Below are 223,800 nucleotides of genomic sequence, written 5' to 3' on the forward strand. Positions count from 1 at the left end.
GCGGGCAAGGTGGTTGCCAAGGAGGCGATCGTGCAATCGCTGACCGGTTTCGACGACGAGATATCAGGCAACGCCATCGAGCAATATGTCAGCCGGCTGCGCAAGCGGCTTGCCCCCCACGGGCTGACGGTGAAGACGGCGCGTGGCATCGGCTATTATCTGGAAAAGCTGCCGGAGATGGCTGAATGAGACAGGCCGCCTATTCGCTCAGGCGGCGTCTTTTAGGCTGGCTTCTCATCTCCACCGCCATCATCGGCTGCGTTGCGCTCACTGATACCTGGCGCGAGGCGGTCAATACGGCCAATGTCGTCTCCGACCGGGTGCTGTCAGGTTCCGCGCTTGCGATTGCCGAGCGGGTGGTGGTGGCCGAAGACGGCTCGCTGGAGGTCGATATTCCCTATGTCGCGCTGGAAATGCTGACATCGGCGGCGCAGGACCGGGTGTTTTACCGTGTCGACGGGCCAAACGGGCAATTTCTCACCGGTTACCAGAACCTGCCGACGGTGGAGAATCCGGCCGGAGAAACGCCTGCCTATCGCGATGCAGTGTTTCGTGACGAGCCGATCCGCATCGCCGCGATCCGCCGTTTTGCCTCCACCGGCATCAATTCCGTGCCCTTTTCCGTGACGGTGGCTGAAACGACGATCGCCCGCAGCCAGCTTGCGCAGGCCATCATCCTGCGCTCGGCCTTGCGCCTGCTGTTCATGATCGTGGGCGCGGCGATCATTGTCTGGATCGCGGTGACGATTTCGCTCCGGCCGCTTTACCGGCTCAGCGAAGCGATTGCCGAGCGCAGCCCCAACGACCTGCATCCAATCCGGCAATCCGTGCCGGTGGAGGTGGAAAATCTGGTGGAAACGGTCAATTCCTTCATGGTGCGGCTGCAATCGGCGCTCGATGCGCTCAGGCATTTCACCGGTAATGCCAGCCATCAATTGCGCACGCCGCTTGCCATCATCAGCACCCAGCTTGCGCTTTCCGCCCGCGCCGCAAGTCTCGAAGACGCGCAGGCGGCGGCGCGCAAGGGCGGCGCTTCGGTGGCCCATGCCGAACACATCCTCGCCCAGTTGCTGCGCATGGCCAATATCGATGCCGCCGGTTCGAGCGAAAAACATGATTTTTCCCAGATCGACCTCGTGGCGGTGGCGCAAAACGTGACGGCAGATTTCGTGCCACGCGCGGCCGACGCCGGCATCGATCTCGGTTTCGAAGGCGAGGGCGAAGCGACAATTCTCGCCGAGCCGCTCCTTATCGGTGAACTGATCGGCAATCTCGTTTCCAATGCCATCAACTACGCGGGGCGTGGTGCGGAAGTCACCGTGCGCGTCGGTAGGCAAGCGGGCGCCGTCTGGCTGGAAGTGGAAGATAACGGCCCCGGCATACCCACGGAAAAACGCGCCATGGTGCGCCAGCGCTTCGCCCGCGGCGAAGCCAACGCCGCCCCCGGCGCCGGCCTCGGCCTTGCGATCATCGAGGAGATCGCCGGGCTGTTCGGCGGGCGACTGACGCTTGAGGACGGCGCGGGCGGGCGGGGCTTAAGGGCCCGGGTAGAGTTTTCCTGAGGCGGCACTGCTGCGCCGTCCCCTTGGAGGAGACTCGCGGTCCTATTCGTTCATCTTATCGATAATCTGCATCATGATGTCGGCGCAGGCCTTCATCGGCTCGTCATCGGCACATTTGACGTCGATTTTGCGCTCGCCGTCTTCAATCCTGAAATGCGCTGCCTTGGAGGGCGGGGGTGGCATTCTCTTGCCATGCGGGCCGTCCCGCCAGCCTGCTTCCCTCGGACCACCAGGGCCGGGCGGAGGAGGTGGCGGCGGCGCATCCGCCCTTGAACCAGCGTCCGCTGGTCCTGGCGGTGGTGGCGGCTGCTGGGCGAAGCTGGACCCCGCCGCGATGAGAAACGCGGCGCCGGCAATGACGAGTTTTTTCATGTGAGAGACCTCGCTGTTGGGCTACAGTGAAGAAACGGTCACATGGGATGCTCGGTTGCCGGTCGGTAAAAATAATTCCGCGTTGTTTTCGTGGCGTATTAGCCCATCCGTTCCGAAGCGTAGCTGCCCGGGCTTGGCGGGAAGACTACGGTGCGGTTGCCGTTGATGAAGGTGCGGTGGTGGATGTGAGCATGGATGGCGCGTGCCAGTACCTGGCTTTCCACATCACGGCCAAGAGAGACATAGTCTTCGGCAGATTGGGCATGGGTGACGCGCACCGTGTCCTGCTCGATGATCGGGCCTTCGTCCAGATCGGCGGTGACGTAATGGGCTGTCGCGCCGATCAGCTTTACGCCGCGGTCATAGGCCTGCTTGTAGGGGTTGGCGCCCTTGAAGGATGGCAGGAAGGAGTGGTGGATGTTGATGATCCGGCCCGACATCTTGCGGCACATGTTGTCGGACAGCACCTGCATGTAACGCGCCAGCACCACCAGTTCGGTGCCGCTGGTCTCGATCAGGTCCATCAGCTGCGCTTCGGCCTGCGGCTTGTTTTCCTTCGTTACCTTGATGTGGTGGAAGGGAATATCGTGGTTGACCACCACTTTCTGATATTCGAAATGGTTGGAGACGACGCCGACGATATCGATCGGCAGCGCGCCGATCTTCCAGCGGTAGAGCAGATCGTTGAGGCAATGGCCGAAGCGGGACACCATCAGAAGTGTTTTCATGCGCTGGCCGTCGCTATAGATGCGGGCTTCCATGCCGAATTTTTCCGCCACCGGCTGAAAGCCCTCTGTGATGGCCTGCATCGTCGCGCCCTCTTCGGAAATGAAGGAAACGCGCATGAAGAACTTGCCGGTCTCGAGGTCGTCAAACTGCGAACTGTCGACGATGTTGCAGCCCTTTTCCGCCAGATAACCGGAAATCGCGGCGACGATGCCGCGGGTCGATTTGCAGGCTACTGTCAGAACATAGGTTGTCATTCGTTTTCCCTCAAAGACTTTGAACCGGCGCAGTTGGCGCGTTCCATAGCGCAGCTCTGTGGCGGAGCAAAGCGCCAAGACGAGTGCAGCAAAGTCATAAGACGGGAAAAGGGGCCGCGCCGTGCCGGAAGCGACATGGAATGTTCCACGGCCAGCACGGCGGCGGCAGGCGTTGCCGCCTGCCGTTACCGCTCTCAGGCGCGGCGCAGGCGCATGGCCGGGCGGCCGCGGCCGTCGATCAGCTCCAGCGAGCCGCGGCGCGGTTCGAGCCGGAAGGAGCGGGCGCCTTCAAGCGCTTCGATGAACTGCCTTTCCTGGCGCATGATGTCAGGAGCGCAGGCCATCTGGGTGGAAATCATCCGGCCGAAATCGACGCGGTTGCGGCTTATCTTCACCTCGCCGCCGATGCCGTTGCAGCCGGCATTGCCGGAAACGCGGCCCTCGCGGGAGATTTCCAGCGTTGCCTCGCGGCGGCCGCGAACCCTTTCGCCACGGATTTCCTGCACCAGCCAGCGCCCCTCAATGCCAGCCTGCGGCTCCGGCCTGCCTGGAGCCGCCGCCACCCGTTCCAGAACGAGATCGGTGTCGTCACGCCCACCGGCCAGAACCGAGTAACGGCGCGTTGTGGTGAAGAGCAGCCGGTCGCCCTCGCGGATTTCGGCGCTGAGCGCATAGGAGCGGCGGCCACGGATGTCGCGGTCGTCATAACGCAAAACGAAGGGTACCGGCACCTGCCCACGCGGGCGTATGGTTGTTTCGGCGATCGTCTGCGAAGGCGCGTCCGCCAGCGAGACATCGATGAGGCGCACCGTAACAGTCGCGCCCGGCGGCAGTGCGATCCGCTCGCGATAGGAAACGCTGCCGCGCAGGCTTGCGGGTGCGGCAGCCGCACCGCCCGCTGCAAAAAGCGGTGCAAGCGCGAGGAGCCCTGCGAAATTCCGGCGCGAAAGAAGTGGCTGGCGGTCGTTCATATGGTGCTTGCTCCGTGCTGCTGATCGAATTTCAGCGGATGATAAAAAACGGCACTGAACGGGCGATGAACCGGTGAATGTTTCCTCACGAGTGGGGCTGAGCCATCACGGATTGATGAGGAAGGAGGGAGGCCACCACCAGCAGCCTCCCATTCACTTAGCCACGGAAACTGTCCCGCAGCGCTTCGAACTTCGCCAGCTGATCGCCACGCAGTTCCTTGTTTTCGTCGCGACGGACGAAAATCTTGAACATGGCACCGCCGGCGGCATTCATGAACCAGACGGAACAGGAGCGTCGGCCGTGAAAACCGCGATCGACGAAGGTGATGCCGGTGCAATTGTCCTTCTTGATGTGGCCGCCGATGGGGCTGTCACCGTGGATGTTGAACCAGCCGTGGCTTTCGCTGCCCTCTGGCAGGTCGCCCGGCACTTCCAGCACGATATCGCCGGTCTGGACGATCATCAGGACTTCGCCCCAGCCGCGCATCTCGTTCCAGATCGCGTCGAACTGATCGGAACCAGCCGAAACGGCCGCACCTTGCGGCAGGATCGCCAGAATTTCGGCTGATGTCACCTCTGCCTTGGCGGCAATGGCTTCCACGATGCCGTCAGGCTTTTCGGCAAGTGCTGCGGCAGCGCGGGCCTGCCGGTCATCGGTCTTTTGGGCTGCAATGCTCATCGGCGCGCCTCAGGCGGCAATCGAACGGCGTTCGCCATTCTTGTCTTCGTGGATGATGACGTCAAAACCTTCGAAATGCGGGCCGGAAAGATATTCGACCTTGCCACGGTTCTCACCGGCCTTGGCATGGGCGGCACGGAACTGTTCGGATTTGGTCCAGCTCAGGAAATCGTCCTTGGTGGCCCAGACGGTGTGCGAGGCATAGAGCGTGTGGTCATCCGCCTTCGGGCCTTTCAGCATGTGAAATTCGATATAGCCCGGCAGCTCGCTCAGGTGCGATTTACGCTCGCGCCAGATGGATTCAAAGGTATCCTCATAGCCCGGTACGACGCGAAAACGGTTCATTGCGATAAACATGGAAGTCTCCCTTTAAGTTTACAGTTGCAGTCAGGATATCCAGCCGAAGCGTGGATGGAAAGAGGCTGACGATAAAGCGAACAATTTTACTCCACTTATTGATTGCGCCTTCTATAAACATGTGCAAATAACTCAAGTTAAATAAGATGGGCAATCCCGTATCCGCCCGTGCCAGCTTGTGTTTCAGGATAGCGTCATGTTGAATTTAAGCCTTCGCTCGTTCGTTTTCGCCGCCCTCGTGCCCGCCGTCATCGCCGTTACCGCGCCCGGAGCTAGAGCTTCGGACAAGGGCAATCCGGAGGCGAAACGCATCGTTGCAGTCGGCGGTACGGTAACGGAAATCCTTTATGCGCTTGGCGCGAGCGACCGCATAGTTGCGCGTGACAGCACCAGCAGCTATCCGGCGGACGTGCTGTCCAAGCCCGATATCGGCTATATGCGGGCGCTCTCGTCGGAGGGCATTCTGTCGCAGAAGCCCGATCTCATCCTGTCTGAAGACGGGTCCGGCCCGGCGGATGTCGTTGCCATCCTCAAGGCCAGTGCGGTGCCTTTCGTCACCGTCGATACCCCGCCGAGCGGCGACGCCATCCCCAGGAAGATCGAAGATGTCGGTGCGGCAGTTGGTCTTGCCGACAAGGCAAAGGCATTGGCCGCGGAAACCAAAGCCGGGCTTGATGTGCTCGCCAAGGACGTCTCAGCCGTGCCGGAAAAGAACAGGAAGCGTGTGCTCTTCGTGCTCTCCAGCGCCGGCGGTCGCATCATGGCGGCGGGCAAGGGCACCGAAGCGGCGGCGATCATCGAAATGGCCGGCGGCATCAATGCCGCGCAGGAAATCAGCGGGTACAAGCCGTTGACGGATGAGGCGGTCATCGCCTCCGCGCCCGATGTGGTGCTGACCATGGCGCGCGGTGACCATGCCGGCAAGGCGGATGAGATTTTCGCGCTGCCCGCGTTCCAGTCCACGCCGGCTGCTGCGGAGAAGGCGCTGATCAGCATGGACGGGCTTTACCTCATCGGTTTTGGCCCGCGCACGCCCGCCGCCGGTCGTGAACTGGCGCACAAGCTCTACCCTGATGTGGTGAAGCCGTGAGCCTTGCTGCCTTGAGTTCCACGGAGGGCAGGGTTGCCGGTGACAGATCCCGTCAGGGGGTTGTTACCCTTGCCGCGCTCGTTGGCATCCTGCTGTTTGCCTGCGGCGTGTCGCTCGTCAGCGGACCCACGGGTGTGGGCATTTCCGAACTCTGGGCCTATCTGACTGGCAGCGCGGATCAACTCGATGCGCGTGATAAAGTCATTCTCGAGGCGGTGCGACTGCCGCGCACGGCGCTCGGCATGTTGATCGGTGCTGGGCTTGGCGTCTCGGGCGCCATGATGCAGGGTCTTTTCCGCAATCCGCTGGCCGATCCCGGCATTGTCGGTGTCACCTCGGGTGCAGCACTTTTTGCGGTTGCGGCAATCTCTCTTGGGGAAGGTGCGCTCGCAACCGTCGCCGTATTTTTCGGCCCGCATTTTCTGCCGCTGATGGCGTTTTTCGGCGGGCTTTTGAACACCTGGCTGCTTTACGTCATTGCCACAAGGGATGGCGCCACCTCCACGACGACGCTTATTCTGGCCGGCATTGCGGTTGCGGCGATTAGCGGTGCGCTGACCGGCCTGATGATTTTTGTGGCCGATGACCGGGCGCTCCGCGACATCACCTTCTGGTCTCTCGGTTCGCTTGGTGGGGCCACCCCTGCCAAGGTTCTCGCCACCTTGCCCTTCATCGTCGTCGTGCTCGCCATCATTCCCTTTGTCGCAAGGGGCCTGGATGCGCTGATCCTTGGCGATGCGGCGGCCTTTCACATGGGCATTCCCGTGCAGCGGCTGAAGCGAGTCGTCATTCTGGCCGTTGCCGCTGCCTGCGGGGCAAGCGTGGCGGCTGCCGGCTCCATCGGTTTTGTCGGGATCGTCGTGCCGCATCTGCTGCGGCTTGCCATTGGCCCATCGCACCGCTTCCTGCTGCCGGCCTCTGCACTTGGCGGGGCCGCACTTCTGCTTCTCGCCGACAGTTTTGCCCGCACGGTTGCGGCACCGGCGGAATTGCCCATCGGCGTGGTCACCGCGCTGATCGGCGCGCCGGTGTTCCTGTTCCTGCTGCTCGGCCGCGGCGGATTTTCCATGCGGAACATGTCATGATCCGGGCCGAAAACCTCACCCTCATCCGCTCCGGCCGCCGTCTGCTCGACGAGGTCTGCGTCGATCTGAAGCCCGGCAAGGTCAATGTCATTATCGGTCCGAACGGTGCCGGCAAATCGACGCTGATGAAGGTTCTGTCCGGCGAGATGCGTGCCGAGGCCGGTTCAGTGACCTATAATGATGTTGCCCTGCCGTTGTTTACGCCGGTTCAGCTTGCGCGCATCCGTGCCGTGCTGCCGCAGAATACCCAGCTTGCCTTTCCTTTCACCGCGCTCGAAATCGTGCGCATGGGCGCTGTCGCGCAAGGGTCGCGCGCGCCGGAAGAGCAGGCCCGCCGGGCGCTCGCCAGGGCGGGGCTTCGCGGGTTCGAGCAGCGCTCCTACAACATGCTGTCTGGCGGCGAGCAGCAGCGCGTGCAATTTGCCCGCGCTCTCGCCCAGGTGCCGCATCCCGTGGAAAACGGCGAGGTGCGGGCTCTCTTTCTCGATGAGCCGACGGCCAGTCTCGATATAGGCCACCAGATCGCGGTGCTGGAAACGGCGCGGGATTTCGCTATTGGCGGCGGTCTCGTGCTTGCCATCCTGCACGATCTCAACCTTGCGGCAGAATTTGCCGATCAACTTATCGTCATGCATGGCGGCCGGGTAACGGCGAGCGGTCCATCGCTGGACACGATCAGCGACGAGACGATTGCAAGGGTCTATGGGATTGGCGGCGTCGTCGGACGTCTGCCGGCGCGGCATATTCCTTATGTGCTGCCGCAGTCGAGGCATCGCTAGAGCATTTCCAGGAAAAGTGGAACCCGGTTTTCCGTCAGGAAATGCGACAAGGCTCTAAAGGTGATGTCGCCTCAGCTTTCCGGCCGGGTGACGATGAAGAGTGCAGAGCCGAGCATGACGGCGGCAACGATTGCCGCGCGCAGAGCCGGCGGGTCGCTCAGGAACCAGAAGGCGGCATAACTCGCACACATGGCCGACAGGGCCGCAATCTTCGCCTTGCGGGCAATTGCGCCGCGTTCGCGCCATTGCCGAAGCGACGGGCCGAATCGGGGGTGGGTCAGAAGCCACGCCTCGAGTTTCGGTGAGGAGCGGGAAAAGCACCAGAGCGCCAGCAGCAGAAATGGCGTGGTGGGCAAAACGGGAAGAAACGCGCCGACGATGCCGGTCGCGACCATAAGCCAGCCAAGACAGAGGTACAGAAGGCGCATGGATATGCCGGTATCATGAGTTCTCTACTCAGGATAGAGCGGCGGGGCGAAATGTGAGGGCCATTTTGACCGGAAAGCCCGCGTGTCCACGTCATGCGCCAACTGTTTCGCCATCACATTTGCCGTGATCGGGCGGTTTCCCCTGCTCCTTAATCCGTCTTTAGGGTTGAAAGCACGGCACTCTGTCTTTATCCCCTTGGTCCGCAATGTCCGGAGCACAACCGGACGACGACGAGATAAGAAGCAGAAGGAAAACACCATGGCCAAGCTGATCCACTCGATGGTCCGGGTGCTGGAAGAAAAGCGTTCGGTGGAGTTTTACAAGCAGGCTTTCGGGCTTGAGATTGCGGAACGTGCCGAGTTCGAAAATTTCACGCTGATCTATCTCAGCAATGCCGAAGGCGATTTCGAGCTGGAGCTGACTGTCAACCGGGGTCGCGAAGTGCCCTATGCGCTGAGTGACGGCTACGGCCATCTCGCGGTCAGCGTTGCCGATGTGGATGCCGAACATCAGCGTTTCATCGAGCTTGGCCTGTCTCCGGGCAAGATCATCGAAGCCGACCATAAAGGTCAGCCTTTCGCGAAATATTTCTTCATTTGCGATCCGGATGGCTACAAGATCGAAGTGCTGCAGCGCGGCAACCGGTTCAAGTAACAAAGAGGCACAACATGGCAGAGGCAGGCGTCAAACTCGAAGACAGCTGGAAACGTGTTCTTTCCACCGAATTCGCCAGCCCCTACATGCAGAAGCTCAAAGATTTCCTGCTTGCCGAAAAAACTGCTGGCAAGCACATCTTTCCCAAGGGTGCCGAATATTTCCGGGCGCTGGATCTGACCCCGCTCGACAGGGTCAAGGTCGTCATTCTGGGGCAGGACCCCTATCATGGGGTTGGCCAGGCACATGGGCTTTGCTTTTCGGTGCAGCCCGGTGTGCGCATTCCGCCCTCGCTCGTCAATATCTACAAGGAATTGCAGAGCGATCTGGGCATCCGCCCCGTCAGTCACGGTTTTCTGGAAAGCTGGGCGAAACAGGGCGTGCTTTTGCTCAACAGCGTGCTGACGGTGGAAGAATCGCGCGCTGCCTCGCATCAGGGGCAGGGATGGGAAAAGTTCACCGATGCCGTCATCCGCGCCGTCAATGACGAATGTGAGCATGTGGTGTTCCTGCTCTGGGGTTCCTATGCCCAGAGGAAGGCGGCTTTCGTGGACCAGAAAAAACATCTCGTGCTGCGCTCGCCGCACCCTTCGCCGCTTTCGGCCCATAACGGCTTTTTCGGCAATGGCCATTTTTCCAAGGCAAACGCCTTCCTGGTATCCCATGGCCGCGAGCCTATCGACTGGCAATTGCCGGAAACTGCTTAAACAACCTTCCAGCCTCCTCCGTCATGCCGGCTCAAGACGGGCATGACGGGGAGTGCAGCAAACATCTTTACAGCGCAGTCGGGTCCGGTTTAAGAATACTCGACTACAAAGTGAAGGATTTATGCCCGTGTCTCTCCTGTCTGCAGAAACCTCTGTCTCGCTGCCCGATCCCGCATCGATCGTCGATGCTTTCGAGGATCATTTTTCGGAGCATATGGAGATGGAGCGGGAAGGGGCGACGGTGCGTTTCAAGGCGGAATATGGCCATGGCAGCTTCAGCGCCGAAGGTGGCCGGTTCGCCGCGCGGGTAAGCTGCGTTTCGGAACATATATTGACGTCGGTCAAGGCCATGGTGGCTGAGCATATCGTTGAGTTTTCCGGCAAGACGGGACTCGATTTCCGTTGGAGCGGACACGGCGCCTATCAGCGCGAGCTACCCAATCTCTTCGTCGGCAAGGTTGCCCGCGCCTATAATCTGACGCCGCATATGCGCCGTCTCGTGGTGTCCGTCGAAAGCGGTATTGAAAGGCTTGTCACCGGCGGCATGCATGTTCGCCTGCTGCTCGTTCCCGATCAGGCGCGCGCTGCGGTCTGGCCTTACCTCGCGCCCACCGGCGCGATCGTCTGGCCGGCGGGCGACGATCTTCTGACGCGGCGCGTCTATACCATCCGCTCCGGCGATGTCGGCCGCGGTGAGGTGGATATCGATTTCGTCATGCATGAGGGCGATGACATGCCGGGCGCAAATTTCGGCGCGACGGCAAAGCCGGGCGACGTTCTCGGCATCATCGGTCCGAGCGGCACTTGCCCGGAAGCGGAGCGTTACGTCTTTGCCGGCGACGAGACCGCGCTGCCGGTGATGCTGCGCATGGCGGCGGAAATGCCTGTTGGCAAGACGCTCAGCGTCTATGCCGAGATCGACAACGAGGCGGAGCGGCAGGAGATCGTCTGCGCCGCCAATGTCGAATGGACATGGCTTTATCGGCGCGGCAAGCCCGCCGGCACATCGGGCCTTATCGAACAGGCGTTGCGCGGCCATGCCTGGACGGGCGAGCATGACGGTCTGCATGTTTTTGTTGCCTGCGAGAAGGCCGAGGCGAGGGCGGCGAAATCCTTCCTCACTGATGAGATCGCCTTCCCCAAGGCATCGCTGCGCGCCGTCGGTTACTGGAGCATGGGCCTCGCCGACGATCATTGAGGCATGCCTCTATCGACTGGGTTGAACAGTCGGTTTTATCGTTCACCAATCGGGAACAATCCGTTCCTGTTGCCGGTCTATGCCCGCAGCACTTCTTACCCCATCTTCACGCCATGAACACGGCTGGCCCGATTGACGGGCCGCCAAGGCGAAAAGGGGTTTATCATGTTGAACCAGATCAAGGGCCTGCACCACGTCACCTCCATGGCCGGTAGTGCGCGCCAGAACAACGGCTTTTTCACCGATACGCTCGGCCTGCGCCGGGTGAAGAAGACGGTCAATTTCGATGCGCCGGATGTCTACCATCTCTATTATGGCGATGAGGTCGGCACGCCCGGCTCCGTCATGACTTACTTCCCGTTCCCGCATATTGCCCGTGGTCGTCCCGGCACCGGCGAAGTGGGCACAACGCTGTTTTCCGTCCCGGAAGGCTCGCTCGGCTACTGGCAGGATCGTCTTTCCAAGGCGGGCGTGGACGGTCTGAAGGCTGACGAGGCATTCGGCAACAAGCGCCTGCATTTTGCAGGTCCCGATGGTGATGGTTTTGCGCTGGTCGAGATCAAGGATGATGCCCGCTCGCAGTGGACCGGCAATGGGGTCAGTGCGGATCAGGCGATCCACGGTTTTCAGGGCGCCTCCTTGCGCCTTCGTGACGAAGGGGCAACCGCCGAGCTTTTGAAGTTCATGGGGTATGAGGAAGTGGACCGCCAGGATGGCGTGCTGCGTCTCGGCATGCCCGGCGGCAACGGTGCTGATGTCATCGACATCGAAACCATGCCGAACATCTCCGGCGCGCGCCTTGGGGCGGGTTCGGTGCACCACATCGCCTTTGCGGTCGAAAACCGCGAAAAGCAGCTCGAAGTCCGCAAGGCGCTGATGGATACGGGCTATCAGGTGACCCCGGTGATCGACCGCGATTATTTCTGGGCGATCTATTTCCGCACGCCCGGCGGTGTGCTGTTCGAAGTGGCCACCAACGAGCCCGGTTTCGACCGCGACGAGGACACGGCGCATCTCGGCGAGGCGCTGAAGCTGCCGACCCAGCACGCGCATCTGCGCGCCCAGCTGGAAAAGCAGCTGGAGCCGCTGGGTGACGAGAAGGCGGTTTAGCCCTATCGAACCTGGCCATCCTTCGGCGAAACGTTTGCCACTCTTTTCTTCTCCCCGTCCGGGGAGAAGACGACACGCTGAAACCTCTCGCTCGACATGTGATGCCCAATGCCTTGCGGCAGAGTGAGCTCGGTATCGCTGAATTTCTCCTTTCAGAAAGGATTATCCAATGACCAAAGACACATATTTCCACAAATCCCGTGCCGGCGTTGCGGGTGCACCGCTTTTCGTCGTGCTGCACGGCACCGGCGGTGATGAAAACCAGTTCTTCGATTTCGGCTCGGGCCTGTTGCCGAATGCCACGATTGTCTCGCCGCTCGGCGATGTCGCCGAGCATGGCGCTGCGCGGTTTTTCCGGCGCACGGGTGAGGGCGTTTACGACATGGCCGATCTAGAGCGGGCAACAGCCAAGCTGGCGGATTTCGTCAAAGCCAACCGGGAGCACTATCAGGCTGGTCCGGTAATCGGTCTCGGTTTCTCCAACGGCGCGAATATCCTCGCAAATGTGCTGATCGAACAGCCGGAGCTTTTTGATGCCGCCGTGCTTATGCATCCGCTCATCCCGTTCGAGCCGCAGGCGGCTGCGGCCAAATCCTCGCGCCGGGTGCTGATCACGGCCGGAGAACGCGATCCCATCTGCCCGGTGCCGCTGACGAAGGCGCTGGAAAAGAGCCTTGAAGCGCAGGGCGGCACGGTGAAAACGGTGTGGCATCCGGGCGGGCATGAAATCCGTTCGAACGAGATCGAGGCGGTGCGGGAGTTTCTAGCGCCTTATGGAGGGTAGCTTTCTGCCCGGCCTCCTTCCTCACCGGCATGCCGGATCTAGTCTGGGGTGACGGTGAGGGTAGGTGATCCGCCTTTCCGCATCGCATCCAGGCAGAACGATCCTGCTACCCCCGCCTTAGCGATATCCGCATTGCTGCAACTGCGCCTCGTAACGCAGCGCCATGTTGGCGGAGCGGCGGGCGGCTTTCTGGACGGCGGAATTGTTGCGCCAGCTTCCCTTGGCGTAACCGGCATGGCCGGAATAATAAGCGAGGTAGAGGTTATAGGGATCGTTCAGCGCAATGCCGTTTTCGCGGCGGCTCTTGGCGTGATACCAGCCGACGAAATGGATCGCGTCGGTGAAATCCGTGCGGCTTGCCGACCAGCGGCCGGTTTCGCGCTTGTAGACTTCCCATGTACCGTCCAGCGCCTGGGCATAACCGTAAGCGGTGGACTGGCGCGTCCAGGGAATGAAGCCGAAGAGTTTGGTGCGCGGCGGGCGGGCATAGGGGCGGAAGGCAGATTCGGTGTAGATCGTTGCCATCATCACCGGCACCGGCACGCCGAACTCCCGTTCGGCTGCCCTCGCGTCACGTCGCCAATTGTTGAAGAGGCCGTTCCGCTGCTCGAAAATCGCACAGGCATTGGTGACCTGCGACGGTGCGGTTGCGCAACCAGCCAGTACAGTCATCAGTAAAACAACGGCAAATACGCCACGCATCGCGGAACCCTTTCGTTCCGCTATTCTTAAATTGCTAACCATTAACGTCGGGTTTTAAGACAAGGTTAATTCAAATGCCGCCGATCAAGCGCTTGTTAACCCGCTGAAAATTCCTGTGTCCGGGATGCGGCAAAACCATGGGGTGAGTGGCGTTTTTTTCCGGGCATGGCATTACCGGCATCCCCGCACATCCCCGGTCTCACAAAGCCGCTTATGCTTATCCCATCCCGGTCATCCAGCGTGCGCGCGGCGCAAGGTGGGCGGGGCAGGCGGCCAAAACCGGGGAGTTTCCCGATGTCACGGTTGAGGCGGCCGGCGGCGGGTCACATGTTGAAGCCGGGGCCGCATCGTCTGCAAAACCCTACTACACCATTTGATACTCCCGCAGCGATGCGGCCCCTTTATCGCTTCTAAGCGTTGCCTCGGTTTCGGGGCGACGGGCGCGGGCTATGTTTCCGGAGAGCCTGCCCCCTGTACAAAAATGAAAACCGATAAAATTGTAGCAATCGGCTTAAAGCGGCTGAAAACAGTGCTGTGCCATTGTGGGATCACAGACAAGGAGCGGACAACCTGCAAGGACGGGGCCGCTGCGGAAAACAGAAATCGAGACCGGCACAAGCCGGCGGATCGTCAAACGGGGTATGAAAATGCTGAAGAAGATTATTGCTGCCGCCATCTGCGGAATTGCCATTGCTTCCATGTCCACTCATGCCGATGCGGCTGGTGCCGCCGGTTTTGCCCGCAGCTTTGCCGCAGCCGAAAAGAGCGCCTTAACACAGATCGGTATGTCGGCGCCCGGCGGTTTCGATGGCTGCGTTCTGTCCGCCGGCCAGTGCGTTTCGACGATTGCCGCGCCGCTGACCGGCGAACGCCGCGATGAACTGCTGCGCGTCAACCGCGATGTGAACGCCACCATGGGCGCACTCGATGATTATTTCTCCGGCTTTTCAGCCGATGTTCCGGCAACGCCTTCGGTAAGCGCCAATGATTGTGGCGATTGTGCCGCGATCAAGCGCACGGCACTGGCCGGTGCCGGCTGGTCTTCCGCAGCACTGCGCCTTGCCTTTTTGCTTGATGATGACGGATCGCTCGAAAAGGTGCTTGTTGTCACCACAGACAAGGGCGATATCGTGCTCGGCAACGCCGCTTTCTCTCCGGTTGAGCGCGAAACCGCGCTCTAACCCGAACTTTTCATGCCTGCCAGACTGCGCCGGTTTTCCAGACCCTTACGGGATCAGGAAGCCGGCGATTTTTTTCGTTCCGCCACGGCAATGCCGGCCAGCGCCATCACCAGTGCCGCGATCTGGTAGGGATGCAGGGTTTCGCTGAGGACGATGACGGAGAGAAGCGTGCCGAAGACGGGGACGAGGTTGATGAAAAGGCCGGCGCGATTGGCGCCAATCTGCTCCACGCCCTTGATGTACAGGATCTGGGCGATGAGCGACGCGAAGATGGCGGCATAGACCACCAGCACCCAACCCTTCTGATCGGGCCAGACGACGTTGTCGCGTGAGATTTCCCAAAAGACCAGCGGGACTGAGGTTAGGAGGGCGAAAAAGGCTGGGATCGCCATCAGCGTGCGCCAGTCCACGATTGGTTTCCAGCGCAGGATGACGGTGTAGATGGCATAGACCAGCACCGCCAGCAGCATGATGGCGTCGCCGGCATTCATCTCCAGTTGCAGCAGCGAGACCGGATCACCATGCGAGGCGAGAAGCGCCACGCCGGCAATGGTAAGACAGAAACCGGCGATCTGGCCGAACAGCACGCGAGTGCGGAACAGGATGAAGTTCAGCACGAATATGACCATGGGAATGCCCGCCTGGATGACGGCGGCATTGATGGCGGAGGTGTGCTGAAGCGCGGTATAAAGAAAGACGTTGAAGGCGGTGTAACCGATACTGCCGAGCACGAAGAAGTAAGGCAGGCGTTTTTTCACCACCGGCCAGTCCTTGATGAGCTGCGGCACGGAAATGGCGAAGATGATGGCGACGGCCAAAACCCAGCGCAGGAAGGTAAACGCCATGGGGCTGATGTGGCCGACGGCGAGCTTTCCGGCAACGGTATTGCCACCCCAGCAGAGCGTGGCGATGATGAGGGCGAGATAGGCTTTCGAAGGCACGCTGATGTTTCGCTTCTTCAAGGGGCGGGAAAAAGGCTAAGGGGTGAAAAGCGGCCTTGTGTCCGCGCTTGTCCCCCCAAGGGGCGAGATAATGCGGAATTCGACGTTTTGTCACGGAAAAAGCAAAATTCACCATAAGAAACAGGGTCGCTTTCCGTAAAACAACGCAGTATACATTCGCGGGTTTGGGTTTCCCATCGGGTTATCGGGCGCGCAAGCGCCATGAGCAGGAAAGCAAGAAATGACGAATGTTGTGGTGGTCGGCTCGCAGTGGGGCGACGAAGGCAAAGGCAAGATTGTCGACTGGCTGTCCGAGCGGGCAGATGTCGTCGTGCGGTATCAGGGCGGCCACAATGCCGGCCATACTCTTGTCATCGATGGCATCAGCTACAAGCTTTCGCTTCTTCCTTCCGGCGTCGTGCGTCCGGGCAAGCTCGCCGTCATCGGCAACGGCGTCGTGGTCGATCCGCATGCGCTGATCGCTGAAATCGGCCGTCTGGAAGTGCAGGGCGTAAAGGTTACGCCGGAAAACCTGCGCATTGCAGACAATGCCACGCTCATTCTTTCCCTGCACCGCGAACTTGATGGCATGCGCGAAGACGCCGCCTCCAACAGCGGCACCAAGATCGGCACCACGCGCCGCGGCATCGGCCCGGCCTACGAAGACAAGGTCGGCCGCCGCGCCATCCGCGTCATGGATCTGGCCGACATGGAGGCGCTGTCCGCCAAGGTCGATCGCATCCTGACGCATCACAATGCGCTGCGTCGCGGCTTCGGCGCTGCTGAAGTTTCGCATGAAACCATCATGGAAGAGTTGAGCTCGGTTGCAGAACGCATCCTGCCGTTCAGCGAAACCGTATGGTTGCTGCTCGACAAGAAGCGCCGCGCCGGTGCGCGCATCCTGTTCGAAGGCGCGCAGGGCTCGCTGCTCGATATCGACCACGGCACATACCCCTATGTCACCTCTTCCAACACGGTTGCCGGTCAGGCCGCTGCCGGTTCGGGCATGGGTCCGGGTTCGCTGGGTTATATTCTCGGCATCACCAAGGCCTATACGACCCGCGTTGGCGAAGGTCCTTTCCCGACCGAGCTGCATGACGAAATCGGTCAGTTCCTGGGCGAAAAGGGCCATGAGTTCGGCACCGTTACCGGCCGCAAGCGTCGTTGTGGCTGGTTTGACGCAGCGCTGGTGCGCCAGTCGGTCGCCACCAACGGCATCACCGGCATCGCGCTCACCAAGCTTGACGTTCTCGACGGTCTGGACGAGCTGAAAATCTGCGTCGGCTACAAGCTCGACGGGCAGGAAATCGATCATCTTCCCGCAAGCCAGGGTGCGCAGGCTCGTGTCGAGCCGATCTATGTCACGCTGGAAGGCTGGAAAGAATCTACCGTCGGCGCCCGAAAATGGGCGGATTTGCCTGCTCAGGCAATTAAATATGTCCGTCAGGTGGAAGAACTGATCGGGGCGCCTGTCGCGCTTCTGTCGACAAGTCCGGAGCGTGACGACACCATACTTGTGACTGATCCGTTTGAGGACTAATGTCCTCGGCGATCTAGATTCATAAACCATATCGGGCCGGTACGTCGCCGGTCACGACGAGAAAGTGCTTATGGCGGATTTTGTAGCAGTCATTCGCAAGGCCGTGGATGGCTTGGCGAACAATACTCCCGAAAACCGGGCGAAGGTTTACGACAAGGCGCGCAGTGCGGTTGTGCGCCAGCTCGAGAATATGAAGCCACGTCCGCCGGAAGAATTGTTGCGCCGGCAGATCGCCAAGCTGGACGCCGCCATAGCCGAGGTGGACAGTGAATATGCCGAGGCCTTGCCGGCACTGGAGGAGGATGATGCTTTCTCCCCCGTGGCGGAAGAGGCGGATGCTGTCTATCATCCGCAGGACGTTGCCGAAGAGCCTGCCGTTCATGCCGCCGAGCGGTACGAGCCGGTGGAGGAAGAGCCTGCTCCGGTTGTGCCCGCACATTCGGAGCCGGTTTATCCTGTCCAGCCAGAGCCGGTTTATGAAGAACCGGCCCGCGAAGAGGAGCCTCTCCCCGAGGAACCCGTCGCCGCTTTAATCCCGCATGAGGAGCAGCATTACGGCGCGCGTGAGCCGGAGGAGCTTTACGACGCACCCGAACCGGCCCGTGTCGCGCCGGTTCATGAAGCCGGTCCTCACGACGAAGCCGGTACCTATTTCACCCGCGCGCATGAAGAGCCGGCCTATCAGCCGGAGGACGAGCGCGTTGACGATATCGCGCCTGAAGCGGCGGCCCCCCATGCCGATGATTCCGTGCCGCCCCATTGGGCGCAGCCGGTTGACGAGGATGACTGGCGCAAGCTCGAAGAAGCGCAGGACGAGGATGTTCGCCCGGCTGCCGAGGCCGAAGTGCGCCACGAGAGGGACGACCATTCCGTCGTCGCCGGTTATTCCGCGCAGCACTATCAGGCCCCGGATGTCAGCTTCGAGCCTGAGCGGCGCGACGGGAACGAGCATGCCGGTTACCGCGCTGCTGCCGATCACGATCCGATTTTTGGCGGGCACGACGATTTTTCCGAACCCCGGCAGACCGAAGACACGGCCCCGAAAAAGGCTGCTGTCGTCGAGGACTTCTCGTCCTATTTCGAGGACACGGATCTCGCGATCCCGCCGAAGGCCACGCCTGCGTTGCCGCGCGCCGATAACGATCCCTTCGATGACCGTGCCTCCAAGGACAACAAGGAGCGCACGCCCTGGGACGATCTGGACGAGCTGATCGGTTATGACGGCGCATCGTCTTCCAGCCGGGCAACGACGAACGAAATGCCCGCTCTCGGTGCTGGTGCCGCGACGCCCGCTTACATGGTCAAGAAGAAGCCGCGCCGGAATTATGCCTCGCTGGTACTTGCGCTTGTGGGCGCCGGGCTTCTTGCCGGTGGTGGTTATGCGCTCTGGTTGAACCGTGATGCGCTGAACGACATGGTCGGCGGCCTGGTGCAATCGGCACAGAAGGATGGCGGCACCCAGACGCCTCCAGCCAATACGGCGCAAACGCCGACATCCACACCGCCAGCTGCCCAGCAGCCGCCCGCCAGCGGGCAGCAGCCGACGACAAGCCCCACCAACCATCAGGCGCAGCCGCATGCCGATGACGGGTCCGTCACCGGCACGAAGTTCACCCAGCGGCTTCTGGCCGACGGGACCGAGCGCGACGAGGGGCCGGCGCCGGGCGCCAATGGCCAGCCCGTCACGGCGGAGGGCCAGTCGGTCTATGAGCAGAATGTTGCGCCGCCGCCTGCAGGCGAGGCTCCGGCCAATACGGCTGCGGGTACTCCGGCTGGTACGCCGCCGGCACAGCCGCCTGCTGCGGCCGCTGCCGCCACGGGCGACCGCATGTTCCTCTACGAGGAAGTGCTGGGCCAGACGGTTCCGACCGCCATTCAGGGCAGCGTTTCCTGGTCCTTGCAGCAGGAAAACGACAATGAGGGTCGTCCGTCCGCAACAGTGCAGGGCCAGATCACGGTTCCTGGCCGCGGCCTCAGCGCGCTCATCACCTTCAAGCGCAACACCGATCCTTCGCTTCCGGCAAGCCATCTGATCGAGATCGTCTTCTCGGTTTCGCCCGGCTTCGAAGGCGGCGCGATCGACAGCGTCCAGCGTATCGCGATGAAGAGCACGGAGCAGGATCGTGGTAACGCCCTGATCGCGGTTCCGGCCAAGATCACCGACGATTTCCACATGATCGCGCTTAACGACTTCCCGGATGCGATGAAGACCAATCTGGAGCTGTTGAAGAGCCGCAACTGGATCGACATCCCGGTTTCCTACCGCAACGGCCGCCGTGCGCTTCTGACCTTGCAAAAGGGCAATGACGGCATCGCCGCCTTCGACACGGCGCTACGCGAATGGGCGGCTGCAAAGCCCGCTACCGGTCAGTGATGATCTTGGGGATCGGCTAAAGCCGGTCCCCTCATTTCTTCCTTATGTCTTGCAAATAAAAAGCCCGCAGATCTCGCGATCTGCGGGCTTAGAAATTTACTGGCAAAGAATCTCACTCTCTCGTCACGCCGGACACCAAGGGGAGTGAGATGGGATGGCAGTCGAGCCAATTACTCCGACGTCATCCTCGGGACAGGCCCGAGGATGACGTAGCCGATAAGTTCAGCCCCGCTCTCTTAAAAAGACCGAGCCTTACGCATCCACCACGCGCAGCGCGCGGGCGGCTTCGAGGGCTTCCTTCTGCACCGCTTCCTGAACCTTCTCGAAGGCGCGAACCTCGATCTGGCGCACGCGTTCGCGGCTGATATCGAACTCGGATGAGAGTTCTTCCAGCGTCACCGGATCTTCGGCAAGGCGGCGGGCCTCGAAGATGCGGCGTTCACGATCGTTCAGCACGCCCATGGCCTTGGCCAGCATGCGGCGGCGGGTTTCCAGCTCGTCCTGCTCGATCAGCACGGCTTCCTGGCTTTCATGGTCGTCCACCAGCCAGTCCTGCCATTGGCCGGATTCGCCTTCGGATGCCTTGATGGGCGCATTCAGCGATGCGTCGCCATGCAGGCGGCGGTTCATCGAGATCACTTCTTCCTCGGAAACCTGCAGCTTGGTGGCGATTTCCTTGACGTGTTCCGGCTTCAGATCGCCATCGTCGATCGCCTGGATACGGCCTTTCAGCCGGCGCAGGTTGAAGAACAGGCGTTTCTGGTTGGCAGTCGTACCCATCTTCACTAGCGACCACGAACGTAGGATATATTCCTGGATCGAAGCCTTGATCCACCACATGGCGTAGGTGGCCAGACGGAAACCGCGTTCCGGATCAAACTTCTTCACCGCCTGCATCAGGCCGACATTGCCTTCGGACACGACTTCGCCAATCGGCAGGCCGTAACCGCGGTAACCCATGGCAATCTTGGCAACAAGGCGCAGGTGGCTGGTGACGAGCTTGTGAGCGGCGTCGCGGTCGCCATGCTCGGCGTAACGCTTGCCAAGCATGTACTCTTCCTGCGGCTCCAGCATCGGGAATTTACGGATTTCGTCGAGATATCTATTGAGACCGGCTTCGCCGGCCGTAATTGTAGGCAAACTATTGCGGGCCATAAAGCACCCCCTTATCTATGGTCTGGAACGGCACCCTCATCGATTGGCGATTACTCGCCCAAGGCACACCGCTAGTGGCGGGTCGTTACCGACCCCGCACGAACCCACGTAACAAATATGTATGCACCCGCCGCGTTTCAAGCGAACACAGCGTTCACACATGCGTTATGTCCCGGCGACACCTTCTTTGACCTGTTTAACTTTCGAACGGTAAATTCGTTCCGAAAAACCACCGAGACCGGAGCGCACCATCAACTCATACATGACCCGCCGGCGGGTGGGGTTGTGCAGGCGAACGACCCGGGAGCCGAGAAACTCCGTTTCGACATGATCGAGTGTCTGCAAGTCGGGGCCAGAGGCAATCGCGTCCGCGTAGACAGCGTGAAATTCCCGGCGGCAGACATAGGTCTTGTATTTCGTCATGGCGAAGCAGGCGAGGCTGTGGCCGTGGGTGCGCAGAAAATCGGCGACGCCAACGGTCACTTCCGGCCATGCGGGGTTGAAGGTATCGTCGAAGACGATGACGCCGTACGGGGCGATCACCTCCAGCGCCAGTTTCGCGTCCGCCAGCACATGGTGCAGGTGGTGCCCGCCGTCGATGCTGAAGAACCTGACGGGACCGGTCCGCGACGTAATATCGGTGGGTGCGAGCCGGGTGCTGTCGCCCTTGATGATCAAGTCCTCATCCATCGCAAAACCCAACCGCCTGCCGTTTTCCATCAGGCGGTCATATTGGTCGAGGCTTCCGTCCGAGGGTGGGTCGAGTTCGAACAGGTCGACGCCCAGAACCTTTTCCTGCGGCTGCGCGAATTTGCGCAGCAGAAAATAGGAGCGGCCATAATAGACGCCGATCTCCGCCATGCCGCCCTTCAGGCCGTCCCTTGTCTGCGCCTGCAGCAGCGCCTTGAAGACAAGCGCGTCGGGTGGGTCGATATAGCCTTCGACGCTTCGTAATTCCTGAAAGATAAACTGGCGTTCATCGGTGTTCATGCGCGATAGATCCCGTCGTCATGCCGGTTCCGTTCAGCTCTGCGGATAAAACGGCGTTCCTTGCAACGTCTGTCTTTCGGCAAGCCAGAGGTCCGGCCACGGCATTCGCGGTGACGATTTCAAGCTTTCCGGGGTTCGAAGAGGTGCGACGATTGAAGCGGAATTGGGGCGGTCTACAAGAAAGACCATGTGGGGAATATCGCTATCCGCTAATCTCTTTTTATTTTCCGTGGCTTCCGGCAAGATGCACGGCGTGGTTTTTTTGACCTCGCCGTGCGGCATTTTCAGCTCCGCAGGGCGATGAGCAGTTCTTCCATATCATCAGGCATGTCTGTTTCGAATTCCATCACCTCGCCGGTGCGGGGGTGTTCGAAGGCCAGGAGATAGGCATGCAGCGCCTGTCGCGGAAAGCGGTTGACGGTGCTTCTTGCCGGTTCCTCAAGCAGGTTCGCCTTGGTGCGGAAGGCCGCGCCATATTCGGGGTCGCCGATCAGCGGATGGCCGATATGGGCCATGTGCACGCGGATCTGGTGGGTGCGGCCGGTTTCCAAACGGCACTCCACCATCGAGGCGAGGCAGGACGCGTCCGCCTTTTCATGGAAACGTTCCATAACCTCGTAATGGGTTATCGCCTCGCGGGCATCGTCCGTGTCCTCGCGCTTGACGGCGCGTTTGGTGCGGTCGGCGCCGCGGCCGAGTGCGGCGTCAATGGTGCCGCGCAGCGTGCGCGGTCGGCCCCAGACGACGGCCTTGTAGGCGCGTTCCAGCGGGCCAGTGCGGCCGTGATCGGCAAATTGCGCGGCGAGATGGCGGTGTGCATTGTCGTTTTTCGCCACGACCATGACGCCGGAGGTTTCCTTGTCCAGCCGATGCACGATGCCGGGGCGCTTCACGCCGCCAATGCCGGAGAGGCTGTCACCGCAATGATAGATGAGGGCGTTGACCAGCGTTCCGGTCCAGTTGCCGGCGCCGGGATGCACGACGAGACCGGCGGGTTTGACGAGCACGATCAGGTCGTCGTCCTCATATTCCACATCGAGCGGGATATCCTCGCCCTTGGGTTCGGGGTCTTCCGGCTCCGGCATGACGATCTCGACGCGGTCGTGCGGGTGCACCTTCTTTTTCGGCTCGGTCACCGGCGTGCCGTTCAATAAAACGGCACCCTGTTCGATCAGGGCTTTCAGGCGGCTGCGCGACAGATCGCCGCCAACTTCGCCCGCCAGCCACACATCGATGCGGCCTTCGGCGTCTTCGCCGGCAATCAGGACTTTCCTTGCGTCTCCGCCTTGTTTAAAGGGGTCGTTCATTCTTATTTTTCCGATCAATCAGCATTCTAGGGAACCCGATGACGCACATCGAGCAAGACGAACAGGAAGACAAGCCGCTTGATCCGGCCATGGATAAAGTTCGCCGCAAGATGATCCGTTTGCAGATCGTGTCGGGCTCCGTGATGTTCATCAGCCTTATGGCTGTGTTCGGCGCGGTTGTCTACAAGGCGGTAGGACCATCGAAAACCGTTGTAACGCAGAGCGTACCGCAAAATCTGGCGGTTCCCACCGGCAACGGACCGCTTGCCGTGACCGCCAGCCTGCCGCAGGGCTTTACAATCGACAATGTCAGCTATTCCGGCGGTGACATGCTGTTTTACGGCAAGCTTGCCAACGGCACCCGCAAGGCGCTGGTCTTCAACGTCGCGGCCGGCCGGTTTCTCGCCGATGTGACGGTCGATGCCCAGTGAGGATATTGATCCGGCGGGCGTGCATGCGCTCCTGGACGGTCGGGCTCTGATCCCGGTCGAAGACCCGGCCGATCCGCGCATTGCCGCCTTTCGCGATATTCGCGAGCGTGATCTCACCGGTCGCCAGGGCCGTTTCATCGCGGAAGGCACGGTTGTGTTGCGCATGCTGGCCGCCGCCCACAAGGCGGATGGTGCCTTTGCGGCGGAAAGCATTCTCATCCTCAAGAACCGGCTTTCCGGCGTCGCGGATATCCTTGCCGATTTTCCGCCCGATGTGCCGGTCTATGTGGCGGAAGCGCCGGTGCTGGATGGCATTGTCGGTTTTCACCTGCATCGCGGCATTCTGGCGCTCGGCCGCCGGGTGCGTGACATTACGCTGGACGGGTTGACGGACGCGCTTCCCGCCTCGTCGCTGGTGCTGGTGGGCTGCGGCATTTCCAACCACGACAATCTGGGTGCGATGTTCCGCAACGCCGCGGCCTTTTATGCCGATGCGGTGTTTCTGGACGAGACTTCATGCGATCCGCTCTATCGCAAGGCGCTCCGGGTGTCCGTCGGTTCCGTTCTCTCGGTTCCCTATCATCGCGGCGGTGGTGCGGTGCAGATGCTGGAGCGGCTTTCGCAGGCCGGTTTTGCGATCTGGAGCCTTTCGCCGAATGGCGAGACCGAGATTCGCGATATTCCACGTTCGGAGCGCATGGCGCTGGTCATCGGCACGGAAGGCGAGGGGTTGCCGCAATCGGTACTGTCTCGGTTCCATACCGCCCGGATTGCGCAGTCGCCGCAATTGGACAGTTTGAATGCGGGGACGGCTTCGGGGCTGGCGCTTTATCAGATGGCGGGGGCGATAGGGCGGGTTTAGGTTTACCCTTTGCGCGTGGGGCTTACCCCCCTCTGCCCTGCCGGGCATAAGGGGGTGAGCCGCATACGCAAAGGCGTAGAGGTATCAACCCTTCCGCTTCTCCATCAACACACTCGCCCGCTTCGCAAGGCTCTCACGGCCGGTCGAGGCGGCGGCTTTCGCAAGCAGCCCCGGGATCGGCGATTTCTCGCCCTCCTGCGCTGCGGTGAGCGCAATCATCTGGGCGGCGATGCGGGCGATTTCGCGACGGATCGGTTCGTCGTTGCCGGTGCCGCGCACATTCAGCAGGCGTTCGGTGAGTGCCGTTCCCTGATTGCGGATATCCTCGATCTCCTGCTCCAGACCTTCCGGCGGCGGCACTGCCGGTTCGAGGGCGGTTGAGGCCGGTGCAGTGTCTGCCGCAACCACGGGCGCGATTTCGGGCAGGACGGGCGCCTTCTGCGGCTGGCTTGCGGTTTCCCCGTTCAGTACGGCGGGGTTGGGCAGACGAATGATCATGTCGTCGGCGCGGCCGCCGGTTGCGGCAAGCTGTTCCTTCAGGCGGGCAACCTCCTGATTGCGCAGGGTCAGCATGGTGTCGAGATCGGCATTTTTTGCCATGACACTGGCGATCTGTTCTTCCAGCCGGGTGACCTTGCGGCTTTCGCGCGCAACCGCCGTCATGGCCTCCTTGTTGCGGGCAGCGACATCCTGCAATTCGCGGGTCGCCGTTTCGCCCTCCTTGCGGAAACGCGAGGCGGTCTGTTTTGCCTGCTCGGCCTCCAGATCGCGGGTGGCGGCGAGGATTTTCGAATCATCCAGCTCGCGGGTCAGATTGGTGAGGCGAGCGGTGATCTCAGACATCTGGCCGGCACGCGCATTTGCGGCCTGTTCCTGCTCCAGAAGGTTTGCCTGTATTGCGCTCGCGCGTTCCTCGCTGGCGTCGAGGGCGCCTCGCAATTCGCCGATTTCCAGCGTCAATTCCTCGATTTTCAGCAAAAGGCCGCGGTTCTGCTCGCCGAGGCGATAGGCGTCGCTGGATGCTGCCTCGTTGGCGAGGCGGAGCGAGGTGTTCTTTTCCCGTTCGGTGTCCAGTTCCTGACGAACCTTGGCGTTTTCGGCGGCATAGAGCGCGCGTGCCATGTCCTTCTGGGCGCGAACTTCCTGGGGGCTGATGGGCATTGTCGCGCGCAGCCGGTTTTCCGTATAGGCAACGATGCGGCGATGGATCGCGGGCGCGATCAGCAAGGCCAGCAGGGTTGCGGTGAGAAAACCCAATCCGAAAAGAATGGCATATTCAATCACGCGAGACAGTCTCCGAAACTCAGATACGCGCGCATTCGGAAAGAGGAGCGCGAGAGCACGTTACGCTATTATTGCAACCGTTGGGAGGGGTATCGCCAAGGCAATTGCGCGGGGAGCCGCAAGAGTGCCTCCCCATCTCAGCGTCAGAAGGGGTTCCAGGTCGGTTCCTGGGTAAGCTTCAGGTAGCCGACATTGATGCCGAGGCGCGCGCCGATGCCGGTGCGAATGGGTGCCAGCGTGACATCGCTGCTTTTCAGATAGGTCATGCCGACGCCGGCGACGATGAAGGCCGAGCCGCTGACGCCGCCGTAACGGCGATAAAGCGAATCGACCGAAGGCAGGTTGTAGACCAGCATCATGGCGCGGGTGCCCTGGCCGCCGTAATCGAGGCCGAGCGACGGGCCTTGCCAGAAGACGGGATGCTGGCCGGCATTCTTGGTATAAAGCGTGCCTTCGCCATAGGTAAGGCCCGCGACGAAAGCGCCGGAGCCTTCCTGCCCCAAAATATAACCGTTCGGAAGACCGTATTGCTGGAAGGCGCGTTCCACCACCTTGGCGAGGCCGCCGGTGGTTTCACCGAAGAATCCGTGGCCTGCATCCACGACTTCCTGAAAAGAATATTGATCGCTGTTCTGGGCCGAGGCCGGTGCGGCCCACATCAAAAGGCTGGCAAGGAGCGCAAAAATCTTTCCCAGTCCGAGGCGTGCAATGGTGCGGGTTTTCGTAAGGCGCATCGTCATGTCCGTCCGTCTGTTCGTTGGTGCATCAGCCCGAAAATCCGAATCGATTTTCGGCAGGGCCCATGCGAAGATTCAAAGTTCCAGAGCATCCTTTATACGTCCGAACGGACGCAGGGCGCTCCAGGGTGGCCTGTTAAGGCATTTGGCATTTTGAAACCATCCTATTAACAATCGGTTTACCAAATATGGTGTCATTATGGCTTAACAATTTCCACACCGTCCGCGCCTCCCTTGCGCAGGAGAGAATTTTATGACGAGCAAACTCAATATCACGCTGTCCGGCCCCGATCTGGCAGCTCTTCTTTGCAGTCGTGTGTGCCATGACGTGATCTCTCCTGTCGGCGCCATCAATAACGGCCTCGAATTGCTGGACGAGGGCGGCACCGATGACGATGCGCTGGATCTCATCCGCACATCCGCTCTTAACGCATCCGTACGGCTGAAGTTCGCCCGCCTTGCTTTCGGCGCGTCCGGCTCCGCTGGCGCTTCGATCGATACCGGCGAGGCTGAAAAAGCCGCCAAGGATTTCGCTGCCGCCGAAAAGAAGGCCGAAGTGACCTGGAACGGCCCACGCGCCATCGTCGCGAAAAATCGTGTCAAACTTTTGCTCAACCTCTTTCTCGTGTCCTACAGCGCGATCCCGCGCGGGGGTAATGTGGATGTGGTGCTGGAAGATCCGGAGGGTGACGCCAAATTCGAAATCACCGTCAAGGGCAAGATGATGCGCATTCCGGCCAAATTCGCCGAGATCTACGAAGGCAGGCTGGAAGAGGCGGTCGACGCCCATTCCGTGCAACCCTATTACACGCTGCTTTTGGCGGAGGAGGCCGATATGGCCGTGGAATACAAGGTGCATGAGGATCGCATCGTGTTTACCGCAAAGACGGTTGCCGCGTGATCGTTCAGTTGCAGAGGTAGTTTTGTGAAAGGGCCGGGTAGCGTTTTCCGACGCGCCGGCCTTTTTTGCTTTTGGGGAAGAGGTTCATGACACGTCTGACAACCGCGCGCCTCGTCCTGCGGCCGCACGCCATCACGGATGAAGCGCTTTATTGTGCGTTCTGGAGCGCGGATGTCCGGCCCATCGAAGGGGTCACATCGATTACGCCGCTGGACCCCGAAATCGCCTTTGCCCGTCTTTTGCGCTTCATCGGCCATTGGTCGGTCTTCGGCTTCGGTCCCTTTGTCGTGGAGGAGGCAAGCTCCGGGCGTATCGTCGGCGAGGTGGGCTTTGCCCATATGCGCCGTGGAAACGGTACCGATTTCGATGGCGTGCCAGAAGCGATGTGGAAAATCGATGCTGATCTGAACGGCAAGGGCGTCGCGACCGAGGCGGTGGCGGCGGCAACAGGGTGGTTTGATCGCAGCGGAATTTCGCAGCGGACCGTCTGCATGATCGACCCGCTCAACACCCCCTCGCTCGTCATCGCCGCCCGTTTCGGCTTCCGCCTGTTTCGCGATTCGACATTCCGGGGCAATCCCATCCGGCTTTTCGAGCGGGTGGTGGGGGTTTAGTACTGCGCATTCCCACCGTGCCGTCTCAATCGCGTTTCAGGGCGTCCTGAAACCTGTTCGAGGTCTCGGACGGTGGCGGTTTGAACCAAGGGTTGATCCAAGATCAATTTTTGGAGCTTCACATGCGCTATTTTCTTGGGGTTGCCATCGCCATCCTCTCCACCGCTGCGCCCGTGATGGCGGAGAACGCTATTGGTTTCAGACAGCTGGAATTGCCCGATGATTCGGGCACGCGAATGCTGAACCTGTCATTGTGGTATCCGTCCGCACCATCGGGAAAAACTGAGACAGTGGGCGAAAACGCTGCCTTTTATGGTCTCGAGGTTCAACCTGATGCGTCGTTTCTGGCCGGTTCCCGTCCTCTGGTGTTGCTGTCACACGGATTTGGCGGAAGCTGGCGCAATCTGAACTGGATCGCCGGTGAGCTTGTTCAGCAGGGTTATATCGTGGCCGCGCCGGATCACGCGGGCGAATCATTCACTGAAGAGAATGCGATGGAGATCGTGCCGTTATGGGAACGCCCGCGCGACATCAGCAGAACGTTGACGGCGTTGCTCGATAACGATCAACTGGCTGGCAAAATAGACAGGGCACGCATCGCGGTCATCGGCCATTCTCTCGGAGGCTGGACCGCCATGGAGCTGACTGGCGCCCGCTACAGCGCCGATCTCGCGCTAAAAGACTGCAATGCGGAGAAGGTTCTGCCGCAATGCAAGGCACCACGGTTGCTGGCCAAGGTCGGAATCGTTAACGGTGGCAAGGCCGATCCACGCCTTTCGATGGATTTGCGCGATGCTCGCATCCGCGCGGTGATTGCGCTCGACGCTGGCCCGGCTGCCGGTTTCCTGCCGGAAACGCTGAAACGTGTCGATGTACCGGTTCTGGTTCTGGCCGCCGGTGTGGAAACGCCCGAGATTGCCGCCATCAAGGCCGATTCGGAATATATCGCCCGCAATCTGCCAAAGGCGACCACGGTTTATCGCGAAATACCGGACGCCAGCCATTTCAGCTTCATGCAGACATGCAAGCCAAACGGCGAAAAAATCGTCGAGGAGCTTTCACCGGGGGAAGGTTTCGTCTGCCGTGACGGCGGGGGCAGGGACCGCCTGGCCATCCACCGGCAGATCGCGGAGGCGATTGTCGGCTTCCTGAACGTGGAAATGCATTAAGACAGGTGTTCGGGACGTCTCGATGAACCGTTGCGCGACGTCCCGATCCTTCAGGCGACTTTTTGCGGATGATACCGATAGGCAAGGTCTTCGGGATCAGACCGTGGTGCCGATGGGTCGATAACACCGCCGAGGCGCTGTGCAACCGCTGCGGATTTGCTGTTGCGCGGCGAGACATAGCTGACGAGCGTCTGCAATTGCAGGGTCTCGAATGCCCAGTCGCGCAGTGCAGAGGCCGCTTCCGCAGCATAACCGTGGCCTTCCTGGCCGCCATAAAGCAGCCAGCCCAGTTCCTTTTCGGGAAATAGCGGGCCGTGATTGATGCCGACCTGGCCGATACATTGCCCAGTTTCGCCAAGTTCGATCATCAGCGCCCCGTGGCCGAAAAAATGCCAGTTGGCGAGATCGTGACAAAAAACGCCCCAGGTTGACGGCAGGTCATATGGTCCGCCGACGCCCATGGAGCGGGTTGACGCCATAAAGTCGCGATAGGCGGGGAAATCCGCCATGATCTGCGGGCGCAAAATCAGGCGTTCCGTTCTGAGGGTGGGGATAGAATGGTCCATGGCACTATCCAATCATGAAATCGCAACAAAAAACCCGCTGTCGCCAGCGGGTCTTTTAAAAACTGCCATATCCTGAAGGGGATCAGGCGGTTTCGAGAAATTCCGTGGCTCCATCAGGCTCGCGCAGGACATAACCGCGGCCCCAGACGGTTTCGATGTAGTTTGCGCCGCCTGCAGCATTTGCGAGCTTCTTGCGCAGCTTGCAGATGAAGACGTCGATGATCTTCAGTTCCGGTTCGTCCATGCCGCCATAAAGGTGGTTCAGGAACATTTCCTTGGTCAGCGTCGTGCCCTTGCGCAGCGAAAGCAGCTCAAGCATCTGATATTCCTTGCCGGTCAGGTGAACGCGCTGGCCGCCCACTTCAACCGTCTTGGCATCGAGATTGACGATCAGCTCGCCGGTGGAGATGACCGATTGCGCATGGCCCTTGGAACGGCGGACGATTGCGTGAATACGGGCAACAAGCTCGTCCTTGTGGAACGGCTTCGTCATGTAGTCGTCTGCGCCGAAGCCGAGACCACGAACCTTGTCCTCGATGCCGGCCATGCCGGAGAGGATGAGGATGGGTGTCTTGACCTTGGAAAGGCGCAAGGTTCTCAAGACCTCGTAACCCGACATATCGGGCAGGTTGAGATCGAGAAGAATAATGTCGTAATCGTAGAGTTTACCGAGGTCCACGCCTTCCTCGCCGAGGTCGGTCGTGTAGACGTTAAAACTTTCCGACTTGAGCATCAGTTCGATGCTCTGCGCTGTTGCGCTGTCGTCTTCAATAAGTAGAACCCGCATAATTATCCCCTTTGCCGCCCGCAGATTGGTAAATCATTGCCTCGCGCGATGCGGATCCAGACGTTGCCTGATTTGCAGGCTGCCACCAAATGGTTAACAAATTCTAATTGCCTTTGGCAAGGTGTATCGAATTTATTAAGCAAAGTTGGCATTTCGCTGTTTTTGCACGTGAATCCACCATCGCCAAAATTGAAGCTTAACGTGAGGATATCTCGCTAAGTGATTCAATCGACTCTTACATCGTCGGGCCCGTTTTTTTGGACCTGGCATTTACCGACCCTTAAATGATCGTGTTTATCATTAACGATGCCCGTAAACGAAAGGTTAACGGCGGCGTTTTTTTATTAACGCCGGGTAACTTTTGGGAATCATTCCGGCACAACGGGTTAACCGGGCCGGTTGAGCGGGCGGGTTAAACGGGCCGATCGAGGGGGCATAGTGCCTTTTTGATCCGGGTCTCGCTATCCATGGAGTATTGCGTATGAAGTCGCGTGACAGCCTGGTTCGCCTGAAAGAATTTCAGGTTAATGAAAAACGCCGGCAACTTAACCAGTTGCAGCAGATGATGTCCGAGTTTGAGCGGATGGCAAAGGAACTGGTGCATCAGATATCGCTGGAAGAGAGCAAGTCTGGCATTACCGATCCGACCCACTTCGCATATCCGACCTTCGCCAAGGCCGCGCGTCAGCGTGCGGACAATCTTCAGGTCTCGATCCGGGAGCTGAAGACCCAGCAGGAAGCCGCAGAGGCTTCTCTGGAAGAGGTGCAGGCCGAATATGAAAAGGCGGCGGCACTGGAAAACCGCGACGGAGCGATCCGCGCCCGCGCCTAGGTATTGGCGCAAGATCATATAAGGATCGTCCTCATTGACGGCTGCCGGTGGATCAGGAGGCGGCTTTCAATGACCGGATGCCCATGCTTTTTTCTGGAAGGCCGCCTCTCGTTGGCGGCCTTTTGCTTTGGTGCACCGCAGCGCCTTGCCCGGCTGGTTTCTTGCGGGGCAGGGACGCAGGGAATCCCTGCGTTTTCGATTGTCCGGGGCCGGGGAAAGGCGTAATTTAGTGAAGTTCCGACCAAGAGCCGGAGGCTTGTCCCACGCGCGCCCTGCGCGGACGCGGGTGGGCCAGAAGCGGGGAGGAAACAAATGGCCCGCCAATATATCGATTGCCGCGAATTCCCGAGCGACAGCAAATGCTCGATCGCCATCTCAGCCGATACGCCGGAGGAGCTCATGGAAGCGGCGGTTCAACATGCCGTGGCAGTGCATGGCGCCGAGGATACGCCGGAATTTCGGGCCGAAGTTCGAAGGAGCATACATGCAGGAACACCGCCGCTGAAGGTGGCGTGATTGCTGGCAGCCTGAAACCTATCCGTCGACATGCCGGGCCTCATCCGGCATCCAGCCGACGCGCGTCTGCGCGGCGGAAGATTCCCTTAAGCTCAAGGATTTGAGCTGGCTGGACCCCGGCTCTTGGCCGGGGTGACGGAGCGTGTGGGCTCCGCTTTTGCTAAAAAACAAACTTGAGGTTTTGTCCCAAGCCTCAGCCCGTCTGGCCAGTTACCCCTTGATAACATCTGCCCAGTCAGGGTGGCGTAGCGTCTGAGCCTTGAAGAAAGGGCAGAGCGGAATGATTTTCCAGCCGCCCTTGCGCGCTTCATCGATGGCATGGGCGGCGAGCGCCTGGCCGACACCCTTGCCCCGCAGTGCATCGGGCACGCCGGTATGGTCGATGATGATGAGGGAAGGGGAGGTGCGCGAATAGGTCATCTCGGCCTTGTGGCCGTCGATGGTTGCCGAATATTCGCCGCGCGATCCGGTTTCGGTTGTCTTGATATCCATGATCTCTGCCTTCGCATTGCTTTTCGTTTTTTCCACTGTAACGGCCTGCGCCTGAATTGAAACAGCGGGATAGCGAACGCAGTGGACACAAACCGGTGACAGTCACCGGCTGTGTCTGGCAATTTTCAGGGGAAATCCAAAATCAAACCGAAAGCCCCGTCGATGCGACGGGGCGTTTTGGAAGTTCGGTTTGGGCGCGTTGCCGCGCCGGCGCACTGGTTTAGTGGCGATATTGCTGAATGCGCGTGGTGCGCAGGCCTGCAAGGCCGTGATCGGCAATCGACGACTGCCAGGACAGGAATTCTTCGACGGTGAGCGTATAACGCTCGCAGGCTTCCTCAAGGCTCAGAAGTCCTCCGCGCACGGCGGCGACGACCTCTGCCTTTCTGCGAATAACCCATCGACGGGTATTTGACGGCGGAAGATCCGCAATCGTCAGAGGGCTGCCATCGGGGCCGATGACATATTTAACTCGTGGGCGTATCATTTCGGTCATTGGACACTCTATACAAACTCAAGACCATATGACGGGAACTTTAGCCCCGTACCTTTAAAAATTGCCTAAGCAGTTCGTGACAATTTATTAAGAATTTGAACGGTTTCGCCCGATCTGTTCGAGTCGCCTTATTTTGTCGGGAAAAAATTTTTCCAAAAATCGTGTTTTTTATCGTCCATCGGTTGTTTTCCTCACAACGCCGCAAGCGAAAGGCACGTTTTCCCGCTGCCGTGGGCGAATTCCGCGGCTCCCTCATGCAACAGCCGCAGGCGATCGCCGGCATTGAGGGGCAGGATAAGGGTCGTCGACTGCGAGGTGCCGGCATTGGAGGCGTTGCCCGCTACAGTGAGGCCGCCAGCCGCGCCGTTGACGGCAAGCAAAACCCGGTGCCCGGATGAGGACACCACGGCAAGCGACAGGGTGGCCAGATAGAGACCTTTCACGGGAACGACGAGTTCCCTTCCGCCGCCTGTGCCGACCGCGTCGCCGAGAACGAAACCACCCTCATCGATGAAGAGCATTGAAAACCCCGAAGCCGAGCCGTTGGCCGGCCTCGTCGTGCCCGAAGGCAGGCTTGCCAGAACCACGGGCCGGTTCGGCATCGTGACCCTGCCGTCGCCGCTGCACAAAAGGGCCGTGTGCCAGGAAATGCCGTCGGCGCTGGTCTTGATCGAAAAACCGTCATGGCCTGCAAGGCCCATTTCCGCCCGGCCGCTCCAGCCGGACTGGAACAGCAGCGAGGCGGTATCGGCCTTTGCCGCCTTGTTGATCGCCATGCGGTGGTTGCCGTTCTCTTCTGTGTGGGTGAAGAGGCTGGCGGGGGCGGCAAGCGCCAAACGGTTGGTGGCATCGGCCTGTGTGCCAATGCCAAGCCTTTCGAGGGTCGCCGCGGCAGGCAGCGGCACGTCCAGCCATGCGCTGTCCCGCAGGACGCGATGTTTACCCTCGCTGGCAAACCATGCCGTCCAGCCGGGCTGCGGCGCTATCAGCAGCCATGCACCGTCCTGCCGGAAGGCAAGCTTCCCGCCCTTGCCCGCCCAGTCGCCAGCGGCGTCAAGCGAGAGCAGGAAGCAGTCTCCCTCCGGCGCATTGTCGGGCGGGGCGGCGACCACGTCCTTGACGACCAGCTGGACGATCGCGTCCAGCCGCTGCAGCGCCTCGTTGTGGGTGACGTGTTTCTGTGCCTGCGAGGGCAGGATGTAAGGAAGCCTAAGTCTCGCCGTCTGTTCAGTCATGATGTCTCTTCCGCGCTCCGTGGCTGTTCGCCGGCGATTGTGATGCGGCGCGGCGGGGCGGGGATGAGCGGGGATGAAATTATTTTCCGAGATACCGGTTCAACGCCGGTATGATCGATATGGAGGAACTGATTTTGGGGCTCGGCGTATGCGGCTTACCCCCCTCTGCCCTGCCGGGCATCTCCCCCACAAGGGTGGAGATCGGCAAGCGGCTTTACCGTCGCTTCATTCTCAAACATTGAGATCTGCGAGACCTTGCCACGATTCGATCTCCCCACCTGTGGGGGAGATGCCCGGCAGGGCAGAGGGGGGTAAGCCGCAGACACCGAAGCGAACGCCTAAAAACGCCTGATCACCGAAGGAGGTCTAGCGGTCTCCTCGCAGGCTTATGTCGCGATATCCGCCGCAAGCGCCATTGCGCCCTCGGCAATGAAATCCGGGTTGGCGAGTGCATCTTCACCATCGCCTCTCACCTCATAGGCAAGCAGCCGCCCCTCGCAATCCAGCGTTCTGCCACCGGCGGCGCGCAGTACGGCGTCGCCTGCCGCCGTATCCCACATCATGGTGCGGCTGAAGCGGGGATAGATATCGGCAGCACCTTCCGCCAGCATGCAGAATTTCAGTGAGGAACCAACGGAAATGCAGTCTTTCAGGCCGTGTTCGGCCACGAAGGCTTCCGTTTTCGCGGTACAGTGCGAGCGGCTGATCAGCGCCACGGGGGAGGCGCCGCGCTGGCGTGCGCGGATGGGGTGGCGCGCGAGGATCGCTCCTTCGCCTGATATTGCGAGCTTTTCGGCGCTGTTGTCCTTGCCGGTCCAGGCCTGGCCGCGGCAGGGGGCGTAAACCACGCCGACAACCGGCACGCCGTTTCTGATCAGGGCGATATTGACGGTGAAATCATCCTTGCCGGAAATGAATTCCTTGGTCCCATCCAGCGGATCGACCAGAAAAAATTCCGTGCCTGTCTCCGGCAGAATGCCGTTCGAGACCGCTTCTTCGGCAATGACCGGGATTTCGGGAAAATGCGCAGCCAGTGCCTGTAGAATGATCACCTCCGCCCGCTGGTCTGCCTCGGTCACGGGTGAGCAATCGTCCTTGTACGATACGTGTGGCCCGGCGCGATGGACCGCCATGATTGCCTGCCCGGCGTCCAGCGCCGCTTTCGTCAATATGTCGATCATCTTGTTGCCGTTGCCATTTCGTGCCGGGGATCCTTTGCCCCTCTATTTCGCTACTCTTTTGCCCGCCACCCGTCAAACAATGCGTCAGGCAACACTGAAATAAGCATTCGAACGCCAATTTTTTAGCACTTACTGCCGAAATCCTGGCTATTCTGATCGGGAAAACGGCAACGAATGTGGAAATTCCAAATTTTGTGCAGGATCGCCCGTTTTTGACTTCACATTTTTAGCGAACACGATATGCATTTTGCAGGTGGGGGCTAATCGAAAAGGTTCCCCCTATAATTAACATAAACGAGGCGTGGCTCATTAGAGGTCATGCCCAGGGGAAAGACATGGAGTATTTTATCCAGCAGCTCATCAACGGGCTGACTCTTGGATCGATCTACGGCCTCATCGCAATTGGCTATACGATGGTCTACGGCATCATCGGCATGATCAACTTCGCCCATGGCGATATTTTCATGCTTGGCGGTTTCGCCGCGCTGATCGTTTTTCTGATCGCAACATCGTTTTTTGCCGGTATTCCGGTGGCGCTTCTTCTGATTTTGATGATGGTCGTCGCCATGCTGATGACCGGCCTGTGGAACTGGGTGATCGAGCGCGTGGCCTACCGTCCGCTCAGAGGCTCGTTCCGCCTTGCGCCGCTGATCACCGCCATCGGCATGTCGATCGCGCTGTCCAACTTCATCCAGGTGACACAGGGTCCGCGTAACAAGCCGATCCCGTCAATGGTGACGGACAGCTACCATTTCGGCTCCATCACCGTCTCGCTGAAGCAGTTCATCATCATGGCGGTGACGTCGGTGCTGCTGTTCGCCTTCTGGTACATCGTCAACAAGACTCCGCTCGGCCGGGCGCAGCGCGCCACGGAACAGGACCGCAAGATGGCGGCCCTTCTGGGTGTGGATGTCGACAAGACGATCTCGATCACCTTCATCATGGGTGCCGCACTCGCGGCGGTCGCCGGTACGATGTATCTGATGTATTACGGTGTCGCATCCTTCAACGATGGCTTCATTCCGGGCGTCAAGGCGTTTACCGCAGCGGTTCTCGGCGGTATCGGTTCGCTTCCGGGCGCCGTTCTCGGCGGTCTCCTGATCGGCCTCATCGAATCTCTCTGGTCCGCCTATTTCTCCATTGCCTACAAGGACGTCGCGGCATTCGGCATCCTGGCTTTCGTGCTGATCTTCAAGCCGACCGGTATTCTCGGTCGTCCGGAAGTCGAGAAGGTGTGATCCCATGACCAATATCGCTTCCGAAAACGACACTTCCAGCCCGAGCCTGATGGCAACGGCGGTGAAGGAAGGCATCTTTGCGGGCATCGTCTCGCTCGGCATGTTCATTCTTTACGTCGGTATCGTCACCTATCAGGACATCAACAACCAGCTTATCTGGGGCACCCGCTGGGGGCTTCTGTCGATCTTCGTCGGCGTCGCCGCCATCGGCCGTTTCCTGATGGTCGGCTTCATCCGGCCGTCGATGGATCGCCGCAAGCTTGCCAAGGCCAAAAGCGGAATTCTGGAAATCTCCGAGGAAAAAGGCTTTTTCCACAAGCACTTCCTGAAGCTCGCGCTTGTCCTGCTGCTGCTTTATCCCGTCGTCGCCGTGCAGCTGTTCGGTTTTCAGGGCTCGCTGAAATTCGTCGACAATTTCGGCATCCAGATCCTGATCTATGTGATGCTGGCGTGGGGCCTCAACATCGTCGTTGGCCTCGCGGGCCTGCTCGATCTCGGTTATGTGGCCTTCTATGCGGTGGGCGCCTATTCCTACGCGCTGCTGTCAAGCCATCTCGGCCTGTCCTTCTGGGTGCTTCTGCCGGTGGCCGGCATTCTCGCAGGCTTCTGGGGCATCATCCTCGGCTTCCCGGTGCTCAGACTTCGTGGCGACTATCTTGCCATCGTCACGCTCGCCTTCGGTGAAATCATTCGTCTCGTGCTGTTGAACTGGACGGATGTGACCAAGGGCACCTTCGGCATTTCCGGCATCGCCAAGGCGTCTATCTTCGGCATCTGGTCCTTCGATGTCGGCGCGCCGAACAATTTTGCCAAGGCCTTCGGCCTGACGATGTCGTCGGCCTATTACAAGATCTTCCTGTTCTACGTGATCCTGCTTCTGTGCATGCTGACGGCTTACGTCACCATCAAGCTGCGCCGCATGCCGATCGGCCGGGCGTGGGAAGCTCTGCGTGAAGACGAAATCGCCTGCCGCTCGCTCGGCATCGATACCGTTATCACCAAGCTTACCGCTTTTGCGACAGGCGCGATGTTTGGCGGTTTCGCCGGCTCGTTCTTCGCCGCCCGTCAGGGTTTCGTATCGCCGGAAAGCTTCGTCTTCCTGGAATCGGCCGTCATCCTTGCCATTGTCGTTCTCGGCGGCATGGGTTCGCTCACGGGCATCGCCATTGCCGCGCTCGTCATGGTCGGCGGCACGGAGCTGCTGCGCGAAATGGAATTCCTGAAGCATGTCTTCGGGCCTGATTTCACGCCGGAACTCTACCGCATGCTACTGTTCGGTCTCGCCATGGTCATCGTCATGCTGTTCAAGCCGCGCGGCTTTGTCGGCTCACGAGAACCGACGGCCTTCCTCAGGGAACGCAAGGCCGTCTCGGGCAGCTTTACCAAGGAAGGTCACGGTTGATGGCTTCCGGAACGACAAACATGACACCCAATCTAACTGGCGATACGATCCTTAAGGTCGAACATCTCTCGATGCGGTTTGGCGGCCTGATGGCCATCAATGACTTCTCCTTTGAGGCGAAGCGCGGCGAGATCACGGCGCTGATCGGTCCGAACGGTGCTGGAAAGACCACGGTTTTCAACTGCATCACCGGCTTCTACAAGCCGACGATGGGCATGATCACCATGCGTCAGCAAAACGGCGAGGCGCATCTTCTGGAGCGCCTTCCGGATTTCGAGATCACCAAGAAGGCGAAGGTGGCGCGTACCTTCCAGAACATCCGCCTGTTTTCGGGTCTGACGGTTCTGGAAAACCTGCTGGTGGCGCAGCACAATGCGCTTATGAAGGCATCGGGCTACACCATTCTCGGTCTTCTCGGCCTGCCCGCCTACAAGAGGGCGGTCAACAGTTCGATCGATAAGGCCAAATACTGGCTGGACAAGGCCGATCTGACCGACCGCGCCGACGACCCGGCCGGCGATTTGCCCTATGGCGCGCAGCGCCGTCTGGAAATCGCCCGCGCCATGTGCACGGGGCCGGAACTTCTGTGCCTCGATGAACCGGCGGCCGGTCTCAACCCGAAGGAATCGCTGGCGCTCAATGCGCTGCTGCGCGGTATCCGCGACGAAGGCACGTCGCTGCTTCTGATCGAGCACGACATGTCGGTGGTGATGCAGATTTCCGATCACGTCGTGGTTCTCGAATACGGCCAAAAGATTTCCGACGGTTCGCCGGACCATGTGAAGAACGACCCGAAGGTCATCGCCGCCTATCTGGGTGTCGAGGATGATGAAGTGGAAGACGTGATTGCGGAAGAACTCGACGGAGGAGTGGCCTGATGTCCGGTGAACCGCTTCTCAAAGTACAAGGTGTCGAAACCTACTACGGTAACATCCGGGCCTTGGCCGGTGTCGATGTCGAGGTCAACAAGGGCGAGATCGTCAGCCTTATCGGCGCCAACGGCGCCGGCAAATCGACACTGATGATGACCATCTGCGGCAGCCCGCAGGCGCGCACTGGCCAGGTGACGTTCGACGGCGAAGACATTACCCGCCTGCCGACGCACCTCATCGCCCGCAAGCGCATTGCCCAGTCACCCGAGGGCCGCCGGATTTTCCCGCGCATGACGGTGCTGGAAAACCTGCAGATGGGCGCTAATCTCGACAACCTCAAATATTTCAAGGAGGACGTCGAGAAGATTTTCGTCATGTTTCCGCGGCTGAAAGAACGTCAGAGCCAGCGTGGCGGTACGCTTTCCGGCGGCGAGCAGCAGATGCTCTCCATCGGCCGCGCGTTGATGGCACGGCCCAAACTGCTGCTTCTCGACGAGCCGTCGCTGGGCCTTGCCCCGCTGATCGTCAAGGGCATCTTCGAGGCCATCAAGAAGCTCAACCAGGAAGAGGGCCTGACCGTCTTCCTCGTTGAACAGAACGCCTTTGCGGCACTGAAGCTTTCCGACCGCGCCTATGTGATGGTCAACGGCAAGGTGACGATGAGCGGTTCGGGCAGGGAATTGCTGGCTGATCCGCAGGTACGCGCGGCCTATCTCGAAGGCGGCCGGCACTGAAAGATTTTACTTGCGCCGGAAATTTTGCGGCGCAAGATAACGAACCGCCGCCGGCCGTTTTCGAAGGGGAAATGGCCGGTGGCAAACAATAAAATGCCTGCCGGAAAAACGGCGGGACGACAAACAAGGCAGGGCCGGACATTTGCATCCCGGCGCTGATGGGGAAAGAAGATGCAGGGCCTTTTATTCGAGACCGATAGCGGCGTGCGTTATATTCTGCGCGCACTGGTTGTTCTTCTTGGTTTCTGGACGGCGTGGCGCACGGGCAGATCCGTCGCCGATGGCTGGGGCGATTTCCCGCGTGTGGTGATCTATACGCTGGCTTTGGGGCTCGTGATGCGGTTTCTGCATTTCGCGCTTTTCAACGGGCCGTTCATCAACGGCTTCTACTACGTGTTTGACGTCGTTCTTCTTCTGGCTTTTTCCAGCATCGGTTTCCGCATGCGCAGGACGAGCCAGATGGTCAATAACTACTATTGGCTCTACGATCGGACGTCGGCATTTTCATATAAAAAGAAAGATTGACAGCCGGATTCCTCCGGCTGCACGATACTCGCGTGAGTGGAACGTTTCCTGTTCGGTTAAGGTGGGTACTGAACAGGTCCTGGTAGTCAACCCATCCAAAGGAACTGGGAGTATAGTAATGAAGAAGTCTCTTCTTTCCGCCGTTGCGCTGACCGCCATGGTCGCCTTCAGCGGTTCGGCCTGGGCCGATATCGTGATCGCTGTCGGCGGCCCGCTGACAGGCCCGAACGCCGCATTTGGCGCTCAGCTTCAGAAGGGTGCTGAACAGGCTGCGAAGGATATCAATGCTGCAGGCGGCATCAACGGCGAGCAGATCAAGATCGTTCTCGGCGATGACGTTTCCGACCCGAAGCAGGGTATCTCGGTTGCCAACAAATTCGTTGCTGATGGCGTGAAGTTCGTCGTCGGTCACTTCAACTCCGGCGTTTCCATTCCGGCTTCCGAAGTTTATGCCGAAAACGGCATTCTCGAAGTAACGCCTGCTGCGACCAACCCTGTTTTCACCGAGCGTGGCCTGTGGAACACCTTCCGTACCTGCGGTCGTGACGACCAGCAGGGTGGCATTGCCGGCAAATATCTGGCCGACCACTACAAGGACGCCAAGATCGCCATCATTCACGACAAGACCCCCTATGGTCAGGGCCTTGCCGACGAAACCAAGAAGGCAGCCAATGCGGCCGGCCTGACGGAAGCCATGTATGAAGGCGTCAATGTCGGCGACAAGGACTTCTCCGCACTGATCTCCAAGATGAAGGAAGCCGGCGTTTCCGTTATCTACTGGGGTGGCCTGCACACCGAAGCCGGTCTGATCATCCGCCAGTCGGCTGACCAGGGTCTGAAGGCGAAGCTCATTTCGGGCGACGGTATCGTCTCGAACGAACTTGCCTCCATCGCCGGCGACGCCGTCGAAGGTACGCTTAACACCTTCGGTCCCGATCCGACGCTGCGTCCTGAAAACAAGGAACTGGTAGAGAAGTTCAAGGCCGCCGGCTTCAACCCGGAAGCCTACACGCTCTACTCCTACGCCGCCCTGCAGGCGATTGCCGGTGCTGCCAAGGCTGCCGGTTCCGTTGAGCCGGAAAAGGTTGCCGAAGCTCTGAAGAAGGGCACCTTCCCGACCGCACTCGGCGATATCTCCTTCGACGAGAAGGGCGACCCGAAGCTTCCCGGTTACGTCATGTACGAGTGGAAGAAGGGCCCGGACGGCAAGTTCACCTACATCCAGCAGGGGACGTAAGTCTTACTGGACTGCAATATGGAGGCCCGGTCGCAAGACCGGGCTTTCTGCTTTCTGGTGAGGGGCATTTCCGGCGCCAGCACCCAGCCAGCCCAAGTCCTTGGGCTAAAACACTTTCCGAGCCGCACGTCAGACGGATTCCGTCTCAAAGACGGGATGACGGTGATGGGAAAGGCTCGAAACACTTGGCTCCGATCGCGCCTTCAGCCAGCTTCAGCCGCCAGCCTCTCCAGCACAATATCGGCACGTTCCGTGACGGGGGCTTTCGGCAGTACAATCGTCTCATAATCCAGACGGGCATAGTCGTGCAGCAGGCGTTGATATTCCTCCACTGCCACCTCGAAACCATGCTTGCGCTCGCTGTCGCCCCGGTAGATCTCCGGCCAGGGCGGGGTGAGGAAGACCAGCGGGTTGTAGCGGTGCGTGCGCCGCAGCGTTTCGATGAATCCATCGCCGCTAATATGATGAAGTGCTGAGGCGGCGTCGATCAGGCCGCGGTCGAAGAAGACGAGGCCTTCCGCTGGCGCCTTTTGCCGGTCCTCCAGCGCCATGGCGATCGCCCGGCGGGCAAAGGCTTCCAGGTCGATCCAGGGGAGGGCGGTGCCGTTATTTCTCGTTTCCTCAATCACGATGCGCCGCCCCGGTTCCTCGACGGTCGCGAAACCACGGTGAGCAAGCTCGGCAAGCAGGGTTGATTTGCCGCCGCCGGAGCAGCCGGAAAGAATAATGAAATGGTGCATGGGAACCTCCCTGCGCGGGGTTTGGGTTGGATGGAAGGTGATGTTTTTTGGAGGGACTTGGATTGCGGCGTTGCCGCTTGTTTCTTTTCCTCGAGGGGAGAAGAAATACGCTGCACTCGCTCGGCGAATAAGTCGATGCTCTATGCTTAAGCGGAAAATATATGTTTTTCCAACCGTGTCACATCAGATGCAGCTGTCACCCCTGATGCAAAATATGCGCGGCCTTGACGGCGGCGGAGGCGCGGTTTTCGACACCGAGTTTGACGTAAATCTGTTCCAGATGTTTGTTTACGGTTCTGGCGGAAAGGCCGAGAATATCGCCGATATCGCGGTTGGATTTGCCTTTGGCAATCCACAGCAGAACTTCCGATTCGCGCGTTGTCAGGGCAAAGTGGTCCTTCAGCAGGTGGTCGTCGGATTTCTCGTTGGCGGCTGTCAGACGGAAGAGATATTCGTCCGGTCCCATTGCGCCGAGGAAGGAGAGCTGCAAAGCGGGCCGCCCGGCCTCGGTGATCGTCAGCGGTGCATCGCGGGCGGAATCCACCGTTGTCCTGTCGGCCAGCCAGCCGGAAATATGGGCAACGACGATCTCCAGCCCATCATCACGGCCGGTGGCGGCGTTGACCAGCCGGGTTGCCTGTGGTGTGGACCAGTGGATCGCGCCGTTGGCGCGCACGGCAAGCAGGTGGCGTCCGGCGGCATCAAGCGCCACGCGGGCGCTCTGCGCCGAGCGGGCATTGGAGAGATGCACACGGATACGGGCGCGCAGCTCATCGATGTTGATCGGCTTGGTCAGATAGTCGACACCGCCGGATTCGAGCGCCCGCACCACATGTTCGGTTTCCGTCAGCCCGGTCATGAAGATGACAGGCACCTGGGCCACGGCGGCGTTGGCCTTCAGGCGGCGGCAGGTTTCGAAACCGTCCATGGCCGGCATGACGGCATCGAGCAGGATGATATCGGGCGTGATGCGTTCGGCAATGTTGAGCGCGGCCTGACCGGATGTGGCGATCAGCGCCGAAAAGCCTGACTGTTCCAGCGCATCGGTGAGGAACCCGAGCGCTTCGGGACTGTCATCCACCAGCAATACAATGTCTCTCGGCAGTGCTGCGCCTTGCCCGCTCATGCCTTGCCGTCTCCCCTGTCGCTCTCTTCAAACCGCTTTAGAAAATGGGCGTAACCGGCCAGATCGAAGGCCTGCACATAGGTGCCAAGCTCTTGCGTGAAGGGCAGGTTGTTCGTGTTGCGGGCGAGATCTGCGAGTTTTGCCTCTATGCCGCGTATGTAGCCTATTTCGCCGAGCCTCTGCAAATCCTTGATATGAATCGCGCCGGGATGAACGATCTGCGCCGGCGGCTGGGGGATGGGTGCCGGGGGAAGGTCGGTATCGTAAATCCATTTCAGGCCGAGATGCACCGCAAGCCTGTCGCACAGGTGGCGGATGTCGACCGGCTTGGCGATGGCGTCGTTGTGATTGTCTTCTCCGGCACCCGCTACGGTGCCGTCACCGATATTGGCCGAGAGCATGATGAGCGGAGCCGTCTGCCCTGCTTCACGCAACTTTGTCACAAGCTGCCAGCCGGACATTCCGGGCATGGAGATATCGATGAGGAAGAGGTCGGGCTGCACGCCTTCGATGAGTGTCAGGCATTCCGGTCCGCTCTGGGCGGTCAGCACCACGAAATCGAGCGGCGAAAGCACCTGCCGCATCAGCTCGCGGTGATCCTCGTTATCATCAACCACCACGATGGTGCGGCGTGGGCCGGAATAGGAGCGAATGGTTTTTTCCGGCGCAGGTGCGGTACTTGGCCGGTGCACGGCCGACAGCATGAGACGAACGCGGAAGGTGGAGCCGTTGTCCTTTTCGCTGGAGACGGAAATCTCGCCGCCCAGCGTGTTGGTCAGAAGCCTCGTGATGGTGAGGCCGAGGCCAAGGCCCGGCATGGGGCGCACGCTTTCGGCCTCGCCGCGCTGGAAAGGCTCGTAGATGCGGGCAAGATCTTTTTCGGCAATGCCGCGCCCGGTATCCGACACCGTGAAGCTTGCCACCTGGCTGCGATAGGCGACATCGAAGGTGACGCTGCCCTCGTCGGTGAACTTGATGGCGTTGGAGAGCAGGTTGACGAGGATCTGGCGCAGACGCTTTTCATCCGTGCGGACATATTGCGGCAGGGAATGGGCGCGTTCATGCCGGAATTCCAGACCCTTGGCCTGCGCCTGCGGGCGGAACATATCGACGATCTGGTCGAGGAAATCCTGAATATTGATCTCGTTGGAATAGACCTGCAGGCGGCCAGCCTCGATCTTGGAAATATCCAGAAGCCCGTCGATCAGGCCGGAGAGATGGTCGGCGGAACGGCGAATGACCTTGATGGCCGATTGCCGTGGCGCGGGAATGGTCTCATCGCGTTCGAGGATCTGGGCGTAGCCCAAAACAGCGTTGAGCGGCGTGCGCAATTCGTGGCTGAGGCCGACCACGTAGCGGCTCTTGGCGCGGTTGGCGGCCTCAGCCGTTTCCTTGGCGTCCTGAAGGGCGGCGTCGGTCTTCTTGTGGGCGGCGATTTCCTTCAACAGCAGCGTGTTCTGGCGTGAGGATTCCTCTTCCGCGACCACCCGGCTGTCATGGGCAAGAACCAGAAACCAGCAGACGATGCCGGCAATGACGGCAAAGACGAAAAACACGATGAGGATGGTGCGGTTGACCACGTCAGCCGTTGCCGGCGAGGCGGTGCCGACCTGATGGGCGATGAGCGCCAATATGCCGCCAATGGCGGTGACGGCGATGGCCGCCGCCATGCCATAACGTCCGAGCCGTGTGGCGAGTTTTGCCACCAATTGGTGGGGCAGGAAAGATTTTGCGACCGTCGCGACCTGATAGTTGAGCTTGGCCTTCGGCTTGCACATGTCATGGCAGCGGCTGTCCAGCGAGCAGCAGAGCGAACAGATCGGCGCCGCATAGGCTGGACACCATGCCATGTCTTCCGGCTCGAACGGGTGTTCGCAGATGGAGCAGGTGATGGCGCTCAGCTCGCGCCATTTCTGGCGCGGCTTGCGGGCCAGATAGAATTTGCCCTTCGTGCCCCAGGCGATCAGCGGCGAGGCGATGAAGGCGACGATGAGGGTGAGATAGGGCGCAAGCGAGGCAGCGAGTGCGCCGAAGGTGCCGAAATGCGCCATCAGCGCAATGGTGGCCGAAAGCACCATGGAGCCGACGCCGACGGGATTGATATCGTAGAGATGGGCGCGCTTGAACTCGATGCCCGGTGGGGCAAGACCGAGCGGCTTGTTGATGAACAGATCGGCCGAGATGGTGCAGAGCCAGGCCATGGCGACGATGGAAAAAATGCCGAGCGTTTCTTCCAGCAGGCGATAGATGCCGAGTTCCATCAACAGCAGCGCGATCACCACGTTGAAGACCAGCCAGACCACGCGGCCGGGATGGCTGTGGGTGAGGCGGGAGAAGAAGTTGGACCAGGCGAGCGAGCCCGCATAGGCGTTCATGACGTTGATCTTCAGCTGCGAGACCACCACGAAGGCGACCATCAGCAGCATGGCCGCCGTATGGTTGGGGATCATGTAGCCGAAGGCGGTCAGGTACATCTGGGCCGGATCGGCGGCGCGGTCCACCGAGACGCCGGAACTGAAGGTCAAGACCACGAGGAAGGAACCGGCCAGCAGCTTCGGCACGCCCACGACGACCCAGCCAGCACCGGCCAGAAAGACCGCGATGCGATGGCGCAGGCGGCTCTGTCCCTCGGCGGGCAGGAAGCGCAGGAAATCCACCTGTTCGCCGATCTGCGACATCAGCGCGAGGATGACGGCAGACGCCGCGCCGAATTCCACCAGATTGAAATGGGCCACGGTGCCCGGCGGACCGGAGGCGTGATGAATGCCGGAAAAAGCCCGCCACAGATCGTATTTTTCCCAGTCCATCAAAGCGATGAAGATGAAGGGCAATACGTTCAGCACGATCCAGAAGGGCTGGGTGATGATCTGGAAACGGCTGATGAGGCGCACGCCGTGGGTGACGAGCGGAATGACCATGACGGCGGAGATGATGTAGCCGATCCACAGGGGAATGCCGAGCGCCAGCTCCAGCGCGCCGGACATGATCGACGCCTCGATGGCGAAGAGCATGAAGGTGAAGGCGGCGTAGATCAGCGAGGTGATGGTGGAGCCGATGTAACCGAAGCTCGCGCCGCGTGTCAGGAGATCGATATCGACGCCGTGGCGGATGGCGTAACGGCTGATCGGCAGGCCGACGGCAAGCATGGCAATGGCCGCGACGATGATGGCGTAAAAGGCGTTGGTGGTGCCGTATGACAGCGTGATCGCGCCGCCGATCGCTTCCAGCGCCAGAAAGGAAATAGCGCCGATGGCGGTGTGGGAGATGCGGTTGGACGAAAATTGCCGGGCGCTTTTGGCGGTGAAGCGCAGCGCATAATCTTCCAGCGTCTGGTTGGCGACCCAGCGGTTATATTCGCGCCTGACGGGGATGATGCGTTGCCGTGCGGCCATGCCTAGGATCCAGCCCCTTCCCGCAAAAGGTGTTTTGCCATTCTCACAGCCGCACCGACATGCCGCCATCCACCGTCAGCACATGGCCGTTGACGAAGGAGGAGGCGTCGCTGGCCAGAAACAGGGCGGCACCGGCGATTTCATCCGGCCTGCCCCAGCGTTCCAGCGGCACGCGCAGTTTGGCAAAGGCGACCATGTCAGGGTTTTCGGCAAGGGCCGCATTGGTTTCCGTGGCGAACATGCCGGGTGCAATGGCGTTGCTGGTGATGCCGCGCGCGCCATATTCGACAGCGATTGCGCGCATCAGCCCGGTCAGCCCCTGCTTGGCAACGGGATAGATCGCATCGCCCGGCCTGACGATGTGGCCGAGAATGGAGGTGATGGTGATGATGCGGCCGTAACCGTTGGAATTCATGGCTTGCGCGGCATCTCGCGACAGCGAGACAGAGGAGGTGAGGTCGGTGCGGATAAGCTCCAGCACGTCCTCGTCGCTGAATTCGGAAAGCGGGCGGCGGTCGCGTGCGCCGACATTGTTGACGAGGATATCGAGATGGCCGAATTCGTCCATGATGCGGTGGACGAGGGCAGTTCCGGCGGCGGTATCGGCAATGTCGAAAGCGGCATAATCGGCTTTTCCGCCGGCTTGCCGAAGTGTGCCTGCTGCCTGTTTCAGCGCCTCGGCGTTACGGCCGGTCAGCCACACATGGGCGCCAGCCTCGGCAAAGGCCCTGGCGATTTCGAAACCGAGGCCGCGGCCGCTGCCCGTGATGATGGCGATGCGGTTTTCGAGAGAGAATTTTTTGAGAATGCCCATCGCTCACCTTCTTGCTTTAGAGCATCGGACCGAAAACCGTGTCGCGGTTTCGGAAAAGCCGATGCGGTTGGTCAAAGCCACGCAACGTCTTCGAGTTTGCGCATAGGCAAGAATATTCCACGCAGGGCAGAGGGCGAAAGGTCGCCTGTCCGGTCCGGCCGTTCGGTGGACATAAAAATGGCGTCGCCCGGTTGCGGGCGACGCCATGTCTTGGGTTATCAGGCAGCAGCCGACTTTGCGAGCGGCACTTCTGCAATCGTCTTCAGAACGACGGAAGCGATCTGGTAAGGGCAGCCCTGCGAGTTCGGACGACGGTCTTCGAGGTAACCACGGTAACCGTTGTTGACGAAGGAGTGCGGAACGCGGATCGAGGCGCCACGGTCGGCAACGCCGTAGGAGAACTTGTTCCACGGAGCGGTTTCGTGCTTGCCGGTCAGGCGCAGGTGGTTGTCCGGACCGTAAACGTCGATGTGCTCCTGCCAGTTCTTGGCGAAAGCGGCCATGAGGGCTTCGAAATACTCCTTGCCGCCAACTTCACGCATGAACTTGGTGGAGAAGTTGCAATGCATGCCCGAACCGTTCCAGTCGGTATCGCCGAGCGGCTTGCAATGGAATTCGACGTCGATGCCGTACTGTTCGCAAAGACGCAGCAGCAGGTAACGGGCGATCCAGATCTGGTCGGCGGCGCGCTTGGAGCCCTTGCCGAATACCTGGAATTCCCACTGACCCTTGGCCACTTCGGCATTGATGCCTTCGTGGTTGATGCCGGCTTCGAGGCAGAGGTCGAGATGTTCTTCAACGATTTCGCGGGCAACCGAGCCGACGTTCTTGAAGCCGACGCCGGTGTAATACGGACCCTGCGGAGCCGGGTAACCCTGCTCGGGGAAGCCGAGCGGGCGGCCGTCCTGGTAGAAGAAATATTCCTGTTCGAAGCCGAACCATGCGTCCTCGTCGTCGAGGATGGTCGCGCGGCTGTTCGATGCATGCGGGGTGACGCCGTCAGGCATCATGACTTCGCACATGACCAGTACGCCGTTGGTGCGGGCCGGATCGGGATAGATCGCGACGGGCTTCAGCACGCAATCCGAAGAGTGGCCTTCGGCCTGCTGCGTGGACGAGCCATCAAAACCCCAAAGCGGCAGCTGCTCGAGCGTCGGGAATTCATCGAATTCCTTGACCTGTGTCTTGCCGCGCAGGTTGGGGACCGGCTTATAACCGTCAAGCCAGATGTACTCGAGTTTGAACTTAGTCATTACGAACCTCTCATAGGTAACAATGCGAAGCCTTGAGGCTTGCCGTGGCTTTCGCCACCGGAAGCACATTCGCGTTCAAGGGCTGGCCATATAGATGCATGCCGCGTGCCAGATTGGCGATGTTTTGCGAATTCTTCGAAAAATCTTTCAGGCATGCTCAGGGCCGAGGGGGCTGCTATGGCCATTAACCGCTCATGCTGCACTGCGGCAAATAAATCGAACCCTAATGTTTCGTCAGTGATTCCTAACAGATAGCGGGTGGCATGGCTCAAAATGCCCTGTTGCGGTGCAATGTTTTCGATTGCGAACGACGGATCGGCATTTGCCCCAAAAACCGGCGCTTCCGGAATGGTTTTTCTTGCTGAATGACCATTTAATGCCTATATTTTTCGCAACGTGATTTTTTTTTAATCAGATGGAGCTAAACCAGAGCTAACGGGTTTGCTTCACAACCAAAGTGCTTCGATGCAAACAAAGTGAGATGTTCGATATGGCAACTGGCTTTCATCGTGAAACGGCAACGATCTTTCAATTTCCGGTCGGCGGACGCGCGGGGCTCTCAAAGTTCCGTAACATCGGGCTGAGCGATCTGGAGCGCGAGGCACGTCAGCCGCATGTCGATTTCGGCTCCTGGTATCATGACGATGCGATCCGCGACGAAGAGCGGGACGACAAGCCGCACGCCTGATGTGAAGCGTCGCTGATCGTTTCTTCTCCCCCTCCGGGGAGAAGGTGGCGCGAAGCGCCGGATGAAGGGGCAACTTCTCAGTCTGTCTCAGACCTCGCACCCTCGACCCGCTGCCGCGCTCGTCTTGCCTGCCGGAGAAGAAGCAAGTTGAAACGCCAGGTTTCACATCGGTTGCCCCGGCCGGGATTTCCCTCTCACCAGCACCCCCTGCAGCTTTCGCCACCCCGCCTACGTCAATTGACGTATACGGTTTCTCGCCCGCGAGATCGATAGTCCTTTCCAGCAGCGGTCAACGATGCCGCTGAAGCCCCATGAGGGCTAAACAAGGAGAGGGGTTCTTCCGATGACATTCCGCAAGACGCTTAGCGCCGCGCTGCTCGGCGCAATCATGTCCACCACCGCCTTCCATGGCGCATTTGCCGCCGACGATACGATCAAGGTAGGCGTGCTGCATTCTCTTTCCGGCACCATGGCGATTTCAGAGACGACGCTGAAGGACGCCATGCTGATGCTCATCGACGAGCAGAACAAGAAGGGCGGCGTTCTCGGCAAGAAGCTCGAAGCCGTCGTGGTCGACCCGGCCTCCGACTGGCCGCTGTTTGCCGAAAAGGCCCGCCAGCTGATTTCGCAGGACAAGGTCGCCGCCGTTTTCGGTTGCTGGACATCTTCGTCGCGCAAATCCGTGCTGCCGGTTTTCGAAGAGCTGAATTCCCTGCTGTTCTACCCGGTGCAGTATGAGGGTGAAGAATCCTCCCGCAACATCGTCTACACGGGTGCAGCGCCTAACCAGCAGGCCATTCCGGCCGTCGATTATCTCGCCAAGACCGAAGGCGTCGAGCGCTGGGTTCTGGCAGGTACCGACTATGTCTACCCGCAGACCACAAACAAGATCCTGAAGGCCTACCTGATGTCGAAGGGCGTCAAGGAAGAGGACATCATGATCAACTACACGCCGTTCGGCCAGTCCGACTGGCAGACGATCGTGTCCGACATCAAGAAGTTCGGCTCAGCCGGCAAGAAGACCGCCGTTGTCTCCACCATCAATGGTGACGCCAACGTACCCTTCTACAAGGAACTGGCGAACCAGGGCATCAAGGCCGAGGACATTCCGGTCGTCGCCTTCTCGGTCGGTGAAGAAGAGCTTGCCGGTCTCGATACCGCGCCGCTGGTCGGCCACCTTGCCGCCTGGAACTACTTCCAGTCTGTCGATACCGAGGTCAACGCCGAATTCATCAAGACCTGGCATGCGTTTACCAAGAACGACAAGCGCGTGACGAACGACCCGATGGAAGCCGCCTATATCGGTTTCAACGCCTGGGTTAAGGCCGTCGAAACCGCAGGCACGACCGATACGGACGCGGTTCTTGACAGCATCATCGGCGTTTCCGTGCCGAACCTTTCTGGCGGTTACTCCACCGTCATGCCGAACCACCACATCACCAAGCCGGTGCTGATCGGTGAAATCCAGGCCGATGGTCAGTTCGAAATCGTGCAGCAGACGCCACAGGTCGTGGGTGACGAATGGTCGGATTATCTGCCTGACTCGAAGGATCTGATTTCGGATTGGCGCAAGCCGATGTCCTGCGGCAACTTCAACGTGGCCACGGGCAAGTGCGGCGGCAAGGGTAGCTGATAGGGACTAGTGGTTTCCGCCCCCTCGTTGGGGGCGGTTTTATCATTCGAAACTGAACAAGCATGCCCCCCTCTGCCCTGCCGGGCATCTCCCCCACAGGTGGGGAGATCGACTCGCGGCAAGGCTCCGCCCTTTCTCATCTGTAGAGACAGAGCGACGCAGGCGCGTCTTGCCGATCTCCCTCCTTGTGGGGGAGATGCCCGGCAGGGAAGAGGGGGGTAAGCCACTTACTCATCGCCAGATAAAATACACCGCCGCTCCAAGGAACCCGACATGACGATCCGATCTTTTCTCGGAGCCATCTTCCTCTTGCTCACCCTGGGGATCGCCGCCCAGTCCCTCGCGCAGAGCGATCCGAAGTCGCTGATAGACCAGCTCGGCACGGCTGACTTCAAGCAGGCCGAAACATTGATCGGCCAGATTGCTGCCACCGGCGACGCGCGGGTGGTGCCGGCGCTTGAGGCTTTTGCATCAGGCGATCTTTACGTGCGCAAGGCCGACAATCTGGTGTTCATGACCAAGCCGTCGGGTTCCAATTTCACACTAATCGATCCGCTGACTGGCGAAAGCGCTGGCGAAGCGCCGAAGGCGGCGGTTACCAAGATCAGGGTCAACAACAATCTGCGTCGCGTCATCCGCGCCGCGATGGGCGGCCTGACGTTGCTCAGTCCGGAACGCTCGGTGCGGCTTTCCGCCGCCGATGCGGTTCTGAAAGCCCCCAGTGCCGAAAATCTGGAATTGCTGGAAGCGGCCATATCCAAGGAAACCGACAAAGAGGTGCGGACGCGGATGGAGGAGGCGCGGGCTGTCTCGCTGCTCTCTTCCGACCGCCCCCTCGAGGTGAAGAAAGAAGCGATCGCCACCATCAAGGCGCTTGGCGGGCGCGATGCGATCAGCATTCTGATGGCGGCGACGCCCACGGTTGATCCGAGCCTGAAGCCGGATGTGGACGAGGCGATTTCGAGCATCGAGAGTTCCCTTGCCTTCTGGGATTACGCACAGAATGTCTGGTACGGCCTGTCGCTCGGCTCGGTGCTGCTGCTCGCCGCCATCGGTCTTGCCATCACCTTCGGCGTCATGGGCATCATCAATATGGCGCATGGCGAGATGGTGATGATCGGCGCTTACTCCACCTTCATGGTGCAGGAGTTGATCCGCAGCCATTTCCCCGGCCTGTTCGACTGGTCACTGGCGATTGCCCTGCCGGCCGCCTTTCTGGTCACAGCCTGCGTCGGCCTCATCATGGAGCGCGGCGTCATCCGCTATCTCTACGGGCGACCGCTGGAAACGCTGCTCGCCACCTGGGGTATCTCGCTGATCCTGCAACAGGGCGTGCGTTCCATCTTCGGCCCGACCAACCGTGAGGTCGGCAGCCCGAGCTGGATGTCCGGCTCCTTCAGCGTCGGTTACCTCAATTTCACCTGGAACCGCGTGTGGATCGTCTGCTTCTCGCTTTCCGTCTTCTTCGCGCTGCTGGTGCTTTTGAAGCGCTCCGCCTTCGGCTTGCAGATGCGCGCTGTGACCCAGAACCGCCGCATGGCCTCTTCCATGGGCATCCGCACGCCCTGGGTGGATGCCTTCACCTTCGCGCTTGGTTCCGGCGTTGCCGGCCTTGCCGGGGTAGCGCTGTCGCAGATCGACAATGTCTCGCCCAATCTCGGCCAGAGCTACATCATCGACAGTTTCATGGTGGTGGTGTTCGGCGGGGTCGGCAATCTCTGGGGAACGCTCGTGGGTGCGCTGTCGCTCGGCGTGCTCAACAAGTTCCTTGAGCCGACGGTGGGCGCCGTGCTCGGCAAGATCCTCGTTCTCGTTCTCATCATCCTGTTCATCCAGAAGCGGCCGCGTGGTCTCTTTGCACTCAAGGGAAGGGCGATCGAAGCATGATTACCGGCTTCCTCCTGCGCGCGCTCGATCGCCGCATTTCCATCGCCATCGGCATCATCCTGGCCATCGCCGTGCTGGTGCCCGCCTCCAACCTGCTGTTGCCGGCTGACAGCGCGTTCCGCATCCCGACCTACATCATGTCGATGCTCGGCAAATATCTGGCCTATGCGCTGCTGGCGCTGGCGCTTGATCTGGTCTGGGGATATTGCGGCATTCTCTCGCTCGGCCACGCCGCCTTCTTCGCTCTTGGCGGTTACGCCATGGGCATGTATCTGATGCGGCAGATCGGCACGCGCGGTGTTTACGGCCATCCCGTGCTGCCTGACTTCATGGTGTTCCTCAACTGGAAGGAACTGCCGTGGTTCTGGCACGGCTTCGACATGTTCTGGTTTGCAGCACTGATGGTGCTGGTGGTGCCCGGCCTGCTCGCCTTCGTGTTTGGCTGGTTCGCCTTCCGCTCGCGCGTCAACGGCGTTTACCTCTCCATCATCACGCAGGCCATGACCTACGCCCTGCTGCTTGCCTTCTTCCGCAACGACATGGGTTTCGGCGGCAATAATGGTCTCACCGATTTCAAGGATATTCTCGGCTTTTCCGTGCAGGCGGATGGCACCCGTGCCGTGCTGTTTGCGATGACGGCCGTGATGCTGGCGCTTTCACTGCTGATTGCATCCGGCATCGTCAATTCCAAATTCGGCAAGGTGCTGGTGGGCGTGCGCGATGCCGAAAGCCGGGTGCGCTTCCTCGGTTTCCGGGTGGAAAACATCAAGCTCTTTACCTTCGTCGTCTCGGCCATGATGGCGGGCATTGCCGGTGCGCTGTTCGTGCCGCAGGTGGGCATCATCAATCCTGGCGAATTCTCCCCCGCCAACTCCATCGAGGTGGTGGTTTGGACCGCAGTCGGCGGGCGCGGCACGCTGATCGGGCCGATCATCGGCGCGCTGCTGGTCAATGGCGGCAAGAGCTATTTCACTGGCGCTTTCCCCGAATTCTGGCTGTTTGCACTGGGTGGGCTGTTCATCGCGGTGACGCTGTTCTTCCCCAAGGGCATCGTCGGCACCGTGCAGCATTATCTGGTCGGCCGGCGCGAAAAGCGTGTTGCGCGGGCGGCAAGTGCGGCCGGACAACCGGGCAATGACAGTGCTGCAACAGCGGCGCAACAGGCGGCGGAGTGAGGCTGATATGAACACGGTTTCCGAAAACAGAACCAAAAGCCTGCTTTATCTCGACGGTGTTTCCGTTTCCTTCGACGGGTTCAGGGCGCTCAATTCCCTGTCCTTCGTGGTTGAGCCGGGCGAGCTGCGGGCCATCATCGGTCCGAATGGTGCCGGCAAGACCACGATGATGGATATCATCACCGGCAAGACCCGGCCGGATACCGGCACGGTGCTGTTCGAAGACAGCATCGACCTCACGAAAAAGGACGAGGCGGATATTGCCCAGCTGGGCATCGGGCGTAAATTCCAGAAGCCAACGGTGTTTGAAAGCCATACCGTCTGGGACAATCTGGAACTGGCGTTGAACCGCAAACGCGGCGTCTTCGCCACGCTGTTCTACAGGCTGACAGCGGAGGACAAGGCGCGTATCGAGGAAATCCTCGCCACCGTGCGTCTCAGCCACCGCCGCGGCGATCTCGCGGCCAACCTCTCGCACGGCCAGAAACAGTGGCTGGAAATCGGCATGCTGCTCGCGCAGGAGCCGAAGCTGCTTCTGGTGGACGAGCCGGTGGCCGGCATGACGGATGCGGAGACAGCCGAAACCGCCGTGCTTCTGAAGGAAATCGCCAAGACCCGCTCGGTCGTGGTGGTGGAGCACGACATGGGCTTCATCCGCGAGCTGGGCGTGAAGGTGACGTGTCTTGCCGAGGGCTCGGTGCTGGCTGAAGGGTCGATCGATTTTGTGTCCAGCGATCCGAAGGTGATCGAGAATTATCTGGGGCGGTGATGGAAGCGTCTGCGGCTTTACCCCCGTCTGCCCTGCCGGGCATCTCCCCCACCAGGGCGGAGATCGGCAAGCGGCTAACACCCTACCCCAAGACCAGTAGGCGATGGGACGAGCGGGAACGGCATCTGATCTCCCTCCTTGTGGGGGAGATGCCCGGCAGGGCAGAGGGGGGTAGCGCCGCCCACCAAAGCATCAATGGAGTTGCACCATGCTGAACGTCGAAAACATCAACCTCCACTATGGCGCAGCGCAAGCCCTGCGGGGCGTGTCGCTGAAAGCGGAGATGGGCAAGATCACCTGTGTTCTCGGCCGAAACGGCGTGGGCAAAAGCTCGTTGTTGCGCGCGGTCACCGGCCAGCATGCCATCAGTGGCGGGTCGATCAGCTTTGAAGGGGCGGCACTGGATGGGCTAGCACCTTACCACCGCGCCAAGCGCGGTGTCGGCTACGTGCCACAGGGGCGTGAAATCTTTCCGCTGCTCAGCGTGCAGGAAAACCTTGAAAGCGGTTATGCGCCGCTGCCGCGCAAGGAGCGTTTCATTCCCGACGATATTTTCAGCCTGTTTCCGGTGCTGCAATCCATGCTGGGCAGACGCGGCGGCGATCTGTCCGGTGGCCAGCAGCAGCAGCTCGCCATCGGCCGGGCGCTGGTGACGCGGCCGAAAATCCTCGTTCTCGATGAGCCGACCGAAGGCATTCAGCCGTCGATCATCAAGGATATCGGCCGCGCAATCAAATATCTCAGGGATTCCACCGGTATGGCGATCCTGCTGGTCGAGCAATATCTGGATTTCTGCCGTGAGCTTGCCGACTATGTCTACATCATGGACCGGGGCGAAATTGTGCATAACGGGCTTGCCGAAACGCTGGATACGCCCGAGGCGCGTCGCCATCTGACAGTATAAATCGAGACTAGAAGCCACGCACGCCGATCACGGCGTGCAAACGGCGGATTAATATTTTGAAAGTCTATGCGTGTCTGCATGGCTTTTATGCGCAATTTTAGCATTTCATTGAATAAACGCCTGTGATATTGGCAGCGGAAATGCTGCATGCGAGACACAGACGAAGTCTATTCGCACGCCGCGACAGTTGATCCCTTACATTCCACGCGCGTCCGACGTATCGTCGGGGAAACCGTGCCCAATAAAGGCGTGTCAATGCATCAAGACTTTGCCCTTGGCCGGGCTGCCCGGCTGTTCCGCTCCGCCCGTACCCTGTTTCTGGGTCTTGCGATCTGCGCGAGCGCGAGTGTCGCAGCGTCGGCCTCGACCTGCGGTCAGCTTGCTCAACCCGGCGTGGAACCGGGCAGGCATGATTTTTCCATTCTCTCCAGTGGTCAGAAACGCGAAGGCGTTTATTTCGTTCCATCGGCCTATGACGGAAAAAAACCGGTGCCTGTGGTGTTCGATTTCCACGGCTCCAACAGCAATCCGCACGGCCAGTTGAACCGCAGCGGCTGGGACAAGCTTGCCGAGCGCGACGGCCTGATGGTGGTGGCGCTGGCGGGCAGCCTCAATGGCGAATTGCCCGGCACCCATGCCTGGAATGTTCCTGGTGTTACCACCCGTCCCGGCGGGCTGGATGAGGTAAGCTTCATTCGCGATGCAATTGCCATGGTGAAAGGCAAGTTCTGCGTGGATGAGGAGCGCTTTTACGGTTCCGGTTATTCCGGCGGCGGGCGCATGCTGTCGCAATTCATCTGCAATGGTAGCGCGGATTTCACCGCTGCCGGCTTCGTTGCATCGTTGCGCGCGGGTTATCCGCTGGAGACCGAGGGCAAATGGGGACCGGATGCGGCAAGCTGCAAGCCGGCGCGGCCGATGTCGATCATCGCCTTTGCGGGTCTGAAGGATCCGGCCAATCCCTATCAGGGCGGTGGCAAGTCCTACTGGCAATATGGCGGCGAGACGGCGCTGAAACGCTGGGCGGAAATGGACGGCTGCAAGGGCGGCGCGAAAACCAGACCGGGCGAGAGTTTCACCGTCAATTCCTATGACGTCTGTAAGGGCGGGGCACGTATCCAGTCCTATGTCATTGACAATTGGGACCATGCCTGGCCGCGCGCCACCATGAAGGCGGAAGTGCTGGCAGCGTCGGCGGTCCTTACCCGCAAGCCGGGTGGCGAGCAGACGCCGAAGGCGGAACCCGCCGTGGAGCGCAAGATGCCCACAGGCGAAGTGACGCGCACGGTTGATGCGGCGGAAAGAATGTGGGATTTCTTCCGCAACACGGAAGGACAGATGGTGGTGGATGCCGTCGTCAAAAAAGATTGCGGCGCCAAGGCCGGGTCCGCTTCCGCAACCGTTTCGGAGACCGCGTGCAGCCAGAACAGCAAGCCATCCGCCCTTCCGGTTTCGAAGACAGCGAACCTGCCCGGCAGCAGCGCGCCCGTGGCAGAGGACGCATTGTAACCAAGGCTGTCGAAGGGCGCAGCCGGCTGGACCAATTGTTCCAGGAAGGTTGCGCCAAGATCCGCCTGCCGGATACGTTTTCCAACGAGATCGAGGCCATCCTCATCAACTCCTCCGGCGGATTGACCGGCGGAGATGAAATGGAATGGCAGGCTGTTGCCGGGGCCGGCACCTCGCTGGTGGTGACGACGCAGGCCTGCGAGAAGGTCTACAAGGCATCCTCCGGAACCGCCACCGTCACCGCCCGCGTTTCCGCAGGGCCGGGCGCCCGGTTGCACTGGCTGCCGCAGGAAACCATTCTTTTCGACCGCGCGTCGCTGACCCGCAGGCTGGAAGCCGATCTCGACGCAACCTCCGAATTCATCGCCGTCGAAGCCGTGCTGCTCGGGCGTCAGGCCATGGGCGAAGCGATGCAGCATGGCCTGTTCCGGGATCGCTGGCGCATTCGCCATGGCGGCCGGCTGGTACATGCCGAAGAGCTGTTGCTTGCGGGAGAAGTGGCGGAGCTGACTGCAAAACCGGCGGTGCTTGCCGGGCAGGTGGCCTTTGCCACGCTTCTTTATATCGGGCCTCTGGCCGAGGCGCTTTTGCCTAAAATCCGGGCTATTGCCGGGGAAAGCGGCGGCGCCAGCGAATGGCAGGGCAAGCTTGTCGTGCGCGTGTCCGCCGCGGACGGCTTCTCCCTTAGAAAAATACTTTTTCCGATCATTTCGCTCTTGCGAAACGGCGCGCCAGTGCCGAAAGTCTGGAATCTGTAAAGCTCCGGATCGCCCGCGACAGGCGACCTTCCGGGGTCTGTCAAACAAGTCGGATCGGCCCCCGAAACACTGTGTTTTGCGAGGCAGGTGCGAAAGCTGCGGGACGACGATGAACCTTACTCCGAGAGAAAAAGACAAGCTGCTGATTTCCATGGCCGCCATGGTGGCGCGCCGCCGGCTGGAGCGTGGCGTGAAGCTGAATTACCCGGAAGCGATTGCGCTGATTACCGATTTCGTTGTCGAGGGCGCCCGCGATGGTCGCGCGGTGGCCGACCTGATGGAAGCCGGCGCGCATGTCATTTCCCGCGATCAGGTTATGGAAGGCATTGCCGACATGATCCATGATGTGCAGGTGGAAGCAACATTTCCCGACGGCACCAAGCTTGTGACCGTTCACGAACCGATACGCTGAGGGGGACGATATGGCGCTGGAGCTTCGGCCCAATTGCGAATGCTGCGACCGTGATCTTGCCCCCGACAGTCGGGATGCGATGATCTGCTCGTTCGAATGCACCTTTTGCGCCGATTGCGCGACCGATGTGCTCAAAGGCGCCTGCCCGAATTGCGGCGGCGAGCTGGTTCGCAGGCCCATCCGCCCGGCGGCCAAACTCGTCAACAATCCGGCATCGACAACACGGGTGCTGAAGGCTGAAGGCTGCGCGGCAGCCACCGCTGCTTGAGAGAGAAAAAGGGGGAGCACCATGAAACCAGGCGAAATCATTGCCGCAGAGGGCACCATCGAACTCAATGCCGGCCAGCCGACGGTGACGATCGAGGTGGCCAATACCGGCGACCGGCCGGTTCAGGTGGGCAGCCACTACCATTTCTTCGAGACCAATGCGGGTCTTGTCTTCGACCGCGATAAGGTGCGCGGCATGCGTCTCGACATTCCGGCTGGTACTGCGGTTCGTTTTGAACCCGGCCAGAAGCGGGAAGTGACGCTGGTGCCGCTTTCCGGCAAGCGTGAGGTTTACGGGTTTCGTCAACAGATCATGGGGAGGTTATGAGATGGCGACGGCACATTATCACGGAAGTTGCCAGTGCGGCGACGTGAGCTTCGAGGTCGATGCCGATCTCGACCATACGGTCGTGTGCAATTGCTCGCGCTGCAAGCGCTTGGGCTCGACGCTTGCCTTTGCGCCTCGCGAAAAATTCACCCTGCTTTCCGGCGACGACAAGCTGACGGAATATCTCTTCAACAAGCACAAGATCCATCATCTGTTCTGCTCGACCTGCGGCATTGAGAGTTTTGCCTATGCCGATGGGCCGGATGGGACGCCGATGGTGGCGGTGAATACCAATTGCCTTGATGGTGTCGATCCGCGTGCGCTGAAGCCGCAGGCTTTCGATGGCGCGGCTGCCTGAGTGATGGCCATGACTTTGGAAAAATTCTGTTTCGGTGCGGCTGTCCTGCTGTCTCTTGCGGCGTCTCCCGCATTTGCCGATGACGCGCCCGATTGCACCTCGCCGCAAACGCAGGCCGATATGACCATCTGCGCCGGCAAGGATTACGAAAAGGCCGACAAGCAGTTGAACGCCGCCTACCAGAAGGTCCGCAAGCAGCTTGCCGAGCGTGACAAGACGGCAGACGAGAGCGGCAAGGGTGCCGTGGATGCATTGGTTGCCGCCCAGCGTGCCTGGGTGGCGTTTCGCGATGCCAATTGTGATGCCTTCGGGTTTCAGGCGCGTGGCGGCACGATGGAGCCGATGCTGGTTTCCTCATGCCTGGCCGATATGAGCAACAAGCGCGCTGATGAATTGCGCCAGTTGTCCGAAGGTTTCTGAACGGTATGGGGCGGCGGATCATGATTGTCGGAAACGGAGAAATGCCGCAGGGCGTGGCTGATCTCATCGACCTTTCCGACGTTGTCATCCGCTTCAACGATTGCCGTTCGCTGGGCGCTGGCGGCAGCCGCACGGATGTGGTGGCCGTTTGCAACACCGGCCGGCCCGGCCGCGAGATGAGCGAAGGGGCCGCGTGGCGCGACAATGACGGGGTGCAGCGGGCTTCCGCCATCTGGTCGGTGCGCGATCCCGCGAAATTTTCGCAGATGGAGCCGGATATCCGCGCTCGCTGGCCCGAACTGACCGATTTTTGTGCCGATTATACCGCCGGTTTCGCAGCATTCGCCGAAGAGACCGGCAAGAGCCACATCGTCATTCCGCGCGGGGTGCATGAGCGGCTTGATCACGCATTGCAGGTCTATGCGCCGGCCCCTTATGTCTGCCCGAGCACCGGGCTTCTTGCCATCGCCCATGTTCTGGAGACCGTGAGCGGCGGCGATGACGAGGTGTCGATTGCGGGCTTTGGTCATCAAGGCTGGAACGGACATCCGTTTGCCGCCGAAAAACAGCTTGTAGAGGCCCTCACACACGAGGGCCGGCTGACACGAATTTCTCCCATATCGATTTTCTCCGCGTCCGAAGGAGCCTGAACCCATGCCTTACAAGATTTCCCGCGCCGCCTATGCCGGCATGTTCGGCCCGACCGTCGGCGACAAGGTGCGTCTTGCCGATACCGAACTCTTCATCGAGATCGAGAAGGACTACACGACCTATGGCGAGGAAGTGAAATTCGGCGGTGGCAAGGTCATTCGCGACGGCATGGGCCAGAGCCAGGCGACGCGGGCCGAGGGCGCTGTCGACACCGTCATCACCAACGTCGTCATCGTCGACCATAGCGGCATCTACAAGGCGGATGTGGGCCTGAAGAACGGGCGCATCCACGCCATCGGCAAGGCGGGCAATCCCGATACGCAGCCGGGCGTGACGATCATTGTCGGCCCTTCGACAGAGGCGATTGCCGGCGAAGGCAAGATTCTGACTGCCGGCGGCATGGATGCACATATCCATTTCATCTGCCCGCAGCAGATCGAAGAAGCGCTGATGAGCGGCGTTACCTGCATGCTGGGCGGCGGTTCCGGCCCCGCGCATGGCACGCTTGCCACCACCTGCACCGGCGCGTGGCACATTGAGCGGATGATCGAGAGCTTCGACGCTTTCCCGATGAACCTCGCATTGGCGGGCAAGGGCAATGCTTCGTTGCCCGCGCCGCTGGAAGAGATGATCCTTGCCGGTGCCTCATCGCTGAAGTTGCACGAGGACTGGGGCACGACGCCCGCCGCCATCGACAATTGCCTGACGGTGGCTGACGAATATGACGTGCAGGTGATGATCCACACCGATACGCTGAACGAGAGCGGTTTCGTGGAAGACACGGTTGCCGCCATCAAGGGCCGTACCATCCATGCCTTCCACACCGAAGGGGCAGGCGGCGGCCATGCGCCTGATATCATCAAGGTCTGCGGCAATCCGAACGTCATCCCGTCTTCCACCAACCCGACGCGGCCCTACACCATCAATACGCTGGCCGAACATCTGGATATGCTGATGGTGTGCCACCACCTGTCGTCGTCCATCCCTGAGGATATCGCGTTCGCCGAAAGCCGTATCCGCAAGGAAACCATCGCGGCGGAGGATATTCTCCACGATATCGGCGCGTTCTCGATCATTTCCTCCGACAGCCAGGCCATGGGCCGTGTCGGTGAAGTGGCGATCCGCACCTGGCAGACAGCTGACAAGATGAAGCGCCAGCGCGGCCGCCTGAAGGAAGAGACCGGCGAAAACGACAATTTCCGCGTCCGCCGTTACATCGCCAAATACACCATCAACCCGGCCATCGCACAGGGCGTCAGCCATGAGATCGGCTCCATCGAAGTCGGCAAGCGTGCCGATCTGGTGTTGTGGAACCCGGCATTCTTCGGCGTGAAGCCGGAGATGGTGTTGCTCGGCGGTTCCATCGCCGCGGCACCGATGGGCGATCCGAATGCCTCCATTCCCACGCCGCAGCCGATGCATTACCGCCCGATGTTTGCCGCCTATGGCAAGCTGCGCACCAATTCCTCGGTTACATTTGTCAGTCAGGCGTCGCTGGATGCCGGCCTTGCAGGCCGTCTTGGTGTTGCCAAGAAGCTGATGGCGGTGAAGAACGTGCGCGGCGGCATTTCCAAGGCCTCGATGATCCACAATTCGCTGACTCCGCATATCGAGGTGGACCCGGAAACGTATGAGGTGCGCGCCGATGGCGAGCTTCTGACCTGTGAACCGGCGACGGTGCTGCCGATGGCGCAGCGTTATTTCCTGTTCTGACGGCGTTTCGTGGTGAGATTTGTCACAAGGTGGATCGGCGGTGGCCTGCTGCTGATCATCCTGCTTCTTGTGCTCGGCACCGTCGTGCCGCGACCCTTTTTTGCCGATGAAACAAGCGGCGTGAGGGATCGCGAGATATTGCTGTTATCCAATCCGATCCATACCGATATCGCCCTGCCTGTTGATGACGATCTGCGGCGGGTATTTTCCGAATTGCAGGAGGGCGGTATCGCGGTCAACCATCCGGCTGCTGCCTATCTAGTGTTTGGCTGGGGTGGCCGGTCGTTTTACATACAGACGCCGACATGGGCCGACCTGAAGCCGATGCCGGTCGTGCGCTCTCTGACACTCGACCAGTCGGTGATGCATGTGGATGTGACGGGGGATTTTCCCGCCGACCTTGCCGGGGTGAAGCGCCTTCGCATTTCCGAAGCGGGATATCAGCGACTTGTGGCGGGCATTCGTGCGAGCTTCCTGCGCGACAATGGCAAAGTTCAGCTTATACCCGGTGCTTCCTACAGCCTGACGGATGGATTTTTCGAGGCGAATGGCTGGTTCAATGCGCTGGCCGGCTGCAACACGTGGTCTGCCGCCATGCTGCGGCAAGCCGGCATTCGCACCGGCTGGTGGACACCGTTGCCGCCACTGTTGCGCTGGTCGGTAGCGCTGCACAATTGATCTTCCCGCGGTGCGACGTTTCGTTGATTTGACGTCTGGTAATCCGATTTTTATGCTGCACCGCAGCGCATCTTGCGCTAAAGAAACGGCAAAAGAATTCCGTGCGGATCGGTCCCAAGCGATCCGTGCAAAACGCCAGAAAATTGAAGACAGATCAGGAGACAAGACATGCTCGGCAAAAAAGTGCCCGCCGTTACCTTCCGCACGCGTGTTCGCGACGAGGCCGTTGGTGGCCCCAACCCTTTCCGTTGGCAGGACATGACCTCCGACGATTACTTCAAGGGCAAAAAGGTCGTTCTCTTCTCGTTGCCCGGCGCTTTCACGCCGACCTGCTCGACCTACCAGCTTCCCGATTTCGAAAAGCTCGCGGGCGAATTCCGCGCGCTCGGCGTCGATGAAATCTATTGCCTGTCGGTCAACGATGCCTTCGTGATGAATGCCTGGGCAAAGGGCCAGAACCTCGAAAACGTCAAGGTCATTCCTGACGGTTCGGGTGAGTTCACCCGCAAGATGGGCATGCTGGTCGCCAAGGACAATCTCGGTTTCGGCATGCGCTCCTGGCGTTACGCCGCCGTCATCAATGACGGTATGGTGGAGCAGTGGTTCGAGGAAGAGGGCTATTGCGACAATAGCGATACCGACCCTTACGGCGTTTCCTCGCCGCAGAACATTCTGGAAAACCTGAAAAGCCGCGTTGCGGCCTGATTGCGGTTTGCTTTTTTTGACAAGGCCCGGCAGCGATGCCGGGCTTTTTCGTTTTCCGAGACGCGTTCGACCTGAAAACACGCCTTGAAATCGGCCGGGCTATCCGTCAACAATCGGAACCCCAAGACTGTTTCTGAAATGGATCATCCCATGCTGCGCGTCACGTCCTATCACCCCGCCGGAACTCCAGCCGACGAACCTTCCGGTTATGTCACTCTCGCGCATGACCAGCGGCATCTGCGCCGCAAACTTCTGCATTTGCAGAATGACGAGATGGTGATGCTGGATTTGAAGGAAGCCGTGCTGTTTGCCCATGGCGACCTGCTGGTGGTGGAGAACGGTGATCTGGTGGAGGTTCGCGCTGCGGACGAAAAGCTGTTCGAAATCAAGGCGAAGGACCGTCTTCACCTGATCGAGCTTGCCTGGCATCTGGGCAACCGGCACCTTTCGGCGCAGATCGAGGAGGAGCGTATTCTCATCCTGCGTGACCACGTGATCCGCGCCATGCTGGAAGGCCTTGGCGCAACAGTGCGTGATGTGGAAGAACCTTTCCAGCCGGCGCGCGGTGCTTACCACGCCCATGGCGGCCATTCCCACGGTCACGGGCACGGGCATGACCATGGTCACCATCACGACCATGGCTGAGGCATGAGCGAAGATCGCGGCGTTGCCGCGCTGCTGCGGCTCATGGCCTGGATGTCGCCGGCCTTTCCTGTCGGCGGCTTTTCCTATTCTGGCGGCCTTGAAAAGGCGGTGGAGGACCGGCGCGTCAGTGATGCCGCCGGTCTTTACGGCTGGGTGGAGGTGCTTCTGCGTTCCGGCAGTCTGTGGAACGATGCGGTATTTCTGGCTGATGCCTGGCGTAATGGAACGGACGCCGTCGCCCTGAGTGAAGCGGCGGATCTGGCTCGCGCGCTCGCCGGTTCTGCGGAGCGCTACCGCGAGACGGTGCTCCTCGGCGATGCCTTCGTTTCCGCCGCCGGCGCCTGGCCGCACGCGGTTCTTGAGCTGTTGCCGAAAGAGGTTCCTTATCCTGTTGCCATAGGTGCGGTGGCGGCAGGGCATGGCGTGCCGCTTCGCGAAACGGTTGCCGCATTCCTGCATGCCGGTGTCTCGCAGATCGTCTCCGCCGGTATCCGCCTCGGCGTCGCGGGGCAGAAGGATGGCGTTGCCATTCTCGCCGAAAGCGAGGCGACGATCGGCGAAATGGCGGCACGGGCCGTGCAATCCTCGCTCGACGATCTCGGCAGCGCCACTGTTATCGCCGACACCGCGACCATGCGGCACGAGATGCAGGGAACGCGGCTTTTCCGCTCCTGAATATCTCGCCGCGATGCAGCATTGTCGCCCTTGAAGCGGTCGTGCGAAGCGTTATGGTGGGACAACATCAAAGCATATTGAAGGGAACATGGTTGTGACATCGGGCATGAAATCGGGCAACGGTCCGCTGCGCGTCGGCATTGGCGGGCCGGTCGGTTCCGGCAAGACCGCGCTGACGGAAAAGCTTTGCAAGGCGATGAGCGCCGATTACTCCGTCGCCGTCGTTACCAACGATATCTACACCAAGGAGGATGCGGAAGCGCTGGTGCGCATGCAGGCGCTGCCGTCCGAGCGTATCGTTGGAGTGGAGACGGGCGGATGTCCGCATACCGCCATCCGTGAGGATGCGACGATCAATCTGCAGGCGATTGCCGGTCTCAATGCGCGCTTTCCCGATCTCGATGTTGTCTTCATCGAATCCGGTGGCGACAATCTTGCGGCGACTTTCTCGCCCGATCTTGCCGACATCACCATCTATGTGATCTCCGTCTGTCAGGGCGAGGAAATTCCGCGCAAGGGCGGGCCGGGCATCACCCGCTCGGACCTGCTGGTCATCAACAAGAAAGACCTTGCCCCTTACGTCGGCGCTGATCTGACGGTGATGGACAGTGATGCCACCCGCATGCGCAATGCCATGCCTTTCGTCTTTACCGACATGAAGCGCGGCGATGGTGTCGATCGCATCGTCGGTTTCCTGAAAGAGCAGGGCGGTCTCTGAGACATGACCACGCCCCTCCGTTTTGGTTCCTATGACGTTTCCCGCTTTGTCGATGGTGTCTACAAGGCGCCTGTCGGCCACCTGATCCACCGGCAGGGCGCGGATGCGCTGGCGGCGGCGCTTGCCGGGCATGAGGGCGAAACGGTGGATATGGACGTCAACTGTTTTGTGCTGTCAGGGCCTGATGGTATTTCGCTGATAGACACCGGTTGCGGCACGGCCTGGGGGCCGACCTACGGCCATGCCCGTGCGGGGATGATTGCCGCTGGGATCCAGCCTGATGATGTCAGCCGTGTTATCCTCACCCATATTCACGGCGACCATGCGCTGGGACTTATCGAAGGCGACCAGCCTTATTTTCCCAATGCGGACATATGGGTGCCCGAGGCCGATCTTGCCTTTTTCACCAGCGAGGATGCACGCAAGAGATTGCCGCCTGCGAGGCAGGGCGCCTTCGATATTGCCGCCCGGCTGCTCGACATTTGTGGTGCCATGCTGCGGCCAATCCCAACTGGCAGGATTGCCGAGGGTATGGAAGCCATCGCCATGCCCGGCCATACGCCTGGCCATACCGGCTATCTCATCGGTAACGGCGATGACCGGCTGTTATTGTGGGGCGATGTGCTGCATGTGAGCGCGTTGCAGGCGGACGATCCGGGTATCGGTTTCGTCTATGATATCGATTCCGAAACCGCATACTCGACACGTCTCGATGCGCTGACCCAGGTTGCCGATCACGGCTGGCTGGTTTCCGGCGGCCATCTTGGCGGGTTTTTCCGCGTCGAGCGAGAGGGCGATCGCTTCCGCTTCGTGCCGCAGCCGGTCTGATATCCTGCTCGACAAAAAATTAGAGGACGGGATACCCGTAGGCGTCCCGTCCTCTTCCTCTCCCCGGTACTTCTTCAAATCTGCTTCAGCGCCGCGACATCATTGACCTGCACGATGCGGCCGCGAACGGTGACGCCCGCCTTTTTCAGTGCGGAGAAAGCGCGCGACAGCGCTTCCGGCGCAAGGCCGAGCTTGCCGGCGAGCAGGCTTTTCTGGAACGGCAGACGCAGCGAAAAGGACGTAGCGTCGCGAGGCCCCTGATTGATCAGGTAATGGGCAACGCGTTGCGGCGCGGTTTGCAGCCGGTCGTTGGCAATGCAATCCATGGTGCCGAGCAGGCTGTTGGAGAGGCAGCGCATCACGGCCTTGGCGATTGCCGGTTCCTGATCCACAAGGCTGCGGATTCTTGCCAGTTCGAAACGCGCCACGGTGCAGCTTTCCGCCGCCTGCGCGCTGTAACGATAGCTGTCGCTGCCGAAGATCAGGCATTCGTTGAAGGTATCGCCCGGACCGCTGACACGCACATCCGCCTCGCGCCCGTGCCTGTCCAGCCGGTAAAGGCGGACATAGCCCGACAGCACACAGTAGAAATATTGCGCTGCCTCGCCCTCCTTGAAGAGCACATGGCGGGCATTGAGATTGGTGACGGTTGCCGCCTCCATCAGTTTCAACGCCGCCGCTTCATCCGCAATCCCTATCAGGGGCACGCGCAGCAGAATGTTCCTGTCCCTGTTGCTCAGCTTTACGGTCTTGTTCACGTCCATCCGGCTCCCGCTCAAACCTTTTGCCGGGTTGTCCGAAGCGATACGAAACCGGGGATGTTCCTTTTCCCTCACGCCTATCTGAAAAGAGCTCATCGCATTATCCTTCGACCGGCAATTCCCGATGCGAGGGAGATTAGCAGTTCACCTGAAAAGCGAATTGATTTCGATCAAATGGGTTTGGCGTTGTTGTGCGGGGAGCAGGGAAATGTGGAGCGAGTGGGTGCGGCCTATCTCTTCTCCCCGGCGTGGAGAAGAAGCCAGCCGCAACGCAGTCGCGACCAAGCAAACTCACCACAAAAGGAAACGCCGGGCACTGGACCCGGCGTTTTAACTTTCACTCGGCAGCGAGCGGCGGCAACCGCAATATATTGCTGCCTTTGTCACCGGATTTTTCACCGGAGCCTTTTTCCATGCCGGCGACGCGCGCTTCCAGCGAGGAGAGCGCCAGGCTGTTTTCGCGGGCGATCTCCGAGAGTTTTTCGTTGGAGAGCGACTCTTCCTCCTCTTCCTTCTTGCCGACGAAGCGGCCGAATAGGTGGGCGAGCAGGCGCGACAGGTCATCCATGATCAGGAAGAAGGCGGGGACCACGATCAGGGACAGCACCGTGGAGACGATGATGCCACCGATCACTGCAATCGCCATCGGCGCGCGGAAGGAGCCGCCTTCGCCGACGCCAAGTGCCGAGGGCAACATGCCCGCCGACATGGCGATGGAGGTCATGATGATCGGGCGGGCGCGCTTGCGGCCGGCCTCGACCATGGCATGCACCCGTTCCATGCCGTGCCGGCGCATTTCAATGGCGAAGTCCACCAGAAGGATGGCGTTTTTCGTCACGATACCCATCAGCATCAGAATGCCGATGAGAACGGGCATGGAAAGCGCGTTCTGCGTGATGATGAGCGCCACGGCCACGCCGCCAATGGCGAGTGGCAGTGAGAACAGGATGGTGAAGGGTTGGATGATATCCTTGAACAGAAGGATAAGCACCACCAGCACCAGCAGCAGGCCGAGCAGCATGGCGTTGACGAAGCCCTGCTGCATTTCGCCCTGCACCTTGGCATCGCCGCTTTCGGCAAGGCGAACGCTTGCCGGCAGTTCGGTTTCCGAAACGATCCGCTTGAACTCCGCCGTCGATGTATCGAGCGCTGTGCCGAACGGTACATCGGAGCCGATGGAGACGACGCGGTTGCGGTCGTTGCGCTTGATCGAGCTTGGACCTTCCGAATAGTCGATATCGGCAACACTGTAGAGCGGCACCAGCGAACCGGATGCGGTCTTGACCTTCAGCGCGCGGATGGTGGCGAGGTCACGGCGGGTATCGATGGATGCCTGCACGCGGATCGGGATCTGCCGGTCGTCCAGCGAGATTTTCGTCAACTGTGCGTCGATGTCACCGATGGTGGCGACACGCACCGTCTGCGAAATCTGCTGCGGCGTGATTCCGAGGCGGGCGATCTCGTCCTTGCGCGGGCGGATCTGCAGTTCAGGACGGGGAAGCGCTCCCTCCGAGCTGACATTGGCAAGGATGGGCGAGGCGCGCAGGCGGCTTTCGAGAATGCCGACGGCGTCGTTCAGATCCTTCTCGTTGGACGAGAGGAAGTTGAAGCTCAGTTCGCGTTCCGCGCGGTCGTTCAGCTTGATGATGCGCACATCCGGAATGCTGCGGACCTTGGCGAAGATATCCCGCTCCACATCCCACTGCGGACGGACACGGCCCTTTTCCTCGATCTTCGGAAGATATTGGCCGACGAGCGGAAACGAGCCGAGACCCTTGTTGACAAGGGTTTTCAGCAGCGAATGGTCGATATGCTGGAGAATGACGTTGACGGTGGCGCGGCGAAGCTCCAGATCGCCCTTGGGCGAGGCGCCGCCGAGTATGAAGACGCTTTCCACACCGTTGATATCGCGGATGGCGTGGAAGATTTCGGTCGTCGTCCGGTCTGTCTCGTCCAGCGTCGCATTGGGCGGCAGTTCCACCGAAAGCGTTACGCGCGAGGCGTCGTCCGGCGGCAGGAAGCTGCCCGGCACCTGGCTTAGAAGCATGACGGAAGCAATGAGGAAGCCGATGGCGCCGACCAGCGTCAGGTAACGCGCCCACCATTTGGAGGTGGTGGCGGAAACCATGCGCGTATAGGCTTTCATCAGCCAGCCATCATTGTCGGCATGGTCGTCCATCGCGTCTTCGGCGCGCATCAGATAGGCGGCCATCAAGGGCGTGATGAGACGGGCGACCGCCAGCGAGAAGAACACCGAGAAGGCGACCGTCAAACCGAACTGGATGAAGTACTGGCCGGGAATGCCGGGCATGAACGACACGGGCACGAAGACGGCGATGATGGTGAAGCTGGTGGCGATGACGGCAAGGCCGATTTCGTCTGCGGCTTCCAGCGAGGCGCGATACGGCGTCTTGCCCATCTTGATGTGGCGGGCGATGTTCTCGATTTCCACGATGGCGTCGTCCACGAGAATACCCGTGGCGAGCGTCAATGCGAGGAAGCTGACGAGGTTGAGCGAGAAGCCCATGATGTCCATGATCCAGAATGTCGGGATCGCGGAGAGCGGCAGGGCCACGGCGGCAATCAGGGTAGCGCGCCAGTTCCTGAGGAACAGCAGAACCACGATGACGGCGAGGACCGCGCCTTCGATCAGCGTATCGAGCGCTGCCGTATAGTTGCCATAGGTGAAGTAGACGGCGTCATCGACCATCTGGATCGCGACGTCGGGATGGTCCTTGCGGACCTGATCGAGGCTTTCGGCCACGGTTTTTGCGACCGAAACCTCGCTGGCGCCCTTGGAGCGGAACACCGCAAAGGTAACGGCGGGGTTGCCGTTGAAGCGCGAGAAGGACTTCTGCTCCTCATAGGTGTCCGTGACGGTGCCGAGTTCGGCGAGCTTTACGAAACGGCCATTGGAGAGCGCGATGGTGGTGTTGGCAAGCTGGGTGACGTCGCGGGTGTCGCCCAGCGTGCGGATCGTCTGTTCGTTGCCGCCAACCTGGCCGCGGCCGGAGCCGAGGTCGATATTGGTGCCGCGCAGCTGGCCGTTCACTTCGCTTGCGGTGATGCCGTAGGCGTCGAGCTTTTCGGGGCTGAGCGAAACGCGCACTTCGCGGTCGGCGCCGCCGTAACGGTCGACCTTGCCGATGCCGGACTTGCCCTGCAGCGAACGCTTGATGGTGTCATCCACGAACCAGGACAGTTCTTCCAGCGTCATGTTCGGCGAGGAGACGGCAAAGGTCTGGATTGCCTGGCCTTCCACGTCGATCTTGCTGACAACAGGTACTTCGATATCGGATGGCAGATCGCTGCGGATCTTGTCGATAGCGTCCTTGACGTCCTGAACCGCCTCTTCCGTCGGCTTTTCGATGCGGAAGACGACGGTTGTCAGGGATTGTCCGTCGGTGACGGTCGACTGGATTTCGTCGACGCCGCTAATGGCGGCGACAGCGTCTTCGATCTCCTTCGTCACCTGCATCTCCAGCTCGGACGGCGAAGCGCCGCTCTGGGTCACGGTGACGGCAACGACGGGAACGTCGATATTCGGAAAACGGGTGATCGGCAGGGCGTTGAAGGCCTGGATGCCGAGGAACATCAAAAGCGCGAAGCCGAGAAGCGGCGCAATCGGGTTACGGATTGACCATGCGGAGAAGTTCATTTCATTCCCTCAGTCAGTTGGACGCAGCCGTCTGGGCTTCCACCGGTCTTATCCGGTCACCATCACGCACGAATGCTCCAGCTTTCTCGACAACCTTGTCACCAGCGGCAAGTCCGCTGACAATCTCGATGAAACCGCTGTCTTCAATGCCGGTCTCGATCTTCACCTGCTTGACGATGTCGCCTTCCACCTTGCGGGTGGTCGAGCCTTCACGCCCGGAGGTGACGGCCGAAAGCGGCAGGGCAAGCGCGTTCGTCTCTTTTACGATGATCTCCGCGCTGGCATACATGCCCGACCGTGCCGGGCTGTCCGTCGGCAGCACAACATGCACGGAACCAAGGCGCGTTGCCGGATCGACGGTCGGCGAAACGAGACGCACCTTGCCCTCAATTTTTTTGGCTCCGCCGGCAACCGTCAAGAAAGCTTTCTGGCCGGCCTTCACCCGCTGGATGTCAGTCTCGGAAAGATCGGCGACAAGCTCGATCGCGCCGTCCTTGATGATCGTGAAAAGCGGGTTTCCGGCGCCGCTGGCGATGGCACCGACCTTGGCATTCTTGGCGGAAACGATGCCGGTGACGGGGGTTTTCACACCCGTGCGCGTCAGTTTCAGATTGATGTCGTCAATCTGCGCGTCCACGACCTTGATGTCTGCCTCTCCGGCGGAAACGGTCTGCTTGGCGGCATCAAGGCGTGCCTGCGCAACCTGGGCAGCGGCCTCGGTCTTTTCCGTCTCGGAGACGGAACCGGAACCGCTCTGGCCGAGCTTGGCGGCGCGATCGCGCTGGCGAAGGGCATCGGCCTTGTTGGCCTCAGCCTCCAGAACCTGCGCCTTGGATTGCGCAACGGCGGCCTGCGCCTTGGCCCTGTTGGCCTCAAGCTGGCTTTTTTGCAGGAGAAGACTGTCCGAGGAAAGCACGGCCAGAACCGCATTCGCCTCGACCCTGTCGCCGATATCGACGTTCAGTTCGTCGATCGACAGGCCGTCGACCAGCGGCTGTACATAAATTTCGTCCACGGGCCTGATGGTGCCGGTGGCGATGATGCGGTCCACGAGATCGCGTGTTGCGGCGTGCGCGACGATGATGGAAGGCAGGTTCTGCTGTTTGACCGGTTCCGGCACCTCTCCCTCGGCCACGGCCGAAAATGGCAGGGCCGTTGCGGAAAGAAGAAGGAAAACAAAGCGGTTAAACGTGACTTTATGCTGCATGTGTCTTGGCTCGCGCAATATTCGATCGCATGTCCTTCAGCCTGAAGGCGTGTTTTAAAAGGTCATGCGGCAACGAATGTGAAACAAGGGATCACAATACTTCCTTCTCGATCCTCCCGATTCAAACGCCCCTCAACGCGAATCTTAAGCACCTTTGCCTCGTGCTTTTTTACAAGATCAAATTCGGCAGTCTTGTTGGCGGGGACTCTAATTGTTGTTGCTATACAAATCAATCCGCATAGCCTCGAGGGTTGATATACATTTTTGTATATCTCCAAGTGTTGTAATTCATCAAACGGGTCACCAACGCGCAAAAAAACGCGCGGTGATGGCCGCGCGTTTCCATGTTTTCGGCTTCGACGTGACTATTTCAGCGCCGCATCGGTGATTTCAGTGGTGTAGGCGCCTGTCGGCTCCTTGGTTATGACGGGATCGGAACCGCCGCCGAGCAGCGTCTTGACGGTGCGCTCGTAATCCGCCTTGTCCAGCGCGCCCTTCGAGCCTGCGGTCAGCTTGGCGACTTCGCCCATCATGCGCTTCTGGTGCTTTTCGGTCTGGGCGCCGGAGGCGTCATTTTCAAGAACGATACCTGCTGCATCGTCAGGGTGTTCTTCCGCCCACTTCCAGCCTTTCATGGAAGCGCGGACGAATTTGACCATGTCTTGTTTGAACTTGGCGTCCTTCAGCTTGTCTTCGAGAACGTAGAGCCCGTCCTCCAGCGTTGCGACGCCTTCGTCCTCATATTTGAAGGTGACGAGTTCTTCCGGCTTGATGCCGGCGTCAATGACCTGCCAGTATTCATTATAGGTCATGGTGGAAATGCAGGCGGCCTGCTTTTGCAGCAGCGGATCGACGTTGAAACCCTGCTTGAGGACGGTGACGCCATCCGCGCCGCCGGTGGTCGGGATTTTCAGGTGCGCCATCCACGACAGGAACGGATATTCATTGCCGAAGAACCAGACGCCGAGCGTCTTGCCCTTGAAATCTTCCGGCTTGGTAATGCCGGTTTCCTTGAGGCAGGTCAGCATCATGCCTGACGTTTTGAACGGCTGGGCGATGTTGACGAGCGGCACGCCCTTTTCGCGGGTGGCGAGTGCCGATGGCATCCAGTCGACGATCACATCCGCGCCACCGCCGGCCAGAACCTGTGCAGGCGCAATATCCGGTCCGCCCGGCTTGATATCGACATCGAGGCCTTCGGCTTCATAAAAGCCCTTGTCCTTGGCGACGTAATAACCGGCGAACTGCGCCTGGGTGACCCATTTCAGCTGCAGGGTGATCTTGTCGGCCGCCTGAGCCTCAAATGCGCTCAGAAGTGACGCGCCGGCAAGAAGAATGGAGGCAAGTTTCATTTTCATCGCTGTTCCCTTTTTCGTTATTTACGTTCGTCCCCCACGGACGGACGGATGCCAGAAGGTGACGGCGCGCTCGATGAGCGCCACCAGACCGTAAAATCCTGAGCCTGCGAGCGCCGCCACGGCGATTTCTGCCCAGACCATATCGACATTGCTGCGGCCCATTTCCGCCGAGATGCGAAAACCCATGCCGACGATGGGCGTGCCGAAGAATTCCGCGACGATGGCGCCGATCAGCGCCAGTGTGGAATTGATCTTCAGGGCGTTGAAGATGAAGGGCCAGGCGGCGGGCAGGCGCAGTTTCAGCAATGTCTGCCCCCAGCCTGCGGCATAGGTGCGCATCAGGTCGCGTTCCATGTGGCTGGAGGCAGCAAGCCCTTGAACCGTATTCACCAGCATCGGGAAAAACGTCATGATGACGACGACAGCCACTTTCGACTGCCAGTCGAAACCGAACCACATGACCATGATGGGAGCAATGCCGACGACCGGCAGGGCGGAGACGAAATTGCCGATGGGCAGAAGCCCGCGTTGCAGGAAAGGCGAGCGGTCGATGAGGATGGCGACGATGAAACCGAGGCCGCAGCCGAGCACATAACCTGTCAGCACCGATTTGAGGAAGGTCTGGCGGAAATCCGCCCAGAGGATCGGTAGCGAGCCGAGAAGGCGGGCGAGGATGGCGCTCGGGGCAGGCAACAGGATGGGTGGGACCGAGAAGCCGCGCACCACACCTTCCCAAAGCGCGAGAATGGCCAGCCCGAAGAGAAGCGGTACGGCCATGCGGCTCATTCGCTTTGCCGACTGTGATGCGAAGGTGTGGCGCACCAGCCATTCGTTGCAGGCCCAGGCGGCAAGCCAGAACAGGATTGCGCCAATAAACCAGACGGGATTTGTCATGGCCGCGCTCCCATTCTCTTGAGGACGGCTGCGTGAGCGATGCCGATGATCGAGACCAGAATGGCGGCCACACCGGCGGCCATGAACAGCGCTGCCCATATCTGCACCGTTTGGCCGTAATAGGAGCCGGAGAGCAGACGCGCGCCGAGACCGGCGACGGCGCCCGTCGGCAATTCGCCGACGATGGCCCCGACCAGCGCAATCGCGATGGCGATCTTCAGCGAGGTGAAGAGATAGGGCAGGGCAGACGGCCAGCGCAGCTTCCAGAAGATTTGTGCGGGCGAGGCATTATAGGTGTGCATCAGGTCCAGCTGGATGGTTTCGGGGCTTCTGAGGCCCTTCACCATGCCGACGACAATCGGGAAGAACGAGAGATAGGTGGAAATCAGCGCCTTGGGCAACAGCCCGGAAATGCCGATGGAATTCAGGACGACGATGATCATCGGCGCGACGGCAAGGATTGGAATGGTCTGGCTGGCGATGATCCACGGCATGACTGAGCGGTCCATGGCGCGGTTGTGGATGATGGCGACGGCGAGCAGGATGCCGAGCACCGCGCCGATGGCGAAACCGAGGAGCGTGGCCGAAAGCGTGACGCCCGCGTGATAAACGAGGCTGCGCTTCGAGGTGATCGCCTTGTTGACGGTGGTGTCCCACAGTTCCGCGATGATCTGGTGCGGGGCGGGGAGAACCGGGCGCTCCTGCGTGAAGGTTTGCGGCAGAAGCTCCATGAAGCTCGGCGTCTGGCCGGCGCGGTTTGCCTGATCGCGGACGAAGGGCATGTTGAGGTAGATGACGCAAAGGTGCCAGACGATGAGGATGGCGAGGAGGACGGTGAGGATGGGGAGGACGCGGTGGCGGAGGAGGGTCATTGCGGCGCCCTCGGTTGATGGGGGGTAATGCTGGCGCTGACCTCACCCCTCATAGCTATGCCCCGCCTTCAGCCCCTCACGCACGCGATGCGCAATTGCCAGAAATTCCGGAGTCTCCCTGATCTCAAGCGGTCTTTCCCTTGGCAACGTGGATTCGATGATATCCGTCACCCGGCCGGGCCGTGGTGACATCACGACGATCTTGGTCGAGAGATAAACGGCTTCCGGGATGGAGTGGGTGACGAAGCAGATGGTCTTGCCGGTCGTATCCCACAGTTTCAGCAGCTGTTCGTTCAGATGGTCGCGGACGATCTCGTCCAGCGCGCCGAAGGGTTCGTCCATCAACAGCAGGTCGGCATCGAAGGCCAGCGCGCGGGCGATGGAGGCGCGCTGCTGCATGCCGCCGGAAAGCTGCCATGGGTATTTCTTGCTGAAACCGCTGAGATTGACGAGATCGAGCGTGCGGTCGATGCGCTCCCTCTGTTCGGCCTTCGTATAGCCCATGATTTCGAGCGGCAGTGCAATGTTCTTTTCGATGGTCCGCCACGGATAGAGTGCGGCGGCCTGAAAGACATAGCCGTAGGACCGGTCCTTGCGGGCGTTTTCCGGCGTGGTGCCATTGACGGTGATATCGCCGGATGTGTGCTTTTCGAGATCGGCAATCACGCGCAGGAACGTGGTCTTACCGCAGCCGGAAGGGCCGATGAAGGAGACGAACTCGCCCTTGCCCACTTCCAGATCGACATTGGAAAGCGCGTGCACCGGGCCATCGCCGGTTTCGAAGGTGAGGCCGAGATTTCTGGCGGAAACGACGGAATAGGACGAGGCTTGGTTCATCGTGGCTTGTTTCCACTTTCCGTCAGGGCTGCGCGTGCCAGCGGCAGCATACGTGTTTCCGTGAGTTTGGCGATCGGCAGATTGGAGGCCGCATCCAGATCGAGCCAGCGCACCTCCTCTATCTCGGCCTGTGGGATAACGTCGACATTCAGTTGGGCGACGAAGGCATGGGCCACGACCTCCGCCCCTGTCTCATTGGCGGCCTCCTCCCGAAAGATGCCCTCATATCGCGCGGCATTTTCAGGAAGCGTGAGGCCGATTTCCTCGGCAAGTTCACGGTGAAGCGCCTGCTCAGGCGTTTCACCCGGATCGATCTTGCCGCCCGGCTGCATGAATTGCGTGGTGCCGCGCTTGCGCACGACAAGCATTTGCCGCCGCGCATTCAGGAGAACGGCGGCAGCGATGACGATTTCGCGTTTCGGATCGGTGCTCAAGGTCATACACCCGATGCCGGTATACCGCTGCGTTCCACCTTGCGTGGCGCGACGAGCTCTTTCCATGTGGACAGCGCCTTGCTCACGGCGGGATAGGGATCACGGGCGACGAACGTGCCGTGACCTTCCTGCGTCTTGACCGTGCTTTCCTCGATGCTGACGATGCCGCGCGACAGGGTGAAGCGCGGCAGGCCCTTGACCTTCTGTCCTTCGAACACGTTGTAATCGATGGCCGATTGCTGGTTTTCCGCGCGGATGGTCTTTTCTCGCGCCGGGTCCCAGACGACGATATCGGCATCGCTGCCGACGAGGATCGCGCCCTTTTTCGGATAGATGTTGAGGATTTTCGCAATGTTGGTGGAGGTGACGGCGACGAATTCGTTCATCGTCAGCCGGCCGGTCGCCACGCCATGGGTCCAGAGCAGCGGCATGCGATCTTCCAGCCCGCCGGTGCCATTGGGGATTTTGCGGAAGTCACCGAGGCCGAAGCGTTTCTGGTCGGTGGTGAAGGCGCAATGGTCGGTCGCCACGCATTGCAGCGAGCCGGAGGCGAGACCCGCCCAGAGGCTATCCTGATGCTGGCGGTTGCGGAAGGGTGGCGACATGACCCGGCGGGCAGCATGGTCCCAGTCGGCATTGGCATATTCGCTTTCGTCGAGGATGAGGTGCTGGATCAGCGGTTCGCCATAAACGCGCATGCCGTTCTGACGCGCACGGCGGATGGCTTCATGTGCCTGCTCGCAGGATGTATGAACGACATAAAGCGGCGCACCGGCCATATCGGCAATGATGATGGCGCGGTTGGTGGCCTCACCTTCGACGGAGGGCGGCCGGGAATAGGCATGCGCTTCCGGGCCGACATTGCCTTCCGCCATCAGCTTTTCCTGCATCTGCGCAACGATATCGCCGTTTTCCGCATGCACGAAGGGAATGGCGCCAAGCTCGGCGCAGCGCGAGAAGGAGGCGAACATCTCGTCGTCATTCACCATCAACGCGCCCTTGTAGGCCATGAAGTGCTTGAACGAATTGATGCCCTTTTCCTGAACCACAGTCTTCATCTCGTTGAAGACCTGCTCGCCCCACCAGGTAACGGCCATGTGGAAGGAATAATCGCAGTTGGCTCGCGTTGCCTTGTTGTCCCATCTTTGCAGGGCATCGAGCAGCGACTGGCCGGGATCGGGCAGACAAAAATCCACCACCATGGTTGTGCCGCCGGCAAGGGCGGCACGCGTGCCACTCTCGAAATCATCGGCGGAATAGGTGCCCATGAAGGGCATTTCCAGATGCACATGCGGATCGATGCCGCCGGGCATGACGTAACATCCCGTGGCATCGAGCACTGTGCCGCCGGTCAGATCGGGTCCGATCTCTGTGATCTTGCCGCCTTCGATTTTAACATCGGCCTTGTAGGTCAGGTCGGCGGTGACGATGGTGCCGTTCTTGATAATGGTGGCGGTCATTGCACGATCTCCGCAGTTTCCAGCACCGCATGCAGCAGCACGTCGCAGCCCGCGGCGGCCCATTCGGAGGAGATGTTTTCGGCTTCATTGTGGGAAAGACCGTCCACGCAGGGGCAGAAGATCATGGTGGAGGGGGCAACCCTTGCCGTCCAGCAAGCATCATGGCCAGCGCCGGAAATGATGTCCATATGGCTGTAGCCCAGCTTTTCGGCAGCAGCGCGCACGCGGCCCACCAGCACCGGATCGAAGGTGACGGGATCGAAATGGCCGATGGCCTCGATTGAGCAGCCGACGCCGAGTTCTTCGGCGATAACGGGCACCTCGCGTTCGAAGATGGCGCGCATGTTGTCGAGTTTCGCCTGCGAGGGGGTTCTGAGGTCGATGGTGAAAACCACCTTGCCGGGCAGCACATTGCGGGAATTGGGCGTGAAGATCATCTGGCCGACGCCGGCGACAGCGCCCGGCTGGTGGGCCATCGCCACTTCCTGCACCTTTTCGAGGATGCGGGCGGCGGCGAGGCCAGCATTGACGCGCATGGCCATCGGCGTCGAGCCGGTATGCGCCTCCTTGCCTGTCAGCGTCACTTCCAGCCACCACAGGCCCTGACCATGGGTAACGACGCCGATCTGCTTGCCTTCCGCCTCGAGGATCGGTCCCTGTTCGATATGATATTCGAAATAGGCGTGCATCTTGCGGGCGCCCACCTCTTCCTCACCCAGCCAGCCGATGCGCTTCAGCTCGTCGCCATAGGTCTTGCCGTCGGTATCGGTGCGGCTATAGGCGTAATCGAGATCGTGAATGCCGGCGAAGACGCCGGAAGCCAGCATGGCCGGGGCAAAGCGCGCGCCTTCCTCATTGGACCAGTTGGTAACGACAACAGGGTGTTTCGTCTTTATGTTGAGATCGTTCAGGCTTCGCACGACTTCCAGTCCAGCCAGCACGCCGAGAACGCCATCGAACTTGCCGCCGGTTGGCTGGGTGTCGAGATGGCTGCCGATATAGACCGGCAGTGCATCCGGGTCCTCGCCGGGGCGGGTGGCGAACATCGTGCCCATCTTGTCGACGCCCATCGTGAGGCCGGCCGCTTCGCACCAGCGCTTGAACAGGCTGCGGCCTTCAGCATCTTCATCCGTCAGCGTGCGGCGATTATTGCCGCCGGCAATGCCGGGGCCGATTTTCGCCATGTCCATCAGACTGTCCCACAGACGGTCGCCATTGACCGTCAAGTTCTTACCCGCTGCCATGAAGTGTCGTCCTCACCTGTTTTGTTTTTATCGAAGCAAAGCTTGTGCCGTTCCCGTTTTTGCCGGTTAAGATAACAGCCATTGCCTTGTGATGGCGATGGTGGATAAATTGACCGGCTGGTAAACATTGCAAATTCGCCATGACGTCAGCAAGGGATTTTCGTGACGAATCGCACTAATTTTGCCTAAACTGTACGCGGCGATTATTTTTTAAGCATACTGTAGCGGCAATTGCACCGAAAAGAAACACAGAGAGCAGAGTATGGCCATACCGCGCGCAGCGAAAACACAGAAGCGGACCCGCATTCAGGAAGAAAAGCAGGAAGCGATTCTTGAGGCCGCGCTGAGTGTGTTTTCCACCAACGGCTTTCGCGGTTCCACCATCGACCAGATTGCCGAGGCGGCCGGCATGTCGAAACCGAACGTACTTTATTATTTCCGCACCAAGGAGGCGATGCATCGCGCGTTGATCGAGCGGGTGCTGGATACCTGGCTGGATCCGCTCAGGGCTTTCGATGCCGAGGGCAATCCTGAAAGCGAAATCCGCTCCTATATTCGCCGCAAGCTGGAAATGTCGCGCGATTTTCCGCGCGAGAGCCGCCTGTTTGCCAATGAAATCCTGCAGGGTGCGCCCCATATCGAGGATGAGCTGAAGGGTCCGCTGAAGCAACTGGTGGATGAAAAGGCGGAGGTAATCCGCGTCTGGATCAAGGCCGGGCGGATGGCGAAATGCGATCCCTATCACCTGATTTTCTCTATCTGGTCGACCACGCAGCACTATGCGGATTTCGACGTGCAGGTGCGGGCCGTGCTGGGCGACAAGAACGGTGGCGAAGGCCGGTTTGAGGATGCAGCCCGGCACCTGGAGCAGCTTTTCATGGGTGGATTGAAGATCAACAACTGATCTGGTGAGGTTATCGCGAATATGTGATCGATTCTTTATGTCAAAACATGAGGAAAATTATCACCTTTATACTTTACTCCAAAACTCATCTTTATTATGGTGCCGGCATCCCGAACGTCGGGGCATGAAAAAATCAACCGGCAGGTGAGGGAATGGCACGCAAGGAAAAGAAGAAAGCCGAACGCGGCGGCAAGCAGGGCAAGGGCGCGCCTCAACCTGAAAAGGATGTGGCCGAACAGCAGCTTTCCGGTCCGAAGAGCTTTCTTTATGTTGGCGGCCGTGACTGTCAGGTTGCCCATCTTCGCCAGATCGCCAGCAATTTCGGCGCCGAGCTTATCCATCACGATGGCGGATTGCGTGAGGCGGTCTCGCGTATCGACACTGTTCTTCCCTCCGTCGACTGCGTTTTCTGCCCGATCGACTGTATCAGCCACGATGCGTGTCTGCGGGTGAAGTCCGGTTGCAAGAAATTCGGCAAGACGTTCATTCCGCTGCGCAATGGCAGCAAATCCAGTCTGGAGCGGGCGCTGCAGACGATGAATGAACGGACCTTAAACGATGAGCGACGAGCGCAATAATTTCAAGGATGCAGAGCAGGCGGTGGCTGAGGCCTGCCGCGTGGAGCTGCACAAGATGGCCGATCAGGGCGCCGATCCGGCCCTGACGGAGATGTATGAAGTCGTCGGCGAACGCGAGCGGCGCAACCGCGCCGCAGCTGACGGCGGCAATGTGCTGGCTTTTCCCTATCTGCGCACCCGCCAGCCGGGCGAAAAGCCGTTCTTCGAGATCGGTGACGCGGCTCAACGTGGCGGCAACATCCTGTCGTTTCACTGGAAACGGCGTTGATGCCGATTTAGCCCCTCGGCTTCAAAAATGCACCGGCGCAAAGCACCAGCCATCCCGCGATCATGCCGAGGCCACCCAAGGGGGCCGCGTATGGAAACAGGCTGTGACCGGAAAAATGTCTGGTGACGAGATCACCAACAAAAACCGCCGTGCCGAAGCCAAGAATCAGCCCTGCCGGAATGGCGGTTCTGATGCGGTCCGCGCCGATATGCAGTGCCACAAGCACTGGCGCATGGGCGAGCGCCATGGTCGAGGCGTTGCCAAGCATATAGGTTTCGCCGGTATGGGTGGCGGCGGCGGCAAGCATGACGCCGGCAGCACCCAAAAGGCTGCCCAGCAGCAAAATCAAGGCGCGCAATCTTTCCGTCGTCATGGGTTATTCGCTTCCTGATTTTGCATGTGAAAGGCCAGCCGCTCCACCGGTCCCCAGATGATGTCCCGGAGCTTTGCGTTCTCGATGGTCTCGTCCATCGCGCGGCGAAAGCAGAGCAGCCATTCGTCCCGCTCGGCGGGTCCAATAGGGGCCACGAAATGACGCCTGCGCAACATCGGGTGGCCGTGTTTTTCGACATAGACCGGCGGTCCGCCAAGATATCCGGTCAGATAATCGTAGAACTTGCTTTCGCTGCCGGAAAGATCGGCTGGATGGATGGCGCGGCAATGCGCCGCCTCTGGCAGGGTGTCCATCAATTCGTAGAAGCGCCGGGTCAGTGCTCTGACTGTGGCATCGCCGCCGATCGCTTCATAAAGGGTAATGGTCTCGCCGCTCACATCCCGCCTCCTTGAACCCTGCGGCCCTTATCGCTTTCCGGAGCGGGAAGAGCAACAGGCAAAGACGGGATGCGACATTTGCGACACTGGGACATTCATGGTGGCCGTCCGCTTCAAGCGTTCGGCGGCATCCACTCATCCAAAGTTGCGGATGAGATCGAGGCCCTTGCTGAGCAGCGTTTCGGCTTCGTCCTGATTGGCGGCCTCGACGTAGCAGCGCATTTCCGGAGCATTGCCGGACGGGCGGAAATGGATGGTGCTGCCGTCTGTCAGCGCCACGCGCAGGCCGTCAATGTCGCTCAGCGCCTTGACCGTGCCCACGGGGGCGAGGAAGGTTTCGAGATTATTCCGCGAGGCGCGCAGATGCGTCATCAGGGCAGCGCTCTTTTCCTGTGCGAAGTTTTCCAGACGATCCGCAGCCGCGACCGGCAGGTTATAGGCGGCGGCAATCTGCGATAGCGGCTTTTTCTGCTCGGCGGAGAGAAGCAATACGGCGAGGATGGGCAGGAAGCTGTCCCGCGTCGGCAGCGGCGATAGCGGTTTGCCGTTCAATGTGAAGGTGGAGGCTGTCAGAAGGCCGCCATTGGCCTCGAAACCCATGACGCCGTTGTTTCCTTCGGCAAGGGCCTGTGCCATGCCGGCGATCACGAAAGGCGAACCGACCCTGGTGCGGATGACCTTGAACGAACCGCTCGCCTCAATGCCGGAATTGGAGGTGACGGGGGTGACGACCACGCCGGCATCGAGAAAATTAGCCGTGATCAATCCGATCAGGTCGCCGCGCAGCGGCACGCCGTTTTCATCGGCAAGCAGGGGCCGGTCGCCGTCACCATCGGCGGAAACGATGGCATCGAGGCCGTGTTCCGGCGCCCATTTTTTGAGAAGCTCCAGTTTTTCAGGGGAGACCGCCTCGGTATCGACCGGAATGAAGGTCTCGGAACGGCCGAGCGACACAACTTCGGCGCCATAGTGGGCGAGAACATCGACGAAGAGATCGCGCGCCACCGTGCTGTGCTGGTAAACGCCGATCTTCAGGCCCGACAACGCCTTTTCCGGCAGGAGTGCAGCATTACGCTCATAAAAAAGCTCGGCTGCAATTGCGGAATGGCCGTCCGCCGTTGCGGCCTCGTCGTTAATCCCTTCAGCCTCGACTTCGGCTGCGAGTGCGGCGATCGCCGTTTCGTCCTGTTTGTCGATCTCGCCGTCCGGGCGGTAGAATTTGATGCCGTTGCGGTCGGCCGGAATATGCGAACCCGTTATCATCAGCGCGCCCGCCTTGAGGGAAAGTCCGTAAAGCGCCAGTGCCGGTGTCGGCACGGTGCCGCAATCGAGCGGTGTGAGGCCGGCCTTTTTCAGCGCGGCGATACAGGTTGCGGAAACATCCGGGCTCGAATCGCGGAAATCGCGGGCCACGAGAATGGGGTCGCCCGCCTTTGCCTGACCCGATGTGAGAAGGTGCCTTGCAAATGCCGTTGCGTAGACGGCCGAGGCCTTTCCTTTCAGATCGACAGACAGGCCGCGAAGGCCGCTCGTTCCAAATTTCAGGCTCATGCCAAACTCCGTTTCGATAAAATCTTTGAGGTTCAAATGGATAATACAAAAATATAACGCCAGAAAGAACCGTATCGATCCATTCAAGTCAATCATCTCTTTCATGGACGCGGCGAATAGGTGATGATGGCGGGGATGATGCGGGTAACCTAAAATTCACCCGTTATATCTAGACTTGCCGGTTAATAGTGGTTCTGGCGACGATGAAAACCATCTGTTGCAGGCCTTTTTTGTGGTTCGTTCAAGTTGGATTGGCTGATGTACAGGCTTCAAAAGGCGGGACATAAGCAGGCACGTCCGCTGGATGAAAAAGCGGCGCCCGCCGCCAGACCCCACGGTTCCCTGCTGGACGATCTGGTGGATGAGGATGAGGTTTTCGAGCGCACGGTGCTGAAAGAGCATCTTGAGCCGAAGCCGGCGGCTGCCGTTGCCGAACCCGCTCCGGGTGAAAAGCCCACAAGGCCGACATCGCCAAGCAACAGTTTCGCGGCCACGCTGCCGGGCCTGAAATATATCGACCGGATCGGTGTGGACGAGGTACTCGGCTGGCTGCGTGCCGGGATCGTCTGGATTGTGCTTGCGATCATTCTCTGCGTCGCCGCTGCACTCGCCTATGCCTACATGACGCCGCCGCGTTACACCGCCTATACGGATATCGTCGTCAATCCCTCCAACCTGAATGTCGTCAATGACGGGGTGTTTTCGCCCAACCAGCAGCGCGACACCCAGATTCTCGAAGTGGAGAGCAAGCTGCGCACCGTCACGTCGCGCAACGTGCTGGCGCGGGTGGTGGACGAGCTGAAACTGGATGAGGACCCGGAATTCATATCCCCACCGCCTCTTGCGCGGCTGAAAGCATTTTTTTCACCCAAGCCGGAAGATGGTGACAACAAGGTCGGCGCGCTTCGTTCGCTGGGCGAACGGGTTGCGGCGGAACGGGATCCGCGTTCCTTCGTGGTGACGCTTGCGGTCTGGACCAATGATCCGGACAAATCCGTGACAGTCTCGAAGGCGATGGTGAAGGCTTTCGAAAGCGAGTTGTTCCAGACAACCTCCGACAGCAGCCTGCGTATCGTCGATGATCTAAAGAAGCGGCTTGAGGAAATGCGCCAGAACGTGACGGTTGCCGAAAAGCGCGTCGCCGATTTCCGCCGCGAAAACGGCCTGCAGGAGAATAACGGCCAGCTGGTCAGCAATCTGGCATCAGGAGAGCTGAATGCTCAGGTTCTTGCCGCGCAGCAGCGCGTCATTCAGGAGGAGTCGCGCCTCAAGCAGATGCAGGCGGCGATTGCCCAGAACCGCACCCAAAGCGACGCGATCTTCGACAGCCAGACCATGAACACCATTCGTGCGCAATACAGCACCTTGCAGCAGCAGATTGGGGCGATGACGCTGACCTATGGCGCCCGCCATCCGCGTCTGGCGACTGCCGGGGCGGAACGCGACATGCTGGAACGCGGCATTGCGGATGAGGCGCAGCGGATTTTGCTGGCGGCCAAGACCAATGTCGCCGAGGCCCGCTCCTCGCTTGATGCCCTGCGGCTGAAGGCGGTTGCGGAACGCGCCAATGTCTTCACCGACAATGAGGCGCAGGTGCGGCTGCGCGATCTGGAGCGAGACGCCAACTCAGCTGCCGCGATCTACGAGACCTATCTCAATCGCTCACGTCAGATCGCCGAGCAGCAGACAATCGATTCCACCAATGTGCGGGTGATTTCGCAGCCGGTAGCGCCCAATTCCAGAAGCTGGCCGCCCGGCAAGCTGATCTTCCTGATCGCCGGTGGCGTGGGCGGTCTGTTCCTTGGTCTCGGAATTGCCATCGCACTGGGGCTTTTGGGTTTTCTGCGCCGGACAGACCACGCGGAACGCTACGCCTGAGGGCTGCGACCGCCGATTACTCCTCGGACATCAGGCCGTCATAGACTTCGAGCAGGGCGGCGGCGATGGCGGCACCCAGCGCATTACCCGCATCGCGAATGCCTGTCTCGTCGCCGTCACGGACCGAAACGGCAAGATCGGACGCCTCGTTGGCGACGATTTCTTTTGCCCGTTCGATGGCCCAAAGGCCGAAATCGCCGCGGTTGTCGATCGATATGGTTTCCATGGCCGGGACCTTTTCTATGGTGTGGTTTCGTCGTCCCTTAACCCATCAGCCGCAAAACCGGAATAGGGGGAGGAGAGGTTGGGGTGGTCACTCAACCCTCGGGCGTATAATTGTTTGATTCAAGCGTCAGATTTATAAGAATATTAATGATAGTTATTCGTAGTGTTTGAAGCCTTATACCTTAATCCTATGCGTGAATATAACAGTGAAACGATGCCTATCTTGGACACCGGACAGAATATGACAGGGAGAGATGTCCCGCATGCGGAAGGGCCTGGCACACACTGGCCGGTTGTTCCGCTTGCGGCTTTGCCCATCACCGATGCGACCATCGAAGAGACGGCGCAGGATTTTATCCTGCGGGCGGAACGTGAACGCGCGGCCGGCGCAAAGCCGTTCTATTCGACATCGGCGAACGGTCAGGTCATCGCACTCTGTCACCAAGACAAGGAATTCGAAGCCCTGCTGCTGCAGGCGGACCAGATTCATGCCGACGGCATGTCGCTGGTAATCTTTTCCCGCCAGTTCTGCGTAAGGGCGCTGCGGGAACGTGTGGCGACGACGGACCTCGTTCATGCGGTGGCCCGGAGGGCTGAGGCGACCGGCACGCGGTTCTATTTCCTCGGCGGTTCCGAAGAGGTGAACCGCGCGGCAGTCGAAGAAATGCAAAAGCTCTATCCACGGCTTGTTTTTGCCGGTCGGCGCAATGGTTATTTCAGACCCGGAGACGAGGAGGCGATCCTTGCCGATATCGTCGCATCGCAGACCGATATTCTCTGGGTGGGCTTCGGCATACCGCTGGAGCAACGTTTCGTCGCGCGCAATCTCGACAGGCTTTCCGACATTGCGGTTATCAAGACCTGCGGCGGTCTGTTCGATTTTCTCGCGGGCAAGAACAGCAGGGCGCCACAATGGATGCAGGATATGGGGCTCGAATGGCTCTACAGGGCCATGCTTGAGCCGAGGCGTCTCGGCAAGCGCTACCTGCTGACCAATCCCATCGCCATATATTCGCTGCTGAAGCATCGCTACGGGTTCGGGGCCGGCAAGGTCTGAAATCTGCGCATTCTCATTGATTCTTTACGGAATTGCCCCTGACCGTCCGGCCGGTTCAGGATCGATATCATGTGAGCGGCATCTGCCGGCGCATGCAATCATCATATGGAGTCGCGCTATATGAGGTCGCTCTAACGTATCGGGGTGGAGGTGTCTTTCCGCGGAAAATCGTTGCAAGTGGGCGTAACGGCGGTACACTGAGCGGATATTACATATTTATTCGAATCAGAAATATATTGAGGACAGCGATGGTAATTACGTCCATTTCTCTTTTCGTATATGGGATTGGCACCGTTACTTCTCTTGCCATGACCTATATAGAAGGCGCCCGCCGCGACAAGGATTGGGACTTTTACCGGGTGACCGGTATCATCCTTTGTTTCTTCTGGCCGGTTCTTGTGCCGCTTCTCATTCTTGCCGCCGTTTTTTCGTCATTCACTTCCCAGAAACGGCATGTGAATGGGATATCTTTGCGCAGGGAAAAAACCCTGAGCTGAAAAACTGATATTAACTGTCGGAACGAGCCCGCGTTCAGGCCTTTTTCGCCGGCGCCTTATAGGGCGTGAGCGTAATACCGAGGCTCGCCATGACGCGGCCGATGGACATCAGCGGTGGATGCGTGGCGGGCAGCAGCGCACCGGTTTTCAGGAATGCGGAAACGGCGCGGACCAGTGACAGGCACAGGCTGACAACGTTTTTGGCGGCAAGTAGCAGCCCGCCCTTCAGGCCGGGGCGTCGGGCGCGGTCGATGCTGTAATTGATGATGCCGGTTCGGAGCGAGCGCTCCATGATCCAGCGCGGCGCCATGCGGTTTTCCGGCACATATTCGATGATGAGGGCTTGAGCGTTCCAGGCGAATTTGAAACCCGCCTTTCGGCAACGGGTGAAGAAATCCATGTCGCCGCCGCCAAGGAAGTTGAACCGTACATCGAATTCCGGCTTTTCCAGCGTTTCGAAAACCCGCCTCGAGATCAGGCAATTGCCAGACCCATGGATTTGATCGACTACGCCGGTGGGCGCCTCGATGGAGCCGAACAGCGGGTGTGCCAGAACCGCCTTGGGTGCGGGCGCATCGAATTCGCGATCGACCGGCCCGCCGACGATATCGACGCCGAAGGATTTTGCGGCAGAGACCATTTCAGCGAGCCAGACGGGCGAGGCCGCTTCGTCGTCATCGATCATCAGAAACCACTGCGCGGATGGATAGTTCTGCCGCGCCGTGCGGAACGCCGTGTTGATGGCGTAACAATTGCCCTGCGTCGGCTCGACCAGCGTCTGGCCCATCATTCCGCTCTCGGAGAAAAACGCACGCGCGACCGCCAGCCCCGCCTGGCCCACCCCGTCATTATCGACGACGACGATGGCGAAGGGGAAATCGACCTTCTGGGCTGCCAGCGAGTTCAGCGTCTTCTGCAAACCTTCCGGCCTGCGGAAACTCGGAATGCACACCACCGCTTCCGGCATGATTTCGGACATGGACACTCCTAAATTCCGGCAAGGGCTGCGGCGGAAAACACGACGGCGCGCAGGCTTTGGCGCGGGCGATTGACAAATGTATCGGCAAGCGCCGAAAAGGCCTCGCGATAGCGCCGGGCGCGAAAGGCCTGCGCCACGGTATAGGCATTCATGTGATTTTCGGATTTGCGGCGAAGCCGGCGCAATTCCTGCGGCGCAATGGCGGCGACGATGGCGGGATCGGAAAACACCGCTTCGATCGCCGGTTCGCAATCCCGGAAGGTCAGAAGGCGGTTCATCATCACGCTTGTCCTGTGCACCCGGTAATCCAGCACGTGGCGGCCGGGCAGATAGGCGAAACGGCCGGAGGCAGCCAGCCGGCACCAGCCATACCAGTCTTCCGCATAACGCAATGTCTCGTCGAAACCGCCAAAATCCTGAAAGATGCGGGTTTTAACCAGCATGATGCCGCCATTGACGATGAAGTTTCCGCCCAAAAGCGGCTGGAGGATGAAACCATCAGGTTTTTCCCGCCGTCTGATGAGGTTGCGCCGTCCGATCTTGGCGCCATTCTCGTCAATGCGCTCATAATCACCGTAGACGGCAACGACATCCGGTCCGGAGATGCCGGCGCATAGGGCGGCGATCGCGCCCGGCTTCACGCGGTCGTCGGCATCGAGAAACATCGTCCATTCACCGCGCGCCTGCGACAGGCCGAAATTACGTACGGCGGAAACGCCCTGCCGTCCCTGCGGCCGGGCCAGCAGTTTTACGCGGGGATCGGCGAAACTTTGCACCTTTTGCGCCGTTGTGTCGGTGGAGCCGTCATCGACGACGAGCACTTCGCAAACGGTTTTCCCCTGAGACAACACGCTTTCGATCGCTTCCACGATGTAACGCTCGCCGTTGCGAACGGGAATGACAATCGAGACGGAAACCAATATTTTTACTCCATCAGGGGCGGGTCAATAATTCTCACACTGAAGTTACTACCGGATTAAGCCGGCTTGCGCCAATTGTGACGTGGTATAGCGTCAGTTAACCTTGCAAATCTTTAATATCCTTTTGGTATGATCAAGATGTTATGTTTTGAGAATTAGAGCGTCGTGCGGCCATTGGGACGCATCAGCGACGTTCTGACAGTTGTGATATGCGCATCGTCCCTTTCGAAAATCGCTTTCGATTTTCAGGCCGATGCGCCGGGGTTGTGGAGGCGGGCGAATGCGGATCGGGCGGCGGAATTTTCTGGGTGGTGCTGCAAGCGCTGGCCTGTTACATGCCATGGCCGGGCAGGGCGTTGCCGCGACCAGGAAAACGTCGACAAAGATTGCCCCTTACGGTGCGGCCATCTATCTGCCGGACCTTACCGCCGATAGCCGCATCGGCGAAGCGGTGGTCAAATATTGCTCGCGCATCACACCCGTTACTGAAATGAAATGGGAGGTTATGCGGCCTTCGGCAGACGTTTTCGATTTTGCCGCTGCCGATGCGCTTGCGAACTTCGCGCGCCAGAACAAACTCACCATGCATGGTCATCCGCTTATCTGGTACGCTTCCAACGCGCCCTGGCTTGCCAGCATCGGCAGCGGCGCGAAGGTCGAGAAGTTGATGGAAACCCACATCGTCAAGGTGATGGAACGGTACAAGGACGTGATACACAGCTGGGATGTGGTCAATGAACCTATCCCCGACGTGCCCGGCAATGTGCGCTCGCGCCGCGACGCGTGGTATTATGGCGCAGGCCCGGACGCCATCAAAAAGGCCTTTGACATCGCCCATTCCGTCGATCCGAAGGCCCAGCTCGTCCTCAACGAATATGATGTGGAATTTGCGGTCGAGAAATCGCCGGCCAAGCGCGCGGCCTTCCGCAATCTCATTCTCGAGCTGCTAGAGAAAGGCGCTCCGATCAATGCTATCGGCCTGCAGGGGCATCTGCGCGGTGGCTGGCCCATTGCGAAAGACGAGCTTGCCGCCTTTACCAAGGAAATGCGCAGTTATGGTCTGGCCGTTCTGGTGACCGAACTGGACGCGATGGACCAGACGCTTCCCGCCCCGGAAGCCGAGCGCGACATGCTGATAAACGGTCAGGTCCGCGATTTTCTCGAAGCGGCGTGCGAAGGCGGCCCGCTTTCCTCCATCACCACATGGGGCATTTCGGACCAATATACCTGGATTCGCTGGGCCTATCCGCGCCGGGATGGCACCGCGAACCGGCCGCTGCCGCTCGACTGGAGCTTCAACGAAAAACCCATGATGGCTGTCATCAATGAATTCCGGAACCGTGGTGCGTAATTATGACTGCTGAAATGCCGCTTCCTCCCGTACAAAAGGCGCTGCAAATCAATCTGCATCCCTTCGACGCACCGCATGCGGCCCTGACCGTTCCGCATCAGCTGCGGGTCTGGGGCGGGCAGGTGGACCGCATTCTCCTGACGGTGGATACCGGCCAGGTTGGAGCCGGCCGCTACAAGGGCAACGGTTTCGAGGCCGCCAGCAAACGCCTGTTTGACATGCTGGAGGAAGTGCAGGCCAACTATCCGCATCTGCATGTGGATATTGCCGACTATAGCGATGCGGCGCGCAGTGCGGTGGCGGAGACGTTCTTTTCGCGCTCGCAGGTTCCTTATCCCGCCAAGGCTTTCGACGGCGGGCCTTTCCATGTTTATTTCCACGGGTTGAAACGTGCCAACGCCCGTTATGTGCTGCATATGGACAGCGACATGATGTTTGGCGGCGGCAGCCAGAGCTGGTTCAACGAAGCCATTGCGCTGCAGAAGGCCAACCCGGACGCGCTCTGCATCACGCCGTTTTCCGGGCCGCCCACCGTGCGCGGCGATCTCGATATCTCCCGCCATGTCGGCATGCCGGGGGTGAAGAACATTCCCGAACCGCGCAAGCTGCCGAGCCGCGTTCCCACATGGCGGTTCGCGACCGTTTCTACCCGCCTGTTCATGATCGACATGGACCGTTTCGCCAAGCGTATCGGCTCGCTCGAACTGCTGAGACCCGACGTCAAACGGCGCATCCGCTCCTATGCCTATAATCAGCAACCGGTCTCGATGCCTGCCGAAGAGGTGCTGAGCGACAATATGATGCGCATCGGCGTATACCGGCTTGATTTTCTCGGCACGGGCAAGGGCATGTATTCGCTGCATCCGCCCTATCGCTCGCCCGAGTATTACGCGGCGCTGGGCTCCATCGTCGAGCGCATCGAAAAGGGTGACGTTCCCGAAGGCCAGCTCGGAGATTTCGATATCAACGGATCGATGGTGGACTGGTCGAGCGCCCTTGCGGCCAAGACGCGCTCCAAACGGTATGCGAAGGCGCTGCGTCACCTGATTTCAGCGAATGTCCAGCGCTTCACTGGGGCATAGAAGGCTCGGCATTTTCTTCACAACCGGCGCAAGTGCCTTAGAAATCTGTGATGAGCTTGCTCCAGCTTTCCGAGCTTAGCCCGCCAATATAGATATCGCCGGCAAGCGCCCGATCCCGGAGGGCTTCATCCCGGGTGGCCATGCAGAAATAACCGCGATGATGGAAGGTCACGTGGTTCTGACGGTAGAGCGCGTTCATGAGAAATGGTTGCGACATGCCGGTGACATGGGCATAGTTTTCATCATCGAAATGGCGGAACAGCGCACCGAGCACGTCGTTTTCGCGACCGGCATCGCAGACGAGGTTCAGCACATAGGCGGTCCGTCCCGCCTGTCCGAAAAACAGGGCAGCGCCGATGATGCGGCCTTCGGCATTTTCGATCGCCAGGCTGCTCAATTCACCAAGGGTGCCGTTGGTTTTACTCATTTCGATCAGCCAGTGGAATTCCTCGTGGGACCATTCCGGGCGGACGGAAAAACGCTCGATCATTTTCAGCGCGTTGCGTCGGAACGTCTCGAAATCCACCGGTCTGACCGTGGTGCCGGCAACTTCATTGGGCCTTATGCCCTTTTTCCACGATCGCAGGATACGGTCCACAAATCCAAGTGCCATAAGTCCGGGCCTGGATTTGACTACTTGCGAACGGCGCGGCATGCGCAGGGCAATCGCGCTGAAAGGCTTGAGCGCCTTGTGCCATTGCAAGCTTTCCATCGGCAACATGCTGCCGCCGATCGCAAGCCAATGATCGGCGCTGACGGGGGAGGCCGTGTCCGAAAACAGCATATCGTGTTTCGTCGCCCGCATGCCGCGGGACAGGCGCGCGGCGCCGAGTGCGCCGAGTTTTCCTTTCGACGCGAAAGCACATAACAACCTTGCGGTAATGGGTTTTCCGTTCGCGATAAACCGCATGGGGACGGCAAGGATAACGCTGGTAACCCCGCTCTCTCCAGCATCGTAGACAACGCTACCGTATTCGGGATCAAACACAGGACTGCTGAAAAACAATGTTTCGACGTAAGCGCCGAAGTCGAAGTTTCTATCAAGCCCGGTCTTTTTGAACGCGCTGTTGAGCACAACCTCGACAGCCGGAAGATCGTCCCTGCGCATGGGTCGAACGCCGGGCGCAGCTGGCTGAACCGGGCGTTGTGTCGCCCCTTCGTTGTTGCTATCGTCCATATTGGTGTGTATCGGAACGTCCACCGTCGGTTTCCAGCTATTTACGCGTTTATGAAATCAACCATAGGCAGTGTAGATTTTAATATATTAATATAGGTATAAAACTTGCAATTCTGCGGTACCGTAAATATCATCCGGAGAATAAATCGCCTTGTTTCAATCTGTTAGTGGATACCGCCCGTATTGCGTTAGGTTAACAAAATATACTTAAACAAGCAACTAATGGACGAAATATGGAGCAATTTTGCTGTTATTTTTGAGTTTTGGAATTTAACTTCCAGATGCGAGGGTGGTGTCCCTTGTCTACCGATTCCGATTTCCTGAAGTAAAAAGCGGCAAGTCCCGGCGCTATTCCTCCGTGTATTATGGATAACTAAAAAATAGGGTTTTGACGGGATATTCATTTTACCGAGACGAAGCATCGGGTACGATGTGAGAACGTATGGAAAAAGGTAGAGAAAATTACCTGATGGATGCAGCGCATGATGAGCAGGCGAGTGTCGCCTGGCGGAATGCACTGTTTTATGTGACGTTCTTTTATTTCACGGTCGGCTTCTCGCCCTATATCTCGCTTTCCTCGACCTATCTGGGGTCCGCCATGGCGGCCGGGTCCAACCTCCTCAACCAGCTCACCGCGATCATCCTGCTCATCAGTTTCGTGGCGTTCATGGCAAAGGAGCGGTCGTCTTCCATTGTCTTTACGCCGCGTTTGCTGATGCTCGCGATTTTCGGCTGGTATATCTTCACCTCAGTGGTGGGCGGCGCGCCGGTGTTTTCGCTGCGGCGGCTTGCCATGTGCGCCATCATCTGCGTGCTCGCCAGCTGCTTCCTGCAATTGCCGCGCACCGAGCGGCATTTCACCACGCTGCTTGCCACATGCGTGCTGATCATCCTGTTCCTCTGTTATTTCGGCGTTGCTGTCCTGCCGTCGCGGTCGATCCATCAGGCAAGCGATGCGCTGGAGCCGCTCCTTGCGGGCAACTGGCGTGGGGTCTTCCGCCACAAGAACGAGGCAGCCTCGATCATGGCGGTGCTGATGATCGTCGGGATTTATCTGTGCAAGCGCTGGTCCCTTATCGGCGGCCTCGCGGTGCTGTTGCTGTCGTTGATCTTTCTCGTCAAGTCGGGTGGCAAGACCGCGCTCGGCCTGATGCCGATCATCATCGCCACGGGCTGGTTCATCGTGGGCTGGCCCAGATGGCGTTACGCTGTTGTGACCGTGCTTCTGGGAACCTTCGCCGTGGTGATCGTCGGCACGACCGTTGATCCGGTCTTTTCACAGATGCTGACGAAACTGGGGATCGACGCCAGTTTCACCGGCAGAACCGATATCTGGACCGTCTCGATAGATTATATCCGCCAAAGCCCGATCGTCGGATACGGCTACCAGGCCTTCTGGCGCAGCGACACCCTGATGACGAGCTTCACCGAGAACAATACCTGGGCAACGACGGCGCCGGATTCCCACAATGGCTATTTCGACCTTGTGCTTGGCGGCGGCGTGCCAGGTCTTATTCTGGTGCTGACGTGGATTTGTCTGATGCCGCTTCGCGATCTCGGCAAGATGGATGAGGCCACGCGCAAAAGCCCGCTGACGAAGCTCTATGTCGGCGTCTGGCTTTATGTCCTGCTCTACGGCTTTCTGGAAACGATGTTCTTCCTCAGTACCGGTTTCGTCTGGTTTTTCCTCGTCGTTGCCGTGATGGGCCTGCGTTTGCAGGCGAATGCCAGCCTTGTCGAGGATGAGGCGCAGGCGGAACCGCAATTGGCCCTGACTGGCAGTAACGCAGCCAGCGTGGCGAGGCGCATCAGGGGCAAATCGCGCAGATCGTTGCTTGCGGATGATATTTTGAAATGATTTTTCGTTTCAAATGTGTAAAAGAGCCTTATATTGCGCGCGTTTGCAGCGGGTTTCGCTAAACATGCGTGGCTTAAGTCTTTGTTGTTATGCATGTCCTGTCGCAAAACCGCTCCGCATTTTGCTCGACACGCAATGAACCGGATCGGCAAGGTCAATAAATGGCAGATACAGGCGCCTGTGCGCTCGAAGCGGATGACATCCACAAGAGCTTCGGCACACACGAAGTTTTGAAGGGCGTTTCGCTGAAGGCCCACAAAGGCGATGTGATATCGATCATCGGCTCGTCCGGTTCCGGCAAGAGTACCTTCCTGCGCTGCATCAACTTTCTCGAAACGCCGGATCGCGGCCGGGTCATCGTCAATGGCGAGGAGATCGCCATGAAGATTGGCAGGGACGGCAAGGCTGTGCCGAAAAGCTGGCGGCAAGTGGAAAAGCTGCGGACAGGGCTTGGCATGGTGTTCCAGAATTTCAATCTCTGGGCCCACCGCACCGTTCTGGAAAACGTCATCGAAGCGCCTGTTCACGTTCTCGGCGTCAAGCGGCAGGAGGCGGTGGAAAAGGCCGAATCCCTGCTGAACAAGGTTGGCCTTTACGACAAGAAAAATGCCTATCCGGCGTTCCTCTCCGGCGGGCAGCAGCAGCGCGCTGCGATTGCGCGCGCGCTCTGCGTGGAGCCGGCGGTGATGCTGTTCGACGAACCCACCTCGGCGCTCGATCCGGAACTTGTGGGCGAGGTGCTGAAGGTCATCCGCGATCTGGCCGAGGAAGGCAGCACAATGTTGCTCGTTACTCACGAGATGCGCTTTGCGCGCGATGTTTCCACTGAGGTGATGTTTCTGCATCAGGGCCGTGTGGAGGAAGCGGGGCCACCGGCGCAGGTGTTCGGCAATCCCGTAAGCGCCCGTTGCAGGGAATTTACCGGCGCGCTGGCGTGATGGCCGTTTCGCTTCGCCGTTTGTTTTAACAGGAGAGACTTTAAATGAAATTCTTCGCCACGCTGCTTGCCGGAACGGCATTTGCGGTTTCCGCCTTCACCGCCAGCGCCGATGTCCGCTTCGGCATTATGAACGAATCCTACCCACCTTTCTTCGCCAAGGATGCCAGCGGCAAGTGGCAGGGCTGGGAAATCGATCTCATGGACGCCGTCTGCGCGGAAATGAAGGAAAAATGCTCGATCGTCGAGCTTTCCTGGGATGGCCTCATCCCGGCGCTGCAGACGAAGAAGTTCGATGTTATCTGGTCATCCATGTCCAACACGGAAGAACGCGAGAAAGTCATCGATTTCACTAACAAATATTACAACACGCCGAGCAAGCTGATCGGCGCCAAGGATGGCAAGCCGGGTGCGGCGCCGGAAGACGTCAAGGGCAAGACCATCGGTATTCAGGTCGCGACCATCCAGTCCGAATATTACAAGAAATATTTCGCTGCTGTCGCAGACGAAAAGACCTATCAGACGCTGGACGAGGCGTTTCAGGATCTCGCAGCCGGCCGTATCGACTACGTGTTCGGCGACTCGCTCGTTCTCGATGCCTTCGTGAAGAGCGATGCCGGCAAGGATTGCTGCGCCGACATGGGCAACGTTGCGGATGACAAGGAAATCCTCGGCCTTGGCGTTTCCGGCGGCCTGCGCAAGGACGACATCGAACTCAAGAACAAGCTGAACGCTGCTCTCGCCGCCGTTCGCGCCAGCGGGAAGTATGACGAGATCACCAAGAAATACTTCAGCTTCGATATCTACGGTAAGTAATTTCTCCTGACCGGTCACATAAATGGCAAGCCTTGAAACCACGCTGCAACTGCTGTCACCCTATCCTCCGGGATGGGGCGGCACCCTTTTGAAGGGTGCGGCGTCGACGCTTGCCATTTCCGCCGGTGCCTATCTGATCGGCATCGTCATCGGGCTTGCCGGTGCACTTGGCAAGCTCTCCGGCAACAGGCCGCTTGGCCTTCTGCTCAATCTCTACACGACGGCAATCCGCGCCGTTCCCGAACTGATCCTCATCGTCGGGCTTTATTACGCCGGTACTGATGGCCTGAACCGGCTGCTACAACTGGCAGGCCTGCCGCCTCTGGAAGTCAACGGTTTCGTTGCCGCTGTTGCGGTTCTGGGTTTCGTCCAGGGTGCCTATATGACCGAGGTGCTGCGCGGTGCGATCCTTGCCATTCCGAACGGGCAGATCGAGGCGGCGCGCGCCTTCGGCATGTCGCCGGCCTTGCGTTTCCGCCGTGTGGTCTTGCCGGCACTGTTGCCGAACGCCCTGCCGGGCCTTGCCAATCTCTGGCTTGCGGTAACGAAGGATAGCGCGCTGGTGGCGGTTGTCGGTTATCAGGAGCTGGCGCTTGCGACACGGCTGGCGGGCGCCAGCACCAAGCAATATTTCCTGTTCTTTCTTGCCGCAGCCCTGCTTTACCTTGCCATTACGCTGGTTTCCAACCTCGTCTTTTCGCTGCTGGAGCGCCGCGTGCGGCGCGGCCAGCCGGCGTTGGCATAAAGGGCAAGCGGCATGGATTTTTCATGGATCGCCAAATATTGGCCGCTGCTTCTGTCCGGTGCCTGGCAAACGCTGGCGCTGCTCGTGATCTCCGTCAGCATTGGTTTTCTTCTCGCTATAGGGCTTGCCTTCGCGCAGGTCAGCGGCGGGCGGGTGACAAAAATTCTGGCGCGCGCCTATTGCACCTTCTTTCGCGGCACACCGCTTCTGATCCAGCTCTGGTTGCTCTATTATGGCGTCGGCTCGTTTCTGCCGATGATCCCCGGCTTGCGTCAGAGTTTCATGTGGCCGGTGCTGCGCGAGGGCTTCTTTTTCGCCGCCGTCAGCTTCACACTGAATTACGCGGCCTATGAGGCCGAGGTTCTGCGCGGCGCGTTGCTGGCTGTGCCAAAGGGTGAGCTGGAGGCGGGCCGGGCTTTCGGCATGGGCCGTTTCACCCTTATTCGCCGCATCTGGCTGCCGCGCGCCATCCGCATCGCGCTGCCGACAATTGCGGGCGAGGTGGTGATGCAGCTCAAAGCCACGCCGCTTGCCTTTACCGTGACGGTGATGGACCTCTACGCCGTCGCCTACAAGGTGCGGCAGGACACGCTGCTCGTCTATGAGCCGCTGATCGTCGTCACCGTCTTTTATCTCATTCTCACCGCCATAATTGCCCGCTGTTTCGGTCTCATCGAACAGCAGGTGCCGGTCCGGCGGTAAACCGTTCAAGGAGCATGAACATGGGCACTATCCGTATTCTCGACGGCGGCATGAGCCGCGAATTGCAGCGGCTCGGCGCCGAGCTGAAACAGCCGGAATGGTCGGCGCTGGCGCTCATCAATTCACCTGATATCGTGCGGCAGGTGCATCAGGAATTCATCGAGGCCGGTGCCGATGTCGTCACCACCAATTCCTATGCGCTGGTGCCGTTCCATATCGGCGAGGAGCGTTTCCAGAAGGATGGCGAATCGCTGATCGCCCTTTCCGGCAGGCTGGCGCGCGAGGCTGCGGATGCCTCCGGCCGCGACGTGCTGGTGGCCGGTTCGCTACCGCCGATCTTCGGCTCCTATGAGCCGCAGAATTTCGATGCAACGCGGGTGCAGGACTATCTGAAGGTACTGGTCGACAATCTCGGGTCCTTCGTCGATGTCTGGCTGGGTGAGACGCTGAGCCTGATCGCCGAAGGCGAAGCGGTGCGGGAAGCCGTGGCCGCAACCGGCAAACCGTTCTGGATTTCCTTCACGTTGAACGACGATGCGGCTGCGACAGGCGGCGGCGAGCCTGCGCTGCGCTCTGCTGAAACGGTAAAGGCGGCGGCCGAATGGGCCGCGCAATCTGGCGCTGCCGCCCTGCTGTTCAATTGCAGCAAGCCGGAAATCATGAAAGCCGCCGTGGAAACGGCATCCGCCGTCTTTGCGGAAAAGGGCGTTTCGCTTGAGATCGGCGTTTATGCCAATGCCTTCGAAGGTGAACAGGGCGATTCCGCCGCCAATGAAGGTCTGCACGGCACGCGCACCGACCTGACCGACGATGTCTATTCGCGGTTCGCCTGCTCCTGGGCGGATGCCGGCGCAACCATGATCGGCGGCTGCTGCGGCATTGGCGCTGCCCATATCCACACGGTTGCAACGGCATTGCGGCGCGCGACCGCCTGAAGTCTTCGACAGGCTCCCAGCGACATTGAGTTGAAAGCGGCAGGCTCAACGCCTGCCGCTTTTTTTCGTTGCGGCCATTGACCTCAACTATAGTTGAGGAATTATCAGGGAGTGGAACATTACTGAAGGACGTTCCATGAGCGATAATACACTCTCCATCCGGATCATTTTTGGCAGTGCCCGCAATCCGCGGTTCTGCGATGTCATCGGCAAATGGCTGCAGGAGCAACTCGGCGCATTGCCGGGGATCGAGTTTGCGGTGCTCGACCCGCGCGAACTTGATTTGCCGCAGGGCCACACGCCCGACCGCGCCTCCGTGCGGCAACTTCGTGAAAGCCTTGATGCCGCCGATGCCTTCATCGTCGTCACACCGGAATATAATCGCAGCTACCCCGGCGCGCTGAAGGTCCTGATCGATTCCGCCTACGACGAATGGGGCGCCAAGCCGGTGGCCTTCGTTTCCTATGGCGGGATTTCCGGCGGCCTGCGCGCTGTCGAGCAGCTTCGCCCCGTGTTTGCGGAACTGCATGCCACGACGATCCGCGATGTCGTCAGCTTTGCAAATCCCTGGGACCGTGTCGATGCCGCCGGGCAGTTCGACCCCGGAGCGCCAGCGGCAAGCGCGCTGGAAACGATGATGGGCAAGCTGGGCTGGTGGGCGCATGCGTTGAATAAGGCGCGTTCCGCAACACCCTACAAAGGGGCTTGAGAATGACTGACAATTCCCCGTCGCTGAAACTCACGCTTCTGTTCGTCGCCACACTCACCATCATGGCCGGAACCACGGTTGCGCCCTCGCTGCCCGCCATCGAACAGAGCTTCCTGTCGACGCCGAATGTCGAGATCATGAGCCGCATGGTGCTGACGTTACCATCGGTTTTCGTGGCTCTTTGCGCGCCGGTCGCCGGCGTGCTGGCGGATCGGTTCGGCCGCAAGCGGCTGCTGCTCGGCGCGATCCTGCTTTACAGCCTTTCCGGCATGTCCGGGCTTTTTGCCGATAGTCTTGCGGGCCTGCTCGTTGGCCGGGCCTTTCTGGGGTTTGCGATCGGCGGCATCATGACGATCGGCACGGCGCTGGTGGGCGATTATTTCGAAGGCCCGGCGCGGGAGCGTTATCTCGGCCTGCAACAGGCCTTCACCCAGCTTGGCGGTGTCGTTTTCGTGGTGGCGGGAGGCTTGCTGGCGGATGTTCACTGGCGCGCGCCCTTCGCGGTCTATGCCGTGGCGCTGCTCATTCTGCCGGCGGCACTGTTGTTTTTGCGGGAGCCGGCAAGAAACAATAGCCACGTTAAAAACGGCGGCGAACAGGCTTTTGCGGTCAACTGGTTTCTGGTGGCCGTGCTGGCACTGGCGGTATTTCTCGTCAACGCCCTGTTTTACACCATCCCCTCGCAATTGCCGTTTTTCCTGCGGGAGCTTGGGCTGTTTTCCGGCAGCGTTGCCGGATACGCCATCGGCATCTTCAATCTGGCGGGCGCGCTGATGGCGCTCAACTTCGGTCGGTTGGGGGCGCGGATTGGCGTGACCGTTATTCTGGCGGTCGGGCTGGTGTTGATGGCAACGGGTTTTGCGCTGCTTGCCGCGGCAGACGGGTTGGTTTCCATGCTTTCGGCGCTTGCGGTGGTGGGCCTTGGCCTCGGTGCTGTGATGCCGGCTATCATGTCCACGACGATCATGCTTGCGCCGCTGCGGTTGCGCGGGCGTATTGCCGGCGTCGTTACGGCATCGATGTTTCTCGGGCATTTCATATCGCCGCTGGCTAGCCAGCCTTGGATCGCTCGGTTCGGTTTTGCCGTGACCTATCGCGATATTTCCACGGCGTTCACCGTCATGGCTGGTCTTGCCGTCATGGCTTCCATCATTCAGCGATGGGCGGCGGTGCGAAAGCCACGGTCTTTTGCCCGGGGTGGATGACACGCTCTCTTTGACGTTGTCACTGATCGATGGGGACGGGGGCAACAGCCCTCGTCAATGTTGTGCCGACTGACATTCCCTGTAGCCGGCATGAATATTGTAAGAAAACCAACGAAGCGCGGCTGTGAGACGATCAGCCGTTTTCCGTTCTTTTCCCTCGAAATGTGGCCCGGGGTTTCCGCTTGCTGGCGGACGTGTGCCGCCAGCATAATGGTGACCTGTGTGCATTTGCGCGTTAAATGCGTAAAATGGCGCACCCGACAGGATTCGAACCTGTGACCTTTGGAATCGGAATCCAACACTCTATCCAGCTGAGCTACGGGTGCAGCGGTCACGCTTGAATCGCGTGCAGCGGTTGGTTCATACCCCAGCTTTCTTTCCGCATCAATGTCTAAAAATCAAAGATTTACGAAATGGGGCCTGTTTTCCGGTGTGGGGGAGAGCGTGGGTTGCTGCGAGGGCTGCTGTCTGCATGTTTGCGATAGCAGGGCGGTATGTTGTTTGCGGTATTGCGTTTCTTCCTGATAAGACGTTTCCCTTTTAAGTAGTATTTTACGGCCGCATCCAGCGGCTGTCCTGGCGCTTTTGTACACAGGCGGGTTGATTGTCGTATTGCCTTTCAGACAAGGCGGGGGAGGCGGTTTTTGACCCTAAAAATCGGTGGGTGAATAATCATACTTTTCTTTTGCGCCCGATGGTGATTACGAGACAGGGGTTGTCGCAATGGGTATTAACTGTCAAATTATTATACAATATTAGTATCATCTACATTTATTTGGGATACAGTTTAGTCCTGTTGTCGGTTATCATTCCGGCAGGGTTAAGGAACGAATCAGGCGGGGGATCGGATGGCTTTGCAATTGGCACATAGCAACGGGCCACGGGCGGAAAAGGCCGAAAGCGGCGGCACGCAGGCGGAACATTTAAACGCTATCGACTATGGATTGTTGACGACCGCGATCGGTTATCATTTGAGGCACTCGCAACTTGCCGTGGCAAACGGCTTTTCCGACGTGCTGGCGGAGATGGGATTGCGGCCGGCCGATTTTTCCGTTCTCGTCATCGTCGGCGGCAATCCGGGCCTCAAGCAGAGCGATGTGGCCGAGGCACTTGGCATACAGCGTGCCAATTTCGTCGCGATCGTCGATAGCATGGAAAGCAAGGGATTGCTTGTCCGCCGCAGGTCGGAAGAGGACAGGCGCGTTCATTTCCTCGACATGACGGATGAGGGCAGCAGCCTTCTTGAGCGCCTTTCCGATGCATGGCGTGACCGCGAGGAAAAGCTGATCGACCGGATCGGCGGCAAAAAAGCCCGTGACCAGCTGCTGGCCCTGCTTGGACGCCTGCGGGACTGAGCGGTAGCGGTATCGGTCAAGCCGGTCGGCAATCCCCTGCCTCTCCCTTTCACGAGGGTCTGATTGGTAGGGGGTCGATTTGCGTTGCAATTTTCCTGCGAAACGGCCAAGACGCCTTAGACGTGCCAACGCCTTTCGCGCGCGTCATGCCGCAACTGCGCAATGTTCTGGAGAGGCCCGAAACGGGAACGCCATGCTGATTATCGACACGAGCCATCCGCTTTATCGCCGCTTGTGGGTCAGATTGCTCATCGTCGGCTTTTGCGCCGCCTGGTCCGTCATCGAATTCGTCAATCGCGAATTTTTCTGGGGCACGGTTGTCGGCGGCGTGGCGGTCTATGCGGCCTATGAGTTGTTGCTGAAGTTCAAGCCCGCCAGCGAGGAGAACGCTGGAGGCAAGGCTGACGCGGCCAGGGACGATTCAGACGAGCCAGTGGAAAGCGCACCCACGGATAGAAACGACGCCGGCTGAGGCGAGCTTTCCGGGCGTAAAACCGCTACCTGCCTCTACTGGAAATGTTCACGGGTTCGCAGCATCCGGATCGCCTGGTCAATCAGGAGATTTGCCGCTGTCATGCGCAGCGTCGCATTGTGCCGGAATTCCGGTCTCACTCCGTCGGGATGATTGAGCCTTGCGAAGGCGCGGCGCTTTTCCGCAAGCGTTGCGGCGGTGTCGGTTTCATGGATGGCCAGTTCTGCTGAAACATCCGCGAGCGAGGTCTTTTCGAGATGGGCCGGCATGGGTTCGGGTTGGGGTTCCGGCTGGGGCTCGGCAAGCGCAACGGGCTCCGGCAGAAAGGCCAGATAGGCGTCGAGACTGGCGTTTCCCGGTTGCGGTGCATCCGGATAGGTATCCACGACGAAGCCAGAGCTGAAACCCACAATACGATGACCGGCGGGCGGCGTCGGCTCCGCGCTTTCGTCTCCTTTTTCCTGGCTCAGTCTTTCAACGACCGACTCGAAGACGGATTGTCCGAAAAGCATGCGGCTATTCCCTGGGCAAGTCCCGATAAATCCGGCCTCTATATACAATGAAGTTGGCGTCTGGCTTGCCTTCCTCAAAAGCCCGTCAGTTTGCGGCTTTCATCCAGAACCAGATCGTAGAGAAGCCGGGCGCTGGGCGGCAAAACGCGGCCTTTGGTGGTGATGATGCTGTAGGGCTTGACGACAAGCTCGAAATCCGTCGGCAGGATGCGGGTGCGGCCGATATCGGCCTGCTGGCCGGCCACGAACTCGGCCATGTCCTGCGCGATTGGCGCAATTGCATCCGTGTTGCAGATAAGGGCAAGCGTCAGCACCACGGATGGCGTGTTGATGACGTTGCGCGGCATGGCGACGCCGTGAGTGAGGAACACGTCTTCCATCGTTCTGCGCAAAAGCGCGCCGGGCGGCTGGAAGACCCAGTCGTAACCGGACAGATCCTGCAATGTCACGGGCTCGCCGTGGAGCAGGGGGTGGCCCTCGCGAACCACCAGGCAGGCGCGCTCGATGCCAATTTCATGGATGGAGAACAGTCCGGGGTCGAAATCATCGGGGATGCGGCCGATGATGAAATCGTGACGTGCGGCCAGAAGTTCCCGCGCCAGCACGTTGCTACTTTCCACCTGCACGTTGATCTCGATACCGGGATAGGTGTCCATCGCCCGTCTTATGGCGGGCACGACCAGGCTGATGGCCGGTGCGGTGACGGCGCCGATATAAACCGATCCGCCGCTGCCGGATTTCATCTGGTTGAGTTCGCGGCTCGCCTCACGCAGCTCCAGCAATATGGTGCGGGCGCGCCGCGCCAGCGCCTCGCCGAACTTGGTCAGCACCACACCGCGCGACGCTCTCTGACAGAGCGGGCTTTTGACGATTGCTTCCATTTCCGAGAGCATGCGCGATGCCGCCGGCTGCGTCATGTTCATGGCGGCGGCGGCAGCGCTGACCTGCCCGTGCTCCTCGATCATGACCAGCATGCGCAGGTGGCTCATCTTCAAGCCGGCGCGCAGCAAAGGGTTGTCTTCGAAGACGAAGAGCGCATCCGCTGTTTGCGTCTGCTCATACACTTTTTGGTTGCTCATTCGCCGGTTTATACCCCTCAATGGTTATTGTATCGATTTAATATATCATAATTGATATACGTAAACTGATTTATTCTATTTGACAGTTATATGGATTCAGAACAATTTGCGGAATGCCGGGGAGGAGCGGCATCTGTTCCATTTCGCAGTTGCGAGATCGGAACGGGCGCAATGCGGCTTCTTCCTCTGATGGCATGAATTTTATGGTGCAACGCAACAAGCGGGTACCAAAGAGGGTTCAAGGGAGAGAGTTAATGAAGTCCATTATTTCGCTGATGGCGGCTTGTGCCATCGGTGCTGCTTCCTTTGCAGCGCCGGCTTTCGCGCAGGACAAGGGTTCTGTCGGTATCGCCATGCCGACAAAGTCTTCCGCGCGCTGGATCGATGACGGCAACAATATCGTCAAGCAGCTGCAGGAAGCCGGTTACACGACCGATCTGCAATACGCCGACGACGATATTCCGAATCAGCTTTCCCAGATCGAAAACATGGTCACCAAGGGCGTTAAGGTCCTCGTGATTGCTTCGATCGACGGCACGACCCTGTCGGACGTTCTGAAGCAGGCTGGTCAGCAGGGCATCAAGGTCATCGCTTATGACCGTCTCATCCGCAACAGCGGCGACGTCAGCTACTACGCCACTTTCGACAACTTCCAGGTTGGCGTTCTGCAGGCAACTTCGATCGTTGACAAGCTTGGCCTGAAGGACGGCAAGGGTCCGTTCAACATCGAGCTGTTCGGCGGTTCTCCTGACGACAACAACGCCTTCTTCTTCTACGATGGCGCGATGTCGGTTCTGAAGCCTTACATCGACAGCGGCAAGCTGGTCGTAAAGTCGGGCCAGATGGGCATGGACAAGGTCGGTACGCTGCGTTGGGACCCGGCAACGGCCCAGGCTCGCATGGATAACCTCCTGTCGGCTTATTACACGGACGCAAAGGTTGACGCTGTTCTGTCGCCCTATGACGGTCTGTCCATCGGCATCATCTCCTCGCTGAAGGGCGTTGGTTATGGCACGAAGGACCAGCCGCTGCCGGTCGTTTCCGGTCAGGACGCTGAAGTTCCGTCGGTCAAGTCGATCATTGCTGGCGAACAGTATTCGACCATCTTCAAGGACACTCGCGAACTCGCGAAGGTTACTGTTGGCATGGTCAACGCCGTTCTGCAGGGCAAAGAGCCTGAGGTGAACGACACCAAGACCTATGAAAATGGCGTCAAGGTTGTTCCGTCCTACCTGCTCAAGCCGGTTGCCGTGACCAAGGACAACTACAAGCAGGTTCTCGTCGATGGTGGTTACTACACCGCAGACCAGCTGAAATAAGCCTGCAACACATGCGGGGATGGCTTGGCGCCGTCCCCGTTCTTCCATAAAAATAAAAACGCCTGAATTAATCGGGCGCTGGATTGCGATATGGCCAATACCATTCTCGAAATGCGGAACATCACCAAGACGTTTCCGGGCGTAAAAGCGCTTGAGAACGTCAACCTTAAGGTAAAGGAAGGTGAGATCCACGCGCTCGTTGGCGAGAACGGCGCTGGAAAGTCGACCTTGATGAAGGTCCTTTCCGGTGTTTATCCCGCTGGCACCTATGAGGGCGAGATCCACTATGAAGGTGCTGTGCGAAATTTTCGCGCCATCAACGACAGCGAAGATATTGGTATCATCATCATTCACCAGGAGCTTGCGCTTGTGCCGCTCCTGTCGATTGCCGAAAATATTTTCCTTGGCAACGAGGTCGCTTCGGGCGGCGTGATCAACTGGCAGCAGACCTTCAACCGTACCCGCGAACTTCTGAAGAAGGTGGGCCTGAAGGAATCGCCGGAGACGCTGATTACGGATATCGGCGTCGGCAAGCAGCAGCTGGTCGAAATCGCCAAGGCGTTGTCGAAGAGCGTGAAGCTTCTCATCCTTGATGAGCCGACCGCCTCGCTCAACGAGAGCGATTCCGAGGCTCTGCTCAACCTTTTGATCGAGTTCCGCAAGCAGGGCATGACGTCGATCATCATCACCCACAAGCTCAACGAAGTGCGCAAGGTGGCCGACCAGATCACCGTGCTGCGCGACGGCATGACGGTGAAGACGCTCGACTGTCATCAGGAAGAAATCAGCGAGGACGTCATCATTCGCAACATGGTGGGACGCGATCTAGAAGATCGTTATCCGCCGCGCGACGTGCCGATCGGCGAGACCATTCTCGAAGTGAAGAACTGGAACGCCTATCACCAGCAGCACCGCGACCGGAAGGTCCTGCACGACATCAACGTCACCGTGCGCAAGGGCGAAGTCGTCGGCATTGCCGGGCTGATGGGGGCAGGGCGCACGGAATTCGCCATGAGCGTGTTCGGCAAGTCCTACGGCCACAAGATCACCGGCGACGTTCTGATCGACGGCAAGCCCGTGGATGTCAGCACCGTTCGCAAGGCAATCGATGCCGGTCTTGCCTATGTGACCGAAGACCGCAAACATCTCGGTCTGGTGCTCAACGACAACATTCTGCACAACACCACGCTTGCCAATCTGGCCGGCGTGTCGAAGGCCAGCGTCATCGACGACATCAAGGAAATGAAGGTGGCGAGCGATTTCCGCACACGCCTTCGCATCCGCTCTTCAGGCATCTTTCAGGAAACGGTCAATCTTTCGGGCGGCAACCAGCAGAAGGTCGTGCTTTCCAAGTGGCTCTTCTCCAATCCTGATGTCCTGATCCTCGACGAGCCGACACGCGGTATCGACGTTGGCGCGAAATACGAAATCTACACCATCATCAACCAGCTCGCTGCCGACGGCAAAGGCGTTCTGATGATCTCATCGGAAATGCCTGAATTGCTCGGCAATTGCGACCGCATCTACGTCATGAACGAAGGCCGCATCGTCGCTGAATTGCCGAAGGGAGAGGCGAGCCAGGAAAGCATCATGCGCGCTATCATGCGCTCAGGGGAGAAGAACTCATGAGTTCGGCAAACACCACAAACGAAGAAAGCAACGTCATCTCGGTCGGATCGTATATTCGCTCCAATATCCGCGAATACGGCATGCTGATCGCGCTCGTCGCTATCATGGTTTTCTTCCAGTTCTATACCGGCGGCATTCTGTTCCGGCCCGTGAACCTGACCAACCTCATCCTGCAGAACTCGTTCATCGTCATCATGGCGCTTGGCATGCTGCTGGTCATCGTGGCCGGACATATTGACCTTTCGGTCGGTTCCATCGTCGCCTTCGTCGGCGCGATTGCGGCCATATTGACCGTGCAGTGGGGCATGAACCCGTTTCTCGCGGCGCTGATTTGTCTTGTCATCGGCGGCATCATCGGTGCTGCCCAGGGTTACTGGATCGCCTATCATCGCATCCCGTCGTTCATCGTGACGCTGGCGGGCATGCTTGTGTTCCGCGGCCTTACGCTTTTTGTGCTCGGCGGCAAGAACATCGGCCCGTTCCCGACGGATTTCCAGATCATCAGCACCGGCTTCCTCCCTGATATCGGTGGCATCGAAGGTCTGAACACGACGTCGATGATCCTGACATTGGTGATTACGGTCGTGCTGTTTTATCTCGCGTGGCGCCGTCGCGTGGTGAACGTGAAGCACGGCATCGACGTGGAGCCGTTCGGTTTCTTCATTGTGCAGAACCTGCTCATCTCAGGCGCTATTCTGTTCCTTGGCTATCAGCTGTCCACCTATCGTGGCCTGCCGAACGTCCTGATCGTGATGCTGGTTCTGATTGCGCTTTACAGCTTCGTGACGCGCCGCACGACCATTGGCCGCCGCGTTTACGCCATGGGCGGCAACGAGAAGGCGACCAAGCTTTCCGGTATCAACACCGAACGCCTGAGCTTCCTAACCTTCGTCAACATGGGTGTACTGGCCGGTCTGGCCGGCATGATCATCGCGACACGCCTCAACTCGGCAACGCCGAAGGCAGGCGTTGGCTTCGAGCTTGATGTGATCGCGGCCTGCTTCATTGGCGGTGCTTCGGCCTCCGGCGGCGTTGGCAAGATCACCGGTGCTGTTATCGGTGCCTTCATCATGGGCGTCATGAACAACGGCATGTCGATCGTCGGCCTCGGCATCGACTTCCAGCAGATGGTCAAGGGCCTCGTGCTGCTCGCTGCCGTGTTCTTCGACGTCTACAACAAGAACAAGGGCTGATTGCCCAGCCAATATAGCAAGTCAAAAAAGTGGCCGGTTTCCGGCCACTTTCATAAGGTGAAGGCGCAACGCGCCGAAGAAGATAAGGCGCGTTGCGCCGCAGGAAGGAAATCCCGTGCTCATTTCACAGATCAAGGATGCCAGTGGCAAAATCACCGTCGCCGTTCGCGAAGAAGGCGGACAGGCGCACGCCGTCAACGGCGCTCAATCGGTTTACGCGCTGGCCATGGAAGCTGCCAATAGTGGCAAGAGCCTTGCCGATGTTGTGTCCGCCCATGGTCTCGGCGATGCCGTCGATCTTGAAAAGGCTTACGCTGAAGGTCGCTTTCTGCCGCCGATCACCCATCCCGATCCGGCGCATCTGCATCTGACAGGCACGGGCCTGACCCATCTCGGCTCTGCTGCTACCCGCGACAGCATGCACAAGAAGACCACGGAAGCCGCCGAGGAAAGCCTGACGGATTCCATGAAGATGTTCCGCATGGGTCTGGAAAATGGCAAGCCGAAGGCTGGCGAAAAGGGCGTTCAACCCGAGTGGTTCTACAAGGGCAACGGCTATGTCGCAGCGGCACCCGGTGCTGCTCTCACCTCTCCGTCCTTCGCGCTTGATGGCGGCGAAGAGCCGGAAATGGCCGGCATCTACGTGATCTCCGACAAGGGCGAACCCGTGCGCATCGGCTTTGCCGTGTCGAACGAATTTTCCGATCACGTCACCGAGCGGATCAACTATCTCTACCTCGCCCATTCCAAGTTGCGCCCGGCAAGCTTCGGCCCGGAAATCCGCGTCGGCGTTGCGCCGTCGGATATTCGCGGCACCTCGCGCATCCGTCGTGGCGACAAGGTCATTTTCGAAAAGCCGTTTGTTTCGGGTGAGGACAACATGTCCCACACCTTCGCGAACCTCGAATATCACCACTTCAAATACGGCCTGTTCCGCGCACCTGGTGACGTCCATGTGCACATGTTCGGCACCGCGACGCTCTCTTTTGCGGAGGGCATCAAGCCGGAAGCGGGTGACGTGTTCGAGATCGAGGCCGCTGGTTTCGGCCTGCCGCTGAGGAACCCGCTTGCGGTTAATGCGGAAGAAGAAATCACGGTTCGGCAGATCTGATCTACCGGGGCTGCACGTTAAACGGTTGAGGGAGGGGGTCGCTCAGCGTCCCCCTCTCGACGTCATCCCCGGCTTGTCTTCAGGTGGGACACATCCGCCAAAGCGATAACGCCGCGGTTTTGCCAGTAATCGTCTTGTCTTAGGTGCGTAATGCTGCCGGAAGACGCCGGAAAGCTGACATAACCGACGCTATCGATCGGCATTTTGATCCATGCCGCGATGACGAAGGTAAGAGCGAAGCCATGGGTAACGATGATCTGCGTGGGGCAAGGGCGCGATATAATCGTGTCCACGGCGCGGTACACTCTTTCGGCCAACTCTCGTCTCGTTTCGCCATCAGCAATTCCGCCACGATGATCCATCCGGTCGTGATGGGGGGCCGGTATCTGACGAGCGTCGAGCCATTCCTGCGGCATACCACCCGCCGAACCGTAGCTGATTTCCCGCAGGCCATCCGTGGTTTCAAAAGGGGACTTGAGGTGTTCAGCAATGATTGCCGCAGTCTGGGAGGCCCGCAGAAGATCGGAACTGAAGATTTCGACTGATGCGTTGCCGATCAAGGCCACAAGTTTCTCGGCCGTCGCCTGCGCATCGGCTTTTCCCTTGGGTGTCAGTTCGGTATCATACCAGCCACCAACCTTGTTCTCGACATGATGGACGGACTGGGTGTGCGTGACGACAAAAATGTTCTTCATAGTGTTCTTCCGGGTATCTGGGGCTTACTCGAACCCCCACAGCCTGCCTTCGCCCACCTCCACGGAATTGCCGGCCGGGTCGCGGATGTAGACGGAATAGCTGTCATTCGGCCAGCGGTGATAGTGTTCGATGGGAATTCCAAGCTCCTCGAAGCGGGCTTTCCAGTCGTCCACTTCCGACTTGTCTTTCGCATAAAAACAGAAATGGCCTTGTCCGGTGGCGCCGTGGCGCGGGATCGGATTGTCGGGGGTGGCCGTGCGCGATTGTTGCGGATCGAAGACCAGCAGCATCTGCCGGCCACATTTGAAGAACACGAACTGGCCCGGCAGCCTGCGCACCACCTCCAGCCCGAAGACATCGCGATAAAAGGCCTCGGCGGCGTCGAGATCGTTGGCGTAGATCGCCGTTTCCATAAGGGCGGCTAGCGGTTTCATGGTTCCTCCCCGATGTCTGGCAACGGATATAGCGGACAGTCTATGTTTTCGTGCTGTAGGTCAGCACCGTCAGGTCGTGCTTGCCAACACCACGTTCCAGAACGGTCCAGCCGCAGTTCGTATAATAGGTTTCGAGACGGCGCTGGCAGCACAGGTAGCTGGTGTCGTGACCAAGTTCGGCGGCCCGTTGTGTTGCGGCCTGCATGAGCGCCCGGGCGACACCTGAGCGTCTGCTGTTTTCCTCCACCCAGAGTGCGGCAACCCATGGCAGATATTGTGGCCGCTCCTCCAGATCGCAGTGGATAAGGAAGGCGGAGCCGACGTAACCCTTGTCGTCATGGGCGACGAAGCCGGTTGGCAGGGCATGGGGGTTCACCATGTCCTTCAGATGTTCAGCCACATCGCCGACCTGGAGGCCACTATCCTGCCACCATGCCGTCCAGACCCGTTCCGCAATGATGGGTCCATGGGACTGGCAGTCGCGATAGTCGGAAATACTGTACAAAAAGCCCTCTCCCTGATCGGTTGCTGCGGCGATTTAACCGGTCACGGCGGGCTTTCGCAACCCACAGGTTGTTGAAAGCGGATCAGGGTTTCGTTGCCGTCACATGCAGCCAGTCGGTTGGCAGCTTGTCGTAACCGCTGCCGTGCCGTGCTTCTATTTCCACCCCTGCCCAGGCGAAATGCCCGTACAGGTCCTCAAGCCAGGTTTTCGAAGGATAGTTGTAATAGCGGCCGAACGTGTCGCGGCCTTCCGCTTCTCCGGCCTTGAAGCTGGCGTAGAAAACGCCGCCCTGTTTCAGCGCCGTATGGATGCGGCGGATTATGCCGGAAAGAGCGGGGCGGGGGACATGCAACAGGCAGGCATTGGCCCACACGCCGTCATAAGTCTCCACGTCGCCGATATCTTCGAACAGCAATGTTGCGACGGGAATGCCGAGCCGCGTTTCGGCCGCCTTGGCGATTTCGGGTGTGCCGTCCGTCGGGCGCACGTCGAAGCCTGCAGCGAGCATGAATTCACTGTCCTGCCCGCCACCGCACCCCAGTTCGAGGATGGTCGCGCCTTTGGGCAGGCGCGACAGGAATTTTTCCAAATGGGGAAGGTCCGCCGTCTGCCCTCTCGACGTATAGGCTCCGGCATTATCCGTATAAAAGCCGATCGTTTCGTCGTCTCTGCCGGCCATTGTCTCAGCTTTGCGATTGGCTCTGCGATTGCTGCACGGTCACCGAAACGTTCAGCGTTTCGCCGGCCGGGCCGATCCGCATGCCCGATATCGGCGCGCAGTCGCGGTAGCAGAGGCCAAGGGCAATGCGCACGTAGCGATCGTCAGGGCAGATATTGTTGGCGGCGTCGAAGCCAACCCAGCCGAGGCCCTGCAGATGCACCTCGGCCCAGGCATGGGTTGCCGTCTGCTCCGCCACGTCTTCCATCATCAGATAACCGGAAACATAGCGGGCGGGCAGGCCCATCAGCCGGGCGGCGGAAATGAGGATATGGGCATGGTCCTGGCAGACGCCCTTGCCGGCTTCGAGTGCCAGTTCGGCGGTGGTTTCGGTGTCGGTCGAACCCGGCACATATTCCACCTTGCTGTTGATCTTTTCCATCAGGTCGTGCAGGCGCTCTAGCTCGCTGTTGCCGGTGCTGGCCTTCGCCAGTTCGCGCACGAGTTTGCCGGGCTTCGTCAGCGGCGTCTCGCGCAGGAACAGCCATAGCGGCGCACTGCCGGTGTGGGGGCCGACCATGCCGGCCCTGTCTTCGGTTATGACGAGGCCACCAGCCACGACCTTGACCCTGCGTTGCGGGCCTTCGGTCTCGACCAGTGCGACACGGTTGCCGAAATGGTCGTCATAGCTCACTTCGACGGTGGCGCCGTCGACCGATACATCCCAGTCCTCCACCGTCTGGCACGGGCCGGTCTGTGGCGTCAGGCGCAGCCGCTGTAATGCATAGGGCATCGGCTCGTCATAGACATATTCGGTCGTATGGGTGATTTTCAGACGCATAAGCTGTCCCCGTCCACGCGCTTACAGATAAAAGCGGTAGCCTTCCATGATTTCCTGCCCCAGCTGCCCGTTCCGGTTGACAAATCTCTCCAGAAACTCGTGCAGGCCTTCATCCATGACGCGATCGATCGTCGTCTTGCGCAGACTGTCGCGAATGCTTTCCGCCGTTTCATGCGCCTTGTGCTTTTCACCGTAATCCTCAGCTATGTAATTGAGGTTGCTGGTGATCTTCTCATAGCAATAGGCGAGCGAGCGCGGCATGCGGCCGTTGAGAATGAGGAAGTCGGCAATGTTGGCGGGCTTGTATTCCGCATCATAGACCCAGCCATAGGAGCGGTGCGCCGAGACCGAGCGCAGGATGGATTCCCATTGGGCATTGTCCAGCGAGGAGCCGACATGCGCCACGGCCGGCAGCAGCACGTAATATTTTACGTCGAGAATGCGGGCGGTGTTGTCGGCGCGCTCGATGAAGGTGCCGATGCGGGAGAAATTATAGAGATCGTTGCGCAGCATCGAGCCGTGGAAGGCGCCGCGCACCAGACCGGCGCGATGCTTGATGACATCGATGGTCTGCGGCAGTTCGGCATGGCTGAGCTTGCGGCCGAGGATGTTCTTCAGCTCGATCCAGAATTCGTTGGTGGCTTCCCATGTCTCGCGCGTCAGCGCGGTGCGCACCATGCGGGCATTGTTGCGGCCTGCCTCGATGCAGGACATGACGCTGGAAGGGTTTGCCTTGTCCCGCAGGAGATAATCGATCGCATTGGCCGCCGTCACCTTCTCGCGCGTTTCGAGAAAGGCTTCGTGCACGCCGGCACTCTGCAACACGCCGTCCCAGTCCTCATCGCCGCTGCCGCTGCGCGTCAGGGAAACGCGCAGGCCCGCATCGATAAGCCGGGCGATATTTTCAGCGCGCTCAATATACCGGAACATCCAGTAGAGCCCGTTTGCCGTTCTGCCCAGCATGGCTTAGTCCTCCAGTACCCATGTATCCTTGGTGCCGCCGCCCTGGCTGGAATTGACCACCAGGGAGCCCTGCTTGAGGGCAACACGGGTCAGTCCGCCGGGAATGATCTTCACCTTGTCTGAAACCAGCACATAAGGACGCAGATCGACATGGCGCGGCGCGATGCCGTTTTTCACCATGATCGGCACGGTGGAAAGCGACAGCGTGGGCTGCGCGATGTAATTGGAGGGGCGGGCTTTCAGCTTTTCGGCAAAAAGCGCCCGTTCCTTTTTCGACGCGGTGGGGCCGACCAGCATGCCGTAACCGCCCGAACCGTGAACTTCCTTGACGACCAGTTCGGCAAGGTTGTCGAGAACGTATTTCAGGCTGTCCGGCTCCGAACAGCGCCATGTCGGCACGTTTTCCAGAAGCGGCTTGCGGCCGGTGTAGAACTCGACGATTTCAGGCATGTAGGAATAGATTGCCTTGTCGTCGGAAATGCCGGTTCCCGGCGCATTGGCGATGGTGATGTTGCCGGCGCGGTAGACATCCATGATGCCGGGTACGCCGAGCGCCGAATCCGGCCGGAAGGTGAGCGGATCAAGGAAGTCGTCGTCGACGCGGCGGTAAAGCACGTCGATGGCCTCGTAGCCACGGGTAGTGCGCATCTTGACCTTGCCGTCCATGACGCGCAGGTCGGACCCTTCCACCAGCTCCACGCCCATCATGTCGGCCAGGAAGGAATGTTCGTAATAGGCGGAATTGTAGATGCCAGGGGTCAGCACCGCGACGCGCGGCTTGCCGGTGCAGCCTGGGGGTGCAAGCGAGGCGAGCGATTGGCGCAGCTGATAGGGATAATCCTCCACCCGCTGCACCCGGTTTTCATGGAAGAGTTCCGGGAACATCTGCATCATCGTTTCACGGTTTTCCAGCATGTAGCTGACACCTGAAGGCGTGCGGGCGTTGTCTTCCAGAACATAGAACTGGTCTTCGCCGGTGCGGACGATATCCGTGCCGACAATGTGGGTATAAACGCCGCCGGGTGGCGTGAAACCGATCATTTCCGGGAGGAATGCGACGTTCTTCTCAATGATTTCGCGGGGAATGCGCCCGGCGCGAATGATTTCCTGCTTGTGGTAGATATCGTCGAGGAAAGCGTTGAGAGCGAGAACGCGCTGTTCGATACCCTGGGCCAGTTTGCGCCACTCGCGCCCGGAAATGATGCGCGGAATGATATCGAAGGGGATCAGTTTTTCTGAACTGTCGGCGTGGCCGTAGACTGCGAAAGTAATACCGGTTTTTCGAAAGATGTTTTCCGCGTCTTTAGACTTCTGGATCAGGTGTGCCCTGTCCTGCCGGCTGTACCACTCGTTATAGTTTTCATATGGGCTTCGCGGCGCGTTGTCCGCATTTATCATTTCGTCAAATGCCAACTTCGATGTCCCCTTTTTTGCCATATGAATACAACGACAAATGCAATGCAAGAACTATGCGGAGGCCTCCGTGAAGATTTTTTACCGCCCTAGAGTTTTAAAAAAGAAGCGTTTTTTCGCTTTCAGCCTATAAATGCGGCATTGGCAAATTGGTTGCAGGGCAAGGTGGGGTGGAACGGGGTGGTGGCACTGTGTGCGCCGTGGGCGAATGCACAAATTTTGTTCGTTCGCTTTCGGTTGATGGGTTTTGGGTGTGGCATCAGAAAATCTGAAAGATGCGATCACCAAAACACTTTTGACCTTTTGCGGGGATGGGGATACCGGCTAGCTTGGACGGCTGTGTTTCGCCAAGGGGTGCGCGCCGAGATCCGGCCGGGTCATTGACCGGTTGCTTCAAGTCGTAAAAATGTCAATTCGCCGCATGCCTTATGTCCCGGGCCCATGTCCGGTTGCGGGGCATCACGCGGCACAGAGGAAGTTCCGATGTCGCTCGACCGTCTGGCTCCGGCCATCTTCGTCTTTCTCTGGTCGACCGGCTGGGTCACCGCGAAATATGCCGTTTATTATACTGGTCCGCTGACCTTCCTCTGTCTGCGTTACCTGTTGGCGGGTGCGATATTGTGGGCGATCTGCCGGTTTTCCTCCATTCAATGGCCTGAACGGCGCATCGATGTTTTCCGGGCAATCTTGTCCGGCGTGTTCCTGCACGGCCTTTACCTTGGCATGATCTGGTGGGCGATAGGGCAGGGCGTGCCGGCGGCGATCGGCGGCATTATTGCCGGTTTGCAGCCGTTGATGACGGCGGTTGCCGCCCGTTACATGATCGGCGAAAAGATCTCTCCGGTGCAGCGTGCCGGCTTGCTTCTCGGCTTTGTCGGCATTGCCATCGCCGTGCTGCCGAAGGTCATGGCGTCAGGCGCGCTCGGCCTTTCCGTGCCGTTTTATGCCGTGGCGGTGAATGTGCTGGGCATGACGTCCGTGACCTATGGCACCCTTTACCAGAAGAAATACGTCCATGGCGGAAACATCATGGCGGTCGCCACGCTGCAATATGTCGGCGCCCTCATCGTCACGGTTCCCTTCGCGCTGTTGCTGGAGGATGGTCATGTGGACTGGAGCCTCGGGCTTGCCGCTACGCTCGTCTGGTCGGTAGGCGCGATCTCCATCGGTGCGGTGGCTCTGCTGCTCTATCTCATCCGGCGCGGGCAGGTCTCGCGCGCTGCCTCGCTGATCTATCTCGTGCCGCCGCTTGCCGCCGTGGAAGCGGCCCTGCTTTTCGGGGAAACGCTGACGCCTGCCATGATTGCCGGCACGGTCCTGGCGGTAACGGGGGTGTATCTGGCCAACCGCCGGCCCGCAGCGCCGGTTGAGGCACGTTAATTCCTACAACCTCATATTAGAGATTTGTTAACCATAAAATTATACCTCTCGTTAATCTAGAGATTTGGCGGGGGTTACATGTCTATTTCACGTCGTGGTGTTCTGTTCGGATTGCCGCTGTTGCTGGCCGGCTGCGCAAGTTCCGGCATCGGGCAGCAAAGGCTTAATTATGCGGCGAAGCCGGACGAGAAGTTTCCGCTTCCGGAAATGCATCTCGACAAGGTGAAGCCCGAGTTGCGCCGGCAGGAAGTGGCATACGATACCGCGCATCCGGCTGGAACGGTGATTGTGGATACGCCCGCGCGGCGTCTTTACTACGTACTGGGCGATGGACGGGCAATGCGTTACGGCGTCGGCGTCGGTCGCCAGGGGCTTGCGCTGAAGGGCGACGCCTATATCGGCCGGAAGTCGGAATGGCCTTCCTGGACGCCGACCGCAAACATGATGCGCCGTGATCCGCGCAATCTGAAATACGCCGGCGGCATGGAGGGGGGGCCGAACAACCCGCTCGGCGCACGGGCGCTCTACCTCTATCGCGGCGGCAACGACACCATGTTCCGTCTGCACGGCACCAACCAGCCGCAATCCATCGGCCACGCCATGTCAAGCGGCTGTATCCGGATGCTGAACCACGACATCATCGATCTTTACAGCCGCGTGCCGGTTGGCTCCAGGGTCGTGGTGTTGCAGGCCTGACGGAGAGGCGGATTTTTCCGCCTTTGCCACTCGAAAAAATGCCTGTATCCTTGGGTTGATTTTTTCCACATGAGCGCAGTTTTATGGTGGAAAATCAACCATGTGTAGAATGACTCCCTTTATGTATTTAAGGGAGTTCTGCTATATCGGAAATGTGATTTTCGGTGTTCGAGACGTGTATCCATAAAGGCATGATTGCGCTGTATCGAGCGTCGCACCACTTCAACGGGGACACATGAACATGGCAATTTTAGACAATCTCTCCCGCTATCGCCCGCAGGCACTCGGGGCGCTGCGCATCATGACGGCGCTGCTTTTCATTTCGCATGGAACGCAGAAGCTGTTCGGTTTCCCGGCATCACAGATGGACGGCTCCCTGCCGACGATGCTGCTGGTGGCGGCGCTTCTGGAAGCCGTTGGCGGCATTCTCGTGCTGGTCGGCCTTTTCACGCGTCCGGTTGCCTTCATCCTGTCTGGCCAGATGGCTGTTGCCTATTTCATTGCGCACGGGCCTAAGAGCTTCTTCCCCGCTCTCAATGGGGGCGACGCCGCGATCCTGTTCTGCTTCATCTTCCTTTATCTCGTGTTTGCCGGTCCGGGCGCTTTCTCGGTGGATGAACGCCGGGCCTGATGGGCCGCTGCAATCACCGGTCTGTCATTGAAGCCCCGCATGGCTGGTACCGTGCGGGGCTTCATGCTTTTGAAGCGGTGGAAACTTCGGCCGTCACCGAAGCATAGATGCTTGTTTTCGGGTTAGGAACGGTTCATCCTGAACGCAGTTGGAAAATTGATCCGTGACCAGTCAAAACCCTATCGCCCGCGAATTGCTGCTGCTTGCCCTGTTGTCCACTCTATGGGCCGCATCCTACACTTTCATCAAGATCGGGGTGGAGACCATACCACCGCTGACCTTCATTGCCGCAAGAACCCTGATTGCCGGTCTGTTGCTGCTGGCGGTCATTCGCCTGCGCGGGCTGCGGTTGCCGCGGGATTTCGCCACATGGCGGCTCTTCTTCGTTCAGGCCTGCATCAATAGCGTATTGCCTTTCACGCTGATCGCGTGGGCGGAGCAGAGCATCGATGCCGGTCTCGCCGTCATCCTCAATGCGACGACGCCGATCTTCACCTTTCTTCTCACCGCGCTGATCATCCGGCATGAGCAGGTCAGCGGGCGCAAGCTGTTCGGCACTGTTGCGGGCATGACAGGTGTCTGTCTCATCATCGGTCTGGATGCGTTGAACGGGGCGGGTGAGGCGCTGTGGAGCCAGATTGCCGTGCTGACTGCAGCCTTTTCCTACGCCTGTGCCGCCATCTTCAGCAAAAACTTCAGGGGTCTCGATCCCGTTATGCCTGCCGCCGGCTCGCTGATCTGCGGCGCCGTGCTTCTGTTGCCGGTGAGCGTGATCGTTGACCGGCCCTGGACATTGTCGCCATCTTCGGCGTCGCTCACCGCACTTGTGTGCCTCAGCGTCTTTTCAACGGCGCTCGCCTTCATGGTCTATTTCCGGCTGATGCAGACGCTCGGTTCGGTCGGTACCACGTCGCAGGCGTATCTGCGGGTTCCGATCGGTGTCGCCATTGGCATGGTGTTTCTTGGAGAAGTGCCGACGCCTGCAATGTGGGTGGGTCTTGTCTGCGTGATTGCCGGGGTGCTGGCCATGACCCTGCCGTCGCGGCGCCGGTCTTTGGCGCAGGGCGGTTGAGAGCAAAAAGAAAACCCCGCAAGCCTGCGCTTGCGGGGTTTGAAGGTAGACACGCGATACCGGGGAATCGGCTCGCGCAGAGTTAAGTTACTTAGCGGTTACGGCCGCGATTGCCGTTTCCGTTGCCGGAAGCGCGCTTTTCCTGACCGTTGCCGCCAGCAGGAGCGTGACGGTTGCCACCGCTGCCGCCGGGCTTGCGGGCAGGGCGGCGCTGCTTGCGAGGGCCGGCCGGGCGACCTGCGTCACCTTCCGCCGTCTTCACGCGCTTGAAGTCTGACGTGACTTCCAGATCGTTGTCCGCATCACGCGGGGCGTGGTGACGCGAGGGACGGGGCTCGCCATTGTGGCGTCCGCCTTCGCGGGGTCCACGCGGCTGGCCGCCATTGTTGTTGCGACCACGGTTGTTGTTGTTCGGGCGCGTCGGGCTGGCAAGACCGGCCGGACGTTCACCGGATGCAACCGGGATATCGATCTTCATCAGCTTTTCGATATCGTGCAGCAGACGTGTTTCGTCCGGTGCGCAGAACGCGATGGCAATGCCGTCGCGGCCGGCACGGGCGGTACGGCCGATGCGGTGGACATAGGCGTCGGGCACTTCCGGCAGGTCATAGTTGAAGACGTGCGTCACGGCCGGAATATCGATGCCGCGGGCAGCGACGTCGGTTGCGACCAGAACCTTGATCTCACCGTCCTTGAAGCCCTTCAGTGCCCGCTCGCGCTGGCCCTGGCTCTTGTTACCGTGGATGGAGGCGACCTTGAAGCCGATATGTTCCAGATGCTTGTAGAGCTTTTCCGCGCCGTGCTTGGTGCGCAGGAAAACGATAGAGCGGCCATCCGGGTTTTCGTTGAGCGACTTCTTCAGAAGGTCGGTCTTGTCGTTCTTGCCGGCGACGAAATGCACGTATTGCTCGACCTTGTCGGCGGCCTTGCCCGGAGGTGTTACCTCGACCTTGATCGGGTCCGTCAGGAAGTTGCTGGCAAGCTCGGAAATCGCCTTCGGCATCGTTGCCGAAAACAGCAGGGTCTGGCGCTTGGCCGGAACCATCTTGGAAATCTTGCGCAGATCGTGAATGAAGCCCAGATCGAGCATCTGGTCGGCTTCATCAAGCACCAGATAGGTGACCTTGGAAAGCGAGATCGCGTTGCGGGCGATGAGGTCCAGCAGGCGGCCAGGTGTCGCCACCAGGACGTCCGTGCCTTTTTCGAGCTGAAGCTGCTGCTTGTTGATCGACGCGCCGCCGACAACCTGGTTGATGCGCAGCGGCGTCTTCTTCACGAAGGAGCGCAGGTTTTCGCCGATCTGGTTCACCAGTTCGCGGGTCGGTGCAAGGATAAGGGTGCGGGTGGTGCGGTTTGCCGGGCGGTCGGCTTGCTTCATCAGCATTTCGATGATGGGCAGGCCGAATGCTGCCGTCTTGCCCGTGCCGGTCTGTGCGAGGCCGATGAGATCACGGCCTTCAAGCAGCAGCGGAATGGCCTTTGCCTGAATGGGGGTGGGGGTTGTGTAGCCGAGCTGGGTAACGCTGGCCACAATCTTTTCAGAGAGGCCGAGTTCGCTAAAACTGGTCAATAGTAATGCCTTTCGGGGCGCCAAAAACCAATCGTCCGGAGCAGTTGCTGCTGTCCGGCGGTTTCGGCGTCAAGAACCCCGCGTGAATTGGGAACTTGTGGGTTGGAATAACTTTCTGCGCATCAGTGCGGCAAAACGCCGTCTTCTGTATTCGTTGCGCTTTTCCTTCATGCGGGCCAAGTCATCTTGGTCATGTGCTGCAGCTCACGCGGCTGCCGAAGGTGAAAGCTTGACCGGCATGTGGGCGTTTTATGGCGTAAAGTCAAGCAATAGTTTTGTAACGCTGCCGTCCCGCGGCGCATGGCTGCCATGCATAAGGCAGGCTGGCGATTACCGGCGAGGCGCGGAGGCTTGCGAATAATTATGGTTAAAAAAGGGTAAAGCGACCATTCCGCACATAGCAAATAGCGGTTTTCTCACATAACGTTTTTGCAACGACGTCTGGAAATATTTGATTCGACAAGGATGGAACTGCACGGTGTGGAGTATCGCTTGACCCAAGGATGCGGGTTGCTGGAAAAAGCTTACGGGGCAATCGCCGCCCTGGATTTGCCCGCGTGCATCAAGGACAGCGAGCTTCGCTACCTCATGGTCAATGCAGCCTATGGCCGGGTCATGGGGCGTCCGCCCGCCGCGTTCACGGGCCACACCAGCCTTGCCCTTTCCGCCGATATTCGCGATGCCGAGCGCGAGGACAGGGAGCGCCGCTCGCTGGTCTTTGCCACGGACGAAGTGATTTCATGCCATGGTGCAGCGTCTTCAGGGCCTTACAAGCTGCGTTGCGAACGTTTCACCGGCGATGACGGCAGTCTGTTCCTGTTTGAGGTGTTCGAAGAAATGCCCTCTGTCGTGAAGGGTGTTTCGGACGGCGGCAGCGCCGACCTGCTTTTCGACAGCGGCGTTATCGACCTCATCGATGCTGGTATCGTGATTTATGACCGTGAAAACCGGCTCGTCTATTGCAATGCGCGTTTCGTGGAATTCTACAGCGATTTCAACCTCCAGCTAAAGCCCGGCACCCGGCTTGAGACGCTGATGGAGGCGGTCTATTTCTCGAGCGGCTACCGCAGCGTGAAATCGGACGATCCGGATTACCAGGCATGGCTGCAGAAGCAGCTGCGGGATTTTTCCCTGCCCTATCTCGAAAGGGTGGAGCAGTTTGCCGATGGCCGCTGGGTGCGTATGGTCAACAAGCGGCTGGAAAACGGCATGCTGGTGGGGCTTCGCGTCGATGTGACGGAGTTCAAGGCGCATGAGACCCTGCTTAGCAAGCAGATCCGCGAGACCTGGCTGCTGCGCGCCGCGCTTGAGCAATTGCCCGTGGGCGTGTTCCTGCGGGATCAGGACAGGCGGCTGACCTTTGCCAATGCGGCCTTTGAGAAATTCCGGGGCGGCAGCCTCGCCGACTATTTGGGCAAGACCGAATGCGAGATGTTTCCGGAGGAGGGCGCAGAGTTCCAGCGGGAAAACGAGCATATCCTGCAAACCGGAGAGGCGATTGAAAAGACGGGAACCATTCCGCTTTCGGATGGCGGCGCCGTTCCGGTCATAACCCGGCTCGGCCGGGTCACGACGCCCGATGACGAATATTATCTGGTGGGTTCAGTCACAGATGTCAGCCTGCTGAAGGAGCGGGAAAATGCGCTGATCGCGGCGCAGGCGCAGGCCGAAGCGCTGCATCGCCAGTTCGAAACGGTTCTTCATGCCCTGCCGGTTGGCGTACTACTCCTCAACGCGGATCTCGTCATCGAATATGTCAATCCGTGCTTCGACACGTTATGGGGCGAAATCGGCGGCGAGAAGTCGCTTGTCGGCAAAAGCTATCGCGAATTCATGGAGGCGAATTTCGAAAGCGGCCTTTATGACTATGGCGATATACCCTTCGAGGAGCTCTACAACCAGCGCGCAGAACGGCTGCTCAACGACAAGGTCTTCACGCCGCGCGAGGTGCGCAGCAAAAGCGGCAAGGTCACCGTCATTTCCAAGACCCGCCTCGACGGCGGAAAAATCCTCAGCACCTATGCCGATGTGACCGACGTGCGCATGCGCGACGCCGAGATCAGTGAGGCAAAGGCCGAACTTGAGCGTGTCGGCGAATATATGCAGGGCGCCACGCGCGCCATGGCGCAGGGGCTGGTGCTGGTCGAGCAGGGAACCATCATCATGTCCAACGAGGCTGTGGCGCGAATGTTCGACGTGCCGCCGCAGCTGTTGGAAAAGGGCTGCAACTGGTCGGGGTTCTTTGCCCATTGTGCCGGGCGCGGAGATTTTGGCACCAAAGAGGAGGCGGCCGCGACGCTGACCGCCTGGAGAGAGCACATAGCCGCCAACAGGCCGTTCTCCTGGCTGATCCATATTGCCGGAAAGACGTGGCTCAATCTGGAAGCGACCAACAGTTCCGGCAATTACTGGCTCATCATCGTCACCGACGTCACCGAGATGAAGATGCGCGAGGAGGAGTTGCAGCGGCTGCTTTCCCGCGCCGAAGCGGCAGATCGCGCCAAATCTGAATTCCTTGCCAATATGAGCCATGAAATCCGCACGCCGATGAATGGCGTGCTCGGCATGGCGGAACTTCTGGCCAAATCCAATCTGGATACACGCCAGAAAACCTTCACCGATATCATCGTTAAATCCGGCAATGCGCTCCTGACGATCATCAACGACATTCTCGACTTCTCCAAGATCGAGGCCGGGCAGATGAAGCTGCGCAGCGTGCCTTTCGATCCGGCGGAAGCGGTGGAGGATGTGGTTTCCCTCCTGTCCTCAGCGGCGCTGGAAAAGAACATAGAGCTGGTCGTCCGGATCGATCCGTCGGTTTTCGGCAAGGTCATGGGGGACGCCGGGCGGTTCCGCCAGGTCGTCACCAATCTTGTTGGAAACGCCGTCAAGTTCACGGAAATGGGGCATGTGCTGATCGAACTTTCGGCGCAGTCGGCCGAAGCGTCGGAGACCATTCTGTCGCTGCGCGTCGAAGATAGCGGCATCGGCATTCCCGCAGACAAGCTAGAAACCATCTTCGACAAATTCAGCCAGGTCGACGGTTCAGCGACGCGGCGGCACGAGGGAACGGGATTGGGACTGGCGATCACGGTCGGTCTTGTCGGTCTTTTCGACGGTACGATCAATGTGGTGAGCGAAGTCGGCAAGGGATCGACCTTCGAGGTCAATATTCCGTTTCACGTTACGGAAAAACGGCGCGACGCTCCGCTTCTTGCCATGGCGATCGAGGATATACGCGTACTCGTCATCGACGATAACGACGTCAATCGCCGCATACTGACGGAGCAGCTGAAGACATGGGGAATCGACGGCCATGCTGTGCAGGACGGGCCATCAGGCATTGCCGTGCTGCAGGAGGCTGCGTCCCTCGGTTTTGCCATCGACGCCATCATTCTCGATTATCACATGCCTGTTATGAACGGGCTGGATGTGGTCGAGCGGATCAGGGCGGATAGCCGTTTCGACGATATCGCCATCGTGTTCCTGACGTCTATGGATGTCGTAGGTGACGAGAGCCTGTTCACCGATCTCAGCGTGCAGGCGCATCTGATGAAGCCGGCGCGGGCGCGTCTGTTGCGTTCCACCCTGTTCGATGTGGTGCGGGATGTGCGGCAGAAGCGCGCCCGGCAGGATCCGCAGGGGCTGGGGTCAGGCGGCAGCGATGCGCCGGTGCGGCCGGACAATGGCCCCACGGACAAGAAGCGGCGGCTTGTGTCACCTCCGACGACGGCTCCAGACCGGCGCCGACCCTGCCTTGTGGATGTGCTGGTGGCCGAGGACAACGACGTCAACCAGATTGTCTTTACCCAGATCTTGCAGCAGGCGGGTTTGCGGTTCCTGATCGTCGGCAATGGCAAGAAGGCCGTTCAGGCGTGGGAGGAGCACAACCCCGCCGTCATCCTTATGGATGTGTCGATGCCGGTGATGAACGGGCATCAGGCGACAATGGCAATCCGCGCCGCCGAACAGGCGGCTGCCGACGGCCGGCATGTTCCGATCATCGGCGTTACCGCGCATACACAGGACGCGGACCGCGAGCTTTGCATCGCAGCAGGCATGGATGATTATCTGTCGAAGCCCATCAGCCCCGAAATTCTCGAGGACAAGATCGCGCAATGGCTGGGAGACGCGATGCCACGCCGCGACGTGCCGACCGCCTGACAGTGAAGGCCGGTTGCTGCTGTGGGAGCCGTCTCAGCGGGATGGCTTGGTGCCGCACAGCATCTCACGCTTTCCGGCAAACCCTTTGCGGCGCTCCAGTTCAAAACCGGCGGCGATGAGGTTGCGGCGGACGAAGCCAGCGGCGGCATAGGTGGCGAATGTGCCCCCCGGTACCGTTTTGCCGAACAGCGTCTGCATGATTTCCAGCGACCACATGTCGGGATTGCGGGCAGGGGCGAAACCGTCCAGAAACCAGGCGTCGAAGCCTTCGCTTCTGCCGGAAATGCCGGTGAGCGCTTCGCCGCACACCACTGTCAGGCGCGTCTGGTCATCCAGTTCGATATCGACCTCGCCTTTCGGGTCCGCCGGCCAGCGGGCGACCAGTGCCTTGCGTTCGGTATCAACTTCCGGCCAGCGGGAAAGCGCCCGGTCAATCTCGTCCGCCTTCATGGGGTAGAGTTCGAAGGACATGAAATGCAGCTTGGAGTGACCGTTGCGCACCTCTTTCCATTGACGCCAGGTCTCGCAGAGATTGAGACCGGTGCCGAAGCCAAGTTCGCCGATGCGGAAGATGCTCTCTCGCTCAAGCCAGCGCTGCGGCAGGCCGTTTCCGGACAGAAAGACATGGCCGCATTCCAGCCTGCCATCCGTCTGGCAATAAAAATGATCGTCAAAGGCTAGCGAATAGGGCATATCCCCCTCACGCCAGTCGAGCGCGGCGGGCGGATTGTCGGTCGCCGAACCGATATCTTCGGTGTTTTCCTTGGAATGTGTCATGACTAATGCCGATAGTCCCGCTTTCGAATCTGGTCAATCACCAAGATTGCGGGCACCAAGATTGCCTGGCTCGGTGCCGCTCCTCATCGTCGGTGGCGGCATTATGGGGCTGTGGGCTGCCGTCAAGGCAGAGAGGATGGGCATAAGCGCCCTGCTGCTGGAAGCGGGCCGTCTTGGAGATGGTGCAAGCGGCGGGCTGTTGGGCGCACTGATGCCGCATATGCCGGACCGCTGGTCGGACAAGAAGCAATTCCAGTTCGACGCTCTCGTTGCACTGGAAAAACAGATCGCCGAGTTGGAAGCCGAGACCGGGCTTTCCGCCGGTTACCGGCGCTGCGGCCGGATCATTCCCCTGCCGAAACCACATTTGCGCAGCATTGCCGAACGGCACGAGCGGGATGCCGGGGAAAACTGGGTTTCAGACGGGCGCCGGTTCCACTGGCATGTCGGTGACAGCCCTTCCGTTGCCGGATGGGTGGACGATGCGGCGGGAAAAGCGGGCTTCGTGCTGGATACGCTGGCCGCACGGGTTTCTCCCCGGGCGATGATCACCCTTCTGTCGGCTTTCCTCCGCAACGCCCGGCATGTGCGGGTGGCGGAACAGTGCCGCGTCGTCTCGCTCGATCCGGATAAAGGGCGGGCGGTGCTGTCGTCGGGCGACGAGGTCGCCTTCGATCATGTGATCGTCGCGAACGGCCATGGTTCCTTCGCGCTGATCCGCGATGCCATCGGTCTGGAACCCGGCATTGTGCTTGGACAGGCGGTGAAGGGGCAGGCCGCCCTTCTGGATGCTGCGGCCGACCCGGCCATGCCGGTCGTTTTTCTGAACGGTCTCTACATCGTGCCGCATGAGGATGGCACTGTCGCCATCGGCAGTACCAGCGAAGATTGTTTTTCCGATCCATTCAGCACCGACGAAAAGCTGGAAAAATTGCTCGCGGATGCATGCGCCGTGGTGCCGTCGCTTGGCCGTGCGCCGGTGATCGAACGCTGGGCCGGGTTGCGGCCGAAGGCGGTTGGACGGGACCCGATGGTGGGTACACTTTCCGAATATCCGCGGCTCGTGGCGTTATCGGGCGGCTTCAAGGTCAGCTTCGGCCTTGCCCACTGTCTTGCAGATGCTGCGTTGCAGGCCGTGTGTGGCCACACGCCGGACGTGCCTTCCGGTTTTCGCCTTCAAGAACACGTGAGTATTGCTGTCCGGACTTTAGAAACTTCTGATTAGTTTGGTCCACGTCGTTAATCTGTCACGCAAATCGCTTACTTGCTGGCCTGCAAAGAGCCCCGTTTGGCCGCATTTGCGGCGAGGTGATAGCGCATGCGATACGCCATCCATTTCACGCCTTCCCCCAACGACCCGCTGACGCAGGCGGCTGCCGCGTGGCTGGGACGCGATGCCTATTCAGGCCATGCGGTGGAGCCGCCGGGCACGATCGATCTCGGCATGCAGGAGATTTCCTACCATACCGCCCTGCCGCGCCGTTATGGTTTCCACGGCACCATAAAAGCCCCGTTCCGTCTTGCCGAAGGTCATTCCGAGGCCGCGTTGTTGCGCGACCTGATGTATTTTTCCGGCAGGCAGGACCCCTTCACGCTGCCACAACTTATAGTAGCGCGGCATGACAATGTCTTCAGCCTCGTTCCCGAGCGCCCCTGCGAAGTACTGAATTTTTTCGCAGCCCGTGTGGTGCAGGAATTCGACCGCTACCGCGCGCCGCTCTCCGAGGCGGAAATCGAGCGGGCGGATCCCGACCGGCTTTCGGCTTCGCAGCTGACCAATCTGCACCGCTGGGGCAGTCCGCATGTGATGGACGAGTTCCGTTTTCAGATGTCGCTGACGGGCGGTGTCGAGCCTTCCAGCAGCCAGAGGATCGAGCGTGCCGTGCGCAAGGTTTTCGAGCCGCTGCTCACCCGGCCTCTGTCATTTTCCAGCCTTGCGCTTTTCATCGAGGATGAACCCGGTGCGCCTTTCCGGGTGCACTCGCTGCACCCCATGGGTCGTGTTTCCGCCCGAAAGATCGCCTGAGAAGCGCCCCGCAGAAATCGTACACAAAAAAGCATCGGAATGTCGGCAAAATTGCTCTCGACATTCCGAATTCGGATGCTACCGTCCGTGCATCGCATGTCTGAAGCGTGTCGTGTTTACCCGTGTCGGGCGGACACCTTCGGATGGTTGTTTTGCTCATGTCTTCCAGAAGCGGGTTCCGCGTCGGGAGAGGTGTTTTGGGTGGCTGAATGATTTCCGAGAATTACTCCCGCAATCTGGTGGGCTACGGCCGCAATAGTCCCGATCCGAAATGGCCGGGCGGCGCACGCATCGCCGTGCAATTCGTCATCAATTACGAAGAGGGCGGCGAAAGCTGCATTCTCGACAACGACAAGGCGTCGGAATCGCTGCTGTCGGAAATCGTCGGTGCGCAGCCCTGGCCCGGCCAGCGCAACCTGAACATGGAATCGATCTACGAATATGGCTCACGCGCCGGTTTCTGGCGGCTGTGGCGCATGTTCACCGATCTCGGCGTCACCACAACTGTTTATGGCGTGACCGCTGCCATGGCGCGCAACCCGCAAGCCGTTGCGGCAATGAAGGAAGCGGGTTGGGAAATCGCCAGCCACGGTTATCGCTGGCTGGAATACAAGGATTTTTCCGAGGAGGAAGAGCGCAAGCATATTGCCGAAGCCGTGCGCCTGCATACGGAGCTGACGGGCGAGCGCCCCTTTGGCATGTATCAGGGCAAGCCTTCCGACAATACGTTGCGTCTCGTCATGGAAGAGGGTGGTTTTCTCTATTCGTCCGATTCCTATGCCGACGATCTGCCCTATTGGGTGAAGGGATTGCAGGATAAACCGTTCCTGATCATTCCCTACACGCTCGACACCAATGATATGCGTTTCGCCACGCCGCAGGGTTTCAATTCCGGCGACCAGTTCTTCGCCTATCTGAAAGACGCTTTCGACGTTCTTTATCAGGAAGGGCTTGAAGGCGCGCCGAAGATGATGAGCGTCGGCCTGCATTGCCGTCTCGTCGGCCGTCCCGGCCGCGCCGCAGCCCTTCGCCGTTTCATCGAATATGTGCTGGGCCATGAAAAGGTGTGGATCCCGAAGCGTATCGAGATCGCTCGTCACTGGCATGAAAACCACAAGCCGGGAACGCTCTGATGCTGACGCGGGATGAATTTGTCAGCCGTTTCGGCGGTGTGTTCGAACATTCGCCTTTTATCGCCGAACGGGCCTATGATGTCGGAGGCGCAGGTCTGGAGTTAACAGCGAAGGCGGTTCATGGCGGATTATGTGCGCAGTTTCGTGCCGCCTCCGAAGCGGAACGGCTGGGTGTTTTGCGCGCGCATCCTGATCTTGCCGGCAAGCTCGCAATAGCAGGTGAGTTGACCGCCGATAGCCGCAATGAACAGGCGGGCGCAGGGCTTGACCGGCTTTCGCCCGAGGAGCATGCGCGCTTCACCGAGCTGAACTCCGCCTATACGCAAAAATTCGGCTTTCCGTTCATCATTGCGGTCAAGGGGCTGAACAGGCACGATATTCTCTCCGCCTTCGAGACGCGTATCGGCAATGATGCGGCGACAGAATTTGCGACGGCGACGGCGCAGGTGGAAAAGATCGCCTGGCTGCGCCTTTCCTCGATGCTGCCCGAGGGCTGAATTGGCGAGCGGCGGTCGTTCCGCTATACTCGTGCTATCTGGAGATTGAGGCCATGAGACCCTCCGAGGTGCTGGAAAAGAACAGGGAAGCGATCCGCGAAGCAACGAAGCGCTTCAACGCGGCAAACCCGCGCGTGTTCGGTTCCGTCGCCCGTGGCGAAGACAGGCCGGACAGCGATCTGGATATTCTGGTGGATGCGTTGCCGGGGACCACTCTGTTTGATCTTGGCGGATTGCTGGAGGAACTGAAGACTATCCTCGGTGTCGAGGTTGACGTCGTCACCTCAGGCGGCCTGCACTCGGATATCCGGGCGCGTGTTCTGATGGAAGCCAAAGCAGTATGAGTACGGATCGACTTCTGCTCTACCTGAAGGAGATGGATGTTGCCGCCTCCCAAATACGGGATTTCATTCAGGATATGGATGAGGCCACTTTTTCTTCCGATACGCGAACCCAGATGGCTGTGATGATGTGCCTTGCCCTGATTGGCGAGGCGGTCGCAAAACTGGACAAGTATTACCCCGCGTTTTTACAGCAGCACCCGGAAATCCCCTGGATTAAGATGAAGGGTATGCGCAATTTGATCGTGCATGATTATTTCCGGGCGGAACTCTCGGTGGTCTGGAAAACGATAACGCAGAGCATTCCGGATTTGCAGGCGCGTCTCTCACTCCTCCGAAACTGGCATGCCCAAGGTGAATGACATTTGACTGATTTTCTCGAGATCAAGCCTCTCACCAAAGAGGCGTTCGCATCCTTCGGTGATGTGATCGAAATTACACCCTCTTCCATGCGCCACATCAATGGCGGCCAGACCGAGCGGCATCATGCGCTTGCGGTACCCGAGGCAGCGGGCGAGGGTGCGCGCATCATCCTCAATATTTTCCGCGGACAGCCGCGTACCTTTCCCCATACAATCGAGATGATGGAGCGGCATCCGTTCGGCAGCCAGAGTTTCTCGCCGCTGTCCGGCAGGCCTTTCCTTGTCGTCGTTGCCGAGGACGAGGGCGGCAAGCCTGGTCGGCCGCAGGCTTTTCTGGCGGGCGGCGATCAGGGCGTGAACTACCGCCGCAACGTATGGCATTATCCGTTGATGCCGCTGCAGGCGATTTCGGATTTTCTGGTTGCCGATCGCGAGGGGCCGGGCAACAATCTGGAAGAGCATTTTTTCGATGCGCCCTACATGATCGCGGAGCCTAGCCTATGACCGGTTTGACCACCCACGTCCTCGATGCCGCCCATGGCACGCCCGCCGAAGGGCTGACGATCGAGCTTTACCGGCTCTCGGGTGATCGTCGCGAGAAGATTAAGACGGTTAAGACCAATAGCGATGGCCGCGTTGATGGCGGGCCGCTACTTGTGGGCGACAGTTTCAAGGCCGGGGAATACGAGCTGGTTTTCCATGCGGGCGATTATCTGCGTGGCAAGGGCGTCACCCTGGCGGAACCCGCCTTTCTCGACATCATCCCCATCCGTTTCGGCATTGCCGACGAGAGCGGCCATTACCATGTGCCGCTTCTGCTTTCGCCCTATAGTTACTCCACCTATCGAGGAAGCTGACCGCCATGATCTTTGCCGCCATTGCCGATATTCATGGAAACTGCGCCGCACTGGAGGCCGTGCTTGAGGATATCGCGAGCCTGGGCATCAAGGACGTCGTTAATCTCGGCGATTGCTTCAGCGGTCCGCTGGAAGCGGGTTTTACCGGCGATGTGCTGGTTGGCAACTGGATACCCAGCGTTCTCGGCAATCATGATCGCGAATTGATCGAGCGCGCGCCGGAAGAGATGGGCAGCTGGGAGAGGCCGGCGCATGCGCAGCTGACCGCCGCGCATCTGGACTGGCTGCACACCCTGCCGTTCAGCATGGTTTTCAAGGACGTCGCCTATTGCTGCCACGGCTCGCCGCGCGGTGATCTGGAGTACTGGCTGGAAACGCTTTCGCCGGAAGGGGTGCTGAAATTGCGACCGCTTTCCGAAATCGAGGCCATGGCTGATGGCATCACCCAGCCGCTGATGCTTTGCGGCCACACACATATCGCCCGCACCGTGCAGCTCTCCGATGGCCGCCTGATCGTCAATCCCGGCAGCGTTGGCTGCCCCGGCTGGAAGGATGACACGCCGTTCGACCATCATGTCGAGGTTGGTCATCCGCTTGCCAGCTACGCCGTGCTCGAAGAAACCGCACGCGGCTGGCAGGTCTATTTCCGGCAGATACGCTACGATAATCTTGCCATGGCCGAGATGGCGAAGGTCAACGGCATTCCGTATCTGGCCGATGCGTTGGAAAACGGTTGGCTCAAGCGGTAGAACTCACCCTTCGCTGTTCATGACAACGCAGGCATAAGACTGCGCCTTCAACTCCTTACAGGCGGAAACCGCCGAAGACTGGTCTTCAAAGCCGGTAAAGCGGGCGCGGTAGAGCGTTGCCGATCCGCTTTGCACCGCTTCGGTATAGGGCGCGATGCCGGAGTAGCTGCCGGCGATGTTGGAACGCGCATTGGCGAGCAGCGAGCGGGCGGCAGCTTCGCTGTCGGTGGCGGCGATCTGCACTTCCCAGCGGCTGCGTTGGCCGGTCATTTGTGCAGCGGGTGCGGGTTTCGGAATGGCAGAGACCTGGATCATATCCGCCATCTGGCTGTTCGCCGTGGCGATCTGCATGGCGATCGGATCGGCGCGACGCTCGGCAAACATAGGCAATGGTACGGTTGCCGGAGGGACGGCTGCGGGCGGCACATCGAAAGTGCGGCTGACATTGGCGCTTGCCAAGAGCTGTTCGGTATTACGGCTTCTCGAGGCCTGCGGCATCGCCTTGTCCAGCAGAGCAGCCATCTGCGCATCGCGGCCGCGCGCGGTCTTGCCGCCCAGCACGACGCCAACGACACGGCGGCCATTGTGATTGATGGCGCTGACGAGGTTGAAGCCCGACGCATTGGTGTAACCGGTCTTGATGCCGTCCATGCCCTGATAGCGATACATCAGATTATTGTGGCCACGGATGCGCTTGCCCCGGAAGCTGAAGGATTCCATGGCAAAGAGGCCGTATTCTTTCGGAAAGTCGCGCTGCAACGCAAGGCCGAGTTTCGCCATGTCGCGCGCCGTCGTCACCTGCGATTTGCTGGGCAGGCCTGAGGCGTTGCGGAAAACCGTCTTGGTCATGCCAAGCTGGCGGGCCTTACGGGTCATCATCTGCGCAAATTGTGCCTCGGACCCGCCGAGATGGTCGCCCATGCCTTCCGCCATGTCATTGGCGGATTTGACGATCATGCCGTAGACGGCTTCGCGCACCGTAAACGTCTGGCCCTCGCGCACATAAAGCTTCGAGGGGATGACGGCTGCGCCGTTCCTGGACATCCTTATCTTCTGGTCCCAGCGAATCCGGCCGGCGTGCAACGCCTCGAAGGTCATATAGAGCGTCATCATCTTGGTCAGCGATGCCGGGTGGTTCAGCACATCGGCGTTCTGCGCGGCGAGGACCTTTCCGGTATTGGCATCCATGATGAAATGGGCATAACCGGCCTGCGCAGGCGATGCCTGCAATGAGAGGATCGCGCAAAAGAAGGCGAGTGCGAATACCCATGCGCCCGCCATTCCCCGTTTGATCGTTCCCGACATGGTCCACCCCTTTATGTTCGATCGCCGCGATGGGCGAAGTTTTACTGACACTTTCCGGCAACAAAACCGCTAAAACTTTAGAGATCGCTTTCATGCTTAATTAAGTATGAAATTCAAGTCGGCCGTCGCCCTCACAATTTCCTTGCAAAGAAACCAACCATCCGGTATGTTTGCCGTCATGACAAATGCACATGAACGCAAAAAGCAGCCTGAGATCGTTCGCCGCAATCTTCTCGATTGCGCGGCGAAACTCGCTGCCGAGCAGGGGGTTGCGGCGCTTTCCGTGCAGGCAGTGGCCGATGCCGCCGGGGTGACGAAGGGTGGGTTGTTTCATCATTTTCCTTCCAAGCAGGTGCTGCTGGAAGCGGTGATGACTGACCTTCTGGCGGCTCTGGACGCTGAGATCGACGACCTCATCTCACAGGATTGTGAAGCTTTTGGGAGCTTCACAAGGGCCTATGTGAACGCGGTTTTCTCGGATCGGGGCAGGGATTCGGGCAGGCAATGGGCAGCGATCTCGGTTTCCATGGTCGGTGAACCGTCGCTTCGGCGCATGTGGAACAGCTGGATTGAGGGGCGCCTTGCCCGTCATAAAGAAACGGATGACGGGGTGGTGCTGGAGATGGTGCGGCTTGCGGCTGACGGCATCTGGTTTGCCGATCTACTCGCCGACGACGGTAAAGCGGGTGGCGACAGGGCGGCTCTGAGGGCCCGGATGATCGCCCAGACGAAAAAGGAAGTGGAACGATGAACGCGGCTGTTTTGACTTATGGGGCGCTTGTCGCGGCTATCGTCTGCGAGGTCATCGCAACTTCCTTTCTGCAGCAATCGCAGCAATTCACCAAGCTGTTGCCGACGGTGCTGATGGCTCTGTTTTACGGTGCGGCCTTTTATCTCCTGTCGTTCACGCTCCGGGCGCTGCCGGTCGGCGTTGCCTATGCGATCTGGAGCGGGCTTGGCATCGTACTCATTTCCAGCATTGGCTATTTCGTGTTCCGCCAGACGCTCGATATTGCTGCGGTGGTTGGTCTTGGGTTCATCGTGACCGGGGTGGTGATCGTCAATGTGTTTTCGAAGACGATTGGGCATTGAGCGGACTTCTCCACCTCATTCCTGTTCTTGTCAGAGGAATCCAGCCGGCGCGCGTCTGCGCGACGAGAATAGTCCGTTCAGCCCAAGGGCTTGGGCTCGCTGGATCCCTGTGACAAGCACAGGAATGAGGGAGGCGGCGTAAAGGCGATATTCTTACCGAAGCATCGGCTTCGATCTATACGTTGTATGCCGTGTCGTCACCATCACGCCAGAATGCTGCGATCGACGTCCGTAATCAGCCGCTTCCCGCAAAGCGCCATGCTGATATCCATTTCCTTGCGGATGATCTCGAGCACTGTCGTCACGCCCTGCTTGCCATTCGCGCCGAGGCCGTAGAGGAACGGGCGGCCGATGTAGGTTCCCTTGGCGCCGAGTGCTACCGCCTTCAGCACGTCCTGGCCGGAGCGAATGCCGCCGTCCATATGTACCTCCACCCTGTCGCCAACGGCGTCGACGATCCTCGGCAGCATGGCGATCGAGGAATGCGCGCCGTCGAGCTGGCGACCTCCGTGGTTGGAGACGATGATGGCGTCCGCGCCGGTATCGAGCGAGGCGCGCGCATCTTCCTCGTCAAGGATGCCCTTGAGTATGAGCTTGCCGCCCCAACGCTCCTTGATCCATTCGACATCCTTCCACGACAGGCGCGGATCGAATTGCTCGGCCGTCCAGGAGGAGAGCGACGAGAGGTCGGAGACGTTCTTGGCGTGGCCGACGATATTGCCGAAGCTGCGGCGCTGGGTGCGCAGCATGTCGAGGCACCATTTCGGCCGTGTGGCCATCTGCCAGATGTGTTTCGGGGTGAATTTCGGCGGGGCGGAGAGGCCGTTGCGCAGGTCCTTGTGGCGCTGGCCGAGAATTTGCAGGTCGAGCGTCAGCACCAGCGCCGAGCATCCGGCGGCTTTGGCGCGATCGATCAGATTATTGACGAAGTCGCGGTCCTTCATCACGTAAAGCTGGAACCAGAAAGGTTTGGAGGTGACGGAGGCGACATCCTCGATGGAGCATATGCTCATGGTGGAAAGCGTGAAAGGCACGCCGAATTCTTCCGCCGCTTTTGCCGCCAGCATCTCGCCATCGGCATGCTGCATGCCGGTTAGTCCAGTGGGGGAGAGCGCCACCGGCATCGAAACCTTCTGACCGATCATTTCGGTGGCGAGCGACCGGTCGGTCATATCCACCAGCACACGCTGGCGCAGCCTTATCTTGGAAAAATCCTCCTCATTGGCGCGGTAGGTGCCTTCCGTCCAGGCGCCGCTATCGGCATAGTCGAAAAACATCTTCGGCACACGGCGCTGAGCCTGTTTCTTCAGGTCCGCTATGGTGAGGATTTTGCCCATGGATAAAGCCTTCACATTTGAATGATGGCTTCATATATCACAATTGTGGCGGGTGCGACATCAAAATCGACAGGGTTTCAACCCCAGAAAGCTCGCAAAAACAGCTCAGCCCCAAGCAATAGCAGGCAGATTAGGAACCAGCGCCTGAATGTCGCGGGAGTGACGATGCGGCGGATATTCTGGCCAAGCCACATGCCGAGAAGCGCTGGCAGGACGGCGAGTGCGGAAAGCGACATGTGCTCGACGCGGAAGGCGTCCTGAGAGGCAAGGCCGGCGGCAAGCGCAACGGTGGAAACGGTGAAGGACAGGCCAAGCGCCTGCACGAGATCATCGCGGCTGAAGCCAAGCGACTGGATATAGGGCACGGCGGGGACCACGAAAATTCCGGTGCCGCCGGTCAGAAGGCCGGTCGCCAGCCCGACGGCCGGGGAGAGTTTCGGTTCCAGCCTTGCGGGAACGGCGAAGGGCTTTGCAAGAAGGCTGTAGGCTGCGTAAGCCGCGAGGCATAATCCGAGTGTCGGGGTAGTCCAGACGCCGGTGCCTGATGTCATCAGCCGGATGCCGAGAAGCGTGCCGACGGCAATGGCGATCATCATCGGCCATAGTCGCGAGACGACCGCCTTGAAATCGGGTCCGGCCAGCAATTGCCAGATATTGGTGATGAAGGAGGGCAGAATGAGCAGGCCAGCTGCAACGACCGGCGGCATGAAAAGGCCGAGAACGCCCATGGCAACGGTCGGCAGGCCCATGCCGGTGACGCCCTTCACGACGCCCGCGACGATGAATGTCGCGACAATCATGAGCGTTGTGGTTGTCTCAAAATCCGGCACGGCGCACTCCAGAGGTCATTCGCATTTCGGCTGACTTGGGCTGTCAGGCAATCATATGAAACGGGCGAGTGCGGCCTGTTTCTTCTCCCCGGCGGGGAGAGAAAAACAGGCGACGCCCGCTCGTTTCAATATGTACTGATATAGATGAGGCCACGACCTGATGTTTCGGCCTAAACCGAACTATGCAAGCGCGCTTTTCATCGCCTTGCCGGCCACGTAGGTTTCGACGACGGTGCGGTCGTCGCCCATGGTCAGCATCAGGAACAGTTCTTCGGTCAGGCTTTTCACCACTTCCATCTTCAGCGCCATGGCGGGTGTCGAGGAGGCGTTCAGCACGGTGATGTCGGCATCCGTGCCGGCGTCCAGCGTGCCGATGCGGTCGACCATGGAAAGCGCTTCGGCGTTGCCGCGCGTCATCAGATACCAGCTTTCCAGCGGGTTCAGGCGTTCGCCCAGCAATTGCTGGATCTTGTAGGCCTCATCCATGGTGCGCAGCATGGAATAGCTCGATCCGCCGCCGATATCGGTCGCGACTGCGATGCGCACCGGCTTTTCGCGCCGTTGCAGCTTTTTCATCGGGAAGAGGCCGGAGCCGATGAAGAGGTTCGATGTGGGGCAATGCACGGCGACTGCACCGGTTTCCGACAGCACGTCCGCCTCACGTTCCGAGAGGTGGATGGCGTGGCCGAGCAGGGTCTTGTTGCCCATCAGGCCGTAACGCACATAGATGTCGGTGTAATCGGTCGCTTCCGGGTAGAGCTCGCAGGTATATTTGATCTCGTCCAGATTTTCGGAAAGATGCGTCTGGATGAAGAGATCGGGAAATTCCTGCGCCAGCGCCTGGGCTGCTTCCATCTGTTTCGGCGTAGAGGTGATGGCGAAGCGGGGCGTGATGGCGACGTGGTTGCGGCCCTTGCCGTGCCAGTCGGCGATGACGGCCCGGGTCTCGTCATAGGAGGTTTCCGGCGTGTCCAGCAGGCCCTGCGGGGCGTTGCGGTCCATCATCACCTTGCCGCCCACCATCAGCATGCCGCGCTTCAGGGCCTCAGTGAAAAACGCATCGGCTGAGGTCTTGTGCACGGAGCAATAGGCGACAGCCGTGGTGGTGCCGTGGCGCAGAAGCTCATCGTAAAAATGTGTGGCGATGCGCTGGGCATGCGCGCTTTCGACGAAACGGCATTCTTCCGGGAAAGTATAGGTATTCAGCCATTCCAGAAGGTTGGCGGCATAGGAGCCGATGACCTGCATCTGCGGGAAATGCAGGTGCATGTCGATCAAGCCCGGCACGATGAGATGAGGGCGGTGGTCCTTCTCCTCAATGTCATCAGGTGCCTGCTTGCGAATATCGGCATAGTCGCCAATGGCGGCGATCTTGCCGTTTTCGATAAGCAGGCCGCCATCCTCGATGTAGAGATAGCTTTGCGTATCGTCGATTGCGAGCGGCGCGCGGCGGAAGCTTAACAGGCGGCCACGCAGCAGAACCATGCTCATTCGGTTTTTTCCTTGGCGTCTTTGCCCGCGGAAACGGCGCTTTCATACCATGCGGTCAGCACTTTGCGCTCCTGCGGGGTGATGGCGGTGATGTTGCCGGGAGGCATGGCATGGCTGCGGCCGGCTTGCAAATAGATTTCGCGGGCGTGTGCGGCGATTTGCGCGTCGGTTTCGAGCTTCACAGATTTCGGCGTGAAGGGCACGCCTTCCCACACCGGCTCGGCGGCGTGGCACATGGAACAACGGCCCTGAACGACATCGCGGGCGCTCGCGAAATGGGCGTCGCTGACGAATTGCTGCTGCATCGGCGAAAGCGTTGCCGCCTTCTGTTCTTCTTCGCCGGTCAGCACCTTCGGCACGGTGGAAAGCCACATGATGACGATGAAGATGAGCGCGGTCAGCAGCCAGGTCCATGTCGGCTTGCCCTTGCGGGCATGGGTGGTGTTGAACCAGTGGCGGATGGTGACGCCCATCAGGAAGACGAGTGCTGCGATGATCCAGTTGAACTCGGTCGCAAAGGCCAGCGGATAGTGGTTCGACAGCATGAAGAAGATGACGGGCAGCGTCAGGTAGTTGTTGTGCAATGAGCGCTGTTTGGCGATGCGGCCATATTTCGGGTCCGGCGTGCGCCCGGCGATCAGGTCGGCAACGACGATCTTCTGATTGGGAATGATGATGAAGAACACATTCGCCGACATGATGGTGGCGGTGAAAGCGCCGAGATGCAGGAAGGCGGCGCGGCCGGTGAAGACCTGCGTATAGCCCCACGCCATCGCCACCAGCGCGACGTAAAGCACCACCATCAGGCCCCAGGTGTTGTTGCCAAGCGGCGATTTGCAGAGGAAATCGTAAAATAGCCAGCCGACAGCAAGCGATGCCAGCGACAGACAGATGGCCTGGAACTGGGTGAGCGCCAGCACCGAATGGTCGATGAGGAAAAGGTCGGCGCCGCCGTAATAAACGATGCACAGCATGGCGAAGCCGGACAGCCAGGTGACGTAGCTTTCCCATTTGAACCATGTCAGGTGTTCGGGCATCTGGGCCGGGGCGACCAGATATTTCTGGATGTGGTAAAAGCCGCCGCCATGCACCTGCCACTCCTCGCCATAGGCCCCCGGCGGCAGATGCGGCCGTTTGACCAGCCCAAGATCGAGCGCGATGAAATAGAAGGACGAGCCGATCCAGGCGATGGCGGTGATGACGTGGAGCCAGCGGACGGCAAAGGCCATCCATTCCCACGCAATGGCATATTCGTACATTCGGTTCCCCTGATCCTTGTGCAGCGCACCTTGCGAGAAATTTGACCGTTAGGAAAGGGAAAAGCAAACACCGCACGATGATTGTTCACAATCCCGTACGCTCGTGTCCACAACTTTGGCGCAGGCGCTGCGACGCCCCGCTTCCGGCCTGCCCAATCGTCAAGGAGCCGTCCTGCCGCTGAGTTTGTGCTTAGCTGGCTAACGCGACTCAGCTATTATCCGTTGAGCAGTCTGCTGATGTGCAAAACTATTGGGCTGCGGGGCCTTGGAGCGACCTGCGTCCGAAAGGACGCTTCGAAGGGCACTCTGACACATTTATGTTGCGCATGTTCTTTCCGGTTTTCGGTCAGAGGCGCAGGGCTTCAATGACATGTTTTCGCTGGCGGTTCATTCCGAAAGCGGGTGCTGCGAACCCTGGGGGCGGGGGGCAGATCAGGGGCAGGTGTTGCAGTTCCCGGTGCCGTTGCGTCCGGGTATGCGTTGATGCTTGGATTTTGAATGAAGTGACGCAATGACCTTCCGGCAGCCGCCGTTGTTTTCAACGGAGACCGTGCCGATGCGCCTTGTTCTGACAGTTCTTTTCCTGCTGATGGCGTTCAACGCCACGGCGCTTGCGCATGAATCCCACAAGGGGTTCAAATATGAAAGCTACTGCTGCAATGGCGACGCCGAAACCGGCGATTGCCAGATGATCCCTACGCGAAGTGTTCGTGTCACGCAGGATGGTTACGAGGTGTCGCTTGCGCCCGGCGATCATCGTCTGGTGACGCGGCGCCATGTCTTCAGCTGGTCGCAGCGTGAGGCAAGACGATCCGAGGATGGAGAATATCATCTCTGTCTGTTTCCGGACGAGGACACGCCGCGCTGCTTTTATGCGCCTGATATGGGGTATTGAGATGTTTGCGGCCGGTTTTCGTCGATCCGCTTCAGTATCCAGTCGCGAAACAGCCTTATCTTGCGAATGTTCCTGCGGTTTTCAGGGTATACGAGCCAATAGTTCTTACCTTCGTTGCTGAGGTGCTCGAAGGGCTGATAAAGGCGGCCGAGGGCAATCTCGTCCGCATAAAGTTCAGGGGTGAGCATGGCTACCCCCTGGCTGGCAATTGCCGCTGCGGCTTCGAAAGCCTGCACGCTGAGGCGGCTGCGCGGATAACGGTCGAGGCCCGGATTTTCGATGCCGACTTCCCGGAACCATTGGCTCCACCAGATGTCACCCGGATCGATGATGCGCAGGCGCAGAAGATCCTCCGGCTTATTCAATCCGCCGATGCTTTCGGCAAGGTTCGGATGCAGCATCGGCGTGTAAACGCCCCGCAGCAACTGATGATAGATCAGTCCTTTGCCATCGTCGCTGCTCCAGCGGATGGCGACATCGCAATCGGACTGCGTAAAATCGATCAATGCGCTTGATGTGTCGAGCCGCACGGCGATCGAGGGATGTTCAAGCTGGAAAGCTCCCAGATGCCGCGAAAGCCAGCGCGATGCGAAAGTCGCGGTGGAGTGAATGGTCAGGGTGGTGTCAGAGGTGTCACGGACATTGTCGACGGCCTCCCGTAAAGTGTTGAAGGCTTCCGCAACTTTCGGCGCCAGTTTCTGCCCGGCCTCGGTCAGCACAACCTGCCGCGCCTTTCTGATGAAGAGCGGCTCGCCAACATTCTCTTCCAGCAGTTTCACCTGATAGCTGACCGCCGTCTGCGTCATGCCCAGTTCCTCACCGGCCTTGGTGAAGCTGAGATGCCGGGCGGCGGCTTCGAACACGCGCAGGGCATTCAGGGGGAACTGGCGGGACATTTTCATGGATAAGTTCTCTTTATGCCAACTGCCAAAGGTTTCATTGGTTTTTATCCGGAAAACAGAGCATTTTTAGCTCAATTCATCAACTGAGCTTCTGACATTTTTTAAATGGAGACGAACATGCGCACAGCACTCTTGCGCGCGTGGTCCCGCCTGCGCGCGGGTCTGCGGACCGCGGAACGGTTTTCCCTTGAAAGCCTTCGACCGGATAATCTGGTAGATGAAAGCCTGCCCGACGGGATCAGGCGTGATCTTGGTCTTGAGGATGGCCGCGCTGATTTTCGGTGCGACGGGTTTCGGCAGCGGAAAATGCTTGCAGCAACTCGGCTGCCACAAGGGCCGCTATGATGGCGGGGCGCTTGTCCCTGACGCTACTTCCACCGATCGGCAGGATGAGTTTTTGAAGGCGGGTAGCGGGTTCTCCCTCCCGCTCTAGCCAATGGGCGAAGGTGGCGCGTTTGGTTTTCGAGCCGATCATGCCAACATAAGCGAGATCGTCGCGGGCAAGCGCTTCCTTTGCAATCAGGAAATCGAGTGCGTGATCGTGGGTGACGATGATCGCAGCGCCGTTTGCGGGAATTTTCGCGATCAGCGCTTCCGGCATGGGGGTCAGCACGGATACGACACCGGCTGAAAGATCGCGCAACTCGTTTTCACGGGTTTCCACCACGGTCAGTGTCAAAGGCAGAAGGGACAGAGCATCTGTCAGCGCCTTGCCGACATGGCCCGCCCCGAAAATGAAGACGGCCTGCTGCTGCTCGGTTTCAGCCTTAAGCCTTGCCTCGAGTGCTGCCGCGATGTCCGGCGTTACCAGCCGGAAGCGGAGCAGGGTGCGGCCGCCGCAGCACTGGCCGATTTCGGGGCCGAGCGGAATATCCATGCCGTCTTCGGTCGTACCGTTCTTCAACATGGCACGGGCATGGTCTATCGCCGTATATTCGAACTGCCCGCCGCCGATGGTCTCCCACAGCGCCTTCCGGCTTACCAGCATGAAGGTTCCCGCCTCGCGCGGCGATGACCCTTTCACGGCCTCGATTTCCACGAGGATTGCAGGTCCGGAGCTGGCGAGGAAGCGGGAGAGGGACGTCATTATGTCCCCCCTCACACCTTCTTCAACCGTTCCACCGCCATCAGCACCCGCTCGGGCGTTGCCGGCGCATCGAGGCGTGGGCAGACCTTGTAGTCGGCGATGGACGCGACGGCCATGGATAGTGCTTCGAGAACCGAGATCGCCAGCATGAAAGGCGGTTCGCCCACGGCCTTGGAGCGGCCGATGGTGGGCTCGGCGTTTTCCGACCATTCCGCCAGTTGAACGTTGAAAATCTTCGGCCGGTCGGAGGCAAGCGGGATCTTGTAGGTGGAGGGAGCGTGGGTGCGCAGCCGCCCCTTGCCGTCCCACCATAATTCCTCCGTCGTCAACCAGCCCATGCCCTGTACGAAGGCGCCTTCCACCTGCCCGATATCGATGGCCGGGTTCAGCGACTTGCCGACATCGTGGAGAATATCGGTGCGCTCCATCATGTATTCGCCGGTCAGTGTATCGATCGACACCTCCGAACAGGCCGCGCCATAGGCGAAATAATAAAACGGCGTGCCGCGGCCGGCGGCACGATCCCAATGGATTTTCGGCGTCTTGTAAAAACCGGCGGCGGAAAGCTGGACGCGGGCGAAATAGGCTCGTTTGATGAAATCGTTGAAGGCGATTTCCTCAAGCCCGATGCGGACCCGGTTTGGCAGGAAGACAACCTCTTCTTCCGGCACGTTCCAGTTCTCGGCGGCGAATTTGATGAGCCTTTCACGGATCTGGCGGGCAGCGTCATAGGCCGCCATGCCATTGAGGTCCGTACCGGACGAGGCGGCCGTGGCCGACGTATTGGGCACCTTGCCCGTGGTCGTGGCGGTGATTTTCACCCGGCCAATATCCACCTGGAAGGCATCGGCCACCACCTGCGCCACCTTGGTGTAGAGGCCCTGGCCCATTTCGGTGCCGCCGTGGTTCAGGTGGATCGAACCGTCATTATAGATATGCACCAGCGCGCCCGCCTGATTGAAGGCGGTCATGGTGAAGGAGATGCCGAATTTGACAGGGGTGAGCGCAATGCCCTTGCGGATGATCGGGCTGGTCTTGTTGAACTCGACAATTGCCTGCCTGCGCGCGCGGTATTCGCTGGAGGCTTCCAGTTCCTCGACGACGCGGGCGATGATGTTGTCCTCGACCTCCTGATGATAGGGGGTTGTGGTGCGGCCCGAACCGGTCTCGCCATAGAAATTGAGCTTGCGGACATCGAGCGGGTCCTTGCCGACGGCATAGGCGATTTCCTCGATGAACCGCTCAGCCCCGAGCATGCCCTGCGGGCCGCCGAAACCGCGAAAAGCGGTGTTGGAGACGGTGTGGGTTTTCAACGGCCGCGAGGTGAGGTGCACATGCGGGTAGAAATAGCTGGAATCCGCATGGAATAGCGCGCGGTCGGTGACCGGGCCGGACAGGTCAGAGGAAAAACCGCAGCGGGCGGCATAGGTGGCGTCAACGGCGTGGATGCGGCCTTCCTCATCAAAGCCTAGCTCGTAATCGACGCGGAAATCGTGGCGTTTGCCGGTGGCGGTCATGTCTTCGTCGCGGTCGGGGCGGATTTTCACGGCCCGGTTCAGCTTCTTGGCGGCAATGGCGCAAAGGGCTGCGAACTGGTTTCCCTGGGTTTCCTTGCCGCCGAAACCGCCGCCCATGCGCCGCACCTGCACCGTGACGGCATTGGATGGCACCTGAAGGATGTGGCTGACAATGTGCTGGATTTCGCTCGGATGCTGGGTGGAGCTCCACAGCGTCACCTCATCGTCCTCGCCCGGCACGGCCATGGCGATGTGGCTTTCGAGATAAAAATGCTCCTGCCCGCCGATCCGCATCGTGCCGGTCAGGCGGCGGGGTGCCACGTCCATTTCGAGCTTCGCATCGCCACGCTTCAGCGTCATCGGATCGATGACGAGCGCACCGCCATTTTCAATCGCCGTGTCGATGTCGGTGAAATGCGGCAGGTCCTTGTAGACGATTTTCGCCCTGCGGGCGGCCTTGCGGGCAATATCGCGGCTTTCAGCAAAGACCGCGAAGATCGGCTGGCCGTGAAATTCAACCTTCGTTTCGGCCAGCAGCGGCTCGTCATGACGCCCGCCGGAGGAGACGTCGTTTTCGCCGGGCACGTCTTTGCCTGTCATCACCCATAACACGCCCGGCGCAGCTTCCACTTCGGAAAGGTCCATCGAGACGATTTCGGCATGGGCCCGGTCGGAAAGGCCAAGCGCGCCGTGAACGAGGCCGGCGGGTTCGGGAATATCGTCGATATATTCGGCGCTGCCCGTCACATGTTTATGGGCGGAATCGTGCCTGAGCGAGGCGTGTACAGGGCCGTCGATTTCGGTCTTGGTCTTATCGAAGCTTGTCGTGTCCATGGTTCAAGCCTCCTCCAGCGAGAAGCGGGCAAGTTCCTGCTTTTCCCCTGATGTCTCGAGGAAAAACCGTGTCAGCAAATTCTTGGCCGTCAGTTGCCGATATTCGGCGGTGGCGCGCCAATCGGTCAGCGGGGTGAAATCATCGTCCAGCGCATCGCGTGCCGCATCGATCGTTTCCTGAGACCAGGGCTTGCCGAGAAGTGCCGCCTCAAGATGCGCGGCGCGTTTCGGCGTGCCGGCCATACCGCCAAAGGCGACGCGGATGTCTTCAACCGTGCCGTCGACCTCGAGCGTCAGATGGAAGGCGGCGCAGAGCGCGGAGATATCCTCGTCGCGCCGCTTTGAAATCTTGTAGACGGCATAGTGGCTTTCGGGTTTCTGGAACGGAATGAAGAGCTTTTCGACGAATTCGCCGCTCAGCCGGTCCTGCTTGCCATAATCGATGAAGTAGCTTTCCAGCGGCAAGGTGCGGCTGCCGGAAGACGAGCGCAAGGTGAGCGTGGCGCCGAGCGCGATCAGGGCCGGGGGCGTATCGCCGATGGGCGAACCGTTGGCGATGTTGCCGCCGATGGTTCCCATATTGCGCACCTGTTCGCCGCCAAGACGATCGAACAGCCGGGCAAGCGGCGGGAAATGTTCTGCAATGGTCTTGAAGGCCTGGCTGTAGGTGACACCGGCACCGAGCGTCACGCCGTTCTCATCCACGGCAATACCCTGCAGATCGCCGAGGTTGTTGATGAAGATGACAGGGTTAAGCGCCCGCATCTGCTTTGTCACCCACAGGCCGACATCGGTGGAACCGGCAACGATGGTAGCCTTCGGCTCGGCGGCATAGATATCGGTCAATTCAGCAAGCGTTGCCGGGATGATGGTCCGATCCTCGCCGCGGGTGACCGTAATTGTCTCATTGGCGCGGATCGCCCAGAGCCTTGCCATGATATCGGTGCGGTCGCGTTGCAGCGGGTCGAACAGCGCACTCGGGCGGGCGGCTGCAATCTTTTCGGCAGCCCGCACAATCGGCTCGTAACCCGTGCATCGACAGAGATTGCCTTGGAGCGCCTTTTCAATATCGGCGCGGGACGGGTTTTCGCTGGCAAGCCACAGGCCGTAGAGCGACATGATGAAGCCCGGCGTGCAGAAACCGCATTGGGAACCGTGGAAATCCACCATTGCCTGCTGCACGGGGTGAAGCGTGCCATCGCGGCCGGCCAGATGCTCTACCGTCACGATATGGGTTGCATGCAGCGAGCCCAAAAAGCGGATGCAGGCATTGACGCTTTCATAACGCAGCGAGCCATCAACAAGCCGCCCGACCAACACCGTGCAGGCGCCGCAGTCACCTTCAGCACAGCCTTCTTTCGTCCCGGTCAGCCGTCTTTGAAGGCGGAGATAATCGAGAAGCGTGTCTGTCGGTCCGAAACCCTTAAGCGAAATGGTTTCGCTGTTGAGGATGAAGCTGATCGCGTCGTTCATGCACTGCCTTGCTTTTTGTCCGGTTGAGCCGGTTCCCAATCTGCTATCTATGCACGCCCGCGCGCGCATATCGATTTCCGTTTTGGCAATTCATTGTTTCCAAAACGGAAAGAGATGTCATCGATTATTGCGCTGTCCAGCCGCCATCGACGGAAATATGCGTGCCGGTAATGTTGCTGGCGGCATCGCTTGCCAGAAACAGCGCCGCTGCTGCCACGTCATCGATGGTGACGAATTGCTTTGTCGCCTGCAATTCCAGCATCACGTCGTTCTTCACCGCCTCTTCGCTGATGCCGCGCACCTTGGCCATTTCCGGTATCTGCTTTTCGACGAGCGGCGTCAGCACATAACCGGGACAGATGGCGTTGACGGTGACGCCCGTCTGCGCAAGCTCGAGCGCCGCCGTCTTCGTCAGGCCCATGATGCCGTGCTTGGCTGCCACATAGGCCGATTTGAACGGCGAGGCGACGAGACCGTGGGCAGAGGCAATGTTGATGATACGGCCTTTGCCGGCCTTCTTCATCAGCGGTATCGCAACGCGCATCGTATGGAAGGAACTGGTCAGATTGATGGCGATGATCCAATCCCACTTTTCCGTCGGAAACTCCTCGATCGGAGCGATGTGCTGAATGCCGGCATTGTTGACGAGCACATCGACCGAACCAAGCTTTTCATGCGCGGAATTGATGAGATCGGCAATCTCGTCCGGTTTCGTCATATCTGCCGGGTGGTAGAGCACGCGCCCGCCACTTTCGGCTTCCAGCAAGAGGCGGAGTTTTTCAATTTCGTCTTCGTCGCCGAAGCCATTCAGCACGATATTCGCGCCCTCCCTCGCAAATCTCTGTGCGATGCCAAGGCCGATGCCACTTGTGGAGCCTGTCACGATAACTGTCCGATGCATGCTTTCCCCTTTTTGCATTACTTCGCACATATTTAAGCAGGTTATGCCCAAAGGGGGCGGGCTGGCAATCGCGATTTCGGGCGCGATTTCGGGGGAGGCCGGCATGGGGCATAATGCGCCTGCGCCCATCCACTTTTTCGAAGCTAAGCATCCAGATTTTACGCCAGATTTTGCATTTGTCTGGCGGGCCGTCCGTGCCTATCTCTCAAACAATCAAACAGAGGTATCGTCTATGGAACTCGGTCTTTACACTTTTGCGGATGTCAATCCCAACCCCGTCGATGGCCGTGGGCCGGAAGGTGCGCGCCGGCTGCGCGAACTGCTTGAGGAAATCGAGCTTGCCGATCAGGTTGGACTGGATGTGTTTGGGCTGGGTGAACATCACCGCCCGGACTATGTCGCGTCCTCACCCTCCACCGTGCTTGCGGCGGCGGCGGTGAAGACGAAGAATATCCGCCTGACGAGCGCTGTCTCGGTTCTGAGTTCGGATGATCCGGTCCGGGTCTTCCAGCAATTCTCCACCGTCGATCTCCTGTCGAACGGCCGTGCCGAAATCATGGCCGGGCGCGGTTCCTTCATCGAATCCTACCCGCTGTTCGGTTACGACCTCGAAGACTATGACGTGCTGTTTGCGGAAAAGCTCGATCTGCTCTTGGCGCTGCGCGAGAACGAAATCGTCACCTGGTCCGGCACCAAACACCCCGCCATCAATGGGCGCGGGGTCTATCCGCGTCCCCTTCAGGAGCGTCTGCCGGTCTGGATCGCGGTTGGCGGCACGCCGCAATCGGTGGCGCGGGCCGGCGCCATGGGGCTGCCGGTGGCGCTTGCCATCATCGGCGGCGAATATCGCCGTTTCGCGCCGCTGTTCGATCTCTATCACGAAGCTGCACGCCGGGCGGGGCAGGAAAAGACCAGGCTGCGCACCAGCATCAACGTGCACGGCTTCATTGCCGACACCACCGACAAGGCGGCGGACCAGTTTTACGGACCGCAGGCAGAGGTGATGAACCGCATCGGCCGCGAGCGCGGCTGGGGTCCGACAAACCGCGCGCATTTCGATGCGGCGCGTGGGCCGGAGGGCAACCTCTTCCTTGGCGAACCTGAGCTGGTGGCGGAAAAGATCATCAAGGCGCACGGCGTTTTCAAGAACGACCGTTTCCTGTTGCAGATGGCAATCGGCCTGATGCCGCATGACCAGATCATGCGCGGCATCGAGCTTTATGGTACGAAAGTCGCGCCTGTTGTCAGAAAAGAATTGACGGGGAGTGCCGATCCGGTGAAAGCCACGGCCTGATTATTACCAAGGCGGGCGTCTTCAGACCCGCCATTTAGAACGACGGACAGAAACATGGTCATCTCCACCGACGAAGAACTGGTTTTGCTAAAGGATATCGGTCGCATCTGCGCCGTGGCCATGCAGACCATGGCGGATGCGCTGGAACCCGGTATCACCACGGCCGAACTGGATGCGATCGGCCGAAAGGTACTGGAGGATAACGACGCGCAATCGGCGCCGGAGTTCTGCTACCAGTTTCCCGGCGCGACCTGCATCAGCGTCAACGAAGAGGTTGCGCATGGCATTCCCGGCCCGCGCATCATCAAGGCGGGCGATCTCGTCAATATCGATGTTTCGGCGGTGAAGAGCGGTTTCTTCGGCGATACGGGTTCGTCTTTCGCCGTGCCGCCGGTGAAAAAGGAGATCGAGCGGCTGTGCCGCGATGGCAAGCGCGCCATGTGGACGGGCTTGCAGCAGGTGAAAACCGGTCGGCCCTTTGCCGATATCGGCAATGCCATCGGCTCCTTTGCAAAAAAGAACCGCTACACGCTGATCACCAATCTGGCGAGCCACGGCATTGGCCGCTCCCTGCATGAGGAGCCGAAGGACCTGGCGACCTGGCCGGACAAGGGTGAGCGGCGCATCATGCAGGAGGGCATGGTCTTCACCGTTGAACCCTTCCTGTCGACGGGTGCCTATTGGGCCGAAGATGGCGACGACGATCCGTGGACGCTCTATAGCGATCCGAGCGCGCCGACCGTGCAGTATGAACATACCGTGGTTGCTACGAAGAACGGCCCGCTGGTGCTGACGCTGGTTGAGTGACGGGATGCGCAGGCGACGGGATCTCGCATCTCGTACCAATAAAGACGGCTTATGCTGCCGATCAAAATAACTCGCTTGTTCCGTGGCAGTGCGGTTGCGATAAGCCGTACATGAGCATCGACAAGCCACTTTCCCCCAAACATCTGACTGCACTCGGTTTCGCCGGCGCCTTGATGATGGCGTCCGCCATGGGCTTCGGCCGTTTTTCCTTCACCCCCATTCTTCCCGGCATGATGGCTGATGTTCCGCTATCGGCGGGGGATGCGGGTATCGTCGCGGCTGGAAATTTCGCCGGTTATCTCGCGGGGGCGGTTCTCGCCGCCTATTCCTGGGGCTCGGGACGCGAACGGCTGGTCGCCCTTTGTGGCTTGTTTTCCACGGGCGCGTTGCTGCTTGCCATGGCCGCCTTAAACTCCGTTGCGGCCTTCACCCTGATCCGGTTTTTCGCCGGCGTTGCCAGTGCGATGACCATGATCTTCACGTCGCAGATCGTCATCGGCCACGCCATGAAAGCTGGCAAGGACCATATTCAGGCGCTGCATTATGGCGGCGTCGGTGCCGGCATCGCGATTTCCTCGCTTGTGGTCTATCTCATCGGCGTCGTTTTTGATGGCGGCGGTGCCTCCTGGCGGGAGGAGTGGATTGCCGGTGCCGTCTTTTCCTTCGCTACGTTTCTTCTCGTCTGGCGGGTGATGCCCGCCGGGCCACCCCGGCATGCCTCTGCGCTGTCGGAGCCGCCGCTCAAATGGACGAAGCCGCTCTTTCTGACGACGCTCGCCTATGGGCTGTTCGGCTTCGGTTACGTCATCACCGCCACCTTCATTGTTGCGATTGCCCGCATGGCTGCTGCTGGCGCTTTCGTGGAATTTCTGGCCTGGTTCGTGACGGGATGTGCCGCCGCCATTTCGCTTTTCCTCTGGAAGCCGGTCTTGAAATCGCAAGGGCTGAAGCGCGCTTTCGTGATCGTGCTTGCCGTGGAAGCCGTCGGCGTCTTCGCTTCCGTCATGCTGCCACCCGTTCCGGGCGTGCTTGCCGGCGGTCTGCTTCTGGGGCTGACCTTCATGGTCATCACCGCCTATGGCCTTCAGCTGGGCCGGGAATTTGCAGGCCCAAGCCCACGCCGCGCCTTTGCGCTGATGACGGCAGCCTTCGGTACTGGACAGATCGTCGGACCACTCGCCGCAGGCTGGATTGCCGAGGTGACGGGAAGTTTTACTGCACCAAGTATTCTCGCCTCTGGCGTGCTTGTCGCCAGCATTCTCCTGATGCTACCGGTTCTCGCCACGGAGCGGCGGCGCTAAATTCGCCCGGGCATATTGCGCCTCCAAGGGGCGATTTCAGGGGTTCCTTGCGGGATCGATCCGCCTTTTGCGCCTTACATCTTGTTAAGGTCGTCGCTTCTTCGTTGCTGTGCACAAATTTCTGCCCTAGGTTCGGGCCATCTAGTGCTTCGCCAATAATGGCTGACTTCAAACGCGCGTGAGTTCGAAACGTGTTTCATTCTTTCTTTCCCAAACCGAAATTGTTCTTCACCTCCGCCATCGTCTGGGCTTTTGTCGCCATTCTTGGATGGTACTTCATCGTTGAAGGGCTAGGCAGGTCTTGGGGCTACGTGATGCCCGAGCAAGAACCTTACGATCTCAGCTATTTTCTGGTTCCCGCCAATCTGTTCTTCTACGCCTATCTGGCATTGTGCCTGGTGTTGTTCGGGGCTGTCTGGACCGTTCTCGCCAAGGATCACCCCTGGAAGTTCTGGTCCATATGGGGATCGCTGCTGATTATCGCGGTGACCTATTTCGGCGTTCAGATTTCCGTCGTCATCAACAATTTCCGGCGGCCTTTCGGCGATCTCCTGCAAAATGCGCTGTCAAAACAGCCGGGTATCGAAGTCTGGGATTTTTACAGTCTTCAGATTGTCTTCGCCAAGATCGCCTTTCTCAGCATGGCTGTGTCGATCCTCACGGATTTCTTCACCAGCCATTATATCTTCCGCTGGCGCACCGCGATGAACGACTTCTACATGTCAAAATGGGAAAAGCTGCGCCACATCGAAGGTGCCTCGCAGCGCGTTCAGGAAGATACGATGCGGTTCTCCTCCACGCTGGAGGGATTGGGTATTACCCTGATCAATTCGGTCATGACGCTTGTTGTGTTTCTGCCGATCCTGTTTGCGCTGTCGTCCTACGTCTCCGAATTGCCGATCCTTGGCGAAGTGCCGCACGCGCTGTTCTGGCTGGCGATTGTCTGGTCCGTGTTCGGCACCGTGCTTCTGGCGACGGTCGGCATCAAGCTGCCCGGCCTGAATTTCCGCAACCAGCGTGTGGAAGCGGCCTATCGCAAGGAACTGGTCTACGGTGAGGATCACGCCGACCGCGCCCAGCCGCCGACTGTCAAGGAGCTTTACTCCAATGTGCGGAAAAACTATTTCCGCATGTATTGGCACTACCTCTACTTCAACGTCGCGCGGTATTTCTACATTCAGGCCGATGCCGTGTTCTTGCTCCTGATGCTTGTTCCCACCATCGTGGCGGGCAAGATCACCTATGGTATCTACCAGCAGATCGCCACGGCCTTCGGTCAGGTCAGTAATTCGTTCCAGTATCTGGTCAATTCCTGGACCACGATCATCGAGCTGCTGTCCATCCACAAACGTCTTGTGGCTTTCGAGGCCGCGATCGATGACAAGCCCCTGCCTGAAATCGACGAGCGTTATCTTCAGCGGGAAGCGGAAGCCGGAGAGCTGGCGGCCAACAAGCCCTGACGGAAAACAAAAAGGGCGGCCGACTGGCCGCCCTTTTGCATTATACCAGGGGAACCTTAGCCCTCTGTCTTCTGCTTCCTGCGCGCCTTGATGATCGGCATGGCCTCGGCGTAACTCACGCAGGCGACATCGTCTCTGCGGCAGACTTCGCGCAGCAGCCGCTCATAGGCGTTCCAATAGGCGCCGCCATTCATCTTCACGAAATGGAAGCCCATCTGCAGAGGGATGCGTTCGCCATTATACTGCTTGTCGAAAGCGGTGCGGAACGCCGCATAGGCGCGGTCCTCGAATTCCTGCGCGCGGTCCGGCGTCTCGATGCCGATGGAGTGGCGGATGAAGAGGTTGTAGTCCATGGCGATGATCGGGCGATTGCCGGGGCCTTCCGGAACCAGCGGCAGACCGAAATGTTCGATGCCGTCGCGCTCCACCGGCCATTCCGGTCCCTTGGTGATGCTGGTGGCGTCATAAACGAAGCCGTGTTTCTTCTGAGCCGCGGTCAGCGCCGGCCCCTGCGAAAGATAGGGCGCGCGGAAGCCGTTGATGTTTTTCACCATGTCGCGCCAGCCTTCGGGTTCCTCACCCTTCTTGCCAATCATCTGCCAGGCATTTTCCAGCGTGCTGGTGAAGGTGGTGAACTCGCCGTCCCATTGCTCGGCGGTCCATTGGCCGCCATCGAAATGCCCGCAGGTGTGATTGCCGATTTCGTGACCTTCGCGATAGGCCGACCAGATGTTGCGCAGCCGCGTCTCCACCTCTTCCGGCGACTGGCCAAAGCCGACATTGGAGCGCCCGGCCTTCTGGCCGGGGCCCTGATAGGTCTTGGCGCTGGTCTTGCGGTCCATCACCAGCGTGCAGGCAAGGAAATAGGTGAAATGCGCGCCGACCTCCTTCGCCGTCGCACGACTTCTTTCCCACAGCGAATTGTCGCCCGCACCGTCGAAAGAAACGATGACGAGTTGCTTCGGCTTCTCCGCATTTTCGGCAAAAGCGGGAAGGGCAAGGCATAGCGACAGGGAAAAAGCAGTCAATGGGCGAAACATCAGGCATCCGTCATGTGAAACACCGCTGCCTTTTGCGGGTGGAATAAGGCGAAGCTTTGAATAAACTGGCTTTTTTACGTCTTTCAGCCTAATTCCTTTTTTGCGTCGCGGTAATGAGGCCGCATTCCGTTCCACCGGGGGACCGTGTTCCATGCTTTTTCTCGTACTCTGTCTTGCCTTGTTTTTCCTGACGCATCTTTTGAAGGTGTTTGCGCCGCGATTTCGCGCGCAGATGATCGCGAAGATGGGAGAAGGACCGTTCAAGGGCGTCTATTCTCTCGCAAGCCTCATAACGCTCGGTCTCGTCATCTATGCGTTTGGCGAGGCGCGACAGGAAACCGGCGTTCTGTGGAACCCGCCGGTCTGGACGAGCCACCTCGCCGTGACCCTGATGCTGCCCGCGATGATCTGTCTTATCGCCAGCCTCATCCCGGCTGGCCACATCGCAACCAGAACAAAACATCCGCTCATTCTGGCGGTCAAGATCTGGGCGCTCGCCCATCTTCTGGCGAATGGAGAGACCTCTTCGATTCTTCTCTTTGCATCGTTCCTCGCCTGGGGTGTGGTGATGCGGATTTCGCTGAAGCGCCGGGAAAGAGCGGGTGAAAAAGTGGTCCGTCCCTTCGTCTCGGGCCGTTACGATCTGGTGGCCATCGTCGGCGGCATCGTTCTCTGGGGCGCTTTCATCCTGAAACTGCACGAATGGTTGATCGGCGTTCAGCCCATCGCCATGTAGGAAATCAACGTTTCCCCCTTACATATCAGGCAAAATAGGCTAGAAGGCCGACCATGACCCGTCGGCCGGACTTTTGCTGACCCGGGTAAGCGGCTTGGTATGTCCGCGAACGGATGGATCGGCGACGATCTCCGCGCGGGTAACGGAGAATTTGATGGCAAACGAAAATGATACCTTTATCCGCGAAGTGAACGAGCAGATCCGTTCCGAGCAGCTTTCCCGTTTCTGGGGCCGCTACGGTATCGTGGTCGTTGGCGCCGCCGTTCTCGTGGTTGTGGGCGCCGCCGGTGCCGGCATCTATGAATACTGGAACACCAGCCGCGCTTCCAATTCCGGCGACCAGTTCATCGCGGCGCTGAAGCTTGCTTCCGACAACAAGACGGACGAAGCGCTGAAGGCCTTTGCCGATCTTGAAACCTCCGGTCATGGCAATTATCCGGTGCTGGCGAAGTTCCGTTCTGCGACGCTGCTTTCGCAGAAGGGCGATGCGGCCGGCGCCATCGCTGCCTTCACCGCGATCGGCAACGACACGTCTGCCCCGCAGGTCTTCCGCGATACGGCGAAGGTGCGCGCGGCGTGGCTGCTGGTTGACAACGGCACGTATGATCAGGTCGTTGCACTTGCGGAGCCGTTGAGCGGCGAAGGCCAGACCATGCGTGCATCGGCTCGCGAAGCCCTTGGTCTTGCCGCCTACAAGGCTGGCGATTTCACCAAGGCCAAACAATGGTTCGAGCAGATCGTCAGCGACGCGCAGGCGCCACGCAATGTGACGAACCGCGCGCAGATCATGCTCGACAATATCACTGCTTCGGGCAAAGCTGTCTAACACGGCTTTCCCACCTCCAAGGATTAACGATCAATGAGCTTCACCGTCGCCATAGTCGGGCGCCCCAATGTCGGCAAGTCCACGCTTTTCAACCGTCTGGTCGGAAAGAAGCTGGCGCTTGTCGACGATATGCCGGGCGTGACCCGTGACCGCCGCCCCGGCGACGCGAAGCTTGTCGACCTTCGTTTCACCATCATCGATACCGCCGGTCTGGAGCAATCCGGGCCGGAGACGCTTCAGGGCCGCATGTGGGCGCAGACCGAAGCGGCGATCGACGAAGCCGATGTGACCCTTTTTGTCGTTGACGCCAAGGCAGGCCTGACGCCCGCCGATGAAACGCTGGCCGAAATGCTGCGCCGTCGTGGCAAGCCGGTGGTTCTGGTGGCCAACAAGTCCGAGGCGCGCGGTTCCGATGCGGGCTTCTACGATGCCTTTACGCTCGGTCTTGGCGATCCGTGCGCCATCTCGGCCGAACATGGCCAGGGCATGATCGACCTGCGCGACGCCATCGTCGAGGCGATCGGCGAAGACGTTGCCTTCCCGCCTGAAGTGGATGAGGCGGAGACCGATATCGTTCTTCCGCGCACTGAGCCCGGCAGCGAGGAAGAGGAAGAAGAAGAGCCTGTTTATGACGAGACCAAGCCGCTGCGTGTCGCCATCATCGGCCGACCGAATGCGGGCAAGTCCACCCTCATCAACCGTTTCCTTGGTGAAGACCGCCTGCTAACCGGCCCGGAAGCGGGCATTACCCGCGACAGTATTTCCGTCGAGTGGGACTGGCGCGGCCGCACCATCAAGATGTTCGACACGGCCGGAATGCGCCGCAAGGCCAGGGTGACGGAGAAGCTGGAGAAGCTCTCGGTCGCGGATTCCCTGCGCTCCATTCGTTTCGCCGAAACGGTGGTGATCGTGTTCGACAGCACCATTCCGTTCGAAAAGCAGGACCTGCAGCTGGTCGATCTCGTTATCCGCGAAGGCCGCGCCGCCGTGCTTGCCTTCAACAAATGGGATCTGGTTGAAGATCCGCAGGCGTTTCTGGCCGATCTGCGTGAAAAGACCGAGCGGCTTCTGCCGCAGGCCCGCGGCATCCGCGCCGTGCCGATGTCCGGCCAGACGGGCTATGGCCTTGACCGGTTGATGCAGAACATCATCGATACCGACAAGATCTGGAACCGCCGCATCTCGACCGCCAAGCTCAACCGCTGGCTCGATGCGCAGACCACGCAGCATCCGCCGCCGGCCGTTTCCGGCCGCCGCCTCAAGCTGAAATACATGACGCAGGTAAAGGCGCGCCCTCCGGCCTTCATGATTTCCTGCACCCGACCGGAAGCCATTCCGGAGAGCTACACGCGCTACCTCGTGAACGGTCTGCGCAAGGATTTCGACATGCCGGGCGTGCCGATCCGTGTGCATTATCGTGGCTCCGATAATCCGTTCGAGAGCAAGGCGAAGAAGAGGCGGTAATCGGCTGCTGAAAACCTCTCCTCCGTTATTCTCGCGCTAGTCCAGAGAATCTGCAAACTTTCGATTTTGCGACTCGGGAGGTAGATCCTCGGGACAAGCCCGAGGATGACGTCGCGTGGGGCCGAGGTCTCACCAATATCGAGATCGACGGTGAACCGGTCTCTCCCGTTGCCTTCCGATAATCATAAAACCGGCGAGTAAAAAACCATGTTGATCAAGCAGACCGACTATCACCGGATTTACCGTGTCATCAACAGCCTGCTCGTCAACGACAATGCCGACCCGGCTACGGCCTGCATGTATTTCAGCACCTTCGGCGCCTTCATCCTTCAGCAGCATTACAAGGTGAAAGCTGTGCCGAAGGGCGGGCTTGCCGCTTATAATCTGGGCGGAACGGTCATGCTTTTTGCGGACCATCGTGACGATGGTTACGTAACGGGCGCTGGCGATAATTTCCATTGCTGGGTCGAAGCGGACGGATGGGCTATCGATTTCATGGCGCCCGCTTTTTCGCAGAGCGCACGCGAACTTTCCGTGCCCCCGAAGATGTTTCAGCGTCCGCTATCGGCCATGGCGGCTTCCATCAACGATCTCGATCATTCCGGCGATTTCTTCTACCGCTCCGAGCCGGAAGCCACCGCGCGGCGTTTTGCCGAATGGCATAAGCAGGCGATGATTGGCGATCTGGCGAGCGTCGCCGCAAACTGGTTCCGCAAGTCGCCGAAACAGATGTCCCCGTCGCTTTCTGTCACGGAGCGGAACGGCAAGGCGCGGACGGTGCCGCTTTCCGGCCAGGCGCTCGTCGGCGCGTGGTGATCTGAGACGGGATAAGTCTTTGTGAAATTAGGACGGCCGGCGTGATCTCGCGGCAGCCGCCTGACGTCAATCAGCAGCCCGACCCCGTTCTAAAGATAACGGCGGTCGCGTCCAGATCGTCTTGTGACACTCCTGCTTTGTTTCGTCCACCGTTCCCCGATAAAATGTCGGGGATCAATTTGTCTCCACGTCAGGCAAGTCGTGAGCGGGACAAAAGCGGCAGGGATTTTCCGGCGGCGTGAATGACGTTGTCGAGGAATTGCCGCGATGCCTTTTCCCAGCTGTAGCTTTTGGAAAGCGCCAGAGCCTCCTGCGATGAACAATGGAGCGCTGCAAGACACGCGTCGCGAAGATTGTCATTCAGTGCGCCTGCCCCGGGATTGCCGCCGAGGATATCGATCGGCCCGGTAACGGGGAAGGCGGCCACCGGCACACCGCTCGCCAGCGCTTCCAGAATGGTGTTGCCGAATGTGTCGGTCTTGGACGGGAAAACGAAGACATCGGCCTGCGCATAGGCAGCCGCGAGTTCTTCCCCGGTCTTGATGCCGGTAAACAGCACGTCCGGATATTTTTCCTGCAATTCATGGCGGGCCGGGCCATCGCCGATCACGACCTTCGATCCGGGCAGCTCGAGGTCGAGGAATTCAGGCAGGTTCTTTTCCACCGCCACACGACCGACCGTCATGAAGATCGGTCTTGGCAGATCGAAAGGCAGCGACGTTTTCGGACGTGGATGGAAAAGTTCGGCATCGATGCCGCGGCTCCAGCGCTTCAAGTTGCGAACCCCGCGGGCCTCAAGCTCGGTCTCCAGGCTTGGCGTCGCCACCATGCAGGTGTTGCCGCCATTGTGAAACCAGCGCACGAAAGCGTAAAGCCAGCTTTCCGGGATGGGGAAGCGCGCCGCGACATATTCGGGAAAGCGGGTGTGATAGCTGGTGGAAAAACGCATCCTGTTCTTCACGCACCAGCGCCGTGCCATGAAACCCAGCGGACCCTCGGTGGCGATGTGCACGAAGGAGGGCTGGCTTTTTTCGATCTCCGCCGCGACACGGCGATAGCCGGCGACTGACAGGCGGATTTCCGGATAGGTCGGGCAGGGGATGCTGTAGAAACTCTGCGGTGTCACCATGTGCACATCCACGCCCAGCCGCGCGAGTTCCGTATTGGTATTTTCGATGGAACGGACCACGCCGTTGACCTGCGGGTGCCAGGCATCTGTGACAATCGTGATTCTCGTCATGAAACACCGATCCTGCTCGACTGCGCGCGGGCGATTCCCCACCACCTGGCTTCCGCCCGTATATGCGGCGTGCGTGTTACAGGATCATGTCAGGGCGGATAAGGGTAGAGAAGTGTCCTTTGCACACACAAGCTGCTCTTGTCCGTAATGCACGCTCCTGGTCATCCCTGTGACAAGCACAGGTGTCAGGAAGCCGGTTCCGTCTGGCATCATCCGACCAGCGGAAGAAGCTCGGGGCTGATCAGCGCGCCGTGATGGCCGATGACGGTTGCCGCTGCGCGTGCGGCAAAGACGGCGGCGTCATGCGGCGAACTGCCGGTTACATATCGGGCGAGAAACGCGCCGTTGAAACTGTCGCCTGCACTTGTCGTATCCACCACATCCACGGCTTCTACCGCCGGAGCGTGGCTGCGTGCGCCGCTGAAATCGAGTGTCGCACCCTTTGCGCCATCCTTGACGACGATGTTGGCGACGCCGAGCGCACGGTAACGCTCGATTGTGGCCTCGACGGATGTGTCACCAAAATGGCTGGCTTCGTCATCGAAACTTGGCATTACCAGCGTTGCGGCGCGTGCGCCGTTGGTAATCGTCTCCAGCATCGTGTCCTTGTCGGACCAGAGGCGCGGGCGGATGTTCGGGTCGAAGACCACGGGCTTGCCCGCTGCCTTGGCGCGGCGCAGTTCCGCAAGGAAAGTATCGACATCGTGTGGCGAGGCGAGAATGGCGAGCGTGATGCCAGAAAAATAGATGACGTCGGCGCTTTCCAACGTCTTGCGCAGGTGGTCCGCATCTGCTGCGAGTTGCCTTGCTGCGGCGGCGTTGCGCCAATAGCTGAAGGTGCGCTCACCATCCTTGAGGTTGATGAGGTAAAGGCCGGGTGTGCCGCCCTTGATGCGGCGGATTTTTTCCGTGCCGATACCGGCATCTGCAATGAAGGCCAGCATGTCCTGCGAAAGAGGATCGTCGCCGAGTGCCGTGAAATAATCGACGGACCAGTCTTCTGGCAGGCAGGCACGTGCATACCATGCCGTATTGAAGGTATCACCGGCAAAACCCTTGCGCAGCAGCCCGTTTCCGGCCTGCGACAGTTCCACCATACATTCGCCAATCGACAGAAATCGTCCGCCCACGCCGTCATCCTCCACTTGCTTTACCTTCGGGATTACGACGACAGGAGGTGCCTGACAAGCCCGCTTCGAGGTGATTTTGGGCATTTGCGAAGTTCCGGTTTACGCAGGGACAGCTGCTTTATATTCTCGGACCAACCCTCATCAGGAGATCGCTCATGCCGACAACCCATGCCCCGGTCCACAAATCCCAAGCGCAATCGGACTGGTGGAAGGGGGCGGTGATCTATCAGGTATATCCGCGATCCTTTCAGGATACGACCGGGGACGGTTACGGCGATCTTGCCGGGGTGACGAAGCGGCTGTCCTACATCGCCTCGCTCGGCGTCGATGCCATCTGGCTCTCGCCTTTCTTCACCTCTCCCATGGCCGATATGGGCTATGACGTTTCCGATTATTGCAATGTCGATCCGATGTTCGGCACGCTTGCCGATTTCGATGCATTGATGGCCGAGGCGCACCGGCTGGGGCTGAAAGTCATCATCGACCAGGTGATTTCGCATACATCCGATAAGCACCCCTGGTTCGTGGACAGCCGTGCAAGCCGCATCAACAGCAAGGCGGACTGGTATGTCTGGGCCAATCCCAAACCGGATGGCACGGCGCCCACCAACTGGCTTTCCGTGTTCGGCGGGCCGGCATGGGAATGGGATGGCGTGCGCAAGCAATATTACATGCACAGCTTTCTCGCCTCGCAGCCGGATCTCAATTTTCACAATCCGGATGTTCAGGATGCGCTTCTGGAAACCGTACGGTTCTGGCTCGATCGCGGCGTGGACGGTTTTCGTCTCGATACCGTCAATCACTATTTCCACGACAAGCTGTTGCGCGACAACCCGCCGCTTTTGGACGACGAAAGCTTTGGTCTCGATGCGTCCGACGTCAATCCTTACGGCATGCAGGATCATCTCTACGATAAGACGCGGCCGGAAAACGTGGCCTTCCTCCAGCGCTTCCGCGCGCTTCTCGATGAATATGAGGGCCGCGCCACCGTGGGCGAGGTGGGGGACGGCGCACGCTCGCTGAAGACGGTCGCGGCCTACACATCCGGCAACGACAAACTCAACATGTGCTATACCTTCGATCTGCTCGGCCCGGATTTCAGCGCAAAACACCTGCGGGGCTCGGTCGAGACCTTTGGCAAGGTGGTGACGGATGGTTGGGTGTGCTGGGCCTTTTCCAACCACGATGTGGTGCGCCATCTGAGCCGGTTTTCCGAAGGCTCCGAGGAGCAGACGCGGGTTGCGAAGCTCGCCATCTGCGTTCTCGCCAGCCTACGGGGCTCGATATGTCTGTATCAGGGTGAGGAGCTGGGCCTGACCGAGGCCGAACTGGCCTTCGAGGATTTGCGTGACCCCTACGGCATTCGCTTCTGGCCCGCCTTCAAGGGGCGTGACGGGTGCCGCACGCCGATGGTGTGGGAAACCGGCAAGCCGAATGCGGGTTTTTCAAGCGCGGAAAAGCCGTGGCTGCCGGTGCCCTATGCCCACGCCATGCAGGCGGCGGATGCGCAGGAGCGCAAGCCGGACTCGGTTCTTAACCACTACCGCGCGGTATTGTCCTTCCGCAAAACCCATGGAGCATTGCGCGACGGCGATATGGACTTCATCAAGACCAATCTCGATCTGCTGGCCTTCACGCGCCACAAGGGTGACGAAAAACTGCTGTTCGTTTTCAACCTGACCCGTGAGGCGGTGGAATTTCCTGTCCCGAAGGGTATGGAGGTCACGGATATCCTGCCGATGCCGGGTTTTGAGCCGCTGTTTGACGCCGGGATCGTGAAGCTTGAGGGGTTGGACGTGTTTTGCGGGGTCGTCGCTTGAGCCTCCAATTTTCCATCAGGGACGCCGCAGCATCTCTGGACGACTGGTCCCTTTTGCGCCACCGTTTATGGCCCGATGCCTCTGTTGCCGAACATAGGGCTGAATTGCAGAACCTCTCCGACAACGACGCCGGTTTCATTGCCTATGATCTGGTCGGAATGGCCATCGGTTTCGCCGACGTCAGCCTCCGGCGGGATTATGTCAACGGATGCGATACCTCGCCTGTTGCGTTTCTCGAAGGCGTTTATGTAGAAGAAGAATTCCGCGGTCAGGGCGTTGCCGCGGCATTGATCGCCGAGGTCACCCGCTGGGCGATCAGCAGGGGCGTGAGCGAGCTTGCCTCCGATGCCGATATTGCCAATGTCGATTCACACCGCATGCATGCGGCGCTGGGGTTTGAGGAGACCGAACGGGTGGTTTATTTCCGCAAGCTGCTGCCATCGCATTCATGACTTGCCGATGCTGTAAGTCAGCCGATTTAGCAATCCGTCCGTTTCGCCTTGTCTGAACCGGCATTTTCATGTGGACGTCGCTCGGCTCTTTTCTGCTTAATCCGGGAACTTGCGCCACGCCTATTTTGGCAGGGTCGCGGGCAAATATTATTACGTGACCTGGCCTGCAGAAACGAAAACCTGAGACGGCTCGCGCCGTCTCAGAAACGCGGCATAAGCAGATTACGCTGTTTCCGGCCGATAAACTCCATCGTCAGATCAGTGCAAACCGATCCACATCCACCATGCCCATGTCGGAAATCTTCAGGTGCGGGATGACGGGTAGCGGCAGGAAAGCCACCTGCAGGAAGGGCTCCTCGAGCGTCGTGCCGAGCGCATAGGCTGCCTTTCGCAGGGTGTGGAGCGTGTCTCGCACCGTTTCGTAAGGTTCGAGGCTCATCAACCCGGCAACCGGGAGCGCAATCTCGCCCGTCACCTTGCCGTCTTCGACCACCACGAAACCGCCCTTGATTTCGCCGAGCCGGTTGGCGGCCAGCGCCATGTCGTCCTCGTTAACGCCGACAACGCAGATATTGTGGCTGTCATGACCGACAGTGGAGGCGATGGCGCCCTTCTTCAGCCCGAAGCCCTGCACGAAGCCGTTGGCGTGGTTGCCGTTCTTGCCATGGCGCTCGATGACGGCGACCTTGATGATGTCGTTTGCGAGATCGACAGTCGTCTGGTTGCCGTCCGTCGGCAGCGTGTAGCGGCGATGTTCGGTGATGATCTTGCCGGGGAGCACGCCCATCACCGGGGTCTCGCCTTGCGCGACCGGCACGCCGAAATGGGCAGCGAGCACGGGTCTTGCCTTGACGCTGTCAAGACCGACGGGCGCGACCGGCTTGCGGGTGGCAAACAGCGCGTCATCGACGATACGGCCGCCGGAGAAGACCATGCCAGCCTTGCAGTTCTGCAAGGTGTCGATCACCACGAGGTCGGCACGCCAGCCCGGTGCGATAAGACCGCGATCGCGCAGGCCGAAGGCCTTTGCGGCGGAAATCGAGGCGGCGCGGTAGATGGCGAGCGGTTCCACGCCGTTGGCGATTGCAGTGCGGATCATATAATCGAGATGACCCTGTTCGGCGATGTCGAGTGGGTTTCGGTCATCGGTGCAAAGCGCAAGATAAGGCGACAGACGCTCGGTGATAACAGGCATCAGGGCGTGCAGGTCTTTTGAGACCGAGCCTTCGCGCACGAGAATATGCATGCCCTTGCGGATCTTTTCCAAAGCCTCGGCAGCGCTGGTGCACTCATGTTCGGTGCGGATGCCGGCTGCCAGATATCCGTTCAGCGCCGTTCCCGACAGAAGCGGCGCGTGTCCGTCAATATGCCGTCCTTGAAAGGCTTCGAGTTTTGCCATGCATACCGGGTCTTTGTGGATGACACCCGGAAAATTCATGAATTCGGCAAGGCCGATAACCTTCGGATGATCACGGAACGGCAGCAGTTTTTCGATCGGCAGATCGGCGCCCGAGGTTTCCAGATGGGTTGCGGGCACGCAGGACGAGAGCTGCACGCGGATGTCCATGATGGTTTCCATGGAACTGTCCAGGAAGAACCGAAGCCCCTCCGAGCCCAGAACATTGGCGATCTCATGCGGGTCGCAGATGGCGGTAGTAACGCCGTAGGGCAGAACGCAGCGGTCGAATTCGTGCGGCGTCACCAGCGATGATTCGATGTGGAGATGGGTATCGATGAAACCTGGAACGACGATTTTCCCGGAAATGTCGATTTCCCGGCGACCCTTGTAGCTTTCGCAAGTTCCAACGATGGTATCGCCGCATATGGCGATGTCGGAGGCAACAAGTTCTCCAGTTACGAGGTCGAAGAATCGTCCGCCCTTGAGAACTATATCTGCCGGTTCACGGCCCGTACCCTGATCGATGCGCGTTTCAAGTTTCGAATTCATGCGGCTTTTCTTCGGCTCCTGGTTTACGTCGTTCGCGAGAATTTTCAGTATTTACATTCTTAGGTTGTTTCTTGGCTTAATCGAATTGATTCTTTGCGTTTTAAATATATCCAGAGTAAAAAATTTTCATATTCGTGCTATCTTATGTTTAAGTTCCAAAATTGAACAATGTTAGGAATGCGTAACTTACCCTTGGAGGAATACCGGTTGGTTCCGGTCTTTTCAGCAATTGCCAGCGGAGGTTACCATTCCCGGGAAGGAAAATAAAAGCGTCTGATGCTCAAACGAATTTCTACCCAGCAATTGACGGTTGGCATGTTTATCGAAGCGGTCGAGGGAGCGCTTTCGAACAGCGAATTTTTGCAGCGATATCGATTTCTTCTGCGCCATGAAGAGTTGATGCGTCAATTGAAATTGAGCGGCGCTGAAAGCATCATCATCAATACGGCCAGGGGAAACGATGTCGAGGGTAGGCCGTACTCTGGAACCGTCCCGCCGCGATTAAACAATGGCCCCGAAACCATGGCTGCCATCACCCATGCCGTGCGCTCCGCCGCCGATGCCATTGCCGAGACATTTGCCGTTGCCGAAGCCGGTGGCTGCGTGTCGCTCAAGGGCATGACAGCGGCGGCCGGCAAGATTTCCGATGCGGTCCAGTCGAACCCGGCGATTTTCATCGGCGTTACCCGGTTGAAGTCGAAGGACGAGACGACCTTCGTGCATTCGGTTTCGGTCAGCGGGTTGATGATCCATTTTGGCAATTATCTCGGGCTGGACAAGGAAACGGTCGATCTGCTCGGCATCAGCGGCCTGCTGCACGATATCGGCAAGGTGGAAATTCCTTCGTCGATCCTCAACAAGGCGGAAGGTTTAAGCGCCACCGAGCGGGAAATCATCAATCTTCATCCAACGTTCGGCCGGGATATCTTGTCGCGCAACGAGCAGATGCCGGCCATGGTTCTGGATGTCTGTTTCAATCATCACGAGCGCATTGATGGCGGCGGTTATCCCAGCGGCTGCGCCGGAAACGAGATCAGTCTTCACGCGCGCATTGCGGCGATCTGCGATGTCTATGACGCCGTAACCTCGGTTCGGCCCTACAAGAAGCCGTGGACGGCAAACGAAGCGCTGACGTGGATGTTGCGCCGGGAAGGCCACTTCGACATGCAACTTTTGAAGAAATTCGCGCTGTGCATTTCCACATCGCTGCCGCGTAGCTAGGCAGCAAGCGATCTCGAAGTCGCGCTGTTTGAGGCTTGCCCGGCGGCGCCGAAGTGACGCCGCCGATGCAGGATGTTTACGCTGCCTTGGTTTTCGCCTTGCGGGTCAGATGCACCACGACGTTCTCGATCATGCGCATGCCGGCATCCTGGCCGAGAGTCATGATCGATTCCGGGTGGAACTGAACGGCGGCTACCGGTTCCTTGGCGTGTTCGATGCCCATGATCGTGCCGTCTTCACTTTCAGCGGTGATGATGAAATCACGCGGAAGGGTGGAAGGGTCGGCGAAGATCGAATGGTAGCGACCGACGGTCACTTCCTTGCCAAGACCGGAGAAGACCAGGCCTGGCTCCAGCACGCGGATGCGTGAGGGCTTGCCGTGCATTGGTACCGCAAGTTGGCGAAGTTCGCCGCCATAGGCTTCCGCCAGCGCCTGAAGACCGAGGCACACGCCGAAGATCGGCAACTCGCGGGCGCGGGCGGCCTTGATCGTCGCCTTGCAGTCGAAATCCGTCGGGCTGCCCGGTCCGGGCGAAAGCACGACGAGATCGGGCTGGAAGCGGTCGAAGACCTCCGCTGCGACCGGCGTTCTGACGGTGGAAACTGTGGCACCCGTCTGACGGAAATAATTCGCCAGCGTGTGCACGAAACTGTCTTCGTGATCGACCAGCAGGATTTTGACGCCGGTGCCGACCTTGGCGGCATCGCGCTTGGTGGCGGCCGAGTTTGTGGCTTTTGCATCGCGAATGGCCGCGATCATGGCGGATGCCTTCAGTTCGGTTTCGGCTTCTTCTTCCTGCGGATTGGAATCATTGAGAAGCGTCGCACCGGCGCGGACTTCCGCGATGCCATCCTTGATACGGATGGTGCGCAGCGTAAGCCCGGTATTCATGTCGCCGTTGAAACCGACCATGCCGATTGCACCGCCATACCAGGCGCGCGGGCTCTTTTCATGGCTTTCAATGAAGCGCATGGCCCAGAGCTTCGGTGCGCCGGTGACGGTGACGGCCCAGGCGTGGCTGAGGAAGCCATCGAAGGCATCCATGTCGTCGCGTAGACGGCCCTCGATGTGGTCGACCGTGTGGATGAGGCGCGAATACATCTCGATCTGGCGGCGGCCGATGACCTTCACCGAACCTGGCTCGCAGACGCGGCTCTTGTCGTTGCGGTCCACATCCGAGCACATGGTCAGTTCGGACTCGTCCTTCTTCGAATTCAGCAGCTTCAGGATCTGCTCGCTGTCGGCAATCGGGTCGTCGCCACGTTTGATGGTGCCTGAAATCGGGCAGGTCTCAATGCGACGGCCGGAGACGCGCACGAACATTTCCGGCGAAGCACCGACCAGATATTCCTGATGACCGAGATTGATGAAGAAGGAATAGGGCGAAGGGTTGATCGCCTTCAGGCGGCGGGAGATCGCCGATGGATTGCTTTCGCAGCGCTCCATGAACTTCTGGCCGGGAACGACCTCGAACAGATCGCCGCGTCGGAAGCTTTCCTTGGCCTTCACCACCAGCTCGGAATATTCGCCTGGACGGTGATCGCCCTTGGGCGGGATCGTGTCGGTGGTCTTGAAGGGATCGGGCGCGATCTCTGAGGACTTGCCGTCCGTCGTTACACCGTCCTTCTCGAAATCGTAACGGTCGATCCAGGCCTTGGCGGAATAATGGTCCACGACGAGAATTTCGTCGGGCAGATACAGCACCATGTCGCGCTGGTCTTCCGGGCGCGCGAGCGAAAGCTTGATCGCGTCGAACTGGAAAGCGAGATCGTAACCGAAGGCGCCGAACAGGCCGATGGCCGAATCCGCATTCGAATAGAACAGGTCGACGATGGCGCGCAGCGCCGTGAAGACGGTCGGGATTTTCGAGCGTTCTTCTTCCGTAAAGACGCGGTCCGGCTCGTTGACCGTGAGGTCCAGACGGCGGACGGAGGATGCGCCCAGCGTCAGATCGGGCGTCGCCTTCAGCTTTTCGGTGATGAAGTCGAGCAGCACTTCGCCGCGGCCGTTATAGGCTTCGATCCACATCTGGCGACCGAAGCAGGAAATGCCGAGCGGCGGATCGATGATGGCCGTATCCCAGCGCGTGTAGCGGCCCGGATATTCGTAGTTGGACGAGAAAACCGCGCCGCGATGGGCATCGAGCTTTTCGATGTAGTTGTCGATGGCGCTGGCATATTCGGCGGCGCGACGCTTTCGGCTGACCTTTATGCCGCCTTTCGTCTCGTAGGTTTCCGCTCCGTCATCCTGAATGATCGTTACCATTTCTTTCGCACTTCCCGTTTTTCAGGCCCGATGACAGGCGGCAGAATAACAAAAAAGCCGCCTGAAAATTCGGGCGGCTTGGACTTTGTCTGAAGACATGACTGGTCAAGGCCGCGTAAAGCTGCTCCACCACCAGTTAGCAATGTTCATAGACACGATGTTCATGGGAAAATTGTTAGCCTGCACAATTCGCCTTGGCAAGCGGATTCCGGCGACGGAATGAACCTTACCGGTGCGAGTTGCGTTCCTGTCCTGCCGAAACAGTCAGGAGTGCCCCGGAAAATGCTTCATCGCCTGTGTCTTCTGATGACGAGTCTCGCCCTTATTTCCGCTTCCGAACCGCCGCCACAGGTGCCGGTGCCACAGCCGAAGCCTGGCGAACAGCAAGCACCCGCCACAACGGAAAAGCCGGCCGATAAGGGCGCGCAAACGCCCGAAGACACACCGAAACCGACCCCCAAGCCGCAACCGCCTGAGGAAGGAAAATCCGACGCGGAAGGGAAGGGTGCCGAGGACAAGAAGAAAGACGACAAGGGGCAAAACGGCGGCGAGACGGTAACTCCGGCTGTCGAAGCAACGAAACCCGAGGAAAAACCGCCGGAGCCTGTGAAGCCGGAAGACCCGGCAGAGCTTCAGGCCTGCCTTGGCGCATTGAAGGAAATCGGCGCGGAATTCAAAGAGCTCGAGCCGATCCGCGACGAAGAGCAGGGGTGCGGTATCGAAGCGCCGATCGAGCTTTCCGTGGTGCTGCCGGGCATCAAGCTTGAACCATCTGGCACCATGCGCTGCGAAACGGCCCTTGCGCTATCGCGCTGGACAAAGGAGATGATGCTGCCGGCTGCGGCTCTCGCCCTGCCGGACAAAAAGGTAACGGCGATTGCCAATGCCTCGACCTATATTTGCCGCAACCGCAACAGTGCCGAAACCGGCAAGATTTCCGAACATGCCAAGGGCAATGCTGTCGATATTTCCACCATTTCCTTTGACAAGGGCGATCCGCTGGTGATGAAGCCGCGCGGCGAGGATGGAACGGTGGAAGGTGCCTTCCAGCGGACGATCACAGCCGCCGCCTGCCTGTTCTTCCGAACCGTTCTTTCCCCCGGCAGCGACGCGACCCATCAGGATCACCTGCATCTCGACGTGCTGGAGCGAAAGGGAGGTTATCTCTACTGCCGCTGATAAAAAGGGGGCGACCCGGAGGCCGCCCCGACTGGAGATGATGTTCCGACCGGGTTTAGAATTTCTGGGTCAGAGAGATTTTGAAGGTGCGTCCCGCTTCCGTATAGAAGTCGACAGGCTGGTTGACGGTGCTGACGGCATTGGGGTTGACGTCACGAACGCCGACGGCGTTCCAGTATTGCTTGTCGAACAGGTTGTAGACGCCGGCCTGAATGCGCAGGCCCTTGGTCTGTTCCGGTTCCCACCAGCCGGTCAGGTTGAAGATGCCGTAACCGGGTGCGTCGTAGGTTGTGGCCACCTTGTCGTCACGCATATGCGAGGAGAAGATGCCGGTGAATTCCGTGCCCCATGTCTCCTGTGCGTAGCCGACGCCGAGGACGGACTTGAACGGCGCCACCGTGCGGATGAATTCGTTGCTGTCTGTATCTTTGCCATAAGCATAAGCAAGCGACGCATGGGCGTAGAAGCCGTTTGCGAGTTCCTTGCGGACCTTGGCTTCCACGCCGGAGATTTCAACATTGTTGCGGTTGCGATAGGTGAAGAGCGATCCGTTGCCCCTGCCGCCGAAGCCGGGGAACAGCGTCGTCGAGGTCGTGTATTGCTCGATGAAGTTTTTGTACTTGTTGTGGAACAGCGTCAGGCTCCCCGTCAGATCGCCGGATGCGTAATTGGCGCCGATTTCAAAGCCGTTGCTGGTTTCGGGGTTGAGTGCTGAGTTGCCGACCACGGCATAACCCGAGCTGATATTCGAGAAGTTCAGATAAAGCTCGTTTATGGTCGGAGCGCGATAGGCCATCGACCATTGTGCGAAGAGCTGCAATTCCGGCGTCACGTCGTATGTCGCGAGCAGCTTCGGCGAGAAGCGCGAACCGCTATTGCCGCTTGGCAGGCCGAAGGTGTTGTAACCGCTGTTGCTGGATACCGAGCCATCCGGATCGTAATCGTAGGAATCGAAGCGCAGGCCGGGGGTCAGCCGGAAACCGTTTCCAAACGCGATTTCGTCATCGAGATAGAGGCCAAGGCTCTTGCCGCTCGCGTCAGGCATGTCCGACTGTGACGATGAGGTCACTCCGCCTGTGTTGGCATAAAGCGCCTGGCTGAAATCGGTTGTCATGGCGTTGCCGCCGAAGCGCACGGTGTGCTGCACGCCGCCGAGTTCGAAGCCGGATTCAAGGCCGCCGACGATGCCGAAAGCGCTGTTGCGCATGCTGTCTTCGCGGATATAGAGCGAGTTGTTGGTCAGCCGGTTGCCAGCGCCGGATTCCTTGGAGAGGCGCGTCCAGTAGAGCGAGAGATTGGCTGCATCGATCAGGCTGTCTGTCGACGGCGCTTCATATTCGTAATCAAGCGATACGCGGTCGCGCTCCGTATCCTCGTAGCCGCTGTAGTCGCCAATACGGTAAGTCGATCCCGATACGCTGACGCCTTGCAGGGTTCGCATGTCGCTGCGATCTCTCAATGAATAGCGCTCGGCCGTAAGCCCGATGCGGTGGCCGCCTTCCAGATCCTGGCGGATCTTGAACATCAGGTTGCTTTCGTAGGTATCTGCCGGGTTGGGCTTGGTGCGGCGGGTTCCGTAGATATCGGCGAAGCCCTTATTGTCCGTTTCGTTGCCGCGCTTGTAGGAGCCCTGGAACAGAACCGAGGTGTTTTCGATCTTCTTTGCAACGGCGAGCGATCCGCCGACGCTTCTGTCCTCGCTGTCATAGGTGGTCTTGGCAACACCGCCCCAGTCCTTGCCTTCACCGATCAGGTCTTCCGGCTCAAGCGTGCGCAGAACGAGTGCGCCGCCAAGGGCGCCGGAACCGATGCGGCTGGAATCGGCGCCGCGTACAACGTCAACCGTGGAAAGCGATGAAAAATCAAAGCTCGAACTGGTATCACTCAGGGTCGTCGTGGCCTGTCCCTGACGGGCGAAATTGTTGAAGAAGGGAACGGGAATATTGTCGATCAGGGTCACGACACGCGCGCCGCCCAGACCGCGAATGAACAGGCCGCCGGGCCTGCCGGGCTTGGCATCCACATAATCGACACCCGGCTCGGTTGAGTTTCCGAGGTCCTTGATGCTGCCGATGTCTTTCTTCCTGATGTCTTCCGCCGTCGTCTGACTTGCAAGCGGTGTGTCGGCGGCTGCATTCGCGCTTTTGACGCGCTTGCCCTTGACCACGATCTTCTCCAGCGTGGTGGTGTCGTTCGTCTGCGAAGCGGCATCCTGCGATTGCGCAGGTCCGGCAAAGGGCAGAAGAGACATGGCAGTGCACAAAAACAGCGCCGAATGTGTGCGCGAGATGGACATTAAATACCCCCGGATAGGCGCGCGCAGAAGCTATGGCGCGCAAAAACGCGCCGCGCTTGCTGTCGCGGCTGAAACTGTTTTGATTTGTTACGGGCAAGCCGATTGCTGAGGACTAAAAAACATGATCATAACTGTCAACATATTATATATGACTTTTATCATCATGTTTTAAAGCATAACGGTGCGTGGCAAAAATGTGACGCCCCGTGAGGCTGCATCCGGACCGGTGGAGAGGCCCGAAAATGCCGGGTTCCGGCCAAAGTCCCGACATTGACGCTTGCTAGGATATTCGCAGCCAGTTTAGATGGCGGAAGAATGCATGCTCCAACAATATACAAAAAAGTAATCGGATACGGAAATGAAGTCACTTGAACTGCTCGTCGAGCGGATCATTCTCTCCAGCCGCTGGCTGCTTGTCGTGTTTTATCTCGGACTCGTTGCGGCGCTGGCGGTTTATGCATTTTCCTTCGTGCTGAAGTTCCTGAAGGTCGCCAAAAACGTTTTCACTTACGACGAATCGGACATGATCCTCGCCATGCTCGGGCTGATCGATGCGGCGCTGGTCGCGAGCCTTATCGTCATGGTGATGATTTCCGGCTACGAGAATTTCGTCAGCCGTTTCGATGAGGCGGATGACGAGGTTTCGTTTCTGGGCAAGCTTGATGCCGGCAGCCTGAAAATCAAGGTCGCATCGTCGATTGTGGCGATTTCGTCGATCCACCTGCTACAGATATTCCTCAACGCCAGTCAGTATACGGATAGCCAGTTGATGTGGTTCACCATCATCCATCTGGCCTTTGTCGTCTCGGCGGTCATGCTCGGTTTCCTGGAGAAACTGATGGCCAAGCCGAAGGATAAACCCGAAAAACCGGCACTTTAGTCAAGGTGGTCCGCCCGATATGAAGGTTGCAACACTGTTTGCCCATGCCGCCTGGTCGTCGCTTCTGGGTGTCCTGCGCCCACCGCCGGGTGGCGCCTGAATGCCAAAGACGGAGCGCCAGGCCAGACTTTGCCGCGACCTTTCGACTGCCATTGACAGACCCCAATGGCTGGCGGCGCTGCAGCAGGTGATGCAGGCGTTCAGTTATTCCTACGTGACCTTGCTGAAGCTGCCGAGCATTCGCAATGCCTATGCCCTGCCGATAGTGGTGGAAAGCAGCCTGCCGGTGTGGGTGGTGAATGCGATGACCCGGGACGGTGAACTTGCAGATTGTCCCGTCATAAAGCGCGGCGCTTCATCGATGATGCCGCAATACTGGTCTCTTGACGATAAGGACATCAACTGCGGCTCGCTGCTGGAAGTCTCAACCCTGCTGCGCGGCATGGGCATCACCTCCGGTCTTCTGGTGCCGGTGAACGGCATGGACGGAAACCGGCATCTGATGAATTTCGCAGGCGATTGCGATGTCCTGTCGCAGGGTTCGCTGAACGAGCTGTGCATGATCGCCCTTCACGCCCTGGAGGCCTATGACCGGCTTTGTCGTGCAGGCTCAAAACTCCCCTCACCACTGACGAAGCGGGAACTCGACGTGGTTCGCTGGACTGCGCAGGGCAAGACCTCCGTGGAGATTGCCGAGCTTCTGTCCATCTCGGAGCACACCGTCAATACCTATATGAACAACGCCATTCGCAAGCTGGATTGCGTCAACCGCGCGCAGCTGGTGGCCAAGACAATACGCCTTGGCCTGATAAGCTGATTTTCATGCCGGTCCAAGCCGTTGACTTACCTGTCGAGAACGGAGCGGAGCTCGACGAGGTTGGAGCGAACGCGCAGAACGTAAAATCCCATGGTGGCAAGGTGCGAGGGCATGATCCAACCGCTTTCGTCGCCGTTGGAAATGATTGCCGGCTGGATGCGTAGCGCCGCACGGGTCTGCCCCAGGGTGTCATTCCACAGATTGGTCAGATTGCGTTCGCGAATAACCTGCGCGAAGTCCGATCCGGCTGCCGACAGCACGCCGTAATAACCATAGAGCTGGCCATAGGCGAACCAGAAACGGTCGTCCGCGCGAGTGTCGAACCAGCCGCCATTATAGTTTTCCGAACGCTCGCGCAGAATGGCCGATGTCGAGCCGATATCGCCGGCAATGCGGTCGATGAACTGGATGAGGTTATCGGCGCGGGTATCGAAGACGGCCTTGCAGGCGGTCAGTTCACCGTTAAATGCCTGGAAGCTACGGATGGCGGCGCGATAGTAGCTCGGTGTCGGTGTTTTGGGGCCAAACGGATCGAGGCCGAAATACCAGGAATATTCGCTGAACTGCATGTTCCCGCGCGCTTCCTGGAGATTGTTGTTGATACCGGAGGTTCCGCGAACGCGACCGAGCGTATCCACCAGTTCCACCGCGGTGCGGCGCACCGCCTGGTTCACGCCGCGCTGGAAGGACGCCTTGTTGTCCAGAAATGGCGTGCTGTCCCAGTCCATGCCGAAGAGGCCGAGACGATAGAGCAGCATGGAGGAAATCCATGCATTCTGATTGACGTTGAAATCGGTAAGATCGGCGGCAGCATCGACGATAGCCGAGCGCTGGCATACCGGTGCGGAAGTGTTTGCGACAGCACCGGTGGCGCCGGCGGCGGCCGTGGGTGTTGCAGCCGGCAATTCCTGCCCGGGCGGCACCGTGCGTTCGGCAAGCTTGTAACGGGAAATATAATCCGGGTCGAAATTCGTCCAGACCTGCGTTTGCCAGAAGAAGTATCCGTAAAAGCCGGCCAGAAGGATGAGCACCAGAGCGATCGGACCCTTGATGATCCAGTTGCGGTCGCGGTACCAGCCGTGGGCGGCCATGAAAGGCCACAGAAGCCAGGCGACGACGAGACCGGCGGCCTTGCCGATGGCGTTGAAGGCTGCCTGAATCAAAGCGGTTATCCGGTCGATCATGTCGTCATAGTCTCCTCTGCCCGTGGGGCTGAACGCCGGAAGGAACAACCGCGGTTCGGCCATGCGCCTTTTGGCGCTTCGCAACAACCGCGGTCGTTTACTGTCTTCCAGATATGTCCCTACCCACCGGGATACAACATGATTGCGAAACTTTTCTCAACCTGCGGTCCGCGCGGCTCGTTCCCGAGTTCCTGGACTACGCGCGGAGCATGTATCGCCTGGACAAGGTGACAGGCGGTTACAGACGGAGCTTGGCAATTTCGGCGTCCAGCCGCTCCCGCGCCTTTTTCGGCAGCTTGCCGGTCTTTATGGCATCGAGATTGGCCGGTGCGGCATCGCCGACCACAACGAGGGCGACCATGCCCATGCCGAGATGCGGCGTGCATTTGACGACGTATGCGCCGTCCTTCTCGACAGTCAGTTTCACCGTCTCGTTCATCTTGCCCTTGAAGTCCGCAACGCCCTCGGGAAGCATTTCCTTGACGGCAGCCGCATCATGACCCTTGTCGACTGGCACGAAGGAAATGACGTCGCCGACAGCTGCCTTGACGGTTGCCGGTTCAAAGACCATCGCCTGGCCATCGCTGCCCTTGTTGAGCATCTTCACCTCGATTTCGGCCGACAGGGCGGGAAAGGCAAGGAGGGCAGCAGCGATGGCAAGGCTGGCGACGGTGGCAGTTTTGTTGTGCATATCTTTTACTCCTGAGAGAAAGCACATCCACGCGAATGTGTCCGCATGGTCTTAGCGCAGGAGCAGGGGAGCCATCCTTGCGAAAAATCAAATGCGGCAACCGGCCGCAGACGGTCAGTCGCCCTTGACCGTTTCGACCCAGTGGCGGCGGCAGAAGGAGACGTATTTTTCGTTGCCGCCGACATCGATCTGCGCGCCTTCCTTGACCACATTTCCTTCATTGTCGAAACGGGCGACCATCGTCGCCTTGCGGCCGCAATGACAGATGGTGCGGATTTCGCGAAGCTCGTCGGCAATGGCGAGCAGTTCCCTGGAGGCCGGGAAAAGCTTGCCCTGAAAATCCGTGCGCAGGCCGTAGGCCATCACCGGAATGTTCAACCGGTCGGCAATACCGGCAAGCTGCCAGACATGGTGTTCGGACAGGAAGTTGGCTTCATCGATGAAAACGCAGGCAACGGGCGCTTCGGCATGCAGGGCCTCCACTTCGGAGAAGATATCGGTGTTTGCGTCGAAGGTCCGTGCGTCGGACGACAGGCCGATGCGCGACGCGACCCGGCCGAAGCCGGCCCGGTCGTCAAAGGCGGCCGTGAAAATCAACGTGCGCATGCCGCGCTCGTGATAATTATAGGATGCCTGTAACAACATGGTCGACTTGCCGGCGTTCATCGCCGCATAATTGAAATAGAGTTTTGCCATCGTCCACTCCCTGTACACCTTCGCGTCTTTTGACGGCGAAGGGCCAGGTTGAAAAGTGCCGCAACGGGAAAAACACAGATTTCCGCATCCCGCAGCTGTCCGTATCGCGGACTAAAAAGCCGGAGATTTTCATCGTCGTGTCGCAAACGGCGGGCCAAAGCACGCAAATGCACGCGAGTTGATTGTGTCCGGCAGATATTGATAATGGCAAGGGAACGAAAAAAAGGGAGCAAGCGATGTTTGCAAATAGAAGTCGCTGTCTGGCTTTGGCCGCAGCAATCTCCGTCATGACGTTCAATGCAGCCGGCGCTGCGGAGCCGGCAAGTTGTGGCAAGGTTCGTTTTTCCGATGTGGGCTGGACCGACATCACTGCCACCACAGCGACTGCCACGGTGCTGCTGAAGAGCCTCGGTTATGAAACCGACGTCAAGCTTCTCTCGGTGCCCGTTACCTATACATCCCTGAAAAACAAGGACATCGACGTCTTCCTCGGCAACTGGATGCCGACCATGGAAGGCGATATCGCGCCTTACCGCGACGACAAGTCGGTTGAAACGCTGCGTGAAAACCTGACCGGCGCCAAATACACGCTCGCGACCAATGCCAAGGGTGCTGAACTCGGCATCAAGGATTTCAAGGATATCGCGGCCCATAGCGGCGATCTCGGCGGCAAGATCTACGGCATCGAGCCCGGCAATGACGGCAACCGCCTGATCCTCGACATGGTCGCCAAGGACACCTTCGGGCTGAAGAGTTTCGAGGTGGTCGAATCCTCCGAACAGGGCATGCTGTCGCAGGTTGCCCGCGCGGGGAAATCCGGCGAACCGATCGTGTTCCTCGGCTGGGAACCGCATCCCATGAATACGAATTTCAAGCTGACCTATCTGACCGGCGGTGACGAGGTTTTCGGCCCCAATCTCGGCGGCGCGACGATCTACACCAATGTCCGCAAGGGTTACACCGAGGAATGCCCGAATGTTGGCGTCTTTCTCAAGAACCTGGAATTCTCCCTGCCCATGGAAAACGAGATCATGGGCAAGATCCTGAATGATGGCCTCGAGGGCGAAGCGGCGGCGACTGCCTGGCTGAAGGCCAACCCGGCCGCGATCGAACCCTGGCTTGCCAACGTCAAGACCAAGGATGGCAGCGCTGACGCCTTGCCCGCCGTCAAGAAGGCCTTGGGCCTCTAGGTTGCAGACAACGCATGTATCCGGCCTAACCTTGTAAACAGGCCGGATACTGCAGGAAATTACGATGTCCTTTGCATGATCTCGGTCCGCGAATTTTTCTCGCATCCGGGGTCACGCGCCATCCCGGTGTCCGGCAATGCTGTTGCCGGCCGTCGTTTCTGCATTAGCGGCATTTCCGGTGAAACGGGATCACCTTCAATGCCTGTTCTTCTTATTTTTTGCAATTCCGGGCCCAAAACCGTTACGCATTTTTACTGGAATTGCTCTGGTTCACGAAAGGTCTTGTCTTACCGTGGAATGGCTCAGCGCTCCTGAAAACCGCCTGCCCGTCGGCCGATATGCCAAGGAGGCCATTGACTGGCTGACCGGCAATCTCGCTTTTTTCTTCGATTGGCTTTCTTTCATTTTCCAAAGCGTCATTAACGCCCTGCTTTACGTTTTGCAGGCGCCGCATCCGCTGGTCATCGTCGCGATTGTGACGGCTCTTTCAGCCTGGACGAGGCGGTCGGTCGGCATGCCGGTCTTTACGGCGCTTGGTCTGCTGTTCATCATCAATCTGGGGTACTGGAAGGCGACGACGGAAACGCTGGCGCTCGTTCTTGCCTCCAGCGCGGTCTGCATGATCATCGGCATACCGCTTGGAATACTGGCGGCGCGGCGCAAGTGGATCTATGCCGGCATGCGCCCGGTGCTGGATTTGATGCAGACCATTCCGACCTTCGTCTATCTCATTCCGGCGCTAGTGCTGTTCGGCCTCGGCATGGTTCCCGGGCTTATCGCCACGGTCATCTTCGCCATTCCCGCGCCCGTGCGACTGACCCGTCTCGGCATCGTTTCGACGCCGCCGGCGCTGGTGGAAGCGGCCATCGCCTTCGGTGCCACGCCATCGCAGGTTCTGCGCAAGGTAGAGCTTCCCTTCGCTGCGCCGCAGATCATGGCGGGTCTTACCCAGACGATCATGCTTTCGCTTTCGATGGTGGTCATCTCCGCCCTCGTCGGCGCCAACGGCCTTGGGGTGCCGGTGGTACGCGCATTGAACACCGTCAACATCGCCATGGGCTTCGAAGCGGGGTTGTGCATCGTCATATTGGCGATCGTTCTCGACCGACTTTTCCGCCTTCCCGGCACGGAGCATGATCTATGAGTGATGCAATCATCTTCGGAAATGTCGATATCGTCTTCGGCGACCGGCCCGAGGCGGCGCTGGCGCTGATCGACAAGGGCAGCACGCGTGACGAGATAAACGAGCAGACCGGACTGGTCCTCGGCGTTGCGAATGCCTCGCTTTCGGTAAATGAGGGCGAGATACTCGTGCTCATGGGGCTTTCGGGCTCCGGTAAATCGACGCTGCTCAGGGCCGTTAACGGCCTTGCGCCTGTGGTGCGCGGCAATGTCAGCGTGAAGACGGCGTCCGGTTTTGTCGATCCCTATCGGGCGACGGCGAAGGCGCTGCGCGATCTGCGCATGCATACGGTTTCGATGGTCTTCCAGCAATTCGGCCTGCTGCCCTGGCGAAACGTTGCCGACAATGTCGGTTTCGGGCTGGAGCTTTCCGGGACGCCGGAAGCCGAGCGCAAGCGCATGGTGGCCGAGCAGCTTGAGCTGGTGAACCTGTCCGCCTGGGCTGACCGCAAGGTGGGGGAGCTTTCCGGCGGCATGCAGCAGCGCGTAGGGCTGGCGCGCGCCTTCGCAACCGGAGCGCCCATTCTCCTGATGGACGAGCCGTTCTCGGCGCTCGACCCGCTCATCAGAAGCCGCCTTCAGGACGAACTTCTGGAGTTCCAGAGCCGGTTGAAGAAAACCATCCTCTTCGTCAGTCACGATCTGGACGAGGCATTCCGCATCGGCAACCGCATCGCCATGATGGAGGGCGGGCGTATCATCCAGTGCGGCACGCCGCAGCAGATCGTCAAGCAACCGGCTACGCAATATGTCGCGGATTTCGTGCAGAACATGAACCCGATCTCCATGCTGACCGCCGCGGACGTGATGAAGCCAGGCGTGGACGAACAAAACGGCCGGTTGAACGTGGCCGCCACCGCCCGTCCGACATCGCCGCTGATCGATATCCTCGATGCGCTCTCGAAACATTCCGGCGCGATCGGTGTTGTCGATAATGGCGCAATTATAGGCACGATTTCCGCAGACGAAATTGTGACAGGCCTCACTCGCCACCGCAAGAAATGAGAAACACTCGCATTGGTCGAGAAAACGAAAGGCCTTCCTCACCGGAAGGCCTTTTTGTATTACCTAATGCTGGTATAAAGAAAAAGAATACCCGAGACATTATAAGTTATGCATTAAAATAATTACGAATAAAAAGCATATTGCAAACTTTGAGAAAATTGCGCAAAGTAAAACTAGATTCTGTACCTCCTTGCTAAATTTAAGGTGGTGTAAGGTAGTGGTCACGAAGCCAGACATTGGAAGACAAGATTTGTGTGCTCAATTTTTGATTGTTTTTTGCTCCAAATACTACTGAGAATGTAGCAGTTTGTTGCTAAAATGACGAAAAACAGGCGAAAGTCTGAAAATTTGATCAAGATGTCCAGGTAAATGATAAATGAAGAATAGTCTTGGAGGGGGACACGATATAAGCAAGATTTAGGTATATACAACGTATCGACTGAATTATAAAAAACACCTTTTGGACCACCTATAATAGCCACCATGACGGTCTTTCCGACTGTCATCAGGAGACTTGAGCGTATGGATAACCAATCTCTGTCGGAACATAGCATCGCCGCTGCAGACTTGCTCTCAGCGATGGCAAATCCCAAGCGCCTGATGATCTTGTGCACGCTGGTGGATACGGAAGTGCCGGTCGGTGTTCTCGCCTCCCAAGTTGGTCTCAGCCAGTCCGCGCTCTCGCAACATCTTTCGAAATTGCGTGCCCAGCGGCTGGTGAAAACAAGACGGGATGCTCAGACCATCTATTATTCCAGCAATTCCGAATCCGTCAAAAAAATCCTCGCTTCCCTCGAGGAGATTTATTGCCAGGTGCAGAAGAGCAGCAAGACTGCTGCCGCTTGATCTAACGGCCATCCCACGGTCCGGCGGTGCCATTCCGTTGAAACCGGCGCATGACGCCGGTTTTTTCTTTTTTTGGCGTGTGGCTCGCATGTAATGCGGTGAAAAGTCGCCCGCGCCACTCAGGGCGAAGACGCAGCCTGTATCTGTTGCTTTAGGCGGCTTGCCGCAGCCGCATATCCACCGTCGGCACCATCGACGAAATGCATATGGTCCTTCGAAAGCGGGGAGGGCACGATACAGGTCATCAATGCGGCGTCCTGCTCGTGCAGGCCGAAATAGCAGGTGCCGGAAAGGCGCCCCAGCTCCAGCCGCGCACGGATCTTTTCGAGCCTCTCGGCGTCGATATCAACCGTCATTTTCAGGCCATCGTCGAATTTCCGGAAATCGGTGTTGCTGGCAACCGAGCGACGATAGCGATCCGCATTAAACCGTCCGAGCGACAATCCCGTCATGCCGAGGAAATTCACGAGGAAGCTCTCGCCGAGAATGCGCAGCGAACGGCGCACCTTGCCCCAGCTATCGTGATAGGCCGCACCTGCCCTGGCTTCCAGACCGAGGCCTTCCCGCACGAAGCCCAGTTTCGGCCCGTCCTCCGGTACGGGGTGGCCTTGTCTTGCGTCCTGCGTGGCCAGATCGACGAGATCGATGACCAGCTGGCGGAATGCCGGCATATCCAGTGAGGGTCCCGGCATGGCGATGATCGACACTACCTTGCCATGGGTCGCCGGAATGGGGTTCCAGCGGCATGAAAGGCCGGTCAGGTCCGGCCGACCGCCTGTCGCAACCGTAGGCAGGGCATATTGCCCCTCCTTCATCCGCGCCTCGGCCCAGCTGTTGCCGCCGCCCGAAAACATGGCGTAGGAAACATCCTCGCTTGCCTGAAAGCGCGCGACGCGCACATCGAAGCCGTTGTTGCGTATGTCCTCCACCGGAACAAGCGCCACACGCATCGAAAGATCGAGATCGTCCTTCACCCAGCGCTGCACGTTCGAAAGGGCGGTGCGCGCAAGGGATATCCCGTTCGGTGGCACCGCAACGGCGGCTCCATCGCCACCGAACACGAAGGGCAGGTCGTGACGCCCGAGGCTGTTCGATATGCCTGAGATGACCGCAGCGCCCGCCATGTTGACGGACTTATATCTGCCGGTCCCGATCGCCCCTGTCGAATCGATGATATCGGCAATGGCCAGCGCCCATCCCGGCGGCAGGGCGCGATAAAGCGCCGGGTCGGCCACGTCCTCGAAATGTCGGAAGACGGGCAGGCCCGTCAGAAATTCGTCATCTGCTGTTATCATGCCGCCATTATCCTCCTGCGGCGACCAAACGCCAAGCGTTTACGCCGTTGCGCTTGCCCGTTTCGATGACACGATCGAGGCTGGCCTGACGATAGATTTACCGCGAATAGACCTTATCCAGCAAAGGTGACTTGCATAAGCCATCAAACCTTCCGTATGAGTTGAAATGAAGGCTCGGAATTCAAAAATGGAACGGGTTTTCGCCGGGAGGCGTCCGCGAAGTTTCATTCGGTCGGCGCCCAAGGCGCTCATCGGGGCTGAGACCCCATTTCCAAGGAGACACCAGGATGAAACTGAAGACATTGACCAGCGTGACGCTTGCAGCGTCCTTCGCATTCGCACCGCTTGCCCATGCCGAAATCGTCATCGGCCTGATTGCGCCGCTTACCGGTCCCGTCGCCGCCTATGGCGACCAGGTCAAGAACGGCGCCCAGACGGCAGTCAATGAAATCAACAAGAAGGGCGGCATTCTCGGAGAGCAGGTCGTTCTGAAGCTTGCAGACGATGGCGGCGAGCCGAAGCAGGGTGTGTCGGCCGCAAACCAGCTGGTTGCCGAAGGCATCCATTTCGTCGTCGGTCCGGTCACGTCAGGCGTTGCCATTCCGGCATCGGACGTGTTTGCTGAAAACGGTGTCCTGATGATCACCCCCACGGCGACCTCGCCGGGCCTGACGAACCGTGGCCTTACCAATGTTTTCCGCACTTGCGGTCGGGACGACCAGCAGGCAGAAGTTGCGGCGAAATACGTTCTTGCCAAGCTCAAGGACAAGAAGGTCGCCATCATTCACGACAAGGGCGCTTACGGTAAGGGTCTGGCGGATGCCTTCAAGACCACGCTGAATGCCGGTGGCGTTACCGAAGTTCTCTATGACGCGCTGACACCAGGCGAAAAGGATCTCGGCGCGCTGACGGCCCGCCTGAAGTCTGAAAATGTCGATATCGTCTATTTCGGCGGTTACCATCCTGAAGCCGGTCTTCTGGTGCGCCAGTTGAACGATATCGGCGCCAAGGCTGCCGTTATCGGCGGTGACGGCCTGTCGAACAGCGAGTTCTGGAACATCGGTGCCAAGGCTGGTGAAGGCACGATCTTCACCAACGCCTCCGACGCCCTGAAGAACGAAGATTCCAAGGCTGCTGCCGAAGCTCTAAAGGCCGCCAACATTCCTGCGGAAGCCTTCACCCTTAACGCTTACGCTGCCGTCGAAGTGCTGAAGGCCGGCATCGAGAAGGCTGGAAGCGCAAAGGATTCCGAAGCGGTCATCACGGCTCTGAAGAGCGGTGACGCTTTTGCCACGGCGATCGGCAAGGTCACCTATGGCGAGAGTGGCGACCTGTCGTCGCAGGCTTTCTCGCTCTACAAGTGGCAGGACGGCAAGATCGTCGCAGCCGAATAAGGATAAGGCGTACCGGCCGCATCCGTTGCGGCCGGTACCATCTCCGTCGCCTGACAAGGGGCAAGCAGAATGGGCAGTGACGTGGACGCCCGGGATGCAAGCGCGGCGGGTGGGGAAAACCTTCCTCACATTGGCTTTGCGCGGATATTCCCGATTCTCAGAATTTTCGATGAGGCCAAGGCGCGGGAATTCTATGTTGATTTTCTCGGTTTCAAGGTCGACTGGGAACACCGCTTCGGCGAAAACTTCCCGCTCTACATGCAGGTTTCGCGGGCCGGAATGGGGCTTCACCTCAGCGGCCATCATGGCGACGCGACGCCGGGCTCCAATATCTTCGCCACCATGCACGGCGTTCATGCCTTCCAAAAAGAGCTGGTCGGCAAAGACTACCGCTTCCTGAAGCCTGGTGTCGAAGAATTGCCCTGGGGCGATGTCATGGAAGTCATCGATCCATTCGGCAACCGTATCCGTTTCTGTGAGCAGAAAAGCGAGGGGTGACGTCTTCGACGTGACCTCATGGGTCTTGACCTCGGCTGCGGTTTGAACGATAGGAAGCGCAAATAGCGAGCCGCGTGCACGGAGACCCCGTGCGCGCGGTTCGTGCGTTTTGGCGGTCAGTTCTGCAATTCGTTCGCATCCGCACGGGGGCAAAAAATGAACACTGAAGGCAATGCACTGGTAAGGAAGCTCGCATTCTGGGGCATTCCACTTTCTTTCGGCGTGCTTGGCCTCAAGCTCGTGGCGTGGTGGGTCACAGGGTCGGTAGCGCTGCTGTCGGACGGTCTGGAATCGACCGTCAACGTTGTTGCGGCCTTCATTGCCTATTTCGTCATCCGTTATGCGCAGAAGCCCGCAGATGACGATCACCAGTTCGGCCATCACAAGGCGGAATATATCTCGGCTGTCGTCGAGGGCGTGCTGATCGTCGTCGCCGCACTTCTGATCGTGCAGGAAGCCTGGGGTGGTCTCTTCAACCCGAAGCTGCCGGAAGCGCCGGTTCTCGGTCTTGCCATCAACGCGTCAGCGGGCGTCATCAACGCCGTCTGGGCGACAATCCTCATCCGCGTCGGCCGGAAATACGCTTCACCAGCCCTCAAGGCGGATGGTCATCATATCATGTCGGATGTCGTAACGTCGGCAGGCGTGCTGGTCGGCCTGGTTCTGGCGCTTCTGACGGGTTACGCCATTCTCGATCCGCTGCTCGCCATTCTGGTGGCCATCAACATCCTGTTCCAGGGATCGAAGGTCATTTTGCATTCGCTCGGCGGGTTGATGGACCGGGCGGTGGAACCGGAAGAAGACGAGGCGATCAAGAAGGCGATCGCCGAAAATTCCGTCGGCATCATCGGCGTGCATGATCTTAGAACCCGCCGCGCCGGTTCGGCCGCCTTCATCGATTTCCACGTCGTTGTTCCCGCCCCGATGACGGTGCGGGAGGCGCACGATATTTGCGACCGCCTTGAAGATGCCATAAGGGAAGTCATACCGGGTGCCAGCCTTGCCATTCACGTTGAGCCGGAAGGCGAAAAGGCGCATGGCGTCAAAGTGATCGTTTGAATAAGCAGGAGTTTTCCATGTCCGTGACGGATGTTTCCAGCCTGTCGCAGCTGGGCGCGAAGGTCGATACGCCCGAGAGCCCGGAAAAGGCCATTCTCGAAAAGGTGCCGAACGGCAATGCCGGTACCGATTACGTGGTGCGGTTCACAGCACCCGAATTCACTTCGCTTTGCCCGATGACCGGACAGCCGGATTTCGCCCATATCGTCATCGACTATATTGCCGGTGATTTTCTGGTGGAATCGAAGTCGCTGAAGCTATTCCTGCAATCCTTCCGCAACCACGGCGCATTTCACGAGGATTGCTCGGTCTATATCGCCAGGCGGCTGGTGGAGCTGTTGCAGCCGAAATGGCTGCGCATCGGCGCTTACTGGTATCCGCGCGGCGGTATTCCGATTGACGTTTTCTGGCAGACCGGACCAGTGCCCGATGGCGTGTGGTTGCCGGATCAGGGTGTGCCGACCTATCGCGGCCGCGGCTGATCCGGCTTTTCACTGTTGAAAACGTTCAGGCGAACGACCCGTCGTCGCCTTGATCGAAATCGTCATCGGCGCTGTCGTCGTAGTCGGCCTGCTGGACATCGTTACTATTGTCCGGCTGGGAGAAACTGTCGCCGTAGTAGTTGTTGATGACGGTTTCTTCGACCGGTGCGTTGTTGCCCAGCGGATTGCCGCCGCCGAATGGCGAGCCAATGCCGAGCGACGATGCGTGGTTGCCAAAAATACCGCTCAGCGAATTGGCGAGCAGCATGCCGCCGGCAACACCTGCAGCAGCGCCGAGCGCACCTTGCAGGAAACCGCCGCCGGAGCGTCCGGCTGCTGCGGGTTGCTGGCTCCAGAGGCCGCCGGGCTGCTGATCAGGTGCGCGGCCGGCTGGTGAGCCCCAGGGACCGGCTGTCTGGCCTGCGGTATCGTTGCGCCATGATGTCTGGGGCGGTGGCGAGACGGGCGCCGGAGCAGTTGATTGCTGTTGGCCGGTGCCGAAGATCGAACTCAGAAAACCACCCTGTGCGGCTGCTTGCGGGGCCGCATTACCGCTTTCCAGCGCATGGATGCGGTCTTCGAGCTGTTGGATGTGTGCTGCTGCCGCTTCCAGACCTTTTTCCTGAACAATCACCGCCTGGGCGAGATAATAGGGGGCTGCGGGCTGATCGCGCACGGCATCTGCGATCAATATTTCCGCCTCGCGGTCGCGCGGAGTGGCGGATGCGGCTTTTGTCCTGTCGAACAGGGCCTTGAGAAGTTGGCTTTCTTCCGGTGACATATGATGCCTCCTTACCGTGAAGCGGAAATCAACGATAAGGAGGTAGGTCCAAATTCAGGCTTTTCAAAGCGGCCGAAACTTTAAATTTCGGTAATGATCGTCACCCGCCGAAGGCAAGCGAAAGGCCCGCTATCGCCGTCAGTGCGCCGGCGGTACGGCTTGCGGCCGAGCCGAAACGGGCAATGCGCAGGCCAAGCACGATGCCTGCGAGATGCAGGATCGCGGTTGCTATCATGAAACCGATGCCGAATTGCAGGGCGCCGGCGCTCCCGAGTTCACCGCCATGGGCATGGCCGTGGAAAAGGGCAAAAGCGCCGACCACGGCCGCAGCGGCTGCCGTCGGCAGCTTTGCCGCAATCGTGACCAGCAGGCCGAGGCCGATGACGGAGGCCAGGATGGCCGGTTCAACAAACGGAAGGCCGATGCCATAAACGGCCATGAGGAAACCAATGGCCATGGTGCCGACGAAGGCGGCAGGCACGATCCACAGCGCCTTGCGGTCATTCTGCGTCATGGCGATCTGCGATGCCCAGAGACCGACGGCAACCATTGCCAGAATATGATCCGCACCGAAGAAGGGGTGGGAGACGCCAGCCATGAAGGAGCCGTGTTCTTCGGGGTTCAAATGGGCGAAAGCGGGCAGGGCGGTGGCGCCGAGCGCTGCGGCAGCAAGGCTTAGTCTTTTCAGCATGATTCCCTCTTTTGATTATCGCCGCCAGCAAGGGGATCTTGGGGTTCCCGCAATCGGCGGCACTGCAATGAGGACCTGACGATACCGCGAACCCGGAGAGGCTGTCCATGCGTCATCTGCCGGGGGCGATGTTTATTGTTGGGGCGCAAACCTTGCCTTTTTTGCTCATTGCCTTACGTAACAAGTCGCACTATGTCCGAAGGGCATGCATGAATTACGCTGGAGAGCCGCTGATGAACGAAGACGAAGACGACAAGAGCAAGGAACTGCCGATCGGCAAGGAAACGGAAGCGAATCTTTTCAAGTCGCGTTCGATCTTCATCTATGGTGGCATCACGCAGGAATTGGCGCAGAAGGTCTGCACGCAGCTCGTGGCACTTGCCGCCGCCAGCGACGACGACATTCGCGTTTACGTCAATTCGCCGGGCGGCCATGTCGAATCGGGTGATTCTATCCATGACATGATCAAGTTCATCAAGCCGAAGGTTTATATCATCGGTACGGGCTGGGTCGCTTCCGCTGGCGCGCTGATCTATGTTTCGGTGCCGAAGGAACGTCGCCTTTGCCTGCCGAACACCCGCTTCCTGCTGCACCAGCCCTCCGGCGGCACGCGCGGCATGGCATCCGACATCGAAATCCAGGCCCGCGAAATCATCAAGATGAACCAGCGCCTGATCAAGATCTTCGCCAAGGCCACCGGCCAGAGCGAAGAAAAGATCGCCAAGGACATCGATCGCGATTACTGGCTCGGCGCTGAAGAAGCCAAGGGCTACGGCCTCGTCGGCAAGATCGTCGAGAGCCAGTCGGAAGTTTAAGGTTTTGATTTTTAGTTGAGAGAGCCCGTGCCGGTGGAAACCGGCACGGGCTTTTTCATTCAGGCCGGATGATACGTGCCGCTCCCGGTCATGTGCATTGAATGTTCGGCCGGCATCACTTCATCGTGTTGCAGGCCTTCATCATGTCGGCTTTTTTCATCTTGTTCATTTCCATGTCAGCCTTGTGCATGCAGTCCTTTTTGGATGCCATGGACATGTCGCCTTTTTTCATCGTCTGCGTCTTCATGGTGTCGTTGTGCATTTTCGTCATATCGGTTTTCATGCCGTCGGCATGGGCGATGCCTGCGAAAGAAAGAACAGACAGCATGGAAGCGGTGGCGATGGCGGTGAAAATGCGGGTCATGAAAGATCTCCTCTGGACGTCATTAAGTGTCCGCCGGCGTTGCACCGGGGCTCACGATTGTCCATTCGGTGGGGGGCCGTGTGTCGTTACACGCTCACGCGTTTGTGACATCATATTCGGGCGAGATTCTTTTCACGCCATTATGTAACAATATCCCGCCGATTGCGAATAACCCGATAGTGACGATGACAGGCAGCCTTTCGGAAGAGACATTAAAAATGCTGATGCTGCGTTCCCTCGATGGGGACGAGGGCGCTTACAGGCATTTGCTCCATGCCCTACGCAGGCTGCTGACAGCCTATTTCGACCGGCGCATGAGGGCCGCTTCACGGGGGGATGTGGAAGATCTCGTTCAGGAAACCCTGTTGTCGCTTCACGCCAAACGCGAGACCTATGATCGAGCAAGGCCGTTTACCGCCTGGTTCTTTTCGATAGCGCGCTACAAACTCATCGATCACTACAGGGGCAGGGGTGCGCGCCAGCTTTCGGAAGTGGAACTTGATGAGACGCTGGAAGCGGGATCGTCCGTCGATCAGGTCACGGCACGTATGGATGTGGAACGGTTGCTCGACGAGTTGCCGCAGCGGCAACGCGACCTCATTCGCAGGGTAAAACTCGAGGGTCAGTCAATCGCCGAAGCGGCCCAAAAATCCGGCCAGACCGAGCTTGCGGCGAGGGTCGGCATTCACAGGACGCTTAAAATGCTGGCGGCAAAGTTGCGAGGCGAAACGTGAGGAAGACGGAAGACATCATTGAACAACTGGCAAGCGGACTCAAGCCCGTGCCTGCCTTGTCACTGGAGCGTCGGCTGGCGCTGGCCGTCCTGCCCGGCCTTGGCGTTTCGCTGTTGCTGATGCTTGCCATTCTCGGGCCGCGGGTCGACATGCACGACGCCTTGACCGAGCTGGGTTTCTGGATCAAGTCCGCCTATAACGCCCTGCTGGCCCTGACTGCGTTTTTCGCGGTCGGCCGCCTTACCCGCCCCGAGGGGAACAGCGGCTGCCTTTTCATTTGGCTTGCGCTAATTTTCGTTGTGATGGCGGCGATAGCGCTCGTACAGCTGGGGTTTGCCTTTCCGGACAATTACAGGACGCTTGTTCTGGGGTCGTCCGCGCTGCATTGCCCGTTTTTGATCGTCGCTTTCGCGCTTCCGGTATTCCTGGCGAATTTTTCAGTTCTCAAATGCTCAGCCCCGGCTGATCCAGCCTTGGCAGGTTTTGTGGCGGGCATTGCGGCGGGTGCAGCCGGAGCCTGGGTTTATTCCTGGTTCTGCACCGAAAACGGGATGGCTTTCGTACTGATCTGGTATTCGCTTGGCATTTTCATCACCGGCCTGATCGGCGCTTTTGCCGGTTCGCGTTTTCTGCGCTGGTAAAAGGCGTACCTGTTCAGCCTGCGGGCATCTTGCCAGCGGTTGGGTTTTTTGATCTTCAAGGGAAACAGAAGATCCGGGAACCGCCATGTTGATGAAAGACCTTTCCGTACAGAGCCTGTTCATGGGGTGCCTGACCGCCTTTGTCGGCTTTGCCAGTTCTTTCGCCGTGGTGTTGCAGGGCCTGAAGGCTGTGGGTGCGACGGATTTCGAGGCGGCGTCGGGGCTGATGGCGCTTTCGGTGGCGATGGGGGTTTGCGCGATAGCGCTTTCAGTCGCGACGCGGATGCCTGTCAGCATCGCATGGTCGACACCCGGTGCAGCCTTGCTGGCGACCACGGGCGTGATCGAGGGCGGTTTTCCGGCCGCCGTGGGCGGGTTCATCATCTGCGCCATATTGATCATCATTGCCGGCCTGTTCCGGCCGCTCGGAAAAGCGGTGGCCTCCATTCCAGCGCCACTTGCCAACGCCATGCTTTCCGGGGTCATCATCGGCCTGTGTTTTGCGCCGATCAAGGCGATCGGCTTTAACCCGGCGCTCGGATTGCCGATCATTCTTGCCTGGATCGTGGTGGGAGCCTTTAAACGACTTTTCGCCGTGCCTGCGGCGCTTGCCGCTTTCGTGCTTGTGATGATCTTCGGTGTCGATATTCCGGCGGGGGCGCTTGACCGAGTGGCGCAATCGCTGACGCCTCCGATGGAGTGGGTGACGCCCGTCTTCAGCCTGCACGCCGTCATTTCCATCGCGCTGCCGCTCTTCATAGTCACCATGGCGTCGCAGAATATTCCCGGTATCGCAGTGCTGAAGGTCAATCATTACGATCCGCAGCCCGGACCGCTTTTCGCGGCGACCGGCTTCTTCTCACTGCTTTCCGCACCCTTCGGCGGCCATGCAGTCAATCTTGCCGCGATTACGGCGGCGATGTGCGCTGGCGAGGACGCCCATCCCGATCCGAAACGGCGCTATTGGGCGGCGATCATCGGCGGTGTGGGCTACATCGTCTTCGGCCTGCTGGCGGGCGCGGTCACGGCTTTCGTGGCACTTGCGCCGCCTGTCCTCATTCAGGCGGTGGCGGGGCTTGCACTGGTGGGCGCCTTTTCCGGCTCTGCCGTTGCGGCTTTCAAGGATCCGGAAACACGCGAGGCTGCGGCGATCACCTTCCTCATCACCGCCTCCGGCCTTTCCTTCGCCGGTGTCTCCGGTGCCTTCTGGGGGCTGATCGGTGGCGGGTTGATGATGGCTTTGACTGGTTTCGTAAAAGGATTGAAGAGACAATAGCCCTTGCATCCAAATATTTCGCCGATTATAAGCTTGCCCATGAGCAACAGCATCGCAACCATTTCCGGCATGAGCGCGCAGATTTCTGCGATTGCCTCTCCGTGCGGTGCACTCTCGCTTCTTAGCCTCGACCTTACACGCGGTTGCCGGGTCCAGTGAGGAGCGCCCGGCGGCCGAAAGCCCGCTGGCGCAAACGCTCCTCATCTCGAAATCTCATTTTATACTGGATTTAGGCCCTTGAGGGCCGCGCATCCGCCGATGGCTCGAGAAGCCCGCGGAATGCGCAAGGAGGAAGCGAAATGGACGGCAAGATCACCAATATTTCCAAAGGCATGTCGGACGCGAACGTCAAGTATCGCCCTTACCCGACCATCAATATTCCTGACCGCACGTGGCCGGGCAAGACCATCACCAAGGCGCCGATCTGGTGTTCGGTGGACCTGCGTGACGGCAACCAGTCGCTGGTCAACCCCATGGGCCACGACCGCAAGGCCCGCATGTTCAAGCTGCTGCTCGAAATGGGCTTCAAGGAAATCGAGATCGGTTTCCCCTCCGCTTCGCAGACGGACTTCGATTTTGCCCGCTGGTGCGTGGAGCAGGGCAATGTGCCTGAGGATGTTTCCCTGCAGGTGCTGGTGCAGTGCCGTCCGGAACTGATCACCCGCACCTTCGAAGCGCTGGAAGGCGCCAACAAGCCGATCATCCACTTCTACAACTCCACCTCGGAATTGCAGCGCCGCGTGGTATTCGGCAAGGACGTGCACGGCATCAAGCAGATTGCCGTCGATGCCGCCAAGATGATCACCGACATGGCGGCCAAGGCCGGCGGCGGTTTCCGCTTCGAATATTCTCCGGAAAGCTTTACCGGCACCGAGCTGGAAGTGGCGCTGGAAATCTGCAACGCGGTGGTCGAGGTGGTGAAGCCGACGGCGGATAACAAGCTGATCCTGAACCTGCCTTCCACAGTCGAAATGGCGACGCCGAACATCTATGCCGACCAGATCGAATGGATGTGCCGCAATATCGACAATCGCGAAAACGTCATCATTTCGCTGCATCCGCACAACGACCGCGGCACTGGCATCGCTGCGACGGAGCTGGCTCTGATGGCCGGTGCGGACCGTGTCGAGGGCACGCTGTTCGGCAATGGCGAGCGCACCGGCAATGTCGACGTCGTGACGCTGGCGCTGAACATGTATACGCAGGGCGTCGATCCTGAGCTGGATTGCCGCGATATTGAGCGCATCAAGGCGGTCTACGAATATTCGAACGAGATGACGATCCCCGAGCGCCACCCTTATGTCGGCGAACTGGTCTATACGGCGTTTTCCGGCTCGCATCAGGATGCGATCAACAAGGGTATGAAGGCGATCAAGGTTGCCAATCACCCGGTATGGGAAGTGCCCTATCTGCCGATCGATCCGAAGGATGTCGGCCGCTCCTACGAAGCGATCATCCGCATCAATTCGCAGTCCGGCAAGGGCGGAATCGCCTATATTCTCCAGCAGGATTACGGCATCAACCTGCCGCGCAACCTGCAGGTGGAGTTCCGCGAAGACATCCAGCGCATCACCGATGAAGAAGGCGTGGAACTGCCGGCCAAGCGCATCTACGAGCGCTTCATGGAGCGTTACGTGACGCAGCCGAATGCGCGCATCAAGTTCGTCGATCACCACACCTATCCGGCGGGCGATTTCAAGGGCGTGCGCATTGTCGCCGCCGAAATCACCGATAACGGTGAGGTGAAGCGCATCGAGGGCAAGGGCACCGGTCCTATCGACGGGTTCATCAATGCACTGTCGGTCTATCTCGGCATCGATCTGTCGGTGAATGACTATTCCGAGCATTCGCTGCAACATGGGTCCAATGCTTCCGCCATTGCCTATGTTGAGATGGAGCATCCGGGCGGAAAATTGTTCGGCGCCGGGGTGAATACGAATATTGTTGGCGCTTCGCTGGAGGCGATTGTTTCGGCGGCCAATCGGGTGCTGGAAGAGCGAGCTAGGTAAGTGGGGGTTTGAGGGTGGGTTTACCCCCCTCTGTCCTGCCGGACATCTCCCCCACAAGGGGGGAGATCGACCTGAGGCACGGTCTCGCCCATCTCAACGCTCAGAATGAATTGACGAAAGAGCGTCTTGCCGATCTCCCCCTTGTGGGGGAGATGCCCGGCAGGGCAGAGGGGGTGAGCCACAGACTCTAACCTCAACACTCCGGAGTTTATCCCCCCAGCCGCGAAAACCCCAACGGCCTACCATTCTCATAAAATACCCTGATATCTTCAAGCCCGATACCCGTTCCGGTGTCGTTGAGACTGTGGCGTTCGCAGGCGACGTTCCAGGTGCCAGGGCCACCGGAAATATGGAAGAGATTATAGGCCGCGCGCGGTTTTTCGCCGCCCGGTCCCTGGCTGGCGGAGGCGATGCCGACGACCGGGATGTGCTCTTGCCCGTGGTGAGTGTTCAGCCAGTATACGGTGTTCAAATGGGTGTGGCCATGCAGCACGAGTTCGGCGCCGCCAACGCCAAGCGCTGCCGCGAAACGGCGAATGCCGAACATGCGCTTATGCGCAGCCGCCGCACCGCGGATCGGTGGGTGATGGATCATCACCACGCGGAACAGCCCTTGTTCACCGGCTTTTTTTAAGAGTTCCGCGGTTGCGCGTGCTTGACGGTTGCCGAAATAGCCGGTGGCCGAGAAGGGCGGCGTTGCAATCGAGGTGGAGCAGCCGATCAGTGCGACGGGACCGCGCACGCGCATGTAGGGGAAAATCTTGCGGTCATCGTCCCATTCTGCCGGGTCGCCATCGCCACGCACATAAGGATACCAGGCGCGCATGGCCTTGTCGTGCGCGCCGGAAACATAGGCGTCATGATTGCCGGGAACGACCGAGATCTTTTCAGGGTCGCCGACTTCTTCCAGCCAGTCGGCGGCGGCACGAATTTCAACGCCTGTCGCAAGATTGACGAGATCGCCGGTAATAGCCAGATGATCCGGCGATTTGGCTTCGAGATCATCGAGCAGCTTTTCCAGAGTGTCGGTGAAAAGGTGCTTGCGGCGGTTGCGGTGCCAGTTGACGAAACCGGTGATACGCTTGGATGCAAGTTCCCGGAAAGTGAGTTTTGGCAATGGCCCGAGATGGACGTCTGAAATATGCGCAAGTTTGAACATGGCGGCAGAGATAACCTATGATATGCGGCACGTCCAATAAAAGCCTGCCGGCAAGGAGAAACCAGGGTGAATGACGAGAGAACCGAGCGGCAGGCCCGTCCGTTCCACACGCGTATCCTTATCCGCCTGCTTCATTTCGTTTTTCTGTTCACACGCGGTGCCACCCTCGGTGTGCGTGCGCTCTGCTTCGATGATGCGGGACGGATTTTTCTGGTGCGGCACACCTATCTGCCCGGCTGGTATCTGCCCGGCGGCGGGGTGGAACGCGGTGAAACGCTGCTGATGGCGCTCAACAAGGAAATCCGCGAGGAAGGCAATCTCGAGGCTGCGTCGATCCCCGAGCTTGTCCATGTCTACCTCAATCTGGAAGGCAGCAACCGCGATCATGTGGCGCTCTACCGGCTTCAGGTCACCCAGACCACGCCGAAAAAACCGGATCATGAAATCACCGAAAGCGGTTTTTTCGATCTCTCGGACCTGCCGGAAAATGTGACGCCCGCCACCCGCCGCCGCCTTGCCGAACTTTCCGGCAAAGCGGCGATTGCCGACTACTGGTAGCGGCGGCGTCTCTGCCGTCAGGTAAGCGTCTCACGGCCATGGGCCATGGTCAGGTCCAGTTCCGGGCCAACGGGCACGATACCTGTCGGGTTGATGGTGAGGTGGCTGCGATAATAATGTTCCTTGATGTGGCGGATATCGACTGTGTCCGGCACGCCTGGTGTCTGGTAGAGGTCGCGGAGGTAACCCGTGAGATGCGGGTAATCGTGAATGCGGCGGATGTTGCACTTGAAGTGGCCGACATAAACAGGGTCGAATCGCACCAGCGTGGTGAAGAGACGCCAGTCTGCTTCCGTCTGTTCTGCACCGAACAGGAAACGGCGGTCCTCCAGCCGGTCTTCCAGCATATCGAGCGTTTCAAACACCTTCACGGCATTTTGCTGATAAGCATCCTGGGTGGTGGCGAAACCGGCCTTGTAGACGCCGTTGTTGACGGTGTCGTAGATAACGTCGTTCAGTGCATCGATGTCGGCGCGCAGTGCTTCGGGATAATATTCCGCCGCCGATCCGGTGAGGTCGTTGAAGGCCACGTTGAACATGCGGATGATTTCGGCCGATTCATTGGAGACGATGGTGCCGCGTTCTTTGTCCCACAGTACCGGCACGGTCACCCGTCCCGAATAGTTGGCATCCGCTTTGGTATAGACCTGCCACAGTGTGGAGAAGCCGAAGAGGTGGTCCTCGGTTGCACCCGGAGTGCGTTCGCCTTCCGGTCTGAACTCCCAGCCGTTTTCCAGCATCAGCGGATCGACGACAGAGACGGAAATCAGGTCTTCCAGCTTTTTCAGTTTACGGAAAATCAGGGTGCGATGCGCCCAGGGGCAGGCGAGCGACACATAGAGGTGGTAGCGATCCTTCTCGGCCTTGAAGCCACCTTCGCCGGAAGGTCCGGGCGCGCCATCCACCGTTACCCAGTTGCGAAATTGCGAGGCGCTGCGCTTGAAGTGCCCCTTGGTTTCCTTGGTGTCGTACCAGACGTCTTTCCATACGCCTTCCACCAGCATGCCCATGATGATCTCCTTGATTGTTTCCTTGACCGCAATCCTAACCGTTTAGCGCGGTGTCGCGAACCCGTGGCGCATTGAACAATGCGTTTCCGGTCTTGCATGGGCTGAATGGGATAGTGCCGAGATTTGTTCTGGACGGGTGGGAATTTTCCTGATAATTGCGATTTTCACAAATCTGAGGAAATCGTAGATTATGATCGAAACACGGATGCTCCGACGACGCTGACGCTCCTGAACGCCTTTACCGGCGCAGCCGTCATCTATTGTCGCATCCGCATTTTGGAAGTTTCGGTCTCTTCATGTCCAAGCACGATCTTGTCTACCTCACCGAGGACGCGTCGCACGACGCCATCATCGAAATCATCAACGAAGAAGCATTCGGCCCCGGTCGGCACACCCGTGCCGCCGCGCGCATTCGCGAGCAGGGTCCGCATGATCGGTCGCTGTCCTTCGTCTGCGCCGATGATGGCGAGACGATCGCTTCGGTGCGCATGACGCCGGTTCTGGCCGGTGGGGTGAAAGGCCATATGCTCGGCCCGCTTGCCGTGAGGCCTTCGCACAAGAACATGGGCATCGGTCGTGAACTCGTCCGGATTGCCATCGCTGCCGCCCGGCGGAAGGGTTCGGAGGCCGTCATTCTGATCGGCGATCCGCCCTATTACATGCCGCTTGGTTTCGAAAAGGTCGCCTACGCCGCGCTTGATTTTCCAGGCCCGGTGGATCCGAACCGGGTGCTGGTCGTGCCTGTTGGTGACGACGTGCACCAGCGGCTGAAGGGCAAGATCGGCTGGCGCAAATGCGAGGCCGCCATGCCTGCAGCCCAGGCGGAAGACGACGGCTTCGAAGAGCCTCTTCGGGTTTACGGCTGACGGATTTCGTTACGTCGGATTTCCCGCCCTTCACCAGTGCGCACTTTTTCCCTCATCAAATACGACTGACTTGATGAGGGACGGAGCGTTGAATCGCCCATACACTGGCCGGTTATTTCGCTAAAGATGACGGGATGGTGTTCTGCCTTGAAACCATGCATCGTACATCGCAAAATTCAATTCCGTTTCTTTCCCCTATGCGATAGCACTCGATAGTCGATTTCGGCACGGGGGCGAGCATATGACGGCAATCACCATGAACGATGCGCTGGAACGCGCAGGTGCGGGCGCCTATCAGCGGCGGTTGATGGGTATTTTCGGCCTCGTCTGGGCAGCGGATGCCATGCAGGTGCTGGCGGTCGGCTTCACTGCCGCCTCGATTGCCCTAACGTTTGGCCTGACTGTTCCGCAGGCCCTTCAAACCGGAACGGCCTTCTTTTTTGGCATGCTTTTAGGTGCTGCCGGTTTCGGGCGTTTGGCGGACCGTTACGGTCGCCGCCGAGTGTTGATCGTCACCGTGGCCTGTGATGCCGTGTTCGGTGTGCTTTCCGTCTTTGCGCCGAACTTTGCCATTCTTCTTGTCCTGCGCTTTCTAACGGGTGCGGCTGTCGGCGGCACCCTGCCGGTGGATTATGCGATGATGGCGGAATTCCTGCCCGCAAAGAACCGGGGGCGCTGGCTGGTCATGCTGGAAGGCTTCTGGGCCATCGGAACCCTGATCGTGGCGCTTGCAGCGTGGGGCGCCAGCCTTGCCGGTGTTGCCGATGCCTGGCGTTATATTTTCGCGGTTACGGCTTTCCCAGCCGTTGTGGGTCTGGGTTTACGGTTCATGGTGCCCGAATCGCCGCTTTACCTCGTGCGGAGAGGTCGATCGGACGAAGCCAAGGTCATCGTCAACCGTATGCTGGTGGTAAACGGCCGCGCGCCACTTGATGCCGGGACAGGGCTTTTTCAGCCGGAGGTCTCGAAAGGACAGGGGATATTTTCGCCGGCGCTCAGACAGCGCAGCATCATGATCCTTGCCATCTGGTTCCTTGTCTCCGTTTCCTATTATGGCGTCTTCACCTGGATGCCGGCAAAACTGGCGGGAGACGGTTTCGGCTTCGTGCGCGGTTATGGTTTCCTCGTGCTGGTGGCACTGGCGCAGATCCCCGGTTATGCGCTTGCCGCCTATGGCGTTGAAAAATGGGGCCGCAAGCCGACGCTTATCGGTTTCTGCCTGCTGTCCGCCCTCGGTTGCCTGCTCTTCACGCTCGCTACAGGCGGCGCAATGATCGCCACATCGCTTCTGATCATGAGCTTTGCGCTGCTTGGCACCTGGGGTGCGCTTTATGCCTTCACGCCCGAATTGTACCCGACGGAATCGCGTGCGACCGGCATGGGCGCTGCTGGCGCCATGGCAAGGCTGGGCGGCCTTCTGGCGCCGTCGTTGCTGGGTTATGCCATCGCGCAGGGCTTCGGTTTCGCCATCGGCATTTTCGCCGGGCTGCTGGTGCTGGCTGCGATTGCCGCAACGATGATCAATGCGGAAACGCGGCGGGTGGCGCTCTCCTGACACTGCTGCGCCAACCGCTTTCTTTCGAACGGATTAGAAACGCTTTTCAAGCCATGTGATCGCCTGGCCGCTGGAAAGGGGTGCAAGCGAGCCGATCTTGGTGAAACCGCAGCGCTCATAAAGCCTCAGCGCATCCGGGTTCATCGTGTCGATATAAGCGCCCATGCAGCCGCGCTTTTTCGCTTCCTCTTCCGCCATGCCGAGAAGCTTCGCACCTGTGCCTTGACCGCGTAAGGTCTCGGGGATGAAGAGAAGCTGCACATAAAGCCAGCCGCGGCCGGTATAGCCGACAAGACCGCCGGTGACGGTGTTCTCATCGTCGCGGATTGTGATGATGAGTTCGCGTTTGTCGCTTTCGCCAAAACGGGCGAGATTATAGGCCACCAGGGGATCGCGGATGGCCTTTTCAGCTTCTGCATCCGCGATGTCGCTCAAAACGAAATTCATGATTATCTTTCCCAGGTCGCCGAGCGGCGGCGGTTTCTCGTTTGCACTGCGAGACGTGAAAGCGCCTGAGCTTCCACCGGGAAGTTCCTACCGGCCCTCACGCCACCAGAGCGCGGAGAAAGCAAGGAGCAGGGCGGCAAGCCCGGCAAAACCGGCAAACAGCGGTAGGGTGTTGACACCTTTCAGCACCGTCTCGTCGGTCATGCGTATCAGCATGCGATCCTCATCGGCAACCCTGATATCGCCCCTGACAGGCAGGATATCGGGTAGTACCACGCGGCCCGAATTGTCGGCGACACGGTGCACGCTGCCCTTGGTGGCGTCGGCAAGCGGCTTCAGCGTTTCGGTTGTCGAAATCATTGCCTTGAATTCCGGCGCATCCACCGCGCCGACATGGACGAGCGTAGTGAAATCGCCGTTCTTGATTTCGAACAGGCCGGTCTCGTCCATGCGACGCTCGATCTTGTAAAGACCGGGCTCGGTGTTGTTGAAGGCCATGTTTTCGGTTTTACCCGAGGGGAAATGCACGCTTGCCTGACCGGGGTCGTCGCCGATGGTCTGGCGGGTAATTTGCAATGTGCGGCCGTTGGCGCGCGCCGTCAGCGCCTCTTCCTCAAGCTCCGGTTCCTTCATCAGCCAGTGGGCGATGCGCCGGTAAAGTGCCACATGCGGGCCGCCGCCTTCGTAGCCACGCGCCCAAAGCCAGCCCTGATCGGAAAGCAGCATGGCGACACGGCCTTCACCCTGGCGGTTCAGCACCAGCAGCGGGTCCTGCCCGTCACCCAGCATCACGGTCTGGCCCTGCGGCGGCTCGACGCTGACGGTGCGGAACCAGCGGCCCCAATGCGGCGGCTCATCGCCCGACCCTTCCAGCCCACGGGTAACGGGGTGTTTCTTGCCCGCTTCCGAGAGGCGAGGATAAAAGGCGGACTGATGCACCTGGCCTGTCGGCTGGGCCGGCAGCACGGATGCAAGCGGCGTCATGGCGATCGAATCCTGACCGGCATGTTCCGGGCCGGCTGCGATCAATAGCGCGCCGCCCTTTTCGACATATTGCGCGATGTAATCGTAATAGAGGATCGGCAGCACGCCGCGATGCTGGTAGCGGTCAAAGATAATGAGGTCGAAATCCTCGATCTTTTCCACGAACAATTCGCGTGTGGGGAAGGCGATCAGCGACAGTTCGTTGATCGGCGTACCGTCCTGTTTTTCCGGCGGGCGCAGAATGGTGAAATGCACCAGATCAACCGAGGCGTCGGATTTCAGGAGGTTGCGCCAGGCGCGCTCGCCGGCATGCGGCTCGCCGGAGACCAGCAGCACGCGCAGGTTCTGCCGGATACCTTCTATCAGGTGAACCGCACGGTTGTTCGCGGCCGTCACTTCGCCGGGAAGCTCGGCGACGGAAAATTCCATGACATTGTTGCCGCCGCGCGGAACCTTGAAAGTGAAGGGTGTCGGCTGGCCGGGTGTGGCCTGCAAGGTGGCGATTTCTTCGCCGTTCATCTTCACGGTTACTTCCGCCGAACCACCACCTGCGGCTGCACGGCCATCATCGAAGACGCGCAGCGTCAGTTGCTGTTCCTCGTTGACGATGCCAAAGCGCGGCGCGCGGACGATCTCGATACGGCGGTCGAATTCATCGGCCTTGCCGGTGATCAGCCCGTGGAGGGGAGCGCGGAAACCAAGCGCCTGTTCGGCATTGGGCAGAGCATTCGGAATATCATGGATCTGGCCATCGCTGAGGAAAATCGCACCGCCGACGCGGGAGGGCGAAACATCCGAGACGGCGGAGGAGAGGGCCGAGAAAAGCTGCGTCGAAGGTGAATCGCTCTCACCATCATCACGCACTTCCACGATGCGCGGTTCGATGCGCGGGAAGCGCGACAGCCGGTCTTTCAGCGCGGCAAGCGCCGTATCCGTCATCTGCGGTCGGTCCTGCACGTCCTGGCTCTGCGATCGATCGACGACAACGGGGACGATTGTGGAGAGAGGCTCGCGTTCCTCCTGCGTCAAAAGCGGATTGGCGATGGCGGCAAGCAGGGCGACAAGCGCCAGCCCGCGCAGCCATGCGCCGCGCACGCCGCGCCACAGGCCGATGAAGGAGAGAAGAAGGGCGGCGACGGCCAGAACGGCAATCACGATCCACGGCAGGAAGGGGGCGAATGTCAATGTCATGTCACTGCCCCAACCGTTCGAGAAGTGCGGGAACGTGTACCTGATCGGCCTTGTAGTTGCCGGTCAGCATATACATCATGATGTTGACGCCAGAGCGAAACGCATGTTCGCGCTGCAACTCGTCCGGCGGCACAGTGGGCAGCACCGGTGCGCCCTGCGCATCGACGGCCCATGCGCCGGCAAAATCATTGCCTGTTATCATGATCGGCGTCACGCCGTCGCCGGAGGAGGAGAGGCCGGATGTCGTCTTTGCCGCCCCCTGGCGCGATTCCACCCAGAGCGGCGAGCCGTTGTAGCGGCCGGGGAAATTGGTGAGCAGGTAGAAAGACCGCGTCAGGACGTGGTCTTCCGGCACGGGCTCCAGCGGCGGAATATCGATATTGGCGAGGATCGCCTGCAAACGTTCGCCATTGGGGCTGGTCGCGCCAGTGTCGAGCGACGAAAACTGATCGCGCGTGTCGAACAGAACGGTGCCACCGGCGCGCATATAGGCATCGATACGCGATATGGCAGCGCTCGACGGCATGGGGGCGGAGGCCGACACCGGCCAGTAGATGATCGGGTAAAAGGATAATTCGTCCTTGGATATATCGAGGCCGACCGGCTGGCCGGGCTCCAGCGTCGTGCGCCAGGTCAGGAATTCGCTCAATCCCTGCAAACCCTGTTCGGAAATGCGGTCGACATCGTCCTCGCCGGTGCGGACATAAGCGAGATGCGTCGTGTCCAGCCGCTCGAAAATCTGCTCGTCACCGGGTTTGGGGTCGTCGGCGCGCGCATCGCTCGAGGACATTGCGGCGAAGGCGCCAATGGCCAGCAGCACGGTGGCAGCTGTGGCGCTGCGGGCTTTCGGCAGGCGTGCGAAGGCGCCGTTCATAAAGAGCACGATGAGACTGTCGGCAATCAACATCAGGAAGGCGGCGATGAACAAGGCCGGGCGCAGCGATTTCGCCGTTTCGCCGATCAGTGCTTCGCTGGTGGTGTTGACACCGGCGAGCGAGGTATCGAGCGGGCGAAGCGTGGCGCCAGCCGGTAGAAGATTGAGAGCCACGAAACCATCCTCTGTGCCATAAAGGCCGGGGGGATTGTCGAAACCGGTGCGGGGAGCCTGACCGGGGCGCATTTCCAACGGCCGGGCGGAGCCGACATCGGCTGACAAAGCACCTTCGGCCGTCAGTAGCCGGAAGGGCGGCAATGCTGCGGCGGGGGCATTCGCGGAGGTGGAAGCACCGCCTGCCTTGGACAATTGCACGATACGGCGCAACATATCGACGAAGTGGCCTGATATCGGCAGGTCGGACCAGCTTGCCTCGGCGCTGACATGGAACAGCACGATGCGGCCCGCTTCGACATTGCGGGTGGTGACGAGTGGCGTGCCGTCGGCAAGGCTCGCCCAGGTGCGCTCGGCAAGGTCGGGTGTCGGTTCGGCAAGAACCTGCCGTTTTACGAGCACGCCATCGGCCTTCGGCATTCCGGCAAAGGCGCCGAAATTCGGGAAATCGGCAAGCGGCTGTGGCTCGGCCCATGAGAGCGCGCCGCCAAGTGCGCGTTCACCCTGCCGCAACGTCACCGGCACCAGCGGATCATTGGTGGGGGCTGCGGCAAGGCGCGGTCCGGCAAAACGGATCAGCGTGCCGCCGGCGGCAAGCCAGCGCTGCATCGGCTCATAGGTCTCTTGCGGCAGACGTCCGATATCGGCCATGACGATGACGGAAGGATTGGATTGCAGGATTTCCGGGATTGCCTGCGCAAGATCTGCCTGTCGTTGCGGGATGAGATCGACAAAAGGCTGAAGGGCGCGGCTGATGTAATAAAGCGGCTGCAGCAGCGGCTGGAAATCATTTCCGGTTTCACCGGCCAGCAGCGCCACGCGGCGGCGGCGGAAACCGTCATCCAGAAGATGCACCGCGCCCGCCGTCGAGACTGCCTCGATGGAGAGGCGGGCGAAGTCGTTGCGCAATTCGAAAGGCGCTTCCACCGTCGCCGTCGTTTCCGCTTCGCCGGGGGCGAAACTGGCGGTGCCAGTGGCAAGGATGCGGCCCTGGCTGTCCTGCGCATTGACGGTCAACCGGCTGGGGGAGGCCGTGTCGAGCCGCGATAGCGTGACGCTCATCGCATCGGCATTGTTGGCGGCGCCGGTAATGGCGGCGATGGATTTCCCATCACCCGTGACGATGCGGAACTCGGCAGCTGAGAGGCTGGCCAGCGTTTTGAGTGCGCTTTCATCCTGCGCGGTGGCAACGCCGTCGGCAATATAGGCGAGCGTGCCGGGGGAGGTGCCGTTCAGCGCCTCGGTAATAGCTTCCGCCGTGCGCACGCGGTCCGGCGCAAGAGGCTTCGGCTTGGCGGCGGCGAGCTTGTCCAGCGCCACCGCCGTTGTGGCTGGCACGGCGTCGTGTTCGGCATCTGCGGTGAAGCTGATGGAAACGGGGCGATCGGCCCTTTCCGCATCGCCGATCAGGGCCTGAGCGGTTTCGACGCGTCTCTGCCAATCAGTTGCGGAGGCCCAGCTATTATCGACCACAAGCACCAGGGGACCAGTGCCGGCAATGCTGTTGTTGCGGGGGTTCACCACCGGATCGGCCAGCGCGAAAATCACGGCGGCGGCGAGCGCGATGCGCAGCAATGTCAGCCACCACGGGCTTTTCGAGGGCGTTTCCTCGCGCTTCAGCACGGTGGCCAGAATTTTCAGCGGCGGAAAAACCTCCGCCTTGGGGCGCGGCGGGGTGAGCCGCAGCAGCCACCAGATGGCTGGCAATGCCAGAAGGCCGAAGAGAATATAGGGGCTGGTGAAGACGAAGGGCAATGCGCTCATCGGTTGCCACCGCCTTGCGCGGGCGCACCGGACAAATACATGTGAACAGCCACAAGCGCCTCGGAGGCGAGATGATCGGTGCGGTGAAACACGAAATTCCAGCCTAGACGGCGCAGCGAAGAAGACAGCGCTTCGCGGCGGGCGAGATAGGCGCGGGTATAATCCTCGCGAATCGTTTCCGCGCGGCCGGAGACGAGTTTTTCACCGGTTTCCGGGTCGGTAAATTCGGTGCGGCCCGAATAGGGGAAGGTTTCTTCGGCCGGATCGGCGATTTCCACCACATGGCCGCGCAAGCCGCGCCGCGCGAGTGGCGAAATCCGTTCCATCACATTTTGCGCATCGTCGAGAAAATCGCCTATGAGGACGATGTCGCTTGCACCGCGGATCATGCCCGTTTCCGGCATGCCTGTGGTGAGCGGCGCGTGCATGATGGCGGCAGCCAGACGTTCGGCGGCGTTTCTGGCCGAGATGGGCTCCATGATACCGGGACAACCTATGCGCTCGCCCGAGCGCGCAAGGATTTCCGCCAGCGCCAGCATCAGCACCAATGCGCGGCTTTCCTTGGAAACGGAGCCGAGTGTGGATTTGAACATCATCGACGGCGACATGTCGGCCCACAGCCAGATGGTGTGGGCAGCTTCCCATTCCCGATCGCGCACATAGGTGTGGTCGTCGCGGGCCGAGCGTCGCCAGTCGATGCGCGACAGGCTCTCGCCTTCGGCATAGGGGCGGAACTGCCAGAAATTCTCGCCGATGCCACGCTTGCGGCGGCCGTGCCAGCCGGCGGTGACGGTGTTGGCGATGCGCTTGGCTTCGACCATGCAGTCCGGCACCAGTGCGGCACGCTGGCGCGCGCGCGCCAAAACTTCGCTACCCGGTGTCTTATCTACGATCTGGCCGATGGATGCCACAGGCACTCCTTTCGAGAAAGCTTAGGCAGATGTCAGAGCGGCGGGCCGCTCCGAGTTTTTGTCGAGCATCGGATTTTCCGAAAACAGCGTCACACTTTTCGGTTCGATGCCTTAGTTCTTCGCCTGCTCCACAAGGGCTGCGATGACATCGCGCACCGACATGCCTTCGGCGCGGGCGGCGAATGTCAGCGCCATGCGGTGCTCCAGCACCGGTTCGGCCAGCGCATAGACATCGTCCAGCGACGGCGCGAGCCTGCCTTCGTAAAGCGCGCGGGCGCGTGCCGTCAGCATCAGGGACTGGCCGGCGCGGGGACCCGGGCCCCAGACAACGTGTTTGTCGGTCAATTTGTTGCCGTGGCCGGGGCGGGCAGAGCGGACAAGCGAAAGGATCGCGTCCACCACCTTGTCGCTGACCGGCATCTGGCGGATGAGGGCCTGGATTTCCATCATGCGTTCGGCGTCGATAACCTTGCGTGCCTCGCCCGATGCGGTGCCTGTCGTGTCGAGCAATATCTGGCGTTCGGCGGCAAGCTCGGGATAGCCGACATCCACCTGCAGCAGGAAGCGGTCGAGCTGCGCTTCAGGCAGTGGATAGGTGCCTTCCTGTTCCAGCGGGTTCTGGGTTGCGAGAACGTGGAAGGGTTTCGGCAGATCGTAACGCTGGCCGGCCATGGTGATGTGATATTCCTGCATGGCCTGCAGCAGCGCGGACTGCGTGCGCGGGCTGGCGCGGTTGATTTCATCCGCCATCAGCAATTGCGCAAACACCGGACCTTTTATGAAGCGGAAGGAGCGCCGCCCGTTTTCATCCTGATCCATGACTTCGGAGCCGAGAATATCCGATGGCATGAGGTCCGGTGTGAACTGGATGCGGTTGGCATCGAGCCCGAGAACCGTTCCGAGCGTGGTGACGAGCTTGGTCTTGGCAAGCCCGGGAACGCCGACGAGCAAGGCGTGGCCGCCCGAGAGTATGGCGAGAAGCGTGTTCTGAACCACTTTTTCCTGGCCGAAGATGACCTTGGATACCTCCGCGCGGATCGCGGCAATATCCGAAAGCGCCTTTTCGGCCGAGGCGACGATGGCTTTTTCGTCGAGGGTTTCGCCGGTATTCATCACGCCCATGTCGCTCTCCTCATACCTTTGCCGCCGACCCATTCCTGCCCCGATCTTGATGGCCATTGGCCGGGGCGGATTTCGCGCTGCAACTAGCTTATTGCTCTCTTGGCCGCTGACAAGCGCCATTCGAATGACTATGTCGTGACTTAGTATTTCCTTATCGGCAAAGCGAGACTCGAATATGGCAGCGGAGACGATAAATTCGGCAAGCGATGCAGCAGGGCTGGCGGCGATGATTTCACGCGCCGCCGAGCAGACCGGCGACGCCAAACGTGGACCTGCGCCGGTGGAGCGCTGGAATCCCCCCTTTTGCGGCGATCTCGACATGGAAATCCGCGCAGACGGCACCTGGTTCTATATGGGTACGCCCATTGGCCGGGCGCCGCTGGTGCGGCTGTTTTCCACGGTCCTGCGCAAGGATGACGACGGCAAGACCTATCTTGTAACTCCTGTGGAAAAAGTCGGCATCCGCGTGGTGGATGCTCCTTTCGTGGCCGTCGAGATGAAGGTGACGGCGGGCGAGAAGGATGGCGGGCCGCTGCTGACCTTCCGCACCAATGTCGGCGATGTGGTGGAGGCCGGGCCGGAGCATCCGCTACGCTTTACGATTTTCGGAGAAAACCGCGAATTGAAACCCTATATTCTGGTGCGCGGCAGGCTGGAGGCGCTCGTCTCGCGGGCGGTGATGTATGATCTCGTGGCACTCGGCGAGGTGATCGATGTGGACGGCGTCGAGATGTTTGCGGTGCGCTCGGGCGGGGTTGTCTTTCCCGTGATGCCCGCCAATGAACTGGAACGGCTTTCGCAATGACAATGACGACAACCCGCCTTGAAACTTTTACCGCCGCCGATTTCCGCCGCCGGGTGCTGGAGGAAGGCGAGGGCGTGGCGGAACGCGAGAATGGCGATCATCTGCTCAATCCGGGCGTGGTGCTTTCGGGAAACGGCATAAGGCTAAAGGACGCCGCCGTGCTGGTGCCTGTCATCGACGACGGCAACGAAGCGCGGGTGATCTTCACCCAGCGCACCGCAACCCTGCGCAAACATTCCGGCCAGATTTCCTTTCCGGGCGGTGGCATCGATGCCGGGGACCGCACACCGGAAGAGGCGGCCCTGCGCGAGACGGAAGAGGAGATCGGCCTCTCGCGATCTTTCGTGGAAACAGTCGGGCGTCTGCCGGATTACATTTCCGGTACCGGTTTTCGCATCAAGCCGGTGCTGTCGGTCGTTCGTCCCGGCTTTGACCTGACGCTCAATCCCACGGAAGTGGATGAGGTTTTCGAGGTGCCGCTGTCTTTCCTGATGGACCCAGCCAATCACGGGCGCGGCAGTCGCATCTTTCAGGGGAAGGAGCGGTTTTTCTACGAAATGCCCTATGGCGAGCGCTACATTTGGGGCATTACGGCGGGCATCGTACGGACGATTTACGAGAGGTTTTATTCATGAGCAGCCTTGCCGGGCGGGACTGGTTTGAAAAGCCGGCGCTGAAGCGCATCTTCGCGCTGTTGAACGCCGATGGCGGCGAGGTGCGGATCGTCGGCGGCGCCGTGCGCAATGCACTGATGGAACAGCCGGTCGTCGATGTCGATATGGCGACGACGCTTACCCCCGATGTGGTGGTTGAGCGCGCCAAGGCGGCGCGCATCAAGGCGGTACCGACCGGCATTGAACACGGCACGGTGACGCTGGTGATCGACGGCGAGGGTTTCGAGGTGACGACGCTGCGTCGCGATGTCGAGACCAATGGCCGCCATGCGCAGGTCGCTTTTGGCACAGACTGGCAGACCGATGCCGAGCGGCGCGATCTCACCATCAACGCACTTTACGCCGACGAGAAGGGCGAGATCATCGACCTCATCGATGGCCTTCCCGACATTGAAACAGGAACCGTGCGCTTCATCGGCGATGCCGCGATGCGGATTTCGGAAGATTATCTGCGGATTCTTAGGTTCTTCCGCTTTTTTGCCCATTATGGTTCCGGTCGTCCTGATGCCGATGGCTTGCGCGCCAGTGCGCGGGCCAAGGACAGGCTTGGGACGCTCTCGGCCGAGCGGGTGTGGAGCGAGCTGAAAAAGCTGCTTTCCGCGCGCGATCCCTCCCGCGCCTTGCTGTGGATGCGGCAATCCGGCGTGTTGGCGGAAATTCTCCCCGAAACGGAAAAATGGGGTATCGACGCCATTCACGGGCTGGTTGCAACCGAACAGGCGCTTGGCTGGACAGTTGACCCGATGCTGCGGCTTGCTGCGATAGTGCCGCCCGACAGGGAGAGGCTAACGGCGCTTGCTGGGAGGCTGCGGCTGTCGAAGGCTGAAGCTGCATATCTTGCCCAATGGGCTTCCGCGCCGGTGATCGATCCGGAGATGAAGGAGACGGCGCTCGACCGGCTGCTTTACCGGCAGGGCGTTGACGGTGTGAAGACGCGGCTGAAACTGGCGCTTGCCTCGGCCCGCGCCGACCTTTCGGGCGGTGAGGCGGCGATGCAGAAAGTCGCGCGACTTTCGACGCTGCTGACGAGAGCGAACAAGTTCCACAAACCCGGCTTTCCGCTGAGCGGCGCTGATGTGATGGCCGCGGGCGTGGAGTCCGGTCCGAAGGTAGGCGAGGTGCTGAAAAGCCTCGAAGAAAAGTGGATCGACGTCAATTTCTCGCTAGACCGGGCAGCGCTGACCGCCCGGCTGAAGGATATGCTGGAGAATTGAGATCGCAGTGCCGGAGGCGTTGCGGCTCAGGCCGCATTTGCCTCGTCGCGGATGCGGGATTTGATGTTTTCGATCATGTTTTCGCGGATGATGGTTTCGCCGTGGGCCGATCGCATATGTTCCACGGTGCGGCGCACGACTTCCGCGTCGTCATCCGCGCGGGTGTGCCAGGCACAGCCGGGCACGAGCGTTCCACATTCAAACAGTCTCATGGTCTTGCCTCCCTGTTTTAGACAGAGGGACAGCCTGCAAATGCCTGCTGTCCCTCTGACAAGAAACGAACGGTCGCCGCTAATGTTCCAGAGCGGCGTCCGCTGACCCTGTTCAGGCCCTATTCGGGCATCGCCCAGCACTGGAAAACAGAGGATGTGCCGGCTGCCGGGATTTTTGTACGAGGCATTTCGTCATTGTCGGCCCGCGTCACCGCTTTTCCGGCAAGCGTGCGTTTTACTTGTTCGACATAAAAGGAATGCGGCAGTTCGCGATCGCCGGTGGCACGCATTTCCGCTGCCATGCGGTCGATCAAATCAGGGGTATCGATGGAATGCGAGGCTCCCTCAGCGGAAGCGGATATAGGCATGCTGTTCGAAGTAATCATGACGATAGCTCCTCCAGTACGTCTGCACGCAGGAGATTATCATTGCCTTTATTTTTCCATAAGTCCTAATTTGCGCGATTTGCGCCCAAATTCCTGACGGGCGTCAAATTTACGTGAGTATTTCAGGGCCAGCGGACCACGGGCGGCAGGGAAGACAGAATCGATTCGACATTGCCGCCGGTCTTGAGGCCGAAGATCGTGCCGCGGTCGTAAAGCAGGTTGAATTCCACATAGCGGCCACGGCGAATGAGCTGCTCGTCGCGGTCCTCTTCCGTCCAGGACTGGTTGAAATTGGACCGCACGATTTTTGGATAGACCAGGTTGAAGGCGCGGCCAACATCCTGCACGAAGGCGAAATTGGCGTCCCAGCCGCCCTTTTCCTCTTCCGGGTGCAGCCAGTCGAAAAAGATGCCGCCGGTGCCGCGCGGCTCGTTGCGGTGCTTGAGGAAGAAGTACTCGTCGCACCACGACTTGTAGCGCGGATAGTCGGCCACGGGATGGCGGTTACAGGTGATCTCGAACCCGCGGTGGAAAAGCTGGGTGTCCGGGTCCTGTTCCATCCGCCGGCGTCCAAGCACGGGCGTCAGGTCCGCGCCGCCGCCGAACCAGTGGCTGGTGGTGACGACCATGCGGGTGTTCATATGAACAGCCGGCACATTGGGATTGACCGGATGGGCGATCAGCGAAATGCCGGATGCCCAGAAGCTGGGGTCTTCTTCCGCACCCGGTATCTGCTGGCGGAATTCCGGCGAGAACTCACCATAGACGGTGGAGGTGTGGACGCCGACCTTTTCGAAGACGCGGCCCTCCATCATCGACATCTTACCGCCGCCGCCCGCGCCATTGTCGCGCAGCCAGTCCTTCTGCACGAAGCGTCCCGGTTCCTGATCGGCGAGCGGGCCGCTCAGCTCGTCTTCAAGGGTTTCGAAGGAGGTAACGATGGTGTCGCGAAGATGCTGGAACCAGGCCTGGGCGGCGGCCTTCTTGTCTTCTATGTCCTCGGGCAAGCCCTTCGGCAAAGATGGCCGTTCCATGCATGTTCTCCTTTGGTGAAGTCGATTCCCTGTCGCATCTAGCAGGTGCTGGCCTTGCGCACAAATTCGACTCGCCAAGTTCACATGCGGGCACTATCTTTAGCGATGTAGGTGCCAGAGGTGAATATCATGACGAAATTTGCCGGACCGCCGCCCCTGGACGGGCTGAAGCGCAGGATCGCCAATCACCGCAAGGCGCGTGAAAGTGACGGTGGCGATCCGATGCGCAACGGCATGTTCGTGCGGCAGACCTTTTGTCTCGACCGTGAAGAAGCCCGTGCCAAGGCGCGCGAGTGGTTCGACAGTTTTCCGAAGGCCGCCTATTGGACCGAAGTGGAAAGCTGGCGGCAGCTGGAAGGCGACCGCATCGAATTCACCATGCGGCGGCTTCCTTCGGCAGACTAAGCTTTAAGCACGCGGTTCGGCGTAACGCAGGCGGCTTTCGATCAAAACACCGCTTTCATCCAGAATGGGATGCGCCACAGACACGATATGGGCGTTTATGCGCTTCAGGTCGCGCAGCATGTCGAGATGCAGTGAACTCGTCTGCATGCTTTCCGTCAGCCCATCGCGCAGCCGCTCCAGATGGCGGTTGGACGACTGTTTTTCGAGGCGGCGTATATCCACCTTGCTTTCCATCAGCCGGCGGGCGAGTTCGAAATCGCCGGTCACCAGAATGCTCTGGGCGGCCCGCAGATTTTCGATTGTCATGTCGAACAGCGTCTTCAACTCCTCATAACCGTCGTCGGAAAATTTGAAGCTGTTCAGCACCTTCTTGCGGATCTGCTCGCAAATGCCTTTTTCGATGATGTCGCCGATATGTTCGAGATTGATCGCGTAATCGATGATGGCGATCGAACGGCGCGCTTCGTCGTCTGCAAGCCCTTTGCGCCCCAGTTGGGAAAGATAGACCTTCACCTCCTGCTGACGGCGATCGACCTTCTTTTCGAGCAGGGACACCTCCTGAAGGGGTGCCAGATCATTATGCTTGAAGGCGTTTTCGGCGCGGATCAGCATGCGCTCGATAGCATCGCCGACGCTCAAGACCTCACGCGTGGCATTGGCGAGCGCCACAACAGGCGTATCCAGCGCCTGCTGATCGAGGAAATTCGGGCCATCTTCGGTTTTCGGATCGCCCGGCACCAGCTTTGCCATCAGGTCGGATATGAGGGCTGAGAACGGCCAGGCAACCGCTGCCAGAATGACATTGAAGATGAGATGCGCATCAACAGGCAATTTGGCGGGCGAAAGCGGCAATTGCTGCAAAAGCGTTGCGCCATAGGATGCGAGTGGCATGGCGATGAGGCAGCCGATGGTGCGCACCACAAGGTTGCCGATGGTGATGCGCCGCGCCGAGGCCGGGCCGGAGAGCGTGGCGATGACCGGCGGAATGGCGCCGCCGAGATTGGCGCCGAGAATGAGAACGATGATGAGACCGGCGGACAGCGTGCCGGTGGCAGCAAGCGACAGGATAAGCACCACGACAGCCAGGCTGGAGGAGGAGACGAAGGCCAGCACGGCGGAGAAGATCAACGCGACGGGCCATGCGCCATCAAGCAGACCGATGAAGACGCCAAGGGCTGGCGAGGCACGCATCGGTTCGGTCGCGCCGCTCAACAGATGCAATGACAGAAGCATCAGGCCGATGCCGATGACCGCGGTTCCGCCACCTTGTCGGGCGTTTGAGCTACCCTTTTTGAGAACGATACCGGAGAGGATCAGCAGCGGCGACAGCCACTCCACACCGGCCGCGACAATCCAGGCGGTGACGGCGGTGCCGACGTTGGCGCCGAGCAGCACGACCTGCGCCATGCGCGGCTTGATGAGATCGCGTTCTGCGAAGGAGGCGACGGTAAGCGCGGTTGCTGTCGAGCTTTGCAGCGCGACAGTGGCGAAAAAGCCGGAAAAGAAGGAACGCGGGCCGCTCTGGGTGCCCGTCGCCAATACACTTCGCAGTTTCATGCCGAAGGCACGGGTAACCCCGTCCTTGACCTGGGCAAGACCAAAGAGCAGCAGCGCGACTGCGCCGAGAAGGTTGACGATGACAATGGTGGATTGCATGCGACGTCTCCTCACACCCGCCGGCGGATGGCTGCGGCGAGGGCGATTTTTGTTGTCCGGCTAATAAGTATAGGAGCCTGAACGCCTTCGGTACAGGCCGGGTTGCGACAGTTTTGAAGCAAAAACGGTCAATTTTTGTATTTGCACGAAAAAATGGCGCTAAAAAAGGCGCTTAAGACCATGCGGTCTGGCGCAAAGCCTCGCCGGTGATCATCGCGGCGGACATTGCGACGTTGATGGAGCGCTGCCCCTCGACCATCGGGATGATGATTCGCTCCTGCGCCTTCTCATGCACGTGGTCCGGCACACCAGCACTTTCACGGCCGAAAAGCAGGATATCGTCGTGGCGATAGGCGATTTTCGTATAGGGCAGGGCGGCCTTGGTGGAGGCGAGAACGAGGCGGCGGCCGGTGGTTGCGCGCCACTCCTCAAACCGGTCCCATCTGACGTGGCGCGTCAGCGCCGCCGCTGCGATATAATCCATGCCTGCCCTTTTCAGGTTTCGGTCGGAAATATCGAAACCGGCCGGCTCGATGATATCGACGCCGAGGCCGAGACAGGCCGCCAGCCGCAGGATCGTGCCGGTATTGCCAGGAATATCCGGCTGGTAGAGGGCAATCCTGATTTCGGGTCTGATATCGCTCATGGTCTTCTCACCGCATTTGGAATGCCGGACCGCTTATCACGGGCGGCGGGTTTGTGACAGATGCAGCCCGAGAAGACCGTTTCGAAGAGTGCCGTATTCATTCGCGTGACAAAGAGTCGGGCTACCCATTAACCAACGTGTCGTCAGGCCGATCCGGCACATCCGGTTGCGTCGGATCGGCGTTGTTTCGATCCGGGTTCCGCGCAGCAAAAACAGGAAGATATCATGTCCGAACGGGCGAATTTCGTCCATTTGACCGACCTGCATGTCGGCAATCTGCAGGTGCAGGACGATGATATTTATTCCGACACCTCGGCCACGCTGGCCGATACTCTGGCGCAGATCAAGGCGCTCGGGCAGGCGCAGGACGCCGCCAAGTAAGCTGCGTATCCAGGCCTTACAACGGGCGGAGACCTTTGCCGGGTCTTCTACGCCCGTTCGGCAGAATCGGTCGCAATCGAGAGCTTTTCTGACGCGTTCGGCATCTTTGCGGCTGGTCAACGATTAATTTTTGCGCTACAAGGCGACATCTTCAACACCAGCTAGGGAGGTTCTGATGCAAAATGACATTCGTATTCGCCTCCCGGCCCCAGTAGTGCTGCTGCTGGCCTAGGTGTTACCCCCGCGGTTCGACCGCGTTTCCCATAGTTTGATTCGTCATGTGGCTGTTGCGGCCATATCCAATACTTTTCTGTTCCGTCGTGAGCCATATTTGCGCTTGCTCACGTTTCACGATGGGGCGATTGCTTGCCGGAGCTTGGCCTATGTTTGGCTGGTTTGAAAAACGCCTTGATCCTTTTCCCTCTTCGGCCCCGTCTGTGCCGCCGAAGAAGCTTTTGCCGTTCGTGTGGCATTATGTGCAGCCCGCATGGCCGTGGCTCCTGCTGCTCGGCCTGATGTCCATGGGCATCGCCGTTGCGGAAGCCATGCTCTACAAATTCCTCGGCAGCATCGTCGACTGGCTTTCCACGGCCAATCGCGAGACGTTTTTTGCCGATGAGGGCTGGCATCTGATGGTCATGGCTGGGCTGGTGCTCTTCCTGCTGCCACTGATGGGCGCGATCCACACCATGACGATGCACCAGACGCTTGCCGGCAATTTCGGCATGATCGCGCGCTGGAAGATGCATCGTTTCCTGCTGCGCCACTCCATGAACTTTTTCGCCAACGAATTTGCAGGCCGGGTTTCGACCAAGGTGATGCAGACGGCGCTGGCGATCCGCGAAGTGGCGCTGAAAGTGATCGACGTGTTCGTCTACGCTATCAGCTTCGTCGTCTCGATGCTGTTCATGGTTGCGGCCGCAGACTGGCGGCTGGTCATTCCGCTGCTGGTATGGCTCGGCATCTATATGGGTATCCTCACCTATTTCGTGCCGAAGCTCGGCCGGCTCGCACAGGAGCAGGCCGATGCGCGCTCGATGATGACGGGGCGTATCGTCGACAGCTATACAAACATCTCGACGATCAAGCTGTTTTCGCATGCGGGTCGCGAGGAAAGATATGCGCGTGAGGGCATGAACGTGTTTCTCGGAACCGTTCACCGCCAGATGCGCAAGATTTCCGGCTTCAACATCCTGATCGACCTCAACAATGCGGTCGTGCTGTTTTCCACGGCCTCGCTCGGTCTTTATTTCTGGATGCAGGGCTCGGTCACGGCCGGCTCGGTTGCCATTGCCATAAGCCTTGCCATGCGCGTCAACGGCATGTCGCAATGGATCATGTGGGAAGTCACCTCGCTGTTCGAAAACATCGGCACCGTCTATGACGGCATGTCGATGATGACGAAGCCGCACGATATCGTCGATGCTCCGAAGGCGCCTCAGCTTGCTGCACCGCAGGGCGCGATCCGTTATGATAACGTCCGCTTCCACTACGGCAAGAACAAGGGCGTGATCGACGGGCTGACGCTGGATATCAAGCCGGGCGAGAAGGTCGGTTTGGTCGGGCGATCCGGTGCGGGCAAGACGACGCTGATGAACCTGCTCCTGCGTTTCTACGATCTGGAAGCGGGCAAGATCACCATCGACGGGCAGGACATCTCCAAGGTGTCGCAGGACAGCCTGCGCGAGCTGATCGGTGTCGTGACGCAGGATACTTCGCTGCTGCACCGTTCGATCCGCGACAACATCGCCTATGGCCATCCCGAGGCCACCGACGAGCAGGTGATCGCGGCGGCAAAGCGGGCGAATGCCTGGGACTTCGTGGAAACGCTTGTCGATATGCATGGCCGCCAGGGTCTCGATGCCCAGGTGGGCGAACGCGGTGTAAAGCTGTCCGGTGGCCAGCGTCAGCGTATCGCCATTGCCCGCGTGTTCCTCAAGAACGCCCCGATCCTCGTACTTGATGAGGCGACCTCGGCGCTCGACTCGGAAGTCGAGGCGGCGATTCAGGAAAATCTGTTCTCGCTGATGGAAGGCAAGACGGTTATCGCGATCGCCCACCGTCTGTCGACGCTGACCGAAATGGACCGGCTCATCATCCTCGACAAGGGCCAGATCGTGGAAGCGGGCAGCCATGCTGAACTGGCGGCGATGGGCGGTATCTATGCCGATCTATGGCGGCGCCAGTCCGGCGGCTTCATCGCCGACCACGAGGCGGAAGTGGCTGCCGAGTAAGGAAAGCTCGAAGGGCGGGAAGCATGGTTTCCCGCCCTTTCGTTTGCGGTTCACGTTTATCTATGTAGGCGAGTTAAACCTCTCCTCCGTCATGCCGGCCTTGAGCCGGTTTCCAGCCACGGCGCGCCTGCGCCGTGAAAAGAATCTCCCGCGATCAAAACTTGAATCGCGCTTGACCCCGGATCTAGTCCTTGGTGACGGAGTGAGGATGCTGCGAGTGCGCGAAATCCAGGTGGATCTATCCAAGCCCGGTGGAACATTCTTCGCCCTTTTTCATTTCCCGAACGTTACCGAAATATAATCTCTTCCCGAACGCTCTGCGGCTGTTCCCGCTCCGGGAATCCGCCTATATCCGGATCATGGTCATTACCCGCATCTTCGAGTTTTTCGAGAACTGGATAAAGCCCTTCGCCCGCAAGGACGATTTGCGGCCGCCGGAAAAGACGTCTGGTTTCATCTGGTTCTATATCTCGCAGGCCAAGGCGCCGTTTCTTGCCATGCTGGTGCTGGGCGGGTTGACGGCTGCCATTGAGGCTGCGCTTTTCTGGTTCGTCGGGCGGCTGGTCGACATTCTCTCGACCGTCAAGCCGGAAGAGGGCTGGGCTGGACTGCTGGCAGCCCATGGCGGCGAACTCGTCGGCATGCTGGTGTTGATCGGCATCGTGCGTTTTATCGTCACCATGGTGACCGCGCTGGTGGACCAACAAATCATCACGCCCGGCTTTTACAATTTGGTGCGCTGGCAATCCTATATGCATGTGGCGCGGCAATCGCTGACCTTTTTCCAGAATGATTTTTCCGGCCGCATCGTCACCAAGGTCTGGTCGGGCGGGCAGGCGGCAGGCGATCTTGTCACGTCGCTGATGGAAAGCGTCTGGTTCGTCGGCATCTACTCCGTCTCGATGCTGCTGCTGATCGGCGGACTGGACTGGCGGCTTGCCGTCGTCGTCCTCGTCTGGGTGCTGATCTTCTCGCTGCTGGCGCGTTATTTCGTGCCGCGCATCCGCTCCCATTCGAAAGAAACGGCGGAGGCAGCCTCCATGCTTTCCGGCCGGATGGTGGATGCATACAGCAATATCCAGACGCTCAGGCTGTTCGGGCGCGACGATGCCAATGACCGCTACATGCGGCAGGGCTTCGATATCTTCCAGAACGCCACTATGACGTTCACGCGGTTCATCACCGGTGTGCGCGCCTCCATGGCGCTGCTGTCGGGTGTGATGATCACGTCGATGGCGGCGCTGTGTATCGACCTTTGGCTGTCCGGCAAGATCAGTTCCGGCGCTGTCGCGTTCACGCTCGCACTGGTTCTGCGCCTCAACTTCCTGCTCGGGCGATTGATGACGCAGTTCAACGGCATCATGCGCAATTTCGGCACGGTGCAGAATGCGGCGGAGCTGATTTCGCAGCCGATCGGCCTCGTGGACGCGCCGGATGCGACAGTGCTGGACGTGAAAAGTCCAAGTATCCGCTTCGAAAACGTCAGCTTCCATTATGGGCGGGCGAACGGGGTCATCGACAATCTTAATCTCGATATCAAGGCGGGGGAGAAGGTCGGCATCGTCGGACGCTCTGGCGCGGGCAAATCCACCCTCGTCAATCTGCTGCTGCGGTTTTACGATGTCGAGAAAGGCCGAATCCTTATTGATGGGCAGGATATCGCCAAGGTCACCCAGGAATCACTTCGCGCCCATATCGGCATGGTCACGCAGGATACGTCGCTGCTGCACCGTTCTATCAGAGACAACATCATGTTCGGGCGCACGGATGCCACCGAAGCGCAATTGCTGGAGGCGACGCGCCGGGCCAAGGCGGATGAGTTCATTGCACGGCTGGAAGACCAGCGCGGCCGCACGGGTTTCGACGCGCATGTCGGCGAACGCGGCGTGAAATTGTCGGGCGGCCAGCGCCAGCGCATCGCCATTGCCCGCGTGATGCTGAAGGATGCGCCGATCCTCGTCCTCGACGAGGCGACGTCTGCGCTTGATTCGGAAGTAGAAGCGGCGATCCAGAGCAATCTGGATGAGTTGATGCAGGGCAAGACAGTGCTGGCCATCGCCCACCGTCTTTCAACGATTGCTGCTCTCGACCGGCTGATCGTCATGGATCAGGGCCGTATCGTCGAGCAGGGCAGCCATTCAGATCTCGTCTCGCAGGGCAGACTTTATTCGGAACTCTGGGCGCGACAGTCGGGCGGCTTCCTTGCTGTGGACGAGGCGGCCCAATAGGGCCTGTCGCCAGCTATTTCCCGATCATGAAATCCGCCATCAGGCCGAAATGATTGGAACCGAGGCTGTCGGGCAGACGGGTGGTTTTCAAGAGCGTGGCCGGTTCGCGGGCGAAGATATGGTCGATGGCGATGCCGAAGCGACCTGCCTTCGTCGGCCATGTGGCGGGTTCCCATGGCGCTTTCTTCAGGTCGTTGGCGGCGAGGAAGTCGCGCATGTCGGGAGCGATGCTGGCCGAATTGAAATCTCCGGCCAGAATGAGCGGCCCGGTGACACGAAAGAGAATTTCGCTGACTTCGTCCAGCTCGTCCCGGTGATAGTCGTCGAAATAGGGTTTGGTGATGTGACCTGCGGCGAGCGTCAGCTTCGTGCCGTCGAAATCGATGCTGGCGATGGCGAAACGGTCGCGGCGCAGATCGCTGAGGCTATGGAAACGGCCCTCCAGCAGCGGCCGCGTCGACAGGATCAAAAGATCACAGGTCGGTGTTCCGGCATAACAACCGAGCCTGTGGGGGTAGGTTTGCTGCAGACGCGGCAGAACCGATTCCAGCGCAGCCGCCTCGAACAGATAGACAGCATCCGCGTCTGATTCGAGAATCCTGTCGGCAATTGCATCCGCATTGGCGGCGTTATCCATCAATACGTTTAAGGACAATAGCCGGAAGGGTCTGGCGCCAGGTGCCGCATTGGCGCTTGTCGAGAATTCCATGAGCATGGCGACGGCGTGGATGGCGAGCGCAAGCGACCAGATGATGAGGAAAGCGGAAATCGCGTCACGCGTCAGCCAAAATACCAGGCATGACACCAGGATACAGACGAAGGCGATGTGAAGCTGGAAACTGGTGACGAAGGCTAAAAGCCAGAAATCCGTCACATAACGCAGGCTGGCGATGAAAAGTACGGCAGCCACGACCGTGGAGACCATGCACGAGAGCTTCGCCGTCATCCGAATCCCTGCTTTCCAAGCTCTCCCTTGATGTCTCGTAACATGCCGCAAGGGTGGGCACAATGTTGCCCGCTTGCCGGGGCTTAGGAAAAAATGAGAAACAAATCCGCCCCTTCTGGCAGAATTACGGCAGCTTTGTGTGCTTTGCTCTTGCCAAGTCAGTCAATATTTTGCGATCAAACAGAATGACGCGGTTTCTCAAACGCCGCGAGGATGACCGAGACGGTGGGACGGAGATTGTCTTGGATCAAATCATAGCGGGAGGACTCATGCGATTTACGGCAAAAACAGCGCAGAGGATGGTGTAGCGGTGAGCGAGCACGTAACCAATCACGACGCCTCGGGTGAACCGACCCGTCGCGATTTTCTTTATCTAGTAACCGGAATGACGGGCGCCGTTGGTGCCGCCGCAGTGGCGTGGCCCTTTATCGACCAGATGCGTCCAGACGCATCGACGCTGGCGCTTGCCTCCATCGAGGTGAATGTCGCGGCGGTCGAGCCGGGCATGTCGCTGACCGTGAAGTGGCGCGGCAAGCCGATTTTCATCCGTAACCGCACGGAGAAGGAAATCGGCGAAGCCAATGCGGTCGCTCTTGCCGATCTCAAGGATCCGGTGGCGCGCAACGCCAACATTGCCCCCGACGCGCAGGCGACGGACATTGACCGTTCCGCCGGTCAGGGCAAAGAAAACTGGATCGTCATGATCGGTTCCTGCACCCATCTCGGTTGCGTTCCGCTCGGCCAGGCCGGCGATTTCGGCGGTTGGTTCTGTCCCTGCCATGGCTCGCATTACGATACGGCGGGCCGCATACGTAAGGGCCCGGCGCCGCAGAACCTCGCCATCCCGACATTTGCATTCACATCCGATACCGTGATCAAGATCGGATAAGGGGACAGATATTTATGAGTGGTCATTCCAGTTATCAGCCGTCCACCGGCATCGAGAGGTGGATCGATTCGCGGCTTCCCTTGCCGCGCATGATCTATGACAGCTTCGTTGCCTATCCTGTCCCGCGTAATCTGAACTACGCCTACACATTCGGCGCGATGCTGGCTGTCATGCTGATCGTGCAGATCCTCACCGGCGTCGTGCTTGCCATGCATTACGCCGCTGAAACGACGGTTGCCTTCAATTCCGTCGAAAAGATCATGCGCGACGTCAACCACGGCTGGCTGTTGCGCTACATGCACGCCAACGGTGCGTCGTTCTTCTTCATCGCGGTTTACCTGCACATCGCCCGTGGACTTTATTACGGCTCCTACAAGGCGCCACGCGAAATCCTCTGGATTCTCGGCTGCGTGATCTACCTCCTGATGATGGCGACGGGCTTCATGGGCTACGTGCTGCCGTGGGGCCAGATGTCCTTCTGGGGCGCCACGGTCATCACCGGCTTTTTCTCGGCTTTCCCGGGTATAGGTGAGTGGATTCAGCAGTTCCTGCTCGGCGGCTTTGCGGTGGACAATCCGACGCTCAACCGCTTCTTCGCGCTCCACTACCTGCTGCCCTTCATGATCGCGGGTGTCGTCATCCTGCATATCTGGGCGCTGCATGTGACCGGCCAGACCAATCCGACCGGTGTGGAAGTGAAGAGCAAGACCGATACGGTACCCTTCACGCCCTATGCGACGTTGAAGGATGCACTCGGCGTTTCGGTGTTCCTCATCGCCTATGCGTGGTTCGTCTTCTACATGCCGAACTTCCTCGGCCACCCTGATAACTACATCATGGCGGATCCGTTGAAGACACCGGCGCATATCGTGCCCGAATGGTATTATCTGCCGTTCTACGCGATGCTGCGCGCCATCACCTTCAATATCGGGCCGATCGATTCCAAGCTCGGTGGCGTTCTCGTCATGTTCGGCGCAATCATCGTGCTGTTCTTCCTGCCCTGGCTCGATACCTCGAAGGTTCGCTCCGCCGTCTATCGTCCCTGGTACAAGCTGTTCTTCTGGCTGTTCGTGGTCAACGCCATCCTGCTCGGCTGGCTGGGTTCGCGTCCGGCGGAAGGCCTTTATGTCATCATGTCGCAGATCGGCACGCTTTATTACTTCGGTTTCTTTCTCGTCATCATGCCGATCCTCGGTCTGGTCGAAACGCCGCGGCGTATTCCGAATTCGATTACCGAGGCCGTTCTGGAAAAGAACGCCGCCAAGAAGACTGCCGCGCCAGCGGCCGCCCAAGTCTGAGCGCGAAGGAAGGATGACGACAATGAAGAAGCTTGTAACGAGCATCGCGCTTATCGCTGCCATCGGCTGTTCCGCCGCCGCTTTTGCGGCGGAGGAGAGCCACGATCTCGCCACCAAGACCGAGCATGCGATCGCCGGCGGTCACTTCCCGGTCATCAAGCCCGAGGAGCAGAGCTGGTCTTTTGCCGGACCTTTCGGCAAATACGACAAGGGCCAGCTGCAGCGCGGCCTGAAGGTCTACAAGGAAGTCTGCTCTGCCTGCCATTCGATGAGCCTCGTTTCCTTCCGCACGCTGGGCGATCTCGGTTATTCGGAAGAGCAGGTGAAGGCCTTTGCTGCGGAATATGAAGTGCAGGACGGGCCGAACGCCGACGGCGAAATGTATAATCGCAAGGCTGTGCCTTCCGACCATTTCCCCTCGCCATTCCCGAACCACGAAGCGGCTGCTGCTGCCAATGGCGGAGCTGCACCACCGGACATGTCGCTGCTTGCCAAGGCGCGCGGCGTGGAGCGTGGCTTTCCGCAGTTCGTCATCGACATGATTCCGATCATCGGCGGTTATCAGGAAGGCGGCCCGGACTACATCCATGCGCTGCTGACCGGATACCAGGACGCGCCCGCCGGCGTTGAAGTGTCGGAAGGCACGCATTTCAACCCGTATTTCGCCAGTGCCGTGGCGCTGAAGATGGCGCCGCCGATCAGCGCCGATCAGGTGACTTACGACGACGGTGCGCCGCAGACGGTGGATCAATATTCCAAGGACGTGTCCGCTTTCCTGATGTGGGCCGCAGAACCGCATCTGGAAGCACGCAAGCGCACCGGCTTCATGGTCATGGTGTTCCTGTTCATCTTCACGGCGCTGATCTATCTCACCAAGAAATCGGTCTACGCCAACAAGGAACATTGACCGGCTTCAAATGCCTGCAATCATTGGCCCCCATGGTCTTGCCCTGGGGGCCTTTGCATGTGTCGAAGGAGGATGAGAAATGGCGAAAGTCCGGAGCGGTGGCTGCCTGTGCGGTTCCGTCCGTTTCGAGGCCACGGGTGAACCCGGCAATCCGCACAGCTGCTCCTGCGATATCTGCCAGCGGCACTCCGGCGCTTCCAGCCTTGCCTGGGTGGAGTTTGCGAGCGATGCAGTGGTCTGGACGGGAGAGCGCGGTGCGCCCATGGTTTTCCGGTCTTCCGATTATTCCAGCCGTGCGTTTTGCGCAGTCTGCGGCAGCACGCTTGGCGCCATCGACGATGCACCGACTGTCGCCCTCGTTTCCGGCTCTTTTGACGACAGAAATGACGAGGCGCTACGGCCTCTGTCGCATTCCTTCGCGGATGTATGCCCGGTCTGGGCGCGGATCGAGGGAATGTCGGGGCAGGAATGAGCGACGGTCCTTTTTAGTTGGTCCGCAGCCACCAAGTTGATAGGGTGGCCCGAACCTTCTGATCCATTTCCCAATCTAACTGGAAATACCATGACCGTTATCGCTTCGGAGCTTTCCGCTGCCATCCGCTCCATTCCCGACTATCCGAAGCCGGGCATCATCTTCAGGGACATCACGACTCTGCTTGGCAATCCGCGCGCTTTCCGCCGTGCCGTGGACGAGCTTGTGCAGCCCTATGCGGGGACGAAGATCGACAAGATCGCTGGCATGGAAGCGCGTGGCTTCATTCTGGGCGGAGCGGTGGCGCACCAGCTTTCCGCCGGTTTCGTGCCCATCCGCAAGAAAGGCAAGCTGCCGCACACCACCGTGCGCGTGGCCTACAGCCTTGAATATGGTGTCGACGAAATGGAAATGCATGTGGATGCCGTGCAGCCGGGCGAAAAGGTGATTCTGGTCGACGACCTGATCGCGACCGGCGGCACAGCCGAAGGCGCGGTCAAGCTCTTGCGGCAGATGGGCGCGGAAATCGTTTCGGCCTGCTTCGTCATCGATCTGCCCGATCTCGGCGGCCGCAGGAAGCTGGAAAACCTCGGTGTCGAAGTGCGGACACTGGTGGAGTTTTCGGGGCATTGAGGCCGGTTTCCGGCTAGGAATGTTGCGACAGGCCGGCGTTTTTTCCGGTCTTTCGTAGTGCGATCCATGTCCAGTGGACGCCCATGGCGCGATTACCCGCCTGAATGGAAGCAACTTCTACCTGTCGTATCAACGTGAACCCCAGACGGGCTGCATTGCCCGTCGTTTCCGCTGGTGAAATGGAAAAAGCACGGCGGCCTTCGGGTGCGGGGCCGTGACGCAGGGACATGATCAGCAATCCGCCCTCTGCCGTCATCTCCGAGAGGCTTTCCATGGCGGTTTGCCGTGCCTCGTCATCGATATGGTGCCAGACGCCGCACAGCGTAACCAGATCGAACGGGCCGTGGCGGCGCGCTTTCATCAGATCGGGCAAACAGTCGTCAAGCCAGGTTATCTTGTGCGAGAGGTGCAATCTCTTTCCGGGTTCACGCAGTTCCTTGACCGGCTCTATCGCCAGAACATCATGGCCGCATTCGGCAAACCAGGCGGCATCGCGACCGGTGCCGCTGCCAATATCCGCGACGCGGGCCGGTGTGACCGGCAACAGATCGATGACCGGTGCGTAGATTTCCCGGCAATCCAGTCCATCGAACCTGGCAATCAGGTCCGGCGTTGCCGCTTCAGCATAACCCTGTAGGATATCGTTCATTCTTGCCTTCCCGCCGCGACGCCGATTCCGAGGGTATCGCGCGCGGGCTATCTCGGCCAGCCGCTATTCGAACTCCAGAACCCCGCTCTGGAAGGTCATCACGGTTTCTCCGGACTGGTTCACGCCCTCGTTGAAGGTGGTGTTCAGCCAAACCCCGGCTCTTGATTCCAGCGGTCGGGCATCGAGCAATGTGACGAAATAGGTCACGTCGTCTCCGGCGAAAACCGGCTTTTTCCATTTGAGTTCACGAAAGCCGGGGGAGGGGCCAAGTTTCGGCGGTTCAAGGCCAAGTTGTTTCAGCCTCTTCACTTCCTTGCCCCAATGGGAAAGGAAACATTTCATCCAGCCAGCGCCGGTGTGCCAACCGGAAGCGCAGAGCGCGCCGAAGACGCTGTTTTTCGCCGCTTCGGCATCGAGATGAAAGGGCTGCGGATCGAAATCGCGGGCGAAACGGACAATGTCTTCGGCGGAAAAATGCAATGTGTCGAGGGTGACGCGTTCGCCGATCGGGGAAAGTTCTGCCAGTCTCATGCCGCAAGGCCTCCGTCCGCACGCATCAGGAACATCACGGTGTTTTCGCCGTGCGATACCAGAACGCCGCGCTGGTTATAAAGCTCATGGCGAAACTTCACGAGGCCGATGCCGGGGCGTGAGCTGGAGGTGCGCTGTTCCAGAACAATGGATTTTCCCGAAAGCGTATCGCCAGCCAGAACCGGCTTTTTCCAGTCGACATAATCGATGCCGGGGCTGCCTTGCGATGTCGAATCGCTGATATAGCTCTCCGCCATCATTCGCATCAGCAGGGCGCAGGTGTGCCAGCCGGATGCCGCCAGCCCGCCGAGAATGCTCTGGCGGCCAGCCTCTTCGGACAGATGCATGGGCTGAGGATCGAACTCGCTGGCGAATTCGATGATTTGTGCTGCAGAAATCGATTGCGGTCCCAGGGGAAATTCCCGTCCAACGGAAAAATCCTCATAGGCATATGTCGCGACCGGCGCCATGGCTTCCTCCCTTGCCTAGTCGATGTCACCGGCATCTAAAATGATTTTTCCCTTTACGTAAAGGTCAAATCGAGAGTGCGTTTGCGGCATAGGGAGATGCTGTTGAGAGAGCGAGTGCGTCATGCTGCCTTCTCCCAGTGGAGGAGAAGGCCGCGATAGCGGAATGAGGGGCAAGGGTCGTGAGATTCGCCAGCGTTGCCTCCTCATCCGATCCTCCGGGCTATCTTCCCCCGCCGGGAGAAGAAACAAGCCACAGGTCTGTGTCACTTCGGTCAGCGCGTCAAAAGACGCGATGTGACCGCCGCCGCGCTTAAGACCAGATCAGGTATTAAAGCGGAAGTGGATGACGTCGCCGTCCTGGACGACATATTCCTTGCCTTCGTCGCGTCCCTTGCCGGCTTCCTTGGCACCAACTTCGCCCTTGTAGGCGATGTAGTCGTCATAGGCGATGGTAAAGGCGCGGATGAAGCCGCGTTCGAAATCGGTATGGATGACGCCGGCGGCAGCGGGCGCTTTGGTGCCGCGCACGATCGTCCAGGCGCGCGTTTCCTTCGGGCCGACGGTGAAATAGGTGATGAGGTCGAGCAGGTGATAGCCGGCGCGGATCAACCGGTCGAGACCGGCTTCGGTGAGCCCGAGGGCCGAGAGGAATTCTTCGGCTTCATCGGCCGGAAGCTGCGCGACTTCGGCCTCGATCGCCGCCGAGATGATCACGCATTCGGCGCCCTGTTGCTTTGCCATCTCCGCGACAGCCGCGGTGTGCTCGTTGCCGGTGGATGCGTCGGCTTCAGAGACGTTGCAGACATAAAGCACCGGGTGCGACGTCAGGAGATTGAGGCCCTTGAGGATTTCGATTTCCTCGTCCGCCAGTGTCTTCAAAAGCAGACGTGCCGGTTTTCCGTCGTTGAGCAGAGCAATTACGGCTTCCATCACCGGCAGTTGGGCCAAGGATTCCTTGTCCTTGCTGGTGGCGCGCTTGCGCGTCTGCTCGACACGGCGTTCCAGGCTTTCGAGGTCGGCGAGCATCAGTTCCGTCTCGATCGTGTCGGCATCGCCAACCGGATTGATGCGGCCTTCCACATGGGTGATGTCGTCGTCCTCGAAGCAGCGCAGCACATGCACGACGGCATCGACTTCGCGGATATTGGCGAGGAACTTGTTGCCGAGACCTTCACCCTTCGATGCGCCGCGCACCAGGCCGGCAATGTCCACGAAGGAAATGCGGGTCGGAATGATTTCCTTCGATCCGGCAATGGCCGCGAGCTGCTGCATGCGGGGGTCCGGCACGGCAACTTCGCCGGTGTTGGGCTCGATGGTGCAGAAGGGATAGTTGGCGGCCTGCGCGGCCGCCGTTTTCGTCAGCGCGTTGAAGAGGGTGGACTTGCCGACATTCGGCAGCCCGACGATACCGCATTTGAAGCCCATGGCTTGAAACCTGTCCGTTTGAAAGAATTCGTTGAGGAGCCTTTTGCGGAAAGGGCAGGGCAAGGTCAAGCCCGGGGGCCGATTTGGGCGGGCAAAGCCCCGCGAATGGCGCGGAATTCTGCGCGAGTGCGGGGCCGAGGTTGTCGATGCTGCGGTTGCGGCGCAATATGCGCCGGTCGAGCAACCGATCTTTCGTCATCAACGGGGATTTTCCCCATGGGCTACAATTGAGTGACAATCACGGGCGACAATGATGAGTGACAGTCCTGTTGATCTCAAACCGAAACCGAAAGTCAAACCGAAGCTGGAGCGGCCTAAGCTCTACAAGGTCATTCTGCTGAATGACGACTATACGCCGCGCGACTTCGTCACCCTGGTGTTGAAGGTCGTCTTCCACATGGGCGAGGACACCGGCCACCGGGTGATGATGACGGCGCATCGCTTCGGGAGCGCGGTCGTCGTTGTCTGCGAGCGCGACATTGCCGAGACCAAGGCCAAGGAGGCGAACGATCTTGGCAAGGAGGCCGGGTTTCCGCTGATGTTCACCACCGAGCCGGAGGAGTGACGGCTTTATGCTCAATCCCGCCGGATCTGAAAACCCGTCTTGTTCTGAATGAAACCGCAGCTTTCGTAGAAGGCATGTACCTCAGGACGCTGCCGGCCGGTCAGCAGCATCACCTTGTAGCAATTTGCGGCAAAGGCGGTCTCGATGGCGTGGCGCACGACTGCGCGGCCATATCCCCGGCCGCGACGGCTTTCCAGCGTCACCACATTTTCGATGAAGGCATAGGGACGGGTAGCGCGCGTCAGGTTCGGGATGACGAGAAGCGTGGCGGTTGCAACGGGTTCCTGGTCTTCCATGGCAAAGAACACGGTGAGGCCGGGTTGGCCGAGCATGGCGGCGAAAACCGTGCTTGCCTCTTGCGCCGTCAGTTGCGGGTCGGAAGGGTTCAGCGCCTGGTAAAGTTCGAGCAGTTTCGGCAGATCGTCCGGGGCAGCTTCGCGAAGGCTCATGGTCTCTGAAGACACCTGCGCTCAATCCTTCTTGCCGAACATCCGCTTCAGCATCTCTGCCATCGGCCCGGTTTCCGGCAGTTTTTTCGGTTGGGCGTTGTTGCGCGCCTGATGGATGTGGGATTGCGCGGCGGGCTTGGCCGCCTTGGCCGGTTTTTCCGTTTCCGGCTTGCTGCCGGTGGCAAGCGCCAGCTTGTTCATCAGCTGCGAATCCTCTGATTTCACCAGCATCGCGGCATTGTCGGCAATGGCGTCCAGCAGCGGATCGAGCCAGACCCGGTCGGTCTTGGCGAAATCACCGAGAACGTGGCCATGCACCCGCTCCTTGTCGCCGGGATGGCCGATGCCGAGGCGCAGGCGGCGGTATTCCTTACCGCAATGGGCGTCGATCGATTTCAGGCCATTATGGCCGCCATGGCCGCCGCCGGTCTTGATGCGCGCCCGGCCTGCAAGCAAATCGAGTTCATCATGGATGACGATAATGTCTGCCGGTGCAAGCTTGAAGAAACGCATGGCCTCGCCGACGGATTCACCCGACAGGTTCATGTAGGTGAGGGGCTTCATCAGCAGAACTTTCTCACCGCCTATTTCGCCTTCGGAAATCTCCGCCTTGAATTTCCGCGCCCAGGGCGAGAAGGAAGGCAGGCGCTGCAGCGCATCCACGGCCATGAAGCCGATGTTGTGACGGTTTCCCGCATATTGGGCGCCGGGGTTACCAAGGCCTGCGATGATCTTCATGGGGCATGTCCGCTTTTTTGCCTGACGATGCTGTTGTCACCACCCCGAAATGTTCTGGCTGTCAATCTTTTTATGGATTTTTTGGATGTGGCGAGCGGGCGCTCAAGGGCTGACGAGTTTGTAGCGGTCGAATATGCGCTGTTGCGTTCCATCGGCGATCAGCCTGTCCAGGCGCGC

224 protein-coding genes, 1 tRNA gene and 1 pseudogene (2 of these 226 only partly in view) are annotated in these 223,800 nt (G+C 59.5%); 129 read left to right on the plus strand and 97 right to left on the minus strand.

Features of this window, described 5'->3' with window-relative positions:
- Positions 1-189, plus strand: the 3' portion of a protein-coding gene (locus ACQZ5Y_RS09940; protein WP_065658689.1) for a response regulator. Its footprint begins 492 nt before the window's first position; 189 of the gene's 681 nt are visible here — the last part of the coding sequence; its start codon lies off the left edge, out of view; its stop codon occupies positions 187-189.
- Entirely contained in the window at positions 186-1,562 is a 1,377-nt protein-coding gene (locus tag ACQZ5Y_RS09945) for a sensor histidine kinase (RefSeq protein WP_019565082.1), read from the plus strand. The genes ACQZ5Y_RS09940 and ACQZ5Y_RS09945 overlap by 4 nt, the downstream gene beginning before the upstream one ends.
- A 42-nt stretch (positions 1,563-1,604) precedes the next feature.
- On the opposite strand, the gene ACQZ5Y_RS09950 is transcribed toward ACQZ5Y_RS09945, so the two are convergent.
- The 5 genes from ACQZ5Y_RS09950 to ACQZ5Y_RS09970 form a co-directional block, all read right to left on the minus strand.
- Positions 1,605-1,934: a hypothetical protein gene (locus ACQZ5Y_RS09950; protein WP_003514020.1), complete on the minus strand. Its 330-nt coding sequence runs from the start codon at positions 1,932-1,934 to the stop codon at positions 1,605-1,607.
- A gap of 98 nt (positions 1,935-2,032) precedes the next feature.
- A complete protein-coding gene (gene purU / locus ACQZ5Y_RS09955) occupies positions 2,033-2,917 on the minus strand; it encodes a formyltetrahydrofolate deformylase (protein ID WP_003514019.1) in 885 nt (294 codons plus the stop codon).
- Between the two features lie 194 nt (positions 2,918-3,111).
- Entirely contained in the window at positions 3,112-3,888 is a 777-nt protein-coding gene (locus tag ACQZ5Y_RS09960; protein WP_013636750.1) for a YbaY family lipoprotein, read from the minus strand.
- Positions 3,889-4,045: 157 nt separating this feature from the next.
- Positions 4,046-4,567 carry a heme utilization cystosolic carrier protein HutX gene (hutX, locus tag ACQZ5Y_RS09965; RefSeq protein WP_013636749.1) on the minus strand — a complete coding sequence of 174 codons (522 nt, stop codon included), beginning with the start codon at positions 4,565-4,567 and terminating at the stop codon, positions 4,046-4,048.
- Between the two features lie 9 nt (positions 4,568-4,576).
- On the minus strand, positions 4,577-4,924 hold the full coding sequence (locus ACQZ5Y_RS09970) for an antibiotic biosynthesis monooxygenase family protein (protein WP_003514016.1): 348 nt from the start codon (positions 4,922-4,924) through the stop codon (positions 4,577-4,579).
- 196 nt (positions 4,925-5,120) lie between these two features.
- On the opposite strand from ACQZ5Y_RS09970, the gene ACQZ5Y_RS09975 reads away from it, so the two are divergent.
- From ACQZ5Y_RS09975 to ACQZ5Y_RS09985, 3 genes are read left to right on the plus strand one after another with little or no spacing between them, the layout of a single operon-like run.
- On the plus strand, positions 5,121-6,014 hold the full coding sequence (locus ACQZ5Y_RS09975) for a heme/hemin ABC transporter substrate-binding protein (RefSeq protein ID WP_038492086.1): 894 nt from the start codon (positions 5,121-5,123) through the stop codon (positions 6,012-6,014).
- Positions 6,011-7,099 carry a FecCD family ABC transporter permease gene (locus ACQZ5Y_RS09980; protein WP_038492083.1) on the plus strand — a complete coding sequence of 363 codons (1,089 nt, stop codon included), beginning with the start codon at positions 6,011-6,013 and terminating at the stop codon, positions 7,097-7,099. The genes ACQZ5Y_RS09975 and ACQZ5Y_RS09980 overlap by 4 nt, the downstream gene beginning before the upstream one ends.
- Positions 7,096-7,878 (plus strand): heme ABC transporter ATP-binding protein, encoded by a 783-nt coding sequence (locus ACQZ5Y_RS09985; protein ID WP_111796450.1) that lies wholly within the window; start codon positions 7,096-7,098, stop codon positions 7,876-7,878. Before ACQZ5Y_RS09980 ends, ACQZ5Y_RS09985 begins: the two co-directional genes overlap by 4 nt.
- 71 nt (positions 7,879-7,949) lie before the next feature.
- Here the strand turns inward: ACQZ5Y_RS09985 and ACQZ5Y_RS09990 are convergent, their stop codons facing one another.
- A complete protein-coding gene (locus ACQZ5Y_RS09990; protein ID WP_003514002.1) occupies positions 7,950-8,306 on the minus strand; it encodes a YbaN family protein in 357 nt (118 codons plus the stop codon).
- A 259-nt stretch (positions 8,307-8,565) separates the two neighbouring features.
- Here ACQZ5Y_RS09990 and ACQZ5Y_RS09995 point away from each other — a divergent pair, with 259 nt between their 5' ends.
- The 5 genes from ACQZ5Y_RS09995 to ACQZ5Y_RS10015 all read left to right on the plus strand — a co-directional run bounded on the left by ACQZ5Y_RS09995 (position 8,566) and on the right by ACQZ5Y_RS10015 (position 12,760).
- Entirely contained in the window at positions 8,566-8,961 is a 396-nt protein-coding gene (locus ACQZ5Y_RS09995; protein ID WP_112161730.1) for a VOC family protein, read from the plus strand.
- Positions 8,962-8,975: 14 nt separating this feature from the next.
- Positions 8,976-9,668 carry a uracil-DNA glycosylase gene (gene ung / locus ACQZ5Y_RS10000; protein WP_174049927.1) on the plus strand — a complete coding sequence of 231 codons (693 nt, stop codon included), beginning with the start codon at positions 8,976-8,978 and terminating at the stop codon, positions 9,666-9,668.
- Positions 9,669-9,789: 121 nt separating this feature from the next.
- Positions 9,790-10,866, plus strand: a complete 1,077-nt coding sequence (locus ACQZ5Y_RS10005; protein ID WP_174049925.1) for a siderophore-interacting protein — start codon at positions 9,790-9,792, stop codon at positions 10,864-10,866.
- Positions 10,867-11,031: 165 nt separating this feature from the next.
- Positions 11,032-11,976: a VOC family protein gene (locus ACQZ5Y_RS10010; RefSeq protein ID WP_003513996.1), complete on the plus strand. Its 945-nt coding sequence runs from the start codon at positions 11,032-11,034 to the stop codon at positions 11,974-11,976.
- A gap of 169 nt (positions 11,977-12,145) precedes the next feature.
- A complete protein-coding gene (locus ACQZ5Y_RS10015; RefSeq protein WP_065658661.1) occupies positions 12,146-12,760 on the plus strand; it encodes an alpha/beta hydrolase in 615 nt (204 codons plus the stop codon).
- A gap of 117 nt (positions 12,761-12,877) precedes the next feature.
- Here ACQZ5Y_RS10015 and ACQZ5Y_RS10020 read toward each other — a convergent pair whose 3' ends face one another.
- Positions 12,878-13,462: a transglycosylase SLT domain-containing protein gene (locus tag ACQZ5Y_RS10020; protein ID WP_013636743.1), complete on the minus strand. Its 585-nt coding sequence runs from the start codon at positions 13,460-13,462 to the stop codon at positions 12,878-12,880.
- Between the two features lie 146 nt (positions 13,463-13,608).
- Here ACQZ5Y_RS10020 and ACQZ5Y_RS10025 point away from each other — a divergent pair, with 146 nt between their 5' ends.
- Together ACQZ5Y_RS10025 and ACQZ5Y_RS10030 are read left to right on the plus strand one after the other, a co-directional pair.
- A complete protein-coding gene (locus ACQZ5Y_RS10025) occupies positions 13,609-13,839 on the plus strand; it encodes a hypothetical protein (protein WP_174049923.1) in 231 nt (76 codons plus the stop codon).
- Between the two features lie 270 nt (positions 13,840-14,109).
- Positions 14,110-14,643 carry a transglutaminase-like cysteine peptidase gene (locus ACQZ5Y_RS10030; RefSeq protein ID WP_174049921.1) on the plus strand — a complete coding sequence of 178 codons (534 nt, stop codon included), beginning with the start codon at positions 14,110-14,112 and terminating at the stop codon, positions 14,641-14,643.
- 53 nt (positions 14,644-14,696) lie between these two features.
- Here ACQZ5Y_RS10030 and ACQZ5Y_RS10035 read toward each other — a convergent pair whose 3' ends face one another.
- A complete protein-coding gene (locus ACQZ5Y_RS10035) occupies positions 14,697-15,584 on the minus strand; it encodes a DMT family transporter (RefSeq protein ID WP_025594357.1) in 888 nt (295 codons plus the stop codon).
- A gap of 241 nt (positions 15,585-15,825) precedes the next feature.
- On the opposite strand from ACQZ5Y_RS10035, the gene ACQZ5Y_RS10040 reads away from it, so the two are divergent.
- Positions 15,826-17,124: an adenylosuccinate synthase gene (locus ACQZ5Y_RS10040; protein ID WP_003513983.1), complete on the plus strand. Its 1,299-nt coding sequence runs from the start codon at positions 15,826-15,828 to the stop codon at positions 17,122-17,124.
- A gap of 70 nt (positions 17,125-17,194) precedes the next feature.
- A complete protein-coding gene (locus ACQZ5Y_RS10045; protein ID WP_174049919.1) occupies positions 17,195-19,498 on the plus strand; it encodes a hypothetical protein in 2,304 nt (767 codons plus the stop codon).
- A gap of 252 nt (positions 19,499-19,750) precedes the next feature.
- On the opposite strand, the gene rpoH is transcribed toward ACQZ5Y_RS10045, so the two are convergent.
- From rpoH to ACQZ5Y_RS10065, 4 genes are all read right to left on the minus strand, one after another.
- A complete protein-coding gene (gene rpoH / locus ACQZ5Y_RS10050) occupies positions 19,751-20,653 on the minus strand; it encodes an RNA polymerase sigma factor RpoH (RefSeq protein ID WP_003491840.1) in 903 nt (300 codons plus the stop codon).
- 165 nt (positions 20,654-20,818) lie between these two features.
- Positions 20,819-21,643 carry a class I SAM-dependent methyltransferase gene (locus ACQZ5Y_RS10055; protein WP_112402913.1) on the minus strand — a complete coding sequence of 275 codons (825 nt, stop codon included), beginning with the start codon at positions 21,641-21,643 and terminating at the stop codon, positions 20,819-20,821.
- Between the two features lie 33 nt (positions 21,644-21,676).
- Positions 21,677-21,925, minus strand: a complete 249-nt coding sequence (locus ACQZ5Y_RS10060; RefSeq protein ID WP_003513980.1) for a hypothetical protein — start codon at positions 21,923-21,925, stop codon at positions 21,677-21,679.
- Between the two features lie 2 nt (positions 21,926-21,927).
- Positions 21,928-22,950 carry an RluA family pseudouridine synthase gene (locus tag ACQZ5Y_RS10065; RefSeq protein ID WP_003513979.1) on the minus strand — a complete coding sequence of 341 codons (1,023 nt, stop codon included), beginning with the start codon at positions 22,948-22,950 and terminating at the stop codon, positions 21,928-21,930.
- 38 nt (positions 22,951-22,988) lie between these two features.
- Here ACQZ5Y_RS10065 and ACQZ5Y_RS10070 point away from each other — a divergent pair, with 38 nt between their 5' ends.
- Positions 22,989-23,381 (plus strand): hypothetical protein, encoded by a 393-nt coding sequence (locus ACQZ5Y_RS10070; RefSeq protein ID WP_003513978.1) that lies wholly within the window; start codon positions 22,989-22,991, stop codon positions 23,379-23,381.
- Positions 23,371-24,243, plus strand: coding sequence for a TrmH family RNA methyltransferase (locus tag ACQZ5Y_RS10075; protein WP_174049917.1), 873 nt, complete (start codon positions 23,371-23,373; stop codon positions 24,241-24,243). The genes ACQZ5Y_RS10070 and ACQZ5Y_RS10075 overlap by 11 nt, the downstream gene beginning before the upstream one ends.
- A gap of 84 nt (positions 24,244-24,327) precedes the next feature.
- Here the strand turns inward: ACQZ5Y_RS10075 and ACQZ5Y_RS10080 are convergent, their stop codons facing one another.
- A complete protein-coding gene (locus ACQZ5Y_RS10080) occupies positions 24,328-25,527 on the minus strand; it encodes a coiled-coil domain-containing protein (protein ID WP_013636734.1) in 1,200 nt (399 codons plus the stop codon).
- A gap of 143 nt (positions 25,528-25,670) precedes the next feature.
- A complete protein-coding gene (locus ACQZ5Y_RS10085) occupies positions 25,671-26,267 on the minus strand; it encodes a DUF1134 domain-containing protein (RefSeq protein ID WP_003513975.1) in 597 nt (198 codons plus the stop codon).
- A gap of 250 nt (positions 26,268-26,517) precedes the next feature.
- Between ACQZ5Y_RS10085 and chpT the strand changes: the two genes are divergently transcribed.
- The 3 genes from chpT (at position 26,518) to ACQZ5Y_RS10100 (ending at position 28,948) form a co-directional block, all read left to right on the plus strand.
- Positions 26,518-27,165 (plus strand): histidine phosphotransferase ChpT, encoded by a 648-nt coding sequence (gene chpT / locus ACQZ5Y_RS10090; RefSeq protein ID WP_003513974.1) that lies wholly within the window; start codon positions 26,518-26,520, stop codon positions 27,163-27,165.
- An 86-nt stretch (positions 27,166-27,251) separates the two neighbouring features.
- Complete coding sequence (locus tag ACQZ5Y_RS10095) at positions 27,252-27,779, plus strand: GNAT family N-acetyltransferase (RefSeq protein WP_013636733.1); 528 nt, start codon at positions 27,252-27,254, stop codon at positions 27,777-27,779.
- A 122-nt stretch (positions 27,780-27,901) separates the two neighbouring features.
- On the plus strand, positions 27,902-28,948 hold the full coding sequence (locus tag ACQZ5Y_RS10100) for an alpha/beta hydrolase family protein (RefSeq protein WP_013636732.1): 1,047 nt from the start codon (positions 27,902-27,904) through the stop codon (positions 28,946-28,948).
- Positions 28,949-28,998: 50 nt separating this feature from the next.
- On the opposite strand, the gene ACQZ5Y_RS10105 is transcribed toward ACQZ5Y_RS10100, so the two are convergent.
- Both ACQZ5Y_RS10105 and ctrA read right to left on the minus strand, forming a co-directional pair.
- On the minus strand, positions 28,999-29,514 hold the full coding sequence (locus ACQZ5Y_RS10105) for a GNAT family N-acetyltransferase (RefSeq protein ID WP_174049915.1): 516 nt from the start codon (positions 29,512-29,514) through the stop codon (positions 28,999-29,001).
- Positions 29,515-29,596: 82 nt separating this feature from the next.
- Positions 29,597-30,301 (minus strand): response regulator transcription factor CtrA, encoded by a 705-nt coding sequence (ctrA, locus tag ACQZ5Y_RS10110; protein ID WP_003491823.1) that lies wholly within the window; start codon positions 30,299-30,301, stop codon positions 29,597-29,599.
- Between the two features lie 481 nt (positions 30,302-30,782).
- Between ctrA and ACQZ5Y_RS10115 the strand changes: the two genes are divergently transcribed.
- Together ACQZ5Y_RS10115 and ACQZ5Y_RS10120 are read left to right on the plus strand one after the other, a co-directional pair.
- Positions 30,783-31,133, plus strand: a complete 351-nt coding sequence (locus tag ACQZ5Y_RS10115; RefSeq protein ID WP_003513968.1) for a flagellar export protein FliJ — start codon at positions 30,783-30,785, stop codon at positions 31,131-31,133.
- 312 nt (positions 31,134-31,445) lie between these two features.
- Positions 31,446-31,649, plus strand: coding sequence for a DUF1059 domain-containing protein (locus tag ACQZ5Y_RS10120; RefSeq protein WP_003513967.1), 204 nt, complete (start codon positions 31,446-31,448; stop codon positions 31,647-31,649).
- Positions 31,650-31,859: 210 nt separating this feature from the next.
- Here ACQZ5Y_RS10120 and ACQZ5Y_RS10125 read toward each other — a convergent pair whose 3' ends face one another.
- The 4 genes from ACQZ5Y_RS10125 to cysQ form a co-directional block, all read right to left on the minus strand.
- Positions 31,860-32,141: a GNAT family N-acetyltransferase gene (locus tag ACQZ5Y_RS10125; protein ID WP_003513965.1), complete on the minus strand. Its 282-nt coding sequence runs from the start codon at positions 32,139-32,141 to the stop codon at positions 31,860-31,862.
- A gap of 220 nt (positions 32,142-32,361) precedes the next feature.
- Positions 32,362-32,637: a CtrA inhibitor SciP gene (sciP, locus tag ACQZ5Y_RS10130; protein WP_003513963.1), complete on the minus strand. Its 276-nt coding sequence runs from the start codon at positions 32,635-32,637 to the stop codon at positions 32,362-32,364.
- A 191-nt stretch (positions 32,638-32,828) separates the two neighbouring features.
- Positions 32,829-33,872 (minus strand): DUF2793 domain-containing protein, encoded by a 1,044-nt coding sequence (locus ACQZ5Y_RS10135; RefSeq protein WP_174049913.1) that lies wholly within the window; start codon positions 33,870-33,872, stop codon positions 32,829-32,831.
- A gap of 386 nt (positions 33,873-34,258) precedes the next feature.
- Complete coding sequence (gene cysQ, locus ACQZ5Y_RS10140; RefSeq protein ID WP_174049911.1) at positions 34,259-35,053, minus strand: 3'(2'),5'-bisphosphate nucleotidase CysQ; 795 nt, start codon at positions 35,051-35,053, stop codon at positions 34,259-34,261.
- A gap of 335 nt (positions 35,054-35,388) precedes the next feature.
- On the opposite strand from cysQ, the gene ACQZ5Y_RS10145 reads away from it, so the two are divergent.
- The 6 genes from ACQZ5Y_RS10145 to ACQZ5Y_RS10170 all read left to right on the plus strand — a co-directional run bounded on the left by ACQZ5Y_RS10145 (position 35,389) and on the right by ACQZ5Y_RS10170 (position 41,061).
- Positions 35,389-36,291: a branched-chain amino acid ABC transporter permease gene (locus ACQZ5Y_RS10145; protein WP_003513958.1), complete on the plus strand. Its 903-nt coding sequence runs from the start codon at positions 35,389-35,391 to the stop codon at positions 36,289-36,291.
- A gap of 49 nt (positions 36,292-36,340) precedes the next feature.
- Positions 36,341-37,693 carry a high-affinity branched-chain amino acid ABC transporter permease LivM gene (gene livM, locus ACQZ5Y_RS10150; RefSeq protein ID WP_370647612.1) on the plus strand — a complete coding sequence of 451 codons (1,353 nt, stop codon included), beginning with the start codon at positions 36,341-36,343 and terminating at the stop codon, positions 37,691-37,693.
- Positions 37,693-38,571, plus strand: coding sequence for an ABC transporter ATP-binding protein (locus ACQZ5Y_RS10155; protein ID WP_019565106.1), 879 nt, complete (start codon positions 37,693-37,695; stop codon positions 38,569-38,571). Before livM ends, ACQZ5Y_RS10155 begins: the two co-directional genes overlap by 1 nt.
- Positions 38,571-39,299 (plus strand): ABC transporter ATP-binding protein, encoded by a 729-nt coding sequence (locus ACQZ5Y_RS10160; protein WP_003513939.1) that lies wholly within the window; start codon positions 38,571-38,573, stop codon positions 39,297-39,299. Before ACQZ5Y_RS10155 ends, ACQZ5Y_RS10160 begins: the two co-directional genes overlap by 1 nt.
- Before the next feature lie 171 nt (positions 39,300-39,470).
- Positions 39,471-39,824 carry a DUF6867 family protein gene (locus ACQZ5Y_RS10165; protein ID WP_003513938.1) on the plus strand — a complete coding sequence of 118 codons (354 nt, stop codon included), beginning with the start codon at positions 39,471-39,473 and terminating at the stop codon, positions 39,822-39,824.
- A 118-nt stretch (positions 39,825-39,942) separates the two neighbouring features.
- The gene (locus tag ACQZ5Y_RS10170) at positions 39,943-41,061 is read left to right on the plus strand and encodes a branched-chain amino acid ABC transporter substrate-binding protein (RefSeq protein ID WP_003513936.1); all 1,119 of its coding nucleotides are present in this window, start codon (positions 39,943-39,945) and stop codon (positions 41,059-41,061) included.
- A 203-nt stretch (positions 41,062-41,264) separates the two neighbouring features.
- On the opposite strand, the gene ACQZ5Y_RS10175 is transcribed toward ACQZ5Y_RS10170, so the two are convergent.
- From ACQZ5Y_RS10175 to ACQZ5Y_RS10195, 5 genes are all read right to left on the minus strand, one after another.
- A complete protein-coding gene (locus ACQZ5Y_RS10175) occupies positions 41,265-41,801 on the minus strand; it encodes an AAA family ATPase (protein ID WP_013636722.1) in 537 nt (178 codons plus the stop codon).
- A gap of 196 nt (positions 41,802-41,997) precedes the next feature.
- Positions 41,998-42,927 (minus strand): response regulator, encoded by a 930-nt coding sequence (locus ACQZ5Y_RS10180; RefSeq protein ID WP_013636721.1) that lies wholly within the window; start codon positions 42,925-42,927, stop codon positions 41,998-42,000.
- The gene (locus ACQZ5Y_RS10185) at positions 42,924-46,319 is read right to left on the minus strand and encodes a hybrid sensor histidine kinase/response regulator (protein ID WP_174059888.1); all 3,396 of its coding nucleotides are present in this window, start codon (positions 46,317-46,319) and stop codon (positions 42,924-42,926) included. The genes ACQZ5Y_RS10180 and ACQZ5Y_RS10185 overlap by 4 nt, the downstream gene beginning before the upstream one ends.
- Before the next feature lie 43 nt (positions 46,320-46,362).
- Positions 46,363-47,133 (minus strand): SDR family oxidoreductase, encoded by a 771-nt coding sequence (locus ACQZ5Y_RS10190; protein WP_112154308.1) that lies wholly within the window; start codon positions 47,131-47,133, stop codon positions 46,363-46,365.
- Between the two features lie 218 nt (positions 47,134-47,351).
- Positions 47,352-48,386, minus strand: a complete 1,035-nt coding sequence (locus ACQZ5Y_RS10195) for a glutamine synthetase beta-grasp domain-containing protein (RefSeq protein ID WP_003510168.1) — start codon at positions 48,384-48,386, stop codon at positions 47,352-47,354.
- Between the two features lie 481 nt (positions 48,387-48,867).
- Between ACQZ5Y_RS10195 and ACQZ5Y_RS10200 the strand changes: the two genes are divergently transcribed.
- The 21 genes from ACQZ5Y_RS10200 (at position 48,868) to aidB (ending at position 66,107) form a co-directional block, all read left to right on the plus strand.
- On the plus strand, positions 48,868-49,074 hold the full coding sequence (locus ACQZ5Y_RS10200) for a DUF2735 domain-containing protein (protein ID WP_003513926.1): 207 nt from the start codon (positions 48,868-48,870) through the stop codon (positions 49,072-49,074).
- Between the two features lie 343 nt (positions 49,075-49,417).
- Positions 49,418-50,707, plus strand: a complete 1,290-nt coding sequence (gene urtA, locus ACQZ5Y_RS10205; protein ID WP_003513924.1) for an urea ABC transporter substrate-binding protein — start codon at positions 49,418-49,420, stop codon at positions 50,705-50,707.
- A gap of 273 nt (positions 50,708-50,980) precedes the next feature.
- Positions 50,981-52,594: an urea ABC transporter permease subunit UrtB gene (urtB, locus tag ACQZ5Y_RS10210; protein ID WP_174049909.1), complete on the plus strand. Its 1,614-nt coding sequence runs from the start codon at positions 50,981-50,983 to the stop codon at positions 52,592-52,594.
- Entirely contained in the window at positions 52,591-53,769 is a 1,179-nt protein-coding gene (urtC, locus tag ACQZ5Y_RS10215; RefSeq protein WP_003513919.1) for an urea ABC transporter permease subunit UrtC, read from the plus strand. The genes urtB and urtC overlap by 4 nt, the downstream gene beginning before the upstream one ends.
- 7 nt (positions 53,770-53,776) lie before the next feature.
- Positions 53,777-54,538: an urea ABC transporter ATP-binding protein UrtD gene (gene urtD / locus ACQZ5Y_RS10220; RefSeq protein WP_003513917.1), complete on the plus strand. Its 762-nt coding sequence runs from the start codon at positions 53,777-53,779 to the stop codon at positions 54,536-54,538.
- Positions 54,539-54,746: 208 nt separating this feature from the next.
- On the plus strand, positions 54,747-55,442 hold the full coding sequence (urtE, locus tag ACQZ5Y_RS10225; protein ID WP_111790613.1) for an urea ABC transporter ATP-binding subunit UrtE: 696 nt from the start codon (positions 54,747-54,749) through the stop codon (positions 55,440-55,442).
- Positions 55,443-55,697: 255 nt separating this feature from the next.
- Positions 55,698-56,951, plus strand: a complete 1,254-nt coding sequence (locus ACQZ5Y_RS10230) for a CE1 family esterase (protein WP_019565111.1) — start codon at positions 55,698-55,700, stop codon at positions 56,949-56,951.
- Positions 56,858-57,709, plus strand: coding sequence for an urease accessory protein UreD (locus ACQZ5Y_RS10235; RefSeq protein ID WP_162995206.1), 852 nt, complete (start codon positions 56,858-56,860; stop codon positions 57,707-57,709). Before ACQZ5Y_RS10230 ends, ACQZ5Y_RS10235 begins: the two co-directional genes overlap by 94 nt.
- Before the next feature lie 109 nt (positions 57,710-57,818).
- A complete protein-coding gene (locus tag ACQZ5Y_RS10240; RefSeq protein ID WP_003513909.1) occupies positions 57,819-58,121 on the plus strand; it encodes an urease subunit gamma in 303 nt (100 codons plus the stop codon).
- A gap of 10 nt (positions 58,122-58,131) precedes the next feature.
- Complete coding sequence (locus tag ACQZ5Y_RS10245) at positions 58,132-58,389, plus strand: DUF1272 domain-containing protein (protein ID WP_013636714.1); 258 nt, start codon at positions 58,132-58,134, stop codon at positions 58,387-58,389.
- 21 nt (positions 58,390-58,410) lie between these two features.
- Positions 58,411-58,716 carry an urease subunit beta gene (locus tag ACQZ5Y_RS10250; protein ID WP_003491734.1) on the plus strand — a complete coding sequence of 102 codons (306 nt, stop codon included), beginning with the start codon at positions 58,411-58,413 and terminating at the stop codon, positions 58,714-58,716.
- Position 58,717: 1 nt separating this feature from the next.
- A complete protein-coding gene (locus tag ACQZ5Y_RS10255) occupies positions 58,718-59,074 on the plus strand; it encodes a GFA family protein (protein ID WP_003513905.1) in 357 nt (118 codons plus the stop codon).
- Positions 59,075-59,083: 9 nt separating this feature from the next.
- Positions 59,084-59,494, plus strand: a complete 411-nt coding sequence (locus ACQZ5Y_RS10260) for a lysozyme inhibitor LprI family protein (protein ID WP_174049907.1) — start codon at positions 59,084-59,086, stop codon at positions 59,492-59,494.
- Between the two features lie 5 nt (positions 59,495-59,499).
- A complete protein-coding gene (locus tag ACQZ5Y_RS10265) occupies positions 59,500-60,144 on the plus strand; it encodes a Urease operon accessory protein (RefSeq protein ID WP_174049906.1) in 645 nt (214 codons plus the stop codon).
- A 4-nt stretch (positions 60,145-60,148) separates the two neighbouring features.
- Complete coding sequence (gene ureC / locus ACQZ5Y_RS10270; RefSeq protein WP_013636712.1) at positions 60,149-61,858, plus strand: urease subunit alpha; 1,710 nt, start codon at positions 60,149-60,151, stop codon at positions 61,856-61,858.
- A gap of 9 nt (positions 61,859-61,867) precedes the next feature.
- Positions 61,868-62,536 carry a TIGR02117 family protein gene (locus ACQZ5Y_RS10275; protein ID WP_174049904.1) on the plus strand — a complete coding sequence of 223 codons (669 nt, stop codon included), beginning with the start codon at positions 61,868-61,870 and terminating at the stop codon, positions 62,534-62,536.
- A 168-nt stretch (positions 62,537-62,704) separates the two neighbouring features.
- Positions 62,705-63,241: a peroxiredoxin gene (locus ACQZ5Y_RS10280; protein ID WP_113292434.1), complete on the plus strand. Its 537-nt coding sequence runs from the start codon at positions 62,705-62,707 to the stop codon at positions 63,239-63,241.
- A 150-nt stretch (positions 63,242-63,391) separates the two neighbouring features.
- Complete coding sequence (gene ureE, locus ACQZ5Y_RS10285; RefSeq protein ID WP_038492924.1) at positions 63,392-63,886, plus strand: urease accessory protein UreE; 495 nt, start codon at positions 63,392-63,394, stop codon at positions 63,884-63,886.
- Between the two features lie 3 nt (positions 63,887-63,889).
- A complete protein-coding gene (locus tag ACQZ5Y_RS10290) occupies positions 63,890-64,561 on the plus strand; it encodes an urease accessory protein UreF (protein ID WP_174049902.1) in 672 nt (223 codons plus the stop codon).
- A 106-nt stretch (positions 64,562-64,667) separates the two neighbouring features.
- On the plus strand, positions 64,668-65,279 hold the full coding sequence (ureG, locus tag ACQZ5Y_RS10295) for an urease accessory protein UreG (protein WP_003520595.1): 612 nt from the start codon (positions 64,668-64,670) through the stop codon (positions 65,277-65,279).
- Positions 65,280-65,282: 3 nt separating this feature from the next.
- Positions 65,283-66,107, plus strand: a complete 825-nt coding sequence (gene aidB / locus ACQZ5Y_RS10300) for an AidB family quorum-quenching N-acyl homoserine lactonase (RefSeq protein WP_174049900.1) — start codon at positions 65,283-65,285, stop codon at positions 66,105-66,107.
- A 74-nt stretch (positions 66,108-66,181) separates the two neighbouring features.
- Here the strand turns inward: aidB and ACQZ5Y_RS10305 are convergent, their stop codons facing one another.
- From ACQZ5Y_RS10305 to ACQZ5Y_RS10350, 10 genes are all read right to left on the minus strand, one after another.
- Positions 66,182-66,871: a Crp/Fnr family transcriptional regulator gene (locus ACQZ5Y_RS10305; RefSeq protein WP_019565122.1), complete on the minus strand. Its 690-nt coding sequence runs from the start codon at positions 66,869-66,871 to the stop codon at positions 66,182-66,184.
- A gap of 334 nt (positions 66,872-67,205) precedes the next feature.
- Positions 67,206-70,526, minus strand: coding sequence for an efflux RND transporter permease subunit (locus ACQZ5Y_RS10310; protein WP_174059887.1), 3,321 nt, complete (start codon positions 70,524-70,526; stop codon positions 67,206-67,208).
- Between the two features lie 13 nt (positions 70,527-70,539).
- Complete coding sequence (locus tag ACQZ5Y_RS10315) at positions 70,540-71,733, minus strand: efflux RND transporter periplasmic adaptor subunit (RefSeq protein ID WP_003513881.1); 1,194 nt, start codon at positions 71,731-71,733, stop codon at positions 70,540-70,542.
- A gap of 365 nt (positions 71,734-72,098) precedes the next feature.
- The gene (locus tag ACQZ5Y_RS10320) at positions 72,099-73,091 is read right to left on the minus strand and encodes an ABC transporter substrate-binding protein (RefSeq protein ID WP_019565124.1); all 993 of its coding nucleotides are present in this window, start codon (positions 73,089-73,091) and stop codon (positions 72,099-72,101) included.
- Positions 73,092-73,112: 21 nt separating this feature from the next.
- Entirely contained in the window at positions 73,113-73,985 is an 873-nt protein-coding gene (locus ACQZ5Y_RS10325) for an ABC transporter permease (RefSeq protein ID WP_065702623.1), read from the minus strand.
- Positions 73,982-74,857 (minus strand): ABC transporter permease, encoded by an 876-nt coding sequence (locus ACQZ5Y_RS10330; protein WP_025594316.1) that lies wholly within the window; start codon positions 74,855-74,857, stop codon positions 73,982-73,984. Before ACQZ5Y_RS10330 ends, ACQZ5Y_RS10325 begins: the two co-directional genes overlap by 4 nt.
- Before the next feature lie 42 nt (positions 74,858-74,899).
- Positions 74,900-75,694 carry an ABC transporter ATP-binding protein gene (locus ACQZ5Y_RS10335; protein ID WP_003513873.1) on the minus strand — a complete coding sequence of 265 codons (795 nt, stop codon included), beginning with the start codon at positions 75,692-75,694 and terminating at the stop codon, positions 74,900-74,902.
- Positions 75,691-76,134: an NUDIX hydrolase gene (locus ACQZ5Y_RS10340; RefSeq protein ID WP_162763682.1), complete on the minus strand. Its 444-nt coding sequence runs from the start codon at positions 76,132-76,134 to the stop codon at positions 75,691-75,693. The genes ACQZ5Y_RS10335 and ACQZ5Y_RS10340 overlap by 4 nt, the downstream gene beginning before the upstream one ends.
- Complete coding sequence (gene hydA / locus ACQZ5Y_RS10345; RefSeq protein ID WP_013636700.1) at positions 76,131-77,588, minus strand: dihydropyrimidinase; 1,458 nt, start codon at positions 77,586-77,588, stop codon at positions 76,131-76,133. The genes ACQZ5Y_RS10340 and hydA overlap by 4 nt, the downstream gene beginning before the upstream one ends.
- The gene (locus ACQZ5Y_RS10350) at positions 77,585-78,832 is read right to left on the minus strand and encodes a Zn-dependent hydrolase (RefSeq protein ID WP_113157371.1); all 1,248 of its coding nucleotides are present in this window, start codon (positions 78,830-78,832) and stop codon (positions 77,585-77,587) included. The genes hydA and ACQZ5Y_RS10350 overlap by 4 nt, the downstream gene beginning before the upstream one ends.
- Before the next feature lie 262 nt (positions 78,833-79,094).
- On the opposite strand from ACQZ5Y_RS10350, the gene ACQZ5Y_RS10355 reads away from it, so the two are divergent.
- From ACQZ5Y_RS10355 to ACQZ5Y_RS10365, 3 genes and pseudogenes are all read left to right on the plus strand, one after another.
- Positions 79,095-79,736 carry a TetR family transcriptional regulator C-terminal domain-containing protein gene (locus tag ACQZ5Y_RS10355; RefSeq protein ID WP_003513869.1) on the plus strand — a complete coding sequence of 214 codons (642 nt, stop codon included), beginning with the start codon at positions 79,095-79,097 and terminating at the stop codon, positions 79,734-79,736.
- 254 nt (positions 79,737-79,990) lie between these two features.
- Positions 79,991-80,314, plus strand: a pseudogene (locus tag ACQZ5Y_RS10360) (DUF2325 domain-containing protein); the annotation flags it as partial.
- Positions 80,295-80,582, plus strand: a complete 288-nt coding sequence (locus ACQZ5Y_RS10365) for a hypothetical protein (RefSeq protein WP_065702625.1) — start codon at positions 80,295-80,297, stop codon at positions 80,580-80,582. The pseudogene ACQZ5Y_RS10360 and the gene ACQZ5Y_RS10365, both read left to right, overlap by 20 nt.
- A 7-nt stretch (positions 80,583-80,589) precedes the next feature.
- Here ACQZ5Y_RS10365 and ACQZ5Y_RS10370 read toward each other — a convergent pair whose 3' ends face one another.
- The 3 genes from ACQZ5Y_RS10370 to uppO form a co-directional block, all read right to left on the minus strand.
- Positions 80,590-80,955 carry a DUF423 domain-containing protein gene (locus tag ACQZ5Y_RS10370; protein ID WP_019565130.1) on the minus strand — a complete coding sequence of 122 codons (366 nt, stop codon included), beginning with the start codon at positions 80,953-80,955 and terminating at the stop codon, positions 80,590-80,592.
- Entirely contained in the window at positions 80,952-81,353 is a 402-nt protein-coding gene (locus ACQZ5Y_RS10375; RefSeq protein ID WP_013636696.1) for a group II truncated hemoglobin, read from the minus strand. Before ACQZ5Y_RS10375 ends, ACQZ5Y_RS10370 begins: the two co-directional genes overlap by 4 nt.
- 135 nt (positions 81,354-81,488) lie before the next feature.
- The gene (gene uppO, locus ACQZ5Y_RS10380) at positions 81,489-82,904 is read right to left on the minus strand and encodes a polysaccharide biosynthesis phosphomannomutase UppO (protein ID WP_174049894.1); all 1,416 of its coding nucleotides are present in this window, start codon (positions 82,902-82,904) and stop codon (positions 81,489-81,491) included.
- A 258-nt stretch (positions 82,905-83,162) separates the two neighbouring features.
- Here uppO and uppM point away from each other — a divergent pair, with 258 nt between their 5' ends.
- On the plus strand, positions 83,163-84,782 hold the full coding sequence (gene uppM, locus ACQZ5Y_RS10385; RefSeq protein WP_174049893.1) for a polysaccharide biosynthesis protein UppM: 1,620 nt from the start codon (positions 83,163-83,165) through the stop codon (positions 84,780-84,782).
- Positions 84,783-84,798: 16 nt separating this feature from the next.
- Here the strand turns inward: uppM and ACQZ5Y_RS10390 are convergent, their stop codons facing one another.
- Positions 84,799-85,008: a hypothetical protein gene (locus ACQZ5Y_RS10390; RefSeq protein ID WP_003513853.1), complete on the minus strand. Its 210-nt coding sequence runs from the start codon at positions 85,006-85,008 to the stop codon at positions 84,799-84,801.
- 240 nt (positions 85,009-85,248) lie between these two features.
- On the opposite strand from ACQZ5Y_RS10390, the gene uppL reads away from it, so the two are divergent.
- On the plus strand, positions 85,249-86,064 hold the full coding sequence (uppL, locus tag ACQZ5Y_RS10395; protein WP_080800307.1) for a polysaccharide biosynthesis UDP-hexose transferase UppL: 816 nt from the start codon (positions 85,249-85,251) through the stop codon (positions 86,062-86,064).
- A gap of 531 nt (positions 86,065-86,595) precedes the next feature.
- On the opposite strand, the gene uppJ is transcribed toward uppL, so the two are convergent.
- The gene (gene uppJ, locus ACQZ5Y_RS10400; RefSeq protein WP_174049891.1) at positions 86,596-87,540 is read right to left on the minus strand and encodes a polysaccharide biosynthesis UDP-hexose transferase UppJ; all 945 of its coding nucleotides are present in this window, start codon (positions 87,538-87,540) and stop codon (positions 86,596-86,598) included.
- 8 nt (positions 87,541-87,548) lie between these two features.
- Positions 87,549-88,460 carry a polysaccharide biosynthesis endo-1,4-beta-xylanase UppH gene (gene uppH / locus ACQZ5Y_RS10405; protein ID WP_013636689.1) on the minus strand — a complete coding sequence of 304 codons (912 nt, stop codon included), beginning with the start codon at positions 88,458-88,460 and terminating at the stop codon, positions 87,549-87,551.
- A 280-nt stretch (positions 88,461-88,740) separates the two neighbouring features.
- On the opposite strand from uppH, the gene uppI reads away from it, so the two are divergent.
- Together uppI and uppG are read left to right on the plus strand one after the other, a co-directional pair.
- Positions 88,741-89,811: a polysaccharide biosynthesis UDP-hexose transferase UppI gene (uppI, locus tag ACQZ5Y_RS10410; protein WP_003513843.1), complete on the plus strand. Its 1,071-nt coding sequence runs from the start codon at positions 88,741-88,743 to the stop codon at positions 89,809-89,811.
- A 2-nt stretch (positions 89,812-89,813) separates the two neighbouring features.
- On the plus strand, positions 89,814-90,893 hold the full coding sequence (gene uppG / locus ACQZ5Y_RS10415) for a polysaccharide biosynthesis glycosyltransferase UppG (protein ID WP_174049889.1): 1,080 nt from the start codon (positions 89,814-89,816) through the stop codon (positions 90,891-90,893).
- A gap of 37 nt (positions 90,894-90,930) precedes the next feature.
- On the opposite strand, the gene ACQZ5Y_RS10420 is transcribed toward uppG, so the two are convergent.
- Positions 90,931-92,001 (minus strand): GNAT family N-acetyltransferase, encoded by a 1,071-nt coding sequence (locus ACQZ5Y_RS10420; protein WP_174050028.1) that lies wholly within the window; start codon positions 91,999-92,001, stop codon positions 90,931-90,933.
- A 511-nt stretch (positions 92,002-92,512) separates the two neighbouring features.
- Here ACQZ5Y_RS10420 and uppW point away from each other — a divergent pair.
- The 8 genes from uppW to ACQZ5Y_RS10460 all read left to right on the plus strand — a co-directional run bounded on the left by uppW (position 92,513) and on the right by ACQZ5Y_RS10460 (position 99,977).
- On the plus strand, positions 92,513-93,928 hold the full coding sequence (gene uppW / locus ACQZ5Y_RS10425; protein ID WP_019565136.1) for a Wzy-type polysaccharide biosynthesis protein UppW: 1,416 nt from the start codon (positions 92,513-92,515) through the stop codon (positions 93,926-93,928).
- A gap of 161 nt (positions 93,929-94,089) precedes the next feature.
- Complete coding sequence (locus tag ACQZ5Y_RS10430; protein ID WP_174059886.1) at positions 94,090-94,866, plus strand: ABC transporter ATP-binding protein; 777 nt, start codon at positions 94,090-94,092, stop codon at positions 94,864-94,866.
- A 44-nt stretch (positions 94,867-94,910) separates the two neighbouring features.
- The gene (locus tag ACQZ5Y_RS10435) at positions 94,911-95,681 is read left to right on the plus strand and encodes a transporter substrate-binding domain-containing protein (protein ID WP_174049886.1); all 771 of its coding nucleotides are present in this window, start codon (positions 94,911-94,913) and stop codon (positions 95,679-95,681) included.
- Between the two features lie 22 nt (positions 95,682-95,703).
- Positions 95,704-96,426 carry an ABC transporter permease gene (locus ACQZ5Y_RS10440; protein ID WP_013636682.1) on the plus strand — a complete coding sequence of 241 codons (723 nt, stop codon included), beginning with the start codon at positions 95,704-95,706 and terminating at the stop codon, positions 96,424-96,426.
- Between the two features lie 12 nt (positions 96,427-96,438).
- Positions 96,439-97,128, plus strand: a complete 690-nt coding sequence (locus ACQZ5Y_RS10445; protein ID WP_013636681.1) for an ABC transporter permease — start codon at positions 96,439-96,441, stop codon at positions 97,126-97,128.
- A gap of 20 nt (positions 97,129-97,148) precedes the next feature.
- Positions 97,149-98,063, plus strand: coding sequence for a homocysteine S-methyltransferase family protein (locus ACQZ5Y_RS10450; protein WP_174049884.1), 915 nt, complete (start codon positions 97,149-97,151; stop codon positions 98,061-98,063).
- Between the two features lie 136 nt (positions 98,064-98,199).
- Entirely contained in the window at positions 98,200-98,772 is a 573-nt protein-coding gene (locus ACQZ5Y_RS10455) for an NADPH-dependent FMN reductase (RefSeq protein ID WP_003513816.1), read from the plus strand.
- A gap of 2 nt (positions 98,773-98,774) precedes the next feature.
- The gene (locus ACQZ5Y_RS10460; RefSeq protein WP_174049882.1) at positions 98,775-99,977 is read left to right on the plus strand and encodes an MFS transporter; all 1,203 of its coding nucleotides are present in this window, start codon (positions 98,775-98,777) and stop codon (positions 99,975-99,977) included.
- Positions 99,978-100,226: 249 nt separating this feature from the next.
- On the opposite strand, the gene ACQZ5Y_RS10465 is transcribed toward ACQZ5Y_RS10460, so the two are convergent.
- Positions 100,227-100,303 (minus strand) — tRNA-Arg (locus ACQZ5Y_RS10465).
- A 522-nt stretch (positions 100,304-100,825) separates the two neighbouring features.
- On the opposite strand from ACQZ5Y_RS10465, the gene ACQZ5Y_RS10470 reads away from it, so the two are divergent.
- The gene (locus tag ACQZ5Y_RS10470; RefSeq protein WP_003513721.1) at positions 100,826-101,332 is read left to right on the plus strand and encodes a MarR family winged helix-turn-helix transcriptional regulator; all 507 of its coding nucleotides are present in this window, start codon (positions 100,826-100,828) and stop codon (positions 101,330-101,332) included.
- Between the two features lie 193 nt (positions 101,333-101,525).
- Positions 101,526-101,804 carry a hypothetical protein gene (locus ACQZ5Y_RS10475; RefSeq protein ID WP_019565143.1) on the plus strand — a complete coding sequence of 93 codons (279 nt, stop codon included), beginning with the start codon at positions 101,526-101,528 and terminating at the stop codon, positions 101,802-101,804.
- 35 nt (positions 101,805-101,839) lie between these two features.
- Here the strand turns inward: ACQZ5Y_RS10475 and ACQZ5Y_RS10480 are convergent, their stop codons facing one another.
- Both ACQZ5Y_RS10480 and ACQZ5Y_RS10485 read right to left on the minus strand, forming a co-directional pair.
- Complete coding sequence (locus ACQZ5Y_RS10480) at positions 101,840-102,316, minus strand: hypothetical protein (protein WP_112752039.1); 477 nt, start codon at positions 102,314-102,316, stop codon at positions 101,840-101,842.
- Between the two features lie 74 nt (positions 102,317-102,390).
- Positions 102,391-103,395, minus strand: a complete 1,005-nt coding sequence (locus ACQZ5Y_RS10485; protein WP_003513718.1) for a LysR family transcriptional regulator — start codon at positions 103,393-103,395, stop codon at positions 102,391-102,393.
- Between the two features lie 254 nt (positions 103,396-103,649).
- Between ACQZ5Y_RS10485 and chvE the strand changes: the two genes are divergently transcribed.
- From chvE to araD1, 4 genes are all read left to right on the plus strand, one after another.
- A complete protein-coding gene (gene chvE / locus ACQZ5Y_RS10490) occupies positions 103,650-104,714 on the plus strand; it encodes a sugar ABC transporter substrate-binding protein ChvE (protein ID WP_003513717.1) in 1,065 nt (354 codons plus the stop codon).
- Positions 104,715-104,804: 90 nt separating this feature from the next.
- Positions 104,805-106,343, plus strand: a complete 1,539-nt coding sequence (gene gguA / locus ACQZ5Y_RS10495; protein ID WP_003513716.1) for a sugar ABC transporter ATP-binding protein GguA — start codon at positions 104,805-104,807, stop codon at positions 106,341-106,343.
- Positions 106,340-107,536 (plus strand): sugar ABC transporter permease GguB, encoded by a 1,197-nt coding sequence (gguB, locus tag ACQZ5Y_RS10500; protein WP_003513714.1) that lies wholly within the window; start codon positions 106,340-106,342, stop codon positions 107,534-107,536. Before gguA ends, gguB begins: the two co-directional genes overlap by 4 nt.
- 115 nt (positions 107,537-107,651) lie before the next feature.
- A complete protein-coding gene (gene araD1 / locus ACQZ5Y_RS10505) occupies positions 107,652-108,647 on the plus strand; it encodes a 2-keto-3-deoxy-L-arabinonate dehydratase AraD1 (RefSeq protein WP_111783628.1) in 996 nt (331 codons plus the stop codon).
- A 62-nt stretch (positions 108,648-108,709) separates the two neighbouring features.
- Here the strand turns inward: araD1 and ACQZ5Y_RS10510 are convergent, their stop codons facing one another.
- The 7 genes from ACQZ5Y_RS10510 to ACQZ5Y_RS10540 all read right to left on the minus strand — a co-directional run bounded on the left by ACQZ5Y_RS10510 (position 108,710) and on the right by ACQZ5Y_RS10540 (position 114,157).
- On the minus strand, positions 108,710-109,342 hold the full coding sequence (locus tag ACQZ5Y_RS10510) for a histidine phosphatase family protein (protein WP_003513710.1): 633 nt from the start codon (positions 109,340-109,342) through the stop codon (positions 108,710-108,712).
- A 24-nt stretch (positions 109,343-109,366) separates the two neighbouring features.
- Positions 109,367-109,777, minus strand: a complete 411-nt coding sequence (locus ACQZ5Y_RS10515; protein ID WP_111790640.1) for a VOC family protein — start codon at positions 109,775-109,777, stop codon at positions 109,367-109,369.
- A gap of 40 nt (positions 109,778-109,817) precedes the next feature.
- A complete protein-coding gene (locus ACQZ5Y_RS10520) occupies positions 109,818-110,282 on the minus strand; it encodes a GNAT family N-acetyltransferase (RefSeq protein WP_013636671.1) in 465 nt (154 codons plus the stop codon).
- Between the two features lie 82 nt (positions 110,283-110,364).
- Positions 110,365-110,961 (minus strand): class I SAM-dependent methyltransferase, encoded by a 597-nt coding sequence (locus ACQZ5Y_RS10525; protein ID WP_174049880.1) that lies wholly within the window; start codon positions 110,959-110,961, stop codon positions 110,365-110,367.
- Between the two features lie 4 nt (positions 110,962-110,965).
- Entirely contained in the window at positions 110,966-111,781 is an 816-nt protein-coding gene (locus tag ACQZ5Y_RS10530; protein WP_003513702.1) for a transglutaminase family protein, read from the minus strand.
- Positions 111,782-111,802: 21 nt separating this feature from the next.
- The gene (locus ACQZ5Y_RS10535) at positions 111,803-112,744 is read right to left on the minus strand and encodes an alpha-E domain-containing protein (RefSeq protein ID WP_003513700.1); all 942 of its coding nucleotides are present in this window, start codon (positions 112,742-112,744) and stop codon (positions 111,803-111,805) included.
- A gap of 3 nt (positions 112,745-112,747) precedes the next feature.
- Positions 112,748-114,157 (minus strand): circularly permuted type 2 ATP-grasp protein, encoded by a 1,410-nt coding sequence (locus ACQZ5Y_RS10540; RefSeq protein ID WP_003513699.1) that lies wholly within the window; start codon positions 114,155-114,157, stop codon positions 112,748-112,750.
- Between the two features lie 483 nt (positions 114,158-114,640).
- Here ACQZ5Y_RS10540 and ACQZ5Y_RS10545 point away from each other — a divergent pair, with 483 nt between their 5' ends.
- From ACQZ5Y_RS10545 to ACQZ5Y_RS10560, 4 genes are all read left to right on the plus strand, one after another.
- The gene (locus tag ACQZ5Y_RS10545) at positions 114,641-115,537 is read left to right on the plus strand and encodes a DMT family transporter (RefSeq protein ID WP_149909907.1); all 897 of its coding nucleotides are present in this window, start codon (positions 114,641-114,643) and stop codon (positions 115,535-115,537) included.
- Positions 115,538-115,615: 78 nt separating this feature from the next.
- Positions 115,616-116,233: a L,D-transpeptidase gene (locus tag ACQZ5Y_RS10550; RefSeq protein ID WP_003513696.1), complete on the plus strand. Its 618-nt coding sequence runs from the start codon at positions 115,616-115,618 to the stop codon at positions 116,231-116,233.
- Positions 116,234-116,468: 235 nt separating this feature from the next.
- Positions 116,469-116,864, plus strand: coding sequence for a DoxX family protein (locus ACQZ5Y_RS10555; protein WP_019565150.1), 396 nt, complete (start codon positions 116,469-116,471; stop codon positions 116,862-116,864).
- A gap of 163 nt (positions 116,865-117,027) precedes the next feature.
- A complete protein-coding gene (locus ACQZ5Y_RS10560; protein ID WP_025594240.1) occupies positions 117,028-117,936 on the plus strand; it encodes a DMT family transporter in 909 nt (302 codons plus the stop codon).
- A 91-nt stretch (positions 117,937-118,027) separates the two neighbouring features.
- Here ACQZ5Y_RS10560 and ACQZ5Y_RS10565 read toward each other — a convergent pair whose 3' ends face one another.
- Entirely contained in the window at positions 118,028-119,506 is a 1,479-nt protein-coding gene (locus ACQZ5Y_RS10565) for a DEAD/DEAH box helicase (protein WP_003513690.1), read from the minus strand.
- A 465-nt stretch (positions 119,507-119,971) separates the two neighbouring features.
- On the opposite strand from ACQZ5Y_RS10565, the gene ACQZ5Y_RS10570 reads away from it, so the two are divergent.
- Positions 119,972-123,670, plus strand: coding sequence for a response regulator (locus ACQZ5Y_RS10570; RefSeq protein WP_174049878.1), 3,699 nt, complete (start codon positions 119,972-119,974; stop codon positions 123,668-123,670).
- Between the two features lie 33 nt (positions 123,671-123,703).
- Here the strand turns inward: ACQZ5Y_RS10570 and mnmD are convergent, their stop codons facing one another.
- Positions 123,704-124,447 (minus strand): tRNA (5-methylaminomethyl-2-thiouridine)(34)-methyltransferase MnmD, encoded by a 744-nt coding sequence (gene mnmD, locus ACQZ5Y_RS10575; RefSeq protein ID WP_174049876.1) that lies wholly within the window; start codon positions 124,445-124,447, stop codon positions 123,704-123,706.
- Here mnmD and ACQZ5Y_RS10580 point away from each other — a divergent pair.
- The 9 genes from ACQZ5Y_RS10580 (at position 124,446) to ACQZ5Y_RS10620 (ending at position 130,412) form a co-directional block, all read left to right on the plus strand.
- A complete protein-coding gene (locus tag ACQZ5Y_RS10580) occupies positions 124,446-125,672 on the plus strand; it encodes an NAD(P)/FAD-dependent oxidoreductase (RefSeq protein WP_112290354.1) in 1,227 nt (408 codons plus the stop codon). The genes mnmD and ACQZ5Y_RS10580 overlap by 2 nt on opposite strands.
- 93 nt (positions 125,673-125,765) lie before the next feature.
- Positions 125,766-126,473: a DUF1045 domain-containing protein gene (locus tag ACQZ5Y_RS10585; protein WP_003513684.1), complete on the plus strand. Its 708-nt coding sequence runs from the start codon at positions 125,766-125,768 to the stop codon at positions 126,471-126,473.
- Between the two features lie 209 nt (positions 126,474-126,682).
- Positions 126,683-127,606: an allantoinase PuuE gene (gene puuE, locus ACQZ5Y_RS10590; protein ID WP_145166665.1), complete on the plus strand. Its 924-nt coding sequence runs from the start codon at positions 126,683-126,685 to the stop codon at positions 127,604-127,606.
- Positions 127,606-128,103, plus strand: a complete 498-nt coding sequence (uraD, locus tag ACQZ5Y_RS10595; protein ID WP_003513681.1) for a 2-oxo-4-hydroxy-4-carboxy-5-ureidoimidazoline decarboxylase — start codon at positions 127,606-127,608, stop codon at positions 128,101-128,103. The genes puuE and uraD overlap by 1 nt, the downstream gene beginning before the upstream one ends.
- A 53-nt stretch (positions 128,104-128,156) precedes the next feature.
- Entirely contained in the window at positions 128,157-128,447 is a 291-nt protein-coding gene (locus ACQZ5Y_RS10600) for a nucleotidyltransferase family protein (RefSeq protein WP_003513679.1), read from the plus strand.
- 32 nt (positions 128,448-128,479) lie between these two features.
- Complete coding sequence (locus tag ACQZ5Y_RS10605) at positions 128,480-128,806, plus strand: HepT-like ribonuclease domain-containing protein (RefSeq protein ID WP_272871254.1); 327 nt, start codon at positions 128,480-128,482, stop codon at positions 128,804-128,806.
- Positions 128,807-128,809: 3 nt separating this feature from the next.
- Positions 128,810-129,310 carry an ureidoglycolate lyase gene (locus ACQZ5Y_RS10610; protein WP_174049874.1) on the plus strand — a complete coding sequence of 167 codons (501 nt, stop codon included), beginning with the start codon at positions 128,810-128,812 and terminating at the stop codon, positions 129,308-129,310.
- Positions 129,307-129,663 carry a hydroxyisourate hydrolase gene (gene uraH, locus ACQZ5Y_RS10615; RefSeq protein ID WP_003513673.1) on the plus strand — a complete coding sequence of 119 codons (357 nt, stop codon included), beginning with the start codon at positions 129,307-129,309 and terminating at the stop codon, positions 129,661-129,663. The genes ACQZ5Y_RS10610 and uraH overlap by 4 nt, the downstream gene beginning before the upstream one ends.
- A 5-nt stretch (positions 129,664-129,668) precedes the next feature.
- Positions 129,669-130,412 (plus strand): metallophosphoesterase family protein, encoded by a 744-nt coding sequence (locus ACQZ5Y_RS10620; RefSeq protein ID WP_112391421.1) that lies wholly within the window; start codon positions 129,669-129,671, stop codon positions 130,410-130,412.
- 3 nt (positions 130,413-130,415) lie between these two features.
- Here the strand turns inward: ACQZ5Y_RS10620 and ACQZ5Y_RS10625 are convergent, their stop codons facing one another.
- Positions 130,416-131,693, minus strand: coding sequence for a D-alanyl-D-alanine carboxypeptidase (locus ACQZ5Y_RS10625; protein WP_162696516.1), 1,278 nt, complete (start codon positions 131,691-131,693; stop codon positions 130,416-130,418).
- A 190-nt stretch (positions 131,694-131,883) separates the two neighbouring features.
- Between ACQZ5Y_RS10625 and ACQZ5Y_RS10630 the strand changes: the two genes are divergently transcribed.
- Positions 131,884-132,468: a TetR/AcrR family transcriptional regulator gene (locus tag ACQZ5Y_RS10630; protein WP_174049872.1), complete on the plus strand. Its 585-nt coding sequence runs from the start codon at positions 131,884-131,886 to the stop codon at positions 132,466-132,468.
- The gene (locus tag ACQZ5Y_RS10635) at positions 132,465-132,809 is read left to right on the plus strand and encodes a DMT family transporter (protein WP_019565161.1); all 345 of its coding nucleotides are present in this window, start codon (positions 132,465-132,467) and stop codon (positions 132,807-132,809) included. The genes ACQZ5Y_RS10630 and ACQZ5Y_RS10635 overlap by 4 nt, the downstream gene beginning before the upstream one ends.
- 203 nt (positions 132,810-133,012) lie before the next feature.
- Here ACQZ5Y_RS10635 and ACQZ5Y_RS10640 read toward each other — a convergent pair whose 3' ends face one another.
- From ACQZ5Y_RS10640 to puuD, 4 genes are all read right to left on the minus strand, one after another.
- Positions 133,013-134,146, minus strand: coding sequence for an alpha-hydroxy acid oxidase (locus ACQZ5Y_RS10640; protein WP_174049870.1), 1,134 nt, complete (start codon positions 134,144-134,146; stop codon positions 133,013-133,015).
- A 77-nt stretch (positions 134,147-134,223) separates the two neighbouring features.
- Positions 134,224-134,946: a sulfite exporter TauE/SafE family protein gene (locus ACQZ5Y_RS10645; protein ID WP_080797933.1), complete on the minus strand. Its 723-nt coding sequence runs from the start codon at positions 134,944-134,946 to the stop codon at positions 134,224-134,226.
- A gap of 210 nt (positions 134,947-135,156) precedes the next feature.
- A complete protein-coding gene (gene guaD / locus ACQZ5Y_RS10650; RefSeq protein WP_025594223.1) occupies positions 135,157-136,467 on the minus strand; it encodes a guanine deaminase in 1,311 nt (436 codons plus the stop codon).
- The gene (puuD, locus tag ACQZ5Y_RS10655) at positions 136,464-137,726 is read right to left on the minus strand and encodes a urate hydroxylase PuuD (RefSeq protein WP_025594222.1); all 1,263 of its coding nucleotides are present in this window, start codon (positions 137,724-137,726) and stop codon (positions 136,464-136,466) included. Before puuD ends, guaD begins: the two co-directional genes overlap by 4 nt.
- A 556-nt stretch (positions 137,727-138,282) precedes the next feature.
- Between puuD and ACQZ5Y_RS10660 the strand changes: the two genes are divergently transcribed.
- On the plus strand, positions 138,283-138,621 hold the full coding sequence (locus ACQZ5Y_RS10660; protein WP_003513656.1) for a hypothetical protein: 339 nt from the start codon (positions 138,283-138,285) through the stop codon (positions 138,619-138,621).
- Here the strand turns inward: ACQZ5Y_RS10660 and ACQZ5Y_RS10665 are convergent.
- The 5 genes from ACQZ5Y_RS10665 to ACQZ5Y_RS10685 form a co-directional block, all read right to left on the minus strand.
- A complete protein-coding gene (locus tag ACQZ5Y_RS10665) occupies positions 138,597-139,523 on the minus strand; it encodes a LysR substrate-binding domain-containing protein (RefSeq protein WP_013636655.1) in 927 nt (308 codons plus the stop codon). The two genes, ACQZ5Y_RS10660 and ACQZ5Y_RS10665, sit on opposite strands and share 25 nt — an antisense overlap.
- 238 nt (positions 139,524-139,761) lie before the next feature.
- Positions 139,762-140,610 carry a xanthine dehydrogenase accessory protein XdhC gene (gene xdhC, locus ACQZ5Y_RS10670; protein ID WP_174059885.1) on the minus strand — a complete coding sequence of 283 codons (849 nt, stop codon included), beginning with the start codon at positions 140,608-140,610 and terminating at the stop codon, positions 139,762-139,764.
- An 11-nt stretch (positions 140,611-140,621) separates the two neighbouring features.
- Positions 140,622-142,961 (minus strand): xanthine dehydrogenase molybdopterin binding subunit, encoded by a 2,340-nt coding sequence (xdhB, locus tag ACQZ5Y_RS10675; protein ID WP_162690667.1) that lies wholly within the window; start codon positions 142,959-142,961, stop codon positions 140,622-140,624.
- Between the two features lie 3 nt (positions 142,962-142,964).
- Positions 142,965-144,434, minus strand: coding sequence for a xanthine dehydrogenase small subunit (gene xdhA, locus ACQZ5Y_RS10680; protein WP_174049867.1), 1,470 nt, complete (start codon positions 144,432-144,434; stop codon positions 142,965-142,967).
- Positions 144,435-144,558: 124 nt separating this feature from the next.
- Positions 144,559-145,335: a 3-hydroxybutyrate dehydrogenase gene (locus tag ACQZ5Y_RS10685; protein WP_025594214.1), complete on the minus strand. Its 777-nt coding sequence runs from the start codon at positions 145,333-145,335 to the stop codon at positions 144,559-144,561.
- A 232-nt stretch (positions 145,336-145,567) separates the two neighbouring features.
- Between ACQZ5Y_RS10685 and ACQZ5Y_RS10690 the strand changes: the two genes are divergently transcribed.
- From ACQZ5Y_RS10690 to sbmA, 4 genes are all read left to right on the plus strand, one after another.
- Positions 145,568-146,629, plus strand: coding sequence for an LLM class flavin-dependent oxidoreductase (locus ACQZ5Y_RS10690; RefSeq protein ID WP_065662334.1), 1,062 nt, complete (start codon positions 145,568-145,570; stop codon positions 146,627-146,629).
- Between the two features lie 54 nt (positions 146,630-146,683).
- Positions 146,684-147,436: a type I methionyl aminopeptidase gene (gene map, locus ACQZ5Y_RS10695; RefSeq protein ID WP_174049865.1), complete on the plus strand. Its 753-nt coding sequence runs from the start codon at positions 146,684-146,686 to the stop codon at positions 147,434-147,436.
- Between the two features lie 110 nt (positions 147,437-147,546).
- Positions 147,547-148,737 (plus strand): MFS transporter, encoded by a 1,191-nt coding sequence (locus ACQZ5Y_RS10700; RefSeq protein WP_174049863.1) that lies wholly within the window; start codon positions 147,547-147,549, stop codon positions 148,735-148,737.
- 191 nt (positions 148,738-148,928) lie between these two features.
- Positions 148,929-150,197 (plus strand): peptide antibiotic transporter SbmA, encoded by a 1,269-nt coding sequence (gene sbmA, locus ACQZ5Y_RS10705; protein ID WP_003513636.1) that lies wholly within the window; start codon positions 148,929-148,931, stop codon positions 150,195-150,197.
- A 56-nt stretch (positions 150,198-150,253) separates the two neighbouring features.
- Here the strand turns inward: sbmA and ACQZ5Y_RS10710 are convergent, their stop codons facing one another.
- Positions 150,254-151,237, minus strand: coding sequence for a polysaccharide deacetylase family protein (locus ACQZ5Y_RS10710; protein ID WP_065659128.1), 984 nt, complete (start codon positions 151,235-151,237; stop codon positions 150,254-150,256).
- A 151-nt stretch (positions 151,238-151,388) separates the two neighbouring features.
- Here ACQZ5Y_RS10710 and ACQZ5Y_RS10715 point away from each other — a divergent pair, with 151 nt between their 5' ends.
- From ACQZ5Y_RS10715 to ACQZ5Y_RS10730, 4 genes are all read left to right on the plus strand, one after another.
- Complete coding sequence (locus tag ACQZ5Y_RS10715; protein ID WP_003513633.1) at positions 151,389-151,973, plus strand: NnrU family protein; 585 nt, start codon at positions 151,389-151,391, stop codon at positions 151,971-151,973.
- A 154-nt stretch (positions 151,974-152,127) separates the two neighbouring features.
- Complete coding sequence (locus ACQZ5Y_RS10720) at positions 152,128-152,799, plus strand: tetratricopeptide repeat protein (RefSeq protein WP_013636645.1); 672 nt, start codon at positions 152,128-152,130, stop codon at positions 152,797-152,799.
- Between the two features lie 33 nt (positions 152,800-152,832).
- Positions 152,833-154,263, plus strand: coding sequence for a ribosome biogenesis GTPase Der (gene der / locus ACQZ5Y_RS10725; RefSeq protein ID WP_174049861.1), 1,431 nt, complete (start codon positions 152,833-152,835; stop codon positions 154,261-154,263).
- Between the two features lie 207 nt (positions 154,264-154,470).
- A complete protein-coding gene (locus tag ACQZ5Y_RS10730; protein WP_174049859.1) occupies positions 154,471-155,079 on the plus strand; it encodes a DUF2026 family protein in 609 nt (202 codons plus the stop codon).
- 190 nt (positions 155,080-155,269) lie between these two features.
- Here ACQZ5Y_RS10730 and ACQZ5Y_RS10735 read toward each other — a convergent pair whose 3' ends face one another.
- Both ACQZ5Y_RS10735 and ACQZ5Y_RS10740 read right to left on the minus strand, forming a co-directional pair.
- A complete protein-coding gene (locus tag ACQZ5Y_RS10735) occupies positions 155,270-156,319 on the minus strand; it encodes a bifunctional monoglucosyl/glucuronosyl diacylglycerol synthase (protein WP_013636642.1) in 1,050 nt (349 codons plus the stop codon).
- Between the two features lie 209 nt (positions 156,320-156,528).
- Positions 156,529-157,449, minus strand: coding sequence for a sugar kinase (locus tag ACQZ5Y_RS10740; RefSeq protein ID WP_174050026.1), 921 nt, complete (start codon positions 157,447-157,449; stop codon positions 156,529-156,531).
- A gap of 155 nt (positions 157,450-157,604) precedes the next feature.
- Here ACQZ5Y_RS10740 and bglA point away from each other — a divergent pair, with 155 nt between their 5' ends.
- Both bglA and aac(6') read left to right on the plus strand, forming a co-directional pair.
- Positions 157,605-159,269, plus strand: coding sequence for a beta-galactosidase BglA (gene bglA / locus ACQZ5Y_RS10745; RefSeq protein ID WP_025594206.1), 1,665 nt, complete (start codon positions 157,605-157,607; stop codon positions 159,267-159,269).
- On the plus strand, positions 159,266-159,721 hold the full coding sequence (gene aac(6'), locus ACQZ5Y_RS10750) for an aminoglycoside 6'-N-acetyltransferase (protein ID WP_112154074.1): 456 nt from the start codon (positions 159,266-159,268) through the stop codon (positions 159,719-159,721). The genes bglA and aac(6') overlap by 4 nt, the downstream gene beginning before the upstream one ends.
- A gap of 253 nt (positions 159,722-159,974) precedes the next feature.
- On the opposite strand, the gene ade is transcribed toward aac(6'), so the two are convergent.
- Entirely contained in the window at positions 159,975-161,669 is a 1,695-nt protein-coding gene (gene ade / locus ACQZ5Y_RS10755; RefSeq protein WP_111803793.1) for an adenine deaminase, read from the minus strand.
- Between the two features lie 276 nt (positions 161,670-161,945).
- On the opposite strand from ade, the gene ACQZ5Y_RS10760 reads away from it, so the two are divergent.
- Positions 161,946-162,890: an HD-GYP domain-containing protein gene (locus ACQZ5Y_RS10760; RefSeq protein ID WP_111802260.1), complete on the plus strand. Its 945-nt coding sequence runs from the start codon at positions 161,946-161,948 to the stop codon at positions 162,888-162,890.
- Positions 162,891-162,966: 76 nt separating this feature from the next.
- Here ACQZ5Y_RS10760 and ACQZ5Y_RS10765 read toward each other — a convergent pair whose 3' ends face one another.
- Complete coding sequence (locus ACQZ5Y_RS10765; RefSeq protein WP_003513614.1) at positions 162,967-165,156, minus strand: anthranilate synthase; 2,190 nt, start codon at positions 165,154-165,156, stop codon at positions 162,967-162,969.
- Between the two features lie 282 nt (positions 165,157-165,438).
- Between ACQZ5Y_RS10765 and ACQZ5Y_RS10770 the strand changes: the two genes are divergently transcribed.
- On the plus strand, positions 165,439-166,335 hold the full coding sequence (locus tag ACQZ5Y_RS10770) for an extensin-like domain-containing protein (protein WP_174049855.1): 897 nt from the start codon (positions 165,439-165,441) through the stop codon (positions 166,333-166,335).
- 55 nt (positions 166,336-166,390) lie between these two features.
- On the opposite strand, the gene ACQZ5Y_RS10775 is transcribed toward ACQZ5Y_RS10770, so the two are convergent.
- Positions 166,391-168,631 (minus strand): TonB-dependent hemoglobin/transferrin/lactoferrin family receptor, encoded by a 2,241-nt coding sequence (locus tag ACQZ5Y_RS10775; RefSeq protein WP_174049853.1) that lies wholly within the window; start codon positions 168,629-168,631, stop codon positions 166,391-166,393.
- A 358-nt stretch (positions 168,632-168,989) separates the two neighbouring features.
- Here ACQZ5Y_RS10775 and ACQZ5Y_RS10780 point away from each other — a divergent pair, with 358 nt between their 5' ends.
- Together ACQZ5Y_RS10780 and ACQZ5Y_RS10785 are read left to right on the plus strand one after the other, a co-directional pair.
- A complete protein-coding gene (locus tag ACQZ5Y_RS10780) occupies positions 168,990-169,511 on the plus strand; it encodes a TIGR00645 family protein (protein ID WP_013636634.1) in 522 nt (173 codons plus the stop codon).
- A gap of 100 nt (positions 169,512-169,611) precedes the next feature.
- Positions 169,612-170,328, plus strand: a complete 717-nt coding sequence (locus ACQZ5Y_RS10785) for a helix-turn-helix transcriptional regulator (RefSeq protein ID WP_174049852.1) — start codon at positions 169,612-169,614, stop codon at positions 170,326-170,328.
- Between the two features lie 26 nt (positions 170,329-170,354).
- On the opposite strand, the gene ACQZ5Y_RS10790 is transcribed toward ACQZ5Y_RS10785, so the two are convergent.
- The 3 genes from ACQZ5Y_RS10790 to ACQZ5Y_RS10800 all read right to left on the minus strand — a co-directional run bounded on the left by ACQZ5Y_RS10790 (position 170,355) and on the right by ACQZ5Y_RS10800 (position 172,899).
- Positions 170,355-171,512, minus strand: coding sequence for a DUF2333 family protein (locus ACQZ5Y_RS10790; RefSeq protein ID WP_174049850.1), 1,158 nt, complete (start codon positions 171,510-171,512; stop codon positions 170,355-170,357).
- A 238-nt stretch (positions 171,513-171,750) separates the two neighbouring features.
- Entirely contained in the window at positions 171,751-172,203 is a 453-nt protein-coding gene (locus ACQZ5Y_RS10795; RefSeq protein WP_174049848.1) for a pseudoazurin, read from the minus strand.
- A gap of 114 nt (positions 172,204-172,317) precedes the next feature.
- Positions 172,318-172,899, minus strand: a complete 582-nt coding sequence (locus ACQZ5Y_RS10800) for a thymidine kinase (protein ID WP_003513599.1) — start codon at positions 172,897-172,899, stop codon at positions 172,318-172,320.
- Between the two features lie 287 nt (positions 172,900-173,186).
- On the opposite strand from ACQZ5Y_RS10800, the gene ACQZ5Y_RS10805 reads away from it, so the two are divergent.
- The 4 genes from ACQZ5Y_RS10805 to ACQZ5Y_RS10820 all read left to right on the plus strand — a co-directional run bounded on the left by ACQZ5Y_RS10805 (position 173,187) and on the right by ACQZ5Y_RS10820 (position 177,122).
- Positions 173,187-174,089, plus strand: coding sequence for a choline ABC transporter substrate-binding protein (locus tag ACQZ5Y_RS10805; RefSeq protein WP_233283658.1), 903 nt, complete (start codon positions 173,187-173,189; stop codon positions 174,087-174,089).
- A gap of 292 nt (positions 174,090-174,381) precedes the next feature.
- On the plus strand, positions 174,382-175,233 hold the full coding sequence (choW, locus tag ACQZ5Y_RS10810; RefSeq protein ID WP_003513593.1) for a choline ABC transporter permease subunit: 852 nt from the start codon (positions 174,382-174,384) through the stop codon (positions 175,231-175,233).
- Complete coding sequence (gene choV / locus ACQZ5Y_RS10815) at positions 175,230-176,276, plus strand: choline ABC transporter ATP-binding protein (RefSeq protein ID WP_003513591.1); 1,047 nt, start codon at positions 175,230-175,232, stop codon at positions 176,274-176,276. The genes choW and choV overlap by 4 nt, the downstream gene beginning before the upstream one ends.
- A 522-nt stretch (positions 176,277-176,798) precedes the next feature.
- Positions 176,799-177,122: an ArsR/SmtB family transcription factor gene (locus tag ACQZ5Y_RS10820; RefSeq protein ID WP_003513586.1), complete on the plus strand. Its 324-nt coding sequence runs from the start codon at positions 176,799-176,801 to the stop codon at positions 177,120-177,122.
- Between the two features lie 119 nt (positions 177,123-177,241).
- Here ACQZ5Y_RS10820 and ACQZ5Y_RS10825 read toward each other — a convergent pair whose 3' ends face one another.
- Positions 177,242-178,417: a DUF3095 domain-containing protein gene (locus ACQZ5Y_RS10825; RefSeq protein ID WP_003513584.1), complete on the minus strand. Its 1,176-nt coding sequence runs from the start codon at positions 178,415-178,417 to the stop codon at positions 177,242-177,244.
- 287 nt (positions 178,418-178,704) lie between these two features.
- On the opposite strand from ACQZ5Y_RS10825, the gene ACQZ5Y_RS10830 reads away from it, so the two are divergent.
- The 4 genes from ACQZ5Y_RS10830 to queF all read left to right on the plus strand — a co-directional run bounded on the left by ACQZ5Y_RS10830 (position 178,705) and on the right by queF (position 181,850).
- On the plus strand, positions 178,705-179,811 hold the full coding sequence (locus ACQZ5Y_RS10830) for a branched-chain amino acid ABC transporter substrate-binding protein (RefSeq protein WP_003513582.1): 1,107 nt from the start codon (positions 178,705-178,707) through the stop codon (positions 179,809-179,811).
- Between the two features lie 69 nt (positions 179,812-179,880).
- Positions 179,881-180,309, plus strand: a complete 429-nt coding sequence (locus ACQZ5Y_RS10835; RefSeq protein ID WP_065659137.1) for a glyoxalase superfamily protein — start codon at positions 179,881-179,883, stop codon at positions 180,307-180,309.
- A 156-nt stretch (positions 180,310-180,465) separates the two neighbouring features.
- Positions 180,466-181,368, plus strand: a complete 903-nt coding sequence (locus tag ACQZ5Y_RS10840) for a cation diffusion facilitator family transporter (RefSeq protein ID WP_003513576.1) — start codon at positions 180,466-180,468, stop codon at positions 181,366-181,368.
- Between the two features lie 17 nt (positions 181,369-181,385).
- Positions 181,386-181,850: a preQ(1) synthase gene (gene queF, locus ACQZ5Y_RS10845; RefSeq protein ID WP_112673629.1), complete on the plus strand. Its 465-nt coding sequence runs from the start codon at positions 181,386-181,388 to the stop codon at positions 181,848-181,850.
- A gap of 25 nt (positions 181,851-181,875) precedes the next feature.
- On the opposite strand, the gene ACQZ5Y_RS10850 is transcribed toward queF, so the two are convergent.
- Complete coding sequence (locus ACQZ5Y_RS10850; RefSeq protein ID WP_174049846.1) at positions 181,876-182,631, minus strand: DUF2076 domain-containing protein; 756 nt, start codon at positions 182,629-182,631, stop codon at positions 181,876-181,878.
- 100 nt (positions 182,632-182,731) lie between these two features.
- A complete protein-coding gene (locus ACQZ5Y_RS10855) occupies positions 182,732-183,322 on the minus strand; it encodes a HupE/UreJ family protein (protein ID WP_174049844.1) in 591 nt (196 codons plus the stop codon).
- 233 nt (positions 183,323-183,555) lie between these two features.
- Between ACQZ5Y_RS10855 and ACQZ5Y_RS10860 the strand changes: the two genes are divergently transcribed.
- Complete coding sequence (locus ACQZ5Y_RS10860) at positions 183,556-184,137, plus strand: ATP-dependent Clp protease proteolytic subunit (protein WP_003513567.1); 582 nt, start codon at positions 183,556-183,558, stop codon at positions 184,135-184,137.
- A 115-nt stretch (positions 184,138-184,252) separates the two neighbouring features.
- Here ACQZ5Y_RS10860 and ACQZ5Y_RS10865 read toward each other — a convergent pair whose 3' ends face one another.
- Positions 184,253-184,501 carry a pentapeptide MXKDX repeat protein gene (locus ACQZ5Y_RS10865; protein ID WP_065659139.1) on the minus strand — a complete coding sequence of 83 codons (249 nt, stop codon included), beginning with the start codon at positions 184,499-184,501 and terminating at the stop codon, positions 184,253-184,255.
- A gap of 218 nt (positions 184,502-184,719) precedes the next feature.
- Between ACQZ5Y_RS10865 and ACQZ5Y_RS10870 the strand changes: the two genes are divergently transcribed.
- From ACQZ5Y_RS10870 to leuA, 4 genes are all read left to right on the plus strand, one after another.
- Positions 184,720-185,235 (plus strand): sigma-70 family RNA polymerase sigma factor, encoded by a 516-nt coding sequence (locus ACQZ5Y_RS10870; RefSeq protein ID WP_003513560.1) that lies wholly within the window; start codon positions 184,720-184,722, stop codon positions 185,233-185,235.
- The gene (locus tag ACQZ5Y_RS10875; protein WP_174049842.1) at positions 185,232-185,876 is read left to right on the plus strand and encodes an NrsF family protein; all 645 of its coding nucleotides are present in this window, start codon (positions 185,232-185,234) and stop codon (positions 185,874-185,876) included. Before ACQZ5Y_RS10870 ends, ACQZ5Y_RS10875 begins: the two co-directional genes overlap by 4 nt.
- An 88-nt stretch (positions 185,877-185,964) precedes the next feature.
- Complete coding sequence (locus ACQZ5Y_RS10880; RefSeq protein ID WP_025594186.1) at positions 185,965-187,152, plus strand: benzoate/H(+) symporter BenE family transporter; 1,188 nt, start codon at positions 185,965-185,967, stop codon at positions 187,150-187,152.
- A 299-nt stretch (positions 187,153-187,451) separates the two neighbouring features.
- Complete coding sequence (gene leuA, locus ACQZ5Y_RS10885) at positions 187,452-189,161, plus strand: 2-isopropylmalate synthase (RefSeq protein ID WP_003513556.1); 1,710 nt, start codon at positions 187,452-187,454, stop codon at positions 189,159-189,161.
- Between the two features lie 208 nt (positions 189,162-189,369).
- Here the strand turns inward: leuA and ACQZ5Y_RS10890 are convergent, their stop codons facing one another.
- Entirely contained in the window at positions 189,370-190,320 is a 951-nt protein-coding gene (locus ACQZ5Y_RS10890) for a metallophosphoesterase family protein (RefSeq protein ID WP_174049840.1), read from the minus strand.
- A 66-nt stretch (positions 190,321-190,386) separates the two neighbouring features.
- Here ACQZ5Y_RS10890 and ACQZ5Y_RS10895 point away from each other — a divergent pair, with 66 nt between their 5' ends.
- Positions 190,387-190,878 carry an NUDIX domain-containing protein gene (locus ACQZ5Y_RS10895; RefSeq protein ID WP_019565194.1) on the plus strand — a complete coding sequence of 164 codons (492 nt, stop codon included), beginning with the start codon at positions 190,387-190,389 and terminating at the stop codon, positions 190,876-190,878.
- A 17-nt stretch (positions 190,879-190,895) separates the two neighbouring features.
- Here ACQZ5Y_RS10895 and ACQZ5Y_RS10900 read toward each other — a convergent pair whose 3' ends face one another.
- Entirely contained in the window at positions 190,896-191,888 is a 993-nt protein-coding gene (locus ACQZ5Y_RS10900; protein ID WP_174049838.1) for a glutathione S-transferase family protein, read from the minus strand.
- A 296-nt stretch (positions 191,889-192,184) separates the two neighbouring features.
- On the opposite strand from ACQZ5Y_RS10900, the gene ACQZ5Y_RS10905 reads away from it, so the two are divergent.
- The gene (locus ACQZ5Y_RS10905; protein ID WP_013636617.1) at positions 192,185-192,754 is read left to right on the plus strand and encodes a GNAT family N-acetyltransferase; all 570 of its coding nucleotides are present in this window, start codon (positions 192,185-192,187) and stop codon (positions 192,752-192,754) included.
- A 241-nt stretch (positions 192,755-192,995) separates the two neighbouring features.
- A complete protein-coding gene (locus tag ACQZ5Y_RS10910; RefSeq protein WP_065659143.1) occupies positions 192,996-194,309 on the plus strand; it encodes an MFS transporter in 1,314 nt (437 codons plus the stop codon).
- A gap of 33 nt (positions 194,310-194,342) precedes the next feature.
- On the opposite strand, the gene ACQZ5Y_RS10915 is transcribed toward ACQZ5Y_RS10910, so the two are convergent.
- From ACQZ5Y_RS10915 to ACQZ5Y_RS10935, 5 genes are all read right to left on the minus strand, one after another.
- Positions 194,343-194,756, minus strand: coding sequence for a GNAT family N-acetyltransferase (locus ACQZ5Y_RS10915; protein WP_013636615.1), 414 nt, complete (start codon positions 194,754-194,756; stop codon positions 194,343-194,345).
- An 87-nt stretch (positions 194,757-194,843) separates the two neighbouring features.
- Positions 194,844-196,931, minus strand: coding sequence for a hypothetical protein (locus tag ACQZ5Y_RS10920; protein ID WP_174049835.1), 2,088 nt, complete (start codon positions 196,929-196,931; stop codon positions 194,844-194,846).
- Position 196,932: 1 nt separating this feature from the next.
- Positions 196,933-199,743 carry a DUF4159 domain-containing protein gene (locus tag ACQZ5Y_RS10925; protein ID WP_025594173.1) on the minus strand — a complete coding sequence of 937 codons (2,811 nt, stop codon included), beginning with the start codon at positions 199,741-199,743 and terminating at the stop codon, positions 196,933-196,935.
- The gene (locus ACQZ5Y_RS10930) at positions 199,740-200,654 is read right to left on the minus strand and encodes a DUF58 domain-containing protein (RefSeq protein ID WP_025594172.1); all 915 of its coding nucleotides are present in this window, start codon (positions 200,652-200,654) and stop codon (positions 199,740-199,742) included. The genes ACQZ5Y_RS10925 and ACQZ5Y_RS10930 overlap by 4 nt, the downstream gene beginning before the upstream one ends.
- Positions 200,655-200,765: 111 nt before the next feature.
- Positions 200,766-201,776 carry an AAA family ATPase gene (locus ACQZ5Y_RS10935; RefSeq protein ID WP_003513541.1) on the minus strand — a complete coding sequence of 337 codons (1,011 nt, stop codon included), beginning with the start codon at positions 201,774-201,776 and terminating at the stop codon, positions 200,766-200,768.
- A 175-nt stretch (positions 201,777-201,951) separates the two neighbouring features.
- Between ACQZ5Y_RS10935 and ACQZ5Y_RS10940 the strand changes: the two genes are divergently transcribed.
- From ACQZ5Y_RS10940 to ACQZ5Y_RS10950, 3 genes are read left to right on the plus strand one after another with little or no spacing between them, the layout of a single operon-like run.
- Positions 201,952-202,581, plus strand: coding sequence for a DUF1285 domain-containing protein (locus ACQZ5Y_RS10940; RefSeq protein WP_013636611.1), 630 nt, complete (start codon positions 201,952-201,954; stop codon positions 202,579-202,581).
- Positions 202,578-203,216 (plus strand): NUDIX hydrolase, encoded by a 639-nt coding sequence (locus tag ACQZ5Y_RS10945; RefSeq protein ID WP_003513539.1) that lies wholly within the window; start codon positions 202,578-202,580, stop codon positions 203,214-203,216. The genes ACQZ5Y_RS10940 and ACQZ5Y_RS10945 overlap by 4 nt, the downstream gene beginning before the upstream one ends.
- Positions 203,213-204,469 (plus strand): CCA tRNA nucleotidyltransferase, encoded by a 1,257-nt coding sequence (locus ACQZ5Y_RS10950; RefSeq protein ID WP_174049833.1) that lies wholly within the window; start codon positions 203,213-203,215, stop codon positions 204,467-204,469. Before ACQZ5Y_RS10945 ends, ACQZ5Y_RS10950 begins: the two co-directional genes overlap by 4 nt.
- Before the next feature lie 26 nt (positions 204,470-204,495).
- Here ACQZ5Y_RS10950 and ACQZ5Y_RS10955 read toward each other — a convergent pair whose 3' ends face one another.
- The 3 genes from ACQZ5Y_RS10955 to hemF all read right to left on the minus strand — a co-directional run bounded on the left by ACQZ5Y_RS10955 (position 204,496) and on the right by hemF (position 206,101).
- The gene (locus ACQZ5Y_RS10955; protein WP_003513537.1) at positions 204,496-204,681 is read right to left on the minus strand and encodes a DUF1059 domain-containing protein; all 186 of its coding nucleotides are present in this window, start codon (positions 204,679-204,681) and stop codon (positions 204,496-204,498) included.
- 119 nt (positions 204,682-204,800) lie between these two features.
- Positions 204,801-205,067, minus strand: a complete 267-nt coding sequence (locus ACQZ5Y_RS10960) for a hypothetical protein (protein ID WP_003513532.1) — start codon at positions 205,065-205,067, stop codon at positions 204,801-204,803.
- 122 nt (positions 205,068-205,189) lie between these two features.
- Positions 205,190-206,101 carry an oxygen-dependent coproporphyrinogen oxidase gene (gene hemF / locus ACQZ5Y_RS10965; RefSeq protein WP_174049831.1) on the minus strand — a complete coding sequence of 304 codons (912 nt, stop codon included), beginning with the start codon at positions 206,099-206,101 and terminating at the stop codon, positions 205,190-205,192.
- Positions 206,102-206,230: 129 nt separating this feature from the next.
- Between hemF and ACQZ5Y_RS10970 the strand changes: the two genes are divergently transcribed.
- Complete coding sequence (locus tag ACQZ5Y_RS10970) at positions 206,231-206,506, plus strand: hypothetical protein (protein ID WP_013636608.1); 276 nt, start codon at positions 206,231-206,233, stop codon at positions 206,504-206,506.
- 3 nt (positions 206,507-206,509) lie between these two features.
- On the opposite strand, the gene ACQZ5Y_RS10975 is transcribed toward ACQZ5Y_RS10970, so the two are convergent.
- Together ACQZ5Y_RS10975 and ACQZ5Y_RS10980 are read right to left on the minus strand one after the other, a co-directional pair.
- Positions 206,510-208,162, minus strand: coding sequence for a Na/Pi cotransporter family protein (locus tag ACQZ5Y_RS10975; protein WP_112959322.1), 1,653 nt, complete (start codon positions 208,160-208,162; stop codon positions 206,510-206,512).
- A gap of 172 nt (positions 208,163-208,334) precedes the next feature.
- Positions 208,335-208,808, minus strand: coding sequence for a tRNA (cytidine(34)-2'-O)-methyltransferase (locus ACQZ5Y_RS10980; RefSeq protein WP_174049829.1), 474 nt, complete (start codon positions 208,806-208,808; stop codon positions 208,335-208,337).
- A 225-nt stretch (positions 208,809-209,033) separates the two neighbouring features.
- Here ACQZ5Y_RS10980 and ACQZ5Y_RS10985 point away from each other — a divergent pair, with 225 nt between their 5' ends.
- The 3 genes from ACQZ5Y_RS10985 to ACQZ5Y_RS10995 all read left to right on the plus strand — a co-directional run bounded on the left by ACQZ5Y_RS10985 (position 209,034) and on the right by ACQZ5Y_RS10995 (position 213,651).
- Complete coding sequence (locus ACQZ5Y_RS10985) at positions 209,034-209,189, plus strand: hypothetical protein (RefSeq protein ID WP_174049827.1); 156 nt, start codon at positions 209,034-209,036, stop codon at positions 209,187-209,189.
- A gap of 383 nt (positions 209,190-209,572) precedes the next feature.
- Entirely contained in the window at positions 209,573-211,423 is a 1,851-nt protein-coding gene (locus ACQZ5Y_RS10990) for an ABC transporter ATP-binding protein (protein ID WP_174049825.1), read from the plus strand.
- Between the two features lie 251 nt (positions 211,424-211,674).
- A complete protein-coding gene (locus tag ACQZ5Y_RS10995; protein ID WP_003513518.1) occupies positions 211,675-213,651 on the plus strand; it encodes an ABC transporter ATP-binding protein in 1,977 nt (658 codons plus the stop codon).
- Positions 213,652-213,664: 13 nt separating this feature from the next.
- On the opposite strand, the gene ACQZ5Y_RS11000 is transcribed toward ACQZ5Y_RS10995, so the two are convergent.
- Positions 213,665-214,597 (minus strand): endonuclease/exonuclease/phosphatase family protein, encoded by a 933-nt coding sequence (locus tag ACQZ5Y_RS11000; RefSeq protein WP_174049823.1) that lies wholly within the window; start codon positions 214,595-214,597, stop codon positions 213,665-213,667.
- A gap of 310 nt (positions 214,598-214,907) precedes the next feature.
- On the opposite strand from ACQZ5Y_RS11000, the gene petA reads away from it, so the two are divergent.
- From petA to ACQZ5Y_RS11025, 5 genes are all read left to right on the plus strand, one after another.
- Positions 214,908-215,486: a ubiquinol-cytochrome c reductase iron-sulfur subunit gene (gene petA, locus ACQZ5Y_RS11005; RefSeq protein ID WP_003513514.1), complete on the plus strand. Its 579-nt coding sequence runs from the start codon at positions 214,908-214,910 to the stop codon at positions 215,484-215,486.
- Between the two features lie 14 nt (positions 215,487-215,500).
- On the plus strand, positions 215,501-216,784 hold the full coding sequence (locus ACQZ5Y_RS11010; protein ID WP_019565206.1) for a cytochrome b: 1,284 nt from the start codon (positions 215,501-215,503) through the stop codon (positions 216,782-216,784).
- 22 nt (positions 216,785-216,806) lie between these two features.
- Positions 216,807-217,691, plus strand: coding sequence for a cytochrome c1 (locus tag ACQZ5Y_RS11015; RefSeq protein ID WP_003513510.1), 885 nt, complete (start codon positions 216,807-216,809; stop codon positions 217,689-217,691).
- 79 nt (positions 217,692-217,770) lie between these two features.
- A complete protein-coding gene (locus ACQZ5Y_RS11020; protein ID WP_003513508.1) occupies positions 217,771-218,163 on the plus strand; it encodes a GFA family protein in 393 nt (130 codons plus the stop codon).
- Positions 218,164-218,253: 90 nt separating this feature from the next.
- Positions 218,254-218,796: an adenine phosphoribosyltransferase gene (locus ACQZ5Y_RS11025; protein ID WP_003513506.1), complete on the plus strand. Its 543-nt coding sequence runs from the start codon at positions 218,254-218,256 to the stop codon at positions 218,794-218,796.
- A gap of 13 nt (positions 218,797-218,809) precedes the next feature.
- On the opposite strand, the gene ACQZ5Y_RS11030 is transcribed toward ACQZ5Y_RS11025, so the two are convergent.
- From ACQZ5Y_RS11030 to ychF, 4 genes are all read right to left on the minus strand, one after another.
- The gene (locus ACQZ5Y_RS11030; protein ID WP_065687145.1) at positions 218,810-219,445 is read right to left on the minus strand and encodes a class I SAM-dependent methyltransferase; all 636 of its coding nucleotides are present in this window, start codon (positions 219,443-219,445) and stop codon (positions 218,810-218,812) included.
- Between the two features lie 63 nt (positions 219,446-219,508).
- Positions 219,509-219,976, minus strand: a complete 468-nt coding sequence (locus tag ACQZ5Y_RS11035; RefSeq protein WP_003513502.1) for a MaoC family dehydratase — start codon at positions 219,974-219,976, stop codon at positions 219,509-219,511.
- On the minus strand, positions 219,973-220,446 hold the full coding sequence (locus ACQZ5Y_RS11040) for a MaoC family dehydratase (protein ID WP_003513500.1): 474 nt from the start codon (positions 220,444-220,446) through the stop codon (positions 219,973-219,975). Before ACQZ5Y_RS11040 ends, ACQZ5Y_RS11035 begins: the two co-directional genes overlap by 4 nt.
- A gap of 321 nt (positions 220,447-220,767) precedes the next feature.
- On the minus strand, positions 220,768-221,871 hold the full coding sequence (gene ychF / locus ACQZ5Y_RS11045) for a redox-regulated ATPase YchF (protein ID WP_003513497.1): 1,104 nt from the start codon (positions 221,869-221,871) through the stop codon (positions 220,768-220,770).
- Between the two features lie 253 nt (positions 221,872-222,124).
- On the opposite strand from ychF, the gene clpS reads away from it, so the two are divergent.
- On the plus strand, positions 222,125-222,436 hold the full coding sequence (gene clpS / locus ACQZ5Y_RS11050; protein ID WP_003513495.1) for an ATP-dependent Clp protease adapter ClpS: 312 nt from the start codon (positions 222,125-222,127) through the stop codon (positions 222,434-222,436).
- Between the two features lie 11 nt (positions 222,437-222,447).
- Here the strand turns inward: clpS and ACQZ5Y_RS11055 are convergent, their stop codons facing one another.
- From ACQZ5Y_RS11055 to ACQZ5Y_RS11065, 3 genes are all read right to left on the minus strand, one after another.
- The gene (locus ACQZ5Y_RS11055) at positions 222,448-222,900 is read right to left on the minus strand and encodes a GNAT family N-acetyltransferase (RefSeq protein ID WP_174049821.1); all 453 of its coding nucleotides are present in this window, start codon (positions 222,898-222,900) and stop codon (positions 222,448-222,450) included.
- A 6-nt stretch (positions 222,901-222,906) separates the two neighbouring features.
- Positions 222,907-223,623, minus strand: coding sequence for an aminoacyl-tRNA hydrolase (gene pth, locus ACQZ5Y_RS11060; RefSeq protein ID WP_003513491.1), 717 nt, complete (start codon positions 223,621-223,623; stop codon positions 222,907-222,909).
- Between the two features lie 102 nt (positions 223,624-223,725).
- Positions 223,726-223,800 carry the 3' portion of a substrate-binding periplasmic protein gene (locus tag ACQZ5Y_RS11065; RefSeq protein WP_174049819.1) on the minus strand. It continues 639 nt past the right edge of the window, so only the last 75 of its 714 coding nucleotides appear in the window; the start codon falls outside the window, past its right edge; the stop codon is at positions 223,726-223,728.

The sequence above is a fragment of the Agrobacterium sp. A3-95 genome (assembly GCF_053521785.1).

Bases quoted from the DNA above. Each gene is read 5' to 3' on its own strand.
- ACQZ5Y_RS10525 (WP_174049880.1), bottom strand. From the start codon at position 110,961: ATGGCCGGCAGAGACGACGAAACGATCGGCTTTTATACGGATAATGCC.
- ACQZ5Y_RS10645 (WP_080797933.1), bottom strand. From the start codon at position 134,946: ATGATTGTCGCGACATTCATCGTCGCGGGCGTCGTGAAGGGCGTCACC.
- ACQZ5Y_RS09990 (WP_003514002.1), bottom strand. From the start codon at position 8,306: ATGCGCCTTCTGTACCTCTGTCTTGGCTGGCTTATGGTCGCGACCGGC.
- ACQZ5Y_RS10125 (WP_003513965.1), bottom strand. From the start codon at position 32,141: ATGGATATCAAGACAACCGAAACCGGATCGCGCGGCGAATATTCGGCA.
- ACQZ5Y_RS10305 (WP_019565122.1), bottom strand. From the start codon at position 66,871: ATGGACGTGAACAAGACCGTAAAGCTGAGCAACAGGGACAGGAACATT.
- ACQZ5Y_RS09970 (WP_003514016.1), bottom strand. From the start codon at position 4,924: ATGTTTATCGCAATGAACCGTTTTCGCGTCGTACCGGGCTATGAGGAT.
- ychF (WP_003513497.1), bottom strand. From the start codon at position 221,871: ATGGGCTTCAAATGCGGTATCGTCGGGCTGCCGAATGTCGGCAAGTCC.
- map (WP_174049865.1), top strand. From the start codon at position 146,684: ATGGTCATCTCCACCGACGAAGAACTGGTTTTGCTAAAGGATATCGGT.
- xdhB (WP_162690667.1), bottom strand. From the start codon at position 142,961: ATGGACACGACAAGCTTCGATAAGACCAAGACCGAAATCGACGGCCCT.
- uraH (WP_003513673.1), top strand. From the start codon at position 129,307: ATGACCGGTTTGACCACCCACGTCCTCGATGCCGCCCATGGCACGCCC.
- ACQZ5Y_RS10085 (WP_003513975.1), bottom strand. From the start codon at position 26,267: ATGACGATGCGCCTTACGAAAACCCGCACCATTGCACGCCTCGGACTG.
- ACQZ5Y_RS10830 (WP_003513582.1), top strand. From the start codon at position 178,705: ATGAAACTGAAGACATTGACCAGCGTGACGCTTGCAGCGTCCTTCGCA.
- ACQZ5Y_RS10720 (WP_013636645.1), top strand. From the start codon at position 152,128: ATGGCAAACGAAAATGATACCTTTATCCGCGAAGTGAACGAGCAGATC.
- ACQZ5Y_RS10390 (WP_003513853.1), bottom strand. From the start codon at position 85,008: ATGGAAACCATATCGATCGACAACCGCGGCGATTTCGGCCTTTGGGCC.
- ACQZ5Y_RS10095 (WP_013636733.1), top strand. From the start codon at position 27,252: ATGACACGTCTGACAACCGCGCGCCTCGTCCTGCGGCCGCACGCCATC.
- pth (WP_003513491.1), bottom strand. From the start codon at position 223,623: ATGAAGATCATCGCAGGCCTTGGTAACCCCGGCGCCCAATATGCGGGA.
- puuD (WP_025594222.1), bottom strand. From the start codon at position 137,726: ATGTACGAATATGCCATTGCGTGGGAATGGATGGCCTTTGCCGTCCGC.
- ACQZ5Y_RS10665 (WP_013636655.1), bottom strand. From the start codon at position 139,523: ATGAAAATGTCCCGCCAGTTCCCCCTGAATGCCCTGCGCGTGTTCGAA.
- uppG (WP_174049889.1), top strand. From the start codon at position 89,814: ATGACTGCTGAAATGCCGCTTCCTCCCGTACAAAAGGCGCTGCAAATC.
- ACQZ5Y_RS10820 (WP_003513586.1), top strand. From the start codon at position 176,799: ATGGATAACCAATCTCTGTCGGAACATAGCATCGCCGCTGCAGACTTG.
- ACQZ5Y_RS10005 (WP_174049925.1), top strand. From the start codon at position 9,790: ATGCCCGTGTCTCTCCTGTCTGCAGAAACCTCTGTCTCGCTGCCCGAT.
- ACQZ5Y_RS10990 (WP_174049825.1), top strand. From the start codon at position 209,573: ATGTTTGGCTGGTTTGAAAAACGCCTTGATCCTTTTCCCTCTTCGGCC.
- ACQZ5Y_RS10290 (WP_174049902.1), top strand. From the start codon at position 63,890: ATGAGCGAAGATCGCGGCGTTGCCGCGCTGCTGCGGCTCATGGCCTGG.
- urtB (WP_174049909.1), top strand. From the start codon at position 50,981: ATGACGATCCGATCTTTTCTCGGAGCCATCTTCCTCTTGCTCACCCTG.
- ACQZ5Y_RS09985 (WP_111796450.1), top strand. From the start codon at position 7,096: ATGATCCGGGCCGAAAACCTCACCCTCATCCGCTCCGGCCGCCGTCTG.
- ACQZ5Y_RS10640 (WP_174049870.1), bottom strand. From the start codon at position 134,146: ATGGGCAAAATCCTCACCATAGCGGACCTGAAGAAACAGGCTCAGCGC.
- ACQZ5Y_RS10910 (WP_065659143.1), top strand. From the start codon at position 192,996: ATGACGGCAATCACCATGAACGATGCGCTGGAACGCGCAGGTGCGGGC.
- ACQZ5Y_RS10165 (WP_003513938.1), top strand. From the start codon at position 39,471: ATGCAGGGCCTTTTATTCGAGACCGATAGCGGCGTGCGTTATATTCTG.
- ACQZ5Y_RS10030 (WP_174049921.1), top strand. From the start codon at position 14,110: ATGCTGAAGAAGATTATTGCTGCCGCCATCTGCGGAATTGCCATTGCT.
- ACQZ5Y_RS10600 (WP_003513679.1), top strand. From the start codon at position 128,157: ATGAGACCCTCCGAGGTGCTGGAAAAGAACAGGGAAGCGATCCGCGAA.
- ACQZ5Y_RS10840 (WP_003513576.1), top strand. From the start codon at position 180,466: ATGAACACTGAAGGCAATGCACTGGTAAGGAAGCTCGCATTCTGGGGC.
- uraD (WP_003513681.1), top strand. From the start codon at position 127,606: ATGCTGACGCGGGATGAATTTGTCAGCCGTTTCGGCGGTGTGTTCGAA.
- choV (WP_003513591.1), top strand. From the start codon at position 175,230: ATGAGTGATGCAATCATCTTCGGAAATGTCGATATCGTCTTCGGCGAC.
- ACQZ5Y_RS10475 (WP_019565143.1), top strand. From the start codon at position 101,526: ATGCTGATTATCGACACGAGCCATCCGCTTTATCGCCGCTTGTGGGTC.
- ACQZ5Y_RS10155 (WP_019565106.1), top strand. From the start codon at position 37,693: ATGGCTTCCGGAACGACAAACATGACACCCAATCTAACTGGCGATACG.
- ACQZ5Y_RS11025 (WP_003513506.1), top strand. From the start codon at position 218,254: ATGACCGTTATCGCTTCGGAGCTTTCCGCTGCCATCCGCTCCATTCCC.
- ACQZ5Y_RS11010 (WP_019565206.1), top strand. From the start codon at position 215,501: ATGAGTGGTCATTCCAGTTATCAGCCGTCCACCGGCATCGAGAGGTGG.
- ACQZ5Y_RS10700 (WP_174049863.1), top strand. From the start codon at position 147,547: ATGAGCATCGACAAGCCACTTTCCCCCAAACATCTGACTGCACTCGGT.
- ACQZ5Y_RS10980 (WP_174049829.1), bottom strand. From the start codon at position 208,808: ATGAGCGATATCAGACCCGAAATCAGGATTGCCCTCTACCAGCCGGAT.
- xdhC (WP_174059885.1), bottom strand. From the start codon at position 140,610: ATGACGTCCCTCTCCCGCTTCCTCGCCAGCTCCGGACCTGCAATCCTC.
- ACQZ5Y_RS10535 (WP_003513700.1), bottom strand. From the start codon at position 112,744: ATGCTGGGCAGAACGGCAAACGGGCTCTACTGGATGTTCCGGTATATT.
- aidB (WP_174049900.1), top strand. From the start codon at position 65,283: ATGACCACGCCCCTCCGTTTTGGTTCCTATGACGTTTCCCGCTTTGTC.
- ACQZ5Y_RS10515 (WP_111790640.1), bottom strand. From the start codon at position 109,777: ATGAAACCGCTAGCCGCCCTTATGGAAACGGCGATCTACGCCAACGAT.
- chpT (WP_003513974.1), top strand. From the start codon at position 26,518: ATGACGAGCAAACTCAATATCACGCTGTCCGGCCCCGATCTGGCAGCT.
- hutX (WP_013636749.1), bottom strand. From the start codon at position 4,567: ATGAGCATTGCAGCCCAAAAGACCGATGACCGGCAGGCCCGCGCTGCC.
- ACQZ5Y_RS10255 (WP_003513905.1), top strand. From the start codon at position 58,718: ATGGCGACGGCACATTATCACGGAAGTTGCCAGTGCGGCGACGTGAGC.
- ACQZ5Y_RS10555 (WP_019565150.1), top strand. From the start codon at position 116,469: ATGAACATGGCAATTTTAGACAATCTCTCCCGCTATCGCCCGCAGGCA.
- ACQZ5Y_RS10510 (WP_003513710.1), bottom strand. From the start codon at position 109,342: ATGAAGAACATTTTTGTCGTCACGCACACCCAGTCCGTCCATCATGTC.
- der (WP_174049861.1), top strand. From the start codon at position 152,833: ATGAGCTTCACCGTCGCCATAGTCGGGCGCCCCAATGTCGGCAAGTCC.
- ACQZ5Y_RS10860 (WP_003513567.1), top strand. From the start codon at position 183,556: ATGAACGAAGACGAAGACGACAAGAGCAAGGAACTGCCGATCGGCAAG.
- ACQZ5Y_RS10780 (WP_013636634.1), top strand. From the start codon at position 168,990: ATGAAGTCACTTGAACTGCTCGTCGAGCGGATCATTCTCTCCAGCCGC.
- ACQZ5Y_RS09960 (WP_013636750.1), bottom strand. From the start codon at position 3,888: ATGAACGACCGCCAGCCACTTCTTTCGCGCCGGAATTTCGCAGGGCTC.
- ACQZ5Y_RS10620 (WP_112391421.1), top strand. From the start codon at position 129,669: ATGATCTTTGCCGCCATTGCCGATATTCATGGAAACTGCGCCGCACTG.
- ACQZ5Y_RS10855 (WP_174049844.1), bottom strand. From the start codon at position 183,322: ATGCTGAAAAGACTAAGCCTTGCTGCCGCAGCGCTCGGCGCCACCGCC.
- ACQZ5Y_RS09995 (WP_112161730.1), top strand. From the start codon at position 8,566: ATGGCCAAGCTGATCCACTCGATGGTCCGGGTGCTGGAAGAAAAGCGT.
- ACQZ5Y_RS10350 (WP_113157371.1), bottom strand. From the start codon at position 78,832: ATGGCAGCGGGTAAGAACTTGACGGTCAATGGCGACCGTCTGTGGGAC.
- puuE (WP_145166665.1), top strand. From the start codon at position 126,683: ATGATTTCCGAGAATTACTCCCGCAATCTGGTGGGCTACGGCCGCAAT.
- uppW (WP_019565136.1), top strand. From the start codon at position 92,513: ATGGAAAAAGGTAGAGAAAATTACCTGATGGATGCAGCGCATGATGAG.
- ACQZ5Y_RS10440 (WP_013636682.1), top strand. From the start codon at position 95,704: ATGGCAAGCCTTGAAACCACGCTGCAACTGCTGTCACCCTATCCTCCG.
- ACQZ5Y_RS09945 (WP_019565082.1), top strand. From the start codon at position 186: ATGAGACAGGCCGCCTATTCGCTCAGGCGGCGTCTTTTAGGCTGGCTT.
- ACQZ5Y_RS10890 (WP_174049840.1), bottom strand. From the start codon at position 190,320: ATGTTCAAACTTGCGCATATTTCAGACGTCCATCTCGGGCCATTGCCA.
- ACQZ5Y_RS10430 (WP_174059886.1), top strand. From the start codon at position 94,090: ATGGCAGATACAGGCGCCTGTGCGCTCGAAGCGGATGACATCCACAAG.
- ACQZ5Y_RS10715 (WP_003513633.1), top strand. From the start codon at position 151,389: ATGCTTTTTCTCGTACTCTGTCTTGCCTTGTTTTTCCTGACGCATCTT.
- ACQZ5Y_RS10120 (WP_003513967.1), top strand. From the start codon at position 31,446: ATGGCCCGCCAATATATCGATTGCCGCGAATTCCCGAGCGACAGCAAA.
- ACQZ5Y_RS10935 (WP_003513541.1), bottom strand. From the start codon at position 201,776: ATGGGCGTGATGAATACCGGCGAAACCCTCGACGAAAAAGCCATCGTC.
- ACQZ5Y_RS10180 (WP_013636721.1), bottom strand. From the start codon at position 42,927: ATGAGCGGGCAAGGCGCAGCACTGCCGAGAGACATTGTATTGCTGGTG.
- ACQZ5Y_RS10260 (WP_174049907.1), top strand. From the start codon at position 59,084: ATGACTTTGGAAAAATTCTGTTTCGGTGCGGCTGTCCTGCTGTCTCTT.
- ACQZ5Y_RS10420 (WP_174050028.1), bottom strand. From the start codon at position 92,001: ATGCGCAGGGACGATCTTCCGGCTGTCGAGGTTGTGCTCAACAGCGCG.
- ACQZ5Y_RS11035 (WP_003513502.1), bottom strand. From the start codon at position 219,976: ATGAGACTGGCAGAACTTTCCCCGATCGGCGAACGCGTCACCCTCGAC.
- ACQZ5Y_RS10950 (WP_174049833.1), top strand. From the start codon at position 203,213: ATGAGCAGCCTTGCCGGGCGGGACTGGTTTGAAAAGCCGGCGCTGAAG.
- ACQZ5Y_RS10325 (WP_065702623.1), bottom strand. From the start codon at position 73,985: ATGACAAATCCCGTCTGGTTTATTGGCGCAATCCTGTTCTGGCTTGCC.
- ACQZ5Y_RS10920 (WP_174049835.1), bottom strand. From the start codon at position 196,931: ATGACATTGACATTCGCCCCCTTCCTGCCGTGGATCGTGATTGCCGTT.
- ACQZ5Y_RS10825 (WP_003513584.1), bottom strand. From the start codon at position 178,417: ATGATAACAGCAGATGACGAATTTCTGACGGGCCTGCCCGTCTTCCGA.
- ACQZ5Y_RS11015 (WP_003513510.1), top strand. From the start codon at position 216,807: ATGAAGAAGCTTGTAACGAGCATCGCGCTTATCGCTGCCATCGGCTGT.
- ACQZ5Y_RS10245 (WP_013636714.1), top strand. From the start codon at position 58,132: ATGGCGCTGGAGCTTCGGCCCAATTGCGAATGCTGCGACCGTGATCTT.
- ACQZ5Y_RS10115 (WP_003513968.1), top strand. From the start codon at position 30,783: ATGAAGTCGCGTGACAGCCTGGTTCGCCTGAAAGAATTTCAGGTTAAT.
- ACQZ5Y_RS10760 (WP_111802260.1), top strand. From the start codon at position 161,946: ATGCTCAAACGAATTTCTACCCAGCAATTGACGGTTGGCATGTTTATC.
- ACQZ5Y_RS10985 (WP_174049827.1), top strand. From the start codon at position 209,034: ATGTCCGAACGGGCGAATTTCGTCCATTTGACCGACCTGCATGTCGGC.
- ACQZ5Y_RS10785 (WP_174049852.1), top strand. From the start codon at position 169,612: ATGCCAAAGACGGAGCGCCAGGCCAGACTTTGCCGCGACCTTTCGACT.
- ACQZ5Y_RS10690 (WP_065662334.1), top strand. From the start codon at position 145,568: ATGGAACTCGGTCTTTACACTTTTGCGGATGTCAATCCCAACCCCGTC.
- guaD (WP_025594223.1), bottom strand. From the start codon at position 136,467: ATGAGCATGGTTCTGCTGCGTGGCCGCCTGTTAAGCTTCCGCCGCGCG.
- ACQZ5Y_RS10735 (WP_013636642.1), bottom strand. From the start codon at position 156,319: ATGACGAGAATCACGATTGTCACAGATGCCTGGCACCCGCAGGTCAAC.
- ACQZ5Y_RS10135 (WP_174049913.1), bottom strand. From the start codon at position 33,872: ATGACTGAACAGACGGCGAGACTTAGGCTTCCTTACATCCTGCCCTCG.
- gguB (WP_003513714.1), top strand. From the start codon at position 106,340: ATGAGTTCGGCAAACACCACAAACGAAGAAAGCAACGTCATCTCGGTC.
- ung (WP_174049927.1), top strand. From the start codon at position 8,976: ATGGCAGAGGCAGGCGTCAAACTCGAAGACAGCTGGAAACGTGTTCTT.
- xdhA (WP_174049867.1), bottom strand. From the start codon at position 144,434: ATGAACGACGCGATCAGCTTCATCCTCAACAGCGAAACCATTTCGCTT.
- ACQZ5Y_RS10340 (WP_162763682.1), bottom strand. From the start codon at position 76,134: ATGACCTTGAGCACCGATCCGAAACGCGAAATCGTCATCGCTGCCGCC.
- ACQZ5Y_RS10020 (WP_013636743.1), bottom strand. From the start codon at position 13,462: ATGCGTGGCGTATTTGCCGTTGTTTTACTGATGACTGTACTGGCTGGT.
- ACQZ5Y_RS10900 (WP_174049838.1), bottom strand. From the start codon at position 191,888: ATGGGCATGCTGGTGGAAGGCGTATGGAAAGACGTCTGGTACGACACC.
- ACQZ5Y_RS10320 (WP_019565124.1), bottom strand. From the start codon at position 73,091: ATGAAAATGAAACTTGCCTCCATTCTTCTTGCCGGCGCGTCACTTCTG.
- mnmD (WP_174049876.1), bottom strand. From the start codon at position 124,447: ATGACACATTCCAAGGAAAACACCGAAGATATCGGTTCGGCGACCGAC.
- ACQZ5Y_RS10870 (WP_003513560.1), top strand. From the start codon at position 184,720: ATGCTGATGCTGCGTTCCCTCGATGGGGACGAGGGCGCTTACAGGCAT.
- ACQZ5Y_RS10585 (WP_003513684.1), top strand. From the start codon at position 125,766: ATGCGATACGCCATCCATTTCACGCCTTCCCCCAACGACCCGCTGACG.
- ACQZ5Y_RS10605 (WP_272871254.1), top strand. From the start codon at position 128,480: ATGGATGTTGCCGCCTCCCAAATACGGGATTTCATTCAGGATATGGAT.
- ACQZ5Y_RS10335 (WP_003513873.1), bottom strand. From the start codon at position 75,694: ATGAACCAAGCCTCGTCCTATTCCGTCGTTTCCGCCAGAAATCTCGGC.
- ACQZ5Y_RS10015 (WP_065658661.1), top strand. From the start codon at position 12,146: ATGACCAAAGACACATATTTCCACAAATCCCGTGCCGGCGTTGCGGGT.
- ACQZ5Y_RS10630 (WP_174049872.1), top strand. From the start codon at position 131,884: ATGTTTGCCGTCATGACAAATGCACATGAACGCAAAAAGCAGCCTGAG.
- uppO (WP_174049894.1), bottom strand. From the start codon at position 82,904: ATGAGCCTGAAATTTGGAACGAGCGGCCTTCGCGGCCTGTCTGTCGAT.
- ACQZ5Y_RS11040 (WP_003513500.1), bottom strand. From the start codon at position 220,446: ATGGCGCCGGTCGCGACATATGCCTATGAGGATTTTTCCGTTGGACGG.
- ACQZ5Y_RS10280 (WP_113292434.1), top strand. From the start codon at position 62,705: ATGCTCGGCAAAAAAGTGCCCGCCGTTACCTTCCGCACGCGTGTTCGC.
- ureG (WP_003520595.1), top strand. From the start codon at position 64,668: ATGAAATCGGGCAACGGTCCGCTGCGCGTCGGCATTGGCGGGCCGGTC.
- ACQZ5Y_RS09975 (WP_038492086.1), top strand. From the start codon at position 5,121: ATGTTGAATTTAAGCCTTCGCTCGTTCGTTTTCGCCGCCCTCGTGCCC.
- ACQZ5Y_RS10450 (WP_174049884.1), top strand. From the start codon at position 97,149: ATGGGCACTATCCGTATTCTCGACGGCGGCATGAGCCGCGAATTGCAG.
- ACQZ5Y_RS10550 (WP_003513696.1), top strand. From the start codon at position 115,616: ATGTCTATTTCACGTCGTGGTGTTCTGTTCGGATTGCCGCTGTTGCTG.
- ACQZ5Y_RS10230 (WP_019565111.1), top strand. From the start codon at position 55,698: ATGCATCAAGACTTTGCCCTTGGCCGGGCTGCCCGGCTGTTCCGCTCC.
- ACQZ5Y_RS10710 (WP_065659128.1), bottom strand. From the start codon at position 151,237: ATGTTTCGCCCATTGACTGCTTTTTCCCTGTCGCTATGCCTTGCCCTT.
- ACQZ5Y_RS11020 (WP_003513508.1), top strand. From the start codon at position 217,771: ATGGCGAAAGTCCGGAGCGGTGGCTGCCTGTGCGGTTCCGTCCGTTTC.
- ACQZ5Y_RS10485 (WP_003513718.1), bottom strand. From the start codon at position 103,395: ATGAGCAACCAAAAAGTGTATGAGCAGACGCAAACAGCGGATGCGCTC.
- ACQZ5Y_RS10635 (WP_019565161.1), top strand. From the start codon at position 132,465: ATGAACGCGGCTGTTTTGACTTATGGGGCGCTTGTCGCGGCTATCGTC.
- ACQZ5Y_RS10190 (WP_112154308.1), bottom strand. From the start codon at position 47,133: ATGGGCATTCTCAAAAAATTCTCTCTCGAAAACCGCATCGCCATCATC.
- ACQZ5Y_RS11030 (WP_065687145.1), bottom strand. From the start codon at position 219,445: ATGAACGATATCCTACAGGGTTATGCTGAAGCGGCAACGCCGGACCTG.
- ACQZ5Y_RS10170 (WP_003513936.1), top strand. From the start codon at position 39,943: ATGAAGAAGTCTCTTCTTTCCGCCGTTGCGCTGACCGCCATGGTCGCC.
- ACQZ5Y_RS10330 (WP_025594316.1), bottom strand. From the start codon at position 74,857: ATGACCCTCCTCCGCCACCGCGTCCTCCCCATCCTCACCGTCCTCCTC.
- hemF (WP_174049831.1), bottom strand. From the start codon at position 206,101: ATGGAACGGCCATCTTTGCCGAAGGGCTTGCCCGAGGACATAGAAGAC.
- ACQZ5Y_RS10310 (WP_174059887.1), bottom strand. From the start codon at position 70,526: ATGAACTTCTCCGCATGGTCAATCCGTAACCCGATTGCGCCGCTTCTC.
- ACQZ5Y_RS11000 (WP_174049823.1), bottom strand. From the start codon at position 214,597: ATGACGGCGAAGCTCTCGTGCATGGTCTCCACGGTCGTGGCTGCCGTA.
- ACQZ5Y_RS10315 (WP_003513881.1), bottom strand. From the start codon at position 71,733: ATGCAGCATAAAGTCACGTTTAACCGCTTTGTTTTCCTTCTTCTTTCC.
- ACQZ5Y_RS10070 (WP_003513978.1), top strand. From the start codon at position 22,989: ATGACGCACATCGAGCAAGACGAACAGGAAGACAAGCCGCTTGATCCG.
- cysQ (WP_174049911.1), bottom strand. From the start codon at position 35,053: ATGATCGACATATTGACGAAAGCGGCGCTGGACGCCGGGCAGGCAATC.
- rpoH (WP_003491840.1), bottom strand. From the start codon at position 20,653: ATGGCCCGCAATAGTTTGCCTACAATTACGGCCGGCGAAGCCGGTCTC.
- leuA (WP_003513556.1), top strand. From the start codon at position 187,452: ATGGACGGCAAGATCACCAATATTTCCAAAGGCATGTCGGACGCGAAC.
- ACQZ5Y_RS10175 (WP_013636722.1), bottom strand. From the start codon at position 41,801: ATGCACCATTTCATTATTCTTTCCGGCTGCTCCGGCGGCGGCAAATCA.
- ACQZ5Y_RS10805 (WP_233283658.1), top strand. From the start codon at position 173,187: ATGACGTTCAATGCAGCCGGCGCTGCGGAGCCGGCAAGTTGTGGCAAG.
- ade (WP_111803793.1), bottom strand. From the start codon at position 161,669: ATGAATTCGAAACTTGAAACGCGCATCGATCAGGGTACGGGCCGTGAA.
- ACQZ5Y_RS10835 (WP_065659137.1), top strand. From the start codon at position 179,881: ATGGGCAGTGACGTGGACGCCCGGGATGCAAGCGCGGCGGGTGGGGAA.
- ACQZ5Y_RS10770 (WP_174049855.1), top strand. From the start codon at position 165,439: ATGCTTCATCGCCTGTGTCTTCTGATGACGAGTCTCGCCCTTATTTCC.
- ACQZ5Y_RS10435 (WP_174049886.1), top strand. From the start codon at position 94,911: ATGAAATTCTTCGCCACGCTGCTTGCCGGAACGGCATTTGCGGTTTCC.
- gguA (WP_003513716.1), top strand. From the start codon at position 104,805: ATGGCCAATACCATTCTCGAAATGCGGAACATCACCAAGACGTTTCCG.
- ACQZ5Y_RS10940 (WP_013636611.1), top strand. From the start codon at position 201,952: ATGGCAGCGGAGACGATAAATTCGGCAAGCGATGCAGCAGGGCTGGCG.
- ACQZ5Y_RS10800 (WP_003513599.1), bottom strand. From the start codon at position 172,899: ATGGCAAAACTCTATTTCAATTATGCGGCGATGAACGCCGGCAAGTCG.
- chvE (WP_003513717.1), top strand. From the start codon at position 103,650: ATGAAGTCCATTATTTCGCTGATGGCGGCTTGTGCCATCGGTGCTGCT.
- ACQZ5Y_RS10530 (WP_003513702.1), bottom strand. From the start codon at position 111,781: ATGCGTCTGAAAATCACCCATACGACCGAATATGTCTATGACGAGCCG.
- uppM (WP_174049893.1), top strand. From the start codon at position 83,163: ATGTACAGGCTTCAAAAGGCGGGACATAAGCAGGCACGTCCGCTGGAT.
- ACQZ5Y_RS10365 (WP_065702625.1), top strand. From the start codon at position 80,295: ATGAGCGACGAGCGCAATAATTTCAAGGATGCAGAGCAGGCGGTGGCT.
- ACQZ5Y_RS10960 (WP_003513532.1), bottom strand. From the start codon at position 205,067: ATGATTACTTCGAACAGCATGCCTATATCCGCTTCCGCTGAGGGAGCC.
- sciP (WP_003513963.1), bottom strand. From the start codon at position 32,637: ATGACCGAAATGATACGCCCACGAGTTAAATATGTCATCGGCCCCGAT.
- ACQZ5Y_RS10765 (WP_003513614.1), bottom strand. From the start codon at position 165,156: ATGGTAACGATCATTCAGGATGACGGAGCGGAAACCTACGAGACGAAA.
- clpS (WP_003513495.1), top strand. From the start codon at position 222,125: ATGAGTGACAGTCCTGTTGATCTCAAACCGAAACCGAAAGTCAAACCG.
- ACQZ5Y_RS10915 (WP_013636615.1), bottom strand. From the start codon at position 194,756: ATGAATTTCGTTTTGAGCGACATCGCGGATGCAGAAGCTGAAAAGGCC.
- ACQZ5Y_RS10250 (WP_003491734.1), top strand. From the start codon at position 58,411: ATGAAACCAGGCGAAATCATTGCCGCAGAGGGCACCATCGAACTCAAT.
- ACQZ5Y_RS10955 (WP_003513537.1), bottom strand. From the start codon at position 204,681: ATGAGACTGTTTGAATGTGGAACGCTCGTGCCCGGCTGTGCCTGGCAC.
- ACQZ5Y_RS10775 (WP_174049853.1), bottom strand. From the start codon at position 168,631: ATGTCCATCTCGCGCACACATTCGGCGCTGTTTTTGTGCACTGCCATG.
- ACQZ5Y_RS10660 (WP_003513656.1), top strand. From the start codon at position 138,283: ATGCGCCTTGTTCTGACAGTTCTTTTCCTGCTGATGGCGTTCAACGCC.
- ACQZ5Y_RS10790 (WP_174049850.1), bottom strand. From the start codon at position 171,512: ATGATCGACCGGATAACCGCTTTGATTCAGGCAGCCTTCAACGCCATC.
- ACQZ5Y_RS10625 (WP_162696516.1), bottom strand. From the start codon at position 131,693: ATGGCGGGCGCATGGGTATTCGCACTCGCCTTCTTTTGCGCGATCCTC.
- livM (WP_370647612.1), top strand. From the start codon at position 36,341: ATGGCAACGGCGGTGAAGGAAGGCATCTTTGCGGGCATCGTCTCGCTC.
- purU (WP_003514019.1), bottom strand. From the start codon at position 2,917: ATGACAACCTATGTTCTGACAGTAGCCTGCAAATCGACCCGCGGCATC.
- ACQZ5Y_RS10105 (WP_174049915.1), bottom strand. From the start codon at position 29,514: ATGGACCATTCTATCCCCACCCTCAGAACGGAACGCCTGATTTTGCGC.
- ACQZ5Y_RS10795 (WP_174049848.1), bottom strand. From the start codon at position 172,203: ATGCACAACAAAACTGCCACCGTCGCCAGCCTTGCCATCGCTGCTGCC.
- ACQZ5Y_RS10100 (WP_013636732.1), top strand. From the start codon at position 27,902: ATGCGCTATTTTCTTGGGGTTGCCATCGCCATCCTCTCCACCGCTGCG.
- queF (WP_112673629.1), top strand. From the start codon at position 181,386: ATGTCCGTGACGGATGTTTCCAGCCTGTCGCAGCTGGGCGCGAAGGTC.
- ACQZ5Y_RS10355 (WP_003513869.1), top strand. From the start codon at position 79,095: ATGGCCATACCGCGCGCAGCGAAAACACAGAAGCGGACCCGCATTCAG.
- ACQZ5Y_RS10480 (WP_112752039.1), bottom strand. From the start codon at position 102,316: ATGCTTTTCGGACAATCCGTCTTCGAGTCGGTCGTTGAAAGACTGAGC.
- ACQZ5Y_RS10460 (WP_174049882.1), top strand. From the start codon at position 98,775: ATGACTGACAATTCCCCGTCGCTGAAACTCACGCTTCTGTTCGTCGCC.
- ACQZ5Y_RS10065 (WP_003513979.1), bottom strand. From the start codon at position 22,950: ATGAACGACCCCTTTAAACAAGGCGGAGACGCAAGGAAAGTCCTGATT.
- ACQZ5Y_RS10545 (WP_149909907.1), top strand. From the start codon at position 114,641: ATGTCGCTCGACCGTCTGGCTCCGGCCATCTTCGTCTTTCTCTGGTCG.
- urtD (WP_003513917.1), top strand. From the start codon at position 53,777: ATGAACACGGTTTCCGAAAACAGAACCAAAAGCCTGCTTTATCTCGAC.
- ACQZ5Y_RS10045 (WP_174049919.1), top strand. From the start codon at position 17,195: ATGGCGGATTTTGTAGCAGTCATTCGCAAGGCCGTGGATGGCTTGGCG.
- ACQZ5Y_RS10195 (WP_003510168.1), bottom strand. From the start codon at position 48,386: ATGACTAAGTTCAAACTCGAGTACATCTGGCTTGACGGTTATAAGCCG.
- ureC (WP_013636712.1), top strand. From the start codon at position 60,149: ATGCCTTACAAGATTTCCCGCGCCGCCTATGCCGGCATGTTCGGCCCG.
- urtE (WP_111790613.1), top strand. From the start codon at position 54,747: ATGCTGAACGTCGAAAACATCAACCTCCACTATGGCGCAGCGCAAGCC.
- ACQZ5Y_RS10975 (WP_112959322.1), bottom strand. From the start codon at position 208,162: ATGCAATCCACCATTGTCATCGTCAACCTTCTCGGCGCAGTCGCGCTG.
- hydA (WP_013636700.1), bottom strand. From the start codon at position 77,588: ATGACCGCCACCATTATCAAGAACGGCACCATCGTCACCGCCGACCTG.
- ACQZ5Y_RS10470 (WP_003513721.1), top strand. From the start codon at position 100,826: ATGGCTTTGCAATTGGCACATAGCAACGGGCCACGGGCGGAAAAGGCC.
- ACQZ5Y_RS10265 (WP_174049906.1), top strand. From the start codon at position 59,500: ATGGGGCGGCGGATCATGATTGTCGGAAACGGAGAAATGCCGCAGGGC.
- ACQZ5Y_RS09950 (WP_003514020.1), bottom strand. From the start codon at position 1,934: ATGAAAAAACTCGTCATTGCCGGCGCCGCGTTTCTCATCGCGGCGGGG.
- uppL (WP_080800307.1), top strand. From the start codon at position 85,249: ATGACAGGGAGAGATGTCCCGCATGCGGAAGGGCCTGGCACACACTGG.
- ACQZ5Y_RS10730 (WP_174049859.1), top strand. From the start codon at position 154,471: ATGTTGATCAAGCAGACCGACTATCACCGGATTTACCGTGTCATCAAC.
- ACQZ5Y_RS10945 (WP_003513539.1), top strand. From the start codon at position 202,578: ATGACAATGACGACAACCCGCCTTGAAACTTTTACCGCCGCCGATTTC.
- ACQZ5Y_RS10970 (WP_013636608.1), top strand. From the start codon at position 206,231: ATGACGAAATTTGCCGGACCGCCGCCCCTGGACGGGCTGAAGCGCAGG.
- ureE (WP_038492924.1), top strand. From the start codon at position 63,392: ATGCTGCGCGTCACGTCCTATCACCCCGCCGGAACTCCAGCCGACGAA.
- ACQZ5Y_RS10580 (WP_112290354.1), top strand. From the start codon at position 124,446: ATGACTAATGCCGATAGTCCCGCTTTCGAATCTGGTCAATCACCAAGA.
- ACQZ5Y_RS10445 (WP_013636681.1), top strand. From the start codon at position 96,439: ATGGATTTTTCATGGATCGCCAAATATTGGCCGCTGCTTCTGTCCGGT.
- ACQZ5Y_RS10370 (WP_019565130.1), bottom strand. From the start codon at position 80,955: ATGACGACGGAAAGATTGCGCGCCTTGATTTTGCTGCTGGGCAGCCTT.
- ACQZ5Y_RS10160 (WP_003513939.1), top strand. From the start codon at position 38,571: ATGTCCGGTGAACCGCTTCTCAAAGTACAAGGTGTCGAAACCTACTAC.
- ACQZ5Y_RS10685 (WP_025594214.1), bottom strand. From the start codon at position 145,335: ATGCATCGGACAGTTATCGTGACAGGCTCCACAAGTGGCATCGGCCTT.
- ACQZ5Y_RS10865 (WP_065659139.1), bottom strand. From the start codon at position 184,501: ATGACCCGCATTTTCACCGCCATCGCCACCGCTTCCATGCTGTCTGTT.
- ACQZ5Y_RS10200 (WP_003513926.1), top strand. From the start codon at position 48,868: ATGTTCGATATGGCAACTGGCTTTCATCGTGAAACGGCAACGATCTTT.
- ACQZ5Y_RS10055 (WP_112402913.1), bottom strand. From the start codon at position 21,643: ATGAACACCGATGAACGCCAGTTTATCTTTCAGGAATTACGAAGCGTC.
- uppI (WP_003513843.1), top strand. From the start codon at position 88,741: ATGCGGATCGGGCGGCGGAATTTTCTGGGTGGTGCTGCAAGCGCTGGC.
- ACQZ5Y_RS10145 (WP_003513958.1), top strand. From the start codon at position 35,389: ATGGAGTATTTTATCCAGCAGCTCATCAACGGGCTGACTCTTGGATCG.
- ACQZ5Y_RS10185 (WP_174059888.1), bottom strand. From the start codon at position 46,319: ATGGCCGCACGGCAACGCATCATCCCCGTCAGGCGCGAATATAACCGC.
- urtA (WP_003513924.1), top strand. From the start codon at position 49,418: ATGACATTCCGCAAGACGCTTAGCGCCGCGCTGCTCGGCGCAATCATG.
- ACQZ5Y_RS10905 (WP_013636617.1), top strand. From the start codon at position 192,185: ATGTCCAAGCACGATCTTGTCTACCTCACCGAGGACGCGTCGCACGAC.
- ctrA (WP_003491823.1), bottom strand. From the start codon at position 30,301: ATGCGGGTTCTACTTATTGAAGACGACAGCGCAACAGCGCAGAGCATC.
- bglA (WP_025594206.1), top strand. From the start codon at position 157,605: ATGCCGACAACCCATGCCCCGGTCCACAAATCCCAAGCGCAATCGGAC.
- ACQZ5Y_RS10060 (WP_003513980.1), bottom strand. From the start codon at position 21,925: ATGCCGCACGGCGAGGTCAAAAAAACCACGCCGTGCATCTTGCCGGAA.
- ACQZ5Y_RS10570 (WP_174049878.1), top strand. From the start codon at position 119,972: ATGGAACTGCACGGTGTGGAGTATCGCTTGACCCAAGGATGCGGGTTG.
- urtC (WP_003513919.1), top strand. From the start codon at position 52,591: ATGATTACCGGCTTCCTCCTGCGCGCGCTCGATCGCCGCATTTCCATC.
- ACQZ5Y_RS10850 (WP_174049846.1), bottom strand. From the start codon at position 182,631: ATGTCACCGGAAGAAAGCCAACTTCTCAAGGCCCTGTTCGACAGGACA.
- ACQZ5Y_RS10010 (WP_003513996.1), top strand. From the start codon at position 11,032: ATGTTGAACCAGATCAAGGGCCTGCACCACGTCACCTCCATGGCCGGT.
- ACQZ5Y_RS10925 (WP_025594173.1), bottom strand. From the start codon at position 199,743: ATGAGCGCATTGCCCTTCGTCTTCACCAGCCCCTATATTCTCTTCGGC.
- ACQZ5Y_RS10040 (WP_003513983.1), top strand. From the start codon at position 15,826: ATGACGAATGTTGTGGTGGTCGGCTCGCAGTGGGGCGACGAAGGCAAA.
- ACQZ5Y_RS10455 (WP_003513816.1), top strand. From the start codon at position 98,200: ATGAGCGATAATACACTCTCCATCCGGATCATTTTTGGCAGTGCCCGC.
- uppJ (WP_174049891.1), bottom strand. From the start codon at position 87,540: ATGTCCGAAATCATGCCGGAAGCGGTGGTGTGCATTCCGAGTTTCCGC.
- ACQZ5Y_RS10240 (WP_003513909.1), top strand. From the start codon at position 57,819: ATGAACCTTACTCCGAGAGAAAAAGACAAGCTGCTGATTTCCATGGCC.
- ACQZ5Y_RS10075 (WP_174049917.1), top strand. From the start codon at position 23,371: ATGCCCAGTGAGGATATTGATCCGGCGGGCGTGCATGCGCTCCTGGAC.